We start from the raw sequence: 230,686 nt of genomic DNA on the forward strand, positions 1-230,686 counted from the left end.
AGGTCGACGCGTGGGGGATCGCGGTGATGCCGACGAGACCGGCCAGAAGTCCGTTCGCGACGTACAGCGTGTCGACTTTCCCGGTCTTGACCCACGCGACGAGTCCGGCCCCCATCGCCCCGCAGGCCATCGCGATCGTCGTGGTCATCGCGACGCGGCCGACGTAGGCGAAGTCGCCGAGCGCCAGCCCTTCGTCGGTGATCGAGACGACCTCCGCGGCAGTACCGACGTTGAAGCCGTACCAGCCGAACGCGAGGATGAGCGTCCCGAGCACGGCGAAGGTCAGCGAGTGACCGGGGATGACGTTCGCGGAGCCGTCCTCGTTGTAGCGCTCGAGGCGCGGTCCGAGCATCCAGGCGGCGGTGAGTCCGGCGATGCCGCCCATTCCGTGAACGATCATCCCGCCGGCGAAGTCGTCGAAGACCACGCCGTTGAACGAGAGCAGTCCGCCCGACCACGTGAGGCCGGTGACGACCGGGTATATAACCGCCGCCAGCAGGAAGGTGTACGCCACGTACGCGCGAAGCTTCGCGCGACCGGCGACCGCCCCCGAGACAATCGTGGCAGCCGTCATCGCGAAGACGGCGCTGAACAGCCAGCCGACCCAGTCGTTGACTTCGCCGACGTCGAACCCGGGAGCGAAGCCGCCTCCCGAGACGAGACTATCCACTCCGACGCCGATGAGGAAGAATACCGTCACGCCGACCGACCAGGTCAGCAGGTTCTTCGTCAACTGGTTCGCGACGTTCTTCGAACGCACCTGGCCCGCTTCGAGCATGGCGAAGCCGGCGTGCATGAAGAAGATCAGGAACGACACCAAAAGGACCCACACGAGGTTGATGCCCTCCGCGAGCACCTCCACGTCTGACTGGAGCAGCGTCGGTTCCATCAGGCGGCCACCTCCGTCGTGCTCGTTCTGCCACCGCTGCATTGTAGACGCTTGTCCACGTCTAGGCCAACCGACTTCATGATTTTCTTCTGAATCACGTTTGAAGCCGATGTACTTGGATTATATAATGGTTAGCGTTAACAATTGGTCGTAAATCATGGGGTAATAGGGACAACCGAACAAATCTAGAGGTAGTTTAATGTATATAAGGGTATCTGGTTGTACGGATTTTTCGACCTGTGGTTGTATATTCTTTCTTTGTAAACCCGAAACAACTCGAGGGAGACAGTGATTTCGTCCGTGTGGCCGTTATTGAGTGCTCGAGAACCGGACGGCGCTCACGCGCGGCATATATTGCCACTCGTGAGGATGGAAACGGAATCAGATGGACGTTCGTCCGAATGGGGACGGAAACGGTCGCGTTCGTCTCAGCAGCGGTGTCGAACCCGGCGATGCGGGTGTGTGGTTCGGACCGTTCGCCGGCGATGGCGCTTCTCGACGATGTGTCGCTCCGTCAGTTCGCGGCTGATTGGGCCTATCGGCGGCGATCGGCGGACAGTCGCCCTGCGACGTCCTCGGCGAAGTACGTCAGAATGAGATCAGCACCCGCTCGCTTGATCGAGAGGAGCGACTCGAGTGCGACCTCCTCGAGATCGAGCCAGCCCTTCTCGGCGGCCGCGTGAAGCATCGCGTACTCGCCGGAGACGTTGTAGGCGGCGACGGGATGGTCGAATTCCTGACGAACGGCGCTGACGATATCGAGGTACGGCAGCGCGGGTTTGACCATCAGGACGTCGGCACCCTGTTCGGCGTCGAGACGGACTTCCCGCAGGGCCTCCCGGGAGTTCGCGGGGTCCATCTGGTAGTGTCGTCGATTACCGAACGACGGCGCGCCGTCGGCGGCGTCACGGAAGGGGCCGTAGAACGCGCTCTCGTACTTGGCCGCGTAACTCATGATCGGGACGTGTTCGAATCCGTCGCGATCGAGCGCATCGCGGATGACGTCCACCATCCCATCTATCATGCCGCTCGGTGCGACCATGTCCGCACCAGCGCGGGCATGAGAGACGACGATCTTTTCGAGGGCCTCGAGCGTCGCGTCGTTGTCGACGGTGAGCGTCGGCTCGCAGACCGGGCCGTTCTCGACGACACCGCCCTCGCGCCGCAGTTCTTCCTCGAGTGGCCCGCAGTGACCATGGTCCGTGTACTCGCAGAGACAGACGTCGGTGATGACGTACGCATCGGTTTCGGCGGTAATCCGTCGGAGCGCGTCCTGAATGACGCCGTCCTCCGCCCAGGCGCGCCTGCCCTCGGGGTCTTTCGATTTCGGAATGCCGAAGAGCATGACCGCCTCGACGCCGGTCTCGAGGACTTCCTCGACGCGGTCGACCGCGTCACCGATCGGCACTCGCTCGTGGCCCGGCATCGACTCGATCGGGACACGTTCGTCGGTCGTCGCATCGACGAACACCGGTGCGATCAGGTCGGCGGGCTCGAGATTGGTCTCGCTGACCAGCCCGCGAACCCGATCCCGTCGGAGTCGCCGGGGTCGGTGTGTGAGATCCATACGCGGGTATTCGGCGGGAGCCGCAAAAGCGCCTCGCTCGCGAGTCCGTCGGTCAAGATCTCGCGTCTCGGAGCCACCGTTTGACGCTCGAGACTGTCGGCAACCGGTGCATTACGCGCGCCAACGTGAACATTCCGCTGGCGTACCACGACACCGGAAGCCTCGGCAGTGCGTCGAGCGGTCCGATCCGAGAGGTGGCGATCGTTCGAGACTCGAGGTAGCGCCGCACGCCCTCGGGACTGTGTCGGCGACCGAGTCCGGAGTCACCGAAGCCGCCCATCGGCGCGTCGACGGCCGCCCAGCCGGAGATGTACGCGTCGTTGACGCAGACGGTCCCGCAGTCGATCTCGCGAGCGACGACCGCTCCGCGCGTTCGGTCGCCGGTCCAGACGCTCGCGTTCAGGCCGTAGTCCGAGTCGTTCGCCCGTTCGATGGCCGTCGCGACGTCGGGAACGGATTCGACCGAGACGACCGGGCCGAACGTCTCCTCACAGGCGGCTGTCGCGTCCTCGTCGACGTCCGTCATGATCGTCGGCTCGTAGCAGAACGGCCCGACGTCCGGCCGGCGTCGCCCACCCGTGAGTACCGTTGCACCCCGATCGCGGGCGTCCTCGACGTGGGTCTCGACGCGCTCGAGTTGGTCGCCGTCGATCAGCGATCCGACGTCGTCCGCGAAGTCGAAGCCAGTCCCGAGCGTGAGCCGTCGCGTCGCCGTGACGAAGGCCTCGAGGAACTCGTCGTAGATCGCATCGGCGACGTAGAGTCGTTCGGCGGCGAGACACAGTTGGCCGGCGTTCGTGAAACAGGCCTGGACCGCGCCGCGGGCGGACGTCTCGACGTCGGCATCGTCGAGGACGAGTAGCGGGTTCTTGCCGCCCAGCTCGAGGGAGCACCCGATCAAATTTCGACCCGCACGTTCGGCGACGGCTCGTCCCGTCTCGGTACTCCCGGTAAACGAAACGTAGTCGACGCGATCGATCAGCGCCGGGCCGACCGTCGCGCCTCGTCCGGTGACGACCTCGAAGCAGCCGTCGGGCAGCCCGGCCCGCTCGAGCAGCTCCGCCAGCGCGAGTGCGGTGTAGGGCGTTTTCTCGTCCGGTTTGAGGACGACGGTGTTGCCGGCGACGAGCGCGGGCAAGACGTCGGTCAGCGACAGCGTGAGCGGATAGTTCCACGGCGAGATGGCGCCGACGACGCCGACCGGCTCGTAGGTCACGCGGGCCGTCGTCGCCGCCGGGAACACACCGCGCCGCCGGTCGTCACCGAGCGCGTCAGCGGCGTGATCGGCGTAGTACGAGCACGTAAAGGCGACGTCGAGGACCTCCTCGACAGCGTGGCGGCGAGACTTGCCCGTCTCGAGTTGGAGGCAGTCGAGCAGTTCCGCGCGGTGTTTCAAGACGAGGTCGCCGAAGCGATCGATCCGTTTGCTGCGCTCGTCAACCGAAGTTTCTGCCCACGACGACTGGGCGTTTCGGGCGCGCTCGACGGCCCGCTCGACGTCGGCCTCGGTGCAGTCGGGGATCGATCCAATCACAGCGTCCGTCGCCGGGGCTCGCACGTCGATCGTTTCGGCCCCGTCCGAATCGACACGATCCGACAGTTTCGAGAGCCACCAGTCGGAAATGCTCGTCTCGGCGAGATTGTTGGGCCGAGAATCGGTCTCGAGTGACATGACTATCCACTCTCTCTTCGCCCGCGCTCATACGCCTTTTCTTCGAAGGCGATCTAGTCGATTGGAGGTGTACACTCGCAGCGCGTCGTACGAACACATCGGTCGGTCACGACCGGCCGCCTCGTTCTCGCCACCATCGTCCGCGACCACTCTGCAATACCGTGGGCGCTCGAGAATGCTCACCCTGTTGTCACAGCCGGAGCACACGGTCGTGGACTTCGACCCGCCCCACGGTCGGTTTATCGGTACAGCCCGAGAAGTAGGTCAATGAACGCACAGTCTTGCCAAAGAGGTGCGGCACGGTGTACGGATTGCGGTAGCGCGTTCGCCATCTGGCTCACCGCCGACGAAATCCGACCGATCGGGTGCGCCGACGGCTGTCTCTGCGGGGGTCCTCGTTTCGAACGTTCGACTGACAGTCGTTTAACCGCGTGGCGGGAGAAGGCCGCAGATTTTCCCCCTTGCTGGTCGTGAACCGACTCGTGCCCGACCCCGAAGAAGCGGTCACGAGTCTCGAGGAACTGGGCCTAACGGAGTACGAGGCTCGCTGTTTCGTTGCGCTCACCCGCCTCTCGAAGGGGACCGCAAAGGAGGTGAGTCAGGTCGCGGACGTCCCTCGGTCGCGGGTGTACGACACCATCGAGCGGCTCGAGCGCACGGGGTTAGTCAGCGTTCAGCAGACTGACCCCCGTGAGTACAAGGGCGTCCCGGTCGAAACCGCGTGTCAACTGCTCCGCGAGGACTTCGACGCCCGCATCGACGCCGCGGAGAACGCCCTCAAGCAGCTCGAAAAGCCCGAATCGACGGAAGACGAAGGGGTTTGGGCGATCACGAAGCGAGAACACGTTACGGAACGCGTCGTCACCTTCCTCGAGGACGCAGCGGACACGGTTCAGTACCTGATCCCGGCGATCGAAACCGTCGACGACCGTATTCTCGAAGCGTTGGCGTCAGCCAGTGACCGAAGCGTCGACTTGTACCTCGAAGTTCCCACGGAGGCCAATCGCGAGGACTTCGCGGCAGCGGTTCCGGAAGCAACGATCGCAGTCGCACCGGATCTCGAGCGAACGAACGACGTTCGCGGCCAGTGGCCGGCGCAGTTGCTCATGGTCGATCGGCGAGCGATCATCGCGGCCGGAATCAGAGAGAGCGACCTTCCGGACGTCCACAACGAGGTGGCCGTCTGGTCCTACGGCCGCGATCACGGCTTTGCCGTCTGGATCCGCGAATTACTCGCCGATCGCATCGCCGACCGCGATGTACACCGCTGACCCGACCCGATTCGGCCGATTTCGGTGTTCTCCGACCCGGTATTTTACTGCCGAGTTCGTGCTCTCCGGCCTGGTGTTCTCGGGTCATAGGTGACATTCGACGTCGCTATTCGACGATGATCGTCCCGACCATGCCTGCCATTTCGTGGGGGAGACAGACGTACTCGTGTTCGCCGGCCGTCTCGAACGTGTGGACGTACGACTGGCCCGACTGAATCGCTCCCGTCCCGTTCTCCCAGCCTTCGCGAGCGGCCGACTCGAGCTTTGAAGAAGCCAGCCTCGAGCAGCGCAGGTTCGACACCGGTTCCGACCCCCTTCGCGTCGTCGTTTTCGATCGCCGTCGTGAGGGAACCCAGTCCGTCGTCTTCGAATTCGTGATACGCGTCTTCGCTCGCTTCCTCGAGGGCTTCGTGTGCGCGGGCACCCTCGAAGTGTGCGAACACGGTTACGGTTTCGACGATCCGTTTCGCTGCGTCCGGCTGACCGCGTTGGAAGAGCCACGCGGCGTCGTGAACCCGCGGTCGGTCCTCGAGTTGCGTGCTGGCGACCGTCGTTTCCTCGCCGGCCCGGTCTCTGTCGCTCGCTTGCAGTCCCGTCGACCGGAATTCACCGAGTGCCTCCTCGAACTCCGCGTAGCTCGGTTCGCTCGTCTCCTCGAGCATCTCGTGAGCATTATTCTCTCCCGATGCGCGCTCGAATCGACCGAAGATCCTCTGTGCGACTGCCGCCCCGGAGTCTTCGTGTCCCGCCCGACCGAGCGCGTAGGCGTCCCAGACTCGAGCACGGATCGCGTTCCACTCGGCGGCGACCGCGATCTCGGCCGGTGCCACCGTTTCGGTATCCGAGTCTGCCTGCTCTGCGTCGAACGGACTTGTGCAACCGGCGAGTCCGAGCGTGAGAATTGTTGCACCACTTCCTTTCAGCCATGCGCGTCGCGTTCTCTGCATCCCTGGCTTCAGGCTGGTCTAGAGATATACGACGCTACTAATTTTTCGATGGACCTAAAAAACGGCCGCTTTCGTCCTTTCTGAAAGTTCGCCGACCGATCCGAAGACGTACTTTTAAGTACACGTCCCTCCATCTGTCTGTTAGCAATGGCCATAGACCCACAGTTCCACGAGAACCGCGAACAGGTCGACGAACACGAGGGACACGTCGTGTGGGGCCCCGTCGACGAACCAGAAGAGCTCGGTATCCACGGCACGCACGTCGCGGTCGATTTCGACCTCTGCATCGCGGACGGCGCCTGTCTCGAGGACTGTCCAGTCGACGTCTTCGAGTGGGTCGAAACGCCGGGTCACCCCGAAAGCGAAGAGAAAGCGGATCCGGCGAGGGAAGCTCAGTGTATCGATTGTATGCTCTGCGTCGACGTTTGCCCAGTCGATGCCATCGACGTCGACGCTGGACGAACGGCGTAGAATTACTCGGCGCGGTCGACGTCGACTTTTTCCTTCAGGCTCTCGAGCCCGTCAGCTTCAGCGAGCTCCTGTAACCGCTCGCGGAAGTGTTCCTCGCAGAGGCCCACTTTGAGTCCGTCGGACTCTGCGGCGAAGGCGGCCTCGCGGTCACAGTAGTGACAGTTCATACTTGCCCATTGGAACCACGATGCATTGAACCCTCCGCTATCGGCGAAGGAGTGAGGATACTATCCAGTGACCGTGAATAGTTCTGAATCATGTCAAATACGTGGATTTCCTACACTCTGAGCGGCCAGACGAACAGTTCTCGGTTACGTCGGAAGATCGAGCCGCTCGTAGGCCTGACGCGAGAGTCCATCGACGCCGAGTCGCTCGTCGTGGGCGTCGCTTCCACCGGTCGTGAGCAGGTCGTTGCACTCGATCACCCGTTCGACGGGTTCGCAGTCGACATCCCGCCCGTACGGATACCGCAGTTCGACGGCGTCCAGGTCGGTCGCCAGTGCGAGTGCCCCTTCCGGATCGCGATACCGCAACGGGTGGGCGAGCGAAACGAGCCGAGACGACTCGGCCAGTGCCCCGCGTCCCCGGTCGAATGGCGGGACGTCTCGGGGAACGTAACACGGACAATCGGAGCCGATGAGGTAATCGAACGCATCCTGATAATCGTACTCGGCGTCGGGGTGGGCTTCGATCGCCCGTGCGATGTGCGGCCGTCCGAACCCGCCGCCAATCGTCACGCCGAGGTCGATACCGAGTCGCGACTCGACACAGTCGACGATCGCTCGCCCCCGCTCGATTCGGTTCGTCTGGATGTCCTCCAGTATGGCCTCGAGACCCGTGCTCGGCTCGAGCCCGTAGCCGAGCAGGTCGATTCGCTGGCCCCCGTCGGTCTCGACTCGAAGCTCGATCCCGTGGAGGAGGGTCACGCCGTCACACTCGACGACCGGTCCGTCGAACGGCTGTACCCGGTCGTGATCCGTGATCGCGACGACCTCGACGTCGCTGCGGCGAGCGGCCTCCGGGACCGCCTCGAGTTCGAGGCTCCCGTCCGAGCGGGTCGTGTGAACGTGTAAATCCGCGTATGGCATACAGTATGCGAACAGGGCTGCTCCTAAATGCGTTTCTCCGGCTCGCTCGCGGATTCCCGGTTCAGTCGTTCGATTTTCCGAGTCTCCCTAGGGCAATATTAGGTGTACTAGGTATGGGTTGCCACTAGGAAACATAGATGGACAATGTTTATAATTATCGTTCACGGTAGATAGGGTGTAATGTTGCTCAACGGCACCGGCGAGGTCATCGACGACCACGAGTACCCCGCGACAACCGAGGAACTGATCGACCACTACGGGGATCGAACCCTCGAACTCCCTAACGGATCAGAAACGGTCGGCGACGTACTCGCCCGCCTCGAGTCCGAAACCTTCGAAAATTCGGAAGACGCCCGCTTCGCAGTCTACTCCGCAGTGAGCGACAAAGCCGTCGGACGCGTCGGCTACAGCGACCGCGACCCAACACCGGTCGGTAGTCCGTACTCGCCCGACGCCCTCTCGTTCTAAAACCGTCCGTTTTGCGCTCACATCTCCGGTAGTAATTCCCGGACGTTCTCTGCTCGAGGCAGCAGGTGCGAACAGTTGCCGACACCTCGCTCGAACCACCGCCCTCGAGCGATCCGTGGCGGCTAGTTACTAGACACGAAACCAACTATTGTGGAAATACCGCGATGGAAAACTCTTGTTGTCCGTTGCGATCACCGCTCGAGCACTGCTAATGGTCTCCACTCGTGTGGTCGCGAAAGTCAGGTCTGGATATTATCCGATGCTGCCAACTTGTTTCCGAAACGAATCGAGACTATACGATAGATCCTGTGAAGACGTTTGAATGTCTCGTTGAGTAGGTTTCCCAAACTGGAATCTCGAGCGTGTACGACTTCCATGGATTCGTCGTGGATGACGTGAAATATCATATAACAGATAGCTTTATTTGTACGTTCATTGGATATTGCATGTATGGTCCAAAGAAACTGTGGTGGGTCCGAGGATCGGTCACTCATTTCGATGCCGAATCGACGCCAGATTCTGCAAGCTACTATGGGCGCCTGTGCTACCTCCGCAGTCGGTATCGGGAGCGTCAGTGCCGCAGTGGGAGACACTACTGGAGGTGACGAAAAGTGGCGAGTCGAGTTCGAGGACGAGTCTAACTTGCATCTCTCACCCGTGGTGAATGGCACCCTCTTCGTGAATAACGCTGATACTGTGTACGCGTTGGATGCTGCCACAGGTGACGAAGCGTGGCGGTTCGAGACTGGAGGCCTCAGACTTACTGATTTTCCGGTAGTAATAGATGGAATCGTCTACGTCCACACCCATGATTTCTCTGACTCCGAGTCGGATGATTACGTGTATGCACTTGATGCGGCCACGGGTGACGAAAAGTGGCGGTTCCAAGAGCCATCTCTTTCGCTTCACCTGCTCGTGGTCGCAGAGGGAACCGTCATCGTTCACGGCCGTTTTTGCATCTATGCGTTGGATGCGGTTACCGGCGAGCCATTGTGGCAGTTCAAAGTCGGCTACGGTGTTGAAGACGAAGCGGTAGTAGCAGACGGGACGCTCTACGTCGGGGATGAAGATGGTAACGTGTTCGCCGTCGACATGGAAACGGGTGAGGAAGAGTGGCGATACGATGTCGGGAATCGGTTGACGTCCCCACTGACGATAGGCGACGGGACGTTGTTCACCGGCTCTTTCGACAGTAGCTCTGATCGTTTGGGTGAAATCGAGTATTACGTGTCCACACTGGATTTGGAGACGGGTGACGAAGAGTGGTGCTTCACATTAGATACGGCGACGGGAGAAGACGCGTCGATTCTGGAAGATCCACGCATCGATTTAGTGACGGAGATTGACGGGACACTTTTCTTCGCGACTAGTGAATGCTATCCGGAGTATCCAGCTTGCGGTAGTCTGTATGCAGTGGATACAGTAACCGGTGCGGAGAAGTGGAAGTTCGAGGCGAACGGGTTGGTACACAGTCTCTTAATAGCCGATGGAACGCTCTTCCTTGGAACCGCCGATTTCGTATACGCAGTGGATGCAGCGACTGGTACAGAGAAGTGGAAGTTCAATGCTGACCATTTGTCGCATTCGATATCGATCGCGGATGGTACCCTCTTCTTCGCGCACAGGATCGACCTCGACTACGAAGACGACTATCGGTTGACGGCGCTAGATGCAGCGACCGGAAACAAACAGTGGCAGTTCGTCGCCGACGAATACTTCACCCAGCCGAGGATAGGAGACGGCACTGTCTTCGTTGCGAGCGACTTCATGACGGTCCACGCACTGGATGCTGGCATCCAGAACTCGAGTGGGGGGACTGGTACTGGCGGTGATTCGTCGGATAGCGGTTACGCGACAGATGGTACTGGATCGGATACCGACGACGACGGCTCGGGAGATGGTGGCGACGAATCCGAACCGGAAACCGGCGACGACGACACGAGAGATAGGGGTGGCAACGAATCGAACGAGCGTCCGTCAGACGCTGATACGAACGAATCCGATACCGACCCGGCCGATTCAGGCGACAACGAGTCCGACGATCGCTCGGTGGATGCCGCGGACCAGACACCCGGCATGGGAATTCCCGCGGCGGTAACGAGCCTCGGCGGCGTCGGCTATCTGCTGAAACGACGTTTCAAACGCCTGTGAACTACTCCGCCCTCCCGCGCTCGGGCCTCCCCGGCCCTCGCTTGTTGCGGACGGAGCGTCCTGTTTCTGTGTCGGAACGTGCAGGAACAGATCCCACAGCGTCCACAAGACGCGGAGCGTCTCGTGCGGCCCGGCAGAACGCTGTTGGCGTTCTGCGGACGGTTCCAGACTCCGCAGGCGACTTCCCGTTACAGGTGGTTCGGAGTGTCCCACTCCTACCGGTTGGACACTCGACCACAACCGACGATGCACGCTTATTGTCGCGTGTGAACCACGCCGGAAGCGTGGTGAGCATCTTACTTTCACCTTCGATCGAAGGGATAATAAGGGTGCCGATTCACACGAAACCAAGACGTGCGGGCGCTGTCTCCCCTCCCTGCTCGCGCCTTCGGCGCTCGCTGCGGATAGCGCGGGACCGTCGGTCCCGCTGACCATGCGAACGGCGTCGCCGTGAGCAGAAGGGGGCTTAGCGCCCTCAATTACAGCTAATCCGACGACGAAACAGTATAACCGCCGTTCGGCGTACTGATTTCGTGGATACCCCGCGGTGATTGCATTAACAGACGTGTTCCACGCACCGTTACGGGGCTGATCGGTGTGGGCCGTACCGATCGTCATCCGGCCGTTTCCGCTTCAGAACTCGTCGACGACTGGAATGCCGACCGTCTCGAAGTCGGTCATTGCGTCGAGTTTGTCGCTGACGTCCTCGAGGCCGATCGTCTCGGAGACGACTGCCGACGGTCGCAGTTTCCCGGTCGCGACCATCCGGAAGATCTCGTCGTAGCGGGTCACCGGCATGCCGAGCGAGCCGATAAATTCGATCTCTCCCATGACCATCGCGTCGGTCGGCAGATGTATCATCCCCTGTTCCTCCTGGGTCGTGAGCCCGACCTGGATGTGTTGGCCGCGCGTGTCGAGGCTCCCCACGGAGTTCTGGCTGGTCGTTTCGATCCCGAGGGCGTCCATCGCAATGGCCGCCCCGCCGTCGGTGATCCCCTTCACTTCGAGCGGGACGTCGTCCACGTCCTCGGCGTTGATCGTCTCGACGGCGCCGAGTTCGCGAGCCTTCTCGAGTTTTTCGTCCTTGAGGTCCACCGCGATGACATTACCGCCCAGTGCGTCGGCGATGTGGACCGCCGAGAGGCCGACGCCGCCGCAGCCGTGGATCGCCACCCAGTCGCCTGCGCCCACGTCGGCGCGGTGGGCCAGCGCGTGGAACGACGTCATGAAGCGGCAGCCGAGTCCGGCCATGTCGACCGACGAAACCCCGTCGGGGAGCTTCACGAGGTTGTGATCCGCAATCGGGACGTGAACCTGTTCTGCGAACGCGCCCTGGACCTCTTGGATGAACCCGAGCGGCATCACGTTCTCGCAGGTGTTAGAGTGGCCCCGCTGGCACTGTGGACACACTCCGTCGCCGAGGTTGAACGGGACCGCGACGTGGTCCCCCTCGTTGATCCCTTCGACTTCGTCGCCGACGGCGACGACCCGACCCGCGGGTTCGTGGCCGAGAATCTGTCCAGGCTGGGTCTCGATGCCGAGCCATTCCCAGTCGCCCTGCCAACCGTGCCAATCGCTCCGGCAGACGCCGCAGGCTTCCACCTCGACGACGGCGCCGGTCGGCGTCGGGTCGGGTGCGTCGACGTCTTTGATCGATAGCGGTGCTGCGTGTTCCTCGAGGACTGCTGCGCGCATGCGTGTGGGTCTCGTTCTCAACCCACAAATATTTGGGAGTCGTTTGCAGCGGTTGATAGATCAGACTCGCAGACCAGTGGCGGAGTATCGACCGTCGAACCGGTCGCCTTCAATCCAGAAACTCGACCGTGTCGCCGAACTCGAGGGGGACCGCGCCTTTCCGGTAGCCGTCGACGTGGCCGTTCGGTCGAGCGCGGTAGACGACGGCCGGGCGGTGGCGCACGTCGGGTTGCTCGCCACGAACGGCCGCCCAGGCGTCGTCGTGAAAGCTCGAGCAGTCGACGAACAGGATCGCGCCGCCGCCGTGTTCGGCCAGTTGGCCGTTCGTTTTCGTCTCGGCGGTGTCGCGGACGGCGGCCACGGGGCCGGAAGCCGCCCGTTTTTGCGGCGGTTGCGGGCGCGTGACTTCCACGAGGACGTTGGTGTCGTTGCTTTCGGCCCGGAAGTCGAGCGAGTGACCCGTCGTCACTTCGATCTCCGGCACCACGTCGTAGCCCGAATCGGTGAGGATCTTTGCGGCGATGAACTCCGCCATCGCGGCGCTCATCCGGACGTGATCGACGTGATCGCTCGTTCCGAGTTTGCCCGACATGACGTGGCGGTAGTCGTCCAAGACGCCGGTTCGCAGGAATTCGTCGAAGAACCGGGTCGTCTCGCGGGGGTCGGCGTCGGGAAAGCCGGCGGCGTGTTCGCGAAAGAACGTGCGCGTCGAATCGCGGCCGTCCTTGGACATGAACACCGGGAGGAAAAACCACGAGAGGTGGGGATACTCGGCGAGCCAGGGATCTTGCTCGTGTAGCGTCGCGGTCAGTTCTCGCTTGGCCCATCGCGAGACGCGGTAGGGAACCTCCCGCCAGCCGAACTTGTCGGTCTTCCACAGCGCGGAAGGGGTCTGCGTGTTGCCCATCCAGTAGGCTTCGTCGTCGGTGCGCGCGAAGAGAGCGACGTCACCGTTTTCCATCTCGAAGCGGTGTGATCGCCACCCACCGCCGATCTTGAACCACGGCGTGACGGTGCGAGCCCCGATGTTCGATTGGAGCGATCCAAGAATGTCGTGTTGCACTCGCCCGTCGCTCCACGACTGAGGCGAATATCGAAAGCGTAGCGGCCGTGCCACGTTTCGTAGTAGGAGATGGGGATGCATATACTGTTCGCTGCCAGCGGCGACTGGTTTCGTCAACTCGTCAGCCCCGTCGAAGCAACCGCTCTACTGACCGTGAGTCGGTTCACCGGGTCGTCGTGTATGATCGACCGTTACATTAATAATCGTCTCCCGCATACGTGTGTACACTTACCATGTCAATGGGTGCCTATGACGAAGACGAACACGAGCGACGCGAACAACAGGCCTCAACGGTTGACGCGGATTTCGACGACGAGCGGACGATCTACCATGGCCAGGTCGAGTACGACTCCGGCGAATCCGCCGAAGAGCTTCTCGACCAGTTCGAGCAGATAAAATCGGAGTAGCGACAATCGACCGGTTATTTCTTGTACTCAGTTCTTCGATACCGCGTTCCCACCCAGCCACGGTGTTCTATCGGGCCTCTCTATTCCCGTCCACCTCGGTGCCCGTCACTCGAGAGCGTCCCAGCCCGGCGTTTCGGGTGCACCGCGTTCGACCTCGACGGCGTCGGCGACGGCCGGCGATGGAAGGGCTCCGTCGGCCTCCCGGCAGCGCTCGTGCCAGTCGCGGATCACCGGGCCGACCCACGATTCGCTTTCCGCCGTCGGTTCGGCGTCTTCACCTTCGATCACTCGCGCTTTCGCCCACTCGTAGTGGTGATCGGAAATCGCGAGCGTGCCGGGACTCGAGGCGGCGGCGACCGCGATCAGTTCGGCGCGATCCCGCCGCGTCAGTTCGCCCGCCGCCGTCCGATCGACGATTCCCTCGAGATCAGCCGGCCGTGGATGGGAGAACAGCTTCGCACCGAGCGCCTGCGAGCCGAGCAGCAGTCCGTCCGTGTCGTCGTACTCGGTCTCGAGCAGTCGGTCACCGCCGACGGCTGCTTCGACACGTTCGCACTCGGTTTCCTGCTCGAGCGCGAGATTGTACGCGGGATACGAACCGCACTCGTCCGGAAAGAGATCGCTCTCGTGGATCCGACACTGGAGGGTCGTTGGATCGAGGAAGACACAACTCGGAAGCCACGTCGGCTCCTCACGTCCAAACGGGGCGACCGGCTTCGGCGGCTTGCGAAGGCCCACGAAGAACGCGGGCCGACCCGCGATGGCGGCGACGGTGTGGCCGTCAACGCCCACTCCCTCGCTCTCGTTGCGGGCCGCCCAGAATCGCGGGGTGAGCGCATCGGCCATCCCCGCCTCGAGGAACGCCCGCACCTCGTCGCGGGTCAGCGCGACGAAGTTCGGATCGTCGTCGAACGGTTCCCGTGACGAGGCGTCACCGGTCGCACTATCGATCGGATCGCGCTGTCGACGATGCCGGCGCCCGGAATCGCGGTCGCTGCTGCTCGCGTTATCGCCCCCGTTCTCGCCGTCTTTCGCCTCGGTCGATTCCGAGCCGTCCTCGAGCAGCGGACGCCAGTCCATGCAACAGCCGGCACAGCCCTCGCAGTTCACCTCCATACCGATCCGTACGATGCTATCGCGTATAACCGTATGCGGACACCGACCTCGAGCACCCGATGAACGAACACACGTCTCGAGCGCTGACTCCGCGGAGGAACGATTTTCACCGTTCGGACCCCATCCATACGCATGTCGAAGGCTTCCTGTGACGGCTGCGGTCGAACGGTAACGGTCTCGGGCGGGATCGCCAACCTCTGGTCGTTCGGGACGGACGCCGGCACCGTCGGGACCGCGATCTCCCTGGAACTCGAAGACGGGACGAAACATCTCCTGTGCTATCCCTGTCTCGAGGCGATACCCGACCACCCGACCGAAGCGGACGTCGAACGACTCGAGTGGAACGACGAGGAATCCTCGCGACTCGGCACTCGGTGAACCGGTCGGCGTACGGATCCGCCATCGTCGGATAGGTTGTCACATGGTTGACTGTTCGTTCAGAGCGCACATCGGCCTGGATCGACTGCTCGAAGAACTCCAACAAACGACCGAAGACTGATTCTGCCGGCCCACATCTCGGAACCGAGCAGGAGTGTTCGGGGGTATCTTCGCGGCTATCGAAGTTCGGACCGACCGCCGCGCCCATAGGTAGTTTCGACCATCTGACGGACACACCGTGGGAGCGTAAACACGGTCGCGATCCGTTGTCAGAATCACAGCACACCCGCAGCCGTGAGCGGAAGGGGTGGGATTCGAACGCCACGAGGCATAATGCCGCCGCGGAACCAGGTGGCACCGCGGTGCTCTTCCGCTGAGCGACCCTTCCGTACCTCGTGCCGAGGACAGATTTCGTATTTGTAATCGGTCGGCTACCCGATCGATGGGCTCTCTGTGGCTCCCGTAGGGAATCGATACCACGCAGGTAGACGTCGGTTTCGACATCGCTCGAGCGCGTCCACGATCGACGTTCACTTCGCCGGGTACGCCGTCGCATCACCTGGCGCGACAGTCCGCAGCATTTAGGACCTGGCCGCGTGGTGAATCGAACGGTGAACCCCGAGCGGATCTTCGAGGCGTTTCCCGCACCGAGTTATCGCGGGGCCCAGCAGCAGGCCCTCCGGGACATTCGCGGCGCGTTCGAGGCCGGCAACGACGTCGTACTCGTACGCGCCCCGACCGGGAGCGGTAAGTCGCTGCTCGCCCGCGCGGTGGCCGGGTGCGCCCGCCGTGCGGACGAGGGAGACCCCAGCGACGCGACGGGCGCGTACTACACGACGCCGCAGGTCTCCCAGCTCGACGACGTCGCGTCGGACGACCTGCTGGCCGATCTGAACGTCATCCGCGGCAAGTCGAACTACGCGTGCATCCTGCCCCACGAACGGAACACGCCGGTCAATCAGGCGCCTTGCGTTCGCGAGCGGGGGTACGATTGCTCCGTGAAACACCGGTGTCCGTACTTCTCAGACCGGGCGATCGCATCGAACCGGGAAATCGCGGCGATGACGCTCGCGTACTTCATGCAGACCGCCGGAAGCGACGTCTTCCGGACCCGCGACGTCGTCGTCGTCGACGAGGCCCATGGCCTCGCGGAGTGGGCGGAAATGTACGCGACCATTCAACTGGGGCCGCGAACCGTGCCGTTCTGGGACGAGTTGCGCGTTCCCGATGTCGACTCGATCGAGCGAGCCGTCCGGTACGCCGAGTCTCTCGCGGGAACCTGTACGCGCCGGAAGGACGAATTGCTCGCGCAGGACTCGCTCTCTCCGGGCGAGGTGCGTGAACGCGACTGCCTTCAGGAACTCATCGGCGAACTCGAGTGGTTTGTCTCCGACTTCCGCGATCCGGAGAGTCCGACGACGTGGCTGATCGACCAGGCCGACTGCCCCGCGAGCGCTCGAGGGACCGGCGATGGGGCTGACTCCCGTGCTAGCGGGCACGCGAACGACCCGCAGGGCGGTCCGCTGACGATCAAGCCGATGAACCCCGAGAAGTACCTGCAACACACCGTCTGGGACCGGGGCAACAAGTTCGCGCTGCTGTCGGCGACGATCCTCAACAAGGACGCATTCTGCCGGCAGGTCGGGCTCGATCCCGAGACCGTCGCGCTGATCGACGTTGAACACACGTTCCCCGTCGAGAACCGGCCGCTGTACGACGTCACACAGGGGAAGATGACCTTCGAGCGGCGGTCGGAAACGACGCCGAAGATCGCCCGAACGATCGTCCGACTCATGCAGCGCCATCCCGACGAGAAGGGGCTCATCCACGCCCACTCCTACGACATTCAGGAGCGCCTCGCGGACCTTCTGACCGACTTCGGCGTCGGCGACCGGATCCGGGTCCACGACCGCGACGGTCGCGACGCCGCCCTCGAGGAATGGTCGGCTGACGACGACCCGGACGTCTTCCTCTCGGTGAAGATGGAGGAGGCGCTCGACCTCAAGGACGACCTCTGTCGCTGGCAAGTAATCTGCAAGGCGCCCTTCCTCAACACCAGCGACTCACGAGTCGCCCACCGCCTCGAGGAGGGTCAGTGGGCGTGGTACTATCGCACGGCGCTTCGGACTGTCATCCAGGCCTGTGGTCGAGTGGTCCGCGCGCCCGACGACCACGGGGCGACGTACCTCGCCGACTCGAGCTTGCTCGATTGCTTCGAACGCGCCCGGACGGACATGCCGGACTGGTTCGAAGCGCAGGTCGACCGCATGGTGCAACCGGATCTCCCGGCGTTCGAGCCACGTGCAGCGCTCGGCGACTCAGCCTCGAATTCGAGCGCGGGAACGCCGACGGGAACTGGACCGAACGGGCGCTCGAGCGGGAGCGGATCCAGCGATCGCGGCGGGACGGACGACGGCCCATCGCGATCCCACCGGTCGCGGCGTTCGTCACGCTCGAGCCCGCTTGCGGACGTCTGGGACACAGACGGGTAGTCTCTCCGTCCGACCGGAGCCGCCCTCCTAGAGGAGAGCCGTCGCGCCCCAGGCGACCATCGAGGACACCATGAGGAAGGCGAAGAGGAGGGCGATGAGCTGGTTTCTGTTCATAGGAAATGCATTCGCTCCGCGAGTATCAATGTCACGACACCCCCGTCGACGTGGCGTCCCTGTCGATGGAGGAGTGGCCGGCTACTCGAAGCGCGCGTCGACGACGACGTGTTCGACCCCCGCGCTGTGACTCTTCACCCGCCGTTTCTCGAGGACCTCGAGTTCCCGCCCCGCATCCGTGCCGGCCGCTTCGAGGCGCTCGAGCGGCCGATCCCACAGAAGGGGTTCGGGGGTTGCTTCGTGATAGTGGACGATGCCACCGGGGACCAGCGCCTCGAGGGCAGCCGGGAGGAACTCGTGTGCCTCGTCGACTCGAGTCCCGTGGTCCATTTCGTCGGTGTCCGCGTCAGTCCCGCCAGAACTTCCGTAGTAACCCATGACGACGCGATCGGCCTCGAGTTCGCTCGCGAGAGCGCGGCAGTCGGTCATGTAGGCGTCGATCCGGTCGCCGACGTCGTTGAGCATCGCGTTCTCGAGTAGGGAGCGGAAGGCGGTCGGATTGATCTCGGTCGCGGTCACCCACGCGCCGGCTCTGGCCAGCGGCAGGGTGAAGTAGCCGATACCTGCGAACATGTCGAACACCCGTTCGTCAGCCACGGACTCGAGGTCGCCCATTCGAGCGCGTTCGGCCTGGTTTCCCGGTGAAAACATCACCGAGGCGGGATCGATCCCGTATCGCGTGCCGTGTTCCGTGTGGATCGTCTCCGTGTTTCGGTCGCCCGCGAGGTGTCGGGTGCGGGGTTCCCGGTAGGTTCCCGCTGGGCCGTCGTTCGCGATCCCCTCGTCGGCGAGGACGCTGTCGGCTTCCCCGTGTACCTCGAGCAACGCCTCGGCGAGTTCTGTCTCGTCCGGACAGCCCTCGGGAACCGTCACGACGATCACTGACCCGATCACCGCCCAGGAGCTGGGTGCGGACTCGAGGTCCTCGTCGCTCCAGCCTCGGTCGGCGAGCAACCCCTCGAGATCCGGACCTCTGGGCTCGGGTTCGAGTTGGCGGACGACCTCGAGGACGCGCGTCTGGGTCGGCGGCTCCAAGACGGGGAGGGCGATCCGCTCGGGCCCCTTCTTACTGGTCGAAGACCCGTTCGTATCATCCGAGGGCTCCGCGCTGCTTCGCCCTCGTGCCTCACGCACGCGCCTCGACTCGTCGTAGATACCTTCGGCGCGCAACGACTCGATCGCCGTCTCGGCGCGCGGTTTCTCGACGATCGCCGCGAGCGGCGCGTCGGTCCCGGCTCGTTCGAGGACGCGGTCCGCCGCGGGTTCGAGACCGCGACGCGTCGTGTCATCGAAGTCGCAATCCGCTCCATCCGTGGACCGGTTTTCGTCCTCAGTCATCGCTATCGTCGGGCAAAATGTGCACACCGGCGCGGCTCTTCAAGACTGGCACCGTTTCGGCGTCCGGGTCGAAGTACGCCGGCCGTGCGACGGTCTTCGCCTGGAACGTCTCGGGATCGAGTATCTGCACGGCGTTGTCGTCCTCGACGGTGACGACCGTCGTCTTGACGGCGTCCTCGAGCGAGCCGAGTCTGTGGGCGTCGGGCGAGTTGCCCTCTTCGTAGCTCGCCTCGTAGCGCTCGCCAGTCGTGGCGCGGACCCCCTTTAAGTTGCCGCGGGCGCTGCGGACGATGACCGGGCCGTCCTCGTCATCGACGAGATCGATAACCTCGCCGGGCGTGTACGGCGGCAGGCGGACCGCGAACGTGACGCGGTAGACCTCGTTCCCGTCTTCGTCTTCCGTGACGAGTGTTTCGGCGTCGGTGACAGTGCCGCCGAACTCCTCGATCATCTTGTTCGCGATCTTCTTGCCGATTTTGTTGGTCGAGACCTTGATGTTCAGCCCGTCGGAGGTCTCGTTCGTCTCGGTGACGAAGGCGTTCCGATCGCCCGTCGCCTCCATCTCGGCTACGATTCGGTTTGCGATTTCCTCGGCTCGTTCGGTTTCTTCGGTGGTCGGGGTGCGGTCTTCGGCGCGGATCTGGACGATGCTGGCGTAGTAGTCGCCGGCGATCCGACCGCAGCGGGTGCAGGTCTGACGGGAAATCTTGACCGGTACCGTCACCTGCTCGTCGACCGGCGTACCGCGGACCACGCCTGTGAAGTAACAGTGCATCCGAATCGTGTTCTGGTCGACCTGCTCGGGCTCGATCTGCCAGGCGACGTCGGAGACGTCGACGTGGACGCCGAGCGCCTCGCTGACCTCTTCGATGGCGATGTCGGTGTAATCTTCCGCGCCGACGTCGACCCACCGATTCCCTCGGTAGACCGCCCCGCACTGCGAACAGACGCGAACGTCGATCCGATCCGGCGCGTCCACGAAGTCGAAGTCATCGAAGTAACACGCATCGCAGAGTTCGACCTCGGCATCCGGCCGAAGCGGGTCGTTGGCGGCGCCGGTGTCACCCTCGGAGACGGCCCCGCCGGAACCACCGTTCGCGTCGCTCCTCGAGTGCTCGGGTACCGGATCCCCACACCGGGGACAGAACGCACGCGACTCACTCATTGACCCTTGTTTGGGTTTCAGGGAGTTAAGCCACCCGTTCTCTCGTCTCGACAGTAGGTGCCGAACCTCCAAACAGATGCGTCCAGTTCTCGACCGCAGGGTCAAGATTAACCAGTCAACTAGTGTTCACTCCTTGAGCAAACACATTCATCAGACAATCAATTGACCGCAGAAGGGAATGAATGTAGCCTTGCCAGTCGGCAGCAGCGTGCTGACCCGGGTCGGCCCGGGTCAGCCGCCGCACTCTCTGCTAACTGTCTGGAAGAGACAATACAAATAGCCGAAACAGGGCTGTCGAGACTGCCGGCCGGTCGGTCAATACTCGCTGCTCAACGAGAACCAGACACACCAGAATCCAAAGATTGTACAACGCCACAGCGAACAGAAACTCGAACAGTCGCACCGCGAACGTCGGCGACGACGTTCGCGGGAGAAACTCTCCGATCTTCCGATAGGACGTCTCTATCCCCCAGCGACGGCGGTACGCTTCCGCAAACGGTTCGGCGAACTCCACCGAGACGTCACAGTTCGTTACCAGACAGAACGAGTCGTCGTCCCGCGTTCGGTGCGGGACGACGACGAGTGTTACCGATATTCGTCCCGTCGGTGGTTGTTTCCGGACCATCTCGTAGTTGGTGACGAATGTCTCCTCGTCATGGGCGTCAAGCACGCGCTTGACGCCCGGTGTCTTCGGCGCGCGTACGACGAACCTGACGTCCAGATCAGCCAATGTTTGAACAAGTGAAACCCGGTAGAAACTCCTGTCGCAGTAGACGCGGTTGATCTGGACGAACTGGCGAGCGATCTCGATGAGTCGGCGGATGGACTCCCGCAGCGTGCGGGAGTCATCCGCCTCGATCGATTCCCACGCCAGTGTCAGCCGAACCGCTGGATCGACGACACAGAGCGTCACAAATGCGTAGGCAAGGTTCGTTCCACGGTCTGGATTGATCGCACAGACGTGCGGTGTCTCGGCCGAGCCGTAGTAGAGCCACTCGTGAATATCGAGCGCGACGTCGACAGGACGAGCGAACGCCCGCTGCTGGCGGGCGTGAGCGAACGTGGCTGCCCGGACGCCATCGAACTGGGCGCCGATGGCGTCCGGGCTTAGTCCACGAAGATGGTAGAGAAGCGATTTCGCGAGCGGACTCCGTTGCTGAAGGTCAATGTCTTCTCCTCGAGCGAGCTGCAGTTCTTTCGCGGTCGTATGGACAAACTCGCCGTCGAAGGCACTTCGAGCGAGGACTTTCTCAAAGTCCTCGCTCGAATACTGCCCGTTCGATTTCGTCGCAAAATCGAGCCGCGTGAACAACAGAGAGGTAGCTGCACGAGATAGGTGTTTTGCCTCGGTCGCATGGATCATACTGTTGATTCGTCACCGACGACGAAAACGACGACTTAGCTACTTCGGCACCTACTGTCGAGTCGCGGGAGTCACTCGAGGCGACTCCTGTAATTCCTCCGATTACGACATTCTGTATCTATCCGTGATAGTCACGTCGCTCTATACGAAACGAAGGGGTTGGTGGTACCGAACCTGTCAGACACACGTTAGACACTGGTGAAATTTTCCTGCGTCAGACGTGTCCATGTCCCGTGGTCTCCATGCGAAACGAAGGGGTTCGGGTGATCGAAGCGAAGCGAACATTCCCCGCCGTTACGGAGCATCAAAATATCAATTCTGTTTCACACGAGGCGAACAACGTCGTGTCGCTGCGATCCGTTTTTCGCTCGTCGTCGCGCCAGCCGCCGATTCGCTCGACGACGGTGGCAGTGACCACGCTGCACATTCCCGTTCGGCCTCGACGGACCCTTGTGAAATCACGGCGGTCCGTCCTCGAGTGACAGTTTCAGATCGGGTCACGGTCGCACTCGACCGAGAGCTCGTATTCGACCGAATGGAATGGAATCCTCGACAGTAGGAATCCAACCGAGGGCCATCTTCGTCCAGCAAGCCGAGTCACCTTCCCGAAAGCGGCCACTGAAACCGAGCTTTCGTCGGGTACGGTGTAGTCACTACGCGTCGGTCACGTCTTTTCGAGGCACCGCGGTGAATCCTCGGGCCGGAAAATAGCGAGACGTAAGTCGACACCCGGGTATGTATGTCACACCAACAGGGACCGGGTGAATCGACTGAAATTCTCCCTGTTAGACGGCGAGGTAGCATCGTCTCTTAGGTGCCATCGGAGCCTCCCCGCCACTTCGTCATTGGCGCTACTCGGTGATAAACTCCCGACAACCGGCAGGATGTTTCAAACGAGCGCCGGCGCGGTCCGACCGGTTCGAGGGCAGGGCCATCGGTCCGAACCGAATTGCGGAAAACGCCGGCCAGAGGGCATTGTCTCCCTGTATCCCTGTACGACCGACCGCAATTCTGGTGGGGTCGTGTTATCGCTACTCGATCTGCCCGGTAGACGGAGGGTGGGTCGCCGTCTTCGCGGAGGCAGTGCTTCTGCCGTCGGGAGCGTCCTCAGTCGTGGTTGTGCCAGGGTCGGCGGATGCGGTCAGTTACCTCCTTCATTTGAGAGAAGATTCAGAGCAAGATTGACATCACCGTGAGCCGACCGTGGTAACTATGCCCGATGAGACTAATCGGCAGTGGATCTTGTCCGAGAGACCGACGGGTGAGCCGTCAATGGAGCACTTCACGCTCCATGAGAACGCAATTCCCGAACCAGGGCCGAAAGAAGTCCTCGTTCGGACGCTGTACATGTCCGTCGACCCGTACATGCGCGGTCGGATGCGGGACGCGGCTTCCTACGCCGATCCCTGGGAAACCGGCGATCCGATGCGGGCTCGCGTCGTTGGCGAGGTCATCGAATCGAACTACGGCGGCTTGGAGCCAGGAAATCTCGTCACAGGGAACCTCTACTGGGCCGAGTACGCCACCAGCAACGGAGTTGATCTCGAACGTATCGACACCGGCGAGGCGCCGGCATCGACTGCGCTACACGTCCTTGGAATGCCCGGACTGACGGCCTATATCGGAACGGTCGAGGTCGGCCACGTGAAGCCGGGGGACACGGTGGTCGTCTCGGGAGCAGCGGGAGCTGTCGGCTCCGTTGCCGGCCAGATAGCCAGAATAGCCGGCTGTCGCGTCGTCGGTATCGTCGGCTCCGACGAGAAGGCCGCCTGGCTCACTGGGGAACTTGGGCTCGACGCGACGATCAACTACCAGTCAGCTGACAATCTCTCGGCGGCAGTCGCAGAGGCCTGTCCACGCGGCGTCGATCTCTACTTCGAGAACGTCGGCGGCGAAGTCAGCGACGCCGTGCTGGATCATCTCACCGACTACTCGCGAGTCGCCGTCTGCGGGAAGATTTCGCTCTATAATCTCGCGCCTGATGACGAGCGAATGACCGGCCCGCGTCGGCTCTACCAGCGCACACGGACCCGGGTTGAAGGATTCATCGTCAGCGACTACGACCACCTGGCTGAGAGCGCGACCAAACGGCTGGCTCGCTGGATTAGCGAGGACGATATCCGCTACCGAGAGACGATAACTGACGGTATCGAAGCCGCTCCCGAGGCATTTCTTGGCCTCTTCGAAGGTGAGAACATCGGCAAACAACTGGTCAAGGTCGACTAGTCTCCCCTCAACAGCGAGAGAGTTCTGCCGTGTCCAGCGTACTCAGAACGGGAACCGTTCTGATGGGCATCGCAACCCTTCGGTTTGCTCAACGAGCGTGAATCGCGCCAGCTGATACCGAACTTTGATGTATTCGCTACGACAGGTAGTCTGCATGGAATTTGTCACCACTGAAACGGTCCCTAATCGTGAGATCGACGACTCGCTCGGCATCGCTCGAGGAAACACGGTCAAGGCCCGAAATGTCGGCCGGGACATCACGCAGAGCATTCGAAACATCACCGGCGGAGAGTTGAAGGCCTACTCCGAACTATTGAGCGACGCTCGCGACGAGGCCTTAGAGCGGATGGCCGACGACGCGAGCTCGATGGGCGCGGACGCCGTCGTCAACGTTCGTCTCGAAAGCTCTGAAATCGCGAACGGCGGCTCAGAAGTCATCGCGTACGGCACCGCTGTGACGCTGAATTAACATCCTCCTCCGGCTTGAGTGATCACTGTAACACCTGAATATCCGGAAGGAAGGTCTCAATCCAGTCAACAGCAAAACTAAGTCGGTGACTCAACCGGAGAAACGCCTCAGTAAGGAACTGACGGAAGTGATCTTTGTCCTCGAAGATAGTCGGTGAAATCTCGCGTTTGACGTCTTTCCACAGCGGTTCGATCGCGTTCAATGTCGGTGAGGACGGCGGGAGGAAGACGAACTCGATGCCAAGTTCGTCGGCCAGTTGCTGGGTGAGACACGCATGATGAGACCCATAGTTGTCGGCCACGAGCAGAATCCGCCCAACCGGGTTCTGCTCGCGGATCTCTTCGAGCGCCTCGACGATCGCCTCCTTGACCAACCGCTCTTTGAACGTAATCACGCTCTGACCAGTTAGTGCGTAGAACCCGATCGACCGCCACGAAACCGTTACGAGCGGTTTCTCAATCGTCACAGTCCGGTCGAACGACCACATCCGCTGAGAGTTCTCGAACGGTTGGGGCCACGCCTCATCGAAAGAACCCGAACACGACAGGCTCGTCGTCCTTCTCTTCGTGGGCTTCCTCGCCGAGCGCCTCGATCAGGCGCTCGGCGAGAATCTCCTCAGCGTCGTCGGGACGGCGAGGGTCCTTGGACGTGGCTTGGCATAGTTCATTCCGGCTTCACGTAACTTTCGGCTGAGATGTGCCGAATGATACGTGACGCCGTAGCGATCCTTGATAAGCGTGTGAATCTGTGTAGGCGTCCACGGTTGGTCGCTTTCGAGGATTTCACAGAGTTCCTCGAACTGTTCGGACGAGAGCTTCGGCGGCCTGCCGCCACCGAAGCCCGGACGAAGCCCCTCGACACCACTATCATTCCATGCACACGCCCACCGATGCGTCGTGGATCGGGAGATTCCGACGCGGTTGCCCGCTTCTTCGCGCGTATCTCCCTGATAGAGGTTCTTCACGAAACACAACCGCCGGACGAGACGGGTCTCGTCCGCCTTCTGCGCCTTTTCGATTGCCTGATCCAGTTCCGCCTCCGCCAGATGTTTCACCAAACAGCCTCATGGGCTGCTCTTCATTACGGTCTATACTCTTCCGAACGGGTCAATCCTTTCGCAGACCACTCAAGGCGCAGGTATTCTCCTTGATTTCGTATAACTCCCTCGCGTCCACTACGGTTCGATAGACGTGCCACGAGTGACGTATACCCATGGTCGAACGAAGTGATCCGGCCAGAGCCGGCGTCAAAGCCGGTCGAGTCGTCGGGCTTCTGACGGCCGGTCTCGCGGTCGTGAGCCTGCTGCGGATTCAAGGCCCGTTCTACGCGGATACGACGGTGTTACTGGGAATGATCGGGATCGAGTCTGGCCGCTCGGTCCTGGCGATATTCTGGTGGAACGTCCTTGTCGCGGCGGTGGTCCGTTACACTATTGGGTACATCGTCGGCTCGCTCATCGGCGTCCTGTACGACTGGCTCGATCATCCCCCATCGTCGGTTCTGGTCGGAATCGTCCTCGTCGTCGTCGTCGGCGACGGGCTTCTCGAGGGCATCGACACGCGCAATGCCCTCGTCGGCGGTGCGTACGTCATCGCCTGGCTCTGTTACGTCCCGGTGTTTTACTGGATATACGATCCCGAGGCCGGCGATGATCGATCTGGCCCGCTGCGGCTCAGTTGATCGTCGAAGCCCTGTTCCAGGTTTCCGAATAGCCTGTTCCGGCCTGGAACGGTGCTGTTGTTCGTTGGGCCGATACGTATCTCCGCTGATCGTAGTCATCATCTACGACGGCTTCTGAGCAAGTGAGCGATGGCGGGTGGCGATTTTTCACGTATAAGTCAGTTACCGGCCGTGAAACGGTTGCTCGGTGCGGGGTAAAGCCAATCATATATTACCGTTCACGACACAGCGAACCGATGACCATGAATCGAAGTCTGCCCCGATCCGCGTTGAGGCCCCCGGGTAAGCGAACACCTCATCAGTAGATCCGAAGAAACGGTCGGTTCCCGTTTTTATCTACCACGTAGCCGTTCTGGCTTGCATTACGGTGTCGGTAGTCCGTGATGCCGTTCAGGACAATGTCACAACAAGTACAACCGCCCCAGACACAGGGCCGACAGACCGGGTATCAGGAACAGACTCAGCCAGGACAGGCAATGCAACAAACACAACCCGGCCAGTTCGCAGCCGGTGTATTGCAGTCAGAAGCCGGCCAGTTTATTGGCCAGCAGTACCAACAGTCCGTTCCCCAGGAGATTCAGCAGGCTGTGACGGACCTCAACCGGTTGGAGAACGTCTGTGAATGGTTGGCTACTCGGGCGACAGAGCGCGGTATGATACACCTCGCGGAACGAAGCACCGATATTGCCAACATCGCCCACCTCGAGAAGAAGCTCCTGCTTCGCCAGTCACCGTTCGCAGAGCCGATCAGAGGGGCAATCCAGCAAACCATTCAGGAACTCCAGCAGTACGCTGGCGAACCTGAGGTGCAGGAATCCCTGACGCACGCACAACGAGCCCTCGACACGATCAGCACTGCACTCGAGCGCATCCAGACAGCCGGGGGGCAGCAGGCCGGTCAACAGCCCATGCAGATGGGAACGCAACAGGCTCAGCAGCCATCCCAGCAGATGAGGGGTCAGCAGGGTCTTCGACAACCGGCCCAGCAGCCATCCCAGCAGATGGGAGGTCAGCGGGGTCTTCGACAACCGTCCCAGCAGATGGGGGGCCAACAGGTTCAACAGCCACGGCGGTAACAGTCGTTGCAAATACGACTTCTTTATCCAGTCTGCAGCGTGGTTTTCGTGCCGATTCCTCCGTCTCGACAGGGCACTTATTTCCTCGGAGCCCTACGTTTCAGGTATGAACTGGCAGGCGGACTGGGGACTGCGCGTTCGGATGTTCGTGACGATGTTCCTGCTGTTTGCACTGTACATCGTCTTCGCCGGAGTGCTCACTGCCTATCTCGACGCTGGGCTGGTCGTGGTCGCACTACTCTTCGGCGGATTCTCGCTGGTGCAGTACTACTTCAGCGACACGCTCACGCTGAAGAGCATGGGTGCGAAGACGGTCTCGGCCGACGAGTATCCGCAACTGCACGCCTCCATCGAACGGCTCTCACAGCAAGCCGACCTCCCGAAGCCGAAGGTGACGGTCGTCGACTCGAACGTGCCGAACGCCTTCGCGACTGGCCGAAATCAGGCCAATGCCGCCGTGTGCGTGACGACCGGGCTCATGCGGATGCTCGAGCGGGACGAACTCGACGGCGTCCTCGCACACGAACTCTCCCACGTAAAAAACCGCGATATGATGGTGATGACGATTGCTTCGTTCCTCTCGACGATCGCGTTCATGATCGTCCGCTGGGGCGCGTTCTTTGGCGGCGGACACGGCCGCGGCGGCCGGGAAGGTGGCGGTGGCGGTATCATCGTTGCGATCCTCGTCTCGCTGGTCGTCTGGATCATCAGCTATCTGCTCATCCGGGCGCTTTCGCGCTACCGCGAGTTCGCTGCCGACCGCGGCGCTGCTGCCATCACCGGCAATCCGTCGGCCCTCGCGTCGGCGTTGCTGAAGATTTCGGGCCAGATGGACAAGGTTCCGAAGGCGGATCTTCGCGAGGAAGCCGAGATGAACGCCTTCTTCATCATCCCGATCAAGTCCGGTATCGTCGGCCGGCTCTTCTCGACGCACCCCTCCACCGAGCGTCGCGTCGAACAGCTTCGCGAACTCGAGCGCGAAATGCAATCCTTCTAACCACGGGCCCCCTCACACGAACTATGGGACTGCTGGACGGGATCCGCGCGGTACTCGGGATGCGCGCCGAGACCGACGCCGGACGCGACGCCGACCCCGACGACCTCTTCGGGATGAGCACCGCCTACCTCACGATGGAGGCCGACCTCGGCTACGAATCGCTCGACATCGGCGCGCTCTGCTTTTCGGGTGTCGACTCGAGCGACTTCCGCGAGGCCGTCGACGAGGTCGAAGCCATCCTCGAGGCTGGTCAGGAGGAAACGGGAACCAACTTTTCGGTCACGGCCGACGATCACGGCTACCACTGGGTCGTCCTCGAGGACGACGATCCGGAGGATCTGATCACGAGCATACACTTCGCCGCAGACACATTCATCGAACAGGGGTATGGCTCGCGGCTGCTCGCGGCCGTTTTTGCCTACGGGGACCGCGATACGGCGACGCCGCGTCGAAGTGGCGGTGGGACCGCCGCCGCAGACCGAACCGCCTACTGGATCTACTCCTTCCGTCGCGGCTGCTTCTATCCGTTCGTTCCCCGATCCGGTCGGGAACGGGACTCGAGCGCGGAGTTCACGCTCGAGTCCGCGTTGGATGGCGAACTCGAGATTGAGCGAGAGAAAGAGTACTGGTATCCGCTCTGGCCCAGCGAACGCGGAACGCATCCCTGGGAGTGATTGATTCGACGACCGGTCTAGCGCGTCTCTGTTTCGATGATCGCGATCCGCGAACTCCCAAATTGTGTGGGGAACATCGATATCACAGGTCGGGACGTAGCCAATATACGCGGCAGGAAACCATAATCCCAGAGAAACCCCATCATCACAGCTGCGCCATACACCAGTTGCTCCCCTTTTCCTGCCGCTCTCCCATTCAATTACTTCAAGCGAGTAGCTCACAGACGTTCAGTCAGTCTTCCTGAGAGCGGAAGTCCGTCTGCGAATCGTACTAGCGGGCTCCCCGTTTCGCTCGTTGAGAGACGGGCTGCGCTCGATCACCGAGGCAGAAATCCCGCTCGAGGAATGGCGCGAAAAATTCTTGCTCGAGGGATGGTCGTTCTCAGGCCCGTGCGCCGGCCATCTTGCGGGCGGCCCGGCGGCCGTTTGCCCACGATCCGATCGCGCCACCGAGGGCACCCGGGATGGCGTAGAACGCGACCAGGAGCAACCCGCCGACGAGCACGCCGAACGTCGGGACGAGGCCCACGAAGAGAAGCGTGGTGAACGTCACGACTGCTAACGTGATGATGGATCCGAGGACGGTCGCGATCCCGCCGTGGACGGCGCCAGTGGACACCGTTCCACCGGCGATGTAGCCGGCCACGAGACCGCCGAGTACGCCGATCGTTGCCCACGACATCGCGAGGGACGCGGCGTTCGTTCCCGCAACCAGGAGCCCGCTGATGACGGCGAGGACGAGAGCCACGGCGAATCCGATTACGATTGCTGACCAGTTCAATTTCATGATCAGAGTATAATAGGCTCTCGACGGCAATAAACTCCTTCTCAGCGTTTTCTGAGAGTGCAATTAATCAGACAGGAAAACTGACCGAATGGGACGAGAGACGGGACGGGGCGCCGCACTCGAGACGTCGAACGCGAGACGCCGATCACAGTCGGTGACTGTCTCGATGAGGCGTCGTCTCGAGGTGGTCACAAGTGGACCGCGCGGCGTCGACCGGAACCCTACGCGAAAAAGTTGTTGAGTGCAATCGCCATGAAAACGAGGAGCACCAACTCGGTGACGATCCACGAGTTTGCGTCCATACAGTCACGGGCCTTCGGCAGGAAGCGTTCTGCTCGCTCTCCAAAGGCGATCAGTGTGAGCGATGGAAGGGACAGAACCAGAAGCGTCAGCAGAACGAACGGGACGGCGTCCGTCGGGGGGGAGTTCTGCGCCGCGAGATACGCGCCGACGGTGATCGACGTCAAAATATCGGTCGGGAAAAATCCCAACAGAAGGAACCCGAGTCTGAACGAGAACCATGGCGTCGCCGTTTTGAGTTTCTCCATCCACTGGGGCGGCCCCGACTTCGCTCTATTCCGGTACGTGTGTACCATCACGAGCAACAGTCCGGTGAGGACGATCGCGGTGCGCGTGGGGGTCGGAGCCCGCTGTTCGATCGGACCGGTGCCTAACAGATAGGTGACCCCGACGACGAGCGATATCGACACGGCCGCCCCCCCGACGAACGCGAGGGAGTTTCGCCGCCAGTTCTCGCTCGTCGCGAGGAAGATGGCGCTCAGAATCTGGGGGCCCCCGATCATCACGAATACGAGCGGCACGAGCTCGAGAAATCTCACTGTTCGGCCTCCGTCGGTCTGGCCTTTAACTGCGTTGTCGCGATGAACCTGACCGGCGGTGTTGGGTCCGGGGTGCGGAAACTGCAGGGTCCGGCGTAGAAGTTCCCATCTCTCGATTTCCCATCCCCTGTATACCTCGTGTCGGACGCCATACTGTGATTCAGGAGCGCTGTCGCTGTTCGTTTCTAGCCGACTGCGGCCCGTGTAAAGCTAGGCCGGGTAATACGCTCTTTCTTCCAGTTACGATACTGATGTGCCCCTTCGAGCGTGTGGCGCCCAATCGATCGCTCCAGTCCATCCTTCGGTCGTCGACTCGAGGGACGATCTCGCAGCCACCCATCGTTATGTCGGTTCGGTCGGTATCCACACGTCGTGACCGAGTGGAACCAGTCGCGGGGCGATCCGTACAACTCGGGGCAGCGTCGCGACCTCGAGGGGCCGTCCCGCGTCACCGAGTCCTGGAAGACGGATCTCGGTGGCGTACCGGGGTCACCGGTGCTCGTCCGAGGAACCGTCTACGTCGGGACGAACCGCGGTGACGGCTACGCACTCGAGGCCGAGACGGGGCAACGGCGGTGGACCGTCGAGACGACGGCGGCGACCGACGCGACGCCAGTCGTCACCCGCGATCGGCTGTTTCTGGGAACGAAAGACGGGACCGTCCACGCGCTCGATCCTGTCACTGGCGAGCAGGAGTGGCAGGCCGAACTCCCGAGCGATCTCGAGTCCGCCCTCGCGTTCTCCGACGGCCGATTGTACGCCGGCCACGCGGCCGGGCTGTCCGCGCTCGACGCCGAAACGGGGAGTCTCGTCTGGACCCACGAGACCGAGTCGCCCGTGGTCGGCTCTCCGGCGGTCGCCGACGGACGGGACGTCGATCGAAACCGGTCGCCTCGGACCAGTCTCTCGGACCCGATGGATGGGGACCTCCGTTCGGATTCGATGACCGCGAACCGCTTCGACGACGAATACCGAGGGGAATCGGCGGGACGATGGGTAGACGAACGGGTATTCGTGGGAACCGCGGGTGGGACGGTCGCCGCACTCGAGGCCGAATCGGGTGAGGACGTCTGGACCGCGCCGACTGCCGGGGCGGTCGCGGCCGGGCCAACAGTTGCGAACGACCGTCTCTACGTCTGTGACGACGCGGGGACGATGCTCTCGCTCGACGCTGTCACCGGTCGGACGTGGTTCACGTACGAGATCCAGGATGCGTTTACGACGTCCGCGACCGTCCTCGCGGCCGCCGAGACGACGTTCGTCGGGGCCGCAGACGGCTACCTCCACGTGACCGACACGACCGTCGGCCGGCGGAAACTGCGCGGCTGGCTGTTTTCGCGGAAGGGTGTCGAACTGGACGGCCCGATCCGCACCTGTCCCGTCGTCGTTGGCGACGTCCTCTGTCTCGGCGACTCGAGCGGCTCACTCTACGGGATTGGCGTCGACGACTGCGAGCCCCGCTGGCACGTCCGGGTCGACGACGCCATCGCGGGCACCCCGGCGGTCGCGCCCGGCCGTCTCGTCGTCGGAAGCGACGACGGACGTCTTCACTGTCTCGAGTGGGAGACCGACGACCGAGAGTTCTGATCGGTTCGGCTTCGCTTCTGATCGACATCGGCTTCGCTCGGCTTCGGTCGTTTCCACCGTCATCCGTCGGCCGTGCGCTCGCGTTCCCCCTTCTAAACCTGTGGTCGACTGCCTCCGTCCCCCCGATGCAGTCCTGCACTTTCACTTTCACCTCCCTGTTAACGAGGCTTTATGGGGGGCCCGGTACAACGGAGGAGTATGCCCGAAGCAGACCTCGAGACGCTCCCCGGCGTTGGACCGGCGACCGCAGACAAACTCCACGACGCAGGCTTCGACTCCTTTCAGAGTCTGGCGGTTGCGTCCCCCTCTGAACTGTCGAACACGGCCGACGTCGGCGATTCAACCGCGGCGGACATCGTCAACGCCGCTCGCGACGCCGCCGACGTCGGCGGCTTCGAAACCGGCTCGACGGTGCTCCAGCGACGAAACGAAATCGGCAAACTGAGCTGGCACATCGATGAGGTCGACGACTTGCTCGGCGGCGGGATCGAGACCCAGTCGATCACCGAGGTGTACGGCGAGTTCGGTGCCGGCAAGTCCCAGGTCACCCACCAGATGGTCGTCAACGTCCAGCTTCCCAGGGAGGTCGGCGGCCTCCACGGCAGCGCCATCTTCGTGGACAGCGAGGACACGTTCCGTCCCGAGCGGATCGACGACATGGTCCGTGGCCTGCCAGACGACGCGATCGACGCGACGCTTGACGACCGCGAGATCGAGGGTTCGGCCGACGACGAAGCGGCGGTCGACGAACTCGTCGACGATGTCCTGGAGAAGATCCACGTCGCGAAGGCGTTCAACTCGAACCACCAGATGCTGCTCGCAGAGAAGGCCAAGGAACTCGCGAGCGAATACGAGGACTCGGAGTTCCCCGTTCGGCTACTCTGTGTCGACTCGCTGACCGCGCACTTCCGCGCCGAGTACGTCGGCCGGGGTGAACTCGCGAACCGCCAGCAGAAACTCAACAAGCACTTGCACGACTTGGACAAGGTCGGCAACCTCTACAACACCGCCGTCGTCGTCACGAACCAGGTCGCCTCGAACCCCGACTCGTTCTTCGGTGACCCGACGCAACCGATTGGTGGCAACATCCTGGGTCACAAGTCCACCTTCCGTATCTACCTCCGCAAGTCCAAGGGCGACAAGCGAATCGTCCGGCTGGTCGACGCGCCGAACCTCGCCGACGGCGAGGCCGTCATGCGCGTTCAGAACGGCGGACTGAAGCCGGAGTAACGACGCGGCGTTCCCGTTGCGTTTCTCGTTCGACGTCGACTCCGTCACCTCGGCGACTTCTCTCCCCGACATGCTCCGACAGCGGAAGGCCGGTTGGTGCCGGTTCGGATTTCGCCAACCGACATCGACTGCACCTCTCCGTCGATCAGGATCGCCAGAGCTGCGGTGATTCACTCCCCACAAGAACGTGTCCTCCTCGAAGCGACCGTCGCGGCTGCCGAACCCGATCGGACGGACGTCGTGTTCGATGGTCGCGGAGTGTGCGGTGTCGGTTCCGCCGCCTCTCATCGACGCAGCCGGTTTGGCGCGTCGACGCTGCCGCTCCATATTGTAGGCAATCCTAAACGAGATGCGCTATACGCGCGATTCCCCCTCGAGGAGCGGTTCGAACTTCGACCTGCTCGAACCGACGCTTCCGAAGCTGACGCTGAACCGCAACCGAATCCTCGACGTCGGCTACGGCACCCTTCCCGAGCGACCCCGCGCAATCGAGTACGGCAGCGTCGCGAATCCGCTGTCCGAGGTCGAACCGGATCGGTGACCTGATCCCGGACGTTGCTCGAGTTCGTGGGTATTCGATCCGCGTGAGTTACGAACGTGGCTGTGTCGGAGATGAAGCGAGATGAAGGCTGCCCATCTCAAACTCGCGTCCGCTGTCTTGCTGGAGCACCGACGCGGGCTGCAGAGGTGTAGCACCTGTGACCGAACGGCCTTTTTGGTCCAGATTTTTGATTCGAGCGGTGCGCTCGCTTTCGAGCGCACTCGAGAAGAAAAAGGTGGGTGTTAGCTGTAATTGAGGGCGCTAAGCCCCCTTCTGCTCACGGCAACGCCGTTCGCATGGTCAGCGGGACCGACGGTCCCGCGCTATCCGCAGCGAGCGCCGAAGGCGCGAGCAGGGAGGGGATACAACGCCCGCACGTCTTGGTTTCGTGTGAATCGGCACCCTTACTACCACAGCGGTCGAACGAGGTAGTAAGATGATCACCACGCCTCCGGCGGTGTTCAAACGCGTCAACAAGCGTGCATCGTCGGTTGTGGCCGAGTGTCAATTCGGTAGGAGTGGGACACTCCGAACCACCTGTCAAGGGAAGCCGCCTGTGGAGTCTGGAACCACTGTGGGGACGTTCCCTGCACGTTCCGACACCGAAGCAGGAAGCCCTGTCCTTAACAAGCGAGGGCTGGGTAAGCCCGAGCGCGGTAGGGCAGGGTAGTTCACTCCTCTGTCGTCGTTTTCTCGACGTCCAGTTCGCCCTGGTAGATCTCTGCGCCGTCTTGGGCGACCTTCTCGGCGAGGACGGCACACTTGACCCGCATCGGTGAGATGTCAACCCCGAGCATGTCCGTTACGTCGTCGCGATCCATCTCGAGCAGTTCGTCGACGGTCTTGCCGATGAGTTCTCCCGAGAGCATGCTGGCGGAGGCCTGACTGATCGCACAGCCGTCGCCCTGGAAGGCGACCCGCTCGATCGTCTCCTCGTCCTCGTCGAGTTTGACGTCCATGCGGATCTCGTCGCCGCACATCGGGTTCTCGCCGACGTGAGTGAACGTAGGATCTTCGAGGTTCCCGTAGTTCCGGGGATTCTTGTAGTGGTCGAGAATCTGCTGTCGGTACATATCCGAGCCCAGTCCCATTGTTGAATGCGGATAGGCCAGTGAGTTGTAAAAGGGTTCCGGGGCCGAATCGACCGGTCTCGTCCGCGTTTCGTGGACTTCCGCGTCGGTCAGACGTCGCCCGTGACCTTGTCGTCGAACCGCTTGAGGAAGCTTCGAACGAACGCCGCGCGGTCGGTGGCGAGATCGCGACCGGCGTCGGTGTACATCCGCGCCGGCAGGTCGAGGATCTTCCTGTAAAAGTGGTCGTATTGTGTTGCTCCATCGCCTGTGTCGGCGTCGTGTTCGGCTGTCGCCCGGGCGGAGTCGTGGATCGGATTCCCGATCTCGGCGCCGTGGGCGAAAACCCGGGCGATGCCGACTGCACCGAGTGCGTCGAGGTTGTCCGCGTCGCAGACGAGTTTCGCCTCGAGCGTTTCCGGTTCGACAGCGTTCGAGTATCGATGCGCACGAACGCAGTGCTGGACGCGCTCGATCGTTTTCCGGTCACCGTCGAGGTCGCGCAGAATCCCCCCTGCCTCCCGAGCACCCCACGTCGCGTGATCGTCGATCTCGCCGCGGTCCTCGCGGGCCCGGCCGATATCGTGGAGGAGGACGGCGAGCAGAACGATGCGTTCGTCGACCGGTCGTGCGTGGCGATCTATGAGCGTCTCGGCCAGTGCCTCGACTCGCCGAACGTGGTGCCAGTCGTGGGCTGGTGGTGAAGCTTCGAAATAGGGGCGCGCGCGGTCGCGAACTGCCTCGAGCATCCCGCGTTACGTTTCGGCCACACGAAAATAAGTGCGCTGCCCTCGAGCGTTCGCCGGATGTGAACCGTGGTCACGTGAACTACTCCGCCCTACCGCGCTCGGGCCTCCCCGGCCCTCGCTTGGTGCGGACGGAGCGTCCTGTTTCTGTGTCGGAACGTGCAGGAACAGATCCCACAGCGTCCACAAGACGCGGAGCGTCTCGTGCGGCCCGGCAGAACGCTGTTGGCGTTCTGCGGACGGTTCCAGACTCCGCAGGCGACTTCCCTTCACGGGTGGTTCGGAGTGTCCCGCTCCTACCGGTTGGACACTCGACCACAACCGACGATGCACGCTTGTTGTCGCGTTTGAACACCGCCGGAAGCGTGGTGAGCATCTTATTACCACCTTCGATCGAAGGCGTAGTAAGGGTGCCGATTCACACGAAACCAAGACGTGCGGGCGCTGTCTCCCCTCCCTGCTTGCTTCGCTCGCTGCGGATAGCGCGGGACCGTCGGTCCCGCTGACCATGCGAACGGCGTTGCCGTGAGCAGAAGGGGGCTTAGCGCCCTCAATTACAGCTAACTCGAGCGCGTTCGCGTCCGCCGTGGTGACGGAAACCGGAATGCGCTGGCACCTTGCGGTCAGCGTTCGCTTACAGAGGTTCGAGGAGAAAGCCCACGACTGCAGTCGTGGGAGGATGTCAGGCGAACAACTGACGCGCCTGGCAAGACCTCCGTTCTCGCTGGCCGTCGTTCACTCACTACGTTCGTTCACGATGACGTCGTCGACATCTCCTCGCGGTCAGTGTTCGCTTACGCGAACAACTGACGCGCGTCGTCGATGGCCGCGACAAGCTTGTCGACCTCGTCTTTCGTGTTATAGACGTAGAACGAGGCTCGAGCCGAGGCCGCGACCCCCAGTTTGTCGTGCAGCGGTTGGGTACAGTGGTCGCCGGCGCGGATCGCGACCGCGTGGTCGTTCATGATCGAGGCCAGGTCGTGGGCGTGGACGCTCTCGAGATTGAAGCCGACCAGCCCGGCTCGATCCGGTCCGGGTTCGGGGCCGTAAATATCGACGTCCGGTTCGGCCGCGAGTTGCTCGTAGGCGTAGCGGGTGATCTCCTCTTCGTGGGCCTGAATCCGGTCCATACCGATCTCCTCGAGCCAGTCGATCGCGGCGACGAGGCCGACGGCTTCGGCGATCTGGGGCGTTCCGGGTTCGAACTTCCAGGGGAGGTCGTCCCAGGTGGAGTCCTCGAAGGTGACCTTGCGGATCATGCCGCCGCCGTAGAGATAGGGCTGCATGTCCTCGAGCAGCTCCGTCTTGCCGTAGAGTGCGCCGATGCCGGTTGGGCCGGCCATCTTGTGACCGGAGAAGGCGTAGAAGTCAGCGTCGATGGCCTCGACGTCGACGGGCCGGTTGGGAACGGCCTGTGCGCCGTCGATGAACGTCAGCGCGTCGTGGTTGTGGGCGATGTCGACGAGTTCGGAGACGGGGTTGACGGTACCGAGTGTGTTCGAGACGTGGACCGCAGAGACCATCGCGGTATCGTCGGTGATGACCTCGCGGGCGTGGTCCATGTCGAGGCGGCCGTCCTCCGTAATCCGAATGTACTCGACGTCGGCGCCGGTGCGCTTTCCGATCTGCTGCCAGGTGACCAGCGACGCGTGGTGTTCCATCTCTGTCAGCACGACATCGTCACCGGGGCCGAGTTCGTTCAGTCCCCAGGAGTAGGCGACCAGGTTCTCGGCCTCGGTCGTGTTCTTGGTGAAAACGACTTCCTCGCGGCCACCACCGGCACCGATGAACTCGGCGACGCGGTCGTGTGCTTCCTCGTAGGCGATGGACGCCTCCTGGCTCAGGTGATGAATCCCGCGGTGGACGTTCGCATTGAACTCGCGGTAGTAGTCGCTCATCGCGTCGACGACTGGATCTGGCGTCTGGGTCGTTGCCGCGTTGTCGAGGTAGACGACCTGCTGATCGTCGAACTCTCGCTTTAGGATCGGGAATTGATCCCGGATAGCCCCGACGTCGAGCGACTCGAGGTTCTGTTGACTCATTGGTGACTAGGACGGACCGCACACAAAACACTCCTTCGGTCCGGAATCGGTCGATCGGTACTCGATCGGGGCCATCCTGCGATACGAGCCGGATGCGGTCCGTGGAACTGAGTCGTGACCGTCGTCGGGAGCGGAACCATGATGCAGACGGCAGCAATAGAAGGGGGTGTGGAAGGGAGCGACGAAATGGGGGTGTGAAAGGTGGATGAGACGGCAGTGACACACTCGTGCCAGGGCGTCCTGCCGCAGTTTCATCTTTCAGTTCGACGGAGATACCTGTGTTCCCAAACACCTTTGGGATCGTCGGCGGACCGCGAATCGACTGCAGAACGTCGTCCTCGTTCCGTCGGTCCGAACGGGACCGAACTCCCGGTGGGGACTCGAGCACGTATGCGAGCCGATTCGGGTCGGAATGACGGAATTACCAGATACCGTGCCTACGAAGCAACCGTTCCCCCATCGCCGTGGTCCACTCGATCCGCGTGTCGAGCGAGGTGTTGTACCGCGTGACCTCCGTGAGATACCCCGGGCGCTCGAGATCGCCGGCGACTTTGTGGATCAGTTTCGGTTTGTCGCCGACGAGCGTATTTCCGACCGTGAACTGGTAGGCCGGTGGGTACGCGCCGTAGATGTACTCCTCGTTCATGAACTCCACAGTGTCGGCCGCGATTTGTCGTGAATCGCCGACTACCGACGGATAGATCGCTTGTCCGTATCCGTCCGGGCCCAGATCGGACCCCCAGATCCCCTTCGAGCTGTGGAAGTCGATGACGACGTTCGGATCGACTGACGTGATGAGGTTCCAGAGTTCCTTCGCGAGTGACGACGTCGGGGGCTGGCCGACCGGGAACTGCCGATTGAGGTTGCCCCGTGGACTGTTGTACGTCCGTTGCTCGACTGCGACGGCGTCCGCTTCCGGAAGAACGACGAGCGTTCCTCGCTCAAGTTCCTGCTCGCGAATCCGATAGGCCGCTTCGATTCCTGCCAGTTCGTTCCCGTCCATTCCACCGACGACCACGCCAGTCGGTCCCGGACGTGGCGCGTCGATGACGAAGACCTCGGTTTCGTACGCGGTATTCGGCTGCAACGTCAGTGTCTTCCGGTCGGACGTGTCTGAATCGGACGAGTCCCCGGTGGACGGCCCTCCAGCGGATCGGTCCCCGGTGGACGGATCCGGACAGAATTCGTGCTCGCTCGCGCTGACGCTTCCGACGCTCCCGACGATCGTGCTTACAATCGCCGCCGCTCCACCCGTGAGGATCGACCGACGAGACGATAGTGTATTTCGTTGTCTTCTCTCTGCGCTGTGTTCTCCGTTTGGGTCGTTCATACGCCGGATCAACCAACACTGAACCCCACGGAAAGTATTAGTACAATATCAATCGGTAGTTAGCACATATCGAACAGTAGTCAAAGACTGACAATCGTGGCGAACGTTCCCGGATCCCAAACGATCTGCCCCCTTCTCTCAAATTTCCGCCATTTCCGCGGTGGCAGCGTCGATACTCGAGTCGGACCGGGACGGTTCGAGCGACGCGAGATCGTCCACGGATTGCGTCTCACTCGCGGGCTGGGCCGTCGCGCTATTGCATCCACAGCATTTGCGCGTGCAGCGTTTTCCCCACCTCGAGGACGTTCGCCTCGTCGACGAACCCTTCCTCGATCGCGAGTTCGACGGCGCGGGTCCCGACGATGTTGGCCACGGCCGCCTGTGCGAGGCTCTCGACCACCGTACGTTCGTCGACCTCGTCGCCGCCATAGAATTCCTCGGTAACGGTTAGCGAGAGGTCGCCTTCCTCGAACGTCTCGCCGAGGACGTCCTCGTCGCAGACGGCGACCAGCAGTCCCTCCTGTGTCTGTCGTTCGTTGACGATCATTTACTCGAGTTCCCACTCGCGGTCGCGGTCCGCTGCATCGCTCGAATCGGTGCTCTCCAGACCGTCCAGTCCGCGGTCGCTCCGGCGCTCGGGCGCTGACTGTCGATCCGCGCCTCGAGCGCCGGTCCCGACGTCGGCGTCGGTTCCGCTGGCACCTGGGCCCTGACCGAACAGTTCCTCGCGGTCCTGCATCATCTGCTGTTCGGCCCGCTCGCGCATTTCGTTCGCCTCTTCTGCGATGTCCTCGGCCTGGTCGTACTCGCCCAGTTCCTCGAGGATTTCGGCCTTCTCTTCGAGGACTTTCGCGTTGCGCAGCCCGAGGCGAATCGCGTTATCGACGCAGTGGAGCGCGTCCTCGGCCAGCCCACGCTCGGAGAGGAAGAACGCACGATTGAACCACCCCTCGGCGAACCGCTCGTCGATCTCGACGGCACGTTCCGCGTGTTCGAGTGCCTGAGCGGTCTCGCCGAATTCCCAGAGCGCGTAGGCGAGGTTCGTCTCGGCGGTCGCGGCGTGTTCGCTCTCGTCGTCGATCCGCAGCGCTTCACGGTGGGCTCCGATTGCCTCGTCGTACTCCTCGAGCTCGGCGTGGGCGACGCCCTTGTTGACCCAGGCTTCCTGCTCGAGACGCTTGTCCTCGGCGAAGCGGGCGGTCCGCTCGAAGGCGTCGGTCGCCTGCTCGTAGCGGTTGATTTGCATGTAATTCAGCCCGACGTCGAGCAGCTCGGTCGCGTCGACGTCGTCCTGATCGATGTTGTGTGCATCGAGCGTGTCGGTGATGACACGGGAGTCGACGGGATCGACTTTCGAGGGATCGACGCCCAACTCCGGCGGGTCGAGATCGAACTCCTCGTACGGATCGCCGAACCCCTCTCCCTCGGAGAATCGGTGGTCGCGATCGTCGTCTCGGTCGGTCATTATCCAGAATTGGCGGCGACGACTGTTAAGGGCTGCGACCCGGGTATGGCGGGACGGAATTCGAGGACGGGCGGCGATTCCTTCGACCACAACCACCTCCCGAAATTAGAAGCGTATGGGTTCATCCGCTGGGACAAAAACACACACGAGGTCGAGAAGGGGCCTGCGTTCGAACACGTTCGACCACTCTTGGAGATGCTTGACAGCCAAGCGACTGAATTCACGTGTAAGTGGCCGTGAGTGAGAGGCGCAACCACTAAGACACTCGTTCTGGAAACGAGCAGTAGGGATGGGAACAGATGACGAGCGAGAAGTCATACACGGTAGCGGAATCGCTCAGCACGCGCTCAGCACACGCGTTATCCAAACCATTGCAGAACGCGAAGGCGTCGCTCCGACCGACCTTCCTCCCCTCTACGACGCCATCGACCCAGAGGCGCTCGACTCGATATTCACCGCTGGCCGGGGTCACCTCGTCTTCCCGTATTACGGGTACAGGATACTGGTGTCCGGCGACGGACGTCTCGACATCGACGACAGCGACGACGTGTGACCGAACGGATAGTAGCGTACCACGACCGCTGTGAAGTAGATGCGGTGTCCAACTTCGGTTACGGCACAAGAACCGATAGACGACAGACCACGCATTGATACGGACTACTGTACGTCATTACCGGTGCAACCGCGACCGTCTGCGGGTCCACCGGTACATCGTTACAGCAGACCGTATGAGGCTTAGCAGGCACCCGTAGCTTCAGAGAATGAGGCCAGTGCGATCGGTTTGATCAGTTCCGTGGACTACTCTGTCACCCGGCGTATTCCGATATTCAATACGTTTCGTCTTCACAGTAACCGGTAGTGTCTGTATCTTCGATGGCCTGAAACTCCGTTGAGCCACACTGGCACCCGTTTTTCGTCCCGATCGGTTGAATCGTCCCGTCAGGCCATTCCTTAGCCGCATAGGCAGATCCACATGCAAGACATTCGGCCATTGTCCGTTCGCTCTCCCCGTCGGGCATTTTTTCATATCCGAGTTAGTGGGGTAACAGTGTCAGCACTACTTCTGTTTATACAACATCTTTTTAAGTGAACTATCGATTCGAATCCTCTATTTCGGGGAGGGTACTCCCGAGGATGTTCTTCATTCCGCGGCGGAGTCGAGACGCGACGGCCTGCTGGGTGATCCCGAGTTCGTCGCCGAGTTCTTCCATCGTTATCTGGCGAGGGGACTCGAAATACCCACGATTGTACGCAAGTACCAGCGCATCTTGCTGGGAGTCGGTCAGCGCTGCTTCGGTCTCCGTCTCGATTGGGGTGATCGCGTGTAACTTCGTGATCGTGATCGGAATATCCGACTCCAGACAAGACCTCTGAAAGTGTGCAATATCGCTTCGATCATCTCCGCGGATTTCGAACGTCCATTGCTGGCTCGTGCCAACGGCTTCGAGGAGTGGAATTTCTGTCTCGGTGAGTACGCTGAGAATGCCGGCGTATTCTCGCGTCCACTCGACACGCAAGAGATATTCATCTTCAATGGAATCGATGAGACGTATCTTCTCCACTCCAGGGTGGTTGGTGAACGCCCCTTCAATATCATCGACGACGGTCCCTCGTACCCAGAAATAGGGTATGACGACGTTCTGTGCCGGGATAATCCGCTCCAGTGTTACCATTACGTTGGGCAACTGCGTGAACACAGTTCCCAAGGGAAATTCATCTGACGGGACGGTAAAGGTCGCCTCGGTAGCCATTATTCGAATAGTGGCGCTTTGCTCGTATATACCCCGCAGGGAAAATATGATTAAAAACAAATCGTCATCACGATTTCTATCCTGAAATAATTATAATAAAATAAAAGAATGTCGGTTTTATACATGAAATCGAGTAGTTCACTGGTCGCAAACTCGTAACAGGGTCTGACAGCCGTGTGTAGAAACAGCGAGTCTCGTCGTGGTTGGGCCTTGCGAGACTCGCAGTTCCCTGTTCGTAAACACACCCTAAATAGATTATGTGACTATCTGAGTGACAAGGGTCTCGGCACCTCTATTGTCTATGCATAGACATGCTAGAAGAACTATCAACGCGAATCTTTTTCCATTGCCTGCTTTTGATTGTTTGAATAGGTACGTGGTTGGGCCATGACACCTGACAAACCGACAACAGAAGCGATAGATCTGCTACAAGAACTCGGACTGCAAGAGTACGAAGCTCGCTGTTTCGTGGCACTAAATCAGTTACCCAGCGGGACGGCGAAAGAAATCCACGAGATTTCCAAGGTACCCCGGACGAGAGTGTACGATGCGGTGCAGGTGCTTGGGTCACATGGACTGGTCGAAGTCCAACACAGCAATCCCCAAGTCTACCGCGCTGTCGACATCACCGAGGCGACACAGACACTCCGCCAGAAGTACGCTGATCGGATCGACACCCTCGAGATGCACCTCGAAAACACCGGTGTCCAAGAGACCGACGAGGAAGTGCGTGTCCACGAAGTCTGGTCGCTGATGGGCCACGAGGCGATTGAAACACGAACACACCAACTGATCGATAGTGCGAACTTCGAGATTGTGTTCGTTGTCATCGACGAGGGCCTCCTGTCGGATGGGCTGTTCGAGGGTTTACAGATGGCCGCCGACCGTGATATCTCGATCATGGTGGGTGGGGTGACGGATGCGATCACAGCACGGCTTGGAATGGAACTTCCCACGGTCAACGTGTTTGAATCGAACCTCGACTGGCTCACTGGCGCGAGCGACGATGACATTGTGATCAGCCGTCTCCTGCTCGTCGACCGCGAGACGCTGCTGATCGGGTCGTGCTATCCGGACGCTGACGATGAGAAGGAACAAGAACAGGCCGTGTTCGCCACAGGTCTCGAAAACGGGATGGTCGTGCTGCTCCGGCGATTGATCACCATGGGTCTGGCCACCGAGGATGATCAGCAGGACTGACGCAGCAAGTGGGTGCTTGAGGCAATCTTTCGCTGATGTTCACAGGTAGTCCAGTATAACTACTGTATAGATGACTGATACGTATTTCACCGATATTGGATCATTCTGATCCGAACGAGTGCAGAGACAATCACCAGTTCGCTGTGGAAATATGCAGACCGAGCGAGACGTGAGGCGTTGTGAGGATCCGAGTTAACAGAAGCCATCTATGTCTGGAAGTGAAACGAGCCCTTGTATAATCTGGTTAATAAAATCAGTACACAATGGTTTAATCATGTACACAACGACCTCGACAGAGAAAACAGATGAATTGCTCCAGTTGTTGAGCCACTCCCACAGACGACAAGCTCTCCGATTTCTGCGTAAGAAGCCGAATCATACGGCAACTGTAGACGAGCTACTGGAGTCTACCTGTTCTTCGTCAGGAGGGTCGGTATCGGAGATGCATCACGTTCACATTCCGAAATTGGATGAGTCCGAATTAGTTAAATTGGACTCACAGGGAGAGATGATCCAATATTATCCTGACACGTTATGTGAAGAACTCCTACAGGTTCTGATCCGTCATGATCGACAGTCACCTAGAACATAGGTGTACCACTTGCGGTACCGAAATTCCCGCCACAAAATGGCATTCGTCTGTGGTCTAGCCGGTAATACCAAGTATACCACTTCTGGATGAAGACTGTCGGAGAGAATGGTACCAAAAAGCATCTATGCTCGCAACTGACTGTCAGGACTGAGTGACCATCCGAGTATTTAATATTCAGATTTCGTTTTCTCTATTAATTAGCTGAGGGCATAGTACATTCTCATGTTTCACTGACCGATGACTACAAACATACACTTACTGCACTGTATTATTTGTCTTTGTATCATCCGATCTGGATACTCTCCTTCTTTATCTTAACATTCCTTTTGTCAGTCACGCGGATAGTGTATCCTTCAAAAGTGAACGTAATGGAGACCGCTGAATTATGTCTCCGTGCATGTTTTATCAGTTGTTCCAGTGCATCTACCTCAATACTATTGTACAATGGATCAAGCGTAGTTTCGGCAACCCCATTCAACACAGCAATTCCTCTCAGTATCGCTTGAGTGGGGGATTCGTCGAGTTGTTGTTCTACCGTGATCGTCGAACCTCCATCAGTGCTTATCTCTTTGCAGTGGTGGTCTTGCTGCATCGTGTACGTTATACCTCCTTGGACATTTCACCTTTCATCCCAATCAGATGGGCTATGATCATCTGGGTGAATATATTATATACGGTTGAATGTGCTTCGTTGAAAAGCCTCTTAGAGTCTAATTCACTGGTTTAGTGAAGGCAAAGCCAAGGAGACGATTCTGCGATGGAAGTCCGTCTCCTCAACTTCGTGAGAGAGTGTAAGCAGCCAGAGCGCGTCATAGAAAGACTCGCAGGTAGTTTGTTTCGACTTCCTCTAATTGAATCAGCCGATACGTAGGTATGCGAATCTACCGCTGACACTTCTATCAGCTATCGGTGATGTTGGCAGAGCCATCCTGACTAGAAGACGCGAATGTCGCACAATACCAGGCTCGATTCACGAAGGCGGTGATCACTCAATACAGCGCAAGCAGGTAGTGAAGCAGTATGGCTATCTACGTATCAGTGAGCTACCGAACTAGATTCCAGTGAGTGATCACTGAAGAACGGAGCGTTCGTACTCTGCGATTTCGACCGATCCACAGGACAGACACTTCCAGTCAGTCGGTTCAAGCATCGTCCCGCAATCCCGGCACTCACGAACAACCTCATCGTCATTAACCAACCACCGCCGAACCGCGGTGGTATAGGACATACGCTCTCATCTCAGAAGGCTGCCGCAAAGACTGTTCTCCTTTCCCCTGCTTGGACTAGCTGAACTGCTATGCTCGTCCATTCGTCTCTAGCGGCCGTGTTGAATCGCCATACGGAATCGGAATTCACTGTTTCACGGCACGCTTGATGTTGTAGACGACACACATCAGGGCGATTTCGCGGAACTCACGGAACCAAGAACGCGCTCGCACGGCGAAGCCGAGCGAGCGCTTGACAGCCGAGTTCACGGTTTCCGTCATAGAGCGCTGATTGTAGCGTTGTTCGTCGATTCTGGCGTTGTGCGCGTGGTCGTACGGAGCGAAGATACGATGCTTGATCAGCGGTCTGATGCCGAGTTCACGGAGTGCTTCGCGGAGCGATTGCTTGTCGTAGCCCTTATCGGCGGCCAGAGACCGCAGATCGCCCGCGTTTCGGCGGGCGATCTGCTCGGCGAGGTCTGCGTCACTTCCTTCCCGGTTTGTCGAGCAGTGTACGTCGAGGACGGCTTGAGACTCCGTATCGACGAGTTTCGTCACTTTGAGCTTCTGGACGCGGTAGCTTATTCGCTGACAGTAATGACGGCTCGCGGCTGATCGCTCGTAGAATGTGGCGTCAATAGCGCCGTGTTTCGAGGGATCGTGCAGCTGCGCCGACTGGCGCAGCAGCACTCGACAGACGCTCATACTGATCCGGTCGAACGCTTTACACAACGTGGATGGACAGGGGAGATCGGCCGCACTGAGGCCGATCTCCCCGGTTATTTGTGGCATCTCCTTGAGCAGGTCAATCGTCATCCGGTAGGACGTATCGAGGTAAATCCGCAGACAGTGGAGTGAAACGAGGGCATAGTCGGCGAATCCGCCGCCACCTTCCGGGGCGGCGGATTCGTCTCCATCGCCAGTAACGTTTTGAGCAATCGGCACAACTTCCCCAATGAAGCGGGAGATTTGCGTCATGAACACTCGCAGCCTCCCGCTTCAACTCCTTTGATTTACTGACTTGTTCCGCCGCCGTCTAGTGATTCAACACAGCCTCTCTAGCACTCGGAGGGATATCCAGAACGCTGGAGAGCATCGCCGGGCGAGGACGGGCCCCGCCGGACGGTCAGTCGTTCCAGAACTCCTCGTGCTGGTGTTCGTTCAGGACGTAGGTCAACTGGTCGCTCAGGAAATTACCCGGAATGTCGAAGTAACACGGTCCCCGACCTCGAAGTAGCCAGTCCACGGGTACTCGTCGTCCTCCGTGAGCAACTCCTCGGGGAACGACAGTCTCCCCTCGTCAGAGACGGCGCTCGAGTCGATGCGGTTGAACTCGGCGTGTTCGTCGAGAGTCCGCTGCGACCGGGTCACGACGACCTGTTCGGCCGAAGGGTCGAACACCCAGTAGGCTTCGACCCCGAGGTGAGGACGTCCCACTCGGTGACCGCCGAAGGGAACGATAGGCGAGCGTCGTCGGGATCGATACGTGCCTGTCCGAGGTCCTGTGGTGGTGACTCCGGGTTACTCCTCGTCGATTGTGTTCGTTGGTTGCCGCGCCAAATGACCTCACGACGCGCCGGAGTTCTGCCGGTTAGTACGGCGTCGTGGGAATGGGGACGTACAGCGCCGTAAAGGTGGGCGTGAGCGCGTTCACTCGCACACTCGCCGCCGAGTAGATCGACGACGATGTCCGCGTAACCGCGGTCGAGCCAGGTTCGTCGCCAACTCTGCGCGGAAATTCTCGAGGTATTGTAACTCGATCTACCATCGGTGCTGAGCGATCGCAACTCCTCGGCAACTGATCTTCAGTCCTTGCTGAATTCGCGCGTTGTCTCTCGCACGCCCGTGCTATCAGATTCTGTATGGTAGCGGACCAAAACTATGAATCGCGCTGGTGAACTACTCCGCCCTACCGCGCTCGGGCCTCCCCGGCCCTCGCTTGGTGCGGACGGAGCGTCCTGTTTCTGTGTCGGAACGTGCAGGAACAGATCCCACAGCGTCCACAAGACGCGGAGCGTCTCGTGCGGCCCGGCAGAACGCTGTTGGCGTTCTGCGGACGGTTCCAGACTCCGCAGGCGACTTCCCTTGACAGGTGGTTCGGAGTGTCCCGCTCCTACCGGTTGGACACTCGACCACAACCGACGATGCACGCTTGTTGTCGCGTTTGAACACCGCCGGAAGCGTGGTGAGCATCTTATTACCACCTTCGATCGAAGGCGTAGTAAGGGTGCCGATTCACACGAAACCAAGACGTGCGGGCGCTGTCTCCCCTCCCTGCTTGCTTCGCTCGCTGCGGATAGTGCGGGACCGTCGGTCCCGCTGACCATGCGAACGGCGTCGCCGTGAGCAGAAGGGGGCTTAGCGCCCTCAATTACAGCTAATCGCTATCAGACTCGCTCGCCGAGGCGCCTGGTTGCTCCCCGCAATGACTGCGTCACTTCCGCCGGATGGGGCAGACCGAGCCGGTATCGGAATCGATCCTGGCGCTTGAACGGTTCGAACACAGCGGGTTCTTCGAGCCCCCAGATCTGCGCCTGTCGACCGCCCGTCCCCCGCCGATCGAGAATCGCGTTGGCAGCGCGGCGGCCGGCTTCGTTGGCCGACTCCATCGAGGCCAGATCGGCGTTCGTCCGCACGTAATCGCTCGCCAGTGTCAGATTGCCGACGGCGACGTCGGCCGGCGGCCGATTTCGCAGCGAACCGACGGTGTTGATCAGAAGTGGCGACTGGTTTTCGACGCCCACCTCGTCGAGGGCTTCTTCTTCCGCTGGTCGGGACCTCTCCAAGTTCACCCGACGGTGCTCCGCGCGGTCGCCGTCCGCCAGTGGCCTCTCCGACGAACCGCCGGGTTCTACGATCGCCGGGTCGAGGAACCAGTCGACCAACAGTTCGTCGCGTAATCGCTCGTCGGGCCCGTTTAAGTGCCGTTTCAGCTGTTCCCAGATCTCCGCGGCGACCTCGTCGCGCGTACACTCTCTCGCGGGCTTGTCGTACAGGACACCCGGGGTATCCCAGTCGGACGCGATCACCGAGAGCACCCCCTCGACGTCATCGGGGCTACGGCTTTCGATGTCGGTGCCGGTCCAGAACTGCCGCTGTGAGATCGATGTCAGCGCCCACGGAGCGTCGGCGTAGACCTGATGCCCGCGCGTCAACTCGACGTCCTCGGCGAGGTAGAACTGGATGCCGCTCATCCAGGCCGTCTCGAGCCGGCTGATCCGGTCGAGTTCAGGCACGGTACGGGCCAGCGCGGGCGGGATCACCTCGGGGGCAACCTCGACCGGCACGGCGAGGACGTACTCGTCGGCCGATATCGTCCGTTCGTTCGCGGCGACAGATCGGCCATCGGCCACCACGGCGCCGGTAACGCGTCGGCCGTTCGACTCGAGCCGCTGGACGGGGGTATTCGGGCGGAATTCGACCTCAAGTGTCTCGAGGTGGCGGAGCCAGGGATCGATCCAGGCCTCGCTCGTCGGCGCGTTCAGGACGCGTTCGGTCGGCCGCGTCGGATCGAGTTGGCCGAACAGTAGCTGCAGGTAGACGGTGCCGATCGTCCGAGCGCTTCCCACTTGCGGCCGCAACGCGACGAGCGACTGGACGGCGAACGCGAGCCGGTCGCGAAACTCCGGGGAGCGGTTTTCGGCGTCGATGAATTCCCACCAGGAAACGTCGTCGAGTTCCTCCTCGCGTCGAGCCTCGCAGGCGGTCAGCAGGTACAGCAGTCGCTCGAGCAGGAAGCGAACGTCCCGGGCAGGAAGTTCATCGGCGAACGCCGGCCGAAGCGACTCGAGCCAGCCGCGAACCGAGTCGGGGGTGCGCGTGTCGGCGATCCGCCCCGGTCCCGTCGTGCTCGCGATGAGCGTCGCCTCGGTTTCGACGAGGTTGTCCGCGACCGTCCCGTTCCCGTCGGGGATCCGCTCCATCGTGTCGACGACGTGGCGGTAAAACGCTGGGAAGAACCGAAAGCCGTGTTCACCGTGCAGCGCCGCCGGTTCGTCCGCGATCGGTATCGATCGAGCCTTTCCGCCGAAGCGGTCGTTCGCCTCGAAGATGGTCACGTCGAATCCGCGCTCGGCGAGCTCGTGGGCCGCGGTCAGGCCACCGATCCCGCCGCCGAGGACGGCAACGTCGGTCATTGCTGTTCGGTGCGTGCTCCATCCAGATAACGGCCGTCCCTAACGACGCGACGTCCCTGCCCGCGAACCGAACGCCGGTTACCGACGGAGCGGCCCGGTACGGACACGAGAAGCGGTGGCTGGGGACATCGTTTCGAAACGTGGGTGGGTGCGCCGACGCGCGTCGACAGCCGGCCGCGGCCGAAACGGATCTCCCGGGCGGAATCGGTCGTCACTCTCCGACGAACCCGTCGAGTTGTTCGAGGATGCCGTCCGTCGTCACGACGTCCCCGTACTTCGCGTCGATGTCGAAGAGGTTCGCTCGGTGCGGTCCCTCTGCCCTGTCGCCGACGGCATCGGCGGGCACAATCGTACGGTAGCCGTGCTGGAGGCTATCGACCGCCGTTGCGCGGACGCAGCCGCTTGTCGTCACGCCGGCGATGACGAGTGTATCGACGCGGTTCGTCGTCAGCTCTGATTGCAGGTCGGTGCCGAAGAAGGCGCTCGCGTACTTCTTGAGGATGACGCGCTCGTCCTCAATCGGTGCGATTCGGTCGTCCACCTCGACACGTTCGGTGCCGAGTCGCAACTCCTTGAGCGCGGGTACTTTTTCGACGAATCTCCCCGCGTCGCCGTACGATTCCTCGAATGCGACGGTCGTGAAATACCGTGGGAGATCGGATTTTCGAAACGCCTCGAGCAGGCGGTCAGTTTGCTCGAGGACGTCTCCGACGGCCGTCCCGAGGTTCGAGTCCGGGTCAGTGAACGCGTTGATGAGGTCGATGACGATCAGCGCCGGGCGGTCTCCCATGCCGACGGGTTCGCCGAACTGGAGTTCGGCGTAGCGGTCTTCAGTGGCGTCGATCCAGTCCATGAATTGGCTCTCGTTGTGCGATCTGGTCTGCGGCGTGCAGTACGGATCTGTATCAGCGGATTCGTGAGCGGTGTGTGGGTGGTGGATGGTCGGTGGTGCGCGAGTGTCCGATGGGCGGGTCAGTTGTGCCGGTCGTCGAACTCGTGGCGCTCCGCGGCGATCCGTTCGGCCAGATCCTCGTCGTTCAGTAGCGGTCCGTAGTCGAATTCCTCGAGGTCGTCGCGCCGCTCGCGGATCTCTGCGCGTCTGTCGTCGGTTGCGGCTCCGTCGACGGTTCCGTCGTCGCCGACTACCACGCCGTACTCCTCGCGGGCGGCCGCGGAGGAGACGAGCCCCCGCCGGACTTCCGTGGCGACCAGTTCGGGATCTCGCTCGAGCGGATCGCCCAGGCCGCCGCCGCCAGCGGTCCGGAAGACGAGTCTATCGCCGGCGGAGACGGGAACGTTCTCGACCTTCGAGGGGAGTTCCTCCTCGCTCCCGTCGGTTCTGACGAGCTTCTTCTCGCTGGTTCCGGCGTGTTTTCCGCCGTCGACTCCCCACGGGTAGGTGTGCGCGCGATCGTCCTGGAACGTGATCGCGCCGTCTTCCTCGAACGTGTAGACCTTCGTGATGCCGTGGCCGCCGCGGAACTTGCCAGCCCCGCCGGTGTCGGCGCGCGTACTGTACTCGTCGATGGTGAGTGGGTAGTAGGCCTCCTGATACTCCGCGGGGACGGTTCGGAACAGCGGCCACCAGGAGTGGCCGTCGAGTCCATCGCCACCGGGTCGGGCGGGGATGCCCCCGTAGAGGATCTCGAGCATCTGGAAGTCGTTGCCCTCGGAATCGGTGCCAGCGTACACGAGGTTCGGCGAGGTCCCGTAGCTCCCCGCGACCGAGAAGCCGTCGATGAGCTTCGAGAAAGTCGCCTGCAGGACGTCGAACTGGCGGGCCATCAGCGGCAGGCGGTTGCCCAGCGCGGCCGGGAACTCCGGCTGCACGACGCTCCCTTCGGGCAAGTTGACCTCGAAGAGGTCGTAGTACCCGTCGTTGAACGTCAGCAGCGGGTCGAAGGCCATGATGAGGAAGACCCCGGTGAACATCTTGAACATCTTCTCGTTGAGCAGGAAGTTCACCGTCCCGGGAACCTGCGCGTCGGTCCCCCCCCAGTCGAGGTGGACGGTATCCCCCTCGCGGTAGATCTCGAGGTGAAGCTTGATCGGGCCATTGCCCATGCCGTCGTCGTCGACGTGGTCCTCGAAGGTGTAGCGCTCGCCGTCGGGCACGAACTCGCGGATGAGATTAATCATTCCATCGCGGGTTCGATCGAGGATGGCATCGCAGCCTTCCAGGTAGGTCTCCCTGCCGAATCGGTCGCAAAGTTCCTGTACGCGCGATTCGGCGACGGCGGTGCCAGCCGCGAGCGCCTTGATATCTGCTTCCGCGTGCTCGGGGAGGCGTGTGTTGTGTGCGAACGTCTCGAGGAGTTCGCCGTCGAACTCGCCTTCCTTGTACAGTTTTACCGGGGGCAGACGCATTCCTTCCTCGAAGATGGTTGTGGCCTGGACTGGCATGCTGCCGGGCGTCTTCCCGCCCACGTCCATCAGATTTCCCCACTGGCTGCCGAAGCCGACGAGTTCGTCGTCGTCAAAGATTGGGCGTAGCAACAGCATGTCCGGCGTATGCGAGACCGCCCCTGCGCACATGTAGGGGTCGTTCGTGGCGACGACGTCGCCATCGTTTAGATCGTCCCAGCCGAACGGGGCGTTCTCGATGATTGTATCGATAGCGCTGCCGAACTGCCCCATGACCATCCGGCCCTGCGGGTCGGCGATCAGGGGGAACTGGTCGGACTGTTCCCGGATGACCGGGCTGATCGCCGTCGTCTCCACGACGCGGTCCATCTCGTGACGCGTGTTCGAGAGCGTGCTTTCGATGATGTCGAGGGTCGTCGCGTCGATGTCGTGGTCGCCCACGAAGTCGGGCGTGGCGTCTACTGCGTGCTGGCTCATTTGGAATCACTCCGGTTGATCTCGAGGTTCGCGTACCGATCGACCGTCGCCGCGTGGTCGGGTTGGACGACGACGGTCGAGTCGTCGTCGGTGACGATCGCCGGCCCGTCGATCACGTTTCCGGGTCGTAACCGCTCGCGGTCGTAGATCGCCGTCTCGCGGTAGTCGTCGTCGAAGAAGACGTCCTGCGTCCCGACGCGGGCCTCGCTCGCGTCCTCGTCACCGAGTTCGCTCTCTTCGAGCGTGACCCCCTGTAACGTTCCCTTGCCGATGACGCGGAGGTTCGCGATCTCGAGGGGTGCGGCGAGCGAGAAGCCGAAGCGCTGATCGTGGCGCGCTTCGAAGTCGCCTTTGATCTCCGCGATGCCGTCGTCGGTCCGGAGGTTCGTCACGTCGATCGGGATGGACATCTGGACGTCCTGGCGGTAGTACCGACAGTCAGCGTAGTACTCGAAGGCGTGATCCTCGTCGGCGACGCCTTCGGACGCGAGCCAGTCCGTCGCTTCGTCTTTCAGATCCTGATAGGAGTCGTACACTTCCTCGCCGTCGACGTCCAGGTCCGTCTTCAGGTAGGTTTCGGAGAACTCGTTCTGAACGTCGCTAGTCAGGAAGCCGAACGCGCTCATGACGCCCGGGCCCGGTGGGACGATCAGGGGGTAGGCGTCCATCACGTCGGCCAGCGCGTTGGCGTGCATCGGGCCGGCGCCACCGAAGGCGACGAGTCCGAAGTCGCGCGGATCGTAGCCGCGCTCGACGGAAACGACGCGGAGCGCACCGTACATGTTCTCGTTGACGATGTCGAGGATCGCCTGTGCGGCTTCCTCGACCGTACTGTCGCGTTCGTCGGCGATCGTTCGAACGGCGGTACGGGCCGCATCGCGGTCCACGTCCATCTTCCCGCCGAGCCTGACGTTCGACGGGATCCGTCCGAGGACGACGTTCGCGTCGGTTACGGTGGGTTCCTCGCCGCCTTGTCCGTAGCAGGCTGGCCCCGGATCTGCGCCGGCGCTCTCTGGCCCGACCTGGAGGGACCCGGAGAGCTGGACGCGGGCGATCGACCCTCCCCCCGCGCCGACCGTGTTGACGTCGACGGCTCGAGACTTGAACTCCCGATACCCGACTTTCGTCTGGCGGGTCGTTTCGGGGGTGCCGTCCTCGACCAGCGAGACGTCCGTCGACGTCCCGCCCATGTCCAGCGTGAGCACGTCCGGGATCCCTTTCTTTTCGGCGATGGTAGCGGCCCCGACGACACCCCCCGACGGCCCCGACAGGGCAAGTTCGACCGGTCGATGCTTCGCGGCCTCAGAGCTCATCAGTCCACCGTCGGATCGGACGACGTTCATCGTCGCCGTCGAGCCGGCGTCCTCGAGCGAGTCGTCGAGGTCGTCGAGGTAGTCGATGACCTGCGGTCGCGCGTAATCGTTGATGACCGTCGTCAGCGTTCGCTCGTACTCGCCGTATTCCGGGACGATCTCCGCGGAAATCGACACCGGAAGGTCGGGATATTCCTCCTGAATGACGTCACGAACCTGTCGCTCGTGCGTCGGGTTCAGATACGAGTTCAACAGGGCGACGGTCAGCGACTCGACCCCCGATTCAGCGAGTTCCCGAACCGCGTCTCGGACCTCCGCCTCGTCGATCGGCTCGTGTTCAGTCCCGTCGGGCGATGCGATCCGTCCGCCGACGCTTCGCGTGTCGACGAGGTCGGCCAGGGGCGCCGGCTTTTCCATGTCCATCCACCCGTAGAGCGGTCCCGGGGTCCATGCTCGTGCCAGGTGGAGGATGTCCTCGTGCCCGTCGCTCGTGAGGAGTCCGACTCGCGATCCGGTCTCCTCGAGCAGCATATTCGTGACGACGGTCGTGCCGTGAAACAACAAATTCAGGTCGCTAACGGTCGTGTCGGCTTTATTGACGGCCTCCCCGACCCCATCGATCACGCCCTCCGACGGGTTCGCCGGCGTGGATAGCACTTTGTCGATCGTGAGTTCGTGGGTGTCCTCGTCGAAGACGATGACGTCAGTGAACGTCCCACCCACGTCCACTCCTAAATTATGTGCCATACGTTATCAACGTCCACAACATGCATAGCTTCTCGAGTAAGCGTTCTCCCAACCAGTGAGGGTGGTTTATATACGGGCCGGCGACGGGTGCTGCAGCCAGCGTGAGCCCCCGATAGTGGCGACACGGTGAGGCCGTTCAGTTCGTCTCGAGTGGTGACATAGCGACTCGACTCGGATCGGTCTTCCTCGAACGCTCGGTGTCGACGGACGCCCGTGTATATAAACGGCCAACACTGGGTGGAAAAACTGTCTTTCGTCGTCGGAGTGTGGTACGGGAAAATGACGGCACGAGAACGAGCGGGTCCCCTCAACGGTCTCCGGGTTATCGACATGTCCGGGATGATAAGCGGGGCGTTCGCGACGACGATGATGGGCGACTTCGGCGCTGACGTCGTGATGATCGAACATCCGCGGACCGGCGATCCGATCCGGGAGTGGCCACAGAAGACCGAGGACGGGGAATCGTTGGCCTGGAAATCGCTCGGGCGAAACAAGCGGTGTATCACGCTCGATCTCGGCTCGGATCGCGGTCGAGAGATCGCCCTCGTCCTGATCGAAGACGCCGACGTCGTCTTCGAGAACTTCCGTCCCGGCACGATGGAGCGGTGGGGCCTCGGCCCTGACGACGTCCGCGCGGTCAACGAGAAAGCGATCATGGTTCGACTGTCTGGGTACGGCCAGACCGGGCCGAAATCACAGAAACCTGGATTTGGGACGGTGGCTGAGGGCATCTCCGGCTGGGCACACGCGAACGGCTTCCCCGACCGCGAGCCGCTGTTGCCCCCGATCAGTCTCGCGGATCTGACCGCGGCGCAGTTCGCGATGCAAGCCACCATGATGGCAATCTTCGAGCGCGACGTCGGCCGCGGCGGGAGTGGCGAGGGGCAGGTAATCGACGTGTCCCTCACCGAACCGCTCTGGCGGTTGTTCTTCGGCGAGGTCGAAGCCTACGACCGAATGGGCCACGTTCGCGAACGGACCGGCAACCGCCACCCGAACACTGCGCCGCGAAACATCTACGAGACCGCCGACGGATACATGACGATGTCCGCATCGAACCAGAAGATCTTCGAACGCGTCGCCGAGGCGATCAACAGACCCGACCTGGTCGACGATCCGCGGTTCGTGGACAACGAAACCCGCGTCGAGAACTGCGAGCCACTCGACGCGGAAATCGAGGCGTGGACGAAACAGCGTACCACTGCAGAGGCCATCGAGGCTCTCGAGGCCCACGACGCGATCGTCGGCCCCGTCTACGACATGGCGGACATCGTCGAGGACGAGCAGTTTCGGGCGCGGGATAGCATCGTCGAGGTCGAGGATCCAGACGTCGGGACGATCAAGACGTTCGCCCCGATTCCGAAGTTCTCGCGAACACCGGGGGAAGTGGAGTTCCTCGGCCCGCAACACGGCGAGCACAACGAGGAGGTCTACCAGGGCGAACTCGGGATGACGGCCGACGAGTACGCGGAACTGTCCGACGAGGGGATCATCTAGATGCGCCTGAACGACGTGACGCTCCGGGAGGGCGATCAGATGCCCGGTCGAGCGTACACCGCCGAGCAAAAGATCGAGTGCGTTCGCGCGCTTGACGACCTCGGCGTTCCGTTCGTCCAACCGGCGTTTCCGGCGACTGGGAAGAAGGATCGAACCGTCGTCGCGGAACTGAGCGGCACGACGGATGCCGAAATCGTTGCACTCGCGCGAGCGCTTGAGCGGGACATCGACGCGGCGGTCGATGCGGGCGCTGACGTCGTCGAGACGTTCGTCTCGGTCTCCGATCGCCATCTCGAGCACCTTCTCGAGACGTCCCGTGAGGAGATGCTGACGATGCTGACCGACGCGGTCGATTACATCGTCGATCGCGGCGTGACACCGCACGTCACGCTCGCGGACGCGTTCAGAACGGACCACGAGAAACTCGTCGAGGTCTTCGATGCGATCCCGAACGCGCCGTTCGTCACCCTCGCGGACTCCGTCGGCGCACGAACGCCCGTCACCGTCACGAGATCGCTCGATCGGCTCGCCGAGGACGTCGACTTCTCGCGCGTCGGCGTCCACTTCCACGACGACATGGGTTGTGGGACGGCGAACGCGCTGGCTGCGTACCACGCCGGCGTCGCGAAAGCCGACGTGAGCGTCGCATCGCTCGGCGAACGAGCCGGAAACAGCTCGCTCGAGGAAGTCGTCGTCGCCTGCGCCGTCGACCTCGGCGACGACCTCGGCATCCGAACGGACGAACTCGTTCCCGTCTGCCGATCCGTACTCGACACGCTCGGCGAGGAGTACGGCGACCGCAAGGCGGTCCTCGGCGCGGAGATATCCGAACACGAGTCGGGCATTCACACCGCGGCGATGCTCAGTGATCCCGCCACGCTCGAGCCGTTCGATCCCGCGGCCTTCGGCGGCGAGCGTCGACTCGTGTTCGGCGCGGCGACGGGGAACGACGGCGCGCGTAAACTCCTCGAACGCGCGGACGCGGCAGTCACCGACGAGACGCTTTCAGTGTTCAAATCGAGGTTGGCCGAACGCGGTCCGCTCGACCTGGACGAGGCGCTGACGCTCGCGAGAAACGAGTTCGGCGACTGATCGCCGATCGGGCCACTGGAGGCCTCCTATCAGTTCCCGATGAGTCCTCCGCCGGCCCGCCGTTACGCCCTCCATTGGTTGGGTATTTTTTGGAAAACGTTATTCTGTGTGGGTGAGTAGCACACGAACGACGGCTGGCCAGATGTTTCAAGCCGAAATTCACCTCCAGCAGGAGAAACCGTGCGTGCTCAACGACTTCGCGGACCACTTCGATACGTCGTTCGACATCGTCATCGAGGAACTCCACGATCATCTCGTTACCTTCACCATCCGGGTCGGAGACCCCCGAAGCGGGTACCTCGAGTTCTTCAGAGAGTCGGAACAGGTCGAGCACGTCGAGCGTCTCGACGAAGTCAGCTACCTCATTACGAAGACGTCGTGCGGAGCATACTCCGCCATCGACCGGAATCACGGCGTTCTCCGGCGGCAAAGCCGCGTCCTCGCTGATCGCCGCGTCTACACGGTCCTGTTCTTCCGTCGGGAGGACCTGCAGGCCATGATCGACGATTTCAATCGGATCGGAACTGTCACGCTCGGAAAGCTCACCGAGTTCGAGGAGTCGAAATCGATGCTCACGGACCGGCAACTCGAGGTCGTCACGTGTGCCCTCGAGGAGGGATACTTCGAGTGGCCGCGACGGATCAGCAGCGAAGAACTCGCCGACGAGTTAGACATCAGTCGGACGACGGCGCTCGAACACCTCCGCAAAGCGCAGTCGAAGCTGCTCACCAGCGCCATCGAGGAGAATAGCCACCTGACCTCGCCCGGCCGCACCGAACCGTAGGATCTGATGCGGCCGGCGGGTCACGCGTCGGCCGGAGCCACACGTTCAATACCCGCTCGCCCGAAGTCGAGCGTATGCGATTGTTCGTCAGCGTGGACCTTCCCGAGGACCTCGCGGGACCGGTCGCCGACGTACAGGACGAATTCGCCGACGCGAGTGGCCTGAACTTCACCGATCCGGAGCAGGCCCACATCACGATGAAATTCCTCGGCGACGTCGATTCGGACCGGCTCCCTGCCATAGAGCGGGAACTCGAGGCTGCGGTCGACGACGCCGATGTCGAGCCGTTTACCGCCCGCTACGGCGGATTGGGTGTGTTCCCGAGCCTCGAGTACATCAGCGTCGTCTGGCTGGGTGTCGAGGAGGGCGGCGACGAACTCACACGGCTCCACGAGGCCATCGAGGCCCGGACGACGGCGATGGGTTTCGACCCGGAGGGGCACGATTTCACGCCTCACGTGACGCTCGCACGGATGGATCACGCCGGCGGAAAACAACTCGTACAGGACGTCGTTCGAACTCGCGATCCGACGGTCGGCAAAACGACCGTCGAGCAGGTCCGGCTCACGGAAAGCACCCTGACGCCCGACGGATCAGTCTACTCGACGGTCGAGTCGTTCCCGCTCGAGTGACGTTCCTGCTCGAGAACGGGAGTGGACGCAACTCGAATCCGCGAGGATCGGCCCAGTAGTGGATTGCGACCGGCTGAGTGCTCGCCCCCATTCGATTTTCGAGGCGAGACTGTTCACTGCGCCGACCGATTACGACACCAGCCCGTATTGTAATCGGGACCTACGGCGCTGGGTATAATAGTGGCCACTACCGTAGCGAGTGCGAGACGATGCCCGACGACCGCCTCTCTATCAGCGCCGACAGTCGGTGGCGCGTAACCCGCCGGGAGGCCCTCGCTGCGGTCGGCGGGTCGGCCGTTTCGGTCTGGACCGGCAGTGACACGAGCAGTGGTACCGCCGTCGATACAGAGACGACCGCCGGTCACCGGGACGGGCTGGTTCGGATTCGCGTCTATCCCGATGCCGTCCCGTTCCGGGCGCGGTTGCGGTACGGGCTCGGGGACCTGCGCGGGAACTGGCCGACTCCGTTTCGAGACGCGCTCGCGGCTATCGAATCCGCATTCGAGCACGTCCTCGCCTACGCTCGCGAGCGCTCCCGACTCGAGGACCTGGTGGTTCGGGTCGACCGCGCCTCTCCGATTCGCGTTCCGCCCTCCACCACGTCGCTTTCGGCCGATGCGGTTCTTCCATCGCTCGAGGCGCTCCTCCGACGCTTTCGCGAACGGGTGCAGAGCCGAGGCGCGCTCACTGGACGGACCTGTCACGTGCTTCTGTGCTGGTCGCCGCTCAACTACCGCGTCGGGTACGGTGGGACGCTAGCACCGAATTCGGTTACCGGCATGGACGACGGTGGAGACGGCGATGCACTGACGGTCGCGAACGTCGGCGCGACCGAGGTCTGGGACTCGAGGCCGGTGACGCAGAATATCGCGATCCACGAGACGCTGCACACCTTTCTCTCGGACGACGTCGTTCGATCGATCGGCAACGCGTACTGCGACCACGAACTCGGGACGGCCGTCCGAACGGCCCAGAATACCCTGCGAATCTCACCGATGGCGACCGCCTACGCCGGTCCGAACCGGATCGGCGGCGGGACGCGATTTCACGGCACTGGCTGTTACGATCACGACCGCTTCGTTCGCCACGATGGACACGACGGAATCGAGAACTGGGTCTACACGACCGAACCCAGTGACGCTACCCAGGAGGGTGTGACCCGCTACCTCGAGCGTCGGTTCGAGCGCTGACGGTCTTCCGCGAGCCTCGGTTCTCGATCGATGGCTGTCCACGAACGGGTCTGAACGGTCCGGCATCCGGCCGGTTCGGGACTCTTACCGGTCTCTGCAAGATGGACAAGATTTTAAGCCAGCGTGGGCTACGTTCGGCCACTATGGGTAAGAAATCGAAGGGCAAGAAGAAGCGTCTTGCCAAACTCGAGAACCAGAACAGCCGCGTGCCGGCCTGGGTCATGATGAAGACTGACATGGACGTCCAGCGCAACCCGAAGCGACGCAACTGGCGGCGCAACGACACTGACGAATAATCATGAGTGCCAGTGATTTCGAGGAACGCGTCGTAACCGTTCCCCTGCGTGACGTCAAGAAAGGCGCGAACCACGAGGCCGCAGATTACGCGATGCGACTCGTCCGCGAACACCTCGCGAAACACTTCGCGGTCGACGAGGCGGCCATCCGACTGGATCCCTCGATCAACGAAACCGTCTGGTCCAACGGGCGCTCGAACCCGCCGCGGAAACTACGCGTCCGTGCGGCCCGCTTCGACGAGGAGGGTGAAGCCGTCGTCGAGGCCGAGGTCGCCGACTAAACTTGCAACGCCTCGCCTTCGCCGGATCGTCTTACGTCGGCGTCTTCGCCTGTGCGACGGATGCGTACGTACTCGTTCGCCCCGACGTCGCCGAGGATGTCGTCGCCGACCTCACCGACGAACTCGAGGTGCCCGCCATCCTGACGACCGTCGGCGGTTCCTCGACAGTCGGAGCCCTCTCGACGGGTAACGAGAACGGTCTGCTCGTCAGTTCGCGCGTCCTCGAGTACGAACGTGAGACGCTCGAGGCGGAGGTCGACGTCCCCGTCACCGAACTGCCGGGCACCATCAATGCCGCCGGTAACGTCGTACTCGCGAACGACTACGGCGCCTACGTCCACCCGGACCTGTCCCGCGATGCAATGCAGATCGTCGAGGACACGCTCGAGGTGCCCGTCGAACGGGGCGACCTCGCCGGCGTCAGGACCGTGGGAACGGCGGCGGTGGCGAACAACACGGGCGTTCTTTGCCATCCGAAGGCGACCGACGAGGAACTCGACGCCCTCGAAGCCGTTCTGGACGTCCGGGCGGACGTGGGCACGATCAACTACGGCGCGCCGCTGGTCGGGTCCGGACTCGTCGCGAACGAGGCGGGCTACGTCGTCGGCGAGGAGACGACCGGTCCCGAACTGGGGCGGATCGAGGATGCGCTCGGCTACTTAGACTGACCGTGTCACTCGGTTCTCGAGGCCTGTTTTCGCTCTCCGATCCGAGGCGATCGAACCGATCCGTCCTTGATACGGACTACTGTACGTCATTGCCGGTGCAACCGCGACCGTCCTGCGGTTGCACTGGTACATCGTTACAGCAGATCGTATGAGTCGATGGGCCACCGGACCCGACAGTGCGCCAGCTTCGATCGGCTCGGAATCGCCACCAGCGGTTCACTATCGTCGCTCGAACCGGTGGCGAACGACCTCGCTCTCGTCGTTCCACTCGAAGTTCTCGTGGGCCCGTTCGAGCAAGCGTTCGTAGGCCTCGAGGTCTCCCATTCCTTCGGCCCGGGCGTCTTCGTCGGTCAGATCGCCGAGCGTGCGCTCGCGGACGTCGGTTACCTCGAAGATCGTTCCGTCGATCGCGAACGTGTCTCCCTCCTCGGCGTACTGGTGGCCGCGGTGGATCTGCGAGATTTCACCCTCGAGCGCTTGCGTTCGCATTCGATCGCTTGGTAACAGGTCGCCGGGATCGAGTTCGGTCATGTCCGCCGGTTCGTCGCGGATCGGTAAAATCGTTCACCCTCCGTTCGTCGGGGGGCAGCCAAACGGGTGACGGCCGGGTTCTCTCGTTCGGCTGGCGGCGCCGACGCGTCAAACTGGAAGGGAAGATTCTTCCGACTGCCTGCCGGAGGGATAGGCATGAGTCAATTCACGGTCAGTGGTCGGTTCAAGAGTCGCGACGGCTACGCGCCGTTCGAGACGACCATCGACGCCGAAAACGAGAACGTCGCCCGCGAACACGCCTTTTCCCAACTGGGGGGGCGGCACGGGCTCAAGCGGACCGAAATCGAACTCGACGAGGTGTCCGAGCGATGAGTCAACAACAACTGCAGCAACTGTCCCAGGAGCTCCAGGAAATCGACGAACAGATCGAGGCCCTTCGAAGCAACGTCGAGGCTATTCAACAGGAGAAGACCGAAGCCGACGAAGCCATCGAGGCCCTCGACTCGCTCGAGACTGATTCGACCGTGCAGGTGCCGGTCGGTGGCGGCGCATACCTCCGGGCGACCATCGAGGACATCGACGAAGTGATCGTCGACCTCGGCGCTGATTACGCCGCAGAGTTCGAAGAGGACGACGCCGTCGACGTCCTCGAGAACAAAAAGGATCGGCTCGACGACCGTATCGACGACATCAACGAGGATATCGCAGAACTCGAGACCGAGAGCAGCGAACTCGAACAGCAGGCCCAGCAGATCCAACAGCAGGCGATGCAACAGCAGATGCAGCAGATGGGCCAGGGCCAGGGCCCCGACGAGTAACGCGTCGGTCCTCACTCGACTCCCATGTTCGATAATCTGAAGGAGAAATTTGGAAGCTTCCGTGAAGACGCCGAAGAAGCTGCCGAAGAGAAGGCCGAAGAACTCGACGAAGCGGAACTCGAGGACGTCGATTCCCCCGATTCCGCCTCGCCATCGACGGAGACGGAGACGGAGACGGAAGCCGCCGAAACTGCCCGCGATCTGGCGGAGGGCCGAACACCAGAGACTGTGACTGCGGCGACGGCTGACACCGAAGCCGAAGCCGACCTCGAGTCGGGCGCCGCTGCAGGCCAGGAACCGACGGCGAACGAACGGTCGGCCCCAGCCGAGACCAGTTTCGTCGAGGAATCCGACGAACCGGAGACAGAGTTGGACGAAACGGCCGCCGACGAGGACGAGACGGCCGACGATGACGAAGCCAAAACCGGAGACGAAAGCGATAATAACGGTTCTTCGACCGGGTTCGGTGCCAAAGCACGCTCTCTCGTGAAGGGGAAGTTCGTCATCGAGGAAGAGGACCTCGAGGGCCCGTTGCACGAACTCGAGCTGGCGTTGCTCTCGAGCGACGTCGAGATGGGTGTCGCCGAAGAGATTCTCGACAACATCCGCGGCGAGTTGATCGGCGAGACGCGGACCTTTACGACCTCGACGGGCGAAGTCGTCGAAGAGGCGCTACACGATGCGATCTACGACGTGATCAGTGTCGGCCAGTTCGACTTCGATGAGCGGATCGCGATCGAGGACAGACCCGTCACCATCATCTTCACCGGCGTCAACGGCGTCGGAAAGACTACGTCGATCGCCAAGATGAGCCGGTACTTCGAGGAGCGAGGATACTCGACCGTGATGGCAAACGGTGATACCTACCGCGCGGGAGCCAACGAGCAGATTCAGGAACACGCCAACGCCCTGGACACGAAGTGCATCAGTCACGAACAGGGCGGCGATCCCGCGGCGGTGCTGTACGACGCCGTCGAATACGCGGCGGCCAACGACGTCGACATCGTCCTCGGTGACACCGCAGGTCGACTCCACACCAACGAGGGATTGATGGACCAGCTCGAGAAGATCGATCGCGTCGTCGGTCCGGATATGACGCTGTTCGTCGACGAAGCGGTCGCCGGCCAGGACGCGGTCAATCGCGCGCGCGAATTCGACGAAGCCGCCGAAATCGACGGGGCGATCCTGACGAAAGCCGACGCCGATTCCAACGGCGGTGCCGCGATTTCGGTCGCCCACGTCACCGGGAAACCGATCCTGTTTCTTGGAGTCGGACAGGGCTACGACGACCTGGAGCGGTTCGACCCGGACGAAATGGTCGAGCGACTGCTCGCCGACGAGTAAGGCGGTCCCAGTCGATCAGCGCCCCTTCAGGTGTCTGCCATTTCGGAAGACACTTACTGTCCGTCTGAGACGTTCTTGTATGAACCGTCCTCGGTCTCGACGTGCCCTCCTCGCGTCGTTTGCGACGTCCATAGCGGCGGTGACGGGCGGCTTTCAGCGCGCCTCGTCCGACGGGAACGCGCTGCCGCTTAAGTCGGGTCTCGTCCCCGACGATAGCTATCAATGCGGCGAGGTCATGCGTCCTACCCCGGTCGTACCGCTTGCTACTGACGGGCTCGAGCTGAGACCGTATCCGGATCCGCCGTCGGACTTGCTCTCTGGTGAGGAAGGTGGTCGACCGCGTCGCTCGTCGGCGACGCTGCGACCTGGTCGACCGGGTCGCTCGTCGGCGACGCTCCGAGACGGTGCAGTTGCGTACGCCACGGAATTCGAACGCTCATATCGACAGAACGCGTTTCTCGCCAGGTACGGCTCAGTGACCCGGGTCTTCGAACTTCGCCGCAGCACCTGGCAAGCGTCCCGTATCGATTCGTCCACGGGCGAGAGCGCTGTCCTGGTGTCGATTATCTACAATCTGACGACGCGGACCAGACACTCGTCTCCGAACGACGAGTGGGGTACTCGCGTCACGTATTATTTCGACGATAGAATCGCCCTTCGAGCGCGGTACGACGGTATCGCCGATCAACCGACGTTCTCACCCGATCCGCGACAGGAGGGTGATCTCGTCGAGTGCTTCAACTAGCTGGTCGCTGATACGTCTGCGCCGGTCGGCGCAGTACGCGATCACGGGCTACCGGGGATGATTGCCGTTATCACCGACGCGACCAGGACGGTGATTTTCATCGGACGGCGTATTCCGATCTACTAACAGCGTTTTCGGTCGTCCCGATTGACGGCGACCGAATGCGAGGGGCAAAATTTACTGGTGAAAACGACCCACGACATGATTCGCCGAGTTGCTGGCCTGTATAGGGATGGGGGGGTATCATGCGATACCCAATGATCCACAAGAACTGTGATAGCGTCGGTTCTCTTGACTCCGATCGAGCTGCGAGGTGGTCCGTGTGAACACAGTCGAAGAACACAAACAGGAGAAACATCCCCTCGACGTCATCGACGACGTCTACGAATACGCCGAGGAGACCCTCTCGTTCGAGGAGATCGAGGATCGGGCCGGCGGTGGCGAGTGGGAGCGGCTCAAGTGGGCCGGCATGTACGCCCAGAAGCAGGAGGGCTACTTCATGATCCGCACGAAGGTACCGGGAGGGTATTTGACGCCGGAACAGGCCGAGGTGATCGGTGACGTCACCGACGACCTCGCCGTCGCCCCCGAGGAGTACGGCGGTGAAGAACAGAACGAACTGTGGGGTGACGCCTATCTCGACATCACGACCCGACAGGACATCCAGAAACACTGGATCCGAGTCGAGGATGTACCCGAGATGTGGGAGCGCTACGACGAGGTCGGCCTGACGACCGTCCAAGGCTGTGGCGATTCGGCCCGGAACGTGCTCGGCTGTCCCGCCGCCGGCCTCGACGACCACGAGTGTTTCAACGCACAGCCGGTCATCGAGGCAGTCTCGGACTTTTTCACCGAGAACCGCGAGTACGCCAACCTGCCGCGGAAGTTCAAGATGACGATCACTGGCTGCGCCCACGACTGTGCGCAGTCCCAGATCAACGATATCGGACTCGTCCCGGCGAAAAAGGAAATCGACGGGGCCTACTGCTACGGCTTTCACGCCCGCGTCGGCGGCGGCCTCTCCGACGGACCGCGCATGTGCTCGGAACTCGACGTGTTTGTCAAACCGGAAGACGCCGTCGAATTCTGCCGCGCCGTCGCCCAGACGTTCAAGGAACTCGGCGATCGAAATAACCGCGGCGTCTGCCGTATGCGCTATCTCGTCGAGCAGCTGGGCCCCGAGCAATTTGAGGAAGCGATTCGCGACCGCTGTACGATCGAACTGCCCGCCGCCGGTCGAAACCTGACCGTCGGCTACCAGGGCGATCACGTCGGCGTCCACGATCAGAAACAGAACGGACTGAAATACGTCGGTTTCAACGTCATCGCCGGTCGCATGGGCGGCGACGAGTTCGCAGCGGCTGCTCGCGCCGCTCGGATGTACGGCACGGAGGACGCCTCCGTTCGCCTGGCCACGGATCAGAACTTCCTCATCACCCACATCCCCGAGGAGAACGTCGACGACCTTCTCGCGGAACCATTCGCTCGGGAGTACAGCCCCGACCCGGGGCCGTTCTCTCGAGGTGCGGTCGGCTGTACAGGCAGCGAGTTCTGTAACTACGCGATCATCGAGACGAAAAAGCGCACAAAGCGCTGGGCCCGCGAGCTCGACGAACGCATCGACGTTCCCGACGACATCGAGGCCATCCGGATGCACATGTCTGGCTGCTCGGCGTCCTGCGCCCAACCCCAGATCGCCGACATCGGCTTCCGCGGCGAGACCGTCAAACTCGACGAAGATGGCGAGTCCGACATCGTCGAGGGGATGGACTTCGGTCTCGGCGGTTCGCTCGGTGCGGATAACGAATTCCTCGATTGGGTGGAGAACGCCGTGCCTGCGGAGTCCGTGATTCCGGCTTTAGAGCAACTGTTCGATGCCTACGCCGAGGACCGCAAGGACAGCGAGAAGTTCTACCACTGGTGCCGTCGCGTCGACAACGACCGGCTCCGGACGATCATGCAAGGGGCCGACGCGCCGGTCGCCCGAGGTGTTGCCCATGGGGACTGACGACGGCGACGAGCGCCGGGTCCCTCGCGTCCCCGCATCGGACGACGATGACGACGCCGTCATCGTTCCGGATACGGCCGGTGGTGCACCCCGTTCCCGGGAGAACACCGATCACGCTCGAGCGGGAGCTATCGCCACAGCCGGTGGCGCTGACGGTAACAGCTGCTCGCCCGATACCTGCACCTGCGGCGAGAAGACCGGTGCCGATGCCGAGCTTGAGACCCCGCCAGTTGCTACTGACGGTGCCGGCGTCGCCAACGTCGACGAGATGGGCGACCTCGGCGACCTCGAGTTTACGAAGCCTGCCGAAAACGTTAGTCAGGACGTCGACAATGGGTCGCCGGACACGCGCGTCGGAATTCCGGACGGTGTCGACCTCGACACCCCCGAGTACTCGATCCGGTCGCAAATGAACGACATCGAGACGCCCGACGAGAAGACCTGGTTCATGGAACTGGACGAGGCCGTCATCGACGCAGACCGCTGTATCCAGTGCGGGACGTGCGTCGCCGCCTGTCCCTCCGACTCGATCGGCGTCGGCGACGACGGACTGCCGAAACTGGTCAAGATGTGCACCGGCTGTTCGCTCTGCTGGGACTTCTGTCCCCGCGGCGGCCTCCGGTACGAGCGCCAGTGGAAAATCACCGGCGGCGAGGACAACGTCAAAGGCGCCGGCGATCCGATCACGGAGTTCTCCGCGAAGGTCGACGACGACTGGACCGACGGGGCACAAGATGGCGGCGTCGTCACTGGCATCCTCGCGACGCTGCTCGAGGAGGGCGAGATCGACGGTGCGCTCGTCGCTACCGAGAGCGATGAAGAGGCCTGGAAGGCCGAAAGCTACCTCGCGACGACGACCGAGGAACTCATCGAGAACGCCGGTACTGTCTACAACCAGACGCTCGCGCTCGGCAACCTCGATCTCGATCGGTGGGAGCACAAGCTCCCCGACAAAGACTGGGACGACATCAGCCTCGCGATCGTGGGCACCCCCTGCGAGATCGAGGGCATCCGCGCCCTCCAGGACTTCGAGTGGGACTACCAGGCCCAGAACGAGGGCATCCGTGCGGTCGACTACACGATCGCGCTGATGTGTACCAAGAACTTCAACTACTACAGCCTCATGGGCGAGCAACTCGAGGAAAAACGTGATGTCTCGCCCGACGAGATCGGCAAGATGGACGTCCTTCACGGCAAGATGATGGTCTACGGTCACGACGGCGAGATGATCATAGAGGAGGATATCGAAAACTTCCACGATGCCGCACTCAAGGGCTGTGACGAGTGTGCCGACTTCACCGGTTTCTGTTCGGACATCACCGTCGGCTCCGTCGGCTCGTCCGACGAGTACTCGAGCGTCATCATCCGCACCGAACGGGGGATGAACGCCTGGGAGCTGACCGAGCCCACACTCGACTACCACGACCTGGAAGATCGGAGTGCGGTCGGCAAACTCCAGGGCTGGGACAAGAAGAAGGCCTTCGAGAGCTTAGAGCGCCCGTTCGACCCGGACGCGCCCCGATTCATCGACTACACCGACCACGCGGAGAACTACGGCACGGCGCTAAATCCCCACGATCAGGGCCACTGACCTCGAGTCGGCCCCGACTCGAGGCCGATCTCTCGTCGAATCGAACCGTCGAAATCGCTTCGGCCTGGCGTTCAATACCGAGATCGGCGCACGGAGCGTCGATACGGACTCGTAGAGATGCGAGGAGAATACCCGCGCGTTTCGGCGCGGGATGAATCCGACAACTCGGACGGAATCCACACTTCGATGACCAGTCCGATATTTCTTTTCCACACATTGAAGTAGGAAGTAATTCTATGATGGCGCAGGAATCAGGCAGGGAATAGAGTGATTCCCGCCAGTCCGACGATGGCGGCCTGCCCGCCCCAGGCAATCAGACAATAATCGGAACCAGTTGATGACCGCCCACCCCTCACAGGGGTGATGCGGAGTCGACTGCTGGAAGCACCACGGAACGTAACTCCGAGTCTGTCGAAGCCCACTCGACCCTCGCCGGGCACAAACAACCACGAGGGTCGACCACGGTCGAGGATAGGAGTACCGGGGGCTTGGCACTCCCAGCAGTCCCACCCGCCACAGTCCGTGACTCCCGCACGGATTCGCACCGTGTCGGGGGTCGGTGGAACTGCACACCTGAAATCTCCACCGCTCAGGATTCCTCCGCGTTCACGCGGAGGAGGATGTCAAAGAGACGAATCCGGTCGATCGACCAGCGGCTCTGAATCCGCTCTGACCGAGTCGTAGACCCTGTTTGCCCACTCGTAGGCAATCGGTGCGTCCGTATCGACGAAGACCTGCATGAGTCCGGTCGTTTCATCGTACCCGCCCATCCCGACGCGCTCGTCGAAGATCGCGAGGCCGTACGGGAGCTCATCGCGCGTTCGGAGTGACAAATGCCCGCGGTCGATCGCCTCTCGGGCCCGCTCTGGGTACGTCTCGAGAAGTTTTTCGATGATTACGGGCAGATAGACGATCTCGGTATCGGTCTTCTCGAAGATCTGCTGGTGAAACTCCCCGAGAACGAGCGGCGCCATGTGCGTGGTATTGAACCCCCGCAGGGTCTCCGACTCGCCGAGCAAGGACATGAACCGCTCGATCGGTTGATATGGGTTGTCCGGTTCGGCGGGTGTGATCTTCGCATCCACGAACGGCTCGATGACGAATTCCTGGTGGTCCTCACAGATGACGTCCAGCAGTGGCGCCAGTCGGTGGACGGTGTGTACGTTCGCCTCGAACCGAAGCACCTCGTCCGCAACGGCTTCGCCCCGACCCGTCAGCTGAAATCGGCCTTCATCCTTCTCTACGAAACCCTGCTCGCCGAGCCACTGCGTGAAGCGGTGGCTCGTCGCACGCGAGACGTCCAGTTGCGCTTCGATCTCCCGGCGGTCGAGCGGTTCTGCGCGGAGGGCTTCCAGAACCGGTCCGTGTCGCACGATGTCACCGAGAAGATCCGTGTCGACACGGTCGCCCGTCGCGTCGAGTCGCCGTCCGAGATATTGGTGGTTCCGTGCGTTCTCCAGGATGGCTTCCAAGACGGGAGAACCGGGTGGTGGGCGTTCCTCGTCGGCCATGTGTTCGTCCTCTTTGAATCCCACAGCGAGTCACCGGTGTACGGAACGATGGCACGGATTGTAACTCTATCTCGTACGTGGCGTGAGAGACAGTTCACGACGTGAATCGTGCGTATTCGGACGAACTCCTCTCAGTGAGTGAGGCCAATAGGTCTGCAACCGATCGGACGTCCATGGGACAACTGACCCTCGGTGACGAACGGATCGACCAGTTTCGAAGTGACGTCAACGGAGACGTGATCCGGTCCGGTGACGGTGCCTACGACGACGCACGGGCGGTCTGGAACGGGATGATCGACAGATATCCGACGCTGATCGTCAGGTGTCGAGGCACGGCGGACGTTATTCGATCGGTCGACTTCGCCCGAGAAAACGGGCTTCGCGTAGCCATTCGGGGTGGCGGCCACAACGTCGCCGGCACGGCGGTTTGTGATGATGGGCTCGTCATCGATCTTTCAGAAATGACGGGCGTCCGGGTCAACCCCGACGAACGGAAGGCGTGGGTACAGGCCGGTGCGACGTGGGCCGACGTCGACCACGAGACCCAGGCATTCGGCCTGGCGACACCCGGCGGTGTCGTCTCGGACACGGGGGTCGCGGGGCTCACGCTCGGGGGCGGCATCGGTCACCTCCGGTGTAAGTACGGCCTGACCTGCGACAACCTCGCGTCCGTCGAACTCGTCACGGCAAACGGCGAGTTTCTAACCGCCAGCAGGGACGAACACTCGGAGCTCTTTTGGGCGCTTCGCGGTGGTGGCGGTAATTTCGGCGTCGTGACCGACTTCGAGTTCGATCTCCACCCCGTTGGGCCAGACGTTGCGACCTGTTTCGTCTTCTATCCGGGAGATCGGGCGGCTGACTGTCTGCAGGCGTATCGCGAGTACGTTTCAGCAGCGCCGGACGAGGTTAGCACGCTTACATCTCTCGGGACGATGCCCGACGAGAACCTCTTCTCAGAAGACGTCGTAGACGACCTCAAGATCGGGTTCTTGGGATGTTACTCGGGACCGGCTTCGGAAGGCGAAGGGGCGCTCGCACCCCTGCGAGAACTCGCCGAGCCGATTGCCGACGTCAGCGGGACGGTTCCGTACGCCGAGTTCCAGCGAACGCTCGACGAAGACTATCCCTCGGGGATGCGGTACTACTGGAAATCGCTGTACCTCGACGGCCTCTCTGAACCGGCCATCGACCGAATCAGGTATTGGGCTGACACCGCCCCGTCCCCGTTAGCGACCGTTGACATCTGGCAACTGGGGGGCGCAATCGCGGACGTCGGTGTCGACGAGAGTTCCTTCGCGGGCAGGCATGCGCCGTTCCTCCTCGGTGTCGAGGCGAACTGGCAAGACCCTGAGCGAGACGACGCCAACGTGGAGTGGGTCCGCGATTGCCTGGCCGACATGCGGCAGTTCTCCGACGGTTCAGTCTACCTGAATTTTCCGGGTTTTCTGGAGGACAACGATGAACTCGTTCAAACCACGTTCGGAGCGGCGTACGAACGGTTGGTCGCGGTGAAAGACAAGTACGATCCGGAGAACCGCTTCGACGTGAACCAGAATATCAAGCCCTCGACCTGAGAGCGGCCCGACGAGTTCGCTTTTTTACCGCCGTGGCAGAGACGCGGTGCGCGCTCACCGCCGGCCGAGAATGAAAAACCGCCGCTATGAGACAGTGCGCGTACTGCGGCGATCACGTCCATCGCGACGCGTCGTTTGCGTCGACACGTCTGGCGACGCTTCGTTCACTTCCCACTAGCTACTGGAAACGTATTCGAACGGCAGGCTCCGGTCGTTCGGTCGAAACGGACCCACAAACGTTACTAGTCCTCGGTGGACACCTCGGGGAGACTGAGATACAGCGAGAATTCGCAAGCTGTAGGTTACACGGAACGCATATACTTGGCCGAGTGACTCTCTGGCCTGTCAATCCGTGGTGGGTGGCGAATGCGTTCCCATAGTCACTCGGTACGTACCGTTCGTCCGGCCATCCGACCGGACGACCACGATGCCGACGCCAGTGCAACGGTACTCGGAATCAGTGCACCACCGGTCAGCGACGCTCACGCCGACGACGAGTGATGAAACGCCATCGTTTTCTGTCTCCTATCCGTTTCGGAGTCAGATCACCACGCCGGACTGCAAAATCGCGATCACGAGGGTGAGTGCCGGAATCGAGAGCACCGTGGTGAGGAACACGCAGGTCGAGACGTACTCCGAGACGAGGACCCCTCCCGATCGCGAGCCGTCGGCGAATTCGATGACGAGAATCAGCGGCGTCACTGCCGCCGGCATGGCGGTCTCGAGAACGAACACGCGAGCGACCGTCGGGTCCTGGAACCCGAGGACGAGCGCGATTCCAAGGCCGACGATGGGGGCGACGCCGAGTTTGAGGGCGGTGGCGGGCCACGCCCGTGAAACGGCGGCGGCGGTGTCCGAGCGCGCGAGCTGGATTCCGAGGATGAGCAGCATCAGCGGTATCGAGGCTTCACCGACCAACTGGAGCGTCTCCATGCTCGCGGTCTCGGCGGACGGAACCAGATTCAGAGACCGCGCGATCAGCGCGGCGGCGACGGCGTAGACGAGCGGGATATAGAACACCCGCCGAACGCCCTCGAGGCCAGCGGAACCGCTGCTCCGGGAGGCGACGTAGACGCCGACTGTGTACATCAACACAGATTGGACCGAAAGGAAGAGAACGGCCGTCTGGCGGCCGATTTCCCCGAATGCGAAATCGGAGACGGGAATGCCAAGATTCCCCGAGTTACAGAAGATCGCGACCAGTACGAGCCCGCTCAACGCCGGTTCCCGCTCGCCGACGATGCGTCCGGCGGTCTCGGCGATCGCCCACATCACGGCCGTGAACGCGGCGATTCCGACCGCGACCCGCAGGAGTGTCGTCGTCTCGAGTTCCGTGACGGCGAGACTGTGAAACACCAGCGCGGGTGCTAGCACGTAGACGACGGCCGTGTTCAGCGGCTCCGGATCGAGATCCTTGACGGTGGCGAGGACGTAGCCCACGCCCGCGATGGCGACGATCGGCCCGACCGCGGATGAGAAAATCCCGACCAGGTCCGCCATTGGTCAGTGGTTGCCCTCCGCTCGGGCCGGTCGGCCCGAGGCGCTCGTCTCTTGGCCACCGGTCGCTTCTCGCATTACGCGTCAGATACGTTCCGTGCACACTATGACTTACGATGCTGTCGTTCTGGTCCGACGTTCGCCGCGGGCAGGACGATGATCTCATTTTGGATCCGTTTCAGCGAATTTATCGTTCGAGAGCGAGGACCGCCAATATGGCATCCGACGTCCGTATTCGAGTCGCGACGCCGGCGGACGCGGCCGCCGTCCGTACCATTTACGCGCCCTTCTGCGAGTCGACGGCCGTCACCTTCGAGGAAACCCCGCCTTCCGAGATCGAACTGGCCGACCGGATCGAATCGACGCTCGGGCGGCATCCGTGGCTGGTCTGTGAGGACGACGGCGAGATACTCGGCTACGCGTACGCAGGGCCACTTCGCGAGCGCCGTGCCTACGACTGGATCGTCGAACTGTCGGTCTACGTGGCCGACGCGACGCGCCGGTCGGGCATCGGTCGGGCGCTGTACGAATCGCTGTTCGCCGTCCTCGAGCGACAGGGGATTCACGACGCCTACGCGGTGACGACGGTCCCCAATCCCGAAACGGAGCGCTTCCACGAGGCGCTGGGGTTCGACCGTCTGGTCGAGTTCCCAGCGATGGGCCACACGGATGGGGAGTGGTGGGACGTGGCCTGGTGGCGGCGACCGATCGCCGAGAAGCCCGAGACGCCGGAGCGGGTGCGCGCGCTTCCGGCCGTACGTGAGGACGACGATTGGGAATCGCTCGTGCGGTCAGGTGAGGCGTTCCTGCAGCTATCGTCGTAGCGGTCGGACGAACTACCGCAGTAGCGTCACGCTTCGAACGCGGCGCCGGGGCCAAAATTATCACGAACACTGGTTCCGCATCCGCATCGCCTGGCGGTTCGTTCGAGCGACCGAAGCCGCTTTGTGCGACTACCGACTGGTATTCCACATGAATCCCTCGAACTGGCGAACCTATCTCGTGACGCAGGCGTCACTTTCGGGCGACCGATCGACGCCGGAGATCGTCCGCGAGGCTATCGACGGTGGAGTCGACGCCGTCCAACTCCGCGAGAAGGACTCGAGTGCCCGATTGCGGTACGAACTCGGTCACGAACTGCGCGAATTGACGGCGGAGGCGGGCGTCGACCTGATCGTCAACGATCGGGTCGACATCGCGCGCGCGATCGACGCCGATGGCGTCCACGTCGGGCAGTCGGATCTGCCGATCTCGGCCGCCCGGGACCTGCTGGGCTCGGACGCGACCGTCGGCTGTTCGACGTCCACGGTCGCGGAGGCCCGTCAGGCGGAAGCCGAGGGGGCGGATTACCTCGGCGTCGGAGCCGTCTACGGAACGTCCTCGAAAGAGATCGTCGACGAGAGAGACGGAATCGGCCCGGAACGGATCGCCAAGATCGCCGACGCGGTCTCGATTCCGATCGTCGGTATCGGCGGCATCACGGCCGACAACGCCGGTCCTGTGGTGGCGGCGGGTGCGGCTGGCGTGGCGGTCATCAGCGAGATCACGGCGGCCGCGGATCCGCGAATCGCGACCGAAACGCTTGCGACCGCCGTCGAAACGCCGAAGGCCGTCGATACCGGAACTCCTTCAGAATGAGTGTGACTGACACCGCTGCAGGCGACCTCGCAGACTCGGTCCAGACGGTCCGAGAGCAAGAACCGCTCGTGCAGTCGCTGACCAATACGGTGACGATCAACGACGTCGCGAACGTGACGCTCCACTGGGGGGGGTTACCAGTGATGGCCGACTCGTTCGGTGACGCCGGAGAGATGGCGGATCTCGCACACGCGGTCCTGATCAACACAGGTCAGGTACCAGACGGTCGCGTCGAAGCGATGCACGAGGCTGGCCGGAAAGCCAACGAACGGAACATTCCTGTCGTCCTCGACCCCGTCGGCGTCGGATCGACGCCGTCCCGTCAGGCAGTGGCCGAGAGCCTCCTCTCCGACATCGACTTCACCGTCATCAACGGAAATTACGGTGAAATCAGTGCGCTCGCGGGCGTCGAGGCAGAAGTCAAAGGCGTCGAATCGGTCGGTGAGTACGAATCGATCGAGCGGACTGCTCGCTCTCTCGCCGAGTCGACGGATTCAATCGTCGTAGCCTCGGGCATCGACGACGTCGTTGCGGATTCCGACGGCGCCGTCCGGCTCTCCGCCGGCCACGAGATGCTGGGAGAAGTCGTCGGAACTGGCTGCATGCTCGGCGTTACCATCGCGACCTTCTGCGGTGCCATCGCGGACGCTTCGACGGCCGCCGTCCACGGCACGCTCGGGTTCGGCATCGCCGGCGAGCGTGCAGCCGACCTCGGGTATACGGGGCCGGGGAGCTACCGGATGAATTTCCGGGATGCCGTCTCCGGTATTACGGCCGACGTCGCAGCGGCCGTCGACCTCGAGCAACGCATCGAACAAGTGCGTTGAGTCCGAGTCGTACACCGTTTTCGTCCGAGCCGACACTGCTCGCCGTTCAGACGCCGTCCCTGCCAGTCCGACACGTAATGAAACTGTTTTATCGGTCCCGAACATATCGGAAACTATGGCCCGCGACGAACTCAAAAGCGCAGCCGAATCGATCGAACGAGCAGCGGACGAAGCGTCCGACGACGCGGCAACAGATCGTCTTCAGAATCAATCGGAACAGTTCGCGGCGTACGCGACGGCCGACCGTGGCCCCGACCACGGCCAGCTCGCGCGCCACGAACACATTTTGAACGAGGTCGCCGACGAGGAAGGCGGCGACGTCGCGTCGGGTCTCGAGGACGCGCTCGAGTCGATCAGTGCGTTTCGAGAGACCGTCGAGGGCGTCTAACGGCTAGACCGACGGCACACGGCGGTCGGAGCCGCCGAGTCGCGTTTTCGCCGGGGATCGTCGCCGCCCTAGTTCGGTCTCCGCCGACCGCCGTTCGAATCGGTACGTTCAGCAGACGGGTTTTGGGTTCGCACCCAGCCCCTCGAGCGTCTCGACGTACTCGTCGTACGCCGCCTGGATCGCGCCCGTCGCCGCCTGCTCGGCGCGCTCCCAGTCGTCGTCGCTCCGGCAGACCGTTTCGAGCAGGTCGGTCGCACGCTCGAGCTGGTCGTCCAGATCGTCACCGAACTCCCGAAACAGACTGGCGGTCTGGGGGTCGGCGTCGCCGACGAAGTAGCCGACGACCTGGTCTTTCGAGCGCTTGCTCGCGAGGATCCGGCCGACGAACCCGCCGACGCGTTCGACGGTGTCCTTCTGGTCGCGGAGATACTCGTGAAGAGTCGGAACGTCGGATGGGTCGTACTCGTCGTCACCGAGTTTGTCAGTGACGATTTCGTAGTGGGACTGCTCTTCGTCGGCGGTGGCTTCGAACGCAGCGCGCACCTCGTCTGCGGTCTCGTCGTCGGCCCACCCGGAGAACGTTTGCCAGGCGGCGTATTCAGCGTTGGCGGTCGCCTCGAGGACGGGTTCGGTGTCGATCTCGCCGCCGGTGTCGGCATACAGCGACTTCGACGACCCGAGTCGTGAGAGCGCGGTCTGGTTCTCTTCGCTGACTGTCTCGACGAACGTCTCCGGATCGGTCATGAGGTCCGCTTCGACCGGGCTCGAGTTATGTCTATCGTGATGTGACTCGGAGACGTTCTCGAGGGGGATCACCCGACTCGGCTGGGGATGGCGATAGGCAACAGTTACTGGCTGGCGACCGATTTCCAGTGGCGGCATAACAATTACAGTATCTAGACTGTCATCGAATGGAATGAAACGACGAGCGTACCTCGTGACGGCCGCCGCGGCGACGCTTGGCGGCTGTTCCGCCTTGACGAATTCCGAATCGACAGACGATGATGGTGACGACCCCTCTGGCTCATCGGAGGAGCCGGTCGACGAAGAGCCCGGCTCGTTCGACCGCTTCGACGACCTCTCGATGTGGACGGTGATGGAGGGAACGCTGGAACTCGACACCGAACGGGCGTACGTCGGTGACCAGTCTGGCCTCATGTCAGCCTCCCTGAGCGAACGACGAGCCATGATCAAGCGGCGATTCGACCAGCCGCGCGATCTCTCCAGTGAGTTCCCGGCGCTGGCGCTGGCGACCGATCAGGGCACCGACCCGTTCGTCCAGCTCACGGACACCGACGGGAACCGGCTAATCCTCCAGGCGAGAGTCGAGCCCGGCCTCCCGCTCGCCCACCACGACCTCGGCGTCGTCGGCACCGACGGAAAGCCGGACCTGAGCTCGGTCGTCCACGTCAAAATTTCGACGTGGGCGGGCGACAGCGAGGCGCGGGTCTGGTGTGACGACCTGTATTTCGTCTCCAGGCCGGACACCGGAAAAGTCCTCCTGCAGTTCGACGGCGGCACCGAAACCGCCTACACTCGCGCCCGTTCGACGCTGTCCGAGTACGGGTTCCCGGCGACCGCGTTCGTCCCGACCGACGAGGTCGGCGGTGCTGGCACCCTTCGCCAGGACCAACTCGAGACCCTCCAGAGCGAGGGCTGGACGATCGGGAGCCAGGGGAAAACCGGAAGCGATCTCACCGGACGGAGCGAGTCGGCCAAGCGAGACGAGATTCAGGGAGCCATCGACTGGCTCGAGCGTAACGGCTTCGAAGACGGTGCCAGTTACTTCGCGTATCCCCTCAACCGGTACGACGACGCGGTGATGAGTCTCGTCGACGAACACCACGACGTCGGTTTCATCGCGGGCCACGCCGGTCACGCCGACCTGTTGAACCCCGCGCTCGCGCCCCAAGCGGCCAGTCCGTCGCTCGACGAAGCCCGCAAACTGCTCGATCGGACGGCACGGTACCGGACGATCACCACGCTGAGTTACAGCGATCTCTCCGGTCGGACGCGGTTGGCGTTCCAAGAGACGATGTCGTATCTCAACGACCTCGAATCGGCCGGAGACATCGAGGTCGTCGGGCCCGACGATATCGCGTCGAACCACGTATACGAAGCGTAATATTTCGACGAGTAGTCCGGCTAGCGGCGGTGCTGACGTTCTATTGGAGTGTATCGAGAAATAGCTGCGTGATCGATCGTATCTTCCTGCCGAAACGACGCTTATTCGGCGCTGCCCTTCTCGATCGGTGCGTTGACCAGGTTGCCCCACTCCGTCCAGGACCCGTCGTAGTTGACGGCGTCGTCGTAACCGAGCAGTTCGTGCAGCGCGAACCAGGCGACAGAGGAGCGCTCCCCGATACGGCAGTAGGCGACGGTCGTCTCGTTACCGTCGATGCCCTCGTCGGCGTAGAGTTCCTCGAGTTCCTCGCGGCCCTTGAAGGTGCCGTCGTCGTTGGTCACGGCGGCCCACGAGATGTTTCTCGCGCCGGGGATGTGGCCGCCGCGCTGGGCGGTCTCCTGGAGCCCCGGCGGGGCGAGTACTTCGCCGGAGAACTCTTCGGGCGAGCGAACGTCGACGAGCGGAACGCCGCGCTCGATCGCGTTTTCGACGTCTTCACGGTAGGCGCGAATGCTCTCTCGCGGACCGGCTGCCTCGTACTCGGTTTCGGAGAAGTCGGGTTCCTCGTCGGTGGTCGGGTAGTCGTTCTGCAGCCAGTATTCGCGGCCGCCGTCGAGGAGGTAGACCTCGTCGTGGCCATAGTACTTGAACTGCCAGTAGGTGTAGGCGGCGAACCAGTTGGAGTTGTCCCCGTAGAGGACGACGGTGGAGTCCTCGCTGATACCGTGGCTGCCGAGCAGTTCTTCGAAATCGTCTTTCGAGAGGATGTCGCGGGTAACCTGGTCCTGGAGCTGGGTTTCCCAGTTGAACCCGATCGCGCCGGGTGCGTGCTCCTCCTCGTAGGCCTCCGTGTCGACGTCGACTTCGACGAGTCGCAGGTCTGAATCGTCGTTCTGGAAGTCCTCGAGCCGGTCCTCGACCCAATCGGCCGTGACGAGTACGTCTTTGGCGTAGTCGGTTGCCATGCACTTCCGTTCGATGGCGACACACAAAGGATCTGCCTAACCGGTCAATTCGGACACCTATCGACTCTGACGGACATATTTGCCGCCTCTTGTATCGTCAATCGGTATATCCGCCGGTACGGCACCTGAATTCGACAGTTTCGCTCCCTTTTTATAATATCTGTGATGATATTGGTCAGATTTTTCAACAGACACCAGCAAGAGTTGCCACTGTCCCGGTACTCGAAATTGGCGTCGAAACCGGTGCGTTCTCGAGTCTCCGTGAGTATGTACCGACTAATGGACGAATCCGTCGTCGTCTCCCCCGACTGGCTCGCATCGCGACTGGACGACCCCACCGTACGCATCGTCGACGTCAGGGACGCCTGGGAATACGACGGCATCGGGCATCTCCCCGGCGCGGTGAACATCCCGTTCGATCGATACCGCGACGAGAGCGACGTCGACCGCGGGACCTTGCCCGGTGCCGACGCCTTCGCGGACTTGCTCGGTAACGTCGGCATCGATCCCAACGATACGATCGTCGCCTACGACGACACTCATGGCGTCTTCGCCGCCCGTTTCGTGCTCACCGCCCTCGAGTACGGTCACGACGACGTCCGCCTCCTCGACGGTGATTACAGCGCCTGGAACCGCGAGTACGAAACGACGACCGACGCGTCCGCGACTGAACCGACGACCTACGAGCCCGATCCGCTGGCCCCCGACGAGACCCCGCTGGTCGGCTACGAGGCCGTCCAGGAAGCCCTCGAGCGAGACGCCGTGTTCGTCGACACGCGCGAGCGAGACGAGTTCGAGGAAGCCCACCTGCCGGGTGCCGTGCGGTTCGACTGGCGCGAGGTCGTCGACGAGGAGACGCGGCGACTGAAACCCGATGCGGAACTCGAGGCCCTGCTCGAAGACCACGGAATCACCCCGAACCGGGAGATCGTCCTCTACTGCAATACTGCGCGGCGGATCAGCCACACCTTCGTCGTCCTGACGGCACTCGACTACGAGACCGTCGCCTTCTACGAGGGTAGCCTCACGGAGTGGCTCGCCCACGATGGCGAGGTCGAGAGCGGACCCGAAGACGCGTAGCGGGCGAACACGTGCAATACACTCACAGACCGCCGACCCCGCAGACGTCCGCTGATCCTGCGAGCGCGGCCCCTTCTCCGGCCTCGAGCGACGAGATGATCGTGACGGTCTCGAGTGGAAACGAAGGGGTACGAACTATCATAACTCAGAATATTATTGAAAAATTATATGACTCGAGAGCTGTGAGCGGGCTCGTCGGCTGTCGACGATTGCTCTTCGCGACGGCCTGTGCCGGTAGACTGACGGGCTGTTCGTCGACTCCGTCCGAACTCTGGTCGAACGAGACGGCGGAGACGGAAATCCGTCCGTCTCGGTAGCGGTGACGAGAGCGTCGGCGGTGCTACAGGACGTTCGCCGCGGCGGTGGATGGCGGGTCGACGTCCCCCGCGATGTCACAGCGGAGGTCCAGCCAGGTGTGACCGTGGGACTCGACATCCGAGTTTGGAACAGGGGGGACCGGGACGTTCGCGGGCGTATTCGACGTTCCGGACGCGCCGCCGACGGTTTCCTCGGAGCGAGTCGACAGCAGACGTTCGCCGGGTACACGGAGCACGTGACCACCGACGACGACGCGGTACCGAGAGCCCGAACGGCCGTCTTTGACACCGGCTTCGAACGGTATCCGGTTCCGTTCACTGTCGTCGAATCGAATACGAGGTGCCGAAATTCGACCGAGAAGCGTACTCGGAACCCGACCACGGGGTCACGATTCGTCCGCCGTTGCGGCCGGAAGCGTAAACCGGAACGTCGCCCCCTCGTCGAGTTCGGAGTCGACCCAGATCTCGCCGCCGTGGCGCTCGACGATACGCCGACAGAGCGTGAGGCCGATTCCCGTCCCGGCGTGTTCCTCGCGAGTGTGAAGTCGTTCGAACACTTCGAAGACCCGTTCCTCGTCGTCGGGCGGAATTCCGATACCGTCGTCGCTGACCGAGATGAGCCAGTCGCTGCCTTCCCGTCGAGCCTCGACGCAGATCCGCGGCGGTTCGTCGCCGCTGTATTCGAGCGCGTTGGATAGCAGATTCTGGACCAACTGTCGCAACTGGTCGGCATCGCCCTCGACCCAGGGCAGCGACTCGCTCGACAGGGTCGCGTCAGTCTCCTCGAGTCTGAGTTCCAGGTCGTTTCGCACGTCTGCGAACACGGCGTTCAGATCGACCGGTTCGAGCGGATCGCCCCGCGTTTCGACTCGCGAGTACGCGAGGAGGCCGTCGATCATCGCTTGCATCCGGTCCGCGCCGTCGACGGCGAACTCGATGAACTCCCGACCGTCAGCGTCGAGTTCGTCCCCGTAGCGGTTCTCGAGGAGCGTGAGGTAACTCGAGACCATCCGCAGGGGTTCCTTGAGGTCGTGAGAGGCGGCGTTGGCGAACTGTTCTAACCGTTCGTTCGACGCTTCGAGTTTCCGTTCGGAGTGGTGGCGCTCGAGTTCGGAACTGACCCAGTTGCCGAGCAGTTCGACGAACGTGACCTCCCAGTCGGAGAATTCATCGACGTGGGCGTCCAGATCGTAGAAGCAGAACGTGCCGTAGACTTCGTCGTCGACCGAAATGGGCGTTCCGAGATAACAGGAGATGCCCCACTCCGCGTTTCCGGCGCGATCGGCTAATTCCGGCGCGTCCCTGTCGACGTCTTCTATGACCAGCGTCTGTTCGGTATCGACGGCGCGCTCACAGTTCGTCGCGGACAGCGGCGCGGTATCCCCCATTTCGAGGTCGGCGTCGGCCGGCGCGTCGACGGCCTCGAAAATGTACTCATCTGCGTCCTCGTGGATCCGGGACAGCGTCGCGTAGTCCGTGCCGATCGTTCGCCGGACGACTCCGAGCAGCGAGTCGATCTTTTCGTCGAACTGTCGGTCGGGGTCCGCGATCACCTCGTATGCATCCTGCAACGCACGTTCGCGGTCTCGGAGCCGTTCCGTCCGCCGAGCGCGCTCGGTGTCGATCCGTACGGTCACCGTCAGCCCCGTTTCGGAGGGATACGCACGCCCCACCAGGCGGGAATCGAGCGACTCGGCGACAGTCTCGAACCCGACGGGTTCCTGCGTCTCCATCGCCCGCTCGTATTCGGTCCGAACCGCCGATCCGATCACGTCGGGAGTCACCTCCCAGACGACCGTCCCGAGCACGTCAGCTTCGGATCGGTCGAGTAACTGTTCGGCCTGCTCGTTACAAAACGTGAACTGCCACTCCTCGTCGAGCGCGAAGACGGCGTCGGTGACCCGATCGTAAACTGCAGCCAGAGCGTCGCTGTCGTGCGGTCCTGACGGGTCAGTTCTCCCTGGCATGTGGTGATTTAATGTGATTGCGACGGATAAGCTACCCGTCGGCAACGTCCCGCCAGTCTGAGGCCGTCGAGTACGTCGCGTCGGAGCGTTCGTCGAACGCCAACGGGGACGCCGCCGCGACTGTTCGTATTGATCTTCGCGCTGTCGCATCCCGGGTGGATCTCGATCTCGAGGTCCGTCAGGAAGTGCGGCGGCCTGTCCGCCGAGGGTCGCGATACCGAGCGCCGTCGCAGCGAGTCCCGACCCCGCACGGAGAATGCGTCGCCGGCCGAGCGTGACGCGTCGCTGACCGCGTGGGGGTATCTGCCATCGATTCGACTCGTCTCGTGGAGGTTCTGCTTCGTGGGTCTATTCCAAACCACAAACTATCACTGACAGTGACATTTAATACGGCATACGCCTCGAAAAAGGGCATACCGGCCCCGCGTTCTCGAATTCAGAGCCAGTCGTCGCCCGGGTCGTCGTCGGTCGCTTCCCTGTACGATTCGACCGCCGCCGCAAGGTTCGCGAGCGCTTCCTCGGGCGTCTGCCCCTGGCTCGAGACGCCAGTCACCTCGTCGTCTGCGATGTGGAGCCCGTGATCGTTCTGGCGCATGACGACGTCTGCATCCTCGAGCGCGTCGTACTCCGAAGGATCGACGTCTGCGTCGGAGCTCATACGCGAGGATTGTCGGGGTCGAGTGAAATATCCACCGACGCCGCTCGAGTGACCGTCACCGTTCGAGGCCGCACGATCGGTGGTTTGCGGTATCGCCGCTGCCATCTGCCCAAAACTCATATATTTGAGAACACCACCATAACACCTCATATATCACTGGCCCGTGCGCACACGTCCCTACTGACTGAGTTCGATCCGGTGCTTGACCGGGAGAAAGTCGACGATATACGCAGGCGATGGCAGGAGACGACCAATACATTCGGTCGCGTCTACAGCACCGTCCTCGGGGTAACGGAGCCGACGACGTACACCGAAATCGCCCAGGTCGCCGATTGTTCGCCGAACGCGGCGAAAAAGCACCTCGATCGTTACACCGAGATGGGTTCGCCATCCGAACCCGCACAACGCTCGTCTCCATTTCCACCGGCCGCCGATTGGAGCCCGTATCACGGACCTCGAGTCGCCGTCGCTCCATCCACTGGACATCTGTTCGACAGTGCTCGCCGCCATCGACGAACGAGTCGAACGGACGTGGGACCAGGGCTCGGCGGGTCGGTGAACGCCATCGCCCGCGTCGACCTCGTGATGCTCGGGACGGCGGAGCGATCCGTCTCAAAACTGAACCGGCACTCGCGTGTCGGACGTAGAAAAAGCCTTTAACACCATCGCCCCGTAGACCGAGCAAATGGTACTCGACGATCTCGGGAGTTCTCTGCGGGGCACCCTGGACAAGCTTCGCGGGAAGTCGCGACTCAGCGAGGAAGACGTCGAGGAGATCGTCAAGGAAATCCAGCGGTCCTTGCTCTCCGCCGACGTCGACGTCTCGCTCGTGATGGAGCTCTCGGACAACATCAAAGAGCGCTCACTCGAGGAAGAACCTCCCGCCGGTACTCCGGCGCGGGACTTCGTCCTCCGCATCGTCTACGAGGAACTCGTCGATCTCATCGGCGAGTCGACCGACCTCCCGCTCGAGGAACAGACCATCCTGCTTGCGGGGCTACAGGGGTCGGGGAAGACGACCTCCGCCGCGAAAATGGCGTGGTGGTTCTCGACCAAGGGACTTCGGCCGGCGGTCATCCAGACCGATACCTTCCGGCCAGGCGCGTACGACCAGGCCGAGGAGATGGCCGAGCGCGCAGAGGTCGACTTCTACGGCGACCCGGACACCGACGACCCCGTCGAGATTGCGCGGAAGGGTCTCGAGGAGACCAGCGAAGCCGACGTCCACATCGTGGACACGGCCGGTCGCCACGCCCTCGAGGACGATCTGATCGACGAGATCGAACAGATCGAGGCCGTCGTCGAGCCCGATACGTCGCTGCTCGTCCTCGACGCCGCGATCGGGCAGGGCGCGAAAGAGCAGGCCCAGCAGTTCGACGAGTCCATCGGGATCGACGGCGTCGTCATCACGAAACTCGACGGGACGGCGAAAGGTGGCGGCGCATTGACCGCGGTCGATCAGACCGATTCGTCGATCGCGTTCCTCGGGACCGGCGAGGAGGTCCAGGACGTCGAGCGCTTCGAGCCCGACGGCTTCATCTCGCGGCTGCTCGGCATGGGTGACCTCGGCCAGCTCGCAGAACGCGTCGAACGTGCCATGCAGCAAACCGGGGAGGAAGAAGAGGAGTGGGACCCCGAGGACATGCTGCAGGGCCAGTTCACGCTGAACGACATGCAGAAACAGATGGAGGCGATGAACAACATGGGACCGCTCGATCAGGTGATGGACATGATCCCGGGCTTCGGCGGCGGGATCAAAGACCAGTTGCCGGACGACGCGATGGACGTCACCCAGGAGCGGATGCGCACCTTTAGCGTCATCATGGACTCGATGACCGATGCCGAGAAGGAGTATCCCAAAGCCATCGGTGCGAGCCAGATCGAGCGCATCGCCCGCGGTTCGGGCACCAGCGAGGAGCAGGTGCGCGAACTCCTCCAGCAGTACAAGATGATGGAGCGCACGATCAAACAGTTCCAGGGCATGGGCTCCGAACAGGAGATGCAGCGGATGATGAAGCAGATGCAACAGGGCGGCGGTGGTGGCGGTATGGGCGGTATGGGGCCGTTCGGGTAACGCTGCGGGAACGGTTTCACGCAGCGAGGGCCGGACTCGAGTGTCGATTCCGATGACAGTCAGCCTGCCACTACGTTACTGCACTACGAGTCGTATCCTCGAGTACGAATGAATCGTCGACAGTATCTCACTCGCACGTGCGTGAGCATCGGTCTTCTCGCTTCGGTTTCCGGCTGTTTCGGCGACCTTGGTGGATCATCTGACGCGGACGACGGCGCTGCCGACGTCGATAGTCGAGCCGGCGAACGTGCGATCGATCGCGCCGCCGGACCGCTCAACGAGACCGCACAATCGCTTTCCGAACTCGGGGATTTCGAGAATCCCGGGGACGTCGAATTCGACCCCCGGAGCCACGGACCAAGATTTCCGAGGCGCGAGATCACCTCGAGACCGGAAGGTCGTCGACGAGGACGACTGCACCCCCTTCGAGGACCGTGGTTTCGTCGCCGTTTACCACGGTCGTCTCGATGCGGTACTTCGCGCGGCCGAGGTCTTCGACGACGTCGCAGACCGCGGTGACTCGCTCGCCGATCGACAGCGGAGCGCGGAAGCTACTTTCCTGCGAAAGGTAGATGGTCAGCCCCGGGAGCCGAGCGAGCGCCGCGCTGATGAGCCCGTTCGCGAGGACGCCGTGGACGATCCGTTTGCCGAACCTGGTTTCGGCGGCGTAGTCCGCGTCGAGGTGGAGTCGGTTCGTGTCACCGGTGACCTCCGCAAACGTCTCGACGTCGTCCTCGGAAATCGACTTCGTGAACCGAGCACTGTCACCCACCGAGACGGTCGACTCGTCTTCGCCGCGGTACTCGAACTCCCAGTCGTCACGTTCGTACAGGGTGTCGGTCCTGACACGTCGCTGTGTCGGATTGGCTTCTAGCCGATCTATGCCGCGGGCCAGGTGCGGAACGTAGTAGGACAGCTCCGTCGTCGTCAGGATTCCCTCGAGCGCGCCGTGGTCGTCCTCGCCGACGACCGGCAGGTGTTCGATATCCGACGACTGCAGCTCCTCGACGGCGTCGACGATGGACGCGGCCGCTGTGACCGTCGTCAGGGGCTTCGACATGACTGCCGATAGCTCGAGGTGACCGAGATCCTCCCGTTCGCAGAGGTTCGTCGCGAAGTCTCCTTCGGTGACGATACCGACGGGTTCCTCGTTACTGACGACGAGCACCGAACTCACGTGCTCGTCGCGCATTCGCGTCGCCGCTTCAGTTGCGGTCGCATCAGGGGGTGCGGTGACGACGTCTTCGACCATAATCTCTGCGACGGGTATCGTGTCGTGCATTTGATAATCATACGTGGCCTGGCCCTATCAGTCGTGGGTGGATCGGCGCAATCAGTATTGGCCCCTCGAGGTCGTAGCTCGAGTCAAACCCGTTTCCAAGGGCAGGTTCAGCCGAACGTCCACCTCGACCTGTTGACGGCGGCTCGCGAGGCGACCGTCGCGGCTCTCTGATCTCGGAGCCACCGTCCGCGGACGAAGACCGAGACGTCCGACACGCAGACAGCAACGTGGACGGTCGTGAAGGACCTGAGGGTTACGGGTTCTGCGCGAGCGGATATCAGGAAGTCTGATTCGGTCAGTGGAACACGACACCTCGGCGATGACTCGAGGTTCACTTCGAGTCTCCCCGAACCGACCCTCGACACCTGAACCGACTCTCGACGATCGATTCATCCGTCGCCGACTGAAAACGGAACGCGAGTTGGACACGTAGCTGCGGCGCCGAACGAGTCCTGAACCGAATCAGGTGTCAACCGGCCGGCCGTCCTCGGTCGGTGGCGCGATGTGATCGACGTACTCCTCGAGGCTCGGTTCGTCAACGCGCACGCGGACGCTAATTTCGCCGAGTTCGTCCGGCTCACCGACCGAGAAATTAACCCGGTCCTCGAAGGCTGCCTGCTTCTTCAGCGCGAAGGTGAAGGTGTCTCCTTCCTGGTTCGAAAAAAACTCGCCGCGCGCAGTGTCGAGGATTTCTTGGCGGTGAAGCAACTCGGAAAAGTGATCCAGCGCGTGGGCTTCCCCTCTCACTTCGCCGAACGTCTCCTCGATGTCTGCGGTCGGAAAGATGTTCGCCACGGCGTCGACCACCCGACTCGTGACTTCGGTGTCGAAGACCGGTGCCGTAATCTCGACGTCGACGCGATAGATGTCGCTCATGGCTCTTGTTTTCGTTCAGTACGTTTCCCGTCGTCGATCCCTTCCCGAACGACCTCCCGGATCCGATCGTGGAACGCCTCCAGCGAGCCGGTATTCTCGACGACCACGTCGGCTCGCTCCATCGCGTCGTCCATTCCGAAGCCCCGCTCGCGTTCGTCGCGGGCGGCCACCCCTTCGCCGCCGTCTGCCTCGCCCGCGTCCCGGCCGCGCTCGTCGATCCGGTCGGCTCGTATCTCGTAGGGGGCTTCGATACTGACGAGCGTAAACGCGTCTCCGAATTCGGTCTCGAAGACGTCAACTTCGACGTCGGAGCGGATGCCGTCGACTAGCACCGCATCGTGGTTCTCGAGGCGGTCCTCGATCATCGGCAGCGACCGTTCGGCGATGGCCGTGGGACCGTTTTCCTCGCGTAACGCTCGCGCGACCGTGCCGTGATCCTTCGCGGGATCGAGCCCGCGGTCGGCCGTCTCCTGGCGGACGACGTCGCCCATCGTCACCACCGGGATTCCATCTTCGCGTGCGACGGTGGCGGCTTCACTCTTCCCGCTCCCGGGCAGTCCCACCGTTCCGATGACATGCATCGGGACCACATACCGGCGAGACGTGTATAAGCGCTGTGTTCCGTCCCTCAATCCGACGTCAGACCCTCGTGTTCGCGACTGTCCCGTGTCAATCCGCCCCTCTGTTTCCTCGTCGGTCGTCCCGACGCTGTTGTTCCACTGCAACTATTTTATGCCGAAATGAGCCACGTTTCATCTGCGACCGGGGTATGATTCGAGACGAAACCGCCTCGATCGACCGCGTTCGAGTCGCAACTGACATCCGTTCGACGCACTCGAGTCGCCATCGGTTATGAATTCGATATTGTGTTATTTTCCCGCAACAAATCGGCAATATCTGCGGTATCACATCGTTCAATCGTTCGAATTCGAGGCGATTAATTCAAACCCTACCTAATATCTGAAACGGAATCCCGTTGTTATATGGATGTCGGCCCCCGAAGCGGATGCCGCACTATGACAGAAAAGCGCATCAAACGGCGTCGATTTACCGCCGGTCTCGGCGTCGGACTGGTCGCAGCAGTCGCCGGTTGTATGGACAGTAGCAGCGACCCCAGCAACGAGTCGGACAACGAATCTAACGGTTCGAGCGATGGAGTAGACGATTCCGGCGACTCGGAGAACCTCGACTCCAACGAGAGCGCGACGAACGAGACCGACGTCGGACTCGGTAACGAATCCGGCAACGAGACTGGCGGAAACACGAGCAACGAATCCGACGGCGGACTATCCGAAAACGAGTCGGAAAACGAGTCCGACGACGATTCGGAAGTCAAGTTCTGACGCCGTTCACGCTACTGCGGGACGCTTTTTCTTTGCGGCGGCCTCGCCGGATAGGGCACCGTCTTGCCGTTGCACTCCGCATGCGTCGGTGTGATTACGGATAGCGGTCGACTGCGACCTGAAATCCCAATCGCTTATACCGTTCCGACGTGGACTCGGACTCGAGGGCACGTAGCTCAGTCCGGATAGAGCGTCGGACTTCTAATCCGACGGTCGTGGGTTCGAATCCCATCGTGCCCGCTCCACAACCGTCGGTTTAGGTGTTCTCTCTGGATGTGGGGAAGGAATAGAGGCGATCGCCCAGTACTGTTTATGCATGCGATCACCACCGTTGACCGCGAAGTGGATAACTTTCCTCCCCTCCATACGCCACCTCACTATTTTTCTACTGGTGTCGGTATTTTCTATCATGGCACCGTCTATCGCGGAGACGACCGACGATTACTATCACGTTCGGTTCAACGACCCCGACACGTTCGACGAGATTCGAACCCCTGACTGGGCGGAAAAGGCTGCATCTTCGGTCGTGGACAGTGCGGAGGTTCGCACCGGTCACGAGGAAGGCGGGGATGACTCCGACTGGGAGATTCAGAGTGTCCTCATTCCGACCGGCAAAGTCTCCGACGAAGATGACGCCATCGACCAGGCCAACCAGATCGTCGAGAAGATCGAGTCCTGATTGACTCGGGTCGATCGATCCGATTCCTCGAAGCTGTGAACAAATTTACGGCTCGCGGTTGAGGAGACGGAACAAGAGAAACGTGTAGAGGAGATCCATCAATACTACGACGAGCGTGTAACGCGGATAGAGCAACTCTACGGCGATGAACAGTCGTTACAGTATCCTGAATTCCCCGAGGATCGTATGTTTATGTGACTACTGCAGGAGTGGTCTACTGGGGAGAGGTCCGAGTCGAGTCGCGGTCTGGACAGACTATAGAAACGGCCGCTATGGGGATCGATATGATATGCCGTCTACTGACATGCGAGGGAACACAATGTGAGAGTAGTTCCATGCTCTTGCACCGTCTAAAATTATACTTTCAAGAGGCCCTATCTAGACGCTTATGACGGTCCCCGTGGGTACGCTAACAGAAGTGATGTCCATGACGAACTCTAGTGACGCTCCTCAACGGTACCTCAGTTGAAGGTCGAGCCGGACCCATTGACTATGGACCTGAAGATCACCTCCAAATCGAAATCAAAGAAGAAGACGAGATAGAATCGATTCGATACGAGATCAGTGACGTACGTCGACGGTGAATGGGAACGACCTCAGGTTCGAAGATGTATGCCCGAGGTGGAAGAAAATGAGTGGATATCCCTAGAGAAGGTTGGAGAGGCCAAGATCACAGAACAGGACTGAGGTGGTGACCATGCTCGATAGAATTGGGGAGTAGTTTTCGATGTTCACCGAACTTCTGTACCGGCGGACTGGATATCATTTTCTCGCCAAAGTGCGTTGGAGCAGACGAAAATAGGGTGTATAAGTGGAAACAGAGCGTGGTAGCGATGACTGAGGAGTCTGTGTATACCACAAAGCAGGACTAACTTACTTCGAGATGTCTTCTTCCCTAGCAACCGCCTCAGTGGCGACAAACCTGGCCAGCTTTTTCTTTGGATGGTTGCGAAGCAAGTGTTCCTCGAGTTGTTCGCCATCCTCGATCTCATCATGGCACACGGGACACTCGAACGCTGATTTCGTTGCCATACTGTGGTCAGAACCCATATCCTGAAAAGGGAATTGCTGGCAATTGCACGCTCGAACAATCCACCGTAGACATCGTCATTCATTCGCTGTAGTTATACACTTCGATAGAACGTACGATCGTGAACAGTGAACGATCGGTGAACGAAGTTATCCAGTCCACTCTCCGCCGATGTCGTCGATGACGTTTTCACGCCATTGCTCGAACCGCTCCCGACAAGTGGCGTTCTCTCCCTTTTCGATATGGTCAATGAATCCCGGACCACCGTCGGGGAGTCGTTGCCCACAGAACGGACAAAAGTCGGGGTTGTTCCACTCTGATGAGTTCGGAGCGGGATGATCGTGATCGCCCATATTGGATCTTCGATCTTACAGAACATTAGCTGTGCGGCGATGATTGGGCCTGGTAAACCTGTCTCAGGAACAGGAGAATCAGTATCGTCTCGAATCACGTACTCAGCCGGTCACTACACCCGGGTCTGATCGCCCAGTCTCACAGCCTGAGAACCCCATGCGAACCGGAGGGGGTGACCAGAATCAACGATCGTCGCGAGAGTTTTGCTGCTAGTCTCGCTGAACGTTTCGAGGTCGATGGCTATCTCACAGAGCGAGAGTTCCGAAGAAAGGAGCTACACCGTGAGTGTCCTGAGAGTGATCGTAGTGCTCTCTTCATACGGACTACTGTACGTCATTACCGGTGCAACCGCGACCGTCCTGCGGGTACACCGGTACATCGTTACAGCAGACCGTATCAGTCCGGTATTGAAGAAACGCAGCTTCGAGACTACCGGTGAGTGGTTCTTGGACGTGCATACCAGCTGAACTCAAGAACTACTTGCTCATTGATTAGATATCATCGTGCCGACGGAAATCATCGCTGGTGTACATTCAAAATCTGCGTAAAATCGACTTTAATAATACGGTGCTCTCCGTTGATCGTACTCGTACGACCGGTGGAGTCCTCCACGATGTCCGTGTATTCACGTTTCCAGATTCGATCCTGTTGGCTCGCCATTCTTGGACCGACCGTCGTCATCGTGTTCGCCGCCGCATTCGCGGCGTTCAACCTCACCGACTGGCCCTCGCCCGAGGCCCGACGAGTGGCGATGATCGATCCGCTGTTCTTCCAGCACACGGGCTGGTACATCGTCAACGGCGGTGTACCGTACGTCGATGTCTGGGACGTCAATCCGCCCGTTCCGTTCGGGATCACGGCCGTTCTCGCCCTCCTTTCCGGCAGGGATATGCACCTCCTGCACGTCCTCAGTGTAGCACTTACGGTGATCGTCGTCGCTGCGAGCATCTTACTCGTCGGATGGGTGGCGTACCTCGTGACAGGCGAGGATGCGGCGGCGGTCGCCGCCGGACTCACGATGCTCGTCGTTCCTGAACTTCTCGTCATCCCGCTGCTTGGCGTCCGAGCGCAGTTTTATGCGCTGTTTTTCGGCGTCTGCGCGCTTGCGTTGGCCCTTCGAGACCGGCCGTTTCTCGCCGGAGCCCTCGTGGCGTTGAGCGCCGGTTCCTGGCAGGCAGGGGCTGCGTTCGCGTTGCTGGTCGTCGGGATAGCGTACCAGCGAACCGGGAGGGGGGGTGCGATCTCGACGGTCACCGGTGGCGGCGTCGTCGCTGGAGGTATCATCCTCGTATTTGCGGTTTCAGACGCGCTCGTACCGATGGTCGTTGAGACGGTGCTTGCGCCGCTGGTTGCCGGATCGCCGCACTCCCTGACCGAGCACGCTTACTCAATACTGCTCACTTTCGGTTACGGATCGCTGCTCCTCCTGGTGACATTCTACGGCTGGGCACTCGCCGCGGCCCGCGACCTGCGGGAGCGATGGTGGATTCCGGCGGGCGGGCTGATACTCGGCTTTCAGGTGCTGTTCGTCGACCTAGACGGCTCGACGGACGTGTTCCTCTGGCTCGTCTTCGTCGCGCTCGGCGTGGCCCTCGCCGTCGAGCGCATGATCGCTGTTCGGGCAGCGATGTCGGATCGTCGGCGAACGGTCGTCGCCGTCGTCGCCGTCATCGGGTTGCTCGTTCTCTCCGGATTGGTCTGGAATGCCCTCGCGCCGCCCCCAGCACCGGTACTCCAGACGATGCAGGAGGACGCCAGGCCAGACGAAGAGCTGTCGATGTCGCGGGGGGACGCGGACGTCCCACCGATGGAGACCATCTACTGGGAACAGATGGAACCAAAGGCCTGCCACTATCGGTTGAGCCGGAACGAGGTACGGTGGATCGCGATTACCGACGGCCACTTAGGGAGACAAGAGTGTGGTTCATGGCCGGCGGCTCTATTAGATACGCAGAGAGCGACGGAATCTATTGTTTGATACGGTCTGCTGTACCGATGTACTGGTGCAACCGCAGAACGGTCGCGGTTGCACCGGCAATGACGTACAGTAGTCCGTATGACAGCCCGTTCGACGTTGTAGATTGTGGCAGTCAGCGTAATTTCCCGAAACTGTCGGTCCCATACTCGCGCTCGGACGGCGAGCCATCCGAGTGCTTGGTCACCGAGTTCACGGTCTCACAGATCAACCGCTGGTTGTAGAGTGGACCGCATCCTTGATTCGCGCGTTGTGCACAAAGTCATACATTCGTGGTCTCGTGTACGCCCCGTCTCCGGCGGAGCGAACACATCGAACTCGTCGAGAAACTCAACGGAGAGACGTTCAAACAATGCTAGCGTCTCCGTCTCCACGACAGTGTAGAACGTTTATATCGAAGCGTTCTTTGCAGGATCGCTGGGCTCATCCACCACAGCGTTCACCGTGCTCTTTGGTGTGCCAATCGTTCTATACCATCCTCGTTACTATCTACTATAATGAGATTACTGATCTTTGGTCAGCCTAAATACCTGCAGAACCTACGGCCACTCACAGGCATGAAGACGGAAACAGCGATTGGTATACGACTGAAGAAGCCAGCAACACAGTCACTTCGGTACGCGTTTGGCATCCTGTGGTTGACCGACCTTATCGCCACGCTTTTTCTGTTTCTCGTTCCATACGCCACTGAGCTTAATCCGCTTACCACGCACCTCTACAACGCTGTCGGACTGCCCGGAGTCATCCTTGCCGGGACCGCCTATGCTGGTCTCGTGGTTGTAGCTGGCCATCTCCTGTCAAAGCCGGTAGACAGCTTGTTCGTCCTCGGTGTAATATCGGTGTACGCCGTCTGCGCCACTAATAATGTGATCCTGCTCCTCTTCCGCAGACCACTTATCGAAAGTCTCATCCTCTAATATCCGTGCCGAACGCTACAGGGAGTAGTTAGCTGTAATTGAGGGCGCTAACCCCCCTTCTGCTCACGGCGACGCCGTTCGCATGGTCAGCGGGACCGACGGTCCCGCGCTATCCGCAGCGAGCGAAGCGAGCAGGGAAGGGATACAACGCCCGCACGTCTTGTTTTCGTGTGAATCGGCACCCTTATCGAAGGGGGGTAGTAAGATGCTCACCACGCTTCCGGCGGTGTTCAAACGCGACAACAAGCGTGCATCGTCGGTTGTGGCCGAGTGTCCAACCGGTAGGAGCGGGACACTCCGAACCGCCCGTAACGGGAAGCCGCCTGCGGAGTCTGGAACCGTCCGCAGAACGCCATAATGAGTGACGGAAGTTATGGGCATAGACTGAGACGGGCCAGTGATGGGAGGAGACCGGCGAGGCGATCTTGTTCGTCATCTAAGTGAGCAGGAGTTGGATCGTCTGCTTCGTCCAGCAGACGATCCAAAGATCATCAAGCGACTCACCTTTGTCAAACGTCTCTACAAGGGAGCAACGTACGAGGAAGCAGCCGACGACGTTGGCAAATCTGCGTCGACTGGAAGTCGCTGGGCGCGTCGATGGAACGATGGCGGACTTGGTCAGTTGACACCGAACTTCGGGGGCGGAAGGCCCCCGAAGCTCGGTGACGAGGAATAAAAGCGTCTTTTAGAACTTCTCCGGGAGGGGCAGCCCTGGAAAGCACAGGAAGTTCATCAGCTCTTGGACGAAGAGTTCGGTGTAGAGTACCATCCGGATTATCTCGGTCGATTCCTCCGGAATCTCGGACTGTCCTACGCTAAACCACGTCCAAAGCGCCCCTCTCGGCCAGAAAACGCAGATGAAATCCTCGAAGAACGCGTCGCAGACGCGTTCGACGAGGAGACAGAGACGGCACATAACAAGCGTCCTGATGATGAGGACGAAGGATGGGTCCTCGACGACGATATTTGCACGGATGGGGGAACTGTCGTCGGTTTTTGTGATGCTTCGCATCCACAACCATACGACAATTCGCATCGACTGTGGTACGTTGATGATCCGACACTGGAACGACCGCTGGTGAAGCTTGACGAACCAGCGGTCGGATGCTATACGCTCACCGGCGAAAGTGTCCTGACGTTCCCTGAAGATCAATCGAAAGAGAACATCTGTGCGCTACTAGAGCAAGTCCGCGAGCAGAATCCGGGAACACGGATTCTGCTCGTCTTGGATAACTTCTCGTCTCACATCTGTGAACACACGCGCAAGCGCGCACACCAACTCGGTATTGATCTCGTCTTTCTTCCGGTCGGCTCACCGCATCTCAACCCGATTGAACAGGTCTGGAAAGTACTCAAACGCACTGCCTCGCCAATCGTGGTGGCGAGCGAGAGCGCGTTCCGAACTCTCGCTCGCCGTCTCTTCGACACCCTTACCGATCGACTCGGATTTGCTAAGTCCTGGATCGATCAATTCCTCAGTCCATATTTGCAAAAGTTATCTTGATCATTACGGCGTTCTGCCGGGCCGCACGAGACGCGGAGCGTCTTGTGGACGCTGTGGGATCTGTTCCTGCACGTTCCGACACAGAAACAGGACGCTCCGTCCGCACCAAGCGAGGGCCGGGGAGGCCCGAGCGCGGTCGGGCGGAGTAGTTCACAACAGAAGAACATGACCACCACGGCTATAAAACGTTCACTCCATCACCTGCGTCGTAACGCCGAAACCGTGGGAGTCCCGTGACCGATACGCGCCCTGTCTCTTTCACGCGCCGAATCGCACACTGCGTGCAGACAGTGACGGATCCGCGACCGAACATCGTGTTCACGGAGCCACTCGTGGAAGGCGTTCTTCTCGTCCCCTTCGTCTGCAGCGAGACCGAGCAGGTCGCCCGGCAGAACACGGGCGACCTGGGGCCCGACTGCTGTATCGTGTCTCCAGTTCGCCGTCAGTTGCACCTCCAACGGTCTTGATGAACGAGCCCGTCAAGACCGTCGCTTTCATCATCTGTGTCAATCTGATCGTCACCGATAGTGATCGGACGGACTCGTCTGTTCGAAGTCCGTTGCATCGATCGATCCCTGCCCAGGGGGAAGCAATTGCTGCACGCTTCGGCGCAACAACTGTCGCCAGACCCACATCTTGACGCAGTCAAGCGCCTGGCAGAGCGTCGATGGCCTCGGAAGGCCGTTCGGACTGACCGCTAAGATGTCGCAAATCGCTTCCATCAAAGAATACGATCATACCCTCACGGTAGGTATGACGTTGTCGACCCGGTAACACGTACCAAGTGGTTGCCAGTCGAACTGACCGAAAAGAACAACGACCCTGCAGCGAACGGTACGATTTAATCGTTCGATCCCGGGCCACTGCGGCCCGTGATCGAATCGACGGCGTTGACGACGGCGTGACGGATCGATTGCAACTTTGTAACGACGCTCTCGTCAGCGAAGCCGACGACGCCGCCGAATCCGTCGCGGTCGTAGTGGCCACGGGCTGATCCGAGCCACTCGCCGAACCGCTTGAGACCGCCGGTGACCCCGTTGTCGAAGAACAGAACCACGATCAGCAGCAGGATGCCGAACGAGAGTTCCCAGTAGGCCTCCAGCAGCGGGAACTGCCGGATAAACCACCGGAGATACTCGAAGGTGATCGCACCGATGACCGGTCCCAGGAACGAGTAGGGGCCACCGATGACCGTCACAAGCACCGGTTCGGCCGACGCCGTCCAGTGGGTGGCACCGGGCTTGATGCCACCACTGTGGATGATCAACATCGCCCCGGCCAGGCCCGTGAAGGCACCCGAGATGATGAACGTCTTCCAACGGTGACGCTGGACGTTGACGCCGAGTGCCCGGGCCCGTTCGGGGTTCTCCCTGAGCGCCAGACAGACCGTCCCGAACGGCGACCGAACGATTCGCCACAGGGCGTACACCGCCACCGTCCCGATGAGGAGACTGATGTAGTAGTACGGTCGCGGGTAGAGGAAGTGCCGCAGGTAGAACTCGATACCGAGGATGTTGACCGTCCCAATCTGCGAGAGGAAGTCCAGGCCGTCGGAGCCGTTCGTGACGACGTCCAGGGGCATCACGGCAGCCAGGTGGTCGTACTGGACGATGACCCAGATGGCCATCGAGAACGACAGCGTGATCATCGCGAAGTAGATTTCCTCGAGCTGGACCGAGAAATAGCCGACGACCACCGCCAGGATGGCGGCGGCAATCACGCCCAGTAGCAGCGCGAACACGAAGTTTACGAGCACCGAGAGTCCACCGAAGGCCGTGCCGAGCCCGTAGGCCGGCACCACGCGCAGGAAGAACAGGGCGGCGGCGTAGCCGGCCGCACCGACGAACATCGCGTGACCGAATGACAGCAGCCCGGTATAGCCGTACAGGAGGTTAAACGCGACTGCCAGCACGCCGATAAGCAGCGCACGGGTCAGCAGGTCCACCTGCAGGGCCGGGAGCACCCACGGGACGACGACCAGCACCGCCATGGCCATGGCTATCCAGAGCCGCCCGCCTTCGAGCCGCAGTTGCTGGCGAAGGTTGGGAGACATTCAGCGCTAGAGCCCCGGCGGGAAGCCAGAGCCCTCGAGCAGGCTGGTGGACTCGTCCCGCGTCAGGGTCACTTGCTTGTTGTTCGAGAGGCCGAGACCGTCGTAGGGCACGTCGTCGTCCGAACTGGAGACGCCGAGCACGGACGGGGCGTTGGCCTGATGGCTCTCGGGATCCATCTTCCAGGTGCCTCGCGGGCCGGAGACCTCGATGCCCTCGAGTTCGCTGACCACGTCGCCGGTCTTGGTGCCGCCGGCGGCTTCCATGGCCTTCTTGTACATCCAGATGGCGCTGTAAGCGCTGCCACCCGTAAACGACGGGATAGCCGGCAGGTTCTCGACGTGGTCCTTGTACTTCTCGAGGAAATCCGTGTTGGTCTCGTTGTCGAACGCGGAGTGCCAGTACCAGCCGGCGATCTTGACGTCTTCCGGCATCTTCGAGCCGAGTGCCGAGAACACCGTGGGGTCCATCGCCAGGGTCATGTACACCTGGTCAACCTGGTCGAACAGGCCCTGCTCGGTGCCCTGCTTGAAGAACGTGACGGCGTCGCCCGCCCAGAAACCGGAGAAGACGACGTCCGGATCTGCGTCCATGATAGCGTTAATCTGGGGGGTCATGTCCGTCGCACCCAGGCTGGGGAACTCGCTGGCGACGTACTCGTGACCGGCACCCAGGCCGTCGGAATAGGCCTGGAAGTAGCTCCAGACCTGCTCACCGTAAGCGTAACCAGGGCCGATGTTGGCGACACGCGATCCGCTGTGATTCTCGTTGGCGTCTTCCGCGATACCGTAGACGTTCGTGGCCGTGTTGGCGTTCGTCCGGAAGATGTTCTCCTTAAACGAGGCCTTGTCCGAGTACGTGTCCGTGTCGTACTCGGTGATGTACGGCGTGCCGATGTCGGTCAGCGTCATCGGCACGCCGAGCTGGTTGATCGCCGTCGCGTTCTTCAGTGTGACGCCTGAGGACGTCAGGCCGACGAGGGCGTCGACCCTCTCTTCCTGGACGAGGCTCTTCAGCTGGGCCGCTGGGTCATCACCGTGACCGCGGATGACGATCTCGACGTCGTTGCCGTTGATACCGCCGTCCTCGTTGACCGCATCGACGCCGGTGCGGGCCGCTGCTTCGGAGGCTTTGCCAAGTGCGGAGGCGACACCCGTGATGAGGTACATACCGCCGATTTTGATCGTGCTGCCACCGCCGCTACCGCCCATGCACCCGGCGAGTCCAATTGCCGTCCCCGCTCCGACAGCAGCGAGATACCTTCTGCGTGAGACACTCGAAGTGTCCGACACGGTCTGCGCCGTATCCACCCTTCTATTTGACACTTTGTCGTTCATAGTTGTACATCAACTAACAGTGCAGGGCCTCCATTATAGATGAATGTTCACATGTGAACGTTCAACTGTACACGTACACTTATATACCGAAAGAAACCCACCTAATCGTATGGTATCGGTAGATTTCGTTATCACACAGCTCATCACCGGAATCAGCATCGGGAGCCAGTTATTCTTGGTGGCTGTCGGACTGAGCCTCATCTTCGGTGTGATGGACGTATTGAACTTCGCCCACGGCGTCCTCTACATGATTGGCGCATACGTGGTGGTCCTGTTCGCGACCGGCGGTGAACTGCTGGGATTCGCCTTCCCCGAACTGGGTTATTGGATGGGACTCGTACTCGCCATGCTCATTGTGGGGCTCGTCGGCGCCTTTATCGAGTGGGGGTTCATCCGCCGAGTGTACGACCGAGAACCGCTCGACCAGTTACTGTTGACCTTCGCGTTCGTCCTTATTTTCACCGACATCATCAGGGAACTGTTCGGGTCGGCCGCCAGCATCCAGCCGCCGGCCCTGCTTGCCGGCAATCTGATGCTCCCGGTCGGGTACACCATCTCCACCTACCGGGCGTTCGTCATCATGATGTCCGTCCTGACGATGGCCACCTTGCTGGCCACGCTTCGGTACACTAACGTCGGCCGAAAGGTCCGGGCGACGGCCAGCGACCGTGACATGTCACGGCTGCTCGGCGTCAACGTCCCGGTACTGTACACGGCCGTCTTTTTCGTCGGGGCTGCCCTCGCGGGCCTCGGCGGGGCACTCTCGGCACCCATCCTGAGCATCAAGCCGGCGCTTGGCGACCAGATCATCATCCAGGCGTTCATCGTCGTCGTGCTGGGCGGCCTCGGCTCGTTCGGCGGGGCTTTCATCGGCGCGTACGTCATCGGCATCATGTCGGCGATGGGGCCGGTCATCGGTGTGGCCGGTGCCGGTGAACTGATGCCGTTCCTGGCGATGATCCTCATCCTGCTGGTCAAGCCCGAGGGCCTGTTCGGGTCGGTGAAAGCATGAGTACGGTGCTGGAAACCGACGCACTCGAACGGCGGTTCGGCCGCCTCATCGCCGTCGACGACGTCACGGTCAGCATCGACGACGACGAGATCACCAGCATCATCGGGCCGAACGGGGCCGGTAAGACCACGTTCTACAACCTGCTGAGCGGGACACTTATGCCCACCTCCGGGACGGTGAAGCTCCGCCCCCGGGACAGCACCGAACTGGTCGACGTCACCGAGGACGAGCCCCACGAAATCGCCCGTCGGGGCCTCTCGCGAGCCTACCAGATCAACAACGTCTTCGAAGGGTTGTCGGTGCTGAACAACGTCCGAGTGGCGCGAATCAGCAACGACCGGCGGACGAGCGACCTGACCGCCATCACGAAAGACGACGATGAACTCACGGATGCCGCCCGGGAAATCCTCGAACTCACAAACCTCGAGGAGGTCGCCGACACCGAATGTGCGAACCTCTCACATGGCGACACGCGAAAAGTCGAGATCGCTCTTGCCCTCGGGACGGATCCGTCGATCATCCTGCTGGACGAGCCGACGGCTGGGATGAACAAGTCCGAGACCGACCGGATGGTCGACCTCATCCGCCGGCTTGACGAGGAGACCGACACGACGTTCGTCCTGACCGAACACGACATGGAGGTCGTACTGGGCATTTCTGACCGCATCCTCGTCCTGGAAAACGGGTCGCTGATCGCCGACGGCACGCCCGACGAGGTGATGGCCGACGAACGCGTTAAGGAGGCCTACCTGGGGGGTGAGGAAGCGTGAGCGTCCTCGAATGTGACGACGTCAACGCCTACTACGGTAACAGTCACGTCCTATTCGACCTGGCGATGAGCGTCGAGGAAAACGAGGTCGTCGGCCTGCTGGGCCGCAACGGCGCCGGCAAGACGACGACGCTCCGGACGATTACCGGTACAGTCCCCCGGCGCGAGGGCCACATCAGCTACCGAGGCCGGGACATCAGCCACGAGTCGGTCGACTCGATCAGCCGGTCGGGTATCAAGCTGGTGCCGGAAAAACGCCGGATCTTCCCCGACTTGACCGTCAACGAGAACATCCAGGTCGCCCGGGATACCTGCGCCGACCCTCGACCGATGGAGGAGATGTATGATGCCTTCCCAGTGTTGGCCGACCTCCGGGAGAGTCTGGGCCAGAACCTCTCTGGCGGCGAACAGCAGATGCTGTCGGTGGCTCGGGCGCTGGTCCAGGACCCGGACGTCCTCCTGCTCGACGAACCCACCGAGGGACTGGCGCCGGTCATCGTCGACGACCTGGCGGACGTCCTCGGTGACGTCGTCAAACGCGACGTGACGGTCGTCCTGACCGAACAGAACGTCGACTTCGCGCTGAGCCTTTCGGAACGGGCCTACATCATCGAGAAGGGCTCGAACGTCTGGGATGGTTCCGTCGACGACCTGCGGAACCGCGACGACCTGCTCGAACAGTACCTCTCGGTCGGCAGCGCCGAAGCGGACTGACTGAGCCGCTCGCCGATTGTTACCTACAAGTCAGGCATAAAGCCTCACCCTCACGGAGCGCCGGGCGCCCGATTCCATCGGACGCACAAACTCTCGGGGGCTCAGAGCGACCCGCCGACGGCGCAGCCGTCGCGGGTCGCGGTCGACGAGAAACAGATCGAGGTAGACGTCGAAAAGAAGTGGTTGTACGCCGCGATCGACACAGAATCAAAACTACTTTTCGAAATCGACGTGTTCAGCCGCCGCGGGACTGACCCCGCAGCGGCGTTCCTGCACCGACTCACCCCGAAACACGATATCGCCGAGACAGAGTTTCTCGTCGATGCTGGCGGCCATCTGACTGTCCTCGCTCGTCATGAATTGAGCGGTCAGCTCAACTACAGCGATCGAAACCACGTCGAAAAGTGGTTTCAGACTGTCTCAATGAGGATCGACCGCTTTCACTCGTTCTGGCGGGGCAGTTCAGCCAGCGCACGCCGCTGGCTGAAACGGTTCAGACACCACTATAACCACGATCGACCGAATCAAGCGCTCAATGGCCGAACGCCGGCTGAGGAGGTGCTGAACTAGACAGTGCCCAACAAAAGATACTCCCGAATCCTCTACAGGATAGGGATAACGGCTGGTTGGCACAGCCAGCGGTTCGCCTGTTCGACCGTAGCGAGGGCAGTTTCGCCCCGCGAGAACAGGTCACGAACCGCGAACCGTAACATCCCAACTGCGGTCGGGAATCCCCGTCCTCAGCAAGCGCCCGAATGGGCGCGAGCAGGGCGAGGAGGATGTCAAACGTGCTCTTTCCAGTCCGGAAGGTGGACTTCCCGGTCCCAGCCGTGGTCGTCGCGGTCCTGTTCCGCGTTGGCGAGTTCGACACGCTGGATGCGCTCGGAGGGCGTCCGCGGGAACTCGTCGACGAACTCGACGTAGCGGGGCACCTTGAACGGCGCGAGTTCCCGCCCAACGTGAGTGATGATGTCTTCCTCCAGAACCTCGTTGCTGCTTCGCTTGACCTGGACCTTCACGACTTCTCCGTACACGGTGTGGGGCGCGGGGAAGATCGCGCTGGCTTCGACGCCATCGAGTTCGTCGATGACGTTCTCAACCTCCCGCGCGGAGATGTTCTCGCCGGCGCGACGAACCATGAACTTCCTGCGGTCCACGTAGTAGCAGAACCCGTCCTCGTCCTCACGTGCTATGTCACCGGAGTGGAGCCAGCCGTCCTGAATCGTCTCCGCCGTCTGGTCGAGTAGTCCCACGTACTCGGCCATCGCACCGACGTCGGTCCGGAGGAGTTCGCCCGTCTCGCCGACCGGAACCTCCTGTCTGTCCTCCACGAATTTGACCTCGTGACCGAGGTCTGGAAACATCGGCTTGCCGATGGCACCGTGACGGCGCTCGTCGAGCGCCGGGTAGTTCATGAGCAGGACGGGATTTTCGGTCTGGGAGTAGATTTGGACGACATCGAGATCGAACAGCGCTTCCAGGGAGTCCCACTGCTCGTCCCCGATTGGACCGATTGCGAGGTCGAGGTCGTTGTCCGGGACGGAGTCCTCGTCGTACTTCGCCAGCAGCATCTGGACGACCCCACCGAGAATATTGACCGAAGTGACGTCGTGGGGGACCACGTGGTCAAAAAACGCCGATCCTGAGAAACTGTCGGCGAAGACCCAGCCACTCCCGTGGAGGGTCTTCGCCAGCATCCCATAACACTGGTTGTTGGCGTGAAAGAGCGGAAACGGATTGTAGTTGACGTCGTCCTCGCCGAGTGGTGCACCGAGGAAACTCTTCGCGGAGAGGAGATAGGATTCGTTAGTATGCAGTGCCGGTTTCGGCATGCCGGTGGTTCCAGACGTGTAAAGGATGCTTACCGGATCGTCGCGGTCTTGTTCGTGGTCGGGATTTCGAGTCGTCCCTGCCTCGGAGACGAGTGTCGAGAGCGTGACCGTCTCGGCACCGTCGACGTCGTACTCGCGGTCCTCGTCAGTCATTCCGTCGAGGACGACGACCGTCACGCAGTCCTCGAAGTCGGGGACGACCGCGTCGAGGATGCCGAGGTAGTCGTTGTCCGGCTGGACGAGGATGGTCGAGATATCCGCCGTATCGATCGCGTGACGAACTTCCCGCTCTCGGTACTGCCAGTTGATCGGGGTCTGAACGGCTCCAATCTTCGTACATCCGTAGATAGCAGTGACGTACTCGGGGCTGTTCACGAGGTGCAGCCCCACCCGGTCGCCCGCTGTAACCCCGGTGCTAGCCAGCGCGTGGGCCACCTCGTTGGCGCGCGCGTTGGTCTCGCCGAAGGTGAATGACGCCCCCGTCGTCGCGTCGGTCATGTACTGCCGGTCGGGCCACAACTGTGCCGCCGTTTCGATGACGCCCTTTACCGTCTCGACCTCTCGCATTGCCGGGGTCAACGATTTCTGGACGGCCTCGTACGTGAGTCCGTGCTCGTCCACGGTTTCGTGTTCGGTCATACTGATATCCTCGGTTTCTGGAAGACAATAGGTGTACGTTGCCATGGGAACGTCGGCGGTGACCGGTCTGGTCTCCCGGCCGAACGCCGGGGTTCCCCTCGCCGTTGGTGGATTCCGTGGCGGCGGGTCCCACAACGAGTCTGGGATACGGCGAGTGCCGGTCCCTTCCGAGACACCGACCGTTCCAGATTTGGGAACGCTGGTCCCGACGAACCGTTCCTCGGGCGATGGGGGGCTACCCGGTGTGGGTCACCCCGCCGTTGACGACGAGTGATTCCCCGTTGACGTAGGACGACTGGTCGCTCGCGAGAAAGAGCGCGGCGTCGGCGACTTCCTCGGGGGTTCCGAAGCGTTCCATCGGAATCGATTCCGTGGCGTACTGGTCGCCGTGGTCGGTGCCGACGATGGGAACGTCTTCCTCGGTCATCGCCGTCCCGATGATACCGGGCATGATGGCGTTGACACGGATGCCTGCATCGCCGAAGCGGTCCGCTAGCGAGTACGTCATCGACGCGACTGCGCCCTTCGTCAGGTCGTAGGCGGTGTACGCGCCGAGTGCGCGAATCGAACCGATCGAGGACATGTTGACGATGCTTCCGCCATCGGAATCGAGCATGCGTTCGGCGGCGACCTGTGACCCGAAGAACACGCCCTTCACGTTGACGTCGAGAAACTGCTGGAGTCCCTCCTCGCGAACCTCCAGGAACTCTTCGCCTCTGAATATTCCGGCGTTGTTGACCATCACGTTCACGCCACCGAACTCTTCTGCAGCCTCGACGGCGTCATCGAGGTCGGCGCGGTTCGTGACGTCACAGTTAACGAACGTACCGCGTCCGCCCTCCGTTTCGACGAGTTCGTGGGTGGGGGGTCCGCTCTGGCGAGGTTCTTCTCGCACGTCGGCCACGACCACGTCCGCACCTGCAGCCGCGAACGTTCGACAGATTTCCCGTCCGTTTCCGCTTGCACCGCCCGTAACGACGGCGACTGCGTCGCTAAGTTGTGTCACACCCGTTAAATGACATTCCGGCAACGAAGGCGGTAGGGTTTCCAGGGGAACCTCTGGCTGTCGGCTCTCTGTCCGTCAGGACTCCACGTCGTCCATCGCGCCCACGAGTGCAGTCAGTAGTTTCCGCTCGCCGCGGCGGACGTTTTTCGAGAGGGCGGTCGTCGAGACGTCGAATTCGGCTGCGAGGTCGGTAACGGTCGCATCACGCGGGGTTTCGTAGTGACCGGCTTCCATCGCACGCCGAATCGTCTTCGCTTCGGTATCGGTCAATCCCCGAACGGCGTCCAGGACGTCTTTCGCCGTGTTCACGTTATTGATGACATCAAAGTAGTCCGCGAAAGAGAGCGTATTCCGTGACTCGACGGAAAAGTCATTGTCTCGCGAGAGATCCGAGAGTGCGTCGTCGGCTATCCGTTCGCGGTCGAATCCCACGTGCCACTGTTCCGACCCGTTCTGAGCCTCGAAGGGTCCTGTCAGGTAGCCGTCGTAGTCGCGCAACGTCCGCATCGCGCTGGTCTCCTCGATTTTGTTCCGGATGAGCGCCTGGTCACCTCGACGCGCGAGCAGGCTGTACCGATCCATCGCGTCGTGGTCACTGAGCATCGTCAGCGTTCGGTCTAGCTCCTCGCGGTCCTCGGCCGACACCATTATTCGCGTCTCCAACTCCTTCGTCGTCCTGTCGAACTCCCAGTGTACCCCCTTCAGGCGGACGTCATATCTGTCGCTGGCCTCGATGTACGGACAGTCGTACTGGACCATATCTAACGAAATTGATATCATGATTTTCCCCCACGTTGCATGAGTAGAAATTCTTGGACCAGAATAAGGTTTTGCATTCTCGTGGGCAGTGGCCCGCGAACGTGGCGATCCTCGTCGAGATGGCAGGCGAACAGAGACACTTCTACTGGCTCGTGTTTCCCATCAGGCTCCTCTCGCTTTCTCTGTTCTTCAGAGTGAACTACAGTCGGGAGATACAGCAGGGCGGCACGAGAGAGACGAAACATCTTCAGTGTAGCGGCCTTCAACTCGTTCGTTCCAATCGAATCAGAGACAGTGTCTTTTAATCCGGCAGTATCTCGACGTGGGGGCTCAGAAACAGTATTATCAGTAAAAATACTGGTTCAAAACGTGTCAGCAGTGGCTCGAGGAGGAGAAACCTCGTATCGCACTCGCACATCTGTTCGACCTGTATGGACCACCGGCTATAAGAGCACCATATCACCGTACCGGTTCAATTACAATTTTGCAAATACACGGTAGCTGTAGTATTATATTTGGATCACAGTCAATAACAGAATACTCACTCCGCATCTGCTAAGTCACGTCATGGTAGAAGATCGCCAGAACCACGACGGACTGAAGCGGAGAGGCTACCTCAAAGGAATCGCGGCAACCGGACTTGGCGTCGGCATCGTTAGCATGTCGACTGCCAGTACGTACGCGAGCGATGACGAGAGTAAGGGTAGTACGCATAATGTCGACGGTGACAGCGTGTACCTGGTCTTCGGTGCCGATTCGTCCGAGGACGAACTCGACGCGTGGGTTTCCGAACACGAAGACGAGATCGCCACGGGATCGCAAGACTCCACCACACAAGTCATTCAATATCAGGACGTCTCCCAGCTCAACGTCAATCAGCAGGCCAACGCCGTCAGTATCGCTATCGATGGCGGAGAGGCGACGGCAATTCAGCAGGCCGACCAGAACAACCGCAACACCCAGCAGGGACGCGCTGAGTCGATAAACATCTCCGAAACGGAGAACAGTGAGACGTTCAACGGCGTCGGTAACGTGTACATCGTCTTCGCCGAAGAGACTGGATATCGGGAATTCAACGGCTGGGTCGTCGGTGACGAGATCTACCAGAGCGAGCAGTCCGCGCAGGCGTCGATCGAACAGTCTCAGGAGGTCAACCAGTTTAACTACAGCAGCCAGAGCACTGCTGTCGCCATCGCTGAAGACGGCAGCGACGCCGAGGCCTACCAGCAGAGCGCGCAGACCAACGAGAACTACCAGCACGCCGAGGCAGTCGCGGCGAACCTCGGCGGGGACGAGAAAGGGAAGAAGAAGAAGGGTAAGAAGAGGAAGAAGGGTAAGAAAGGTAAGAAGAAGACAGTTGACGGTCAGGAGGCAACCGCATCAATCGAACAGTGGCAAGAGGTATCTCAACTCAACGTCAGCGAGCAGGGTGTCGCTATCGCGATCGCCGTCGGTAGCGACAGCGTCGCGGAGGCGTACCAGGTGAGTTCACAGTTTAACCTCAACGAGCAGGTCGCCGATGCGACTGCGATCAACTTCGAGTGGACGTCCGCCGCCGAAGTCGTCGCCAACGCGGACATGGTCGGCGAATTCTCAGACGAGAAGATGGACCGCACCGATGACGGTTCGTCCCAATCGAATACCCAGGAGGCGTCCGCGGATATCACGCAGGTTCAGAGCGTTGGGCAAGAGAACATCAGCTTACAGAACGCCGCGGTCGCCGTCGGAACCGACGGTAGCACCGCGACAGCTCGACAGGAGAGCTACCAGGCGAACTTAAACGCACAGGTCGCTTCCGCGGAAGCGCTGAACCTCGACAGTTCTCACTGCAGCGCGACCGCAGTGGTGAGCGGAGAAGACTCGAACGGCGACGAATCGTGGGCGATCGCCTACGAAAACGGCGACAACGAGACCGCACAGCAGGTGGCTACCGCTGAAATCAACCAACTACAGTTCATCGAACAGCTGAACGTCAACGAACAGAACGGTGCAATCGCCTATGCCGCCGACAGCTGCGACGCGGTGGCCGAGCAGCTAAATTACCAGCTGAACCAGAACGTACAGGAGGCCGAAGCGAGCGCTGTCAATGAAGGTGAAGGAGATACGGACAAGAAGGAGAAGAAGAAGGAGGAGAAAGGCAAGAAGAAGGCCTGATAGACGTTCACTCGGCTATCACCTGTCGACCCGAAATCCTTTCCTAGGCTGTGTTGAATCACTAGACGGCGGCGGAACAAGTCAGTAAATCAAAGGAGTTGAAGCGGGAGGCTGCGAGTGTTCATGACGCAAATCTCCCGCTTCATTGGGGAAGTTGTGCCGATTGCTCAAAACGTTACTGGCGATGGAGACGAATCCGCCGCCCCGGAAGGTGGCGGCGGATTCGCCGACTATGCCCTCGTTTCACTCCACTGTCTGCGGATTTACCTCGATACGTCCTACCGGATGACGATTGACCTGCTCAAGGAGATGCCACAAATAACCGGAGAGATCGGCCTCAGCGCGGCCGATCTCCCCTGTCCATCCACGTTGTGTAAAGCGTTCGATCGGATCAGTATGAGCGTCTGTCGAGTGCTACTGCGCCAGTCGGCGCAGCTGCACGATCCCTCGAAACACGGCGCTATTGACGCCACATTCTACGAGCGATCAGCCGCGAGCCGTCATTACTGTCAGCGAATAAGCTACCGCGTCCAGAAGCTCAAAGTGACGAAACTCGTCGATACGGAGTCTCAAGCCGTCCTCGACGTACACTGCTCGACAAACCGGGAAGGAAGTGACGCAGACCTCGCCGAGCAGATCGCCCGCCGAAACGCGGGCGATCTGCGGTCTCTGGCCGCCGATAAGGGCTACGACAAGCAATCGCTCCGCGAAGCACTCCGTGAACTCGGCATCAGACCGCTGATCAAGCATCGTATCTTCGCTCCGTACGACCACGCGCACAACGCCAGAATCGACGAACAACGCTACAATCAGCCCTCTATGACGGAAACCGTGAACTCGGCTGTCAAGCGCTCGCTCGGCTTCGCCGTGCGAGCGCGTTCTTGGTTCCGTGAGTTCCGCGAAATCGCCCTGATGTGTGTCGTCTACAACATCAAGCGTGCCGTGAAACAGTGAATTCCGATTCCGTATGGCGATTCAACACGGCCCTTTCCTAACACGACGGTCTCCGCCGAGCGGACTGCGAACTCGTCTCCACTGCTCCACCGCTTTCTGAAACGCCGCGTCGAAGTGCGACCGGTTACCGTCCGTCGACCCCACTATTTGGCCTTGTTGACCCCTTCTCTCAGTGATGGGTTTCAGCGGTCGTGCTGAATTCATAGCGCGAATCGGTCACGAGTCGGTCGTCATCTAACGAAGGAACGGAGTGATAGACGCAGAAGAGACCTTAACAAATCGGTATGTCAGGCGGGGCATTTTATATCATCATTCGTTATATAGTAGAATATGGAGGGACAACCATCGATTCGTAGGGCAAAACTGGATGACGCAGAGAATGTTCAGACAGTTGCCCGTGCCAGTTGGCATACGGCGTATGACGAGATTCTTGGCGAAGAAACCGTAAATAGCGTTATTGACTCGTGGTACGAGATTGATGGTCTTCGTACTGCTATTAAAGAAACAATATTCTATGTTGCCGAACGTGACGGTGAACTCGTCGGGTTTGCGAACGCTGGGCAGAACCCTGAGTATGAGGACGACACGTTCGAACTATTCCGCATATACGTACTACCCGAATACTGGAACCGTGGAATCGGCGGTCAACTCCTTGAGCCTGTAGTTGGTGACGTGAAGAGTGAGGGCGGAAACCAACTTCGATTGTCCGTCCTTGCAGAAAACGAGGTAGGTATGGGATTTCACAAGTCACATGACTTCGAACGAGTAAAGGAAGAAGATATTGAGTTTAGTGGAGAGACATACGAGGAATATGAGTACGTGAAATCCCTTCGGTAGGTTCGCATTCTCTCTCTAACGTCTGGTTTAGCAGGAGGTGGGCGGAAATAAACAGACTCGCCATGCTGACTCGATGGAAATTCTGCTATCCCATAAGAGCGTGACACAAGTATGGGACGCAAGAGACCGAGCTGTATTCCGTGCCCGAGAGCACGTGCTGCTGACTGGTCCGAGTGCGTAGGAAGCCGAGTCATGGGCGCCACAGCCCGACTGCCGCTCCTGGCGGCAGTCGGGAAAGCCCGTATAGGTGAATCTCTGTTTCACGCACCGCCGTCCCGAGGTGAACCCAATGTTCATCGGAATCGACGTACACAAACGGTACTCACAAATCGCAGTATTGGACGAAAACGGTGAGATTGTCGAAGAGGTTCGCGTCGAAAACGCGAACCTCGACGACTTTGCCCAGCAGTACGCTGGGTCAAAAGCCGCGCTTGAAGCGACTAGCAATTACTACCACATCCATGATACTCTTTCAGAGTATCTGGATGTGATCGTTGCTAATCCAGGCGAACTAAAGTTAATCTCCGACTCGGACAAGAAAACTGATCGCGTCGACGCGAAACAACTCGCTCGGATGGTTCGGTTAGGCTCGATTCCTGAAAGCTATGTTCCTACCGACGAGGTTCGGCAAGCCCGCGCACTTGTGCGCGGGCGCCAGAAGCTTGTCGAGAACCGGACCGAGTACGCGAACAAGATCCATGGCTTGTTGAGTGACCACGGGATCGCTCAGGAGGTAAAACCGCTGAGTGTGGAGGGACGAGAGTTCCTCGCGGAACTCTCGCTCCCGGCACCATGGGATGCGTTGCTGGAATCGCATCTAGAGCTTATTCAGACACTCACTGAGCAGATTGAGTCGTTGGAAGCAGAGATCGAGGAGCGGGCTGGGTCTCTGAAGGAGACCCAGCTCCTGATGACGATTCCTGGTGTGAGTTACTTTACAGCGTTGACGATTTACGCGGAGTTGGGAGGGTCGCCCGGTTTGACCGGGCCAAGGAGGTCGTAAGTTACGTCGGGTTGAACCCGATAATCCGCGAGTCTGGCGACTCGCGGTTTGAGAAGCATCTCGAAGCGAGGATCAGGACGAGTCCGGTGGCTGCTCGTCCAAGCGTCGTACACGGCAGTTCATACATGCGAAGACGAGTACCTCGGCCGGTTTTTCAACCGGTTAGCTCGAAAGAAGAACTCGAAAACAGCGATTGTAGCAACCGCCCGGAAACTGCTGGTTTCAATGTATCATATGCTGGACCGTGAGGAGGTGTACGATCCACCAGGGGTGAGTGCCTGAGCGCCGCCGGGGCGGCGCTCATTGGCCGGTCGGTGGCATCGTGAGTGATAACTCTCGCAACCAAGAAGTCTCCCGCCTGATGGCTGTTACAGTAGCCATCGGTTCGCCGGTTGTCGATTCTATGCTCGAAGACTGCAGCAAGTCCTGATCGCCCGAAGAATTATCTTAGCAAACGTGGCTTGTTTAATCAGCAGAATTTCCATAGGTGAATACAGCCTCTATATCGGTCAAGTAGGGTTTGACAGCTACAGATCATTTTACTTAGCGAGTGCTGAATATACAGCGCAAGTCGGTCACGTCTAATTAACGAAGAGACTGACGGAGTTGCCAGCCGGAGATGAGGATCAGACCAACTCAGCACCGAGTAAATTCGAGGAATTCTTGCCGTGCGGAGTCTTCATCTAATACGAGTGAACAATTCATGCAGATACGACCCTTTACTGCTGGTGATGCTGATTCTGTCTCTGCGGTGCATCGACGTGCATTCGGCGGACGAACGGATGAGTCCCGCATTGTACAGCGACTACACGACGCTGACAAGGCTGTAGTCTCACTAGTGGCAGTTGAAAACGACCGAATTGTGGGACACGTCCTATTTTCTCCAACGTCCGTGGAAAATCGGGGAGAGAATCTAAAACTGGCTGGGTTAGCACCGGTCGGCGTACTACCGGAAAACCAAAACGAGGGAGTTGGTTCATTGCTGATTCAGTATGGGTTACCGGAGTGTCGTGACGCCGGTATTGACGCTGTGGTCGTTTTGGGTGACCCAGGGTACTATTCGCGTTTTGGCTTTGAACGGGCGAGCGAATATGGACTCGGTAATGAGTACGGTGCTGACGAAGGGTTCATGGTCAAACCGTTGACCGAAGGAGCGCTGGACGATGCGGACGGAATCGTCACGTATCAACCAGAATTCCAACAAGACGAGGAGTAGCTTACTTCAATAATTCTGTTTCTGTTTGCACGTAAACTGAGGTAGTAAATTTCTCCAATTTCCACCGAGATATCTCGGAGGAAAATCACTCGAGATGAACAACTATCGAGAAAAGTGGTGTAGAAACCACACGACGTCGATCGCCAATCACATTCGCGTGCGATAAGACTCCACTGAAATGGCTCGAAGCAGGTGATGAATACTCCCTCTGTATCGATAGGTCGCGCGACGGAGAGCGGTTGATACCTGAATCCGTCGATTCCTACTCGAACAGAGCACGGAAGCGGATTCTGACGTCTCGTTCCAACAGAGAACATGTCTGTGAGAGCTGGTTTCGATTGCCTGATCCGACGGTGATTGTCACCTCGGTGCCAGCGGAGCAGTGGCAGACTTGAGCCTGCGAAGGCGTTCGTCTCGAGAATCTGCGTTCCCGTCCCCGTCGCTGGGAAATCGCGTACCCGCACATGCCGCCTGCTCACACCAGTTTCGAGCGAGACACGTCGGTGACCGTGACATCCGCGGCTGGCCATCAGCCTGCCGGTGAGCGGTCGCGTCGAACTCCCGTCGCGCCCGTGTACTGTCGCGGAACGTGAACCGACGTGCGGGGCGTGAACCAACGTCTCGATGTCGAATCCGTCGGCTGAGGCGCTCGAGCGATCCGAGCGATTTGGCCCGACCCGCCTCTGTCTTCGAGTGACACTTATCACCTCGCTGCACTATCACGACGGTATGGAACGGCGACAACTCAAGACGGGGGTCGGGCTGGCGATGGTCGCACTGGGGCTCGTTCAGACGAGCTTGTATGTCGTTCGAAGCGAGTGGGTACCGATAGTTCTAGGTCTCCTCTATTCCGTCATCGGAATCGCATACCTCCGAGTCGAAGTGTCCGCCGTCGATCGGTGATCGCGATTGCACTTCTCGAGACCGGTGGCTCGAGGCGAATCCTCTCGGCGCGTTCGACGGACGTCCGACCCGAATATTGACGAGAATCCACCGGTATCGGTGTACCAAGTACCAAATGCAAGCATCACAACGCGCGCCGTCGACGGGCGGAGGGAACCGATGACTACCGAGGCAGTCCCGTCTCTGGTTGAACCGGAGTGGCTCGAGGCCAGGCTGGATGCGCCGGAGTTACGCATCGTCGACTGTACGGTTCACCTCAGCTTCGGTCCCGAAACGGGGGACAGACGAACCGAATCCGGCCGGTCAGACTGGGAGAGCGGTCACATTCCGGGGAGCGTGTTCGCGGATATCCCGACCGACCTCTCGGCGGCCGACCCGGCGTATCCGTACCAACGACCGTCGCCTGAGAAATTCGCCGACGCGATGGAGGACTTGGGGATCGGCGACGACTCGAGGGTCGTGCTCTACGATGCGGCCGGAAACGGGTGGGCCGCACGGGTCTGGTGGTTGCTGCGGGCGTTCGGCTTCGATCGCGCGGGCGTTCTAAACGGCGGCTGGGAGCGGTGGACTGCGGAGGATCGCCCCGTCTCCACCTCCCCGCCGGCAGATCGAGAGGCGACGTTCACGCCGGATCCGCGGCCGGATCGATTCGTCGAGAAGGAGACGGTCCTGGAGGCTATCGACGATGATGCGTGTTCGCTGGTCAACGCCCTTCGGCCTGAAGACCACGCTGGGACCGGCCTCGTAAAGTACGGCCGTCCGGGGCGCATCCCGGGGAGCGTCAACGTTCCGGCGGTCGGCGACGAAGCGATCGTCGATCCCGAAGACACAACGTACCGTCCACAGGCGGCGCTTCGCGATCGGTTCGCCGAGGCTGGCGTGACCGATAGCGAGCGCGTAATTACCTACTGCGGCGGTGGCATCGCCGCGAGCAACGCCGCGTTCGCGTTGCACCTTCTCGGCATGGACGCGGTGGCCGTTTACGACGGATCGCTGTCAGAGTGGGGGCGGACCGACCTTCCCATGGAAACGGACTGAACGGCCGGTCCACGTCACCCTGAGCCAGTGGAGTGGTGTCGATTTCAGCAGGTGACCGAGGATGGCGGCCTATATCACGGCACCTACACGTATCGGTGGCACGATTGGTTCCGTCACATTAATGTCGGCCACTCCCATCAAATAGGGTGTCGGCAGAGGCGGTCGATGGTGTACCAGGGGATAGGGGGGATACACTGGTCATCGGATTCACGCACGACGATCACCATCTCCGCTGCCGACGTATGTTTACCCTTTCGGAGACGAGGTTTGCCGTCCAGCGATTTCTCTCGCGGTCGGACGAGAGGACGAACGTCGGGCCGGACTGCGAAATTACGGGATCACGCACTCGAGTCGGTCCCGTTTCCGACTCCGACCACGGCGCCGCACGAGATTGGTGTCGGCCGATGCAATCGCGTCCCGCTGGATTGCCGGAACCACTGACATCGATGTTACGTGGTTGTCCCGGGGTTGCTACCGGATTGATAGCCTTGCAGTAACATAATACAACTACAGATGAGTGACGAGACGACTGCAGACGATGTATCGGTAATCGTTGTCGGCGGCGGCCCGGCTGGACTGAGCGCGGCGCTGTTTACCGCGAAGAACGGCCTCGAGACGACGGTGTTCGACACCGACGAGACGTGGATGCACAAGGCCCACCTGTTCAATTACCTCGGAATCGGCTCCGTCGGTGGCAGCGAGTTCATGGCGACGGCCCGCCAGCAGGTCGACGATTTCGGCGTCGATCGCCGGCAGGGGGAAGCCGTAACCGGTGTCAGCGAGACCGACGACGGATTCGCGGTCGAGACCGAGGACGGGAGCGAGGAGGCCGATTACGTCGTTCTCGCGACGGGAGCTAACCGCGACCTCGCCGAGGACCTCGGCTGTGACTCCTCGTCGGATGACACAGTCGACGTCGGCATCGACATGGAGACGAGTGTCGAGGGTGCGTACGCGACCGGCGCGATGGTCCGCACAGAGGAGTGGCAAGCCGCGATTTCGGTCGGCGACGGCGCTGCTGCGGCGCTGAACATTTTCTCGACCGTCCGAGGCGAACACTTCCACGACTTCGACGTGCCCAACGATGCGGCACGCGTTTTCGCGGGTCACGTCGCGGAGTAATCGCCACACTGAGAGCCACTCGCGGCGCGAGAAACCGGAGCGGCACCCGACCTCGACACACGATCAACGACCTACGACCCACGACCCATCCGATTCACCATGCCTACTAAACCCACCGACCCTGTCACGCCAGAACTGCCGGACAGTCCCGTCCATATGACGGGCACGGACCACATCACGATCTGGGGGAGCAACGAAGCGGACACGATCGAGTTCTACCGCGACCTCCTCGGGATGCCGCTGGTCCTCCGACAACCGAACCTAGACGACCCCTCGCAGACGCACTTGTTCTTCGACACCGGCGACGGGCGCATCCTGACGTTCTTCGTCAGCGATGATCGCCCATCGAACGAGCGCGGCCAGCGCAGCGATGTCGGCTCCGTCCATCACCTCTGTTTCAGCGTCGACCCGGAGGAGTACGAGGACACGATGGAGGCCCTGGAGGAAGCCGGCCACCGCTACAACGTCTTCGACCGCGGCATCTTCCACTCGATCTATACCCGCGACAACAACGGCCTCGTCATCGAACTCTCGACGGATAAGTACGAGTTCCCGGACGACCGCCGCGGCGAGGTGCTGGCGAAAGCGCAGGCACTCCGCGAGGAAGACGGCGCAGAGTACGCCAAGGACGAACACCTCCGCGGAGCGATCGAGGCACTCGGCCTCGAGGTCGTCGAACACGACCTGCCCGAGGCCAGCGCCGGTGTCGGTGGTGTCGAATGAACGCGGGCGACCGCGTGGACGGGCCACACCAGGGCCAGCCACTCGTGACGGACGGAACAGATCTCGCGGACGCCGAGGCAGCGCTGGTGCTCACACACGGCCGTGGGGCGACCGCTCGCGGGATGCTCCAGATGGCCGACGAGGGTCACCGCGATGGCGTCGCACTCCTCGCGCCGCAAGCGGCTCGTCAGACCTGGTATCCCAACTCGTTTCTCGCCCCTGTCGACCGCAACGAGCCCGGTCGTCAGTCCGGGTTATGGGCGATCGGCGACGCGATCGAACGGGCGAACGATGCCGGGATACCGACCGAACGGATCGTGCTGGTCGGCTTTTCGCAGGGCGGCTGTCTCGCCAGCGAATATCTCGCCCGGAATCCACGACGGTACGGCGGTCTCGCCGCCCTGAGCGGCGGGCTGATCGGTGAGGACGTAGACGACGAGTATCCCGGCGACCTCGAGGGAACGCCGGTCTTCCTCGGCTGTAGTGACGTCGACCCACACATCCCCGTGGAACGCGTCCACGAGACGGCTACGGTGTTCGAATCCATGGGCGCGGACGTAACGAAGCGACTGTACGAGGGGATGGGCCACGGCGTCAACGACGACGAACTCGAGTTCGTCTCGGGAATGGTCGCTGACCTCGTCGACTGATCGGGATCCGGCGTTCGATTGTCTTGCAACGACGGTTCGTCGTCGACACCCATCGGGAGCGTGCCATCTCGACCACCGATATCGGTCACCGGATAAAACGACACGATAGTCACATCCTGTACTATCATATACCTATAATTAGCTGCTCGCGTACGCATCATCGATGGCTGCGATCGGTTTCAATCACGTCACGGTGTACGGTGCGGACGTCGACGAACTCGTGGAGTTTTACACGCGCGTGTTCGATCTCGAGCAGGTACAGGCACCCAACCTCGGCGTCCCGGCCGCGTGGCTGCGGTGCGGAGACGGGCAGCTACATCTCGTCCACCGGGAGACGTCGGCCCCGCGGTACCACCACTTCGCGCTGACGGTCGACGACTTCGAGAAGGTGTACCACCTGGCTCGAGCGGAGGATCTGTTCGACGAACAGCTGGCCCCCGACGACCGCCTCCCGATGTTCGAGCTCCCCGACGGCAGTATCCAAATGTACGTTCGAGACCCGGCCGGTAACCTGATCGAGATCGATTGGCCGACCGCGTCAACGCTTTCCGACACCGTTCGGGAGCAGATCGTCGACCGGAGCGACGAACACCCGCAATCGAAGGCACAGGCGCGGGCAGAACTGTTTATGACATCGTAGCGGTTCGCCTCGGATACGACCGGTTCTGGAGGGTGCTCGAGTGCCCGCCCGGCTATTCGAGGCCGCTTCCCGGTGCTTGAGGCCCCGCCGAGTGGATCGAATTTGCGATGGTCCGCGCTCGAGCGTCGAGTCAGCGCATGACGGTAACCGGAACCGGGGACCGACGGACGACCTTTTCAGCGACGCTGCCGAGCAAAACGCGGGAGAGACCCGACCGACCGTGGCTCCCGACGACGATGTGATCGATGTCGTGGTCCGACGCGTACGAGACGATTTCGCGCGCGGGGTTTCCGGCGACGAGTTCGGTCCGAAACTCGAGGTCGGGATCGCGAACGATCTCCCAGGTCTCGTCTGGGAACTCCTCGGCGACCTCCTCCTCTCGCTCTCGAATCATGTCCTGTGCGAGCTTGACGCTGGCGCCTGGGGTTCCGTCTGCCGCTTCGATGACGCGCAGCAGCACGATCTCGTGGTCGGAATACGTGGTGAACGCGTGTTCGACTGCCTTCTGTGCGGGTTCCGACGCGTCGTAGGCGACGAGGACTGCCATACGTGTACTCGCGCGCTCGACGCTATTAATCCGGCTGATGGCGGCCGATCGGTGGCTCGGCGAATTCTCATCGAGTTGCCGCGGGGCAGAAGAGCCCGTCGGTCGTCGTATCTCGGCGTCTTCTCGAAATCCCGTTCAGTCTACCGTCACACGGCGGGATACGGCTCTCGAGGAGCGGTCAGCGGGCAGGGGCAAAACGAGTCGGCGGAACTCGTATCGGTCACCTTCTTCCGTTACTCGTCCAGCGTCTCCGGGTCGTCCGAACTCACCCGGCCGGAGCCACTCGAGCGCGAGTGATTTATCCGTCGGCCGCCTACGTTCACCCTCCACTCGAGCCCGGCGGATAGCCGATCTTTCGTCGCTCGGCGCTTCCACCGAAACCACCACGCCGGCGGCGAGAGACCGGCCCGATAACGGGACTCGAGCGCTCGTCACCCGAACCGGCTCGATGAACGACCTGTGACCTCGAGCGTGCCCTTCGTCCTCCGGTTGGAACGTGCTCTACTCGTCTCTCCTCGATTAAATCACCCCCGCCGACTCCTGTGTGGGACTATTCGTGCCCGAAAGGTGTGGTATTCGGCAGTCCCGTGACTGAACTGCAGACCCGAAACACCCACCGCTCGGGATTCCACGTCGGTCACGGCGTGGAGGGTGACAAACGTGTACTGAATTCGGCAAATATTAATATACAGAATTCGGTATCTGCAGTGAACTCCTTCGAGTACGCGATCAGTGGCACGAATCAGAAGGACATCTGTCTCGAAAACCAATGACCGACACACACATGGAGCCTGTTCAGGACGCACTCCTGCGATCGTACGACGATGACGATATCAGCGTCCCGCAGCGATCAGGACGGGACCACGACAACCCCAACGTCCGCGAGGAAATCGCCCTCCTCAGGAAACTTCTGTTCCCGCAGTGCTGGTGCGTGAAACCGTACGCCACCCGCTCGGCCGTACGCGAGAAGCTCGATCGGCTGGCGGATCTCTTCGTATCGGGTATCGAATTGTACTCGAGACCGAACGCTCGGGCTATCGTCGACGAGGTCCTGCAGGGACTTCACGACGTCCGCGCGCAACTCACAGACGACGTCGAGGCCGCGTACAAGGGTGATCCAGCTGCTAAGAGCAAACTCGAAATAATTCGGTGCTATCCGGGGTTTCACGCCATCACGGTTCAGCGGGTGGCGCATCTGCTGTATCAACACGGTGCCCCCGAGTACGCGCGGGAACTCACGGAGGCGGCGAAGACGACGACCGGAATCGATATTCACCCCGGTGCGGCAATCGGGAGCCACTTCTTCGTCGACCACGGGACGGGTGTCGTGATCGGCGAAACCGCGACGATCGGCGACTGGGTTCGCCTGTATCAGGACGTGACCCTGGGAACCCTCCATTTCAAAGACGGAGAAGAGAGCCCCCACATGCTCGAGAAAGGGTACGAGCGCCATCCCACCATTGGCGACCACGTCGTCATCGGCGCCGGGGCCAACATCATGGGTCCGATTTCGATCGGCGACCACGCGAAGATCGGGTCGAATTCGTGGGTCACCGACGACGTTCCCGAACGAACCACCGTCTACGTCTCGAATCAGAGCGAAATGAAACGGCGGGAGAAGTCGCCGGTTCGGAACGAGTGACGCGCTCCGAAGGGGTTCCGCTCGCTCACGTCGGTCGCTCGCGCAAAAATCTCCACCAAAAAGACGTCTCTTACTCCTCGAACCAGAACGTCCCGTCGCGCTGCACCACTTCCCCGTCCACTTCGATGAACGAGTCCTCGCTCATGTCTACGATCATATCCACGTGGACCGCGGAGTCGTTGGCTTCGTTGCCCTCGCCGACGGTAGCGTCGTAGGCCCGACCGACTGCCATGTGTACCGTATCGCCCATCTTCTCGTCGAACAGCATGTTGTAGGTAAACTGGTCGATGTCGCGGTTCATCCCGATGCCGAGTTCGCCCAGTCTGCGCGCGCCGTCGTCCGTGTTTAGTACCTCGGTCAGGACGTCCTCGTTTGTCGCGGCCGAGTGAGAGACGACGTCGCCGCCCTCGAACTCGAGGTACACGTCGGTGATCTCCCGGCCTTGGTGGTACAAGGGCATGTCGAACAGCACTTCGCCCTCGACGCTGTCGGGTTGGGGTGCGGTGAAGACCTCGCCACCGGGCAGGTTGTGCTCGCCGTAGTCGTTGGTCGTCGGGTTGCCCGCGATGGACATCGTCAGGTCGGTCGTGTCGCCGCTTTTGATCCGGATTTCCTCGGCGGGATCCATGATCTCGACCATGTTCTCCTGGTGTTCGCGCTGTGCGTCCCAGTCTTTGTTGACGGCGTCCCAGACGAAGTTCTCGTAGGCCTCGGTGCTCATCTCGGCCAGTTGCGCGTTCGCGGGTGCGGGGAACTGGGTGAGACACCATCGTTTCGAGAGCCGTTCCTCCAAGATCGGCCGGTGGGCCTGCTGGTGGGCCGCGCTGATTTCGGGATCGACGTCGCTGGTCTGAGTGACGTTGTCGCTGGCCCGGATGGCGATGTAGACGTCGGTGTTTTCGATGAGCGCGAGTTCGTGGTCCGGCGTCTCGAAGTCGCCGTCCGAAGATCGAAGGTACGCGCGCTGACTGCGCTTGCCGGTTCGCTGGCTCGTGGTCACGGGATTGGCTCCTCGGTCACCGATCACCTCGTGGAGTGCGACGACCAGGTCCTCGGCGACGGGGTGGGCGTCGACGACGACGTTATCCCCTTCCTCCATCTCGACCGAATGGGTCGCGATGATCTCGGCGTGTTCGCGGATTCGCGGGTCCATATCCCGGTATTGATCGGGGGAGGGAAAAACGATTCGTGATGCGGAATTTCGGGATGCATCGACTGGCCTGTGTCACGATCTCGGTCCGTGGCCCGTCCGTATTCGTCGGTAGCGTCCATTTCAGTATCGCGCCTCGAGGGCGAGAAGCGACCCGGTGGGTTCTGCCCCTCACTGCCGACCGTCTCCTGGAAGAACGAGACTGACGCTGCCGTCAGAACGAGTGCGAGCGGGGACGAGTCATACGTTACGCCATACATGACGTGCTGGTTACGCTTCGATCGGTGCGTGCGCCTTCGTCGCGGCTACTCTCGTTATCGACTGTCCACCGTCGTCCATTCTGCGAGCGCAACCGCGAGATCCCGCCCGAACCGTCGCGCAGTTGTCGGCGTCACGGGATCGATCTCTGTCCCGACGTACGGCACCTCGAGTGAGACGGCCGTCTCGGCTCCCAACTGCGAACAGTACCGCTCGAACGTATGAAGCAGTCCCGACTGGCCGTCGAAACTCGCCAACCCGGTACCCGGACTCGCATCGAAGGTGAGCGTCGGCCCGTCGGCACTCGAGCGAGACTGTGTCACGTCCTCGAGTCACGTCGCGAGCCCACGAAGGCCGGCGCTCGCGGCCGACGGTTCGGTTACGAAGAACGGTCGGTCGTTGATATCGCCGCCCCACTTGTACGGGCAGTGGAAATCCAGTGCGAACGCGATGGATCCGTGTGATCGCAGATACGTGGCGACCGCCGCGGTGGTCGGGTACAGTGGCGATAGATCAGTGATCGCGTTCTCGTTGACGTAGTCCCGATTGTGATCGTGGGGCGAACGGTGTTTTCCCTGGTCGCCACGTTCGACCCCATCGAGGTCTCCGAACGGGTAGACGTGGAACCGATGCGTCTCGAGCAGCGCACCCGCGTCCTCGCTCTCGAGGAGTTCCCGGAGGGCGCCCTCGAGAGCGTACGAGGCCGTCGATTCGCAGGCGTGATGGCGGGCTGCGAGTGCGACGTGGCGATCGGCGTCGGACGGGCCGAGCCGAACGACCGGCACCGTTCTCCCGCCTGCGGTCGTCGTCAGCGTCTCGACGGTCAGGCGCGGATCGGACTCGTATTCGAACGCGAACGCGTCGGAATCGGCGCGCTGATAGGGAAACGACAGGGCGAACTGCGCTCCCTCGCCGGCGTCGAACGCGTACCGGAATCCGGTCACATCGATGCGGCTGTCCGCCCCGAGCCATTGCCAGTCGTTCCAGGCGCCGTTCCCAATCGGTTCTCCACAGGGCATCGCCGTTCGCACTGCCGGTCCGCGCGGTCCGACCACCTCGTCGTTCGGGAACTCGAATCTGAGTGTCTGGTCGACCTGACTCTCGAGGTCGATGTTCCAGTAGAACCAGCGTTGGGACGAATCCCTCGTTTCGGGCTCGAATCGAATCGTGTCGCCGTCGGCCCCGACGACGCGGCCGTTACCGCCGGGATGGGTGGTCCGAAGCGTCGCCCGCCCGGCACTCGTCTCGAGTTCGTATACCACGCCGGCGTCAGTCATCGCCGCCACATCGCGGACTGCTCCCTCGACGTCCATACGTCTCAGTCGAAGGACATCCCTGTGAATTCGTGCGTTTCATCATTCCCATCGATTCGGTGCGGATCGACCGAACGTCGATTATTTGGCCCCCCTTCGTGTATCCCGACTCGTGATCGATTTCCGCTCAGATACCGTGACGACACCCGACGACGCCATGCGAGAGGCCGCCGCCACGGCCGACGTCGGTGACGACGTCTACGGCGAGGACCCGACGGTGAACGAACTCGAGGCTCGCGTCGCCTCCCGACTCGGAACGGAGTCGGCGCTGTACTTCCCGACGGGGACGATGGCGAACCAGGCCGCCGCTCGCGTCCACACCGAGCACGGACAGGAGGTACTCGCCGACCGACGGAGCCACGTCGTGACGTACGAACTCGGCGGACTGGCACAGCACTCGGGGCTCCAGGTACGGATGATCGACGCCGACCGCGGCGTTCCGTCGCCGGAACGAATCGCCGCGGCGTCGGTCGAGGAAGATCTGCACCGACCCGGGACCGGATTGCTCTGCCTCGAGAATACACACAACGCTCGCGGTGGGCTCGCGATCGAACCGGATCAGATCGCCGCGGCCGCGACAGCGGCCCGCGAACGCGGTGTCGCCGTGCATCTCGACGGGGCGCGATTGTTCAACGCAGCGACGGCGCTTTCCGTTCCGGTCACGGCATTTATCGACTCCGTCGACTCCGTCATGGTGTCGCTCTCGAAGGGACTGGGTGCGCCCGTCGGGTCGGTTCTCGCGGGCGACGAGAGGTTCATCGAGCGCGCCCGCCGCACGCGAAAGCTGTTCGGCGGCGGAATGCGGCAGGTTGGAATCGTCGCGGGGCCCGCGCTCGAAGCCCTCGAGAACGTCGACGACCTCGAGGCTGATCACGAGAACGCACGACTGTTGGCCGACGGTTTGGACGATGTCGGTGGATTCGATGTCCAGCGACCGGAGACGAACATCGTTCTCGCGAACGTTTCGGAAACGGGTCTCGAATCGACGGCCGTCGTCGACGCGTTACGCGACCGTGACGTGCTAGCGTCGCCGTTCGGACCGACGACGATCCGCTTCTGTACACACCGCGATATCACTCGCGATGACGTCGTTCGGACGCTCGAACGCCTCGAAGATGGAATCGTGTGAGGGTGAGTCTCGGGTTACCGGTCACCGCGCATCCCGTCGCGGAATTCGAGGACCGTCCGTCGTAAGAGGAGATAGGAAAAGAACACCAGCGAGAGCAGGATTAGGACGACCGCGACGATGACGGGATCGTCGGGGATGAGACCGATGATGAAATCCAGCATATGCGGCGCGTACACTGTCAGCGTGGTTAACCGTTTCGACCTCGATTTCACGGCCCTGTCACCGTAACGAACTAACTGCAATCGCCGTTTTAGCTTGCGCTGCTTATTACGTGTCGCCGGTCCAAGCAACGCATGCGCCTCGATCGTTGGCCCTCTACCACACCGCCGGTCTGTTCGAGGTTCGTCCTCGAGATCGAGGCCAGCCGCCCTTGCCTTGCAACCCGCGCCGGTTCGCCCGCCGCCCCCTCTGACTAACCGGTGTCCACGGGCGACCGGCTCCCCTCTGACATCGTTTCGCGTCAGGTCCCTGCTGACGTCGTTCCGCGGAACGTCTTCACTGGTCCTCACTGATACTGCGTCAGCAGTTGGCTCCCACCGACGCCATCTGTCGAGTCCGCCCGAGCGCCTCCCTCGATCGACGCCGTACTCGGTTTCCCGTTGCGCTCGTCCTGTTACGACACCGAAATTCCAACCGTCTCGATGATCGTCCCGTCCGGTTCCTGAATCGCACCCTCGAGTCGACGGTCGGTGGTCGTCTTACCTGTCTCTCGGTCTTCGCTGCGTGCCGACTCGAGGACCCCGAACCCCGGCCGATTTCCGCGCGGGTCGGCGTGGCTCCCCGGGTTCACGAGCGTGACGTCGCCGGCGTCGATGACTGCCGGTCGGTGGCTGTGGCCGAAGACGACGACGTCAGCCGCACGCGAACGGCCGAACATCGCGAGTCCCGTCTGGCCGCCGTCCCGTCGGTGCGTGAGCGCGAATCGAACGCCGTCCGCCTCGACGACGCGGGCCGGTGGCAACCGGTCGCAAACCGCCGGATCGTCGGCGTTTCCGTGGACCGCGTACAGCCGGTCGCATTCCCTCTGAAAGGCCTCGAGGGCCGCCTCGCTCGTGAAGTCGCCCGCGTGGAGAACGACGTCGGCGGTACGCGCGGCGGTCAGGGCCTCCCCCTCGAGTTCGTGACCGCTGGCACTGTGCGTATCCGAGAAGATGACGATCATGGTCGTCGTTCGGCCCCCCCGAAGGGATTCGTTTCGGATTCGGACGTCGGTTTCGCTCGGATCGCAGCTCAGACCGGATCGGCCCGCTCCCAGAGGGGTGACCGCCGGCTCTAGAATGGCTTATACTTTTGACGGGCCCGTTCGTAGTCGCCGCCGATGGCCAGTAGCACGTCTGTCGTCCTCGCCGCACTGTTCGCGAACGGCGCGATCGCGATTCTCAAATTCGGTGGCTTCCTGCTCACCGGCAGTCCCGCGATGCTGTCGGAAACGTACCACTCGGTTTCGGACACGGGCAATCAGGTCTTCCTGCTGATCGGTATCCGCTACGGCGCACAGGAAGCGACGCGGGAACATCCGTTCGGCCACGGCAAGGCGCAGTTCTTCTATAGCCTTCTCGTGAGCGTCATGCTCTTCGGCATCGCCGGCTGGGAGAGCGCGCGACACGGTTACAACGCGCTGACCCACGGCGGCGTCCACCGGGCCAGCGAGGACGTCACGCTCCTTCGATGGACGTTCGACCCGATATTCGTCAACTACGCCGTGCTGATCGGTGCTATCCTCTTCGAGTCCTACGCGCTCTGGAAAGCCTACCAGGGGATGAGACGTCAGATGGACGAATACGGCTGGTCGAGTTTCCGCGAGGCGTTCCAGAAAACGAGCGACGTGACGACGCTGACTGCGCTCACTGAGGACACCATCGCGCTCTCGGGTGCTGGGATCGCGCTCTTCGGAATCTACCTCACGAGAACAACCGGTAATCCGATGTACGATGCCAGTGCCGCACTCCTCATCGGTCTCATGCTCATGGGGTTCGCGGTCGCGCTCGCGTGGGAAAACAAGCGGCTCATCATCGGGGAGAGTCTGCCGCAAGGCGCGGAAGACGACCTTCGGCGGATCGTCGCCGATTGGGACGGCGTCACCGACCTCGTCGAACTCCGGACCGTCTTCTTCGGAGCGGGGAAACTGATCGTCACCGCCGACGTCGCGTTCGAGTCCGACCTGGACACCGAAACGATCGACCGCAACATCTCCCAGATCGAACGTGCCCTGATGGACCACGACGGTCGTGTACAGAAGGTCTACATCGAACCCGAAGTCTAACCGCCTCGGCCTCGCTATTCGTCAGACTCGTCGCGTTCGTCGCGTCCGCTGGTATCGCTTCCCCCATCGTAGGCCGCCACAACTGTCGATCCCGGCGGCCGGTCGTTCAGCACCGCCGTCACCGTCGTCTCCTCGAGATCGACCGTCGAGTGGACCTGATCCCAGCCGTCTCCGGTTTCGACGGCAATCGCAACGTCGGTCGGGCTCGCGCCCGGCGGCAGGTCCGACGGATCGTAGGCGAGCGCGATCTGGACCGCCTCGACCGCTTTCAGCTCCTCGCATGCGACGAGATCGACTGGTTCGGCGAGGCTATCCGCCGGCGGCTCGCTGACACTTCGCTCGAGACCGAACTCGTTAGGGACGACCCCGGCGACGAGGGCGACGTGAGCCCCCGCGCTCTCGAGGGCGTATTCGTCGACGGTGCTGGAGTCGTATCCGGGAATAGCCATACTGGGAGCAGGCACTCGATACTCATGTCGCTGTAGCGCGCGTTCGCCGGCCGGCGATCATCACTGCCGCCGGCCGACTCGCGAACCGGCGACGACTGATACGGTCTACTGTACCGATGTACCGGTGCAACCGCGACCGTCCTGCGGGTGCACCGGCAATGACTTACGGTAGACCGTATGAACCGAGACGAATCCTTTTATCGGAGCGCGAACCTATCACGTAGTGTGTCCGAGACTGCCGGGTACATGCGCTTTTTCCCGTACGACCAGCCGTACGAGAATCAGCGCGAAGCGATGGACCGCATCCACAATACCCTCTATCGGGGGCAAAACGTCCTCTTCGAGGGAGCCTGCGGGACCGGGAAAACCCTCTCGTCGCTCGTGCCCGCCCTCGAAATCGCCCGCGAACAGGACAAGACGGTCGTCATCACGACGAACGTCCACCAGCAGATGCGCCAGTTCGTCGCCGAAGCCCGCGCGATCACGCGCGAGGAGCAGATCCGCGCGGTCGTCTTCAAGGGAAAGGCGTCGATGTGTCATATCGACGTCGGCTACGAGGAGTGTCAGGCTCTCCGGGACAACACCCGGACCGTCGTCGACGCCGAGCGTGACCGCGAGCAACTCGAGCGTCGCCAGCGCGAACTCCTCGCCAAAAGTCAGGACGGGGACGGCACTGCGGCCGACGCCCGCTCGGCTGTGATGGACGAACTCGAGTCGATCGAAGACCGCCTCGAGGAGTTAGAAGACCAGAACGTCTGCGACTACTATCGGAACAATCTCACCCGTGATACGGACGACTTCTTCGCGTGGCTCTTCGACGACGTCCGTACGCCCGACGAGATCTACGAGTACGCCGAGCGGCAGGGATTCTGCGGCTACGAACTTCTCAAAGAGGGGATCGAGGGCGTCGACCTCGTCGTCTGTAACTATCACCATCTGCTCGATTCGACCATCCGCGAGCAGTTCTTCAGGTGGCTCGGACGCGATCCCGAGGACGTGATCGCCGTCTTCGACGAGGCCCACAACGTCGAGGACGCCGCCCGCGAGCACGCGACCAGGACCTGCTCTGAGCGGACCGTCGAGTCGGCGCTGGACGAACTCGCGGATACCGACGATCCGCGATCCGAAGACGCTACGAACGTTCTCTCGGCCTTTCACCGCGCGCTCGTCGAGACCTACGAGGACTCCTTCGGCTTCGGCGACCGCGAGCGGATCGGCGACGACTGGTCCGACGTTTCCATCGCCAACGAGGACCGCAGGGACGACCTCACTCTCGAGTTCCTGCAGCGCTACTCGGGGCGAGGAATCGAGGACGACCTCGAGGCCGCGATGACACTCGGCCAGGAACTGGACGAGCAGTACGAAGCGGCGTATCGAGAGGGCGAGACGGCCACGCGCACCGAGTGCCAGACCCTCCGGTCCGCGGCCTTCGTGAGCGCGTGGATAAACGAGGGATCGAAGGAGGGCCTCTACCCGGTCGTCGCCGTTACTCGGGATGCCGGAACCGACGAAATCTACGGCCGTGCGGAGCTGTACACGTGCCTGCCACGACAGGTGACCGGTCACCTGTTCGACGAAGTCTACGCGACCGTTCTGATGAGCGCGACGCTGCAGCCCTTCGACGTCACCGAGGACGTGCTGGGACTCGAGGACGCGGTCACCATGGCGTACGGGTTGCAGTTTCCCGCCGAAAACCGTCGGACGTACGCCGTCGAGACCCCGGCGCTTTTCGCCTCGGATCGCGAGGATCCGGCGGTTCAGGAGGCGGTGGGGGAAGCGATAGACGACGCCATCCGCATGACTCCCGGCAACACGCTCGCGTTCTTCCCCAACTACGGCGAGGCCGGACGATACGCCGACCGGCTCGAGGCCGGACGCGATCGGACCGTCTACCTGGACGAACCGGGCGAGTCGGTCGAGGATCTCCGTCAGAAATTCGTCGCGGCCGACGACGCAGTGCTGTGTACCTCGCTGTGGGGTACCCTCTCGGAGGGGGTGAGCTTCGACAGCGACGACGCCCACACCGTGTTGGTCGTCGGCGTGCCCTATCCGCATCTGGACGACCGGGCGAATGCGGTTCAGGACGCCTACGACGTGGCGTTCGACGGTACCGACACCGGCTGGCGGTACGCCGTCGAAATTCCGACGGTCCGAAAGACCAGGCAGGCGCTCGGGCGCGTCATTCGATCACCGAACGACGTCGGCGTCCGCGTGCTGCTCGATCGGCGTTACTCGAGGCGGGCCAAGTCCGACCTCGGGAAGTACAGTGTCAACGGCACGTTCCCGCACGAGGAACGCGAGGAACTACTCGATATCGATCCGAACAAGCTCAAATTCGCGATGCTGAATTTCTACGGCGATCACGACGCGTACGTCGGCGAACCGCCGGCGCCGTGACTGGTCGCCTCGCCGGCCCAGATATCTCACCGCATCGAATCAGGACGGCAGCGAAACTCGACTCACCGGCAACTCGTACGTCCCGTCCCAGAACTCGAGTTCGCTGACGGTCCACCGAACGGGCTCGATCTCGCGGGCGGCCAGTCGCTTTGCAGTCTCAACGTCGCCACCACGGGCCACGGTCACGTGGGGAACGTAGTCGGGTCCCTCGAGTCCCTCGACGGGTTCGAAGGTGTCGGTAAGGTCGACGTGGATCTGCTCGAGGCCGGGGCTCTCGACGGCCAGATAGACGACCGGCGCGGAACCGAGCGGCGGGTCCTCGAAGTAGTCGATACCCGTGATTTCGGCTTCGACGGCCGGGGCGCCTTCGAGCGCGCGGTGAGCGCGGTGCTGGAGCTGCGCGACGTGGTCGGCGTCGCCCAACCGCTTGAGCAGACACGAGTGGTCTTCGCGGACGGTCTCGAATCCGACGACCTCGGGATAGAGGTCGTCCGCGAGCCGGCGGACGCGACCGGGGACCGGAACGTTGACGCTATACACTTCGTCCCAGGTAGGGTCGGCTCGGCTATCAGTCTGGTGATTCCTCGAGTCCGATTCGCGGCGGCCGATCTGCGCCGGGCTGCGCGGTCTCGTTAGAGGCGATCGAGCAACCAGAGGACGATCAGGACGGCGATCGCGAGCTGGATGACGAGGACGAACGGGCCGAACAATTCCGCGATAGTGCCGATTACCGCCTCGAGAATCTCGAGAACGAGCAATACGGCGACCAGTCCGAGGACCAGTTTGAGCAGCGTTTCGACCTCGAGTTTGCCGCGCGAATCGTGCATACATTCACGTGCGGACGACTGTTTCATAAACGCAGTGCTACCGTAGTCGGAAAGACCTATTTAGACGGCCACAACATGTCCCCGTAATGGACGTGAGGGGGCTGCGGGCCCTGATTTGCGTGCTCGTGGTGGTTGCCTGTTCGGTCGCGTTCGTCCCGGGTTCGGCTGCCGTGACGGCGGATTCCGGGGCTCACAGAGCGGCGCTACAGGAGTCCGAAAACGAGAGCATCGGGCTTGAGGATGCGGATCGGATTTACGTCGACTTCTTCATCACCGAGAACGGCACGGCGCTGGTGACCGTCGACTATCGGTTCCATCTCGACGACGGAAACAGGACCGCGGAAGAGTGGGAGGGGTTGCGAAGCGACATCCAATCGAATCCGGAGAGGTACGTCTCCGGCGAGCGGTCGAAGTGGAACGAGACCCTCGTGAAGGGCGAAAACAGGACGGGGCGAGACATGAACCTCTCGAACGTCTCCATCACCACGGAGGAAAACTCCGCACCGCGGGCGATTGGCCACGCGAAAGTGACGTTCCGGTGGTCGTCGTTCGCGCTCGTCGAACTGAATCGGATCGAAGCCGGCGCTGCGCTCTCGGGATTTACGCTCGATGACGGGACGACCTTGCAGTTCCGCTGGCCCGAGGAGTACAGCGTCTACGAGAACGAGGGGGTACCCCAGATCGATCCGGCACCGACCGACCAACCGGACAGTTCGATCGCCTGGCAGGGATCAGAAACCACGTTCACCGACGACCAACCGCGGATCGTCCTGATCAAAAACGGCGACGAGGCCACGCAGTCCCCGTCCAACGAGGGACCGGCGATGCCCTGGGCGATCGTTCTGCTGTCTCTCGCCCTGCTCTCAGTCGTCGGTGCCGCCGGGTGGTTGGTCGGACGTAGGCGAAACGGGTCGGTGACGTCCGACGCCCAGCCCAGTGCGGTCCGACGGACCGACGGCTCGTCCGAGGCCGAGTCGCCCGCACCCGACGATCCGCCGCCGGAACTGCTGAGCAACGAGGAACGGGTCCTGCGTCTGCTCGAGAACCGCGGCGGCCGGATCAAACAACAGGAGGTCGTCTCCGAACTCGAGTGGACGGAGGCCAAGACGAGTCAGGTCGTCAGCGACTTGCGCGAGGACGACGAGATAGACGTCTTCCGGATCGGCCGGGAGAACGTCCTGGCGTTGCCGGAGGAGGGGTGATCCGAGGAGAAGCGACCTGACGGGACGTTCGAACCCACTAAGAAAGGCTTTAGTACCACGATATCGCATACTTCGAATAATGAGCCAGTCCGTCGGCACGTCGCTCGCCGATTTCGGTACCGACGGGACTGTCGCTCGGCGGCGACGGCGACGACGGGCCCTTTGAGCCCGTATTCTACTTCACCCTTCGACCCGGTCCGTTCCGACGACTCAAAAAATGCATTCTTCCGCATAGCAGGCGCTCTTTAGTTTATTTTCGAAACCGAAACCAACGAACTTAAGTCCGTCCTTGGATTTCACTCGAGTACGATATGACCCGCGTGGCACTTGCGTTCTCGGGCGGCCTGGACACGACTGTCTGTGTCCCGCTGCTCGAGGAGGAATACGGATACGACGACGTAATTGGCGTCACCGTCGACGTTGGCCAGCCGGCCGCAGAGTTCGACGAGGCCGAAGAGACCGCCGAGGCGCTCGGCCTCGATCACTACGTCGTCGACGCGCGAGCGGAATTCGCGCAACTCTGTCTCGAGAGCGTTCGCGCGAACGCGACCTACCAGGGCTACCCGCTGGGAACGGCGCTCGCCCGGCCGGTGATCGCCGAGGCGATCCTCGAGGTCGCGGAGGAACAGGACTGTACCGGCATCGCCCATGGCTGTACGGGCAAGGGCAACGACCAGCTTCGATTCGAGGCTGTCTGGCGCGACTCGGATCTGGAGGTCATCGCTCCCGTCCGCGAACTTGGTCTCACCCGCGAGTGGGAACAGGAGTACGCCGACGAGAAGGGCCTCCCTGTCGAGGGCGGCAGCGGCGGCGACTGGTCGATCGACACCAACATCTGGAGCCGCTCTGTCGAGGGCGACGACCTCGAGGATCCCAGCTACGTCCCGCCGCGGGACATCTACGAGTGGACCGACGAACCCACTGGGGAGACCGAAGAGATCGAGATCGAATTCGAGCAGGGGTATCCGGTCGCCGTCGACGGTGAGGCGTACGAGCCCGTCGACTTGATCCAGTACCTCAACGACCTCGCGGGCGGGTACGGCGTCGGTCGGACGGACACGATGGAAGACCGCATGCTCGGGCTGAAGGTCCGCGAGAACTACGAACACCCTGGCGCGACGACGCTGCTAAACGCCCACGAGGCCCTCGAGGGGCTCGTCCTCACGCAGGAGGAGCGTCAGTTCAAACAGCAGATCGATCAGCAGTGGGCCCAGAAGGGCTACGAGGGACTGATCGACGCGCCGCTCGTGAGCGCGCTCGAGGGCTTCATCGCCGAGACCCAGAAACGCGTCACCGGCACCGTCACGATCCGGTTCGAGGGCGGACAGGCCCGTCCGGTCGCTCGTGACAGCGACTTCGCTGCCTATTCCGCCGAACACGCCTCGTTCGACACCGAGACAGTCGGGAAGATAACCCAGGAGGACGCCACGGGCGTCGCGAAGTACCACGGCTTCCAGCGCCGCCTCGCGAACGAGGCGATCGCAGCGAACGCTACGGAAGACGAAATCGAACTCGCGACCGACGGAAGCGGCGGTGACGCGAGCAAAGCGAGCGGATCCTCGTCGGAGCTACGCTCCGACGTAGACGAGTAATCATGACAGAGGAGAGCGCTCACGGGGACGATTCCGGACGTCGTTCCGCCGGTGCCGACGGGGGCACCGACGACGAAGGCGTCGTGCGCCGGGGCCGCTTTAGCGGGGGCCCCGCCCGGAGCTTCCTCTCCTCGCTCGAGGTGGACGATCGTATTTTTGAGGCCGATCTCGAGGTCGATCGCGCACACACCGTCATGCTCGCCGAGCAAGGTATCATCGCCGACGACGTGGCGGGTCAGATACTGACCGCCCTCGATGCGATCGAGGTCGACGGTCACGGTTCGCTTCCCGACGGCGAGGACGTCCACGAGGCCATCGAGACGGCCGTCATCCAGCGCATCGGAGCGGACGGTGGAAAGATGCACACTGCGCGGTCGCGCAACGACGAGGTCGCGGCCTGCATCCGGTATCGCTTACGCGAAGACGTCCTCGCGGCAATCGAGCGGACGCTCGCGCTGCGCGAGTCATTGGTGGCTGTCGCCGAGGAACACACGGAGACGATCATGCCCGGCTACACCCACCTCCAGCCCGCCCAGCCGACGACGGTGGCTCACTGGGCGCTTGCCTACGAGGGGGCCGTTCGTCGCGACACCGATCGTCTACTCGCGGCCTACTCTCGGATCAATGAGTCACCGCTGGGCGGTGCGGCCTTCGCCGGGACGCCGTTCGATATCGACCGGGAACGCACCGCGGTACTGCTCGGGTTCGACGGCGGTCCCGCAAGCGGCGCGAGGGGGAGTTCGGCGGAGCAGCGCTCCGCAGTTGTCGTCGAAAACTCGATGGATGCCTCCTCGAGTCGGGACTTCATGCTCGAGGCGGTACAGGCGCTGTCGACCCACGCGACGACGCTGTCCGGGGTGGCCGAGGACGTGATCGTCTTCGCGAACCGTGGGTTCGTGGACCTCTCGGACGACTATTCCTCGACGTCGTCGATCATGCCCCAGAAGAAGAATCCGGACACGTTGGAGCTCGTCCGCGCGGTCGCGGGAGACGCGGCTGGCGGTGTCCAGGGGTTGACGACGACACTCACGGGGCTTCCGCGCGCGTACAATCGCGACCTCCAGCGGGCGACGACCCACGCCTGGGAGACGGTCGATGCAGTTACCGAGGCGAGCGAGGTCGCGGCCGGTGCAATCGCGACGGCCGACTGGAACGAGCAGGCGCTGGCGACGCAAGCGGGCGAGGGATTCTCGACGGCGACTGGCGTCGCGGATCTGCTCGCGGCGAACGGGCTCCCGTTTCGCACCGCACACGAACTCGTGGCGGTCGCTGCAGAAAACGGCGCAGACTACGATGCGCTCGAGTCCGCAGCACACGACGTGCTCGGCGAACCGCTCACGGCCCACGTCGATCCAACCGCCGTCGAGGACGCGCTCGATCCCGCAGCGAGCGTCGCAAGCCGTGACTCGCAGGGCGGGCCGGCCCCCGTCGCGGTCGAGGGTCAACTAGAGTCGGCTCGCGAGTCGCTCGCGATGGACGAAGACGAACGCGAGGACTTGATCGGGACGCTCGAGACGGCACGCGAGACGTTGCGCTCGGAGGTGAACGAGTATGTGTAATGCCGTCGACCGTCCACCGGTGGCGGAACTGCTGGCGCGCTATGGGGTCGTCGATCGGCCAGTTCGACGACGATCCCCGCGGGGGGATGAATAACCTAATTAATGATATGTCAAAATAAACCTGCGGTATGATAGCGTCTACGGACCGTTAGAGTGGAGTGCAGATAGTATAATTTTGCTGTTAAGTTCGAAGGCTTTAAGGGAGCCCGGCTCCCACGTGCGAACACAATGACCGAATGCGTCGAGTGTGGGGCCGAGGTATCCCTGCACGACGATCTGGAAGTCGGAGAGATCGTTGACTGTACGACCTGTGGCGCCGAACTGGAAGTCGTCGACACCGAGCCGCCAGTCCTCGAGCGAGCCCCCGAGCTCGAAGAGGACTGGGGTGAGTGACCTTGCAGACGGGCGCGACATCGGCCCGCGCTGCGTACGCGATTCCAGGGGGGGCTGACGGGTCTCTCACATCCACCCGGAGGTGGTTCGCGTGAACGTAGGCATACTCTATTCACGGATTCGCAAGGACGAGAAGCTCCTCTTGAACGAGCTTCGCGAGCGCGATCACGAGGTGACGAAGATCGACGTCCGCAAGCAGACGTTCGACATTTCGACGGCTCCCGACGGATTCGACGACCTCGATATCGTCGTCGATCGCTGTCTCGCCACGAGCAGGAGCCTGTACGCCACGCAGTTCCTCGAGGCGTACGGCGTCCCCGTGGTCAACAGCCACGAAACCGCCGAGATCTGTGCGGACAAGGTGAAAAACAGCCTCGCCCTCGAGGCCGCGGGAGTACCCACGCCCGCGACGAAGGTGGCATTCACCAAGGAGACCGCCATGGAGGCCATCGAGGACTTCGGCTACCCGTGCGTCCTCAAACCCGTCGTGGGTTCGTGGGGGCGCCTGATGGCCAAGATCGACTCTCGAGACGCCGCCGAGGCAATACTGGAACACAAGGCGACGCTCGGACACTACGAGCACAAGGTGTTCTACGTCCAGGAGTTCGTCGAGAAACCAGGTCGCGACGTGCGCGTCGTCGCGACCGACGGCGAACCCATCGCCGCGATGGTTCGTTCGTCGGACCACTGGATCACCAACGCTGCAAAGGGCGCGGAGACGACCGCGTTCGACGTCGACGACGAGGCGCGCGAACTCGTCCGGAAGGCAAGCGACGCCGTCGGCGGCGGACTTCTCGGTGTCGACCTGATGGAGACGGGCGATTCGTATACCGTCCACGAGGTCAACCACACCGTCGAATTCAAAGCCCTCGACGGGGCCGTCGAGAACGACGTCGCTGGCTCCGTCGTTGACTGGCTCGAGGCCAGAGCCCTGACAGCGGATCCGGAACTCGAGGTGACCGCCTGATGGCGGTCGACGCCGAAACGTGTACGGACAAAATCGCCGAGACGGTGACCGCGACCGTCATCGGCGGGAGCGGCTTCACGGGCGGCGAGTTGCTACGCCTGCTCGCCGGCCACCCGAACCTCGAGATCGCGGAGGTCACCAGTCGTTCGAAGGCCGGCAAGAGCGTCGGTTCCGTTCACCCGCCGCTGCGCGGGTCGGACCTTCGCTTCACCGAACCCGACGACCTCGAGTCAGTCGACGTTCTGTTCGCGGCGACGCCCCACGGCGTCTCCATGGGCCGGATCGACGACTTCTTCGAGATCGCAGACACCGTCGTCGATCTCTCGGCCGACTTCCGCCTCGAAAGCGAGGCCCAGTACGACGAGTGGTACGACGGCCACCATGCTCCCGAGTACTTGGAGCGTGCCGAATACGCGCTTCCGGAGATCAACCGCGAGAACCTCGAGGGCGCGGACCTCATCGCGGGTGGCGGCTGTAACGCCACCGCGACGATCCTCGGGCTCTACCCGCTTTTCGAACACGACATCGTAGACGGCGACGAGCAGATCGTCGTCGACGTGAAAGTCGGCTCCTCCGAAGGTGGCGCGGGCGGCGGCGAGGCCTCGAGCCATCCCGAACGCTCCGGCGTCGTGCGCCCGTACGCACCGACTGGACACCGTCACGAGGCAGAGATCGAGCAGTTCCTCGGCACGAGCGTCGCCTTCACGTGCCACGCCGTAGATATGGTCCGCGGCGCGAGCGCGACGAGCCACGTGTTCCCGAGTTCGCCGGTTTCGAAGGGCGATCTCTGGAAAGCGTACCGCGGCTGCTACGAGGACGAGCCATTCGTCCGCATGGCCGCAGGCGGCTCCGGCGTCTATCGCTATCCCGAACCCAAGGCGGTCGCCGGAACCAACCTCGCCGAAGTCGGTTTCGAACTCGACCCGTCGAACAAACGCGTCGTGGTCTTCTCTGCGATCGACAACATGATGAAGGGCTCGGCCGGGCAGGCAGTCCACGCCGCGAACGTCGCGCTCGGATTCGAGGAGACGGCCGGCCTCGAGTTTACGGGGCTGCACCCCGTGGGGGCACCCTGAGATGACGACTGTGGTCAAGATCGGCGGCGCTCGCGCCGTCGATCCCGAAGGCGCGCTCGCCGACGTTGCCAGCCTCGTCGAGGCTGATGAGGAGGTCGTCCTCACGCACGGCGGTTCGACCGCCGTCGACGAGACCCTCGCTGAACTCGGCAAGGAGCCGACCTACGTCGAGACGCCCAGCGGCGTCGTCGGCCGATTCACCGACGAGCGTACGATGGACGTCTTCAAGATGGTGATGCCCGGCAAGCTCAACACCGATCTGGTCGAGAGCCTGCAGAACGAGGGCGTCGACGCCGTCGGTCTCTCCGGCACGGACGGCAAGCTTCTGGAAGGAAAACGGAAGTCCGCCGTCCGCGTGAAAGAAAACGGCAAGAAGAAGATCAAGCGCGGCGACCACTCGGGGACGATCGAATCGGTCAACGATGACCTGCTCGAGACGCTGCTTTCGGGCGGCTACACGCCGGTCGTCTCCGTCCCGGTGCTCGGCCGCGAGAAGGGGGGTGGATACACCGCAGTCAACGCTGACGCCGACCGCGCCGCGGCCGCGATCGCCGGTGCGCTCGGTGCGAATCTGGTCGTCCTCACTGACGTATCTGGGATCTACGAGAACCCCGACGACGAATCGACCAGAATCGACTCGGCCGCCACGCCCGAGGAGTTCGACGCAGTCACAGACGCGGCGGAAGGGTTCATGACGAAGAAGGTCATGGCCGCGGAGGAGGCCCTCGAGGGCGGCGCCGCGTCGGTCACCGTCGCGACTGCTAACGCCGACGAACCGATCACGAGCGCGCTCGCGGGCGAGGGAACGACGATAGAGCCCGGCGTGCTCGCAGACGACGCTGACGCCGAACCGGAGGAGACAGTGCAATGAGCGACCTCGATTTCGTCTCCGGCAGCAAGCCGATCGGCATCGAGAGCGGCGAGGGGCCGTATCTCTACGGAACCGACGGGACGGAGTATCTAGACGCCGGGGCGAGCTATGCCTGTACGCCACTGGGCCACTGTCACCCCGTGGTCGTCGACGCAGTTCAGGAGCAGATCGGCGAGTTGACGTTCGTCGACTCCTCGTATCCCGTCCAGGCGCGCGAAGACGCCTATGCCGCGCTCGTCGCGGCCGTGCCCAGTAGACTCGAGGGGGCATGGTTCTGCAATTCGGGGACCGAGGCCAACGAGGCTGCGTTGAAGTTCGCCCGGTCGGCGACCGGCGACTCGAAAATCGTCGCCGCGACCCGCTCGTTCCACGGACGGACGATGGGATCGCTCGCGGCGACGTGGAAGGACAAGTACAAGAAACCGTACGAGCCCTTAGCCGGCGACGTGGAGTTCGTCCCCTACGGCGACGGCGAGGAACTCGCTGCGGCCGTAGACGACGAGACCGCTGCCGTAATTCTCGAGCCGATCCAGGGCGAAGGCGGGATCAACGTCCCGCCCGTAGGCTACCTCGAGACCGCCCGCGAATGCACCGACGAGGCCGGCGCAGCGCTCGTCTTCGACGAGGTCCAGACCGGGATGGGCCGCACCGGCAAGATGTGGGCCTGCCAGAACGCGGGCGTCACGCCCGACGTGCTGACGACGGCGAAAGGGCTGGGCAACGGCTTGCCCGTCGGCGCGGTCGCGGTGCGAGACTGGATCGCGGACGGCGCGGCCTCGCACAACGCCACGTTCAGTGGCGGCCCCGTCGTCGCCGCGGCGGTCCACGCGACTGTTTCGACGCTAGTCGAGGAGGAGTGGCCCGCTCACGCCGCCGACGTCGGCGATTACCTCGTCACCGAACTCGAGACGGCGCTTTCCGACACCGTCCGCGAGGTCCGCGGTGACGGGTTGCTCGTCGGCATCGAGCTAAAACGCGGTGCGAACCGCGTCGCCCGCAATCTAGCGCTCGAGCACCGGATCCTGGCGCTGCCCGCGGGCCGGACCGTGCTGCGCGTGTTGCCGCCGCTCGTGATCGGTGAGGCGGAGGCAGATCGGCTCGTGAACGCGCTGACCGAAATCCTCGCACCCGAAGCCACGTCCGAATCATGAGTGCATCGATGGAAGACACTGCGGACGTCTCGCTCGAGGTGGCCCGCGAACTGCTGATCGATCTCGTCTCGATGCCTTCGCCCTCCGGCGATGAAGACCAGGCCGCCGAGCGGCTCGTCGAGTTCTTCGACAGCTACGGCCGTGAGGCGCGAATCGACGAGGTCGGAAACGTGCGCGCACCCGCGGACGACGCCGTTCTCCTGACCTCGCACGTCGACACCGTTCCCGGCCAGATTCCCGTCGACGTCGACGTTGCGGACGCTGCGGACGAGGAGGCGGGGATCGCTGCGGAGGGCGACGAGATCCTCTGGGGCCGCGGCAGCGTCGACGCGACTGGCCCACTGGCCGCGATGGCCGTCGCGGCCATCCGGACCGGCGTCTCCTTCGTCGGCGTCGTCCAAGAAGAGACGAGTTCCGCGGGCGCGCGTCACCTGGTGGCCGACCGCGAAGTCGAACCCGCGGCCGTCGTCAATGGCGAACCCAGCGGTGCGACGGGTATCACGCTCGGGTATCGGGGCTTCCTCAACGGGACCTACGTCGCGACCAGCGAGTCCGGCCACACGTCCCGGCCCGAGCCGAATGCCATCCAGCACGCGACGAGCTGGTGGACGAGCGTCGAGGACGCGTTCGAACAGGACGAGTACACGCCCGTCTTCGAGCGCGTGACCGCCAAGCCCGTCGCCATCGACGGTGGGATCAGCGACGATGGACTCTCCGTCGAGGCGACGCTCGAGGCGCAGTTGCGAGTCCCGCCGTCGCTAGACGTCGAGACGGTTCGCGAGACGGCCGAAGCCGAGCTCGAGATCGGCACGGTCTCCTGGGACGAACCGATCCCGCCGGTCATGGAGAGCCCGCGGACGGAAGTCGCCCGGGCCTTTCGGGCGGCGATCCGTGCGGAGGGCTGCGACCCACGTCTCCTGCGTAAGACGGGGACCAGCGACATGAATCTCTACGCCGACGCCTGGGACTGTCCGATGGTCACCTACGGCCCCGGCCACTCGGCGCTCGACCACGCGCCCAACGAACGGCTCTCGCTGCCGGAGTTCGACCGGTCGGTCGCGGTCTTAGAGCGGGTCGCAACGACGCTTCGTGAGGCTGACGACTGATGGCTCACACAACGCGCCCGCCGACAGCAGTACGGAGGCAGACGAGCGGTGATATTCAATGACGACCGATTCCGATCCACGACACTTCCTCGATATCGACGACGTTTCGCGCGATGAACTGGCGACGATCCTCGAGCGGGCGAGCGAGTACAAACGCGCCCAGCGTGCGGACGAGGACCACGCCGTCCTGGAGGATCGAACGCTCGGGATGATCTTTCAGAAGCCGAGTACGCGGACTCGTGTGTCGTTCGAAACGGGGATGACCCAGCTAGGTGGACACGCCGTTTTCCTGGGTGAAGACGACATCCAGTTGGGACGTGGCGAGCCGCTAAAAGACACCTCACGAACGCTTTCGCGGTACGTCGACGCGGTGATGGCCCGCGTGTTCAAACACGAAAACATCGATGTACTCGCGGAGTACTCCACGGTCCCGGTCGTCAACGGCCTCACTGACGACGCCCACCCCTGCCAGACGCTCGCGGATCTGCTGACGATCCGGGAACACGAAGACGGGTTCGAGGACGTCTCGGCGGCCTGGATCGGCGACGGCAACAACGTCGCCCAGTCGTTCGCACTCGGCTGTGCGCTGACCGACATCGATCTGACGGTGGCGACTCCTGAGGGATACGAAATCGACGACGCGGTCATAGAGCGCGCTCGTATGCTCAGCGGCGAACCGACGGTCACGACCGATCCCATCGAGGCGGTCACCGACGCCGACATCATTTACACCGACGTCTGGATCAGTATGGGCCAGGAAGACGAACGCGACGTCCGCATGGCCAACTTCGAGGGATTCCAGGTCTGTTCGGAGCTGCTCGAACACGCCCCCGAGGCATCCGTTATGCATTGTCTTCCGGCCCACCGCGGCGAGGAGATCGCCGACGACGTCATCGAGGGCGAGCGCTCGATCGTATTCGATCAGGCGGAGAATCGACTGCACGCCCAGAAAGCGCTGTTGAGTTGGCTGCTCGAGTAACACTCGGAATCTGAGTGGAGCGAACGGGTCCCGCGGTCAACGCTGCTTGCTCGAACGAGAACCGAACCGTCGAGCAACCCCGATCCGCGCGCAGTAGACCGGTTTGTCGGCCACTCGAGTGGCGATTATCACTCAGTAAATTCTGCGTCGATCGAACACCGAAATCACGTTCGCTTTGAACTATCTGACGTCGCTATCGTATCGCCGACCGGCGTGTCGGTCGGCCCGCGTCGTTCAGACTGCTGCTCATGGTGCTGGGGCCGGTGGCCCTGGTTGTGGTGTACGTGTTGTGACGGAGGGTGTGCGGGGTACCGACGATTGACTAACGGGGAACGATCCGTTGCGGATTCGATTCAGGTGCGTTCGAGCACCGCGTACGTGACGCCGAGGACGAGTCCATAGGCCGCGTGACCGACGAGGCTTTCGACGGCGATGTTCGGTACGGCCGGTGCCATTTCGAACCCGACCGCGGAGAGCCAGATTGGCATGACGACGACGGCGAGGACCGCCCAGACGACGAGCCCATACGCGATCCCGAGGATTCCGCCGGTCGCGAGGCCGGGATCGGTCCGACCAGTCGCGACGAGTACCGCTGCGAAGATGACGCCGATTACCGCTCCGTGAGCCACGTGGACGACCATTCCCACGAGGCCGCCCTCGAGGCCATATAGCGCCGGAATCGCGGCCTCGAGTACCTCCGGCGTCTGTATCGCCATCATCGCGCCGAACACGATGGCACCGGCGATACCTCCGATGGTCCCCGCCTGCCACGGTTCGAGTGCAGTTTCTGTTCGTTCGGCCGTTCGAGTTGTGGTCTCTGATGCCATGGCCCACTGTTGCATCCGCACTCGTGTAGCGGTATCCCGGTCTGGTAGGGCTCGTTCACACCCGCTTACCGGCGGTCGGTTCGTCGGATTTCGGATGACCGCCGCAATTTATCTCCTCGGACGGTGGGTCGGACTGTGGACCGGTCTGTCCGACATCGAGGCCTGTTCGGCTTCCGTGGCGGATGGCGGTGACGAGGCGAGATGCCCGAGGCGAAGGTTCTTTGACGCCGCCTACGCAGTTGAACCCGATGTCGACGCCGCTCCATATCTCCGCGGGCGAACTCGAAACGGACGCGATCATGGCGGCCATTCAGGACGGACGACGGGTCGTGATTACGACGACCGCGATCCGGACGGAACACGAGGTGACCCTCCGATACGACGGGTCGATCTATTACTGCGATACACCGACGCGACTCCACCGCCACGAGACCGAACGGGAGATGCGGGCCTGTATCCGGAAGATGGGATACGGGGCGGACGTCGACGATGAGTGACCTCGTAGACGCGGCGACGGATAATCTCGGGGACGTCATCGACGGGAGAGTGACGGCACTGATTTGTCACTCTCGTGCATATCATCCAGTATGACCGGTTCCCCGCAGCACCGGCTCGGAGAACTGATGGAACAATCGAACCCGCCGTTCGAGGAGGTCATGAGCTGTGTGTTCGGCATCGAGAGCCACGAAACGCGGACGTATCTCGTGTTGCGCGACCAACCCGGGAGCACGATCGACGAACTGGCGGCGACGCTCGAGCGCGACCGAAGTACGGTCAATCGCTCGCTGTCGACGTTACACGATCGGGGGCTGGCTCGACGGGACCGACGACTGCTAGACGGTGGCGGCTACGTCTACCAGTACACCGCGATCGTGCTACCGGAGGCGAAAGCACTGCTACACGAGGCCCTGGATGCCTGGACAGCCACGGTGCACGACGTGATCGAGGAATTCGACGGCGGAACGGGGTGAGCAACACCACACTCGAATCCACTCACTTTTTCCCCCTCGCCACCTTCACGACCGACAATGAGTCTCAGCCTCTCCGCTACTCAGCCGGAAGTTCCCGCCGATGCAGACGAGGGCGTCTGGCTCGAATGCATCGAGTGTGGTGAGACGTTCGCACCCTTCGCGGACGTTCGGTACACCTGCGACGACTGCGACGGCCTTCTCGAGGTTCGATACGCCGACCTGCCAACGTTCGACGACTTCGAGGGTGAGGGCGTCTGGCGCTACGCGGACGCGCTTCCGTTCGACGAAGGCGTCTCGATTCAGGAGGGTGCCACGCCGCTGTACGAGGTGCCCCGTCTCGAGGACGACGTCAGCGTCGAGGCCCTGCGGATCAAACACGAGGGGATGAACCCGACCGGGTCGTTCAAGGACCGCGGAATGACCGTCGGCGTCAGGGTTGCAAGCGAACTCGGCGTCGGCCGGTTGGCCTGCGCGTCGACGGGCAACACCAGCGCCGCCCTGGCCGCGTACGGCTCTCGCGGCGGAATGGAGACCCTCGTCCTGCTTCCGGCAGGGAAAGTTGCAGCTGGCAAGATCGCACAGGCGAGCCTCCACGGGGCGCGCATTCTCGAGGTCGACGGTAACTTCGACGCCTGCCTCGACATCGTACAGGAACTCGCGGGGCAGGGAGAGGCCTATCTGCTAAATTCGCTCAACCCCTTCCGCCTCGAGGGACAGAAGACGATCGGCCTCGAAATCCTCGAGGGATTTCTCGCGGATTACGACACCGTCCCCGATCGGATCGTGCTCCCGGTCGGAAACGCGGGCAACACGTCGGCGTTGTACAAGGCGTTTCGCGAACTCGTCCAAGCGGGTGCACTCGACGAGAGCGACGTGCCGAAACTGACCGGCGTCCAGGCAGAGGGGGCCGCGCCGATGGTCGAGGCCATCGAGAACGGTGCCGACGAGGTCCGCCGCTGGGACGACGTCGAGACGCGCGCGACCGCGATTCGGATCGGCAACCCGGTCAATGCCCCGAAAGCCCTACCCGGCATCCGCGAGACCGACGGCACCGCGGTCTCGGTCTCCGACGAACGAATTACCGAAGCCCAGCGTGACCTCGCACGTGAAGGGATCGGTGTCGAGCCCGCTTCTGCCGCCTCAGTCGCCGGACTACGGAAACTTCGCGCCGAGGGTATCGTCACTCGCGACGAGCGCGTCGCCTGTCTCACCACCGGCCACTTGCTCAAAGACCCCGATGCCGCGGCGGCCGCCGGTCGCGATCCCGAACCCGTTCCAGCCGACACCGAGGGCGTCCTCGAGCACATCCGAGAGTGACGTCGTCGGACGCACGGTCGCCGTCGGATACGTCTGACGCTCGACTGACTGACCTTTTTCTGGAGTAACGTGGTAGCCGGTAACGAGCCATGTCCGCCGAGCAACAAGGTCCTGACTTCGACCCCCCCGCTGACGAACGGATTCGAACCAGTCATCCGGATCCGACGACCGACTCGCGATCACACGACGCCAGTCCGATGCACTGGTCTGCCGATGACTCGAATCCCTCCGAACCGCCGCTTTCGTCCCAGATCGAACGCACGCAACTCCGAGTTCGCATCGCCGTACTCGAGCACGCTCTCCGGAAGAGCGAAAACCGTCGGCAGGCCGTCATCGATCAATACGAACGCCTCCTGGCGGACCGCGACGATGCGGACGAACGGCAGTCGCTCTCCGAGCCACCGACGCCCCGCTCGCGCTCTTTCCTGACACGGCTCATCGATCGGATCCGCTCTCTCTGACCCGGCTGGCGTTCGCTCTCGAGTTCTTTCACATTTTCCAACACTTTAAATACCAGGACGAGGCAACCGATCATAAGGAGAAACAATAACTAATGGCAGAGACCGATTCGTCTGCGGTTTGCCCCGAATGCGATGGCAGATTACGGAGAAGGGGAACTGAAATCATCTGTGAGGAATGCGGACTCGTCGTCACCGAAGATGCGATCGACCGCGGACCCGAGTGGCGATCGTTCGACGACGATGAAACCGACCGACGTCGGACTGGGGCACCGCTGACCCGCTCGAGACACGACCGAGGGCTGTCGACGGAGATTGGATTCGGTTCCGGCTCCAGGTCGGGATATAGTTCTCGAGTTACCGGTCGAAAGCGACGTCAGATCGCCCGACTGCGCCGAGAACATACCCGCGCTCGGATCGCGTCCAAAGCCGATCGGAATCAAGTCTACGGATTCACGGAAATCAGGCGCGTAACTGCCTTGCTTTCCCTCCCCGACTCGACACGAGAGCAAGCCTGCGCTCTTTTCGAATCTGCTCAGACGGAAGGACTCTTTCACGGCCGTTCGCTCGAGGGCTTCGCTGCCGCCGCCGTCTACGCGACCTGCCGAACGCGCTCGATCCCCCGTACGACCGACGAAATTGCGGCCGTCTCACGCGCCGACCACGACGAACTCACCGTCGCGTACAACGCACTGAACCGAGAACTCGGCCTCCCGACGGGACCGATCGACCCCGCGCAGTACCTCCCGCGGTATGCCTCGAAACTCGACCTCGGGCCGCCGGTTGAACGCCGCGTACGCGAATATATCGACGCGCTGCTCGAGGCGGGGAAGATCGGCGGCCGTAATCCGAGTGGCGTTGCCGCAGCCTGCCTCTACAAAGCCGCCGGTGAATATGACGACTGGCCGTCGGTAACTCAGGCAGCGGCGGCCGACATCGCCGACGTTGCAGCAGTGACGATCCGATCCACAGTCACCGAAATCGACGCTCTCTGAGCGCTATGTCGTCCGAAGCGTGTCCGTACTTGGCTCGTAAACCTCGCCTTTTTGTTTGAGCTTGTCTATCTCGTGTTCGGCCTTAGAGTGGTCCATGCCGACTTCCTCCGCCCGCTCCAGGACGATGTCGACCGGCGCCCCATCGTCGTACTCCTCCTCGATATCCCCGATGAGCTGCTTTAAATTCTTGATCCGGTCGCGCTGGGACTTCGAAGTCCCGGCCTCGACGATGTCCGCGTCGAACTCGCCGGTCTCGGGGTCGACCCCGACGTCCTGGAGACACGAGCGAACGATTTCGATGACCCGCTCGGCGTCCGACTGCTCGACCGTATCCGACAGCCGGACGCGCGCGCTCGCCTCCGACAGGCGAACCAAGGCCTCGAGTTTTCGCGCCGTGACCGGTACCGCCGCATCGTCGTCGGTCCCCTTCGAGCGCAAATCGACGTAGAAATCGCGTATCGCCTCGCGGGCCTCCTCGGTCATTCGCGGGTGGCAATTCTGCTTGGAAAAGGCGATGTACTTGCGGAGGAGTTCGGCGTCGATCTCCGGGTCCACTTTCGCCGTCATCTCGTCGATCTCGTCGGTGCTCACCTCGAGCGAGGCCAGCTGCTCGCGCTGGGTCGTCAACTCGCCAGCGTAGTTCGTCGTGATGATGTGTTCGGCGAGGTTGCGATCTTTCTCCTCGTCCGGCGTGTCCGTGACGGTGAAGATCAGATCGAACCGCGAAATCAGCGCCGGCTCGAGGTCGATCTGCTCGCTAATGGGCTCGTACTGATCGAAGCGGCCGTACTTGGGGTTGGCCGCGCCCAGCAGCGAACACCGGGACTTGAGCGTAGCATTGATGCCGGCTTTGGAGACCGAGATCTTCTGTTGCTCTAAGGCCTCGTGCATGGCGCTCCTGTCTTCGGAGTTGTGGACAACCATACCGTTCGCGATAAAGTTGTGTGTGCCTTCGACGGTGAGGTCGTACACTCGCCTCTGAGTTCGCCGTTCGATCTCCTCGAGAAGTTCCGATACCCCCTGTCGTTTCTCCTCACATAACTCTTCGCAGGCGGATCGGACGGTCTCGAAGTTGTCGATGTCAACGGTTCCCGAGAACCACCGTGAGACAGTCGATCCAGCGACATCCATCTCCGCAGCAACTTGCTGGAACGAAATACCATGTGTCTCGAGGCAGTCGCGAAGTTCGTCCCACGTTTCGGCGGATTCGTCCGTCCCGAGCAGGGAACGCGCTTGCTCTCGGATCGAATCGATGGTCGATGACCCGATCTCGTCGGCGAGCCGCTGCTCGAGAATTTCCACTCTGGCATCGGAGTGTTCTCGAGCTTCCACGGAGTTCACGGCAGTCACGCGACGCCACTTCGTATCGCTCTCGATCAGCGTTCGAAGTGTATTGAGATTGACCGATGCGGGCGTTGCAAGTAGATCACGCAGCCGGTTTCGAACCCGCTTTCGAAGGACAGTATCGCTTCCCCACTGAGCGGATAACTGTTGCTGGGAGAGCGACATTTCTGTGGCCAGTTCCCGTTGTGAAACGTGATATCGCTCTCTGAGTTCCGCGAGCCGGTCCCAAGACGTCTCAGAAATGAGTTCCTTACGATGGTCTTTGGCCGCCGCTTTTCGGTTCTCAAACGTCTCGAGTATCGCCTTAGAGAGTCGAATCGATGCGTTCGCGTCTCCATTTTCGAAGTTATAATAGGTTGCATCGCTCTCGAGACCGCACTCGGATTGATGTAATCGAAGTGCACCTCTTGCCTGTTCGAATAACTCACCACACTCTGGCAATACGTCCAGGACCGTTCGGGTGCCATTCGTTCGCTCGCAGGCCCGTTCCAGAGCACGGTGTTTTCGGTCGAGGGTAAATCCGATGTGCCGCTCGAACGTTTCGAGTGATTGATTAGACGTGATCGCGAGCACGAATAAATCACGCTTGCCGTCTCGGTTTCGCGTCTGAATCTGGCTCGAAATACCGAATTCGAGTAGAAGCATTTTCGTCCCGAGGAGCAGCTCGTAGCTGGAGGCGTAGATCTTGACGGCCCGTTCATCGACTGTTGCCTCCGAATCTGCCAGGGCGCGAACGAACGCGGCTTTCGTCTTCCGGGATGCGCCAGACACCGTCTCGGGGAGTAGTTTCCCGTCATAGGTCTCGAGGTTCGCACCTAAATCGAGAAGCTCGTCCACGTATTTCTTTCCGTGGACGCGGAGCGTTTCGACACCGTCATCGCGCTTCTCACTCGGATGACGGACTGCTCGCGTGCCGAACGCCTCCATACATGCTTCCTCGAAGTTGCTCAGTAGTTCTTCCTCTTTGGTAGTAAAGCGGAACCCGTAGCTTCCGTCGTCCTGATTATAGTAGATGTTCCCATCACCAGCGATATACCCCAAAATCGAACCATGTGGAGCGCTTAACTGTGTAGGTTCGAAGTCAGTAGCCGATGGTGGCAAGACGCTGGTTCCCCCATCCGTTGCTTCCGTTGGAACCGTTCGGGGTACGTAGATCCAGTCCCTCACATCGAGCTGTTGTGCCTGCCGTTCTTCTCGTACACCATCTTCGAGAACGAAGAACGGATGGTCTGCCGTAGTCGTTAGCCGTTCTCCGCTTTCCAATTCGATTTCGTGGAGTTCATCCGGCGCATCGTACTCGTGGATCGCAAGAACGTCGCGTTTGACTATGTTCCCGTCTCCGGACATAGTCCAGACATCCGCGTTTACGTTTCGGATTGTCCGTCCGTTTTCTAGGCTTTCGATCGAACCGTCGGCTATCGCCTCGTGTGCAAGTTCACGAATCGGTTTGATTCCGTTTCCTGTATGAACGAGTGTGTCACCCGTGACGCACCGCATTTTATCGAGTTCGTCGACTGCCGCGATCCCTTGGTCGGCGAGGACGAGCGCACCGGCCTCGAGGCTCCACTGCTGGCCGTCGCCGAAGTCGTCGCGGACCGCAGCGGCAGTAAGTCCGGCCGAGGACGAGCCTTTCCCGGAGGTGTAGACGGAGCGGGGCGCGATGTTCTCGATGTAGCCGAGCATCTGGGAGTTATGTGAGATGACTCCGTTCGAGATGTAGTTGTGAGTCCCTTCGACCTCGAGGTCGTATACCCAATCATAGTCCGGCTCGAGCCATTCAGTCGAAGTGATTCGAGCGGTTTCGATATTCTGGAATTCGACCGTCGTCCCCCCATCCGTAACTGCGGGTTCCGCCCCGACAGTCGGCTCTCTAATCGGCTCTGATCCGCCGGCAGTCTCTGCTACGAGGTCTCCGACCGAGAGTTCCTCGGCACGAACCGGCTGGTACCGATCGAGAACGGGAACGAACAGCGGATGCGACGGCGTCACCTCGAGCTCCCGTCCACTCGAGGTTTTGATTCTGTACATTTCATCGGGTGCTTCCCGTTTCCAGACTTTCGTCGCACGCTGCGGTGCTATCGATCCGTCTGTCTGTAAGGAGGGAACGTTGAGATCAATCTCATCGTACCAGCCGTCGTCGATTGGTTTCGGATCCGTGAGATTTGACTCGACGAGTTCACGAATCTGGACGTCTCGTCCGTCTGCGAGTGTAACCTTCGTATCCCCACGGACACACTTCCCTGTCCCAGGATCACCGATCAGCAACATGTGCAGGTCCCCGCGGATCCTCGAGCCGTCGGGCAACTGCTTCGTAACGCCCGAGAACAGTTGCAGGATCATCGCGAGTTTCTCCTGGTCGTAGCCGTAGATGGAGGGCGCGATGGAGGCGATCATGTGCTCGTAGACGTCGTCCTGGTTCGAAATCTCGTAGATCGCTTTCTTGTCCTCCTCGGTGATGTCCATGTCCTCGAACTGCTCCTCGTCGACGTCGACGGACATTCCCTCCATGTAGAAGTCGAAGACGGGCGATTTCTCTTGCTGGTCGCCCTGTTGCTCGAGGCGGAGGACGCCGGTCGCGGAGACGTGGTCGCCGGGGGTCACCTCGCCGGTGATGTCGTCTTCGACGTGAACGTCGAGCGACTGCGGGGTTTCCCCGCCGCGGAGTCCTTCGGGGCTCTCCTGAATGCGGAGCTTCTGTGAGTCGACGAACTCCGACTGATCGAAATTGACGCGGAAGGGACCCTGTCGTTCACAGCCCTGGCATTCGTGGGGTTCCTGGAAGTCGCCGCTGGACTGGGGAACGCGGGTGAGGGTGCCACAGAGCTGGCACTCGAAGGCGGCTTCCTCGATTTTGGGGCGGACGTCCGTGGCCTTCCGGACGATTCCGTGAACCTGAACGAGGGAGTTCATGTCTCGGGCGCGGATCTCCCTGATTTCGGGTGACTCCGTCTCCGGAAGGTTTCGGATCCGGACGTGGGCCTGCCCGAGACTCACGTCGATCGGCAGGTCGTACAACCGGAGCGACTCTTCGGCGTAGCGCTGTAGCTGTTCCGGCTGTGCGATGAAGTCGTCCGCGAGGTCGGGATCGAACCGGTAGAGGTCCTGCCAGTCGACGTGCAACGAGCGCTGCTCGTTGGGGTATCGCTGCGCAAGCTGTTTGATCTCGTTATCGTAGTAGTTGCGGAAGAACTGCTCGAAGGAGTCGACGAGTTCTGAATTTCCCGCTTGCGCCATTGCACCGTTCTAAGGCCGGCATCCGGTATAAATGGTCGTATACCGCAGTGAAACTGATTAGCGGCGGTCGCTCTCGCTCGGGACCGTCGCTCGCCTGGATATCGGCCGACGTCCGTCGTCCGTACACTTCGTGATAACCGAACCGCTCGAGTACCGGTGTGACGGGGCGACAAATCTCTACGCCGTGTGCTGTATTCCTGTCGGCACGCGGCCGTGCCAGGTGTATACTTACTCTACGGTGATGATGTAATTACGGCCAATTTGTGTTGGGACGGAACGCTGGCGATCGGAGACCGTCCGAACGTGATCCCCGGCTCCCACCTCGACGGGGCAGAGTTCGTCCGCGGCGATGCCAAGTATGGCGACCGAAACGATTCTTCGACAGCGAGGTCTCCATCGTGAATCTCTTCGGTGGGTAATTGTACGACGTACCTGTCCGTCGCTGGATTTCGAGGAACAGGCGTCCGGGAGGGGTGACGACGAACTCTCGACGGTCGTGCCGGGTGAGACGATCGGCGATCACGGCGACCTCGTAGACGACGCGCTCAAGTCGACCGACTGCCGAGAGTGGCGTGGGCGACGAGCAGCAACCGGCAGCGACTGACGGACGACAACGACGTGTCTCCCCCGGACGTATCCAGAGCATCGGGACGGCCACGGCGTCCGAGAGACGTGCGAACATAGGCACGGCATCGTTCGGAACACCAGCGCCTCCCAGCTCCTGTCGATCCAGGCGGCGAACTACGACCCGCTCGAGGCGGACGAACCGGGACGAACGCTCGTCAAGGCGGACAAACTCGAAGAAACTCGCGCAATCATGTCGATAGGAGGGACCGAGACGACGAGTGCTCGAAGCGATCGATATGCCGACCGCGACTTCGAAGCACGTAACCGGAGATGAGCAGTAAGGGCGGCTAGCTCCGAACTGGAGGCGGTCCAGCAACGGAATGCGACCATCGAGGACCGGACTCCAGTGATCGTTATTTTCGGCGCCGCTCGAGTGAGTTACCACTGCGTCGGTGGCCCGGAAGTAGTGATCACCGCGGACCGAGCATGCAAAAATACCAATCGATACTATCCTCTGCGTCTGTGTTTCTCTCGCACCTTAATCTCATATTTCCCTTGATATCAGGGTATCTCATGAAAACTGTTCATACCTGGTCGTCTGACGCACGTCATTAGAGGAACGTCTGGTTTTATATGTTAGCTCCTGGCAACAGTGATTGTGCGAACCACCCAATCACTCAGTCTGAAGGTTGTAGAGAAAATCGCCAAACAGGAAGGCGTTCAGCCGGAAGAACTTCGTCCACCAATTCACTACGTTATTGACACGGACGCACTCGACTCACTCTATCAGTCGGGTGACGCTGAGAGGACTCCGTCCCAAGTCGAGTTCGAGTACAACGGCTACACGGTAACCGTCGATCGGACAGGCGAGGTGGCTGTCACCAAACGCGCCGCGGCCGTGGAACCTGACAAGACCGCAGCGTGATCCACTCTGCGTACCAGGATCTGATTTTAGCTGAAAGAGAGGGTGCTAAGCCCCCGTCCTCGAGGAGCGACCGACGGGAGCGAGGAGGGCGGGGTAGTTCACTTTCTTCCGACGTGGTGTCAACGACTGTCTCAGTGCCGACTTCGACCGGCACTGCTCACGTCGTGAGTATTAGCGATCACCCGACGCTGCTCGAGCCCGCGGACTCCCGTCAGATCGACGGCTGCTCCACTCGTCCGACGGACGAATGACTGCGGGTGTGCCTGCGGACGCCAGATCGTGTTGTTCAGAAAAATATAAATGACCGATTATACTCTCCTAAATTAGAGGCACAGGATGGCCGATACGAACGAAGTCGGCCGGGTGGTGGAGCACCCGACCTGCGTCCTCTGCCCAATAGAGGACGATGCATACTCACACACCACCTACGAAAGAATTCCGGAAGCACAGACCAATAAACCGTCTCGAGAGCGCCTGCTACGTAGTTTTGTCGAACTACTCGAGTCCGATGGAACGCTGTCTCTCGAGATACCCGACTCACTGACGGACGAAAAGATCCGTACTCCCTGCGACGGACACGAGGCGGGTGGTCGCACATGACCGACGGCCACCAGTTTACGCGCATTCGTCTCGAGGAGGTCTTAGGCGAGGTCAAGACACTCGATAAAGAGCTTCCCGAGCCGATCTCGATGCAGCCGTCGATCGAAAATATCGAGACCACGATCGAACTGTTCGAACGGGTCGATTCACCCAGCGCCTCCGTAACGGAGCCGACTCGCTGACGAACTCGATCACACCCGCAGCGACGGCCTCGGCGACCCGATGGCATCGGAGGCACCACGCCCGGATTCGAATACTCAGACACACGACCACCAAAATCGTGCTTTTCGCTCACTGAGCGGCCCACTTCGGCCTCACATGAACGGACCGTGTCGGTCAGTGATATAGGGATCAGCACTCTGGTTCATATCTTCACGGTGCGTAGAGACGGGTATGACCGGATGGGGAAAGAAGCTGGCTGATGTCGATGAGGAGCAGTTGCGCCAGCAACTGCGCACGGAAACTGATCCAAAGGCAGTCAAACGTCTGACCGTTGCACTGCTCTACGCCGATGGCTCTTCTCCATACGAGATCGAACGTCTCCTTGGGATCCCCGCACAGACCGTTTACGACTGGATCGACACTGTCGCCGAGCGCGAGGGCGTCGCGCTCGGCGACCTCCCTCGTGGCGGGAGCCGTCCTCGCCTTACCGACGACCAGTGGGACGAACTGACGGCGACGCTTCAGGCGCCGCCGTCAGAAGCTGGCATCGACGCACCAGCCTGGAGACCATCCCTCGTCCGTGAATACATCGCCGAGAACTTCGGCGTTAAGTATTCTCTCGCGCACATGTACCGCCTGATGAAAAAGGCCGGGCTGTCGGTCCAGACAGCCCGGCCGATTCACTACCAGGCTGACCCAGAAGAACAGCGACGCTGGCGTGCGGAGTTCAAAAAAAGTGGCCGACGCTGAAGGCTGAAGGGTATCGAATCGTCGCCATCGACCAACACACGCAGAAAGTCGCAACCGAGCAAAAACCCGATTGGTTCCCGGTGAATTCGCGCCCGAGACTGCCGGTCTCGGGCGCTCGTGAGAAGGTGAACATGCTCGGAGCAGTCACCGACGACCGTGAGCGCTTTGTTGCTCTGACGTCGAATCGGTTCAACGCTGAAATCGCAAAGCACTTTCTTCGGGCGATACAGCACGAGTTCGGCAAGAAGCTCGCCATTGTCTTGGACAATGCGAGCTACTTCATCGCGAAGACGCTGAAGAAGCAGGCCGCCGCAGACGGCCTGCTTCTGGAATTCTTGCCGGCGCATTCGCCGGAAATGAACCCGCTCGAAAACTGTTGGCGACAGTTCCGTGAGGGCCGAGCCAACCACCTCTTTCGAACACTCGATGACGTCAACGAATATCTCTCAATGGCTCTGCCAGCACTCAACTCACCGCAAATCTATGAGTATCTCTGCTAATCACTATAGATGAACGACTGTTCTGGCAATGGGCCGACTCGAGAGACGTGGTGAGCCGACTCGAGAGACACACGTTGAGTTGAGGCCCGTGTGGATCTCCGTGAACCGGATTCTGTCGGCGCGCAATCCGAGAGAACTGACTCGAAACGGTACTTCACCATCTTCTACTTTTCGGAGATTTGTTGAACGACGCGATAACTATATGTACGAACGGAGCACTGAAAGAGTATTCACTGGGCGATTCAAAAAGCCTATAGTCTAGTCTGGAGTTGCTCTAACGATGCGCCCCTGGGACCGCTTCGCCGCCGTCATTAGCGGGAGGCACGTGGTTATAGCTCTCGGTGGGCTGTACCTCATCCTCGCTACCGGCTGGATTATCATGCCGACTTCTCCAAACTTTACCCTCTCGAATACGCTCATCGTCACCAGCTTTATCGCTGGGTCTGGTTTCCTCCTCCTCGTGGGTGGATATCGATTGCCCCGCACCGACATCCACTCGAGATACTACTCTACTATTGCAGGCTGGTGCTTCGTCGGAATCGGGGCGATGCTGGCCATTCTCGCACTCTATAACTTCCAGCCAGGACCGGGTCTCTCTAACCCAATCCGGTCCGTGGCTATACTCACAGGGTTCAGTTCCGTCGCTGGATACGGTGTTGGGACGTACGCTGCGCAAGCGAAAACGAGCGCCTACCGACTCGAACGGCAAAATCAACTGCTGCAACGAACGCAAAGACAACTCGAAGAATCGAACGAACGTCTCGAACAGTTCGCATATGCCGCATCTCACGACCTGCAAGAGCCGCTCCGAATGGTATCGAGTTACCTGCAACTCATCGAGCGTCGATACGGTGACGAACTCGACGAAGACGGCGAAGAGTTCCTCGAGTACGCGGTCGACGGCTCGGAACGAATGCAAGAGATGATACAGGGGCTGCTCGAGTATTCACGCGTAGACACGCAGGGAAAATCGTTCGAACCCGTCGATCTCGACGAGGTGCTCGCTACCACGTGCAAGGATCTCGAACTACAAATCGACGAGACCGACGCTACGATCGAAGTCGACGAATTACCGCGTGTCGAAGGCGATGAGGGGCAATTATACCAGCTCTTTCAGAACCTCCTTTCGAATTCGATCGAGTACAGCGGCGACAGGTCGCCACGGATCGACGTTTCCGCTACACGTGATACTGGGGAATGGATCATCTCGGTTCGCGATAACGGCATCGGAATCGACCCTGAGAACCAGGACCGAGTCTTCGAGGTGTTCCAGCGACTCCACAGCCGCGAGGAGCACGAGGGGACAGGAATCGGACTCGCGCTCTGCAAACGGATTGTTGAACGACATGGCGGCGAGATTCAGATCAATTCCACCCCTGGAGAGGGGACGACATTCACGTTTTCGTTACCAGCTGTGGCACCGGAAACGGATATCCGTTCTCCGTATAACAACTCGGTATCTCCCTGAACAGGCTGCGTGAAGAGCCTCATAACCGATCGTATGCCTGTTTCGTAGCTTCGATTATACGAAATCAAGGAGAATACCTGCGTCTTTAGGCGCAGGATGAATCCGACACTATCCTATACTACCCACCGTTCGATGGCATGGCTGGATATTCCACGCCCTAATCTAAACATTTACAACACAACACTCCATAACCAGTTATGAAGGCGTTTCACGAATGCATATCCACCGCACTTACCGAGCGAAGATTCGTAACCACTCACAAGTGGAACGGATGTTCGACCTGCACGGATGGAGTGCATCGAAGCTGTGGAACGTTGCGAACTACCACTCTCGTCAAGTGTGGGATGATACGGGCGAGATTCCCGACGATTCGGACTTGAAAAGCGAGTTGAAAGGCCACACAACTTACAAAGGGCTTCATTCTCAGTCCAGTCAGCGCGTTCTGGAGGAACTCGCTGAAGCCTTCAATTCGTGGTACAGCAAACGCAAGAACGACTCTCGTGCGAATCCGCCCGGCTACCGCAAGAAAAACTACTACGACAACGACGGCAACCGTGTCCACGAAGAACACCCGCGCTCAACCGTAACGTGGAAGCAGAAGGGCATCCGTCACGACACCAAGCACAACCGAGTTCGACTCTCGAAAGGTGCGAATCACAAAGACCACCCGAGAGACTGGGACTACATCCTCGTTGAATACGAGACTCGTCCCGAAGTCACAGTTGAAAACCTGCAACAAGTCAGAGCCGTCTACAACAAGTCGAAGGAGCGATGGGAACTTCACCTCGTCTGCAAGCACGAAGTCGAAACACCCGCCGCTCCCGGTACCGAGACAGCAGGCGTCGATCTCGGCATCTGCAACTTTGCCGCCGTCGCGTACAGCACCGAGGATGCCGACTTGTACCCCGGTAATCGCCTCAAACAGGACGGCTACTACTTCCCGAAAGAAATCGCCACATGCGACGACTCGGGAGGTACTGAGGCCACACGATTCCACCACCAGTGGGCGGAACGCCGAACCCACTTCTTTCACAGTCTCGCGAAACACATCGTCGAACGGTGTGTCGAGAAAGAAGTCGGGCGTATCAACGTCGGGAAACTCACTGGTGTCCGAGAGGACGGGAACGGCGAGTCGAAGAACTGGGGCAAGCACGGGAACCTCGACCTGCACGGGTGGGCGTTCGACCGCTTCACCACCATCCTCACGTACAAGGCGAAATTCGAGGGGATCGAAGTCGGAGAAGTGTCTGAGCGCGACACGAGCAAGACGTGTTGCGTCTGCGGTAGAGAGGACGACGACCAGCGTGTTGAGCGTGGTCTCTATGTCTGCGAAGCGTGTGATGCGGCGTTCAACGCTGACGTGAATGGGGCGGAGAACATCCGTCTCGATCTGAATCAAAGTAACTCCGAGTCGTCGGCCAATTTGGACGAGGATAGGAGTACCGGCTGGTTGGCACAGCCCGGAGTCTACCTTCATGACTTGTCCCACGGATTCTCACCGAGGGAACAAGTGGTGGACTGCAAACCCTAATATCCCACCGCTCGGGATTCCTCCGGCTTAAGCCGGAGGAGGATGTCAATTTGGATGCCTATAGAATTGGGAATTAGGCTTATCCGCAGTCGATTACCAGACGCAGACACGGTGAATGCTTGCTGCCCAGAATGTGACAGTGGACTCGGGGAACTGATCGAGAAATATACTGTAGAAGGGGCTGCGAAAGCGGACTTCCAATGTAGACGTTGCGAACACGAATGGTCGATTTCGTTGTGATCGGTAGCCGGAATCCCCTTTTTTTGTTTTACTGTTTTGAGCGGCTCTATTGAATCCGCAGAGGGCGACGGGATTCATTGTTTGACGGCTTGTTCGACGTTATAGACTGCGGCTACGAGAGTGATTTCACGGAACTGGCGATACCATGCACGCGCTCGGACGGCGGAGCCGTACGAGCGCTTGATCACCGAGTTCACGGTTTCACAGATTGAGCGCTGGTTGTAGAGTTCATCCTCTATCCGCGCATTGTGCGCGTGATCGTAGGGTGCGGGTGCGAAGACGCGATGTTTGATCAGTGGTCTTACTTCTTCAGCACGAAGCTCTTCGCGGAAGCTCATGTCGTCGTAGCCTTTGTCAGCGGCGAGGCTGAGCAGGTCGCCGGCGTTGCGCCGGGCGACCTGCGGCCCGATGTTGGTTCCGTTAGGCCACTTCGTGCTGCAGTGAACGTCGATAACCGCGCCCTGCGCGGTATCGACGAGAAACGTCGCTTGTATCGTCCGTACGTCTCGGTCACACCGTGAGATAGTGGGTTGATGCCTGTCGACGGTCGAAGTACGTGGCATCAATGGCGGCGTGACCAGACTGCTTGAGCAGCTCCGACAAAAGTCGGAGCAGCTCTCGCCAAATCTGCATCGGCGCTCGGTCAAACGACTTGCAGAGCGCGGATGGGCCGGGGAACTCGCCGCGCTCGAGATTGAGCGCGGCTCGTACCCGCTCCATCTCTTCGGCCCAATCGAGGACTTCTTCAAGCGTTGCTTCCATGTGAAGCCGAAGAAAATGCAGGACAGCGTGCTTCCAGCCGGCAACTCCGTTGCCGGCAGGATGGCTGATCTGCATCAGCGCTGCATCAGTAAGTTTTCGTGCGATCGACACAGCCTGTTTAACGAAGCGGAAGAGAGTCTTTTGCACAAAGCTTCCTCTTCCGCTTCAATTCAATCATTCTGACGACTTACCCTGACGCCGTCAGTGGATTCAATAGAACCGTTTTGAGCAGTAAGTGGGCCTAGATCACCCCGGTTTCTCGGAGTACTCGGAGCACGTCTATCGGACGCCAACGTGTTCGCGGTTTTTTCGGATTGCCCGGGACTGAACTGATGCTGATTCAACTGTCCTGACTCAGTATCCCCCGACGCGCAGTTTTCCTGGCGACGGAAGCCCTGACGGTCAACGAGTACGACAGCACGGCCTGAGGAAAGAACGTGAGTAGGTCGACACTCTCAAACACGTAGTGTGCCAGGAGGACGTGCGCCGTAAACGTACCGCGCTCGAGGAGAGTACGAATAGAGGATCCCTGCTACGCGAGCCATCGGAGCGCTCGCTGTAGCTACTCGAGTAAATCGCCACGATCACGAACAACTACGTACAAAGACTGGGGTCGTTCGTGATTTACTCGGCAGAACCAGTGTGTTGTGCATGACACCAGGAAAATGAGCAGCCACCAACGATTTCGTGATGTCAAGTAGCGCTGTCCGTCTCTTCAGTCGCTGGTTCGTTCTCTTGGCGTTCCTGTTGTGGTTCGAGGGGGTGGCTATCGGTTCGGATTGGTTCACGAGCGTACTGTGACCTCCTTGTGGCGCTGTTTCGACATCTCCACAGACAATTTATTGCAGTTCCCCGAGTAAGTTCAGGCGGCGTTGCTTGTGTATTTCCACGTCCTTCGGTAGCTCATCCTCGATTTTGGTCCGAACTCGAGAGTCACCGCCTGCCGTTCGAGAGTATCGGCGCCGCAAGAGATATACGCGGCTTTGTCCTCCGCTACGGCATGAAGAAGAGCGACTCGGAGAACGACGAGTCTCCCTCCACGCTCATCGACGCGAAGATCGAGGAGCTGTCCGACTGGCGGGGTGAGACGCTTTCCCGGATGCGTGCCCTCATCAAGGAGGCCGACCCTGGTGTAGTCGAGGAGTGGAAGTGGAGTGGTCCGGCATGGTCCCACGACGGATTGATCTGCACCGGCGAGACCTACAAGAACAAGGTGAAACTAACCTTCGCCAAGGGCGCTTCTCTCGAGGACCCAGCGGGCCTCTTCAACGCCAGTCTCGACGGCAACACCAGGCGCGCCATTGACATCCACGAGGGAGACGAGATCGACGAGCAGGCCTTCAAGTCCCTCATCCGCGCCGCAGTGGCCCTGAACGAGTCTGAGATCCGCGACTGACGCACCCTACACATAGCGAAATCGGCCAAACCTACTGAGCGCCTGCCAAGACGACCTTGCTACATACTGGCGGTGGGTCTGTCAGTCTGTTCCACAGTGATCATGATGCATTCACGCCGGAGGTCCATCGTGAGCTACTGGAGTTTGCTACCCACCCACCGACGCGACCGCACACTAAACCGAAGAGTGGAGCGATACACAAAACCAGCCCCCAGCGAAGACAAAGAATACGACTCCGGGTAGCGGCAATGCCGCTGCCGTGCCACTAACTGTAGCGCTGACCACTGTCACGACAAACGTAAGCACCCCGTCGACACCACCAACGAGACTAGCAGGAAGTCCGGCAGCACTCGGGTCTGTCGAGCGGAGTGCGGCGATGCCTCCTGCGATGAACCCGCCGAAAATCATGATGCCGCCACCGATTGTCGCCTTGGAGTTCGGCAGTCAGTTTACAACAGCGGCGACGGGCAAGCGAGGCGAGCGTGCCGACGAGCGCGAATCGCCATGCTATCGGAAGGGTGTGAGCGCGCAGCGGTAATGCGACCATCCGTCTCATCGAGTTGATTGGCGGACAGTACGGAGTTTCTGGAAGGTCGAACGGTGACGATTCAACGGCCAATCAAAGTGTTATAGAGATGTGAGGAGAATACCCGCGCGTTTAGGCGCGGGATGAATCCGACAACTCTGACGGAATCCACATTTCGATGACCAGTCCGATATTTCTTTCCCATACATTGAAGTGGGAAGTAATCCTATGATGGCGCAGGAATCAGGCAGGGAATAGAGTGATTCCCGCCAGTCCGACGATGGCGGCCTGGCCGCCCCAAGCAATCAGACAATAATCGGAACCAGTCGATGACCGCCCACCCCTCACAGGGGTGACGCGGAGTCGACTGCTGGAAGCACCACGGAACGTAACTCCGAGTCTGTCGAAGCCCACTCGAGCCTCGCCGGGCACAAACAACCACGAGGGTCGAACGCGGTCGAGGATAGGAGTACCGGGGGCTTGGCACTCCCAGCAGTCCCACCCGCTACAGTTCGTGACCCCCGCACGGATCTGCACCGTGTTGAGGGTCGGTGGAACTGCACACCTGAAATCTCCAACGCTCAGGATTCCTCCGCGTGAACGCGGAGGAGGATGTCAAACGCGCTGTATTCACACGGCTTCTGAAACCTATCACCGATTGAGGGTTTCAACAGGGCCACTACGAACCACCATACTGCTAAGAGCCACGAACGCACTTCTCGAGTTCGAGCGACCGACTGAACAGTAAATCAACGATCGCATGGCCGACCTCACTACCGAGGGGATCCTATTCGAGACCACCTGACCAGGGACGACACTCAAAGACCGCGTGAACTCGAGTAGGTGTCGAAATATTGTTCAAGCATCTCGACATGGAGTTCGACGAATCGTAGGCTTACAGATTGGTGACCGTCGTCTCAATCTCGTAATCGGCAACTCGAGATGGATCGTTCCCCTGAAACGTTGCGTCGAACTCCCAAACCTGATCTGCTGCAAGATTATTTGTAAAATCGATACCTTCATCGAGCTGCGTTCCATCAGAATTAAGGAAGTAGACGGAAACAGTGACAGAACCTAATTCCTCCCCCGAAATATTTTTGAGTTTTCCACGCACTCCACCACTGTAATCCTCCTCATACCACTCGTGGTTCTGGAGTTCGACGAAATCACCGCCGTTCCCACCGCTACCATTTCCGTCTCCGCTGCTGTTGCTCGAGTTCGAGTCGTCCGTGTCGCCCGACTCCGGGTCAGACGTGTTCTCGTTCGAGTCGATCGTGACGCTCGATTCCTGGTCAGACGTGTTCGAGTCCGAGTCGTCCGTGTCGTCTGGCTCCTGGTCAGACGTCTCTGTTTCGGCGCATCCTGCGACCGACACCAACGCTGCTCCACTAATCAGTATCTTCCTTCGTTTCATATTAGGTTATTGCCAAAAGCAATCAAAAGAGTGTCGATTCCATTCATACAACTGGCAGTTCACTATTGTCGTATTCAGCCGTGGTTTCACAATCCGACCTAACGATCCGTATCTCGGCACACCTGCTGGTCGCCTCTGCTATGTGGGACTGGATCGAATAACCCTGTATTGCCAATACAAACCCTGTTCGAGCGGGCAAAATCGGGCTCCTCAAGAGCGAAAGCGACAGTAGATCTCGTTCGAAATGGCCTCGTGAACATCCTCAAGCTACGGTAGTTTCTCCGTCCGTGATGGCCGTAACTTAGTGATTCAATCGAAACGTCGGTATTCAGTTCCACGCCGACACGATTCCATATGTCGTCATTGAGCAACTTATTAATACCCGACGTTCCTCTGTCGGTGTGAATTTATGATACCGCTGCAATCATGGGCCTCTCTTGATCCACAACAGTACATTCCACCACTCGTCAGTGCAGTCACGACGGTCGTGTTGTTCGTCGTCGTATTCGCGGTTCTTTACCTGTTCGGGAAATACTTTGTGACCCGAGCAGTCGAACGCGCCCTTACGCACCGTAATTTCGACGAGACGCTCGTCGGTTTGGCAGTGAGCACGACGGGCGTTACCATCGTTGTCGTGGCGGTCGCGCTGGCCGCGACGGTCGCCGGCTTTGGCATCGTCCTCTCGGCGTTCGCGACCTTCGCCGGTGCGCTCGCGCTGGCCGTCGGCTTCGCCGCTCAGGACCTCATCGCCAACTTCGTCGCCGGCGTGTTCATCATTCAGGACGAACCGTTCACGGTTGGCGACTGGATCGAGTGGAACGGCAACGAAGGTGTGGTTCGCGAGATACAGCTTCGGGTAACGAAGTTGGACACGTTCGACAATGAGCAGATCACCGTCCCGAACAGCGACCTCGCCAACGCGGCAGTGATCAACAACGTGGCGAACGACACGCGTCGAGTGTCCGTCGGCTTCGGGATTGGCTACGAGGACGACATCGAACGGGCACGGGACGCCATCATCGATGAAGGATCGCGTATCGACGGGGTCCTCGGCGAACCCGCACCGACAGCTCCTGTTACATCGCTTGGTGACTCGGCGGTCGTCCTCGACGGTCGGCTCTGGATCGAGCCGAACGAGAGCAGCTACGGCGCGATCCGTGCCGAGTTCGTCGAGGCGGTCAAGGAACGCTTCGACGCCGAGGGAATCGACATGCCATATCCCAACACCGAACTGTCTGGCGGCGTCAAAGTCGCGAACATCGGAGGCGACGAAGGAGTCACGAAAATCGGAGGCAGCGAAGGAGCCACCGGCGACTGAACGCGAGTGTCTCGGTTGATGTCTGCCCGGATGACATCCCTCTCATCCGGCCCTTTCGAACAGGAAGTATGTTCAGTCCTGTGATACTGCTATATTGATATTCTGTCGTTCGATAGTGATAGAAAGGCCGTTGGTGAACGAATTCAGGTGAGTGATGAATTCAGTCATCCCGTTTGCCTTGACTGAGACATCATACTCTCTCTCTCTCATCTGCGAAGACACCTCGATAAGCCACGACCTCGTTTGATGGTATAGTGAGGACATCGTAGACGGCACCGCTATCTGAGTGATCGCTGACCGTCACTCGAACGTCGACATCCTCGTCACGTTGATTTGAGATGATGATATCGGCTGACGGTCTGTGACTCTTCTGGAAGAGAAACTTATCCGAATCAATTGTAAACACAAATTCGTCATTCGATGACCTGCTCGGACGTAGCGTTCGTTCTATCGACTTTTCATCAGCCGACACTGAGACAGTGTACGGTTCTAATTCACTTGTGTACGACCCACTTCTTGGAAACAGATCGCTAACCAGCATTTTGTCTCCCGGTTCCGCGATGACCTTCTCTTCAACTGTCGTCCTCTCAGCATCAGTAACTGACACCTCTATACCTACTGATTTGTTCAGTTCATTTTGAATCGAAACAACGTACAGGCTCTTTATTTCCTCGAACTGCGTACGGTCTGCCTCGCTTGGGGGGTTCTGACCTGATTGAATAGTCCCGAGACATCCGGCAGCTATACCAGTTACAACCAAGCTAGTACACGAGAGAAATTCACGTCGTCTCATACAGTGAGATAGCATCTGTTCACATTCACCTAATTCATACTAAAAATTTGAAATGTATATAATCATCTATATATGGACAGACAATCAGAATAATACTGGGCGGCGGTGCAGAATGGATCTTATCGGGTACTGTTGGGACCAGCGACATCGTTTCCTATCACTCTCTCGTGAAGACTTCTGCACTACTACCCTCCGAGAATGAAACACCCGCAGAACTCACGGACCGGGGCTCGAGTTCGACGGTACGGCTCACCGCGACCATCTCTCCTCAATGCGAGAGATGGCCGTCGCTGGTTTATATTCGACTTATTTTTGCCTTATAAGAGGATGGGATCGCCCGGATTTGAACCGGGGTCACGGGCACCCAAGGCCCGAAGTATACCAAGCTAACCCACGATCCCGTACACCCGCTTCTGCCCCGACGCCATAAAGCATTTCGTTATCCCTGCGATCCATCCCCCCCTCGCGAGTCGCAATTCTCGAGTGGGCGACATGAACCACTGGCCGACGGTCGGCGGGCCAGCAGAACGGTTTTGACCCATGCCGTGATAGCGCACGATATGACTGGTCTCGAGGTTCTGCTTCTGGTCCTCGTCCTCGTCGTCGTATTGGGCGCGGCACAGATCGTGCAGACGGTCAGGCCCTTCCTGATAAACGCGGTGGTGGGACTCGTGGTGTTGTACGTCGCACAGGTCGTCTTCGGCGTCGTGGTGGCGGTGTCCCCGATCGTGATCGCCATCGTCGCGATCGGCGGCATTCCGGGGTCACTGCTCGTCATTCTGCTGTCGCTGTTCGAAGTCGCGTTCGTCCTGTAACGCGGACGTTCGCGCGACGGACCCTGGAGCGACGTTACGTGCCGAGAATCTGGGCAACTTCTTCGTGGCACGTCGGAAGTGTGCGTACGCGTCGACGCTTGAGGGTTCTGGCCGCCGATACATCGATATAGCGCTTGTACTATCTCTATGATCGCTTAGCGGCAGTTACCATTGTAGGTTTTCTGAAGAATTACAACTCTTCGTCTCGGAGTTCGAGGTCTGCGACGAGCTCGTAGGGGTGGGCGTCCTTCCGGATGCCGTCGACGAGGGCGAACGCTTCGCCGGGTGCGAGGAAGTGTTCGGTGACGACCCGGCCGAGCGGCGTCGGTTCGAAGCCGTCGATGAAGTCGTACTGGAGTAGTTTTCCGATGGCGTGCTTGGTGGGGACGTCGCCGAGCATTCGATCGTTGAGCGCCTTTGCGGCTTTCCCACCGACCGTGATGTTCGCCAGCGTCTCCTCGACGGCCGCAGACTCGTCGTAGTGGGTCATCACCGACTCCATCTCACCTTTGAGCAACGTGAACGCGACTTCGTCCTCCGTCATATCCATCGAATTGTGATACGCACAGTCTGGTTCGACGAGAACGTATACCGTCCCATTGTCGTGGTAGTCCGGCCGACCCGCTCGGCCCAGCATCTGGTGGAATTCCTGGACCGAGAGCCACTCGATACCCATCGCCAGCGAGTCGAAGATGACCTGCGAGGCGGGAAAGTCGACACCTGCGGCCAGCGCAGCAGTCGTGACGACCGCCGATAGTTCCTGCTCGCCGAACTTGCGCTCGACTTCCTTCCGGCGCTTGTAGTCTAAGCCAGCGTGGTACGGCGCGGCGGAATAGTCGAGTTTCCGGCTGATCTCGTGGCACCGCCGCCGCGAGTTGGTAAAGATAATCGTCTGCCCGCGATACCCCTTCGAGGATTCGGTGTCGAACTCGCGTTTGACGAGTTTGTTCTCGACCCGGACTTTTTCCTGGCCGTCCGCGAAGGTGACGTGGCGTTCGATCGGAACCGGTCGTTCCTCAAACTCGATGAGTGTCGACTCGAGCGCCTCGGCGAGCTGTTCGGGGTTGCCGACGGTCGCCGAGAGGTAGACCCACTGGGCACCCTGATATTCGTCCTGTCGCGCCGCCCGCTGCTCGCACGTGTGCTTGAGCCGCGAAATGAGTCCGTCCAGCCGATGGCCGCGCTCGTCTTCTTTGAGCGTGTGAACCTCGTCGATGACGACGGTGCCGATATCGCCCATGTCCTTGCCCGTCCGTAGTGCGTGATCGATTCCCTCGTAGGTACCGACGATCACGTCGGCGTTCGGGTCGAACCGATTTCCATTGTCGGCGATGCGGCTCGCGCCGACGCGGATGGAGACGTCGACGAGGTGGCCGTATTCGTCCGTGAAATCTTCGTACTTCTGGTTCGCGAGCGCGACCAGTGGAACGAGAAAGAGCATCGTCCCTTTGCCGTTTAGTACTCGGTTGATGCCGGCCATCTCGCCGACCAGGGTCTTTCCGGTTGCCGTCGCCGAGACGACCAGCTGGTCCTCACCGTCGAACAACCCGTTTTCGACCGAGAGGCTCTGGACCGGGAGTAACGTATCGAACCGATCCTCGAGGAGATTCTGAAGTCCGGGATGGAGGGAAAGCGAATCGGTCCTGACGGGGTCGACCTCGTCGACGGTCGCCGAGATGGTATCGAACTTCGTCAGGTCGGGATCGAGGTGGCCTTTCAACAGGTTGACGATGCGCTCTAAGTCCTGTACTTTGAGCATGAGGTCCTCGAGACGGTCTTTCGCCGCGCCGGTCACCTCGCCGCCGCCGGTAAAGGAGAGCTGTCGTTCGAGTTCCTGTCGGGCACAGTCCCTGCAGATCCAGTCGGTGTCGTCTTTGACGGCCGTTTCGGTGGTTATCGGCGAGTAGCGACCCGCCGAGGCGCAGTATCGGCACGTCCGGACGGCTTTCGCCTTGTCCTCGAGCTGGTAGCCCGCGAGCATTTCCGTGAGTTCTCGTCGTGCGGCCGCCGAGGTTTGTTCGGAGATGCGGATCCGCTCGGCTCGGCGGGCGAGTTCGACGAACTCGTCGGGCTGGCGTGGCTCCTCGCTCGAGCCCTCTTTGATTCGGAACTTCGCGGGGCGGGGTCCGGCCGAGGTTTCCGATAGTCCGAGCTTGGCACGGAAGAGACGCTGTCCGTCGCGTTCGACGACGACGAGGTAGTCATCGCCAGTCTCGTGACAGAAGATCGTTTCGACCTGCGGGACCTGCTTCGACACGCGCAAGTGTATGAGGGGACGGTATTTCAGCGGTTCGGACTGGGTCGGCTGGCAGCCAAACACCCACACCGACCGCGGAGCGCGTTCCGGCCGAGGGACGGTCGTCCGTGAGCGCTCGCTACTACTGGTGCAGCGACTGGTTCGGAACGGGCAACTGAGAATTTCGACGGAATCGTCGACGCGATTCGCGGGACTATGGGTGACGTCCTCGAGGACATCACGTCACTTGACGGGACGTGTGCGCAGTGCTGACTCGTGCTCCCCGAGCGCGGCCCGCCGATGTGTCCGCAGTGCGGGGGCCGTACTGATCGCGCCATGGTTTTAGGCCACCCAAAAAATCGAAATGCCTATTACTATTTAGGCTAGCCTAAATTCTATGCAATTCGATCCTGTGAACGCCCAGAGGACCACGCGTCGGGCGTACGTGAAGTACGGCGGGGCAGCAGTAGTGGGCTCAGTACTCGCGGGCTGTACGGGTAACGGAAATTCTGAACGATCGCCGACCGACGGTGGGTCAGGAGGGGATTCTTCGTACACGGTGACGATGGAACCGGTCGGAACCGTGGAGCTCGACAGCGTCCCGGAGACGTGGTTTCCCTACACCGGTGACTACGCCGATATGGGCGTCGCACTCGGCAAGGCTGATGGGCTCTCGGCCATCGGCGTCCGCGCTCGCTTCGGCTCGCACCTCTACGAGGATCTCCCTGGCGTCTCCGTCGATACGAGCGAACTCACGGAACTCTGGCAGGACGGAACGGGCCAGGAGGTCTTCTACGAACTGGACGCTGACGTCCACATCATCGACCCGAACTTCATGGTAAACCGCCTCCAGTGGAGTCGGGACGAGGTCGACGACATTCGGGACCAGGTCGCGCCGTTCGTCGGAAACACGATCTTTTCGCGCGTCTACGACTGGCACGAGTACGCCGAGTACACGATGTACGACGCCTTCGAGAAGATCGCGCAGGTCTTCCAGGAGAAGGCTCGATACGAGGCGTTCAAACGGTATCACGACGAGGTGCTCGCGGACGTTCGTGATCGTCTCCCCGACGACCGGCCCGATATTGCGGTCCTGTATCCCGCGGGAGTGCCACCGGAATCGTTTTACCCATATCTCGTCGGAACCGGAACCCAGTCCAAGCATTGGAACGATCTGAACGTCGGGGACGCACTGGAACGGAACGGCGTCACAGACGCGCAAGCAGGTGGCGGGACCGTAGATTACGAAACGCTGCTCGAGATCGACCCCGACGCGATCGCCATCCGGTTGCAGGGCGAGATCACACAGGAGTACTTCCAGGACGAGATCGTTGCCCCCCTGGAGGATCACGACGCCGCGAGCGAGCTCACGGCCGTTCAAAACGGCCGCGTCATCTACGGCGGGTTGACTTACCAGGGACCGATTATCCATCTCTTTCAGCTCGAGCGGGCGGCCCAGGGGCTGTATCCGGACGAATTCGGAGGCGAACGGTTGTTCGACCGCCAGCGCGTCGGGGACATCGCCAACGGTGAGGTCTGAAAATGGGCGGTCCCGCCGCTCCGCGGGAGAACGCGGAGTTCGATCGCGACGTCGTCATCGTCGGCGGCGGTCCAACGGGAAGCACTGCGGGCGTTTTCACCGCCCGATACGGGCTGGACACGGTGATCTTCGACCGCGGACGCTCCTCGATCCAACGGTGTGCGTACCTTGAGAATTTTCCGGGCTTCCCCGCCGGAATCGACATCGAGACGCTGTACGAATTGCTCCACGACCACGCCGCGGAGGCGGGCTGTGCGGTCGTGTCCGATCTCGTCGAATCGGTTGAGCGCGAGGACGGCGGGTTCGCCGTCGAGACGCAGGACGGGCGCCGCGTCACCGCTCGACGGGTCGTCGCGGCTACCAGGTACGGCGGCGAGTACTTGCGCGGGTTCGGCGACGAGGCGATGTTCGAGACGTACGAGTACGACGGCGAGGAACGGCACCGCTTCGATCGCAGCTACCCCGAACACGACGGAACGACGCCGATCGAGGGGCTGTACGTCGCCTCTCCCTCCCGCGCGGCCGACCGCCAGGCGATCATCGCCGCCGGCCGTGGCGCGCGGGTCGCGATTACGCTCGTGGAGGAGGCTCGAGGGGATCGAGGCTACCCGGAACCGCTTACGGATCGCTACGACTGGGTCCGCCGGGAGTCGGCACTCGACGACGAGTGGAGCGACCGCGACCGCTGGCGGGAGCACTTTCGCGATCGGCTGCCCGACGGGCACGGCCGTTCGGAGGAGCGACTCGCCGAACTGTGCGAACACGAGATCGATCGCCGGCTCGCGACGTACATTCCCGCCGACGAGAGAGAGCGCAGGGCCGAACGCGGCCAGCGGCGGCTCGTAGCGCACATCGACGACGACATCGTTCTCGAGGCGGCGCAGGAACTCGAGGCCGATCGGCGGTCTTCCGGGGGTGACTGATCGGCTATGGCCGGAAACGCACGGACGAGCCTGGCGCCGGATACCCGTCGGAGGCGGTGGTTGGGCTGGTTCGATGGGGCGCTGCTGGCGCTCTGTGTCGGAAGCATCCTTGTCGTGATCGCCGGCGGGCTCGTTCAGGTGAGCTTCGGTTCGTACTCAATGACTCTCCTACAGGCGTGGCGAGCGGTGTTCGATCCCCAGGCGATTTTAAACGGTCGCGTGTACGCCCAGGGGGGCCGCTATCAGGGTCCAATCCTGAACCTCTTCCAGCTCGAGATGACGGCGAAACAGCTCTATCCCGAGCAATTCGGGGCGTGGCCGTCCTACGCCGACGGACCGTATCCCGAGATTCCAAAAGACGAACAGCTGTTCGATCGCGATCGCGTCACGAACGCCATCAACGGGGCCATCTGACGCTCCAGAAGCGATCCAATCACCATCAGACAGAGAATCATGATCGGGTCTACACTCGCCGACATCCGAGACCGTATCGAGGCGATCGCGAGCGAGGACGGCGACTATTACCTCGTTTGTGGTCGCCACGGGGACCGACCAGTGCCGGCCGCCTCCCTCCGTTTCGAGAGTCGTCTGCTCGCGCGGGCGGCCGCGAGAGCGACCGAACAGTACCGGACGGCGCTCCGCCGATACGACCCACAGCTCCCGTCCTACGACGTGATCGTGTGTCAGGTCCCACCCATCACCGAACCGACTGAACGGGACGACGGCCAGTCCGAGGAGCGTCGTGACGAACTGCACTCGACGGTCGACACGGGCGGGTCACCGGACGGGCGGCAGTCGCTCATCGAGTATTGTCACACCGTCGCAGGAGCGATTTTCGAGACGGTCGCGGAATCACCCCACGACGATGTGGAGGGCGCGATCATGGATACGTACCTCGACCGAGCCGAGACCATCGACTGCCCGGACGAACTCTGTCTCCGTCTCCTCGAGAGTATGGCGACGGAACTCGACCAGCGATTGTCTCCCGAGGAACAGGCTCGCGTTCTCGTCGCGGCGGCGTCCCGACTGTCGCCGCCACAGGCGGCCGAGAATCCGCTCGATGCGACGTTGGCGCACCTGTGTTCAGTCGCCATCACGAGTGACTACACGCTCGCTCCGCGTTCGACCGCCCTCGAGCCGGGCACGCGGTTGTGGGACCTGACCCTTTCGGGGTACGCCGTGACCCGGTCCGGCGACCGATTGGCGACGCTGCCACTCGTGCTCGAACTGCTGCGCCGGCACCCGGACCCCGCCCTGACGATTTCGCGGGCAACGCGACTCGACACGGGGGCCGCGACGTCGACGTGGCGGTTCAGGCTCACGACGGCCTCGGATTCCGCTCCGACGGGGCTTGTCAGCGTCCCGGAGGTGTCCACGTCGTGAGCGTTCGAACGCCGATCCACCACGCACGCGACCGCGTGAACGAAGAACGAAACCACGTGAGGGAGAAACGGACCTCGTTCGAGACGTTCGCGCGTCTGGTTCGACGGATCACCGCTCGCTCGGTCCGCCACCCACCGGACGCGCCCGCTGTGACGGACGAGGACACGTTCGCGGCGCCGACGATTTCGTGTGCGCCTCGAGTCGATTCGTCGGAGGACGGCTGCAAGCAGGTTCGAGAGGCGTTCGCCGAGACGGTTCGACCGCATAGCGTCCGGGATCTCGAGGAGCCCGAACCGCTCGCGGCGACGATCGAGGAGGAATTCGGTCCGGACTGCGCGCTCGCGCTCGCGTCGAAGACCCCAACCCGGTTCACTGCGAGCACGAAACGAGCGGTGCTCGCCGCCGTCGCGGAACGCACGACCGAACTGGCGGCGATGGGGAACGCGCTCGAGAGCGAGGCCGAATCACTCGACGTAGCGGCCGACGTCGTCGAGGACTGCACCTCGTGGCTCGTCGAGGCCAACGAGACGCCGCTTCCCGACCTGGGCTTCGACGAACTCCGAACGCGCCACGAAACTCTTTCGAGGTACCGAACTCGATGCGACGATCTCGCTCGAGACCGGCAGTCGTTCTTGTCCGGGACGACGAACCCCGGCCCCGGGGTCGGGATGACTCACCAGGAACTCGCCGCGTATCTGTACGCTGCCTTTCCCGTCGACTACCCCGTGTTGGCGACGTGTGTGCGGCTGGAACGCATCTGTCGGAACTGTCAGCGAGCGGTTCGCGACCACCTCGTGAGGCGCGCATGAAACACGACGGCCACCGAAGAAAGCGAGCGCGGCTGTGGGCGGCGCTCTACGTTCGCTTGTTCGGAGCAGGTGATTCCACCGACGCTGCGATGGACGAGGAGGAGCGAAACGACGCAGATACCGGACGCGGGGACGAGTGATACCGGCGGGGCGAACGGTCCCACCCGTCGCGAACTCGCGAGACGGTCGAATCGCGTCTCCCGTCGGGATTCGGTGTGTTTCTCAGGTCAGTCGGTTCCGTTGACGATGTTCGTGACGCGACCTCGAATTCGAACAGTCGTTGTCTGCCTCCGTCACTCCTGGAGGGTATCTCGAGGGCGGACGTTCGACCGCAGTTGGCGCGAGACGAACTCGTCGTCGAGCAGCGATTCCGGCCCCGTTAGATGAACGACCGGACAGTTCTCGATTCGAATCCATTCGTCGCTTCTGCCGCTCGCCACCGTCACGGTCTGGCGGGTTTGCGGAAGGCCGTTCGCCCGGCGTCGATCGGTCAGTTCGCGCAGGGTCGAACTCTCGAGCGAGTCCGTGAACCGCTCGGACGCGACGAGGTCGTATCGTGTGAGCGACCGGTCGAGTTCCCTGAGCGTCTCCCGGTATCGACGCGCGGCCTCGCACGCACGATCTGCTGCTTCGTACGATCCGAAGGTCGCGTCCGTGACCGGTTCCGGAACGACGCCGGTGTCCTTGCAGGCGACTTCGAAGTCGCCGTCCGGAACCGAGAGTTCCTCGATCACTCGGCGCGCCCGCCGAAGCGTCTCACTGACGCCGCTTTCGTCGCCGGCCTCCGTTTCGGTCTTCTCCATCGCTTAGAGGTTGCCATTGACGATGTCGCCGACCTGCTGTCGGTCGTAGAGATCCGTCTCGACGCCGTAGACCTGTTTGGCCGCCCGTTCGGTGACGACGAGGTTCGTGATCGGTCCCTGGTAGAGCGGACCGCCGCGGTAGACGTCGCCGTTCTCGACCGCGGTCAACTTGCTGGCGACGCTGTCGGATTCCATCTGCGAGACGATCGCGTCCTGGAACTCCGAAGCGGTCTTCGCTTCCTGCCCGCGGACCAGGATGATATCCGGGTCGATCTCGAGCAGCGTCTCGTAGCCGACCGAACCGCGGGTGCTATGAAAGTCGCGTACGGCCGTTTCGGCGAACGCGTCGACGACCTCGAGGTCGCGCCACTGTTTGAAACTCGTCCCGTCGCCGATCAGGTACGGGGAGAACGATCCCATGTCGTCCGCGGTCGCCCACATGATGGCGACGCTCGGGCGCTCTTCCTCCGGTGGCACGATTTCCTTGACGTTCGACTGGAAGTCCTCGTGGACCTTCTCGAAGGCCGCATACCGTTCCTCCTCTTTGAATACCTGCGACAGCTTCTCGAACGCCTCCAGCAACGTCAGATACTCGTAATCGTGCCAGTCGTAGCCGGTCGAAAAGATGCTGTTGCCGAAGAACGGCGTCCCCGTCGACTCGATTCGATCGACGTCTTCCCGTTTCCAGTCGTCGGTCCGTCCGATGATGAAGTTCGGGTCGTTGACGAACACGTCCACGTCCTCGCTCAGCGTCAGGAACTCCTCCGAGGTCAGTTCGTCTCCCCACAGCGACTTCATATCGGTCTTGTCGACGCTCACGTCCGGGATTTCGTCGTAGTACTGTGTGTGATAGCGGTCGGTGAGATAGACGGCCGCCGGCGGCTCCTGCCCCAGTGCGATCCCCATGTCAGCCCAGCTGCCGTTGTTGGCGGCCCACGTTTCCGGGACGTCGTCGAATTCGACCTCGCCGACCGGCGGCATCGATACCGTATACGGTCCGCTGCTCGAGGAGTCGTCGCCGTTTCCGCCGTTTCCGCTGTCTCCGTTGCCGGTGCAACCGGCCACGGCACTCATGCCGGCGATCGCTCCGCTCGTCCGAAGTACGGTTCGTCTCGTCCACGTACGTTCACTACTCATGTGTTTTAGGCTGACCTAAAAGTATTAAGGTCTTCCGAAACTGACCGAATTCTTCATCGATCCGGCAGCGCTCGCTTCGGAAGAACCTGCAGTTCCGGGTCATATTCGACCGCCGCCTCGACGCCGAAGACGTCGGCGAGCAGCTGTTCGGTCACGACCTCCTCAGGCGGCCCCCAATCGTACAGTTCGCCGTCGCACATCGCGACCAGGTAATCCGCGAAGCGGGCCGCCTGGGAAATATCGTGGAGGATGACCGCCACGGTAACGCCTTTCTGTACGTTGAGTTGACGGATCGTCTCGAGGACGCGGAACTGGTGATGGATGTCGAGAAACGTCGTCGGCTCGTCGAGCAGGAGGACGTCCGTATCCTGTGCGAGCACCATGGCGATCCAGGCCAGTTGTTTCTGCCCGCCGCTCAGCTGTCCGAGTTCGGCGGTCCGAAGGTGTTCGATTCCAGCCAGCTCGAGCGCTCGCTCGACCGCTTCGCGATCACCCTCGTCCACGCTGTCGAAGAACCCTCGGTGAGGGTACCGACCGTGGTAGACAAGGTCCTCGACGGTGATCGAACCGAGCGAGTCGTTCTCCTGGGAGAGGATTCCCAGTTTGCGCGCCAGTTCCTTTCGACTGAACGAGTCGAGGTCCTCGCCGTGGATGCGGACCGACCCGGCATCGGGCTCGAGGTGGTTCGACAGCGACTTCAGCAGCGTACTCTTGCCGCAGCCGTTCGGACCGACGAGGGCGGTCACCGCTGCCTCGGGAATATCGATGCGTGCGCACTCGACGATCGGTTCCTCGCTCGTCGGGTACTTCAACTCGAGGTCGTCGCCGACGAGCGCACTCTCGACTGCGACGCCGTCCTCGTCGGTTATGCGATCCGGTTCTCCGTTCGCGTCGTGCTGTGTGCGTGCCATTAGAGTTCACCCATCGTTTGCTGCCTGCGCATCAGGTAGAGAAAGTACGGGCCGCCGACCAGTCCGGTGACGACACCGACCGGCAACTGAATGCTGGGCAACGCGAGGCGCGCGCCGACGTCCGCCACGACCATCAACGCGGGACCCGCGAAGAGACAGCCGACCATCAGCCGTCGGTAGTCGCCGCCGACGGTGTTCCGGACGATATGCGGGACGACGAGGCCGAAGAAGCTGACGATGCCGGCGACGGCGATCGCGACGCTCGCCGCCAGGATAGCGACGACCGAGAGGAGAAAGCGGGTTCGCTCGACGCGCATTCCGAGCGATCGGGCGGTCTGCTCGCCGAGCATCAGGACGTTCAGCTGTCGTGCGCCGCCGATTGCGATCACGATCGAGAGCAGCGCTGGCAGAATCGCGATCCGAACCTGGTCCCAGCGGGTCCCCGTGAGCGATCCCGTAAGCCAGGCGATCGCAGTCTGGACGACGCCGATGTCGTCGGCGAAGAAGAACAGCCCCTGTTGCAGGGATTGAAAGACCATGTTGACGATGACGCCGGCGAGGACGAGGCGGACGGGGCTCGTCCCGCCCTTCCAGGCGATCGTGTAGACGATGAGAAATGCCGCCGCGCCACCCACTGTCGCTATCAGGGGCAGCAACTGTGAGAGGCCGCTGAAGACGATCAGCGTCGCCAGGACGGCGAATCCCGCGCCGGAGCTAACGCCCAGCACGAACGGACTCGCCAACTCGTTGCGCGTTACGGCCTGGAAGATCGCACCGGAGATCGAAAGCGTGGCGCCGGCGATGATTCCGACCAGCACCCGCGGCAGTCGGAGCTCCCAGACGACGATGCTCGCGACGCTCATCTCCGGCGTTTCCGTTCCCAACAGGAACGCTGACCACACGTCGAGGTTGAACACGACTGTGGGGTTGAAGACCGCGTGCCAGGTTTCGACGACCGTCATCGAGTACTCGCCGAAACTCATCTGTACGACTCCGGCGACGACGGTAACGATTGCACTCGCCAGGCAAAAGAGGACGAGGGTCCCCGTAACCCATCCATCCCGCTCTCGAGCGGCGGAGTGCCCCCCGACCGACTTCACGTCTTCCATCGGTTTTAGGAGGGCCTAAAAGACGTTTAGTAGTTGCGATTTAGGAAGCCCTAAAGGATACGTGAGAGTCCCCGGTCAGCGGTGCCGGCCTCGTCCGATCCCGATCGGACGGCCGCTCGCGGCGTTCACTCGAGCAACCGGATCTCGTCGTCGCCGTTCGGGACGGCACAGATGAACGCGCCCCGTTCGTCGCCTTCGTTACGGTACCAGTGGACCGTACCGGCCGGAATAAAAAGCGAGTCACCCGCCTCGACGTCGTGTTCCTCGTCACCGATTCCGACGGTGTACTCGCCCTCGAGGACGTACTGCTCGTGTTCGACGTCGTTGGTATGTCTCGGTACCTCACCGCCTGCTTCGAGGACGAACCGCCGAATCGCGAAATTCGGTGCACCGTGGTCGTCGGCGATCAGGACGCCTTTCTCGAGGCCATCGGCGGCCTCGACCGGGTCGTATTCTATCTCGTCGCCGTGTCGGACCAGTGGCTGTGTCATGGTCTCGAGTCGGTGGCGGATCCATAAAACGGTCCGGGTCGACGGCGTCACAGTTCTCGAGCGGCCAGGGCGAGGAACCCGACCCCGAAGCAGCCGGCCACGAGGGCAACGTACGAGAGGATTACGCGCGCGTCGCCCCCGCGCTCGAGTCCGAGGAACGCAGCGCCGACCGCCCCGACGAGCGCACCGACGCCGAAGACGACGAGGACGACGCGTTCGGTCCGGCTCTGTCGGGTCGTTCGCCCGGTCTCGCTCGCGGCGGCCTCGAGCAGCGGTCGGGCCTCCTCGTAGACGTCTCGGGGCATCGAGACGTACCCCGGGGCCGTCACCCCTCGCGTCTTGGTCGCGTACGACGGACGGAGAACGACGGTCCCCGTCCCGGGCACGCGGCGGACGCCCACGGCCGCGAGCTCCTCGAGATCGAACGACTGGCCGTTCACGCGAACCGTTCCCGCCTCGGGATCGATCTCGCCGCGAGAGTCCACCAGTTGCGTGCCGACCGACGTCCCGAACGAAACAAAGCAAGCAGGGCCAACGGGGACACCGCGACGGAGCCGACGATCGTAATCGCACCCGCAAGGACGCTCACCGCCGCGGGGAGCGGGCGGAGCCGATCGTACCTGGTGCGATCCGCCCAGGCCCGTATCGAGGACCGAGCCGTGTCGTCGTCGATTAGCGGGAGCACATAGAGTAGTGAAAATGGCCCGCCGATCAGCAAGAGCAAGACGAGCAGTGCGAGTTGTCCGTACGCACCGTCTACGGCGGAGAGAACGAGCGCCGCGACTCCGAGTACGATCACGAGTAGTATCATCCCGCCGAAAAAGCCGACCTGCAGGTACTGACAGAGGCGACCGAGTGACGATGCCGACGCGTGTCGTCTCCACGTGATCGCGTCGGATCGACCCGTCATTACATTCGCTACGTATCACTCAAATATAAATGTGTTCGGACGAGGAACGTCAACCCGCGACCGGTGGAGCCACCGCTCAGGGGTGGTAAAATACTGCAGTCAAGTGCCGATACCGTACCGAATTCGCCTTACAGGCGCTCGACGTTCGTCGCGCGCGGGCCCTTGGGGGCCTGCTCGATGTCGAACTCGAGTTCCTGTCCTTCTTCCAGGTCCGGGCCGCCGATGTCTTCCATGTGGAAGAACACGTCGTCGTCCGCGTCCTCAGTCTCGATGAATCCGTAGCCGCCAGTGTCGTTGAAGAAATCAACGGTTCCTTTCGCCATTGCTTCTAAAGAGAACGTCCCCTCACGCATAAACCCTCCGACTCGGTACATCCGCCGAATTGGGACGGATATGAGCCCCACGGTCCGATTTTCACGTTCTTGTCTAATACCTTAGGTACTATCGCCGTCCTCGAGGCGCTGGACGGAAATCGAGATAAAGTACACCAGCATGAACACCAGAAATCCACCCGAGAGACCGACGAGTTCTATCGTTCCAACGCCCTCGGGGTTGATCACGGCGATCGCCACCATGCCGAGGACGAAAACCGCGATCATGAACCCTCCGACTGCGTAGTAGAACCCGATATCGGACTCGAGGTACTCGCGCATCGCTGTCTGATGCCTTTCGATCCGAACTGCAAAACGCTATCGACACCGGTCGGTGTGGCGCTGGAGCGGGACTCATACTCCCCCGACGCGCCGTCTCACCTGTCGTTAACGATTGCGAATATCGTTTCCACAGGCCCTCTTTTCCCGCATTTCGAGAGGTTCCGCGAGCCCAACATTGATTTACGGATAGGAATATAGAAACGTATGGCAGAAACGAGGCAGTGGCAACTCGCTAGCCGTCCTGTCGGTGAACCGACCATGGAGAACTTCGAACTCGTCACCGTCGACCGGCCCGAACCCGGCCACGACGAGGTTCTCGTCAAAACACTGTATCAGTCGGTGGATCCCTACATGCGCGGACGAATGCGCGATGCCGAATCCTACGCCGAGCCGTGGGACGTCGGCGAACCGATGAAAGCTGGCGTCGTCGGCGAAGTCCTCGAGTCGAACGCCGACGAGTTCGAGGCGGGCGACGTCGTGACCGGCGACCTCTTCTGGGCGGAACACGCGGTCGCCGACGCGGACGAACTCCAGGAAGTGAATCCGGACCTCGGGCCGATTTCGACGGCCCTTGGCGTTCTCGGTATGCCCGGCGTGACCGCCTACTGGGGCCTGCTGGACGTCGGCGATCCCAACCCTGGCGACACCGTCGTCGTCTCGGCGGCCGCGGGCGCTGTCGGTTCCATCGTCGGCCAGCTCGCCCGAATCAACGGCACGCGCGTGGTCGGTACCGCCGGCAGCGAGGAGAAGGTCGACTGGCTCACCGACGAACTGGGTTTTGACGCGGCGATCAATTACAAGGAAACGGACGATCTCTCGACCGCGATGGCTGAGGCTTGCCCCGACGGCGTCGACGTCTACTTCGACAACGTCGGCGGTCCCATCACCGATGCCGTCTGGCCCCTGTTGAACGACTTCGCGCGGGTCGCAGTCTGTGGCCAGATCGCGCTGTACAACGCGACCGAGGTGCCGACCGGCCCCCGAAAGCTCACTCAGCTTATCCAGACGCGAGCGAAAGTCGAGGGACTGCTCGTGAGCGATTATCAGGACCGCTGGGGTGAGGCGCTCCAGCGACTCTCCCGGTTCGTTCGCGAAGACGAAATCCGCTATCGCGAGAACGTGGTCGACGGCTTCGAGAATGCACCGGATGCGTTCCTCGGTCTGTTCGACGGAGAGAATATCGGGAAGCAACTGGTCACGGTCTCCGAGCGAGAGGCGTAACCAGCACGACGCGTTCGACGTGTTGTCGGTCTCGAGACGAGCCGTCAGTCCGTCAGTCCGTACCCGGTTTTGAACAGGTAGACGTCGACCGCCAGAACGAGTGCACACCCCAGCGCGAGCACACCGAGCGAAACGACCGGTGCGAAACGAGTGTACGGGGCCGGCAAGATGCCGACCGCGATCAGATCGGAGTGGCCGAGCAGTCCGTACCGGACGCTGTCGACCATGTAGACCATCGGGTTCACCAGTGAGAGGCTCACCTGCCACGCCTGGTCGAAGGTCTCGAGTGAGTAGAAGACGGCGCCGAAAAACACCAGCGGCCGGAGGATGAACTGGTTCATTACCGTCAAGTCGTCGAAATCTCGAGCGACGAGGCCGCCGATGATGCCGAGACCGGCGAACAGGGCCGTGACGACGATCATCGTAGCGACGAGGTACAGCCCGTGTTCCATACTGATCGGAACGAACAGCCGCCCGATGACTGCGATGATGACGCCGACGACCAGTCCCCGCACTGCACTGGCACTGACGTACGCGACGACCATCTCGAGGTACGAGAGCGGTGAAGTGAGGGTCTCGTGGATGTACTCGTTCCATCTGCCATGGAAAATCGAGAACGAGGCGTTCTCGAAGGCGTTCGAAATCGCTCCCAGCACGATGAGCCCAGGCACGATAAAGAGGATATAGTCGTACCCCGCGATCTGATCGATCCGGTTGCCGAGGATGACCCCGAAGACGGCGAAATAGAGGACGTTCGTGATCGCCGGCGGCATAAACGTATTCTTGGGCCGGCGGACGAACCGCAATATCTCGCGTCGGAAGAGTGCGCGGAAGCCAACTGAGAGCATCAGGCTACCCCCTCCTGTTTTCGCTTTCGCTTCCGTTCACGGTCCGCTGGCGGTTCGTCGCCGTCGCTCCTGGTCTCCGCTTCGGATCGAGTGACGGTCCGATCGTCACGCTCGGTCAGGTCGACGAAGATTTCCTCGAGGGACGTCCGAGCGATCTCGAGGTCGACGATCTCGTAGCCCATCGCCTCGAGATCGTTGAGCAGTCGCGGTGCGGTCGAACCGCCGTCGTCGACGCGAACCTCGAGGCGGTCACCGGCGACCGTCGTTTCGTGGGCGTAGCCCCCGAGATCGGGTGCGTCGGCGGGAGCCGAATCGAGCGCGACGGCGATGGTGTCGGTACCGCGCCCTTTCAGTTCGTCCGGAGTCGCGACGGTCACCTTCCGGCCCTCGTTCATGATCGCCACTCGGTCGCAGAGGCGTTCGGCCTCCTCGATGTAGTGAGTCGTCAGCAGGATCGTCGTCCCCTCGTCGTTAAGTTCGGTGACGAGCTCCCAGAGGTCGTGTCGCAGTTGGACGTCGACGCCCGCCGTCGGCTCGTCGAGGATCAGCAGATCCGGGTCCGTTACCAGCGCTCGAGCGAGTAGTAGCCGCCGTTTCATGCCACCGGAGAGCCAGTCGAAGCGCTCGTCGCGCTTGTCGTAGATGCCGACGCGCTCGAGAGCCTCGTCGGCTCGCTCGGCGGCCTCGTCCTCGGGGACTCCGTGGTAGCCGGCTTTGTGCATCAGGACCTCCCGGATGGGGAAGAACCGGTCGACGTTGAATTCCTGCGGGGCGAGACCGATCGAATCGCGGGCCTGCTGGTAGTCGGTCTCCACGTCGTGGCCGAAGACTCGCGCCTCGCCGCCGGTTTTGCGGACCAGTCCGACCAGCGTGTTGATGAACGTCGTCTTGCCCGCCCCGTTGGGCCCGAGTAGGCCGAAAAATTCGCCCTGATCGACGGTCAACGACAGTCCCTGCAGAGCGCGCAGATCGCCGTACTCCTTTACGAGGTCGACGGTCTCGATGGCCGATTGCATCGGCCCAGCCTCGGCCCTGGTCGCGGTTAAGAATATTGGTATCGGAGGGCGAAACGCCTGTTTCGCTCTATGTCACGCCTTCTGTTGTGCAGTCTTCGGGCGGCTCGAGGGAGTCACCGAACCGCTTTGCTGCACGATGTCGAGGGCGGTCATGACGTCACTCCGTGAGATTAGTCCCACGAGATTACCGTCTTCTTCGCTCGCTGGGGTATCGGTCGATCCCTCGGCGAATCGGTCTCCGTGGTCGACGACGAGCAACCGGCCGATCCCGTGTTCTTGCATCCGTTCGATGGCGGTCATCGCGTCCGAATCGGACGTGATCGTCTGCAGATCAACCGTCATCACGTCGGCGACGGTGTAGGCGTCGCGTTCCACCGGCTGGACCTCGCGGGCGTCGGAGAGCGTCACGAGGCCGACGAGTCGTTCACCGTTGAACGAATCGCCGTCGACGACCGGATAGCCGGTGTGCCGTTCGCTGAACATCCGCCGTATTAGCTCCGCGACCGACGTCTCCGGTTCGACGGTGTGGAGTTCGTCCGCAGGAGTCATGATGTCGCCGACTGTGACGTCCTGAAAGGCGGCCTTCATCGTCACCTGTTGGGCCTCGCTCGAGGCGGCGATGAAGACGAAGAAGGCGACGCCGATGAGGATGATGTTCCCCGAAAAGAGGCCTATCAGGCCCATGAAGACGGCGAACAGCTTTCCGACGCTGGCGGCTTGCTGGGTCGCCTTCGCGTAGGGTTTGCTGCGAGCGAGTAGCGCTCGGAGTACCCGTCCCCCGTCCATCGGAAACGCTGGAAGCATGTTGAAGACGGCGAGTGCGATGTTCAGAATGGCGAGATAGCCGAGGACGAATCGCACGCCGTCGAGAGAGACGGGAGTGACGAAGAACAGTGCGTACGAGCCGATGCCGACCAGTACGCTGACGATCGGCCCTGCGACCGCAATATTGAGTTCCTGGCGCCAATCTTCGGGCATTTCTGTGAATGCGGCGATTCCACCGAACAGCCAGAGCGTGATCGAGTCGATCGGAAATCCGTATCGCCGGGCGGTCAGCGAGTGGCCGAGCTCGTGGAGGACGACGCCGACGAACAGGCCGATCGCCGCAGCCAGTCCCAGCATCCACGGGGTCGACCCACCGGTGATGGCGCCGGCCTCGATTCCCGCATCCAGCATCTCGTTCAGAATCTCCGAAACGGGTCCGATCCGCGTTCCGATGAGATACGCGAACAGCGGGAGGACGAGCAAGAACGTGAGATCGAGCTTAATCGGAATGCCGAACAGCGAGCCGATCCGGAAACTCCTCATACCAGCTAGTTTCGGCGGCGGAACCTTAAGTACGCCGCCGGTTTCAGATATTTTGCACCCCTCTACTGGTGGGCCCGCTTCGTGTGCTCCGTCGCGAGGCCTACTTTCGGTGTCTCTGTCGCGGTGTGGCTGCGCTCTCGGTCGCATTCATATCGATCGAACGCCCGATGCCGCCGTCTCGCCACCCCGTGACAAGACGCAGGATCCCATCCATTGATATAATCGCAACAATATCAGCTAGCTTCTATATACCTAATTCATCATAGAGCTGTACCCCGGTTCGTGGAAGCCGACTCCACGATGATGGAACGGACCCCAGTGATCGACCGAATTAGCCCACGTCCGTTCGATATCGGTTCCCCACAGGGTAAACTCGTTTGCCTCCCCCTCGACGTGACCGACGGGGCGACGGTGGCGGATTTGAACCGCCTGCTGAACATCGTAAATTCTCCATTCTGAACGTTCTCGCGTCGCTCTCGAGGCACGGGCTGATCGAACGAACCGACACCGAGTACGTCCTCGCGAACTGAGGTCGCCGGCGTAGTCGCATCGACCGAATCGATCACGTCGTCGCTCCGGTACGCAACCGGTCGCGTCGTCGTTTTTTCGATTTACCACATCGCCACTGCGACCAAACGCGATGGCGTCCAGTTGATCCGGCTGGAGGGCCAATTCGCTCGAGGAATGCGTTGCGTTCTCAAACCGGCGGACGCGGCGCTTCGAAGCCTTTATCCGCGCGGTGGGCCTGCGTCTTCGTAAGTAATCACAACCATGTCCGACAAACCCGCCTCCATGTATCGGGAAATCAGTAAGCCGGCCTATACTCGCCGCGAGTACATTACCGGCATCCCGGGATCGAAGATCGCACAGCACAAGATGGGCGACGTCAAGGCAGACCCCGACGACTACCCCGTCCAGATCAGCCTCATCACCGAAGAAGAAGTCCAGATCCGCCACGGCTCGCTCGAGGCGTCACGCCTGTCGGCGAACCGCCACATGCTGAAAAACGCAGGCGAGGGCAACTACAAGATGATCCTGCGAAAGTTCCCTCACCACGTTATCCGTGAGAACAAACAGGCGACGGGCGCAGGGGCGGACCGTGTGTCCGATGGGATGCGCCAGGCCTTCGGGAAGATCGTCGGTACGGCCGCCCGCATCGACGCGGGTGAACGGATCTTCACCATCTGGTGTGACATCGACGATGCCGACTTCGCCAAGGACGCGCTCCGGCGCGCGTACAACAAGATCTCGCCGCCGTGTCGCGTCGTCGTCGAGAAGGGCGAAGAAGAGCTCATCGCATAAAACGAATTTTTGTTCTGCGGGCGCGGCGAAGTCGCGTCTGCGGCAAACATTCGGTTAGATGTAACGGAAGACGTTCCTGCTCACTTTGTTCGCGGGCTGCGATTTCCAAGCCTTCGTTCGCTTGCGGCCGGTAACGGTTACTGTCCTTTCCTCCCCCGAATCGTTTGTCTCTCGCAGCTGCTCGAGACGCGCTCCCGGCCGACCGCGTCCGATTCTCGATTCGCCGTCTCGAGCACCTTTTTGCCCTTCTGTTCCCGACTACCGCATATGATCGATCTCGCGGTCGCGAACGATCAGGAGACGTTCGAGCGGATGCGAGAGCCACTGGCTGAACACGGAATACGGGTTCATCACGTGCCCGTGCGCGAGCGAACGATTGCACTTCGAGAGCCCCCATGGGACCCCGACGAGTACGACGTCGGTTTCGTGTACCCAGGCCGACTGATGGAGGGTGGGGTCGCCGACGCACTGCTCGAGGTATCGTGGCTCAACGACCACGAGGCAGTGCTGACCTCGCGGAACAAAGCCGAGGTGCTGGCACGACTCGATCGGGCCACGATTCCAGTTCCCGACTCCGTGTACGTCTCGAACGACGTGTCCGAAGCCGAACTGACGGCGGTTTTCGATCGGTTCGATCCCCCGGTCGTGGTCAAACCGAACTCGACGACGCGTGGCGTCGGCGTCGCGAAGGCACACGATCTGGACTCGTTTCTTGGGATCTGTGACTACCTCTCGCTGGTCCACGATTACCGGGCGACGGGCGACCAGTCGTTTCTGGTCCAGGAGTACCTCCCGAACGCGACCGACTACCGGGTGATGGTACTCGACGGAACGTACGTCGGGGCGGTCGAGCGTCGGCTCCCCGACGAAGCGGTCCGTGAAGGCCAGTGGAAACACAACGTCCACCGTGGTGCCGAGGCAACCGGGATCGAACTCCCCGATCCGTGGCGGAATCTCGCCGAGTCGGTGGCAGCCGAACTCGAGATTCCGTTCCTCGGCGTGGATCTACTCGCGACTGGCGACAAACTGGTGGTCAACGAGACCAATGCACGACCGACGATTGACGAAGAAACGAAGTACGAACCAGAATTCTACGACCGACTCGCGGCTGCGATACGGCGTGTTGCTGATCGACGGTGAAATCGAACGTATTCGACCACGACTGACCGATCACTCGAGACTGATGTCTGAGGACTGTTCGGCGAGGTCGAAGACGACCTCGAGGACGCCGTTGTTGTAGGTCGCGGCGGCAGTGTGTTCGTTGACGCGAGTCGGCAGCGAGACGCGTTCGTCGTACTGGCGGTGTTCGCTCTCCGCGGAGATGGTCAGTGTTTTACCGTCACATTCGAGTTCGATGTTATCCTTCTCGACGCCCGGGAGGTCGGCGATGACGCGGACCTCGTCGTTGGTTTCGTGGATGTCTACGTGGGTGTCCATCCCGAACCCGCTGTCGACGCCGCTCGAGGAGTCGAAATCGACGTTTGTGTCCGGTCCATTCATCATCTCGTTCATCATCCGCTCGATTTCGCGAAACAGGTCGTCGAAAGGTTCGTCGCGGTCGTCTCGTCGCATGAGGGTACGTAGGGTATCCGCTGGCAAAAACTTTCTGTCGTCGCTATAGGATCGACTGGTCGGTTTCGAGTCGGCCTGACGGATTGTCGCGATTCTAGAGGCCGATTCCGAGCGTCTCGTTAGTCGTCTCGATACTCTCTTCGGCGTCGGCGGCACCGGTCACCGCGCGGATCGCGTCGATGTTCTCCGGGACGACGTCCGACTCCTGGTGGATCCCCTGGAACAGGTAGAGGTCGGTGCCGACGGTGGAAACGGATTCCTCCCAGATGCAGTTCTCCCAGAGGTCGCCGCGCGGTCGGCCCACATCCAGCGCGTACTCTTTGAGCTTCCCGCTGCCGTCGATAGTCATCCGCTCGGGGATCAGGAAGAGGCGCGATTCCGCTGCAAACAGTTCGCGGACGTCCGCTGCGTCGACGTCATCCTCGAGTGTGACGTTCAGGCTGTGCATGTGCATCTTCGTCGCGGGCACCTTCATCCCGAGGGTGTCGATGTCGAGGTCGGGAAAGATTGTCTCGACGTCGGGACCGTGGTGAGACGGAACCGTCACCGGGTTCGGGAGGATGTCGTTGATCGGGCCGCGATCGGTCTGACCTGGGTCGCCGCCGCGACGAACGAGCGTCGCGCGGACCTTCTCGATACCGTAGGCTTCCTGTAGTGGTGCGATAACCCGCGAGAGGCCGGTCGTGTTACAGGAGACGACGCGGACGTGATCGGCGTCAACTGCATTTTCGTAGTTCGAGCGCGCGTTGAAACTCACGTCAGCGGTTTCGGCGTCCTCGCCGCCCTGGTAGAGCGCGGGCGTGTCGTACGCCTCGTAGAGATCCTTGTTTTGAGCGCCGATTCCCGACGGCGTCGCGTCGACGACGACGTCTGCGGCGTCTACGAGGTCTTCGACGGGGCCGGCTATCTCGAGGCCGGCCTCGCCGAACTGATCGGCGCGCTCTTCGACGGCCGCATAGAGCGGAAACTCCTTCTCGATCGCTGTTTCGGCCTCAAAGTTCGGCCGCGTTTTCGCGACGCCCAGCACTTCCATATCGGGTTGCCGTCGAACGGCGTCCGCGACGCGTTTACCGATCGTGCCGTAGCCGTTAATGGCGACCTGTTGCATGTACTCGCAGTGATCCACCGAGCGGGATAATCGTTTCGAGGTGTCTCAGCCGATTTTTACTCGTATCGGAGTTTTCGATCGCTCTCGAGGCCGATCTCGACATACGTTCACACTGTCTGTTCGATTCAGTTTGCTCTCAACAGTCGATTTGATCGCGGGCCGACGTCGAGGTCGAGAACAGGGCGCCGAGCCGACTCGAAGACAAGACATATCGGCTCGCTCCCCGCACGACCATGTATGTCAGGACTTCGAACTGCGGCGGAGACGGCCATTCATCAGTGTCTGGGCCTCGAGGCGGGGGAGTCGTGTGCGATCGTCACCGACGACGAGCGCGAACCGATCGGAACGGCGCTGTACGAGGTGGCGAGCGAGATAACCGACGATGCAGTTATCGTTCGGTATCCACCGGGTGAGACCCACGGTGGCGAACCGCCAGAACCCGTCGCGGCGGCGATGGCCGGTGCCGACGTGGTGCTCGCGCCGACGACGAAGAGCTTGAGTCATACTCGCGCTCGGACCGAGGCCAACGAGGCTGGGGCGCGAGTCGCGACGCTTCCCGGAATCACTGAGGACGTCTTCACGACTGGCCTCGACGCCGATTACGACTCGATTGCGGCGAACTGCGATGCGGTTCGCGAGCAGGTCGCCGAGGCCGATGACATCCGCGTCACGACCGATTCTGGAACGGACGTTACGTTCGGCGTCGGCGACCGGGAGTGGCTCTCGGATACCGGAATCGTTCGCGAACCGGGTGCGATGTCCAACTTGCCGGCTGGCGAGGTGTTTATCAGCCCGGAAACCGCTGACGGGACGTTCGTCGTCGACGGAACGATGATGCCCCACGGACTGCTCGAGGACAGCCAGACACTGTCTTTCGAGGTCGAAGACGGCTTCGTCACCGGAATCTCCGACGACGACATTCGCGAGGAAGTAGAGGACGCAGCCGAGGCGGTCGGCGATGCGGCGTACAACCTGGCCGAACTCGGTATCGGGACGAACGTCGCAGTGACCGATCTCGTTGGTTCGGTCCTACTGGACGAGAAAGCCGGTGGGACCGTCCACATCGCGATTGGCGACGACGCAGGAATCGGCGGTGAGACGGACGCGCCGATCCACCTCGACGGGATCATCCGTGAGCCGACGGTCTTCGCCGACGGCACCCCGATCGACCTTCCCGTGTCGGACGACTGAATCGACGTGTCCCTGATTCGGGTGCTGCCACAGAGACGCGAGTCGAATCCGTACCGCTGGAGCAGCTACGCTTCCGAACGCCACGAAGTGTCGGGGGTGCCGGACTCGCCGCCGACCGCGACACGGTCGAGCAGGGACTGGTTCGGCATACACCGGGGCGCCCGACGCTGACGGGAACGTGATTTTCAGGGGCAATAGTATACGTTCGAGACAAAAGAGGTGGTTCCGATCGTCGACGCGATTCGGGGGGGAACGAGGTCGGGTTCAATCTCCTTTTAGGTGCGTAGTGCGTATCGCGGCCTATGAGCGATACACCGGATCGGGTTCCAGCTCCCTGTCCCTCCTGCTCGCCGGACCTCGAGACGGTCCACGAGGTACTCACGGCAGGTGGCGGCAACTTGACCGTTCGATGCAGCGAGTGCGGTCACGTCCACAAGATTCAGCCCGACAGCGAACGTGAGGTGACCCTCGATGTCGTCGTCTCCCAGGGTGGCGAGTCGTTCACGGCCAACGTCACGACACCCGAGGACGAACCGATCGAGGTCGGTGACGAGTTTATCCTCGAAACCGAGGAGGTCCTCTCGACCGTTCGCGTCACGAGCGTCGAACTCGACGGCCAGCAGCGTGTCGAAACGGCTCCCGCAGACGAAATCGAGACCGTCTGGACCCGCGAGGTCGATAACGTAGCCGTCAACGTTACCGTCCATCCACAGGACGGCTCGCGAGACGACAGCCGGAGCGTCACCGTCCACGTTCCCGGCGACTACGAGTTCGCGGTCGGCGCGGTCGAATCGTTCGGTGACGAGGAGTTCGAAATCGACGCCTTCGTCGTCCGGGACGACGCCGCGGGCTACGAACGTGACCGCTTCGAACTCGAGGGCGATACTGCCTTCGCGAAGGACATAAAGCGGGTCTACGCCTACGACGAGCAGAGCACTGCTTGGTCCGCCTGGTGACAGGCCGCGCGTGAACGCCACCGAATCGCTGTGGTAGCCATACGTTCCATGTCTGTCACACCCCAGTGGCTATCACACCGCCAATGTCCCCAGTGGCTATCACACCGCCAGTGTCTGCCACAACTTCGATAGCCACCGCCGCTGGTCACCGCCTTTCGTTGCTCGCTCGAATGGGCCGAACGCGGCGGAGTCTTCCGAACCGACGGATCGCGGATTCGGTTGCCGGCCAATTCCGCAAGCGCGCCATTGATAACGGCCGGTGCGATAGCTGGCGTATGGACCCCGCGGTACTGCGAGAGGACATGGTCGACGGCCTCGAGGCCGCTCCCAAAAACGTCCTCGTCGACGAAAACGTGGCCGTCGCGATGCGGGACGTCCCTCGCCACGCGTTCGTCGATGACGAGCGGACAGCCTACGCGGACTGCGAACAGGAGGCACTCGGTACTCGCGTCCTCGCGCCACGGACGGTCGCTCGGTTGCTCCAGGCGCTTGCCCTCGACGACGACGAAACCGTCCTGATCGTCGGCGTCGGCGTCGGCTACACGGCCGCCGTCGCCGCCGAACTCGTCGGGGAGACTAACGTTCATGCCGTCGACATCTCGAGGCCGCTGGTCGTCGAAGCCCGAAGAAACCTCGCCGAGGCTGGGTACGACGGCGTTCTCGTCGACTGTCGCGACGGCGCGAACGGACTCCCCGAGTACGCGCCGTTCGACCGGATCCTCCTTGAGGCGGCAACCGTCGACCCGCCTCGTGCGCTGCTCGCGCAGCTGGCCGACGGTGGCCGATTAGTCTTCCCTCGCGGGACCCAGAACCAACGGCTCGAGGCCGTCTCGGCCGACGGTGAACGCGACCAGTTCGACGCCGTTTCGTTCGACCCGCTACTGGTCGACGGTGAGCAGTCGGGAGCCGTCGAACGAAACCGAATGGCGCGGGAGGACCGCGAACGAGCGCAGCGACGGGCGGAATCTCACCGCGGGTGGGAACAGCATTGGATCGAATGGGACGAGGCGAGGAACCAGCAGTCACAGCGAAGTCGCTCACGATAGCGGTCGTGTAGTCGTTTGGCTTCCCGACGGGAGAGCCGAGAGACGCCTCTTCCCGACGGGTACTCGTCCGCCGGTCGACCACGGCGAACGGTCGCCATCGTAATCGTCGTCGTTCTCGTCCGGTTGCATCGACCCGCTGACAGCAGTACCCGTCACTGGAAGACGTGGAGTACGGAAAGGGGGGATGGGGGATGGGGGTCGGGGGTGGCGACAGTCTGACTCAGATCGCCATCTACTGGTACAGGTCGCGGATACGTAACTATGGTTTACAATCATTTAGTGCTGTAGAGAAAATCACTCTATTTAATTAGTGATAGAGCTGAGATGTCGCTCCACAATCGCTGATCGCCACTGCCAACTGCCTCTTCGACGACGAATTCCGTCGCTGACCGGTACTGGGACCCGGAAACAGTCGTCTGGGATGGACGAACCGTTCGTCAAGGACGTTGCCTATTGCCGGCGTTGGGCGCGAGATCCTCTCGATAGATCGATCCTCGGGCGAACGGACGAGCTAGTCTCACCGTTGTTCGTGAGTTCCAGGAAAGGGGGGTGGGGGATTGGGGGTGGCGACAGACTATCTCAGATCGCCATCCATTCGTACGAACGGATGGTGATTAAGTATAGCTTCTAACTGTATGTATGTCTCCCAGATTGGACTCTAATTAATTAAATTCTCTGTCGAAGGCCAGTGTCACGAGTTTTCGCTCAGCCGCCCGAAGGTGGTATTGATACGTCGGCGACGACACGCCGAGCGCATCCGCGAGATCCTCACCTGTCGTCTCTCGAGGCCATTCGAAGAAGCCACTGTAGTGGGCCGCCTGCAGCGCTTCGAGCTGCTTGTCGGTGAGCTTCTCGGCGAGATAGGTATCGAGCTGGCGTGCCGACCGCGTGCGCGTCGTCTCTCGTTTGGCGACCAGTTCCGTTTCCGGATACTCTCCCCTGATCGCCTCGACCAACGATCGCGTTTCGACCTGCTGTGGGACTTCGAGAACGATCCTCGACGTACTACTCTCGGCTGTCGCCATCCGTACTTGGACATCGTACGTACGTAGAACGTCGAGGAACGAGGTCGATGCCACCGTCAACTCGAACAGCGTTTCTTCGTCTCCCTCAGAAACCACCGAGAGCGTCTCGATCGTCGCCCACGACGCCTCGAGTGACGTGAGGTCTGCCGTCGCCGGTGCGCTGACGAATAGCACGATCCCCTCCTCACCGCGATCTACGACGCCCTCGAGCGTTATCTGCTGGGTTCCGGTGAGCTCCTTCGAGAGTCGATTGAGCAGTAGCCGCGAGTCTCCAACGGCGAGTTCGAGTTCGAGCCGGCTGTCCGTGACCATCGCTCGCGTCCGCTCGACCGATCGGATCGCGTGGCCAATCGTCTCTCCGAGTTCCGCAAGCACCTCGCGCTCGCCCTCGCCCATCGAATCGGCCCCCGAGACGTGGACTACCAGCACGCCATACCGGCGCTCGTCGGCAATCAACGGTACACCGAGCACCGTCTGATAGCCGTAGGTCAATGCTTCTTTGCGCCGCGTTTGCCACCGCTCGTCCTCGAGAACGTCTCGAACCAACTCAACCGCTCCCGTGTCGAGGATATCGTCGACTAGCGAAACCTCCGGTGCACGGGATCCATCCCCGCAGATCCTGTCGATGTATGCTGCGTCGACCCCGGCCCACGCGGTCGGCGCCGGCGGATCGTCGTCGCTCGCGGCGATCCAGGCGAAGCGATAGCGGTCCGTCCCGGCCAGGCGTTCGCACACCGTCTTCTCGATCGCGTCGCGAGTCGACGCTTGCGCGACGCCGTGATTGATCTCTCGAACGATCTCGTTCGTGTGATTGAGGCGGGTCAACTCTTCGTTCTGCCGTGTGAGCGTCCGGTCGTGATCGCGAAGCAACTGCTCGCGTTCGGCCCGATCCAGCGCGGCTTCGGTATTGGCCGCCAGAATATACAATAATTCTGTCATCGTCTCGTCGAACCCGTCCACGTCTCCGGTTCCGGCGACCAGTACGCCGTGGGTCCCGAGCGGGACGATTAGTTCACTCCGACTCGCTGTCGTCGCCGCTTCGACGCTGTCGACGGCTTCACCATTCGCTCGAGGGGGGTCTCCCTCCTCGCTGTCCTCGCATGTTACGTCCTCGTAGTAGGCGCTTTCCCCTTCCGAGAAGACCTCCCAGACGAGTCCCTCACCTCGATGGAACGTCGTCTCCGGATCGACCCGATCCGGGGACTGACGCGTCGATGCGGCATGCTCGAGCACGCCATCCGTCGGTTCGAACGCGTATGCTGCTGCGACTGCGACGTCGATAATCTCACTCGCCGTTTCGACTGCCGACCGATAGATCTCGTCTTTGGTCTCCCCTCGCATCAGATCCCGCGTCGTCTCGTGTAACGTCGTCAGCGTCCGCTCGTAGCGCCGCTCGCTCTCTCGAAGCTCTGTCTCCGTCCGGTACTGGGTGACGGCGTTCGTGATCTGATTTGCCAGCAGCGCGTACTGTTCCTTCCCCGATCCCTTCTGAAGATACTGCGTTACGCCGGCCGCGATGGCCTCACTGGCGATCTCTTCCGAGCCTCGCCCCGTAAACAGGATAAACGGGAAATCAGGATCGTCCTCTCGAATCGTCTCGAGCAACTCCAGGCCCGACATCTCTGACATCTCGTAATCGCTGACGATACAATCGACCTCCCGACGCTCGAATTCCTCGAGCGCTTGCGCGCCGTCCGTCGCCGATACGGTGACGATCGATTCGCGCTCGCGCTCTACCATCTCTCCGGCGAGAGCGGCGAAATCGGGTTCGTTGTCGACGATGAGCACTGTTATCGGTTGTGACATGATCCACTGGACCGACGAGTGGCTGTTCTGGCGATATTCGCCTCCGTCATCGCCGGGTTGTATACCGAGGTAACGCCTTGATACTAATATATTAGGATTCAATATCTGCATTTACTAACTATTTATTCGAATGGGATCAATTCGACTGCATGCTCGAGGATCGGGCCACTTTCGTCGTCAGCTTCTCGCCGGTCGTGACCGAGACTCGGAAACGACACTCTCAGATACTGACACTCCCAGATACACTAGATCGATGCCGATCACGGTAGCCGAACCTCGAACCGATATGTGTCTGCTTGATTGACACTCGGATGATCGATTTCGGGCTCAGTCAATCGCAGATACGTGCTTTTCTTTCCGGCATCCTCGATCGGCACCCAGTACAGTTCGTCGGTTTCCTTACATCGAACGGCGAATGCGTCGATCGATCCGTCGTAGCTCTCCATCGTCGTATCACCATCGGCAGTCGTTTGGCTGGCTGTTTTGAATCGAACGACACCGCCTTCGATCCATCCCGTTTTGCACTGTGCACGAAGCAACTCCGATCCCATCTCTACTACGAGATCGTACTTATCGTTGTCACCGAACGGAACGGAAACTGAGTATCCGTCTGCAATAAGCGCCGCAAGAATACGCGCTTCAGTCTCGTCGCCGATCTGTTTAGTATTCATTCTACCGGTAGGAGAAATATACTGGTTTGAAACCTAATCACGTACGATATTCTCACGTCGTGGAACACGTACCCGAGGGGGATGTGGAACAGAATTCACAAATATCGAGTCTCCGTTCGTAGCGGGACTGCTGACGCTGCTATCGCAATCCTGAATGGATGCGAAGCTATCCTTCTTTGAGTAAGCGCTCGGGGCGAGATTCGAACCACCTGAATTCTGTTCGCCTCGTTCGCTCGTTCCGCATTCCAGTCCCTTCGTGAGGTGATTTTCCGCGCACAGGAGGGCGAGCGCCCCGGTGCGGCGCTCGTCGATGGTTGATCGCGGAAGAATACGCCCGAGGCGGGATTTGAACCCGCGTCACGACCGTGACAGGGTCGTATGATGGGCCACTACACCACCCGGGCTCGCAACTCCCCGTTTCCGGGTCGGAGTATTAAGGGTTTTGTTCCCTCCTCGTTTTGGTGGCCGCCAACAGACTCGTTACTTCGTCGTGCCCATTCGTCTCGATGGGTAACCGGCCACCATTTCGCTGACGCCGCGGTTCGATCATCGCTCACAAATAGGCATCAGCAGAAAGTACCCGAGGCGAGATTCGAACCACCTGAATTCTGTTCGTCTCGTTCGCTCGTTCCGCATTCCAGCATCCGTCTTTAGTTAGGCGCAAAACCGCACGATAGCGGCGGCTTATCGGGGATTCTTTTCGGAAGGAATGAGGAGGTGTTAGCTGTGCACACCAAAACCTCCTCACACGATGTTGAACGTCGTCTCACTAACTTCCTTCCATCTGATGCGCTCGAAGACCACGCCGATGCCGTCGGCGTGGTCGAGCGTGACCGGAAGCTGCAGATTCCACCGCTCGTCTGGTCGTTTGCGTTCGGCTTCGCCGGCGGCGCAAGCCGAACGCTCGCCAGCTTCAGGCGAAGCTACAACTCAACTGCAGACAAGACACTCTCTCCAGGAGGGTTCTTTCAGCGGTTGACGCCGACGCTCGCAGCATATCTGCGCGACCTCACACTGTTTCAGAGGAGTTCAACCGATTCAGAGACGTGATGATCGCAGATGGAACGGTTCTCCGGCTCCACGAGTTGCTTTCTGAGGAGTATGAGGCTCGCCATGAGGAGCAGGCTGGAGCACGGTTCCACCTGCTCCACAATGTCACGGATCAGACGATTGACCGATTCAGCGTCACAGACGAGAAAAGACACGACAGCACGCAGTTCGAGACAGGATCGTGGCTCGACGGCCGTCTAGCGATCCTCGATCTTGCCTATTTCAAGTATCGGCGGTTCGCGTTGATCGACGAGAACAACGGCTACTTCGTGAGCCGACTGAAACGCAGTTCTAACCCGGTTGTAACCGGCGAATTCAGGGAATGGCGCGGCCGCGCCATTCCCTTGGAAGGCAAGAAAATCTTCGACGTCGTGGACGATCTCTGTCGTAAGTACATTGATGTCGAAGTTGAGGTTGAATTTGACCGGAGAGAGTACGCGGGCACGCAGTCACGCGATAGGAAACGGTTCCGCGTCGTCGGCGTCCGCAACGAGGACGCCGACGACTATCACCTGTACATCACAAATCTCTCACGCGAAGAGTTCCTCCCGGAGGATCTAGCGACGATCTATCGGTGTCGGTGGGAGGTAGAACTGCTGTTCCGGGAACTGAAGACGCAGTACAGACTGGATGAGTTCAATACGACGAAGAAGCATATCGTAGAGATTTTGCTGTATGCGGCGCTGTTATCCTTGATCGTGAGTCGTGAGTTGCTCAGTCTGGTTATTGAGCACGCAGACGACGACCTCGTGTTTCCGCCGGAACGCTGGGCGGCGACCTTCCGGTCGCACGCCCAGCTCATTCTCCACCAGTTGAGTGGCTACCTCGGGTATTCTCCACCACCACTGCTCGAGCGCCTGATTGACGACGCTCAGAAGATCCACAGACAACGGCCGGTTCTCCAAGAACAACTCGCTACCGCCATCAAACCGACTGCTGAGGCCTAACTAAAGACCAATACGCATTCCAGTCCCTTCGTGAGGTGATTTTCCGCGCACAGGAGGGCGAGCGCCCCGATGCGGCGCTCGTCGATGGTTGATCGCGGAAGAATACGCCCGAGGCGGGATTTGAACCCGCGTCACGACCGTGACAGGGTCGTATGATGGGCCACTACACCACCCGGGCTTCCGATTCATCGTTGCTCGCTGGTGGTATTAAGGCTTTTCAATCGAATATCGTGTGGTACGGTCAATCGCGCCACGGCTCCGGCTCGAGCGCCACGTCCCGGCTCTATCGTGGTACCCTTTTGCACGACCCACAAGGAATATAACTGAGAACCGGATACTCATGTATGTGATCGTCCGCCCCGGTCAGGTCCGCCCCGGCCGGATAGCTTTGCTTGTGCGTCGACTTAGTAACCGTTAAATGCCTCCCGCCGCTACTTGCCTGTAGTATCTCGTGACAGCCGCTTCTCTCCCGATAGCCGACACGCACACCCACACCAATCCATGGTAGACGTAAGCCAACACGACCTGGTTCCCGAGCACACCGTTCTCGAGGAGGACGTTCTCGAGGACGTACTCGAGGAATACAATATCGACCGTACAGACTTACCAAAGATCAAACGAACCGACCCAGCCTTACCAGACGATGCCGAGATCGGCGACGTCATCAAAATCGTTCGGGACTCGCGCACGGCTGAACAGGCGATCGTGTACCGACTCGTGGTGGAATAAATGGCAATGGAACTAAACCGCGACGAACGGCGTGAGATTTCGCGCGAATACTTCTCGAAGGAACGGATCGCAGAGCACCACTACCGCTCGTTCAACGCGTTCCTCACGCGAGGGATGCAAGAGGTCGTCGACGAAAAGGCGACGATCGACACGGACATCGGCGACAAAGAAGGCGAAGAGCCCGTCCACGTCGAACTGGGTGACGTCCGCGTCGTCACCCCGCGAGTTCGAGAGGCCGACGGCTCGGAAGAACTGCTCTATCCGCAGGAGGCCCGCCTTCGAAACATCACCTACTCGGCGCCGGTGTTCATGGAGATGTCGATCGTCAAGGGCGAAGAGGGCGACCAGCGGATCGTCGACTCGACCGAGACGAAGATCGGTCGGATGCCGATCATGGTCGGCTCCGAGAAGTGTAACATCGCCGGCTTCTCCGACGAGGAATTGATCGAAATCGGCGAGGACCCTGCCGACCCCGGCGGCTATTTCATCGTCAACGGCTCCGAGCGGGTGTTGATGACCAGCGAGGACCTCGCGCCGAACAAGATCCTCGCGGAGTACGACACCAAATATGGCGACGAGATTCAGGTCGCAAAGACTTTCTCGCAACGACGGGGCTACCGCGCGCTAGTGCTGTGTGAGCGAACCCGAGATGGCCTGCTCGAGGTCTCGTTCCCCTCGGTATCGGGATCGATAAACTTCGTGACGCTGGTTCGAGCCCTCGGGCTCGAAAGCGACGAGGAAATCGTCCACAAGGTCTCGAACGACCCCGAAGTCGTCAAATACATGCTCGAGAACCTTGAGGAAGCGGAGGTTCAGACCGAAGAGCAAGCCATCGAGGCACTGGGCAAGCGCGTCGCCTCCGGCCAGGGGAAGAACTACCAGCTCAAGCGGGCCAACTACGTCATTGACCGGTACCTTCTCCCGCACCTCCACGAGGACGGCGTCGAGGAGGAGGACGTCCGGATCAACAAGGCCCACTACCTCTGTCGGATGGCAGAGGCCTGTTTCGAACTCGCGCTCGGTCGCCGCGAATCCGACGACAAGGACCACTACGCGAACAAGCGGCTGAAGGTCAGCGGCGACCTCATGAAAGACCTGTTCCGGACTGCGCTGAACAAGCTCGCCCGGGACGTCAAGTACCAGCTCGAGCGAGCGAACATGCGCAATCGACAGCTCTCGGTGAACACGGTTGTCCGCTCGGACGTCCTCACCGAACGGCTCGAACATCCGATTGCGACGGGGAACTGGGTCGGGGGTCGCTCCGGGGTCTCCCAGCTGGTGGATCGGACCGACTTCATGGGGGTGCTCAGCCACTTGCGCCGCCTTCGCAGTCCGCTCTCACGCTCGCAGCCGCACTTCGAAGCGCGGGACTTACACGCGACCCAGTGGGGACGTATCGGCCCCTCTGAAACGCCGGAGGGACCGAACTGTGGTCTGGTGAAGAACTTCGCGCAGTCGATGGAACTCTCCCAGAACGTCGAGGATGAACAGGAACTCAAACGCGAATTGGCATCGATGGGTGTCGAGGGGATTCCCGGCCTCGAAGGCATCGAACGGTCGACAGCAGCAGGGGACGACTAATCAATCATGAGCAGCCAAGAACGAGAGGCGAAAGTCTACGTCAACGGGTCGCTGGTGGGGACCCATCCCGATCCGCACGAACTTGCAGAACAGATCCGCGAAGCGCGACGCATCGGCGACGTCAGCGAGATGGTCAACGTTTCGGTGAAAGACCGCACCCGCGAAGTGATCGTCAACGCGGACGCGGGCCGGGCCCGGCGACCGTTGCTGGTCGTCGAAGACGGCGAACCCCGTATCTCCGATCAGGAGATCGATGCGCTTCACGACGGTGACCTTGAGTTCGAGGACCTCGTCGATCACGGCTATATCGAGTTCATCGACGCGGAAGAGGAAGAAGATATTCTGGTCGCCGTCGACGAAGACGATCTCACGGTGAAGCACACACACCTCGAGATCGATCCGTCGCTGATCTTCTCGATCGGTGCGGGGATGATTCCGTACCCCGAACACAACGCCTCGCCCCGCATTACGATGGGGGCGGGGATGATCAAGCAGTCGCTCGGACTGCCGAGCGCGAACTATCGGATTCGGCCAGACACGCGCCAGCACCTGCTGCACTATCCGCAGCTATCGATGGTGAAAACCCAGACGACCGAACAGATCGGCTACGACGAACGTCCCGCGGCACAGAACTTCGTCGTCGCCGTGATGAGCTACGAGGGGTTCAACATCGAGGACGCGCTGGTCATGAACAAAGCCAGCGTCGAGCGCGCGCTCGCGAGGTCGCACTTCTTCCGGACCTACGAGGGTGAAGAACGCCGGTATCCGGGCGGTCAGGAAGACCGATTCGAGATCCCGAGCCAGGACGTCCGCGGCGCCCGCGGGGAGGAAGCGTACAATCACCTCGACGAGGACGGCCTCGTCAATCCCGAGACGAACGTCGACGAGAATTCCGTCTTGCTCGGCAAGACGAGTCCGCCGCGATTCCTCGAGGAACCGGACGACATGGGCGGTCTCTCGCCCCAGAAGCGCCGCGAAACGTCGGTCACCATGCGCTCGGGTGAGTCCGGGATCGTCGACACCGTTACTCTCATGGAGGGTGAAGACGGTTCGAAGCTCTCGAAGGTCTCCGTGCGCGACGAGCGGATCCCCGAACTCGGGGACAAATTCGCCAGCCGCCACGGCCAGAAGGGTGTCGTCGGCCACCTCGCACCGCAGGAGGACATGCCCTTTACCGAGGAGGGTGTCGTTCCCGACCTCGTCGTGAACCCCCACGCGCTGCCGTCGCGGATGACTGTCGGACACATCCTCGAGATGATCGGCGGTAAACTCGGCGCGATGGAGGGACGACGCGTCGACGGGACGCCGTTCCTGGGCGAAGATAAGGACGAGCTCCGCGATGGACTCGAGGACGCCGGGTTCGATTCGGCGGGTAAGGAGACCATGTATTCCGGGGTCACCGGAGAGAAGATCGAGGCCGACATCTTCGTCGGCGTCATTTTCTATCAGAAGCTCTACCACATGGTTTCGAACAAACTGCACGCCCGCTCGCGCGGACCCGTGCAGGTACTCACCCGCCAACCAACGGAGGGGCGCGCCCGCGAGGGTGGCCTCCGTATCGGTGAGATGGAACGCGACGTGTTCATCGGCCACGGGGCGGCCATGACGCTAAAGGAACGGCTCTTGGACGAGTCCGACCGCGAGTTCATTCACGTCTGTGCGAACTGCGGAATGAGCGCGGTCGAAAACGTCGAACAACGGCGCGTCTACTGTCCGAACTGCGACGAGGAGACCGACATCCACGAGATCGAGATGAGCTACGCCTTCAAGCTCCTGTTGGACGAGATGAAGGCGCTGGGTATCGCGCCGCGACTCGAACTGGAAGACGCCGTCTAAATCATGCAAAACAGTACACCAAAAGACATCGGAGCGATCTCCTTCGGGCTCATGGAACCCGAGGAGTATCGGGAGATGAGTGCGACGAAGATCATCACCGCCGACACCTACGACGACGACGGCTTTCCCATCGACATGGGGCTCATGGATCCGCGGCTGGGCGTCATCGACCCCGGTCTCGAGTGCAAGACCTGCGGGAAACACTCGGGTTCGTGTAACGGTCACTTCGGCCACATCGAACTCGCCGCGCCGGTCATCCACGTCGGCTTTACGAAACTCATCCGGCGGCTCCTGCGGGGCACCTGTCGGGAGTGTTCGAGGCTCCTGCTGACGGAGGACGAACGAGACGAATTCCGCGGACAGCTCGAGGAATCCCGGAAACTGAGTCGAGACTTAAACGACGTGACCAAGGCCGCGATTCGACAGGCGCGCAAGAAGGATCGATGTCCGTTCTGCGGCGAAATTCAGTACGACATCGACCACGAGAAGCCGACTACCTACTACGAGGTCCAACAGGTCCTCACGAGCGAGTACTCCCAGCGCATCGCGGGGGCGATGCAGGGCGACGAGGAGGCGGGCATCGACCGCACGACGCCAGACGAACTCGCCGAGAAGACCGACATCGAACTGACCAGGATCAACGAAATCCTCTCCGGGTCGTTCCGTCCCCGGGAGAGTCAGCGCAAGGCCATCGAGAAGGCCCTGGACATCGATCTCACCGAGGAGGACACGAACAAACTGATGCCCTCGGACATCAGGGACTGGTTCGAGAACATCCCGGACAAGGACATCGAGGTGCTGGGGATCAACCCCGAACGCTCTCGCCCCGAGTGGATGATCCTTACCGTCCTGCCGGTACCGCCAGTCACTGCTCGACCGTCGATCACGCTGGACAACGGCCAGCGATCCGAGGACGACCTCACACACAAGCTGGTCGACATCATTCGAATCAACCAGCGGTTCATGGAGAACCGCGAGGCGGGTGCACCCCAGCTGATCATCGAGGACCTCTGGGAGTTGCTCCAGTACCACGTGACGACGTTCATGGATAACGAGATTTCGGGGACGCCGCCGGCGCGACACCGCTCCGGCCGCCCGCTCAAGACCCTCTCACAGCGGCTCAAAGGGAAGGAAGGTCGCTTCCGCGGTTCGCTGTCGGGCAAGCGCGTCAACTTCTCTGCTCGGACCGTCATCTCGCCGGACCCGACCCTTTCACTGAACGAAGTCGGCGTTCCGGACCGCGTCGCAAAGGAGATGACGCAGACGATGAACGTGACCGAACGAAACCTGGCGGATGCCCGCCGATTCGTCTCGAACGGCCCCGAGGGCCACCCCGGTGCGAACTACGTCCGTCGGCCCGACGGCAGACGGCTGAAGGTGACCGAGAAGAACTGCGAGCAACTCGCCGAAAAGGTCGAAGCCGGCTGGGAGGTCAACCGTCACCTCATCGACGGCGACATCGTCATCTTCAACCGCCAGCCGTCGCTCCACCGGATGTCGATCATGGCTCACGAGGTCGTGGTCATGCCGTACAAGACGTTCCGGCTGAACACTGTCGTCTGTCCGCCGTACAACGCCGACTTCGACGGCGACGAGATGAACATGCACGCGCTGCAAAACGAGGAGGCCCGCGCCGAAGCGCGCGTTCTCATGCGCGTTCAGGAGCAAATTTTGAGTCCGCGCTTCGGCGAGAACATCATCGGCGCAATTCAGGACCACATCTCCGGAATGTACCTGCTGACCGACGGCAACCCTCGGTTCAACGAAACCCAGGCGCTGGATTTGCTCCGTGCAACCCGAATCGACGAACTGCCCGAACCCAGCGGCATCGACGACGAGGGCGAGCCGTTCTGGACCGGGTACGACGTGTTCTCCGAACTCCTGCCCAACGACCTCAACCTCGAGTTCACCGGCACCGTCGGCGATCAGGTCGTGATCGAGGACGGGCAGTTGATCGAAGGAACCATCGCTGAGGACGAAGTCGGTGAGTTCGGCGGCGAAATCGTCGATACGATCACGAAGATCTACGGCAACACGCGCTCGCGGATCTTCATCAACGAGGTGTCGACGCTGGCGATGCGGGCGATCATGCACTTCGGGTTCTCGATCGGCATCGACGACGAGACGATCCCCGAGGAGGCACAGGCACGAATCGACGAGACGATCGACGACGCCAACGACCGGGTCGAGGAACTGATCGAGGCCTACGAACGCGGCGAACTCGAGAGTCTCCCAGGTCGAACGATCGACGAGACGCTCGAGATGAAGATCATGCAGACGCTCTCGCGTGCGCGCGACAATGCCGGGAACATCGCCGACGAACACTTCTCGGACGAGAATCCCGCCGTCGTCATGGCCAACTCGGGCGCCCGTGGATCGATGCTCAACCTGACTCAGATGGCCGGTGCCGTCGGCCAGCAGGCGGTTCGGGGCGAGCGAATCAATCGCGGATACGAAGATCGTACCCTCTCGCACTACGAGCCGAACGACCTTTCGGCCGAGGCACACGGGTTCGTCGAGAACTCCTACACGAGTGGCCTGACGCCGCGGGAATTCTTCTTCCACGCGATGGGCGGCCGCGAGGGGCTGGTCGACACTGCAGTTCGAACGTCGAAGTCCGGCTACCTGCAGCGCCGGCTGATCAACGCCCTCTCCGAACTCGAAACCCAGTACGACGGCACCGTCCGCGATACATCGGACACGATCGTCCAGTTCGAGTTCGGTGAGGACGGGACCTCGCCGGTCAAGGTCTCCTCCGGCGACGAGAACAACATCGACGTCGCACAGATCGCGGACCGGATTCTTGACACCGAGTTCGAGTCCGAGGCGGAAAAACAGGAGTTCCTCGGCTCGAGACCGCGGCCGACGAACCTCTCTGAACACGCCGACGATCGCCTCACCGAGGGAACGGAGGTGACCTCCGATGACTGAAGTCCACTACGACGTCGACGACGACACGATCGCGGTCGTCGAGGACACGGACCTCCCGCGACGACTCAAAAATGAGGTCTACGAGACGCTCGAAGCCCGTGACGGCGCAACGGTCGAGGACGCCGACGAACTCGCGAAGGCGGTCGAGACTCGCTACCTGGACACGCGGGTCGACCCGCTCGACCCCGTCGGGACGGTCTCAGCACAGTCTATCGGGGAACCCGGCACCCAGTTGACGATGAACACGTTCCACTACGCAGGGGTCGCCGAAATCGACGTGACCCAGGGACTACCGCGGCTGATCGAACTGGTCGACGCCCGGAAGACCCCCGATACGCCGATGATGACCGTATATCTCGAGGGCGAGTACGCCACCGAGCGCGAGCGGGCCCACGAAGTCGTCTGGAAAATTGAGGCAACCAAGATCCTCGCGTTGGGCGACGTCTCGACGAACGTCGCGGACATGCGCGTCCAGATATCGCTCAACCAGGACACCTTGGAAGAGCGGATGATAACGCCCGAAGAAGTCGCGGAAATCATCGAAGATTCGCTCGGCGTCAGTACGGTCCAGCAGGGCACTCAGATCGAGTTCGGTCCCGAGGAGCCATCCTATCGGGACCTCCTGCAACTCGTCGAGGAACTGCGCGACATTACGTTCAAAGGTATCGAAGACATCTCCAGGGTCGTTATCCGACGCGAGGAACTCGATGAGGGCGAGGAATTCGTCCTCTACACGGAGGGATCCGCATTCGGCGACATCCTCGAAATCGAAGGTGTCGATGCCTCGCGGACGACGTGCAACAACATTCACGAGATTCGACGGAACCTCGGCATCGAGGCGGCCCGCGAGGCGATCATCGAGGAAACGAACAATACGCTGGCCGAACAGGGGCTCGACGACGTGAACGTCCGTCACCTGATGCTCGTCGCGGACATCATGACGAACCGCGGTGAGATCGAATCGATCGGTCGCCACGGTATTTCGGGCTCGAAGGAGTCGGTCCTCGCTCGTGCAGCGTTCGAGGTGACGGTCAACCACCTGCTCAACGCAGCAATCCACGGCGAGATCGACGAACTCGACGGCGTCACGGAGAACGTTATCGTCGGCAAGCCGATCAAGCTCGGCACCGGCGACGTCGACCTCCGGATGGGATCGACCACGTCCGGCGGCAGTCAGGCCGACTGATCGATGGGGGTAATCCTCGACGATGCCGCACGGCGATTTCTCGCCGCATTCGAGGACATCACGGGTGTCGACGGTCGAGATTGCCTCGTCACCGAGGGCAGCGATCGATTGGTGATCGTCGTCGAAAGTGGTGGGATGAGTGACGCGATCGGCCCCGGTGGCCGGACGGTCCAGCGGTTCGAGGAACGTGTCGACGCGCAGGTCCGTCTCGTCGAAGACGCGGACGACCCCGAAGAATTCGTCGCGAATACGTTCGCGCCCGCGGCCGTGTACAACGTCACCATTAGCGAGAACACCGACGTCGTCGCCTACGTCGAGGTCGCCGAGGGTGACCGCGGCATCGCGATCGGAACGAACGGGCGGACGATCACCGCCGCACGACGGCTCGCTGCCCGTCACTTCGGGATCGACGACATCCAGCTTACCTGACCGACGTGATTACTCGTTCGTGGCTGTTTTTCGTGCTGTTGCTGTCTCTCGTTCATCGCTGATTCGTGCTCGGCGCCGTGTTTCGCCATCTGTGGCCGACGCTCGTTTGTCGAGGCTGCGATCATCGCCCGTCTTCGCTGACTCGCGTTCGGTTTCCTCCGTCGAGCACAGCGGTGCTCCTCGTTGCTCCGGCCGTAACTCGAGCCAGCGAAACGTCCTCAGATCCGGCGAGCGGGGTACGTCGAGCTATCTCGAGCCGTCGTACCGATTCGAAACGGGCTGCTTAAGTGCCTTCGTCGGATACCGACGGGTACTATGGCAAACGGCAAATACGCCGCGCGCAAGCTCAAGAAGGATCGCCAGAATCAGCGGTGGTCCGACTCGGACTACGCGCGTCGCGCCCGTGGACTTCGCGAGAAGTCCGACCCGCTCGAGGGCGCACCACAGGCCCGCGGAATCGTACTCGAAAAGGTCGGTATCGAGGCTAAACAGCCGAACTCGGCGATCCGAAAGTGTGTCCGGGTTCAGTTGATCAAGAACGGAAAGCAGGTCACCGCATTCTGCCCCGGCGACGGCGCGATCTCGTTCATCGACGAACACGACGAAGTCACCATCGCCGGGATCGGCGGGGCGAAGGGTCGTGCGATGGGCGACCTTTCCGGTGTCAACTACAAGGTAGACAAGGTAAACGGCGTCGCCATGAAGGAACTAGTCCGCGGGAACGCGGAGAAACCGGTGCGATAACCATGGCTGCAGAAGATCAACCGGACCCGGATGCGCCAGCAGGCGGTGCGGACGTGTCAGCGAAGCTCTTTGGCACGTGGGAAATCGACGAAATCGAGTATGCCGACCCATCGACGGAGCGCTACATTACGGTGACTCCCGTCGCGCACACTGCGGGTCGCCACGCAAGCAAGCAGTTTCAGAAGTCCCAGGTCTCGATCGTCGAGCGCTTCATCAACCGCTTGATGCAGACCGAAGAGAACACGGGCAAGAAACAGCAGTCGCTCAATTACGTCCGTGATGCGTTCGAGCTCATCCACGACCGCACCGAGGAAAACCCCATCCAGATCCTCGTCACGGCCGTCGAGAACGCGGCACCGCGGGAAGAGACTGTCCGCCTCAAGTACGGTGGCATCTCGGTTCCGAAGGCCGTCGACGTCGCCCCGCAGCGACGCGTCGATCAGGCGCTGAAGTTCCTCGCCGAAGGCGTTCACAACGACTCGTTCAAGACGGCAACGACCGTCGAGGAAGCTATCGCCAGCCAACTCGTCGGCGCGGCTAACTACGACGTCCAAACCTACGCCATCAGTCAGAAAGAAGAAAAAGAGCGCGTCGCGGCTGCCGCACGCTAACGCGATCGGTCTGTCTGTTTCGGTTTTCTGGCCCGTTTCACCGTCGTACGTGTACGCTTCGTCTGAATTGTTCGTCGAACCCCATATCGGATACGTAAACGACATATTCGGTCGAGAACGTCTGCGCTGTCCGTCACGCCACCGGACCCGAATCGATCGCGTTTCGATCACTAACGCCGAGAATAATAGTATGTATTCCTTGTATGTGCTGTTAAAATAAACTAATTATAATATAGTGATTGATATCGGATAAACTATGGTGGATTCCACTCAATACTTGAAACGCAATCCACGAATGGTTAGTGATTTATACGCCTGGGTGCGCCCAGCGCGGGCGGAACTCGGTATCGCAGCGAACGGCGGGCTGTTCACCGGTCCGTGACGTTACGACTCCGATGGCAGGATATCCCCACTCCACTGGAGTGACCCGTCGAGTAGAACGGGGAATTGACCCTGGGCGAAAAATTCCTCGAGTTGTGATGTAGACACTGAAAGCCGTTCCGTATCACGGGGCAGAACGTAGTACGAAGTGACCGGGTCGAGATATGGCGAAAAGATACAGCCTCGTTTGATTTCTGCTGACGTATACATGCGTATATCCGCAGCGATACTGTCCCCATTTCGGGTAACGATACACACGTTCGGGATTCCGGTTTCAGATTGCGCTATCGTCGTTCGCCCGTCACCGACCATCACGTACTGCTGGCCGACGACGCTGTCTTCACGAGCGATATCCAGTGCAGCGTAGAGCGGGAAGCCGAGATTGAGCAATCGAGCGATCGTACTGCCGATGCAAATTGCACTGCTGTTTGTGACGTTTCCGAGCGTCACGATTCCACCGATGCTTCCAGCAGCGACGAGAGCCAGCCCCTGATCGTGCGACTGACACGCGTTTAGCAAGAACGCCTTCGCACCGACGGTATCGACTGTTGTGGCGTCCAGTCTCCCGTTCGAACACTGGAACCCGGTTTCGTCGATGTGGCCGATATAGTGCAGAAAGTCGCTCTTGATCGCCAGCACGTCTGTGAGTTCGGCCCGCGTGAGGTCGTAGTGGGCCGTGATTTCGAAGGGCAACTCCTCGCGGGCTCCGTATGTCCCGTTGACGCTCTCGAGTTCCGTGCGCATATCCGGATCGTTACAGATACATTCGATTTCGATCGGACCGTCTTTCGGCGTCCGGCCAATGTTGTTTTCGTACGCTCCGAGGGGAGTAGTGCTGACGATCTCCGAGTCGTTGATGCCGGTCCAGACTTGCTGCAGGGTGGCTAGTTGGGGCGGACCCGTCGATGGGGTGTCGGCCGCAGTACCGCGACCAGTTCGTGTCCGAGCACGGGTGACCGGATCGCTCCGAGTGAACGCTTCGATCGTCTGTTCCACGCGTGATTCCTGCGACGACGGCGCTGTCTCGCTCGCTTCGGTACTGACGATTGCGAGGTCGTTAGCGATGAACGGGAGGAATCTGACGGTCTCGGCGGCCGATTCGAGTCTCGTCTCGAATCCCCAGTCTGGAAGATGTGGTTCCACGGTCGGGTACGGCGTCTCTAGATACGTTTCGATCCGTTCGGCGAGACATTGGTCGTACGCGGTTGCGATGTCGAACGGAAGGGCCGGTTCGATCACCTGCCGCTCGTACAACTCGAGCGGCGTCTTGCCCTCGGTCCGAACGACGCAATCGAGAAAGAACACCTGTTGTAGCGCGCGCGCCACCGACGATTCGAACCCGTCCGCGGTATCGAGCGCGTAGGTGTACCCCCGGTCGGTGACGATCTCGGGTTCCGAACCGGAACCAACGCTCGCACCGAGATAGTACGCGAGTGGTGCGACGACGAATACGTGGCGGAGTGTGTCCGGGACGTCTATCCGAACGCCGTGGTCGGTACGGTCGAACTCGTCGGAAACGTGCAATTCGCTTCCGAGTTCGAGGCGTGGCGGGTGGCCGCGAAGTGTCGAGTAGGATCGCTCGGGCGCTGTCGTTTGTAGTTCCTGTCCGAAGACGGACACCGCCGCCATCACATCGGTGGGGTCTGCTGTCGTCGTGATCGTCCCGGCCGGCCGCTCGTGGAACGATCGTGCCCCGAGAATCACGTCCGTCTTCCCGTCGAACGCGACGTACGTGTGATCGGTATCCGAAAAGATACGCACTGCGCTTTCGATGCGGACGTAGATCTTCAGTGGGCCTGACAGATCCAGCGTGTACTCGTCAGGCCGAAACGCTACTCGTTCGGTGGGAGGCACCTCGGCGACCATCATCCCGTTGGCGTTGCGGACGATAATACTCTCGGCCGCCGGTAACTCGATCGACCGTGCCGTAAACCGTACGACCGATCCGGTCGGGAAATCGATCTGATCGGTGGACGCCGGCTCGAGCGAGATCGACTCGTCGATCGTCAGCTGATATCGGTGGCGCTCGATCGGATCGATGATCTCGACTCCCGTTCGGCTCGGCTCAAATTTCGGCGTCATTGAAACTGACGATCGGGTCGTGAGGCGTTCGTCGGACCGTTTGTCGTGAGTCGCTGGATCTGAACGCGAGGGACGGAATGCGGGGCCGTTATTTCGTCGTTATCGAGAGCCACCCGGACGAGTGTGTACCATCGTCTATCATCCATCGTTCCTGGTGCTCGCCGTGCTGTTCTCGAAGTTCGACGACGACGTCGAACAGTGGCGAAAGAACCGGGACAATTTTGGCGGTGCGCTCCACTGGCAGGTGATAGTGTACCATCCCGCTGACGTCTCGTGTTCGTCCGTTGGTCAGGTGGAGAAACTTGAAGATCCGTTTTCTGCCGTACTCTTCGAGTAGCGGAAGGACCGAATCGACACCGACTCTGAGTTCCGCGGGCTCGAGCCCGTCTGCGTCGTGTTCGAAGGAATCGATCGCCCTGGAGATGGCCAGGCCGAGGTCCGCGAGCGCGTCGACTTCGGTCGGCGACGACGAGATGGACGAATCGCTCGTCGAACGACTCGCGGCGGTGGTGCGTGCCTGGGCGTCGTAGCTGATCATCGAGAGCGTCTCCGAGTCGGCATCATCGGCGAGTTTCGCGAGTTGGTTTGTCTCGCTGGTCGTCGAGATAAGAACGCGTCGTCGGGCCTTTTCTGCTCCTCGCCCCAGGAGTCGCCGGCACGTGTCTCGCCGATGATCGGGTCGGACGGAGCCGACGACGAGGATGCTCGCCCCGTGGCGTTTCAATCGCGATAGCTCGTTGGAGAAGCCGTCTTCGCTCGTCTTCGCACGGCCCGGTCCAGCGATCATTACTGGTATGTTACAGACAGTTATCACCTCAATCAATAAATGTTCGGGTCGAAGTATCGCGTTTTCCGTTCCGGTCGTCGGCGACGGCATCCCGGGATTTCGGACGGGTTCGTCCGGTGAATCGGAACGGTGATGCCGCCCGTCGCGGTCAATCAGCGGCCGGTCCGTCGCCGCTGACGTACGAACGAGTCGCGTCGACGAGCACCTGACGGTAGGTACTCGCATCCGGTTCGCGGGCGAGTTCACGGAACCGACGCTTGAACTCCCCGAACTCGATCTCCGGTGCGTCCATCGCGGCCGCGTGAGTGAGGTCGTAGAGCCGGTGGTCCTCGTCGACGAGATCGTGTCGTTCCGCGAGGGCGAGCGCGAACGCAGCGTTCACCGCCGTTATCTCGGGATCGGCGCTGGGGGAGAGGCGCTCGAGTCCCGGGCGAGGTGGCGTTTCGGGGCGGTCGGCGATGGCAATCGCGAGACTCGACTCGAGAAACGACAGGAGTTTCTCGCCGGGGCCGACCGAGAGGGTGATGTCGTCGGCGTAGATGTCTTTCATGTGGTTTGCGATCTGATAGCAGTGAGAGAGTTTGCGCCGCTCGACGCTGCGGCCGGCCAGCGCAAGATAGAGGACTTCTTCGGTCGACTGGGTGTGGGACGGGTGTTGTTGTTCGTGACGGGCCATGTGGGCGAACTCGTGGAGGGCGAGTTCGCGGGCCATAGCCGACGATGCGGCCTGTCTCGAGATATTGAGGACGTGATGGTCGTCGTAGTGGGCCGCCCAGGTTCGTTCGTCGGGGTCGTCCCGCAGGTGGACGTGAACCGGCAGGGAGAGATCGTGTTCGGTTTCGAAGAGGCCCCGGGCGCTGAGAAATGGTGTGGTTGGGCCCGGACCCTGGACGCGTATATCCATGCTTGTCCGTACCAAGGCTTCCAGCGGTATTACAGTGACGACTGCGGTAAGCGGTCACAGACTGGGGTCGCACTGTTCACTGCGGCGGCGCTGGTCGCTCGAGTCGGTCGGTTCCGGGTCTTCCCCTGGCAACGAGAGCGCGAGTTCCGAACAGTCGGCGATCGCGCCGATGATCGATGCTGTGCCGAGTGTTCGCAAGAGCGCTCGACGATTTGTAGGATCGTCCCGACGGGATGATACGACCACGGCATCGACGATTCGATCCCGGCGACCAACTGCGTGGCATTCACTCACGCAAACGTGACATTCCGGCGTTCGGACGGGGGTAGCCGACGAAATTCGGTGGCGACGAAACACTACCCTTTTGACCCCGCTGGCGGTAATGGGGTGTATATGGGCCGACGCAAGAAAATCGTCCAAGAGTGTGAACGGCTGATGGACGAACCGGAGAACATCCGGAACATCGCCATCGCCGCTCACGTCGACCACGGCAAAACGACACTTTCTGACAATCTCCTCGCCGGTGCGGGCATGATCTCGGACGAGACTGCCGGCGAACAGCTCGCGATGGACACCGAAGAAGATGAGCAGGAACGTGGGATCACCATCGACGCGGCGAACGTTTCGATGACCCACGAGTACGAGGGGACCAATCACCTCATCAACCTCATCGACACACCCGGTCACGTCGACTTCGGTGGCGACGTCACGCGAGCGATGCGAGCCGTCGACGGTGCGCTCGTGGTCGTCGACGCCGTCGAAGGGGCGATGCCCCAGACCGAAACGGTGCTGCGACAGGCGCTGCGCGAGGGCGTCAAGCCGACACTGTTCATCAACAAGGTCGACCGTCTCATCTCCGAACTCCAGGAAGGTCCCCAGGAGATGCAGGAGCGACTGCTTTCGGTCATCCGCGACGTCAACGAACTCATCCGCGGAATGACCGAAGATAGAGACGACGTCGACGACTGGACCGTCTCCGTCGAGGACGGCACCGTCGGCTTCGGGTCCGCACTCTACAAGTGGGGCGTCTCCATGCCGTCGATGCAGCGCACCGGGATGGACTTCGGCGACATCATGGAACTCGAGCGCAACGACCAGCGCCAGGAGCTCCACGAGCGGACGCCGCTGTCCGACGTCGTCCTCGACATGGTCTGCGAACACTTCCCGAACCCTGTCGACGCCCAGCCTCGTCGTATTCCACGCATCTGGCGCGGCGACGACGAGTCCGACCTCGCCGAGTCCATGCGTCTCGTCGACGAGGACGGCGAGGTGGTCTTCATGGTCACCGACATCGCCATGGACCCGCACGCCGGCGAAGTCGCCTCCGGCCGCGTCTTCTCGGGGACCCTCGAGAAGGGCCAGGAACTGTACGTTTCCGGAACCGCGGGCAAGAACCGCGTCCAGTCCGTCGGCATCTACATGGGCGGCGAGCGCGAGGAAGTCGATGAAGTGCCCGCCGGGAACATTGCGGCAGTCACTGGCCTCAGGGACGCCATCGCTGGCTCGACCGTCTCGAGCATCGAGATGACGCCGTTCGAGTCGATCGAACACATCTCGGAACCGGTCATCACCAAGAGCGTGGAGGCCCAGAGCATGGACGATCTGCCGAAGCTCATCGAGACCCTTCGACAGGTGTCCAAGGAGGACCCCACCATCCAGATCACGATCAACGAGGACACCGGCGAGCACCTGATCTCCGGGCAGGGCGAACTCCACCTCGAGGTCATCACCCAGCGGATCGAGAAGAACCAGGGCATTCCGGTCAACACCGGCGAACCGATCGTCGTCTTCCGTGAGGCGCCCCAGGAGCCCAGCGATCAGGTCGAAGGAATCTCGCCGAACCGCCACAACCGCTTCTACATCTCTATCGAACCGCTGTCGGACGAACTCGTTGACACGGTCAAGAAGGGCGAGGCGTCGATGGACATGCCCGAGCAGGAACGCCGAGAAGCCCTGCAGGACGCCGGCATGGACAAAGACGACTCCCAGAACGTCGAGCACATCCACGGCTCGAACATCCTGCTGGATCAGACGAAGGGTATCCAGCACTTGAACGAGACGATGGAGTTGTTCATCGAGGGACTCGAGGAGGCCATCGACAACGGCCCGCTGGCTAACGAGCCAGTGCAGGGGGCGCTCATCCGCCTGCACGACGCCAAGCTCCACGAGGACACCATCCACCGCGGTCCGGCACAGGTCATCCCGGCGACCCGCGAGGCTGTCCACAAGGCGCTGATCGACGCGAAGATCAAGATGCTCGAGCCGATGCAGGACGTCCGCATCGACGTGCCGAACGACCACATGGGCGCCGCCTCCGGCGAAATTCAGGGTCGACGCGGCCGCGTCGATGACATGTACCAGGAAGGAGACCTCATGGTCGTCGAGGGCATCGCGCCCGTCGGCGAGATGATCGGCTTCGCCTCGGACATCCGCTCTGCAACCGAGGGTCGCGCATCCTGGAACACCGAAAACGCCGGCTTCGAAGTCATGTCTGACTCGCTCCAGCGCGAGAAGATCATGGAGATCCGCGAGCGCAAGGGCATGAAACTCGAACTGCCGCCGAGCGTCGACTACATCTAAGTCTAAGCACCTTTTTCCTCCTCGGGTGCGCTCACTTCGTTCGCGCACCGCTCGGAGCAAAAATCTGCATCAAAAAGGCCGCTCGCGTCTACGACGCTCGCGGTACAATACCTGGACTGCCAGTCCAAACTATTGCTAGACGTTTGTGTTTGGACGTTCAAATCGCACGTGACCATGGCTCGATAGCCGGAACCGGAACGTCTCGTGGGAATATTTTCACCGGGCGAGGTTGAAGACGCACGAAACGAAGCCGAGCGATTCGGCGGCCGTGACCGAGCCGGATTACGGTAGGCGCGAAACGCCTTCGAAGAGTGAGCTACCGCTGTTCAGTTTCCGTTCGTCACTCCCGCTCGCCGGCACCCAATGCGCTCTCGCCGACCTTCTCGTGGCCCTCGATGACCTCCTTGTCGCCCATGTACGGCTGTAGCGCTTCGGGAATCGTCACCGTCCCGTCCTCGTTCTGGTAGTACTCGAGGATCGCGACCATAACCCGGGGAATCGCGAGCCCGGAGGCGTTCAGGGTGTGCAGGTACTCGGCCGATTCGTGGCGCTCGGGGCGGTAACGCAGGCCGGCCCGTCGAGCCTGGAAGTCCTCGAAGTTCGAGGCCGAGGAGACCTCGAGCCAGCGGCCGCCCTCCTCGGGACCGTCGTCCATGTCGTCACCGGGGGCCCAGACCTCGATGTCGTAGGTCTTCGCGCTGGCGAAGGTCAGGTCCCCGGTACAGAGCTCGAGGATGCGATAGGGGAGTCCGAGCTGTTTGAGGACCTCCTCGGCCTCCTCGAGGAGAGTCTCGAGCCGGTCGTAGCTCTCCTCAGGGGCGACGAAGTTGACGAGCTCGACCTTGTTGAACTGGTGAACGCGGACGATGCCGCGGGTTTCGGTGCCGTGTTCGCCGGCCTCGCGCCGGAAGTTCGGCGTGTACGCCTGGTGTTTGAGCGGGAGGTCGTCCGCCAGGAGGATCTCGTTCGCGTACATGTTGGTGACGGGAACCTCCGCCGTGGGGCAGAGCCAGAGGTCTTCGTCGTCGTATTCCTCCTCGTTGCTGCCGCCGAGTCGATACGCGTCGTCGGCGAACTTCGGCAGTTGGCCGGTGCCGCGCATGGACGCGCTTTTGACCGGAATCGGCGGGAACAGGTCCATGTACCCCTGCTCGCGGTGGATGTCCATCATGAACTGGATCAGGGCGTGCTCGAGGCGGGCGCCGTCGCCTTTTAGGAAGTAAAAGCCCGAACCGGTCGTCTTGGCCGCGCGCTCTTCGTCGATAACGTCCAGTTCCTCGCCGAGGTCGTAGTGGGGCGTCACCTCGTCGGGGAGGTCGCGCAGGTCGTCGAACCCCCAGCGCCGGGCTTCGACGTTGTGGCGTTCGTCGAGTCCCAGCGGGACGCTCTCGTGTGGAACCTGTGGAATCTCGAGCATCCGCTCTCGGAGTTCGTCCTGGAGGTCGGCGCCTTCCGATTCGACGTCCTCGATTTCGGATTTGAGTTCTCGCGAGCGCTCGAGGGCTTCCTCTCGCTCTTCGTCTTTCCCTTCAGCCACGAGCGTCCCGATCTTCTTGGTTATCTGGTTGCGTTCGTGGCGGAGGTCGTCACCTCGCGCTTTCAGTTCGCGCCATCGTTCGTCGAGTTCGAGTACCTCGTCTATGTCGACGTCGGCCCCGCGGTTCTCGAGGGCGTCGCGCACCTCGTCGGGATTCTCGCGCAGATACGTCCGATCGAGCATTGGTACTGCTCGTTCGTTCTCTGTGCCCGGGCAAAACCGTGTCGGAAGGTCGCGTCGCCCGTTCGATGGCCGACGTCGGCCGATGGCGGGAAACGCTTTTTTCGCGGGGCTTCGTCTCTGGGGGCATGGACCCGCTCGAGGGCGAGACGCCGTCGACCCCGATCGAGTACGAGCCAGTCAGCGTCAAGGACGTGCTCGTGGAGATGAAAGACACCGCGGAGCTGCTGATCGACCTCTCGTACTCGGCGGTCCTCCACCGTAGCGAGGAACTCGCGACGGAGGTGCTCAAGTTAGAAGAACGAATGGACGTCCTCGAACTCCGCGCGCGGATGAGCCTCCTGATGGCCGCTCGAAAGCCGGCGGACGCGGAACAGCTCGCGCCTGTGCTGGGTATCGTCGGCGCGGCGGACGGAATCAGCGACGCCGCCGGCGACATCGCGAAGATCGTCCTCGACGAGACGGGACTGCCCGACGCGATGCGAGCGGCGCTGCCCGAGGCGGCTGAGATGCTGGTTCGAGGCGTCGTCGCCTCGGACTCGCCCTATGCGGGTCGGACCCTAGGGGACATCGACCTCGAGTCCGAGACGGGCGTCCGCGCGATCGCGCTCCGGCGGGGGAGCGATTGGCTGCTCAACCCGGGACCGAACACGCGGATCGAGGCCGACGACGTGGCCTTGCTCCGCGGGCCCGACCCGTCGATCGGGGAGGTCTACGAACGACTGACCGGTGAGGGCTACGAACCACCGATCGTCGAGACGCCCGACATCGACGACCTCGAGCGGGCAGTGGATACCATCGTGCACATGAAAGACTTCTCCGAACTGGCGGTCGATCTGGCCTACAGCAGCGTGCTGTTCGACAGCGAGGAACTCGCGGAGGAAGTTCGCAACATCGAGGTCGAGGTCGACGCGATGCAGTCCCGGTTCGAGGCCTGGACGCTCCGGGCGGCCGCCGACGCGGCGGATCCGATCGTCCTGCGCGGATTGATCCAGCTCGGCAGCAGTACGGAGGTGATCAGCGACGCGGCGATCGAGATCAGCGAGGGCGTCCTTCGAGATATCGACGTCCATCCGGTCGTACAGCAAGCCGTCCAGGAGAGCGACGAGATCATCACCCGCGTCGCGGTCGAACCGGGAAGCGACCTCGACGGCACCGGGGTGACGGCGGGTGTCCCCGACGCCGACTCGACGATGTCGGTGATCGCCATCCGCCGGCCCGGTGACGGCTGGCTACTGGTCGCAGACGCCGACGCCGAGTTGCGCGGCGGCGACGTGCTCATCTCGAAGGGAACGCGGACGGCCGCGGCTGCGTTCCGCGAGCTAGCGTCGGCGACGTCGTGACTGTCCGTCGTTATGAGACGGTCAGGTAAACGGATTGCTCGGAGTGGCCAGTCGGACGAGTCCATCGATGGCATCGAAGTCGGTATCGAACGAGTACAGCGAGTCGATATCCGTTCGGTCCATATATGCCGCAATCGTTGCATCGACGAAGGAGAGTGACGGGTACCGACGGAACAGCGCCTATGCAGCGTTGAAGTCGACTCGAGGCGCGTGGATAATTTCGAAGTGTGTCCCGCGTCGACCGGCTCAAAGTCATCGAACACGCCTTCGCGCTGGTGTACGATCTCGACGGCCAACGTCTCTTCCTCGATGATGTTCCAGCGGGGCTTATCGCTGGCGCCGATACCAAGGTGGCGACGAATCTCCGCAGGGATCGTCCCCATCCCGCGGTCGCTCACCTTGGTCTCTTCGGGCGCGTCTTCGGCGGCCATATGTGTCGATACAGGCGTTGTCGCCGTACGTGTTTCTCTACAAGTGGCTATGAAATTCAGTTCAACACGACGAGCGCGACCCCCGAGAGGACGATCACCCCGAGAATATCACAGAGGTTCGTCACCACCGGGATCGTCGTGTCGTCCGGGTCGAGCCCCCAGGTATACGAAATGTAGGTCGCGACGAGGCTCAACATGATCGCGATCACGGCCAGCAGCATGCCGCTGACGATCGAGATGACGAGCAGATCGACGAGGGCCATCGGTTGGGCGATAATCCGGCCGACGAGCCAGGCCGCGACGCCGAGTACCGAAAAGACGGTCGCCGCCAGTCCCAGGATCGCCGTCACGTTCGTCCACAGCACCTCGTCCCGCGGATCGAACTCGAGCAGCCCCAGGTGGAGCCGTGTCGAGAGCCGCGAGGAGAGGATCGCACCGAGGTTGCCACCCATCCCGATCATCACGGGGACGAGGACCAGCAACGTCGGATTGCCGAGGTATGTCTGTTGGAGTTCCTCGAGGACGTACCCTGATCCCATCTCGAGCATCGAGAGGGCGATCAGGATCGGGAGCATCGTGCCCACGATGCTACGGATCGACCAGGCGTCGAGCGAGTCGTCCGAACCCGCGGCGCCGAGCGAGTCGTCCGAACCCGCGGCGTCGAGCGTCTCGAACGAGTCGCCGGCCTCGTGCGTTTCGACCGAACCGCCGCCCTCGAGCGAGTCGTCGGGGTCCGTGGCGGCCATCAGAACAGCACCCCGGCCACGGTGAGCGCGATGAAGAGGAAGAAGACGCCGAAGAAGTCGCCGAGCGTGGTGACGATCGGACCGATGAGGTTGTCGGGATCGAGGCCGTACTCGTAGCTCGCGAAGACGAGCGTCAGCATGCCGAAGATCAACGTCGTGGATGTCAGGACACCCGAGAGCAGCATGATCGAGACGAGTTCGACGAGCCTGGCGGATTCCCGTCCCAGCGCCTGTAGGATCCCCCACGAGAGCACGGCGATGAAAACCGATACGCTGATCCCGTTGATGTACGAGGCCGCGATCGCGTTGACCAGTCGCCGATCCCGTGAGAACGTGGGATCGATCATCCCCTGGTGGAGTCCGCTCGAGATGCGCGCCCCGAGCGCACCGTAGACGTTCCCGCGGGTCGCGAGAAACGCGGGCAGCAGCAATAGCATGCCAGGAAATCGCTCGAAGCCGCTCGTCATTCCTTCGGAACCGAGGACCGACCCTGCGAAGATCCCGCCGGCGAGGCTGACCACGAGGATCGGCAGCGACTCGCGGTAGATGCGCCACGCGGATTGGCGAGCCTCCATAGCGGCGTATTACGAAGTCCGAACATAAACCTACCGCGGGTCGAACGCGTTCCGATCGCTCGAGACCGCGGGGATCGGTACCGCTCCTGAACGAATGCGAACGTGTCTCGTCGTGTGAGGCGACGCGTCTCGAGCGAGCCCTAAAGAGGTACGGCGGCGACGAGGCCCCAGGCGAGACCGATGGCTACGAGCGAACACACGAGGTTGGCGGCGGCGTTGCCGACTGCGAGTGCTCGATCCCCGCGCTCGTAGAGGCGAACCGTTTCGACCGAAAAGGACGAGAAGGTCGTAAACGAGCCGCAAATCCCGGTTCCGACGAGTTGCAGCAGCGTCTCGTTCGCGCCCGCGAACACGACCAGCCCGAAGACGAAACTACCGACGACGTTGACCACGAACGTCGAAAGCGGAAACTGGGCGCTCGAAACCCGACTCGAGACGCGCCTGCCGACCCAGTGGCGAAAGACGGCACCGATCGCGCCGCCGGTCCCGACGATGTGGGCCGGTTCGGGATCGAGCGTGACGACACCGTCGGCGATCGGCCAGTGAAGGAGACCGCCGGTGACGATCGGTTCACTCGCGCTCACGCCGTCTCACCTCGAGTGGGACGGGGCTCTTCGACTCGGCGCGCGATCGTCCGCCCGACGAGGACACCCCCGATTCCGAGGCCGTAGTTCGCGGCGATGATTCCGGCGACCGCGAGTGGTCCCGTCGCGAACGCGGTTTGCAGCGCAAACGTACTGTAGGTCGTCAGCGAGGAGAGAAAACCGGTCGCGAAAACGGTCCGCGTCCGCCCCCCGATGTGGCCCGCGTACTCGGCCTCGTAGACCAGAAAGCCGAGAACGGCGCTCCCGAGGGCGTTGACGACGACGATCGAGGGAACCGCTGGGAGCGTTCCCATCGCGAACAACCGGAGGTTCGAGCCGGCGAAACCGCCGACTGCGACGAGTGTCAGCGTCTCGAGTCGAACGAGGGGATGATCGGCTGCCATAGATGGATGGTGACGAGGGGCCGTCAGTCGAGCGGTGTTCGGTTTGTTGGGGCATGGCGTATCGGACGTGCGCTGATGCCACCGCGCCTGCGGATCGCCCGCCGGTTGGATTGGGCGGACCCCATCGTCCGGATATCCCTCGACTCTCAACGGACCGGCATGAGCGTTGCGAAACCCAAATCTGCGTCTCCCGTCGCTCGTTTGGCAATTTCCGCCGTCGCTCGCGGGCGCGGGCTTCGCTCGCCTGCAGCCGACCGCGGAAGGAAAAGATCCAAGGTTAGACTGCCTCTAAACCGAGCATGGCTACGGACGGCGTTGGTATTACAGGTGGCCGGAGCGGGTTCGCGCGAGCGTCGTGGGCAAACGTTCTGGGTAACGTTGTCAAGATCGTCGTCGAGGGTGTCGCGGGGCTCGCCTTCGGCAGCGTCGCCTTGCTCGCGGACGCGGCCCACTCGCTCGCTGATCTCGTCGCCAGCGTCGTCGTCCTCGTCTGGGGCCAGAGCGCGTTCGACAGACCCGATGCCACCCATCCACACGGACACGACCGGATCGAACCGCTAACGGCGCTTTTCGTCGGTGCCGTTATCGCCCTGCTCGGACTCAACCTGCTCTACCGATCCGTCGAAGGGCTCGTCACCGGCACTGAGATCGAATTTAGCGTGCTCCTGCTTGCTGCACTCGGCTTCGCGATCGTCGACATGTACCTCGTCTACCGCTACACCATCGGCGTCAACGAACTCCTCCAGTCGCCCGCGCTCGCGGCGCTCGCGAGGGACTGCCTGAACGACATTTACACCTCGATCGCGGCGATCGCCGGTGTTCTTGGCGTTCTGGCAGGCTATCCGGTGCTCGATCCCGTCGCCGGCGGCCTCGTCAGTCTGCTAGTCGTTTATCAGGGCGTCGAGATCGGCAATGAGAACGTCGATTACTTGATCGGCGCCGCGCCCGACCCCGAGAAGAGCGGGGAGATAACGACCGTCCTCCGCCGGCACCCGACCGTCGAGGGGGTCCACGACCTGGCGGTGTTCTACGACGGGACCTCCCTCGAGGTCGAGGTCCACGTCGAAGTCGACGGCGACATGCCGTTCCGCGAGGCTCACGACATCGAATCGGAACTGGTCGATCGCCTGCGGGCGATAGAAGACGTCGGGGACGCACACGTCCACCTCGATCCCTCGGGCATCGGTGAGTGGAAAGAGTCGGCTGACGACCCCTGATCAGTCGCCGCTATCGGACGCGCCCTCGGCACCGTCTGGTGGACACGCGGTCGCGTCACGACGAAGGGACTGCCACCAGGCCCCGTCTCCGCGAGGTCCGCGAGACCGAGTGTCTCGCTCGATGACGAGACGCGAAGCGTCTCGAACCACGCGATCCCGAGTCGGTTCACCGTATTAAAGGGGGGAGGGTGTACCGTCTGTAACGGCCCACCACACTGCCACGTCGATTCGCCGCGACCGAGAGCTTTTATCCCGTCCCCGGACAGGGTACCGATATGGAAGTCGGAGACGTTCGCGAAGTCACGACCGGTACGTGTTCGGATCTCTACTACCTCGATACGGGAATGTACGAGACGAGTGAGTACGGTGCCGTCTACATCATCGACGACGACGACCGTCCCGCCGTCGTCGATACCGGTATCGGCACGAACTACGACCTGCTGGCGGACGCACTCGCCGACGTCGGCATCGAACGAGACGACCTTGCGGTAATCGCCGTCACCCACATTCACCTCGACCACGCCGGCGGTGCTGGCTTTCTCGCACGCGACTGTCCGAACGCGGACGTCTACGCCCCGGCAATCGGGGCCGACCACTTGATCGATCCATCGCAGCTGGTCGCGGGGACGAAACGCGCCGTCGGCGACCAGTGGGACTACTACGTGGAACCGGAGCCGGTCCCCGAGGATCGGATCGTCCCGATCGAGGACGGTGACGTCATCGACCTCGGTGCCCACGAACTGCGCGTCCACGCGACCCCCGGCCACGCGCCCCACCAGGTCGTCTTCGAAGACCCCGGGAACGATGCGGTCTTCGTCGCTGACGCCGCTGGTATCTGGGTTCCCGAAACGGAGGAGATCAGAGAGACGTCACCGCCGTCCCAGTTCGACCTCGAGCAGTGTCTCGAGGACGTCGAGACCCTCAAAGAACTCGATCCGGACGTCTTTCTCTATTCGCACTTCGGACCCCGTTCAGTCGGTGACGACGCAGGACCGGCGCTCGAGGAGTACGCGACCGTCCTGTCGAAGTGGGTCGCGGCGGTCGAGTCGAAACGCGACGAAGTCGCGGACGACGAGGCGGTGATCGAACACTTCGTCGACTCGGCGGCGATGGACGACGTCTGGGGTGAAGCGAAATCGAGTGCGGAGACCGAGAAGAACACTCGCGGCGTGCTGGGCTATCTCGAGCGTCGGGAGTGAGCAGCAGCTCGGGCGGTGGAGGAAGCGGACGGTCGACCTTCGACGCGATAGATCACTCCGTCCGATTCCGATAATCGTCCGTTTTCGGTCATTTCAGCCGTTTTTTAACGATAATATGGCCGACAATAAACTCGAGAACGGATGAATTCCGTTTCATCACATTTTATCGCATGGGAGATTCTCCCATACGTATATGGACTGGAGGGATGCCGAACGGGAGTACGAAGACGAAGTCACCGAGGAGACGACGCTCGCGCAGATGTACGAAGACTCGGCCGAGCGTCATTCGAATCGGCCGGCACAGAAGTACAAGGGAGGAATCTTCGATCGATCGCTGACCGACTCGGTCCTGACCGCTGCGGATCCTGGTGAGTACCGGACGATTTCGTACGCGGAGATGCGCGATATCGTCCGGAAACTGTCCACCGGGTTCGTGGACCTGGGAGTCGAGAGGGGAGACCGTATTGGACTCTTCGCGAACACGCGCATGGAGTGGGCACAGTGTGACTTCGCCTTGCTCGGGGCCGGCGCCGTCGTCACGACCGTCTACCAGAGCTCCTCACCCGATCAGGTTCGGTACCTGCTCGACGATCCGGGTGCCGACGGCGTCGTCGTCGAGAACGAAACGCTCCTCGAGCGGGTCCTCGACGTCGAGGACGGTCTCGACCTCGAGTTCATCGTCTCGATGGACGAACTCGAGGGCTACGACGACCGGGACGACATCTTCACCCTCGGGGAGGTACACGCCCGAGGCGAGGAGCGATTCGACCTCGATGCCTACGAGGACCGCATCGACGAGACGGAACTAGACGATCTGGCGAGCCTGATCTACACGAGCGGGACGACGGGCCAGCCGAAAGGCGTCCAGCTAACGCACGGCAACTTCCGATCGAACGTCAACGGCACCCGGAAGCGTTTCGGGCCGCGTCCCGACAAGGCCGAGGACATCCCGGCGATCGACGAGGAGGTGCTGGCGATGTCGTACCTGCCGCTGGCTCACGTCTTCGAGCGGACGGCCGGCCACTTCACCCTGTTCGCGAGCGGCGCCTGCGTCGCGTACGCGGAGAGTCCGGATACGCTGCAAGAGGACTTCAGCACGGTTCAGCCGACGGGGGCTACGAGCGTCCCCCGCGTCTACGAGAAGATTTACGACGCGATCCGTGAGGAGGCCAGCGGGTCGGCGGTGTCGAAACGGATCTTCGAGTGGGCGACGGACGTCGGTGTGGAGTACTACAAAGCCGACTCCCCCGGCTCGATTCTGAAGGCGAAGCAGGCGCTTGCGGACAAACTCGTCTTCTCGTCGGTCCGGGAGGCACTGGGTGGCGAAATCGAATTGCTCATCAGCGGCGGCGGGAGCCTCTCACCGGAACTGGCGCGATTATACCACGCGATGGGACTCCCGATCTACGAAGGGTACGGGCTGACCGAGACCGCACCCGTCGTCTCGACGAATCCGCCCGAGGCCGTGAAGATCGGAACGATCGGGCCGCCGCTGTTCAACGTCGACGTGAAAGTCGACGAGACCCTCGCCGACCAGGAGGCCTTCGTCGACGACGAAGGCGAGGTCGGCGAACTCCTCGTGAACGGTCCGAACGTCACGCAGGGCTACTGGAACAAACCCGGGGCGACCCAGAGTGCGTTTACTGAAGATGGCTGGTTCCGAACCGGCGATATCATCCACATTCGGCCCGACGGCTACCTCGAGTTCCGCGACCGCGTCAAACAGATCATCGTCCTCTCGACGGGGAAGAACGTCGCGCCGGGGCCGATCGAGGACGCCTTCGCCGCGAGCGAGGTCGTCGAGCAGGCGATGGTCGTCGGCGACGGCGAGAAGTTCATCGGTGCGTTGCTCGTCCCGAACACGGATCACATTCGCTCGTGGGCCGAGGAAGCCGATATCAACCTCCCCGACGATCCCCAGGGGATGTGCGACGACGACCGGGTTCGCGAACACGTCCAGCAGGAGGTCGACCGGGTCAACGAGGAATTCGAGAAACACGAAACGATCAAACGGTTCGAACTCGTTCCCCGGGAGTTCACCGAAGAAAACGACATGCTCACCCCGACGATGAAGAAGAAGCGACGTGTTATCATGGACCGATTCGAAGATCGCGTCGACCGAATGTACGGAGACGAGTGATCGAGAACGGATTTCGACAGACCCCGTCGATCGACCCCTCGCTTTTGACCGTTTTGTCAGTTGCTGCGCTTGCACTGTTCGGGTGGTAATCGTTCGCACCCGTTATGGCCCATTTTCCCTAGAATCATCGCACGAATCCCACAGTAGTTAACCGACTGGAGCGAGTACGACCGACACGAATGGACGTGCCAGCAGCGTCGCCGTGTCGATCGATTGCAGACCGAGAGTCGAACCTATGACGGGCGCAGAAGCGAGTGGAAATCTGCTCATACTGGTCGCCGCTATCGTCGGCCTCGGCGTCGTCTCACAGCTCCTTTCGGCACGGTTTCGTGTTCCAAGCGTTCTCTTTCTCATCGTTTCCGGGATCTTGATCGGCCCGGAAGGGTTGGGCGTGTTATCGGTCAGCTCGTTTGGCGAACAAAGCGGCCTTCCGACGATCGTCGGACTGAGCGTCGCGATCATCGTCTTCGAAGGCGCGTATCACCTCAAGATCGAAAAGCTACGAGAAGCGCCGAGGGCGGTGATCCGTCTGACGACCATCGGAGCGGCGATCGCGTTAGTGGGAACCGCCGTGACGGTCTGGTTCTTTCTCGGGGCCAGTTGGGAGATGGCGCTGATGATCGGCGCCCTCCTCGTTGCTACTGGACCAACGGTTGTCACGCCGATTCTGAAAGTCGTTCCCGTCCGCGATCGAGTCGCGGCGACACTCGAGACGGAAGGAATCATCAACGACGTGACGGCTGCGATCCTCGCGGTCGTCCTGTTCGAGGCGATGACCGAACAGGCGACTCCGAACGACTACTTGCAACTGTTTGCCGAACGGCTTGGGACGGGGTTGCTCGTCGGCGTCATCGTCGCCGTGATCGTCTGGGGGATACTTCAGTACGTCGATATCTCGCCCGACGATGCACCGCGAAACGCCCGGCTGCTTACGCTGGCTGGGGCGATCATCGCCTTCGGGACGGCCGATTACATCTTCCCCGAAGCGGGCGTCGCGGCCGCGGCGACGGCCGGGTTGATACTGGGCAACGCCGGTCTCCCCTACGAGAACGATATCGAGGCGTTCAAAGGCGACGTGACGCTGCTCGTCCTCTCGTTCGTCTTCATCACACTCGCCGCGTTGCTCGATTTCGACCGGCTGTTCGCACTCGGCCTCGGCGGCATAGCCGTGGTCGTGATCGTAATGCTGGTCCTGCGACCGCTGCTCGTCTTTCTGTCGACGTACGGTAGCCGGTTTACGGTCAGAGAGAAGCTGTTTATGAGCTTCGTCGGCCCGCGCGGGATTATTCCCGCGTCGGTCGCGACGCTATTTGCGATCCGGCTCCAGACGCCCGAACCGCCGACGAATCCGGCCGGAGCCGATCTCCTCGTGGGAACGGTCTTCCTCGTCATACTCGTGACCGTCGTCCTTGAGGGTGGGTTCGCCAGGCAGATCGCGGAAAAACTCGACGTCATACCTATGCGTGTACTCATCATCGGCGGCGGCCGCGTCGGCCGCTCGCTGTCAGAACGACTGGAAGCGCGCGGAGAAAACGTAGTCCTGATCGAGGAAGACCGTGCGGTCCTCGAGCAACTTCGTAACGACGGGTTCACCGCCCGCGAGGGCGACGGGACCGACGTGGAGGTGCTCCGCACGGCGGGTGCGGAGAACGCTCGGATCGTCGTCGCGGCGACCGGCGACGACGACGTGAACCTCCTCGTGGCGCAACTCGCACAATCGAACTTCGACGTGCAGACGGTGATCGCCCGGGCGAACAACCCCTCGAACGCCGCGGCGTTCGAGGACCTCGGCGTCGAGACTATTTCGGCGGCGGAGTCGACCGCGTGGGCGATCGATAACGTGATCGAACGGCCCGCGCTCTCGAACTGGATGTCCGAACTCGGCCGATCCGGCGACGTCCAGGAGATCGAAGTCACCGACGAGGACCTCGTGGGCAAGCAGATATCCGACATCGACGGGGAACTCCCGAACGGCGTTCTCATCGCGCTCGTGAGCCGGGACGGCATCAGCGAAGTTCCGTCTCCGGACGTCGAACTACAGCGAGGGGACCACATCACACTTATCGGTCGGACTGAGTCGGTCCGAGAGGCGATCCAACGCTGCGGAACGCCCGTCTAGTACTCACGTCGTCGTCGTCGTCTTCCGGGTCGACGTCGACGGACCTGTCCCTCGAGGCCCTCGATCGACGAATCGATCTTCGCCGTGGTCGGTTCCCGTTGCCGATGCCACGGTGATCGATGTCGTCGTCGGTCCATCGTCGACCGTTCGATACGGGCCCACCCGAGACTCGAAAAACCGATACCGTTTTGCGCGTGTGTCCTTCACTGTGGTACCATGAAACACGTACGTGGACCGCTGTGCTCGATCGACGTCGGCGACCGAACGGTCGAGACCGAAGCGATAGACGAAATCCTCGAGTCGTTCATCGGTGGGCGGGCGCTCGGGACGAAACTCGCCCACGATCGAATTCCGTTCGATGCGGACCCGCTGGGTTCGGAGAACCGGCTGTACTTCGCCACGGGCCCGATGCAACACTCGACCATGAGCTTTACGGGTCGGATGTCGGCGACCGGCGTCTCGCCGTTGACCGACGGGCTACTCTCGTCAAACGCGGGCGGGTTCCTCTCGCGGAACTTCACCGGCACGGGCTACAGTGCCGTCGAGATTACCGGCGCGAGCGACGAACTCGTCATCGTCCACGTCTCCGACGACGGTGTCGAATTCGAGCCCGTGCCCGACCTCGCCGAGGCGACCGTCTCGGAGACCTGTGAGTACATCGAGGACGAACATGGGTTCGGCTCGGAACACACCACAGTTATCGGCCCCGGCGGCGAGAACCAGGTTCGCTTCGCTTCGATCATGACCTCTCGAGAACGAGCCTTCGGCCGCGGCGGGCTCGGAGCGATCATGGGCTCGAAGAACGTCAAGGCGATCACCTTCGACGGCGACTCGACGCGTGACGTCGAGATTCCGCCGCTCCAGATGGAAATTCACGGCGAGGCAGCCAAAGCGGACCATCCGATGAAAGCCCAGGGGACCACCTCGGTCACGGAGTACGCGAACATGGTCGAAGCCCTGCCGACGCGGTACTTCACCGATACCTCCTTCGAGGGCGTCGAGGGAATCAGCGGCGACCGTGTCGAGGAAAAGAAGTACAAGAAAGGAACCTGTTCGGCGTGTGCGTTCGCCTGTAAACTCCCGACTCGAGACGAGGAGTCAGGCCTCGAGACCGAGGGCCCGGAGTACGAGACGGTCATGGCGTTCGGCTCGAACGCAGGTATCGACGACATCGTCGACGTGATGCAGTCGAACAAGCTCTGTGACGAGTACGGACTCGACACGATTTCGGCCGGCGACGTCGTCTCGGCGTACCTCAAAAGCGAAGACGAGTTCGGCAACGCCGATCTCATCCACGACCTCGTCGAGAAAATCGCGTATCGGGAGGGCGTCGGCGACACGCTCGCCGATGGAGTCGACCGCGTCCACGACGAACTCGGCGTCGAAAACTGGTCGGTCAAGGGCATGGAGTTTTCTGCTCACGACGGTCGTACCTTGAACGGGCAGGGGCTGGCCTTTGCCACCTCGAATCGCGGTGCGGACCACATGTACGCCGAGTTCTACCCCTACGAGTACCCGCTGGTCGACGCCGACGACGCGTTCGACAAGGGGGGTCTCGAGGACAAACCCCCGAAACTCGTCGAACTCGAGAACATCAATGCGATCAAGGACAGCGGCGTCATCTGTAAGTTCTCTCGGGACTTCGTGACGGAAGACCGCATCGCGACACTGCTCGACGCCGACTACGAGGAACTGCTCGAGGTCGGGGCCGAAGTCGTCTCGCTCGAGCGTCACTTCAACAACCAGCGCGGCTTCGACCGCGACGACGACCGACTCCCCTACGAGATTCCGGACTTCGAACGGGGACTGGAAGAGTACTACGACGAGCGCGGCTGGAACGACGACGGAACGGTCCCCGACGCAGCGTTCGAAGGCGGTCACGGCGCGCCGGCCGACGACTGAACGCGGTCGCCCTTCATTTTTGCCGCCCGCTACTGAATCGGAATCCGGGTCACCGACCGAGCGGGCGATCGAATCGGAACCGTCGTCGTCGGCGTTCCGTCTGCACCCGCTGCCTGGAGTTCCTCGAGCGTTCGCTCGATACCGTTGTGGTGGCCAGCGCCGATAACTGCGACGACGTCGTGTCCGTCGCGTCGGAGGACGTCGAGTCGCTCCGCCATGGCGCGGTCGCGCCGGTCGATCAGCACGGCTGTGACCTCGGGGAGCAGCCACCGCAGGTGGTCGATCGCCGGTTGCACGTCGTCGCCGCTTCGGATGTCTTTGAGCGGGAGCGAGAGCAATTCGGCCTGCGTCGCGTACTCCGCGGGCCCCATCGCCCCCATCCGGAACGCGACTTTCGGGAGCGTCTCCGGCCCGAGCCGACTCGAGAGTTCGCCGACGGTTTCAGCGATCGGATCGTCGATGAGCGCGACGTCGGTGTCCCGTTCAGCGGCGGTCTCGATGGCCGTTTCCATGTCGGTCTGTCCGGGGTCGAGCCCGTACAGCCGGACGACCGTCCGCTGGATCGCTTTCAGCGTGCTGTAGGCGACCGCGGTGACGGGTGGCAACTCCCGCGCCAGTTCAGCCGGCTCCGGGCGGTCGCGTCGCTCGAGGCGTTCGAAGCGCGATTCGTCGAGCTCGACGGCGACGAGGTCGGGGTCGGTCTCGCGGATGGTCGCACGGACGCGCCGGCGGTGCGTCTCGGAGAAGTGAACGCTGGGGACGAGGGTGATGGTGCCGTCGTTGGACATCTCGAATGCCGATTCGTCGGCGACACGCTTGAAACTATGATCGATCGTCGGCCGATCCGCAGCCGACCCGCTCTCTCGTTCGGATCGCCATCCCTACGAGCCGTCGTCGGCTCCGCCGTCGTCCCCGACGCCGTCGGTCGCCGGCGAGCGTCGATCGTCTCCGCGAGACGGCAGCGGACTGTCGTCGGCCCGCGAGGGGTGAATGTTGAAGTTGTTTCCCCGGTACGGATCGGTCTCGGGATCGTACGACAGCTCGCTGCGCTCGAACAGGTAGGTGAAAAAGCCGAGTATCGGGACGCAAAAGGTGATCGCCGCCCACTTCGCCGGCGGCTCGAGGCCAACCCGCCCGGCGTCGTAGTAGGCGATGGCGGTCAGGCCGAGGTGCCAGGCGAGTGGTATCCCAATGATCGCCGCCTGTAAGACCGTGCTCATACGCGACCAGACGGGCTCGATCCTTCTAAAGTAGTTGTCTCGTCATGACGTCTGCGTTCGTACGCTAACTCTCACGACGTCTGCCATCTCGGTCGGATCACGCGGGCGGTCGCGGTCGGCAGACGAGTTCGCCGCTGCAGTTCGGACAGACGGCGTCCAACTCGGCGGTGCAATCGGGACAGAACGTGCACTCGTACGCACAGATATAACTCTCATCGGATTTCTCGAGCGGGCGATGACACCGCTCACACTCGGATCTCATCTCGAGTGGCATGCGAGTACTGCGGCGTACGGCCGATGAATACGTGTACGTTACGGCTATTCGGTCGGAGACCGGACGAGTCGAATTCGTCTCGAACGTCCCCTCGGCGCGACCGCCGTCCGTCTCGGCCGTCGCTTTCGTTCACGGCTCGCGTTGCCCCCGTTTGCAATTTTGGTTCGCGTCGAATCGCACGTCTCGCTCACGGATTCATCGTTCGCTACGCAGTTCGAGGGAACCGAGAACTGCGATTCCCTCGCACAATCTGGACCACACGGTCCAGTGTAACGGGCTCAGTTGACGTCGAACTCGATCGCTGCACCCTGACCGAACCCGACACAGAGCGTCGCCAGGCCGAGGCCGCCGCCGCGTTTCTGGAGTTCGTGGATCAGCGTGACCGGCAGACGAGCACCCGACGCGCCGAGCGGGTGCCCGATGGCGATCGCACCGCCGTTGACGTTGAAAATCTCGGGATCGATGCCCAGTTCGTCGCGCGAGTACAGCGTCTGACTGGCGAACGCCTCGTTGAGTTCCACGAGGTCGTACTCGTCGATGTCGCGACCGGTGCGCTCGAGCAACCCGCGAGTCGACGGGACCGGGCCGATTCCCATGACGGTAGGGTCGACGCCGGCGACGTTGTTCTGACCGATCTCGGCCATGATCTCGAGGTCGTGTTCCTCGGCGAAGGCTTCGCTCGTCACGAGCAGCGCAGATGCGCCGTCGGAGATCTGCGAGGCGTTACCGGGTGTGACGGTGCCGTCTTCTTTGAAGACGGTCGGCAGGTCGGCGAGTTTCTCGGCTGTGGTGCCGGGACGGATCCCCTCGTCCTCCTCGACGGTTCCGTCGTCGGTCTCGATCGGGACGATCTCGTCGTCGAACCGTCCCTCCTCGGTGGCCTCGACCGCGTGCTGCTGACTCCGGGCGGCGTACTCGTCTTGCTCCTCGCGGCTGACGCCGTACTCCTCGGCTACTTTCTCGGCGGTCATCCCCATCTGGAGATCGCCGAGGTCGTACAGTTCGGCCAGTCGCGGGTGGATGTGCCCGATCCCTTCGCCCATCGGGACGCGAGTCATGCTCTCGACCCCGCCGGCGATGATCGCATCACGGTTGCCGGCCGCGATGGCGTCCGATGCGGAGATGACCGATTGCATCGAGGAGGCACACCAGCGGTTGATCGTCGTCGCCGGCACGCCCTCGCCGAGTTCCGAGAGGATGGCGATAACGCGCGCCAGGTTGTTGTCCTGCTCGCCGCGCTGCTGGGCACAACCCCACATCAGATCGTCGATCTCTTCGCCGGAGAGCCCGGTCTCGGCCAGGATCTCGTCGATTAGCGCCACCGAGAGGTCCTCGCTTCGGACGTCCGCGAACACGCCGTCTTCTTTCCCCTGTGGTGTCCTTACTGCCTTCACTACGACTGGTGTCTGTGACATGTACTACCGAATGTCCCTCACGAACTTAAGTCCGGTCGAACTCTCGAGGGCGGGCAAATCGTTTACTGGATTCCCGATGGAAATCACACTGGACGGGCCGGTGAGAACTGCGAGTGGGCGGCGAGGACCACTGATCACAACTCGTTCCCTCGACGACGCTGGCGCTGTTGATCGTTCGCGATCTGGGTGAAAGTGCTATTTTACCTAGCGGCGTTTCCTTAGTACAGCGTGTCGTTCACGAAAACATGACCGATCGAACCACGTTGATCGCGGTCGCTCTCACGGCGTTGCTCGTGGGGTCGATCGCGGGTGCCGGCTTCGCCGGACTGTTCGGCGACGACGGCACCGCTGAGGCCGACCTCGACCCGGAGAACACGCTTCTCACAGGCACGACCGATCCGGAACTGGCGACCTTCGCGTCCGACGACGCGTTCGTCGAGTACTTCCGCGACGCTTCGAGTGGCATCCGTTCGGGCGGTCCGACGGCGCTCCCCCCCACGGATGACGACGGCGTCGCGCTCGAGGGAGGCTCGAGCAGGGAACCGGATAGTACCACCGATACGGCTGACCCCGGAGGGAATGCGGCGTCAGAACGGGGTGACCGAACCGAACCGCGTCACTCCAGGACGAACGTCCAGGAGGCAGGTCTCGACGAACCGGACGTCCTGAAGACCGACGGCGAGTCGGCCTACTACGCCACCTATCGATACACGTCGCGATGGGCCGAGACGTCGATCGTCGACGTGAGCGATCCCGCTGCGCCCCGGACCGTGGGGTCGATTCCGCTCTCCGGCGATCTCCTCCTCGCGAACGACACCCTCGTCGTTCTCGGCAACCAGCAAGCGGCCGGCTACGACGTGAGCGATCCCGAGGACCCCGAGCGACTGTGGCGCAACGACCTCGAGGCGACCGTCGAGACCGCTCGCCTGTACGACGGCGACCTCTACCTGGTTCTGGTGGATCGACCCGGCAGCGACCCGTGTCCGATCGTTCCCTACGGCGACACGGCGATCGAGTGTACCGACGTGGTCCGTCCGGCCACGCAAGCCGACGCCGATGCCGTCTACACCGCCGCCCGCGTCGATCCCGAGACGGGGTCACTCGAGAGCGAAGAGAGCGTCGTCGGCTCCCGTTCGCTGTCCGCGACGTACGTGTCCGAGAACGGGATCTACCTCTCGTACACCCGTTCGACCGACAGGTACGAACTGCAGCGATCGTTCCTCGGCAGCGAGAACGGTTCCGATCTGTTCGATGCGACGGCTCGCAACCGCCTCGCCGCCCTCGAGACCATCGATATCTCCCAGCGCGCCAAAGCAGTCGAACTCCAGGAAATCCTCACCGACTGGTACGGCCGGATGGACGACGGTGAGCGCAAAGCGGCCCGTCAGGCCTTCCAGGACGGATTGCGTGACTACGTTGCGGCCCACCACCGCGATCTGAGCACGACCGGTATCGTCAGGATCGACATCGAGGGCGAACTGTCGGTCGAGGCCAGCGGCGAAGTCCCGGGAACGCCACTCAACCAGTTCTCCATGGACGAACACGACGACCATCTCCGTATCGCGACGACGATCCCGCGAACGCACGGCCTCGACTCCGAGAACGACGTCTACGTCCTCGATTCGGACCTCGAGACCGTCGGCTCGGTGACCGGGCTGGGCGTCGACGAGCGCATCTATTCCGTCCGTTTCGAGGGCGACGAGGGGTACGTCGTCACCTACCGGGAGATCGATCCGTTCTACACGCTCGATCTGTCCAACCCGACGAACCCGACCGTCGACGGGGAGCTCAAACTGCCGGGCTTCTCGACGTACCTGCACCCGCTTGAGGACGACCTCGTCCTCGGTATCGGACAGGAAGACCGCAGGCCCAAGGCGACCCTCTTCGACGTCAGCGATCCCGAGAACCCGATCGAACTCGACTCCGAGATCCTCACTGAGGAGTACTACAGCGCCGTGAGCCGAACGCACACGGCGTTCCTACAGGACGAGACTCACGGCGTGTTCTTCATGCCCGGCGGTGAACAAAGCTACGTGTTCGACTACACCGGCGGCGAACTCGAGGAGGTCGCTCGCGTCGACCTGGGCGGGGCCGGAGCGCGTGCGATGTACGTTGACGACTACCTCTACGTCTTCGGCGAGAATCAGGCGGTCGTCATAGACGAGACGAACTGGGAGGTCGTGAACCGACACGAGCTGTAGCGGACGCGTATCGGGCTGCAACGGACACGACTCCTCTCGTGGTATTCCCTCCGGACTGAGCTAGCAAGTCGATTCCGTTTCGCTTCCTGGCCATCCTTTCGGCCAGATCGTCACGGTCGACTGTAGGGAGGGGAACTCTTTTGCCCGCGGTTTGACAATGCCACCTCATGGACGGCAACGAGACTGTCGACCGTTCCGAATCGGACCGCCCGGATCGGACCGATCAGCCAACCGGAACGGACGATGGCCCGGCCGGTGACGAGGTGGAAGCCGCGACGAACGCAGGGACTCCGAATGGGGAGTTATCCGCCACGAACGCAGAGGCGCCCGCAGCAGATGGAGACGAGCCCGCGACGGAGACGCATAGCGCCGAGCAGCCGTCTTCGAGCGACGTCGACGCGTCGATGCCGGCCGTCCCGGATCCGGAGCCACAGGAATCCGACGTCCCCGAAGACGTACAAAAATACGCTCGTTTCAAGAAAATGGACGGCGCGCAGTACGAGCGAGTCAACGAGTTCCTGCGGGATCGGACCTACATTACCGCCCGAGAGTGGGCCATCGCGCGGCTCTGTTCCGACTTCCGAACGGAGACCGGCATCGAGATGACGAAAATCGGTGAGAACCTGCCTGAACTCATCCCCTTCATGACCGATACGTACACTCCCCAGGCCGTCAATCAGGCCCGCTCATCTTTCGAAGAGAAGGTCCGTACGGCAGGAGCGACCTTCCTCTACGGCGCGATGTGCGACTTCTTCACCGCGGAGGAACTCGACGACGTGATGTACGAGGCGACCGAGGTCGCGAAGTTCCTCCTCGAGGTCGAGGGCGTCGACCTCTCCGTCGAGGACGAACTCGAGGCCGAAGAGCGCATCTCGAGCGTGATGCGTGAGGTTCGCGAGGCCAGCGAGGACCTTCGCGCGGAGGACGTCGCCGAGAGCGAGGACTGACGCGAAAGCGAGCGTACCGTTCAGGTCGCGAGCGCGACCGAGAACTATGATATGGCTGTAGCGGATCGATCCGGATACGATGAACGACTCTCGCGACGTACGGTCGGACTCTCTCGACGAGGGTGGGCCGTCGCCACAACTGATCGCGCTCGGTGCCGGTATCGTCGACGTTCCGATATTCGCGTACGTCTCCCTCGAGCTGTTCGGCGATCCGACGTTCGGCGCGTTCGTCGGTCTATTGCTCGGTCTCGGAACCTACCTGTTTCTCCCCGCGATGATCGCCGACGAGGAGGACCGAGACGCAGACGACCTCGAGCCGACGGACGTCGGTACTCGCCTCCGCAGCTTCCACCGGACGGCCGCCGGACTCGCGCTCCCACCGGCGGCCGTCGTGCTGTTCGGGTGGCGGTTCGTCTCCGAGACTCTCTTCCTCGGCTTCCTCCTCGCCCTCGTCATCGCCGTCGTGATCTACCTGTCGCTCGCGGTGTTACTTCCGAGGCGCCTCGCCTGATACGGACTGCTGTCCGTCAGTTCCGGAGCAACCGCGACCGTCCTGTGGGTGCTCCTGTAAACCGTTACAGCTGACCGTACGAGGGCAACGACTCCGGTCACGGTTTCGTTCCTTGAGCGCCGTTCGCTCTGATTGCCCTGCGTTCGAGTCCTCACTTCTACCCCCGTTGCACTTGCGAGTCCGCTTCTTTTGCCCGCTCGAAGGATAGCCCCCACGTATGACCGACCTGCCTCTCGCACCGGAAGCCGGCTGGAATTCGCTGTACCTCGTCGGTGACTGGATCGATAGCGGTGACCGGGACAACATCTCCGTCGAGAACCCCTACACGCGCGAGGAGATCACGTCCGTCCCGGCGGGCACCGAAGACGACGTCGACCAAGCGTACGAGGCCGCCGCCGAGGCCCAGACCGGGTGGGCCGAACAGCCGCCGCAAGCGCGAGCCGGCGTGATCAACGCTGCCCTCGAGTTCGTCGACGACCACCGCGAGGAAATCGCCGAGTTGTTGACCCTCGAAGCCGGGAGCACGCGGGTCAAGTCCGAGGCCGAACTGGGACTGCCCGCGGAATGATGCAGCAGGCGGCCAGCTACCCGTCCTGAATGGACGGCCAGCACGCGGATTCGATCACGCCCGGCAAAGAGAATATCGCGGAGCGGGTCCCCGTTGGCGTCGTTGGCGTCATTTCGCCGTGGAACTTTCCGCTCCACCTCTCGATGCGGGCGGTCGCTCCGGCGATCGCGGCCGGTAACGGCGTTGTCCTCAAACCTGCCTCGAACACGCCGATCACGGGCGGCCTGCTGCTCGCGCGCATCTTCGAGGCGGCCGGCGCACCGGAGGGGATCATCAACGTCGTTCCGGGTCGCGGCTCCGATATCGGCGACGCGGTTGCGGGCCACGAACTCCCGAGCGTCATCGCCTTTACGGGTTCGACTGAGGTCGGCGAGCGCGTCGGGGAGCAGGCGGCCGGCAACGCCGCGTTGCCCGCCCTCGAACTCGGCGGGAACAACGTCCACGTCGTCACCGAGAACGCCGACCTCGAGCGGGCCGTCGACGGAGGCGTCTTCGGTTCGTTCCTGCACCAGGGCCAGATCTGTATCTCGACCAATCGCCACCTGGTCCACGAGTCGCTCTACGACGACTACGTCGACGCGCTTGCCGAACGGGCCGCCTCGCTGCCGACTGGTGATCCGACCGACGACGACACGATCGTCGGTCCCATCATCGACGAGAGCCAGCGCGACCAGATCCTCGAGTACGTCGAGGAGTCGGTCGACGAGAGAGCGACGGTCGAGACCGGCGGCGACCACGACGGTCTCGTCGTCGACCCGACGGTTCTCTCCGACGTTGACAACGACATGGCCGCAGCCTGCAACGAACACTTCGGCCCCATCGCGCCCGTAATCCCCTTCTCGAGCGACGAAGAGGCGATCGATCTCGCCAACGACACGATCCACGGTCTCTCGGGGTCGGTCCACAGCGAGGATATGGCGCAGGCTCGCCAGATCGCCGACGGAATCGAGACGGGGATGATCCACATCAACGATCAGCCGGTCAACGACGAACCCCACGTCCCGTTCGGCGGGATGAAAGAGTCCAGCATCGGCCGCTACAACGGCGAGCAGATCCTCG

The 230,686-nt window shown here is 61.5% G+C and carries 213 protein-coding genes, 5 tRNA genes and 13 pseudogenes (2 of these 231 running past the window's edge); 129 read left to right on the forward strand and 102 right to left on the reverse strand.

Translation table 11 applies throughout. From position 1 onward, the window contains the following. The 3 genes from NJU76_RS08060 to NJU76_RS08070 form a co-directional block, all read right to left on the reverse strand. Window positions 1-889: the 5' portion of an ammonium transporter gene (locus NJU76_RS08060; protein ID WP_254532438.1), read on the reverse strand. Its footprint begins 791 nt before the window's first position; the window shows 889 of its 1,680 coding nt (coding positions 1-889); it begins with the start codon at window positions 887-889; its stop codon lies beyond the left edge, outside the window. Window positions 890-1,424: 535 nt separating this feature from the next. After that, a complete protein-coding gene (hemB, locus tag NJU76_RS08065) occupies window positions 1,425-2,456 on the reverse strand; it encodes a porphobilinogen synthase (protein ID WP_254532247.1) in 1,032 nt (343 codons plus the stop codon). A gap of 52 nt (window positions 2,457-2,508) precedes the next feature. Beyond that, window positions 2,509-4,128 carry a succinic semialdehyde dehydrogenase gene (locus tag NJU76_RS08070; RefSeq protein WP_254532248.1) on the reverse strand — a complete coding sequence of 540 codons (1,620 nt, stop codon included), beginning with the start codon at window positions 4,126-4,128 and terminating at the stop codon, window positions 2,509-2,511. Between the two features lie 482 nt (window positions 4,129-4,610). Here NJU76_RS08070 and NJU76_RS08075 point away from each other — a divergent pair, with 482 nt between their 5' ends. Further along, window positions 4,611-5,399, forward strand: a complete 789-nt coding sequence (locus NJU76_RS08075; protein WP_254532249.1) for a TrmB family transcriptional regulator — start codon at window positions 4,611-4,613, stop codon at window positions 5,397-5,399. Window positions 5,400-5,505: 106 nt separating this feature from the next. On the opposite strand, the pseudogene NJU76_RS26865 reads toward NJU76_RS08075, so the two are convergent. Further along, a pseudogene (locus NJU76_RS26865) lies at window positions 5,506-5,658 on the reverse strand (plastocyanin/azurin family copper-binding protein); the annotation flags it as partial. A 70-nt stretch (window positions 5,659-5,728) separates the two neighbouring features. Beyond that, window positions 5,729-6,346: pseudogene (locus NJU76_RS08080) on the reverse strand (DUF5059 domain-containing protein); the annotation flags it as partial. A gap of 147 nt (window positions 6,347-6,493) precedes the next feature. Here NJU76_RS08080 and NJU76_RS08085 point away from each other — a divergent pair. Next, window positions 6,494-6,817 (forward strand): 4Fe-4S dicluster domain-containing protein, encoded by a 324-nt coding sequence (locus tag NJU76_RS08085; protein WP_254532251.1) that lies wholly within the window; start codon window positions 6,494-6,496, stop codon window positions 6,815-6,817. Between the two features lie 2 nt (window positions 6,818-6,819). On the opposite strand, the gene NJU76_RS08090 is transcribed toward NJU76_RS08085, so the two are convergent. Both NJU76_RS08090 and NJU76_RS08095 read right to left on the reverse strand, forming a co-directional pair. Continuing rightward, entirely contained in the window at window positions 6,820-6,984 is a 165-nt protein-coding gene (locus tag NJU76_RS08090; RefSeq protein ID WP_006183007.1) for a DUF6757 family protein, read from the reverse strand. A gap of 144 nt (window positions 6,985-7,128) precedes the next feature. Beyond that, on the reverse strand, window positions 7,129-7,905 hold the full coding sequence (locus tag NJU76_RS08095) for a PHP domain-containing protein (protein ID WP_254532252.1): 777 nt from the start codon (window positions 7,903-7,905) through the stop codon (window positions 7,129-7,131). Window positions 7,906-8,085: 180 nt separating this feature from the next. Here NJU76_RS08095 and NJU76_RS08100 point away from each other — a divergent pair, with 180 nt between their 5' ends. Next, the gene (locus NJU76_RS08100) at window positions 8,086-8,373 is read left to right on the forward strand and encodes a DUF5789 family protein (protein WP_254532253.1); all 288 of its coding nucleotides are present in this window, start codon (window positions 8,086-8,088) and stop codon (window positions 8,371-8,373) included. Window positions 8,374-8,823: 450 nt separating this feature from the next. After that, window positions 8,824-10,524: an outer membrane protein assembly factor BamB family protein gene (locus NJU76_RS08105; RefSeq protein ID WP_254532254.1), complete on the forward strand. Its 1,701-nt coding sequence runs from the start codon at window positions 8,824-8,826 to the stop codon at window positions 10,522-10,524. Window positions 10,525-11,157: 633 nt separating this feature from the next. Here the strand turns inward: NJU76_RS08105 and NJU76_RS08110 are convergent. Together NJU76_RS08110 and NJU76_RS08115 are read right to left on the reverse strand one after the other, a co-directional pair. Beyond that, window positions 11,158-12,219, reverse strand: a complete 1,062-nt coding sequence (locus NJU76_RS08110) for a zinc-dependent alcohol dehydrogenase family protein (RefSeq protein WP_254532255.1) — start codon at window positions 12,217-12,219, stop codon at window positions 11,158-11,160. Window positions 12,220-12,328: 109 nt separating this feature from the next. Beyond that, complete coding sequence (locus NJU76_RS08115) at window positions 12,329-13,336, reverse strand: DUF5784 family protein (RefSeq protein WP_254532256.1); 1,008 nt, start codon at window positions 13,334-13,336, stop codon at window positions 12,329-12,331. A gap of 179 nt (window positions 13,337-13,515) precedes the next feature. Here NJU76_RS08115 and NJU76_RS08120 point away from each other — a divergent pair, with 179 nt between their 5' ends. After that, window positions 13,516-13,689, forward strand: a complete 174-nt coding sequence (locus NJU76_RS08120) for a DUF5786 family protein (RefSeq protein WP_254521892.1) — start codon at window positions 13,516-13,518, stop codon at window positions 13,687-13,689. A 105-nt stretch (window positions 13,690-13,794) separates the two neighbouring features. On the opposite strand, the gene NJU76_RS08125 is transcribed toward NJU76_RS08120, so the two are convergent. Further along, window positions 13,795-14,805 carry a YkgJ family cysteine cluster protein gene (locus tag NJU76_RS08125; RefSeq protein ID WP_254532257.1) on the reverse strand — a complete coding sequence of 337 codons (1,011 nt, stop codon included), beginning with the start codon at window positions 14,803-14,805 and terminating at the stop codon, window positions 13,795-13,797. Window positions 14,806-14,937: 132 nt separating this feature from the next. On the opposite strand from NJU76_RS08125, the gene NJU76_RS08130 reads away from it, so the two are divergent. Further along, complete coding sequence (locus tag NJU76_RS08130; protein ID WP_254532258.1) at window positions 14,938-15,183, forward strand: DUF7561 family protein; 246 nt, start codon at window positions 14,938-14,940, stop codon at window positions 15,181-15,183. 299 nt (window positions 15,184-15,482) lie between these two features. On the opposite strand, the gene NJU76_RS08135 is transcribed toward NJU76_RS08130, so the two are convergent. Beyond that, window positions 15,483-15,571: transfer RNA gene (locus NJU76_RS08135), tRNA-Gly, on the reverse strand. A gap of 223 nt (window positions 15,572-15,794) precedes the next feature. Here NJU76_RS08135 and NJU76_RS08140 point away from each other — a divergent pair. Then, the gene (locus NJU76_RS08140) at window positions 15,795-17,675 is read left to right on the forward strand and encodes a helicase C-terminal domain-containing protein (protein WP_254532259.1); all 1,881 of its coding nucleotides are present in this window, start codon (window positions 15,795-15,797) and stop codon (window positions 17,673-17,675) included. 195 nt (window positions 17,676-17,870) lie between these two features. On the opposite strand, the gene NJU76_RS08145 is transcribed toward NJU76_RS08140, so the two are convergent. The 4 genes from NJU76_RS08145 to NJU76_RS26535 all read right to left on the reverse strand — a co-directional run bounded on the left by NJU76_RS08145 (window position 17,871) and on the right by NJU76_RS26535 (window position 22,082). Further along, a complete protein-coding gene (locus NJU76_RS08145) occupies window positions 17,871-19,127 on the reverse strand; it encodes a class I SAM-dependent methyltransferase (protein WP_254532260.1) in 1,257 nt (418 codons plus the stop codon). Continuing rightward, window positions 19,120-20,292, reverse strand: coding sequence for a 60S ribosomal export protein NMD3 (locus NJU76_RS08150; RefSeq protein WP_254532261.1), 1,173 nt, complete (start codon window positions 20,290-20,292; stop codon window positions 19,120-19,122). The genes NJU76_RS08145 and NJU76_RS08150 overlap by 8 nt, the downstream gene beginning before the upstream one ends. 250 nt (window positions 20,293-20,542) lie before the next feature. Next, window positions 20,543-21,655 (reverse strand): transposase, encoded by a 1,113-nt coding sequence (locus NJU76_RS08155; protein ID WP_254528107.1) that lies wholly within the window; start codon window positions 21,653-21,655, stop codon window positions 20,543-20,545. A gap of 304 nt (window positions 21,656-21,959) precedes the next feature. Beyond that, window positions 21,960-22,082, reverse strand: a complete 123-nt coding sequence (locus NJU76_RS26535) for a hypothetical protein (protein WP_256566606.1) — start codon at window positions 22,080-22,082, stop codon at window positions 21,960-21,962. A 785-nt stretch (window positions 22,083-22,867) separates the two neighbouring features. Between NJU76_RS26535 and NJU76_RS08160 the strand changes: the two genes are divergently transcribed. Together NJU76_RS08160 and NJU76_RS08165 are read left to right on the forward strand one after the other, a co-directional pair. After that, a complete protein-coding gene (locus NJU76_RS08160) occupies window positions 22,868-23,881 on the forward strand; it encodes an NADP-dependent oxidoreductase (RefSeq protein WP_256566608.1) in 1,014 nt (337 codons plus the stop codon). A 154-nt stretch (window positions 23,882-24,035) separates the two neighbouring features. Further along, the gene (locus tag NJU76_RS08165; protein WP_254532263.1) at window positions 24,036-24,350 is read left to right on the forward strand and encodes a YbjQ family protein; all 315 of its coding nucleotides are present in this window, start codon (window positions 24,036-24,038) and stop codon (window positions 24,348-24,350) included. A 22-nt stretch (window positions 24,351-24,372) separates the two neighbouring features. Here NJU76_RS08165 and NJU76_RS08170 read toward each other — a convergent pair whose 3' ends face one another. Together NJU76_RS08170 and NJU76_RS08175 are read right to left on the reverse strand one after the other, a co-directional pair. Continuing rightward, complete coding sequence (locus tag NJU76_RS08170) at window positions 24,373-24,897, reverse strand: IS630 family transposase (protein ID WP_256566656.1); 525 nt, start codon at window positions 24,895-24,897, stop codon at window positions 24,373-24,375. Window positions 24,898-24,942: 45 nt separating this feature from the next. After that, window positions 24,943-25,404: a helix-turn-helix domain-containing protein gene (locus NJU76_RS08175; RefSeq protein ID WP_254532265.1), complete on the reverse strand. Its 462-nt coding sequence runs from the start codon at window positions 25,402-25,404 to the stop codon at window positions 24,943-24,945. Between the two features lie 158 nt (window positions 25,405-25,562). On the opposite strand from NJU76_RS08175, the gene NJU76_RS08180 reads away from it, so the two are divergent. From NJU76_RS08180 to pspAB, 4 genes are all read left to right on the forward strand, one after another. Next, a complete protein-coding gene (locus NJU76_RS08180; RefSeq protein ID WP_254532266.1) occupies window positions 25,563-26,030 on the forward strand; it encodes a hypothetical protein in 468 nt (155 codons plus the stop codon). Between the two features lie 476 nt (window positions 26,031-26,506). Next, window positions 26,507-27,106 carry a hypothetical protein gene (locus NJU76_RS08185; protein WP_254532267.1) on the forward strand — a complete coding sequence of 200 codons (600 nt, stop codon included), beginning with the start codon at window positions 26,507-26,509 and terminating at the stop codon, window positions 27,104-27,106. Window positions 27,107-27,212: 106 nt separating this feature from the next. Next, the gene (gene htpX / locus NJU76_RS08190; RefSeq protein WP_254532268.1) at window positions 27,213-28,103 is read left to right on the forward strand and encodes a zinc metalloprotease HtpX; all 891 of its coding nucleotides are present in this window, start codon (window positions 27,213-27,215) and stop codon (window positions 28,101-28,103) included. Between the two features lie 23 nt (window positions 28,104-28,126). Further along, window positions 28,127-28,777, forward strand: a complete 651-nt coding sequence (gene pspAB, locus NJU76_RS08195) for a PspA-associated protein PspAB (protein WP_254532269.1) — start codon at window positions 28,127-28,129, stop codon at window positions 28,775-28,777. 382 nt (window positions 28,778-29,159) lie between these two features. Here the strand turns inward: pspAB and NJU76_RS08200 are convergent, their stop codons facing one another. Both NJU76_RS08200 and NJU76_RS08205 read right to left on the reverse strand, forming a co-directional pair. Next, the gene (locus tag NJU76_RS08200; protein ID WP_254532270.1) at window positions 29,160-29,564 is read right to left on the reverse strand and encodes a DUF5518 domain-containing protein; all 405 of its coding nucleotides are present in this window, start codon (window positions 29,562-29,564) and stop codon (window positions 29,160-29,162) included. 221 nt (window positions 29,565-29,785) lie between these two features. Next, complete coding sequence (locus NJU76_RS08205) at window positions 29,786-30,403, reverse strand: GAP family protein (RefSeq protein ID WP_254532271.1); 618 nt, start codon at window positions 30,401-30,403, stop codon at window positions 29,786-29,788. A gap of 372 nt (window positions 30,404-30,775) precedes the next feature. Between NJU76_RS08205 and NJU76_RS08210 the strand changes: the two genes are divergently transcribed. The 3 genes and pseudogenes from NJU76_RS08210 to NJU76_RS08220 form a co-directional block, all read left to right on the forward strand. Continuing rightward, the gene (locus NJU76_RS08210) at window positions 30,776-31,990 is read left to right on the forward strand and encodes an outer membrane protein assembly factor BamB family protein (RefSeq protein ID WP_254532272.1); all 1,215 of its coding nucleotides are present in this window, start codon (window positions 30,776-30,778) and stop codon (window positions 31,988-31,990) included. A gap of 198 nt (window positions 31,991-32,188) precedes the next feature. Then, complete coding sequence (gene radA / locus NJU76_RS08215) at window positions 32,189-33,220, forward strand: DNA repair and recombination protein RadA (RefSeq protein WP_254532273.1); 1,032 nt, start codon at window positions 32,189-32,191, stop codon at window positions 33,218-33,220. A 357-nt stretch (window positions 33,221-33,577) separates the two neighbouring features. Next, window positions 33,578-33,761, forward strand: a pseudogene (locus NJU76_RS08220) (hypothetical protein); the annotation flags it as partial. 671 nt (window positions 33,762-34,432) lie between these two features. On the opposite strand, the gene sufU reads toward NJU76_RS08220, so the two are convergent. The 6 genes from sufU to NJU76_RS08250 form a co-directional block, all read right to left on the reverse strand. Beyond that, on the reverse strand, window positions 34,433-34,852 hold the full coding sequence (gene sufU / locus NJU76_RS08225) for a Fe-S cluster assembly sulfur transfer protein SufU (protein ID WP_254532274.1): 420 nt from the start codon (window positions 34,850-34,852) through the stop codon (window positions 34,433-34,435). Window positions 34,853-34,941: 89 nt separating this feature from the next. Further along, a complete protein-coding gene (locus tag NJU76_RS08230) occupies window positions 34,942-35,580 on the reverse strand; it encodes an HD domain-containing protein (RefSeq protein WP_254532275.1) in 639 nt (212 codons plus the stop codon). 791 nt (window positions 35,581-36,371) lie between these two features. Beyond that, window positions 36,372-37,619: an aminotransferase class V-fold PLP-dependent enzyme gene (locus NJU76_RS08235; RefSeq protein ID WP_254532276.1), complete on the reverse strand. Its 1,248-nt coding sequence runs from the start codon at window positions 37,617-37,619 to the stop codon at window positions 36,372-36,374. Window positions 37,620-38,040: 421 nt separating this feature from the next. Beyond that, window positions 38,041-38,706, reverse strand: coding sequence for a succinylglutamate desuccinylase/aspartoacylase family protein (locus tag NJU76_RS08240; protein ID WP_254532277.1), 666 nt, complete (start codon window positions 38,704-38,706; stop codon window positions 38,041-38,043). Window positions 38,707-39,202: 496 nt separating this feature from the next. After that, window positions 39,203-39,496: a DUF424 domain-containing protein gene (locus NJU76_RS08245; RefSeq protein ID WP_254532278.1), complete on the reverse strand. Its 294-nt coding sequence runs from the start codon at window positions 39,494-39,496 to the stop codon at window positions 39,203-39,205. Further along, a complete protein-coding gene (locus tag NJU76_RS08250) occupies window positions 39,497-40,414 on the reverse strand; it encodes a tetratricopeptide repeat protein (RefSeq protein ID WP_254532279.1) in 918 nt (305 codons plus the stop codon). It abuts the gene before it with no gap. Window positions 40,415-40,459: 45 nt separating this feature from the next. Between NJU76_RS08250 and NJU76_RS08255 the strand changes: the two genes are divergently transcribed. Continuing rightward, entirely contained in the window at window positions 40,460-40,654 is a 195-nt protein-coding gene (locus tag NJU76_RS08255) for a hypothetical protein (RefSeq protein WP_254532280.1), read from the forward strand. 49 nt (window positions 40,655-40,703) lie between these two features. Then, window positions 40,704-40,967, forward strand: coding sequence for a HalOD1 output domain-containing protein (locus NJU76_RS08260; protein ID WP_254532281.1), 264 nt, complete (start codon window positions 40,704-40,706; stop codon window positions 40,965-40,967). A 538-nt stretch (window positions 40,968-41,505) separates the two neighbouring features. Here the strand turns inward: NJU76_RS08260 and NJU76_RS08265 are convergent. Continuing rightward, window positions 41,506-42,165: a helix-turn-helix domain-containing protein gene (locus NJU76_RS08265; protein ID WP_254532282.1), complete on the reverse strand. Its 660-nt coding sequence runs from the start codon at window positions 42,163-42,165 to the stop codon at window positions 41,506-41,508. A 387-nt stretch (window positions 42,166-42,552) separates the two neighbouring features. Here NJU76_RS08265 and NJU76_RS08270 point away from each other — a divergent pair, with 387 nt between their 5' ends. Further along, window positions 42,553-43,365, forward strand: a complete 813-nt coding sequence (locus NJU76_RS08270) for a TrmB family transcriptional regulator (protein WP_254532283.1) — start codon at window positions 42,553-42,555, stop codon at window positions 43,363-43,365. A gap of 875 nt (window positions 43,366-44,240) precedes the next feature. Here NJU76_RS08270 and NJU76_RS08275 read toward each other — a convergent pair. The 7 genes from NJU76_RS08275 to NJU76_RS08305 form a co-directional block, all read right to left on the reverse strand. Continuing rightward, complete coding sequence (locus tag NJU76_RS08275; protein WP_254532284.1) at window positions 44,241-44,549, reverse strand: HalOD1 output domain-containing protein; 309 nt, start codon at window positions 44,547-44,549, stop codon at window positions 44,241-44,243. A 760-nt stretch (window positions 44,550-45,309) separates the two neighbouring features. Beyond that, a complete protein-coding gene (locus NJU76_RS08280; protein ID WP_254532285.1) occupies window positions 45,310-46,140 on the reverse strand; it encodes an IS5 family transposase in 831 nt (276 codons plus the stop codon). Window positions 46,141-46,347: 207 nt separating this feature from the next. Next, on the reverse strand, window positions 46,348-46,599 hold the full coding sequence (locus NJU76_RS08285) for a hypothetical protein (protein WP_254532286.1): 252 nt from the start codon (window positions 46,597-46,599) through the stop codon (window positions 46,348-46,350). Window positions 46,600-47,549: 950 nt separating this feature from the next. After that, window positions 47,550-49,298: a hydroxysqualene dehydroxylase gene (locus NJU76_RS08290; RefSeq protein WP_254532287.1), complete on the reverse strand. Its 1,749-nt coding sequence runs from the start codon at window positions 49,296-49,298 to the stop codon at window positions 47,550-47,552. 211 nt (window positions 49,299-49,509) lie between these two features. Further along, window positions 49,510-50,151, reverse strand: coding sequence for an isochorismatase family protein (locus NJU76_RS08295; protein ID WP_254532288.1), 642 nt, complete (start codon window positions 50,149-50,151; stop codon window positions 49,510-49,512). A 119-nt stretch (window positions 50,152-50,270) separates the two neighbouring features. Continuing rightward, window positions 50,271-52,139: a hydantoinase B/oxoprolinase family protein gene (locus tag NJU76_RS08300; protein ID WP_254532289.1), complete on the reverse strand. Its 1,869-nt coding sequence runs from the start codon at window positions 52,137-52,139 to the stop codon at window positions 50,271-50,273. Further along, window positions 52,136-54,199 (reverse strand): hydantoinase/oxoprolinase family protein, encoded by a 2,064-nt coding sequence (locus tag NJU76_RS08305; protein ID WP_254532290.1) that lies wholly within the window; start codon window positions 54,197-54,199, stop codon window positions 52,136-52,138. Before NJU76_RS08305 ends, NJU76_RS08300 begins: the two co-directional genes overlap by 4 nt. A gap of 279 nt (window positions 54,200-54,478) precedes the next feature. On the opposite strand from NJU76_RS08305, the gene NJU76_RS08310 reads away from it, so the two are divergent. From NJU76_RS08310 to NJU76_RS08345, 8 genes are all read left to right on the forward strand, one after another. After that, window positions 54,479-55,696 carry a CaiB/BaiF CoA transferase family protein gene (locus NJU76_RS08310; protein WP_254532291.1) on the forward strand — a complete coding sequence of 406 codons (1,218 nt, stop codon included), beginning with the start codon at window positions 54,479-54,481 and terminating at the stop codon, window positions 55,694-55,696. Continuing rightward, the gene (locus NJU76_RS08315) at window positions 55,697-56,788 is read left to right on the forward strand and encodes a LeuA family protein (RefSeq protein ID WP_254532292.1); all 1,092 of its coding nucleotides are present in this window, start codon (window positions 55,697-55,699) and stop codon (window positions 56,786-56,788) included. It begins immediately after the preceding gene. Window positions 56,789-56,900: 112 nt separating this feature from the next. Continuing rightward, on the forward strand, window positions 56,901-57,572 hold the full coding sequence (locus NJU76_RS08320) for a helix-turn-helix domain-containing protein (protein WP_254532293.1): 672 nt from the start codon (window positions 56,901-56,903) through the stop codon (window positions 57,570-57,572). Window positions 57,573-57,646: 74 nt separating this feature from the next. Then, the gene (gene thpR / locus NJU76_RS08325; RefSeq protein ID WP_254532294.1) at window positions 57,647-58,204 is read left to right on the forward strand and encodes an RNA 2',3'-cyclic phosphodiesterase; all 558 of its coding nucleotides are present in this window, start codon (window positions 57,647-57,649) and stop codon (window positions 58,202-58,204) included. 209 nt (window positions 58,205-58,413) lie between these two features. Next, a complete protein-coding gene (locus tag NJU76_RS08330; protein WP_254532295.1) occupies window positions 58,414-59,394 on the forward strand; it encodes a hypothetical protein in 981 nt (326 codons plus the stop codon). Window positions 59,395-59,537: 143 nt separating this feature from the next. Beyond that, window positions 59,538-59,690, forward strand: coding sequence for a 50S ribosomal protein L39e (locus NJU76_RS08335; protein WP_006184874.1), 153 nt, complete (start codon window positions 59,538-59,540; stop codon window positions 59,688-59,690). Window positions 59,691-59,692: 2 nt separating this feature from the next. Beyond that, window positions 59,693-59,971 carry a 50S ribosomal protein L31e gene (locus NJU76_RS08340; protein WP_254521949.1) on the forward strand — a complete coding sequence of 93 codons (279 nt, stop codon included), beginning with the start codon at window positions 59,693-59,695 and terminating at the stop codon, window positions 59,969-59,971. A 2-nt stretch (window positions 59,972-59,973) separates the two neighbouring features. Then, on the forward strand, window positions 59,974-60,639 hold the full coding sequence (locus NJU76_RS08345; protein ID WP_254532296.1) for a translation initiation factor IF-6: 666 nt from the start codon (window positions 59,974-59,976) through the stop codon (window positions 60,637-60,639). A gap of 219 nt (window positions 60,640-60,858) precedes the next feature. On the opposite strand, the gene NJU76_RS08350 is transcribed toward NJU76_RS08345, so the two are convergent. After that, window positions 60,859-61,170: an ASCH domain-containing protein gene (locus NJU76_RS08350; protein WP_254532297.1), complete on the reverse strand. Its 312-nt coding sequence runs from the start codon at window positions 61,168-61,170 to the stop codon at window positions 60,859-60,861. A gap of 156 nt (window positions 61,171-61,326) precedes the next feature. On the opposite strand from NJU76_RS08350, the gene rpl18a reads away from it, so the two are divergent. The 6 genes from rpl18a (at window position 61,327) to NJU76_RS08380 (ending at window position 67,637) form a co-directional block, all read left to right on the forward strand. Next, complete coding sequence (gene rpl18a / locus NJU76_RS08355) at window positions 61,327-61,503, forward strand: 50S ribosomal protein L18Ae (protein WP_254532298.1); 177 nt, start codon at window positions 61,327-61,329, stop codon at window positions 61,501-61,503. Beyond that, entirely contained in the window at window positions 61,500-61,949 is a 450-nt protein-coding gene (gene pfdA, locus NJU76_RS08360) for a prefoldin subunit alpha (protein ID WP_254532299.1), read from the forward strand. The genes rpl18a and pfdA overlap by 4 nt, the downstream gene beginning before the upstream one ends. A 24-nt stretch (window positions 61,950-61,973) precedes the next feature. After that, entirely contained in the window at window positions 61,974-63,293 is a 1,320-nt protein-coding gene (ftsY, locus tag NJU76_RS08365; protein ID WP_254532300.1) for a signal recognition particle-docking protein FtsY, read from the forward strand. Window positions 63,294-63,372: 79 nt separating this feature from the next. Next, window positions 63,373-64,038 (forward strand): hypothetical protein, encoded by a 666-nt coding sequence (locus tag NJU76_RS08370; protein ID WP_254532301.1) that lies wholly within the window; start codon window positions 63,373-63,375, stop codon window positions 64,036-64,038. A 322-nt stretch (window positions 64,039-64,360) separates the two neighbouring features. Beyond that, complete coding sequence (locus NJU76_RS08375) at window positions 64,361-66,046, forward strand: nitrite/sulfite reductase (protein ID WP_254532302.1); 1,686 nt, start codon at window positions 64,361-64,363, stop codon at window positions 66,044-66,046. Beyond that, window positions 66,036-67,637 (forward strand): Coenzyme F420 hydrogenase/dehydrogenase, beta subunit C-terminal domain, encoded by a 1,602-nt coding sequence (locus NJU76_RS08380; RefSeq protein WP_254532303.1) that lies wholly within the window; start codon window positions 66,036-66,038, stop codon window positions 67,635-67,637. Before NJU76_RS08375 ends, NJU76_RS08380 begins: the two co-directional genes overlap by 11 nt. Window positions 67,638-68,260: 623 nt before the next feature. Here NJU76_RS08380 and NJU76_RS08385 read toward each other — a convergent pair. Then, window positions 68,261-69,148, reverse strand: coding sequence for a helix-turn-helix transcriptional regulator (locus tag NJU76_RS08385; protein WP_254532439.1), 888 nt, complete (start codon window positions 69,146-69,148; stop codon window positions 68,261-68,263). Between the two features lie 173 nt (window positions 69,149-69,321). Here NJU76_RS08385 and NJU76_RS08390 point away from each other — a divergent pair, with 173 nt between their 5' ends. Together NJU76_RS08390 and NJU76_RS26540 are read left to right on the forward strand one after the other, a co-directional pair. Then, a complete protein-coding gene (locus tag NJU76_RS08390) occupies window positions 69,322-70,722 on the forward strand; it encodes an FAD-binding oxidoreductase (protein WP_254532304.1) in 1,401 nt (466 codons plus the stop codon). A gap of 366 nt (window positions 70,723-71,088) precedes the next feature. After that, entirely contained in the window at window positions 71,089-71,223 is a 135-nt protein-coding gene (locus NJU76_RS26540; protein WP_256566647.1) for a hypothetical protein, read from the forward strand. A 39-nt stretch (window positions 71,224-71,262) separates the two neighbouring features. Here NJU76_RS26540 and NJU76_RS08395 read toward each other — a convergent pair whose 3' ends face one another. Beyond that, window positions 71,263-72,222 carry an AEC family transporter gene (locus NJU76_RS08395; RefSeq protein ID WP_254532305.1) on the reverse strand — a complete coding sequence of 320 codons (960 nt, stop codon included), beginning with the start codon at window positions 72,220-72,222 and terminating at the stop codon, window positions 71,263-71,265. 212 nt (window positions 72,223-72,434) lie between these two features. Here NJU76_RS08395 and NJU76_RS08400 point away from each other — a divergent pair, with 212 nt between their 5' ends. The 4 genes from NJU76_RS08400 (at window position 72,435) to NJU76_RS08415 (ending at window position 75,072) form a co-directional block, all read left to right on the forward strand. Continuing rightward, window positions 72,435-73,043, forward strand: coding sequence for a GNAT family N-acetyltransferase (locus tag NJU76_RS08400; protein ID WP_254532306.1), 609 nt, complete (start codon window positions 72,435-72,437; stop codon window positions 73,041-73,043). Window positions 73,044-73,191: 148 nt separating this feature from the next. Next, window positions 73,192-73,857: a thiamine phosphate synthase gene (gene thiE, locus NJU76_RS08405; RefSeq protein ID WP_254532307.1), complete on the forward strand. Its 666-nt coding sequence runs from the start codon at window positions 73,192-73,194 to the stop codon at window positions 73,855-73,857. After that, window positions 73,854-74,684 (forward strand): hydroxyethylthiazole kinase, encoded by an 831-nt coding sequence (thiM, locus tag NJU76_RS08410; protein WP_254532308.1) that lies wholly within the window; start codon window positions 73,854-73,856, stop codon window positions 74,682-74,684. Before thiE ends, thiM begins: the two co-directional genes overlap by 4 nt. 115 nt (window positions 74,685-74,799) lie before the next feature. Next, a complete protein-coding gene (locus tag NJU76_RS08415) occupies window positions 74,800-75,072 on the forward strand; it encodes a DUF7553 family protein (RefSeq protein WP_254532309.1) in 273 nt (90 codons plus the stop codon). Between the two features lie 108 nt (window positions 75,073-75,180). Here the strand turns inward: NJU76_RS08415 and NJU76_RS08420 are convergent, their stop codons facing one another. Next, window positions 75,181-75,816 (reverse strand): rubrerythrin family protein, encoded by a 636-nt coding sequence (locus NJU76_RS08420; RefSeq protein ID WP_254532441.1) that lies wholly within the window; start codon window positions 75,814-75,816, stop codon window positions 75,181-75,183. Window positions 75,817-75,988: 172 nt separating this feature from the next. Between NJU76_RS08420 and NJU76_RS08425 the strand changes: the two genes are divergently transcribed. Continuing rightward, entirely contained in the window at window positions 75,989-77,197 is a 1,209-nt protein-coding gene (locus tag NJU76_RS08425) for a polysaccharide deacetylase family protein (RefSeq protein WP_254532310.1), read from the forward strand. Window positions 77,198-77,298: 101 nt separating this feature from the next. Here NJU76_RS08425 and NJU76_RS08430 read toward each other — a convergent pair whose 3' ends face one another. After that, entirely contained in the window at window positions 77,299-78,162 is an 864-nt protein-coding gene (locus tag NJU76_RS08430; protein WP_254532311.1) for a sulfurtransferase, read from the reverse strand. Between the two features lie 279 nt (window positions 78,163-78,441). On the opposite strand from NJU76_RS08430, the gene NJU76_RS08435 reads away from it, so the two are divergent. Next, complete coding sequence (locus NJU76_RS08435; RefSeq protein ID WP_254532442.1) at window positions 78,442-79,242, forward strand: sulfurtransferase; 801 nt, start codon at window positions 78,442-78,444, stop codon at window positions 79,240-79,242. 340 nt (window positions 79,243-79,582) lie between these two features. Here NJU76_RS08435 and NJU76_RS08440 read toward each other — a convergent pair whose 3' ends face one another. The 3 genes from NJU76_RS08440 to NJU76_RS08450 all read right to left on the reverse strand — a co-directional run bounded on the left by NJU76_RS08440 (window position 79,583) and on the right by NJU76_RS08450 (window position 82,184). Further along, complete coding sequence (locus NJU76_RS08440; RefSeq protein ID WP_254532312.1) at window positions 79,583-79,795, reverse strand: hypothetical protein; 213 nt, start codon at window positions 79,793-79,795, stop codon at window positions 79,583-79,585. Window positions 79,796-79,945: 150 nt separating this feature from the next. Then, a complete protein-coding gene (locus tag NJU76_RS08445) occupies window positions 79,946-81,526 on the reverse strand; it encodes a sensor histidine kinase (RefSeq protein WP_254532313.1) in 1,581 nt (526 codons plus the stop codon). A 436-nt stretch (window positions 81,527-81,962) separates the two neighbouring features. Further along, complete coding sequence (locus NJU76_RS08450; protein ID WP_254532314.1) at window positions 81,963-82,184, reverse strand: type II toxin-antitoxin system HicB family antitoxin; 222 nt, start codon at window positions 82,182-82,184, stop codon at window positions 81,963-81,965. 180 nt (window positions 82,185-82,364) lie between these two features. Here NJU76_RS08450 and NJU76_RS26870 point away from each other — a divergent pair. After that, window positions 82,365-82,568, forward strand: a pseudogene (locus NJU76_RS26870) (sugar-specific transcriptional regulator TrmB); the annotation flags it as partial. Between the two features lie 301 nt (window positions 82,569-82,869). Next, on the forward strand, window positions 82,870-84,258 hold the full coding sequence (locus NJU76_RS08455) for a signal recognition particle protein Srp54 (RefSeq protein WP_254532315.1): 1,389 nt from the start codon (window positions 82,870-82,872) through the stop codon (window positions 84,256-84,258). Window positions 84,259-84,453: 195 nt separating this feature from the next. On the opposite strand, the gene NJU76_RS08460 is transcribed toward NJU76_RS08455, so the two are convergent. The 4 genes from NJU76_RS08460 to NJU76_RS08475 all read right to left on the reverse strand — a co-directional run bounded on the left by NJU76_RS08460 (window position 84,454) and on the right by NJU76_RS08475 (window position 86,997). Continuing rightward, window positions 84,454-84,612 carry a hypothetical protein gene (locus tag NJU76_RS08460; RefSeq protein ID WP_254532316.1) on the reverse strand — a complete coding sequence of 53 codons (159 nt, stop codon included), beginning with the start codon at window positions 84,610-84,612 and terminating at the stop codon, window positions 84,454-84,456. 25 nt (window positions 84,613-84,637) lie between these two features. Beyond that, the gene (locus NJU76_RS08465) at window positions 84,638-85,540 is read right to left on the reverse strand and encodes a CBS domain-containing protein (protein WP_254532317.1); all 903 of its coding nucleotides are present in this window, start codon (window positions 85,538-85,540) and stop codon (window positions 84,638-84,640) included. A gap of 462 nt (window positions 85,541-86,002) precedes the next feature. Further along, window positions 86,003-86,416: an RNA-binding domain-containing protein gene (locus tag NJU76_RS08470; RefSeq protein ID WP_254532318.1), complete on the reverse strand. Its 414-nt coding sequence runs from the start codon at window positions 86,414-86,416 to the stop codon at window positions 86,003-86,005. Beyond that, window positions 86,413-86,997, reverse strand: coding sequence for an AAA family ATPase (locus tag NJU76_RS08475; RefSeq protein ID WP_254532319.1), 585 nt, complete (start codon window positions 86,995-86,997; stop codon window positions 86,413-86,415). The genes NJU76_RS08470 and NJU76_RS08475 overlap by 4 nt, the downstream gene beginning before the upstream one ends. 435 nt (window positions 86,998-87,432) lie before the next feature. Between NJU76_RS08475 and NJU76_RS08480 the strand changes: the two genes are divergently transcribed. The 3 genes from NJU76_RS08480 to NJU76_RS08490 all read left to right on the forward strand — a co-directional run bounded on the left by NJU76_RS08480 (window position 87,433) and on the right by NJU76_RS08490 (window position 88,438). Then, window positions 87,433-87,759 (forward strand): hypothetical protein, encoded by a 327-nt coding sequence (locus NJU76_RS08480; RefSeq protein ID WP_254532320.1) that lies wholly within the window; start codon window positions 87,433-87,435, stop codon window positions 87,757-87,759. 165 nt (window positions 87,760-87,924) lie between these two features. Continuing rightward, window positions 87,925-87,999, forward strand: a tRNA-Arg gene (locus tag NJU76_RS08485). Window positions 88,000-88,168: 169 nt separating this feature from the next. Further along, window positions 88,169-88,438, forward strand: coding sequence for a hypothetical protein (locus NJU76_RS08490; RefSeq protein ID WP_254532321.1), 270 nt, complete (start codon window positions 88,169-88,171; stop codon window positions 88,436-88,438). 873 nt (window positions 88,439-89,311) lie between these two features. Here NJU76_RS08490 and NJU76_RS08495 read toward each other — a convergent pair. Further along, entirely contained in the window at window positions 89,312-89,470 is a 159-nt protein-coding gene (locus NJU76_RS08495; protein ID WP_254532322.1) for a hypothetical protein, read from the reverse strand. Window positions 89,471-89,617: 147 nt separating this feature from the next. Next, complete coding sequence (locus NJU76_RS08500) at window positions 89,618-89,821, reverse strand: DUF7501 family protein (protein WP_254532323.1); 204 nt, start codon at window positions 89,819-89,821, stop codon at window positions 89,618-89,620. 614 nt (window positions 89,822-90,435) lie between these two features. Between NJU76_RS08500 and NJU76_RS08505 the strand changes: the two genes are divergently transcribed. Further along, window positions 90,436-91,800, forward strand: coding sequence for a DolP-mannose mannosyltransferase (locus NJU76_RS08505; RefSeq protein WP_254532324.1), 1,365 nt, complete (start codon window positions 90,436-90,438; stop codon window positions 91,798-91,800). Window positions 91,801-91,880: 80 nt separating this feature from the next. Here NJU76_RS08505 and NJU76_RS08510 read toward each other — a convergent pair. After that, a pseudogene (locus NJU76_RS08510) lies at window positions 91,881-92,064 on the reverse strand (IS5/IS1182 family transposase); the annotation flags it as partial. Window positions 92,065-92,066: 2 nt separating this feature from the next. After that, window positions 92,067-92,224 (reverse strand): annotated as a pseudogene (locus tag NJU76_RS08515) (IS5/IS1182 family transposase); the annotation flags it as partial. A 70-nt stretch (window positions 92,225-92,294) separates the two neighbouring features. Between NJU76_RS08515 and NJU76_RS08520 the strand changes: the two are divergent. Together NJU76_RS08520 and NJU76_RS08525 are read left to right on the forward strand one after the other, a co-directional pair. Further along, window positions 92,295-92,714: a hypothetical protein gene (locus NJU76_RS08520; protein ID WP_254532325.1), complete on the forward strand. Its 420-nt coding sequence runs from the start codon at window positions 92,295-92,297 to the stop codon at window positions 92,712-92,714. Between the two features lie 400 nt (window positions 92,715-93,114). Then, window positions 93,115-94,218: pseudogene (locus NJU76_RS08525) on the forward strand (IS630 family transposase). 841 nt (window positions 94,219-95,059) lie between these two features. Here NJU76_RS08525 and NJU76_RS08530 read toward each other — a convergent pair. Together NJU76_RS08530 and NJU76_RS08535 are read right to left on the reverse strand one after the other, a co-directional pair. Continuing rightward, window positions 95,060-96,271: a branched-chain amino acid ABC transporter permease gene (locus NJU76_RS08530; protein ID WP_254532326.1), complete on the reverse strand. Its 1,212-nt coding sequence runs from the start codon at window positions 96,269-96,271 to the stop codon at window positions 95,060-95,062. A gap of 6 nt (window positions 96,272-96,277) precedes the next feature. Continuing rightward, window positions 96,278-97,480 carry an ABC transporter substrate-binding protein gene (locus NJU76_RS08535; protein ID WP_254532327.1) on the reverse strand — a complete coding sequence of 401 codons (1,203 nt, stop codon included), beginning with the start codon at window positions 97,478-97,480 and terminating at the stop codon, window positions 96,278-96,280. A 235-nt stretch (window positions 97,481-97,715) separates the two neighbouring features. Between NJU76_RS08535 and NJU76_RS08540 the strand changes: the two genes are divergently transcribed. From NJU76_RS08540 to NJU76_RS26875, 5 genes and pseudogenes are all read left to right on the forward strand, one after another. Next, on the forward strand, window positions 97,716-98,618 hold the full coding sequence (locus NJU76_RS08540; RefSeq protein WP_254532328.1) for a branched-chain amino acid ABC transporter permease: 903 nt from the start codon (window positions 97,716-97,718) through the stop codon (window positions 98,616-98,618). Continuing rightward, window positions 98,615-99,388, forward strand: a complete 774-nt coding sequence (locus NJU76_RS08545; RefSeq protein WP_254532329.1) for an ABC transporter ATP-binding protein — start codon at window positions 98,615-98,617, stop codon at window positions 99,386-99,388. The genes NJU76_RS08540 and NJU76_RS08545 overlap by 4 nt, the downstream gene beginning before the upstream one ends. Continuing rightward, window positions 99,385-100,101, forward strand: a complete 717-nt coding sequence (locus NJU76_RS08550; RefSeq protein WP_254532330.1) for an ABC transporter ATP-binding protein — start codon at window positions 99,385-99,387, stop codon at window positions 100,099-100,101. Before NJU76_RS08545 ends, NJU76_RS08550 begins: the two co-directional genes overlap by 4 nt. Before the next feature lie 63 nt (window positions 100,102-100,164). After that, window positions 100,165-100,671: pseudogene (locus NJU76_RS08555) on the forward strand (integrase core domain-containing protein); the annotation flags it as partial. A gap of 38 nt (window positions 100,672-100,709) precedes the next feature. Next, window positions 100,710-100,811: pseudogene (locus tag NJU76_RS26875) on the forward strand (transposase); the annotation flags it as partial. 72 nt (window positions 100,812-100,883) lie between these two features. Here the strand turns inward: NJU76_RS26875 and NJU76_RS08560 are convergent. The 3 genes from NJU76_RS08560 to NJU76_RS08570 form a co-directional block, all read right to left on the reverse strand. Continuing rightward, entirely contained in the window at window positions 100,884-102,572 is a 1,689-nt protein-coding gene (locus tag NJU76_RS08560; protein WP_254532331.1) for a class I adenylate-forming enzyme family protein, read from the reverse strand. Between the two features lie 235 nt (window positions 102,573-102,807). After that, window positions 102,808-103,578 (reverse strand): SDR family oxidoreductase, encoded by a 771-nt coding sequence (locus NJU76_RS08565; RefSeq protein WP_254532332.1) that lies wholly within the window; start codon window positions 103,576-103,578, stop codon window positions 102,808-102,810. A 75-nt stretch (window positions 103,579-103,653) separates the two neighbouring features. Next, a complete protein-coding gene (locus NJU76_RS08570; protein WP_254532333.1) occupies window positions 103,654-104,358 on the reverse strand; it encodes a helix-turn-helix domain-containing protein in 705 nt (234 codons plus the stop codon). Window positions 104,359-104,904: 546 nt separating this feature from the next. Between NJU76_RS08570 and NJU76_RS08575 the strand changes: the two genes are divergently transcribed. The 11 genes and pseudogenes from NJU76_RS08575 (at window position 104,905) to NJU76_RS08625 (ending at window position 115,577) form a co-directional block, all read left to right on the forward strand. Next, window positions 104,905-106,491 (forward strand): hypothetical protein, encoded by a 1,587-nt coding sequence (locus NJU76_RS08575; RefSeq protein WP_254532334.1) that lies wholly within the window; start codon window positions 104,905-104,907, stop codon window positions 106,489-106,491. Window positions 106,492-106,614: 123 nt separating this feature from the next. Beyond that, window positions 106,615-107,445 carry an IS5 family transposase gene (locus NJU76_RS08580; protein ID WP_254532335.1) on the forward strand — a complete coding sequence of 277 codons (831 nt, stop codon included), beginning with the start codon at window positions 106,615-106,617 and terminating at the stop codon, window positions 107,443-107,445. 330 nt (window positions 107,446-107,775) lie between these two features. After that, entirely contained in the window at window positions 107,776-108,282 is a 507-nt protein-coding gene (locus tag NJU76_RS08585; RefSeq protein WP_254532336.1) for a GNAT family N-acetyltransferase, read from the forward strand. 289 nt (window positions 108,283-108,571) lie between these two features. Beyond that, window positions 108,572-109,567: pseudogene (locus NJU76_RS08590) on the forward strand (IS110 family RNA-guided transposase). A 421-nt stretch (window positions 109,568-109,988) separates the two neighbouring features. Next, complete coding sequence (locus tag NJU76_RS08595) at window positions 109,989-110,501, forward strand: GNAT family N-acetyltransferase (RefSeq protein WP_254532337.1); 513 nt, start codon at window positions 109,989-109,991, stop codon at window positions 110,499-110,501. Window positions 110,502-111,230: 729 nt separating this feature from the next. After that, the gene (locus NJU76_RS08600; protein WP_254532338.1) at window positions 111,231-111,404 is read left to right on the forward strand and encodes a hypothetical protein; all 174 of its coding nucleotides are present in this window, start codon (window positions 111,231-111,233) and stop codon (window positions 111,402-111,404) included. 159 nt (window positions 111,405-111,563) lie between these two features. Beyond that, entirely contained in the window at window positions 111,564-112,442 is an 879-nt protein-coding gene (locus NJU76_RS08605) for a sulfurtransferase (RefSeq protein ID WP_254532339.1), read from the forward strand. 513 nt (window positions 112,443-112,955) lie between these two features. Next, window positions 112,956-113,564: an NAD(P)/FAD-dependent oxidoreductase gene (locus tag NJU76_RS08610; protein WP_254532340.1), complete on the forward strand. Its 609-nt coding sequence runs from the start codon at window positions 112,956-112,958 to the stop codon at window positions 113,562-113,564. 99 nt (window positions 113,565-113,663) lie between these two features. Continuing rightward, complete coding sequence (locus tag NJU76_RS08615; protein ID WP_254532341.1) at window positions 113,664-114,287, forward strand: VOC family protein; 624 nt, start codon at window positions 113,664-113,666, stop codon at window positions 114,285-114,287. Beyond that, complete coding sequence (locus NJU76_RS08620) at window positions 114,284-114,937, forward strand: alpha/beta hydrolase (protein WP_254532342.1); 654 nt, start codon at window positions 114,284-114,286, stop codon at window positions 114,935-114,937. The genes NJU76_RS08615 and NJU76_RS08620 overlap by 4 nt, the downstream gene beginning before the upstream one ends. Window positions 114,938-115,100: 163 nt before the next feature. Continuing rightward, entirely contained in the window at window positions 115,101-115,577 is a 477-nt protein-coding gene (locus NJU76_RS08625; RefSeq protein ID WP_254532343.1) for a VOC family protein, read from the forward strand. Window positions 115,578-115,707: 130 nt separating this feature from the next. Here NJU76_RS08625 and NJU76_RS08630 read toward each other — a convergent pair whose 3' ends face one another. Then, a complete protein-coding gene (locus tag NJU76_RS08630; RefSeq protein ID WP_254532344.1) occupies window positions 115,708-116,124 on the reverse strand; it encodes a universal stress protein in 417 nt (138 codons plus the stop codon). A gap of 51 nt (window positions 116,125-116,175) precedes the next feature. Here NJU76_RS08630 and NJU76_RS08635 point away from each other — a divergent pair, with 51 nt between their 5' ends. Together NJU76_RS08635 and epsC are read left to right on the forward strand one after the other, a co-directional pair. Further along, window positions 116,176-116,421, forward strand: a complete 246-nt coding sequence (locus NJU76_RS08635) for a hypothetical protein (protein ID WP_254532345.1) — start codon at window positions 116,176-116,178, stop codon at window positions 116,419-116,421. A gap of 472 nt (window positions 116,422-116,893) precedes the next feature. Then, window positions 116,894-117,766, forward strand: coding sequence for a serine O-acetyltransferase EpsC (epsC, locus tag NJU76_RS08640; protein ID WP_254532346.1), 873 nt, complete (start codon window positions 116,894-116,896; stop codon window positions 117,764-117,766). A 70-nt stretch (window positions 117,767-117,836) separates the two neighbouring features. Here the strand turns inward: epsC and NJU76_RS08645 are convergent, their stop codons facing one another. The 3 genes from NJU76_RS08645 to NJU76_RS08655 form a co-directional block, all read right to left on the reverse strand. Further along, window positions 117,837-118,919, reverse strand: a complete 1,083-nt coding sequence (locus NJU76_RS08645) for an aminopeptidase (RefSeq protein ID WP_254532347.1) — start codon at window positions 118,917-118,919, stop codon at window positions 117,837-117,839. 311 nt (window positions 118,920-119,230) lie between these two features. Next, on the reverse strand, window positions 119,231-119,497 hold the full coding sequence (locus NJU76_RS08650; RefSeq protein ID WP_254532348.1) for a hypothetical protein: 267 nt from the start codon (window positions 119,495-119,497) through the stop codon (window positions 119,231-119,233). Between the two features lie 9 nt (window positions 119,498-119,506). Further along, window positions 119,507-120,487: a M14 family zinc carboxypeptidase gene (locus tag NJU76_RS08655; RefSeq protein WP_254532349.1), complete on the reverse strand. Its 981-nt coding sequence runs from the start codon at window positions 120,485-120,487 to the stop codon at window positions 119,507-119,509. Window positions 120,488-120,599: 112 nt separating this feature from the next. On the opposite strand from NJU76_RS08655, the gene NJU76_RS08660 reads away from it, so the two are divergent. After that, window positions 120,600-121,616 carry a threonine aldolase family protein gene (locus tag NJU76_RS08660; protein ID WP_254532350.1) on the forward strand — a complete coding sequence of 339 codons (1,017 nt, stop codon included), beginning with the start codon at window positions 120,600-120,602 and terminating at the stop codon, window positions 121,614-121,616. A gap of 14 nt (window positions 121,617-121,630) precedes the next feature. Here NJU76_RS08660 and NJU76_RS08665 read toward each other — a convergent pair whose 3' ends face one another. Then, complete coding sequence (locus NJU76_RS08665) at window positions 121,631-121,777, reverse strand: DUF7859 family protein (RefSeq protein WP_254532351.1); 147 nt, start codon at window positions 121,775-121,777, stop codon at window positions 121,631-121,633. A gap of 452 nt (window positions 121,778-122,229) precedes the next feature. Continuing rightward, the gene (locus NJU76_RS08670) at window positions 122,230-122,778 is read right to left on the reverse strand and encodes a metallophosphoesterase (protein WP_254532352.1); all 549 of its coding nucleotides are present in this window, start codon (window positions 122,776-122,778) and stop codon (window positions 122,230-122,232) included. Window positions 122,779-122,934: 156 nt separating this feature from the next. On the opposite strand from NJU76_RS08670, the gene NJU76_RS08675 reads away from it, so the two are divergent. Then, window positions 122,935-123,879 carry a cation diffusion facilitator family transporter gene (locus NJU76_RS08675; protein ID WP_254532353.1) on the forward strand — a complete coding sequence of 315 codons (945 nt, stop codon included), beginning with the start codon at window positions 122,935-122,937 and terminating at the stop codon, window positions 123,877-123,879. 14 nt (window positions 123,880-123,893) lie between these two features. Here the strand turns inward: NJU76_RS08675 and NJU76_RS08680 are convergent, their stop codons facing one another. Further along, the gene (locus tag NJU76_RS08680) at window positions 123,894-124,328 is read right to left on the reverse strand and encodes a hypothetical protein (protein WP_254532354.1); all 435 of its coding nucleotides are present in this window, start codon (window positions 124,326-124,328) and stop codon (window positions 123,894-123,896) included. Between the two features lie 225 nt (window positions 124,329-124,553). Between NJU76_RS08680 and NJU76_RS08685 the strand changes: the two genes are divergently transcribed. After that, complete coding sequence (locus NJU76_RS08685; RefSeq protein WP_254532355.1) at window positions 124,554-126,725, forward strand: ATP-dependent DNA helicase; 2,172 nt, start codon at window positions 124,554-124,556, stop codon at window positions 126,723-126,725. Between the two features lie 39 nt (window positions 126,726-126,764). Here the strand turns inward: NJU76_RS08685 and NJU76_RS08690 are convergent, their stop codons facing one another. After that, a complete protein-coding gene (locus tag NJU76_RS08690; protein WP_254532356.1) occupies window positions 126,765-127,265 on the reverse strand; it encodes a 2'-5' RNA ligase family protein in 501 nt (166 codons plus the stop codon). A gap of 92 nt (window positions 127,266-127,357) precedes the next feature. Continuing rightward, a complete protein-coding gene (locus NJU76_RS08695) occupies window positions 127,358-127,552 on the reverse strand; it encodes a DUF7554 family protein (RefSeq protein ID WP_254532357.1) in 195 nt (64 codons plus the stop codon). Between the two features lie 86 nt (window positions 127,553-127,638). Between NJU76_RS08695 and NJU76_RS08700 the strand changes: the two genes are divergently transcribed. The 10 genes from NJU76_RS08700 to argF all read left to right on the forward strand — a co-directional run bounded on the left by NJU76_RS08700 (window position 127,639) and on the right by argF (window position 138,448). Next, window positions 127,639-128,754 carry a helix-turn-helix transcriptional regulator gene (locus NJU76_RS08700; protein ID WP_254532358.1) on the forward strand — a complete coding sequence of 372 codons (1,116 nt, stop codon included), beginning with the start codon at window positions 127,639-127,641 and terminating at the stop codon, window positions 128,752-128,754. Between the two features lie 311 nt (window positions 128,755-129,065). After that, the gene (locus NJU76_RS08705) at window positions 129,066-130,346 is read left to right on the forward strand and encodes an argininosuccinate synthase (RefSeq protein WP_254532359.1); all 1,281 of its coding nucleotides are present in this window, start codon (window positions 129,066-129,068) and stop codon (window positions 130,344-130,346) included. Between the two features lie 2 nt (window positions 130,347-130,348). Continuing rightward, complete coding sequence (gene argH / locus NJU76_RS08710; protein ID WP_254532360.1) at window positions 130,349-131,905, forward strand: argininosuccinate lyase; 1,557 nt, start codon at window positions 130,349-130,351, stop codon at window positions 131,903-131,905. A gap of 228 nt (window positions 131,906-132,133) precedes the next feature. Continuing rightward, window positions 132,134-132,298 carry a lysine biosynthesis protein LysW gene (gene lysW, locus NJU76_RS08715; RefSeq protein ID WP_005554620.1) on the forward strand — a complete coding sequence of 55 codons (165 nt, stop codon included), beginning with the start codon at window positions 132,134-132,136 and terminating at the stop codon, window positions 132,296-132,298. Between the two features lie 91 nt (window positions 132,299-132,389). After that, a complete protein-coding gene (lysX, locus tag NJU76_RS08720; protein WP_254532361.1) occupies window positions 132,390-133,265 on the forward strand; it encodes a lysine biosynthesis protein LysX in 876 nt (291 codons plus the stop codon). Beyond that, a complete protein-coding gene (argC, locus tag NJU76_RS08725; RefSeq protein WP_254532362.1) occupies window positions 133,265-134,341 on the forward strand; it encodes an N-acetyl-gamma-glutamyl-phosphate reductase in 1,077 nt (358 codons plus the stop codon). Before lysX ends, argC begins: the two co-directional genes overlap by 1 nt. Window position 134,342: 1 nt before the next feature. Further along, the gene (locus NJU76_RS08730; protein WP_254532363.1) at window positions 134,343-135,212 is read left to right on the forward strand and encodes an acetylglutamate/acetylaminoadipate kinase; all 870 of its coding nucleotides are present in this window, start codon (window positions 134,343-134,345) and stop codon (window positions 135,210-135,212) included. Next, entirely contained in the window at window positions 135,209-136,363 is a 1,155-nt protein-coding gene (locus NJU76_RS08735) for an aspartate aminotransferase family protein (RefSeq protein ID WP_254532364.1), read from the forward strand. Before NJU76_RS08730 ends, NJU76_RS08735 begins: the two co-directional genes overlap by 4 nt. Beyond that, a complete protein-coding gene (locus tag NJU76_RS08740; RefSeq protein WP_254532365.1) occupies window positions 136,360-137,469 on the forward strand; it encodes a [LysW]-lysine hydrolase in 1,110 nt (369 codons plus the stop codon). The genes NJU76_RS08735 and NJU76_RS08740 overlap by 4 nt, the downstream gene beginning before the upstream one ends. A gap of 58 nt (window positions 137,470-137,527) precedes the next feature. Further along, on the forward strand, window positions 137,528-138,448 hold the full coding sequence (gene argF, locus NJU76_RS08745; RefSeq protein ID WP_254532366.1) for an ornithine carbamoyltransferase: 921 nt from the start codon (window positions 137,528-137,530) through the stop codon (window positions 138,446-138,448). 353 nt (window positions 138,449-138,801) lie between these two features. Here argF and NJU76_RS08750 read toward each other — a convergent pair whose 3' ends face one another. After that, window positions 138,802-139,275, reverse strand: coding sequence for a histidine kinase (locus NJU76_RS08750; protein ID WP_254532367.1), 474 nt, complete (start codon window positions 139,273-139,275; stop codon window positions 138,802-138,804). 248 nt (window positions 139,276-139,523) lie between these two features. On the opposite strand from NJU76_RS08750, the gene NJU76_RS08755 reads away from it, so the two are divergent. From NJU76_RS08755 to NJU76_RS08775, 5 genes are all read left to right on the forward strand, one after another. Continuing rightward, window positions 139,524-139,772 (forward strand): DUF8001 family protein, encoded by a 249-nt coding sequence (locus tag NJU76_RS08755; protein WP_254532368.1) that lies wholly within the window; start codon window positions 139,524-139,526, stop codon window positions 139,770-139,772. Between the two features lie 90 nt (window positions 139,773-139,862). Next, window positions 139,863-140,246 carry a helix-turn-helix domain-containing protein gene (locus NJU76_RS08760; protein WP_254532369.1) on the forward strand — a complete coding sequence of 128 codons (384 nt, stop codon included), beginning with the start codon at window positions 139,863-139,865 and terminating at the stop codon, window positions 140,244-140,246. A gap of 57 nt (window positions 140,247-140,303) precedes the next feature. Further along, entirely contained in the window at window positions 140,304-141,563 is a 1,260-nt protein-coding gene (gene thrC, locus NJU76_RS08765; protein WP_254532370.1) for a threonine synthase, read from the forward strand. An 89-nt stretch (window positions 141,564-141,652) separates the two neighbouring features. After that, window positions 141,653-142,024 (forward strand): hypothetical protein, encoded by a 372-nt coding sequence (locus NJU76_RS08770; protein WP_254532371.1) that lies wholly within the window; start codon window positions 141,653-141,655, stop codon window positions 142,022-142,024. 92 nt (window positions 142,025-142,116) lie between these two features. Next, window positions 142,117-143,016: a transcription initiation factor IIB gene (locus tag NJU76_RS08775; RefSeq protein ID WP_254532372.1), complete on the forward strand. Its 900-nt coding sequence runs from the start codon at window positions 142,117-142,119 to the stop codon at window positions 143,014-143,016. Window positions 143,017-143,019: 3 nt separating this feature from the next. Here NJU76_RS08775 and NJU76_RS08780 read toward each other — a convergent pair whose 3' ends face one another. Further along, a complete protein-coding gene (locus NJU76_RS08780) occupies window positions 143,020-147,594 on the reverse strand; it encodes an LAGLIDADG family homing endonuclease (protein WP_254532373.1) in 4,575 nt (1,524 codons plus the stop codon). 358 nt (window positions 147,595-147,952) lie between these two features. Between NJU76_RS08780 and NJU76_RS08785 the strand changes: the two genes are divergently transcribed. From NJU76_RS08785 to NJU76_RS08820, 8 genes are all read left to right on the forward strand, one after another. Beyond that, window positions 147,953-148,198 (forward strand): hypothetical protein, encoded by a 246-nt coding sequence (locus NJU76_RS08785; RefSeq protein ID WP_254532375.1) that lies wholly within the window; start codon window positions 147,953-147,955, stop codon window positions 148,196-148,198. A 621-nt stretch (window positions 148,199-148,819) separates the two neighbouring features. Continuing rightward, window positions 148,820-149,086: a HalOD1 output domain-containing protein gene (locus tag NJU76_RS08790; RefSeq protein WP_254532376.1), complete on the forward strand. Its 267-nt coding sequence runs from the start codon at window positions 148,820-148,822 to the stop codon at window positions 149,084-149,086. 336 nt (window positions 149,087-149,422) lie between these two features. Continuing rightward, window positions 149,423-149,686, forward strand: a complete 264-nt coding sequence (locus NJU76_RS08795; protein ID WP_254532377.1) for a hypothetical protein — start codon at window positions 149,423-149,425, stop codon at window positions 149,684-149,686. Continuing rightward, window positions 149,683-149,868 carry a hypothetical protein gene (locus NJU76_RS08800; protein WP_254532379.1) on the forward strand — a complete coding sequence of 62 codons (186 nt, stop codon included), beginning with the start codon at window positions 149,683-149,685 and terminating at the stop codon, window positions 149,866-149,868. Before NJU76_RS08795 ends, NJU76_RS08800 begins: the two co-directional genes overlap by 4 nt. Before the next feature lie 211 nt (window positions 149,869-150,079). Next, a complete protein-coding gene (locus NJU76_RS08805; protein WP_254530415.1) occupies window positions 150,080-150,598 on the forward strand; it encodes an IS630 family transposase in 519 nt (172 codons plus the stop codon). Continuing rightward, window positions 150,595-151,098, forward strand: coding sequence for an IS630 family transposase (locus NJU76_RS08810; protein ID WP_256566657.1), 504 nt, complete (start codon window positions 150,595-150,597; stop codon window positions 151,096-151,098). Before NJU76_RS08805 ends, NJU76_RS08810 begins: the two co-directional genes overlap by 4 nt. A gap of 280 nt (window positions 151,099-151,378) precedes the next feature. Continuing rightward, entirely contained in the window at window positions 151,379-152,566 is a 1,188-nt protein-coding gene (locus NJU76_RS08815; protein ID WP_254532380.1) for an ATP-binding protein, read from the forward strand. A 214-nt stretch (window positions 152,567-152,780) separates the two neighbouring features. Then, on the forward strand, window positions 152,781-154,097 hold the full coding sequence (locus tag NJU76_RS08820) for an RNA-guided endonuclease InsQ/TnpB family protein (RefSeq protein WP_254532382.1): 1,317 nt from the start codon (window positions 152,781-152,783) through the stop codon (window positions 154,095-154,097). 314 nt (window positions 154,098-154,411) lie between these two features. On the opposite strand, the pseudogene NJU76_RS08825 reads toward NJU76_RS08820, so the two are convergent. Then, window positions 154,412-155,246, reverse strand: a pseudogene (locus tag NJU76_RS08825) (IS5 family transposase). A gap of 853 nt (window positions 155,247-156,099) precedes the next feature. Here NJU76_RS08825 and NJU76_RS08830 point away from each other — a divergent pair. Next, window positions 156,100-156,495: a DUF1801 domain-containing protein gene (locus NJU76_RS08830; RefSeq protein WP_254532384.1), complete on the forward strand. Its 396-nt coding sequence runs from the start codon at window positions 156,100-156,102 to the stop codon at window positions 156,493-156,495. A gap of 376 nt (window positions 156,496-156,871) precedes the next feature. After that, window positions 156,872-157,033, forward strand: coding sequence for a hypothetical protein (locus tag NJU76_RS08835; protein WP_254532385.1), 162 nt, complete (start codon window positions 156,872-156,874; stop codon window positions 157,031-157,033). A gap of 883 nt (window positions 157,034-157,916) precedes the next feature. Here NJU76_RS08835 and NJU76_RS08840 read toward each other — a convergent pair. Next, window positions 157,917-158,435, reverse strand: coding sequence for an FxLYD domain-containing protein (locus NJU76_RS08840; protein WP_254532386.1), 519 nt, complete (start codon window positions 158,433-158,435; stop codon window positions 157,917-157,919). 409 nt (window positions 158,436-158,844) lie between these two features. Here NJU76_RS08840 and NJU76_RS08845 point away from each other — a divergent pair, with 409 nt between their 5' ends. Next, entirely contained in the window at window positions 158,845-159,753 is a 909-nt protein-coding gene (locus NJU76_RS08845; protein ID WP_254532387.1) for a mechanosensitive ion channel family protein, read from the forward strand. 190 nt (window positions 159,754-159,943) lie between these two features. Here NJU76_RS08845 and NJU76_RS08850 read toward each other — a convergent pair whose 3' ends face one another. Beyond that, window positions 159,944-160,546 carry a hypothetical protein gene (locus NJU76_RS08850; RefSeq protein WP_254532388.1) on the reverse strand — a complete coding sequence of 201 codons (603 nt, stop codon included), beginning with the start codon at window positions 160,544-160,546 and terminating at the stop codon, window positions 159,944-159,946. Between the two features lie 328 nt (window positions 160,547-160,874). Further along, window positions 160,875-160,947 (reverse strand) — tRNA-Pro (locus NJU76_RS08855). A gap of 159 nt (window positions 160,948-161,106) precedes the next feature. Here NJU76_RS08855 and NJU76_RS08860 point away from each other — a divergent pair. After that, window positions 161,107-161,361 (forward strand): pro-sigmaK processing inhibitor BofA family protein, encoded by a 255-nt coding sequence (locus tag NJU76_RS08860; RefSeq protein WP_254532389.1) that lies wholly within the window; start codon window positions 161,107-161,109, stop codon window positions 161,359-161,361. Between the two features lie 190 nt (window positions 161,362-161,551). Here the strand turns inward: NJU76_RS08860 and NJU76_RS08865 are convergent, their stop codons facing one another. Then, the gene (locus tag NJU76_RS08865; RefSeq protein ID WP_254532390.1) at window positions 161,552-163,618 is read right to left on the reverse strand and encodes a DEAD/DEAH box helicase; all 2,067 of its coding nucleotides are present in this window, start codon (window positions 163,616-163,618) and stop codon (window positions 161,552-161,554) included. 376 nt (window positions 163,619-163,994) lie between these two features. Between NJU76_RS08865 and NJU76_RS08870 the strand changes: the two genes are divergently transcribed. The 6 genes and pseudogenes from NJU76_RS08870 (at window position 163,995) to NJU76_RS08895 (ending at window position 168,392) form a co-directional block, all read left to right on the forward strand. Beyond that, a complete protein-coding gene (locus NJU76_RS08870) occupies window positions 163,995-165,137 on the forward strand; it encodes an ABC transporter substrate-binding protein (RefSeq protein WP_254532391.1) in 1,143 nt (380 codons plus the stop codon). A 2-nt stretch (window positions 165,138-165,139) separates the two neighbouring features. Next, the gene (locus NJU76_RS08875) at window positions 165,140-166,060 is read left to right on the forward strand and encodes an NAD(P)/FAD-dependent oxidoreductase (RefSeq protein WP_254532392.1); all 921 of its coding nucleotides are present in this window, start codon (window positions 165,140-165,142) and stop codon (window positions 166,058-166,060) included. A gap of 201 nt (window positions 166,061-166,261) precedes the next feature. After that, window positions 166,262-166,474 (forward strand): annotated as a pseudogene (locus NJU76_RS08880) (ABC transporter substrate-binding protein); the annotation flags it as partial. 39 nt (window positions 166,475-166,513) lie between these two features. Beyond that, window positions 166,514-167,443: a DUF7551 domain-containing protein gene (locus tag NJU76_RS08885; protein WP_254532394.1), complete on the forward strand. Its 930-nt coding sequence runs from the start codon at window positions 166,514-166,516 to the stop codon at window positions 167,441-167,443. Further along, window positions 167,440-168,252: a DUF7260 family protein gene (locus tag NJU76_RS08890; protein ID WP_254532395.1), complete on the forward strand. Its 813-nt coding sequence runs from the start codon at window positions 167,440-167,442 to the stop codon at window positions 168,250-168,252. Before NJU76_RS08885 ends, NJU76_RS08890 begins: the two co-directional genes overlap by 4 nt. Then, entirely contained in the window at window positions 168,249-168,392 is a 144-nt protein-coding gene (locus NJU76_RS08895) for a hypothetical protein (protein WP_254532396.1), read from the forward strand. Before NJU76_RS08890 ends, NJU76_RS08895 begins: the two co-directional genes overlap by 4 nt. 153 nt (window positions 168,393-168,545) lie before the next feature. Here the strand turns inward: NJU76_RS08895 and NJU76_RS08900 are convergent, their stop codons facing one another. The 9 genes from NJU76_RS08900 to NJU76_RS08940 form a co-directional block, all read right to left on the reverse strand. Next, window positions 168,546-169,055, reverse strand: coding sequence for a DUF7552 domain-containing protein (locus tag NJU76_RS08900; RefSeq protein ID WP_254532397.1), 510 nt, complete (start codon window positions 169,053-169,055; stop codon window positions 168,546-168,548). Between the two features lie 3 nt (window positions 169,056-169,058). Beyond that, window positions 169,059-170,192 carry an ABC transporter substrate-binding protein gene (locus NJU76_RS08905; RefSeq protein WP_254532398.1) on the reverse strand — a complete coding sequence of 378 codons (1,134 nt, stop codon included), beginning with the start codon at window positions 170,190-170,192 and terminating at the stop codon, window positions 169,059-169,061. A gap of 53 nt (window positions 170,193-170,245) precedes the next feature. Then, on the reverse strand, window positions 170,246-171,103 hold the full coding sequence (locus NJU76_RS08910; protein ID WP_254532399.1) for an ABC transporter ATP-binding protein: 858 nt from the start codon (window positions 171,101-171,103) through the stop codon (window positions 170,246-170,248). After that, a complete protein-coding gene (locus NJU76_RS08915) occupies window positions 171,103-172,212 on the reverse strand; it encodes a FecCD family ABC transporter permease (RefSeq protein ID WP_254532400.1) in 1,110 nt (369 codons plus the stop codon). The genes NJU76_RS08910 and NJU76_RS08915 overlap by 1 nt, the downstream gene beginning before the upstream one ends. 125 nt (window positions 172,213-172,337) lie before the next feature. Further along, a complete protein-coding gene (locus NJU76_RS08920; RefSeq protein ID WP_254532401.1) occupies window positions 172,338-172,703 on the reverse strand; it encodes a cupin domain-containing protein in 366 nt (121 codons plus the stop codon). A gap of 47 nt (window positions 172,704-172,750) precedes the next feature. After that, window positions 172,751-173,188: a hypothetical protein gene (locus NJU76_RS08925; RefSeq protein WP_254532402.1), complete on the reverse strand. Its 438-nt coding sequence runs from the start codon at window positions 173,186-173,188 to the stop codon at window positions 172,751-172,753. After that, the gene (locus NJU76_RS08930; RefSeq protein ID WP_254532403.1) at window positions 173,140-173,613 is read right to left on the reverse strand and encodes a hypothetical protein; all 474 of its coding nucleotides are present in this window, start codon (window positions 173,611-173,613) and stop codon (window positions 173,140-173,142) included. Before NJU76_RS08930 ends, NJU76_RS08925 begins: the two co-directional genes overlap by 49 nt. 128 nt (window positions 173,614-173,741) lie before the next feature. Beyond that, a complete protein-coding gene (locus tag NJU76_RS08935; protein WP_005554588.1) occupies window positions 173,742-173,936 on the reverse strand; it encodes a cold-shock protein in 195 nt (64 codons plus the stop codon). Window positions 173,937-174,047: 111 nt separating this feature from the next. Next, complete coding sequence (locus NJU76_RS08940; RefSeq protein ID WP_254532404.1) at window positions 174,048-174,266, reverse strand: hypothetical protein; 219 nt, start codon at window positions 174,264-174,266, stop codon at window positions 174,048-174,050. A 204-nt stretch (window positions 174,267-174,470) separates the two neighbouring features. Here NJU76_RS08940 and NJU76_RS08945 point away from each other — a divergent pair, with 204 nt between their 5' ends. Then, entirely contained in the window at window positions 174,471-175,487 is a 1,017-nt protein-coding gene (locus NJU76_RS08945; protein WP_254532405.1) for an NADP-dependent oxidoreductase, read from the forward strand. 44 nt (window positions 175,488-175,531) lie between these two features. Here NJU76_RS08945 and NJU76_RS08950 read toward each other — a convergent pair whose 3' ends face one another. The 3 genes from NJU76_RS08950 to NJU76_RS08960 all read right to left on the reverse strand — a co-directional run bounded on the left by NJU76_RS08950 (window position 175,532) and on the right by NJU76_RS08960 (window position 178,659). Continuing rightward, window positions 175,532-176,335, reverse strand: coding sequence for an ABC transporter permease (locus NJU76_RS08950; RefSeq protein ID WP_254532407.1), 804 nt, complete (start codon window positions 176,333-176,335; stop codon window positions 175,532-175,534). Beyond that, entirely contained in the window at window positions 176,335-177,351 is a 1,017-nt protein-coding gene (locus NJU76_RS08955; RefSeq protein WP_254532408.1) for an ABC transporter ATP-binding protein, read from the reverse strand. Before NJU76_RS08955 ends, NJU76_RS08950 begins: the two co-directional genes overlap by 1 nt. Window positions 177,352-177,423: 72 nt before the next feature. Beyond that, window positions 177,424-178,659: a CBS domain-containing protein gene (locus tag NJU76_RS08960; protein ID WP_254532409.1), complete on the reverse strand. Its 1,236-nt coding sequence runs from the start codon at window positions 178,657-178,659 to the stop codon at window positions 177,424-177,426. A 771-nt stretch (window positions 178,660-179,430) separates the two neighbouring features. Here NJU76_RS08960 and NJU76_RS08965 point away from each other — a divergent pair. Both NJU76_RS08965 and NJU76_RS08970 read left to right on the forward strand, forming a co-directional pair. Further along, window positions 179,431-179,961 carry a 50S ribosomal protein L16 gene (locus NJU76_RS08965; protein ID WP_254532410.1) on the forward strand — a complete coding sequence of 177 codons (531 nt, stop codon included), beginning with the start codon at window positions 179,431-179,433 and terminating at the stop codon, window positions 179,959-179,961. Window positions 179,962-180,228: 267 nt separating this feature from the next. After that, on the forward strand, window positions 180,229-181,101 hold the full coding sequence (locus NJU76_RS08970; protein ID WP_254532411.1) for an ATP-grasp domain-containing protein: 873 nt from the start codon (window positions 180,229-180,231) through the stop codon (window positions 181,099-181,101). Between the two features lie 30 nt (window positions 181,102-181,131). Here NJU76_RS08970 and NJU76_RS08975 read toward each other — a convergent pair whose 3' ends face one another. Further along, complete coding sequence (locus NJU76_RS08975; RefSeq protein WP_254532412.1) at window positions 181,132-181,533, reverse strand: Hsp20/alpha crystallin family protein; 402 nt, start codon at window positions 181,531-181,533, stop codon at window positions 181,132-181,134. Between the two features lie 94 nt (window positions 181,534-181,627). Then, entirely contained in the window at window positions 181,628-182,641 is a 1,014-nt protein-coding gene (locus NJU76_RS08980; protein WP_254532414.1) for a type II glyceraldehyde-3-phosphate dehydrogenase, read from the reverse strand. A 237-nt stretch (window positions 182,642-182,878) separates the two neighbouring features. Between NJU76_RS08980 and NJU76_RS08985 the strand changes: the two genes are divergently transcribed. The 3 genes from NJU76_RS08985 to NJU76_RS08995 all read left to right on the forward strand — a co-directional run bounded on the left by NJU76_RS08985 (window position 182,879) and on the right by NJU76_RS08995 (window position 185,834). Continuing rightward, window positions 182,879-183,832, forward strand: coding sequence for an aminopeptidase (locus NJU76_RS08985; RefSeq protein ID WP_254532415.1), 954 nt, complete (start codon window positions 182,879-182,881; stop codon window positions 183,830-183,832). 302 nt (window positions 183,833-184,134) lie between these two features. Beyond that, window positions 184,135-184,788 carry an HVO_0476 family zinc finger protein gene (locus tag NJU76_RS08990; protein ID WP_254527698.1) on the forward strand — a complete coding sequence of 218 codons (654 nt, stop codon included), beginning with the start codon at window positions 184,135-184,137 and terminating at the stop codon, window positions 184,786-184,788. A gap of 275 nt (window positions 184,789-185,063) precedes the next feature. Beyond that, window positions 185,064-185,834 carry a protein-L-isoaspartate O-methyltransferase family protein gene (locus NJU76_RS08995; protein WP_254527700.1) on the forward strand — a complete coding sequence of 257 codons (771 nt, stop codon included), beginning with the start codon at window positions 185,064-185,066 and terminating at the stop codon, window positions 185,832-185,834. A gap of 662 nt (window positions 185,835-186,496) precedes the next feature. On the opposite strand, the gene NJU76_RS09000 is transcribed toward NJU76_RS08995, so the two are convergent. The 3 genes from NJU76_RS09000 to NJU76_RS09010 all read right to left on the reverse strand — a co-directional run bounded on the left by NJU76_RS09000 (window position 186,497) and on the right by NJU76_RS09010 (window position 189,740). Then, window positions 186,497-188,665: a bacterio-opsin activator domain-containing protein gene (locus tag NJU76_RS09000; protein WP_254527702.1), complete on the reverse strand. Its 2,169-nt coding sequence runs from the start codon at window positions 188,663-188,665 to the stop codon at window positions 186,497-186,499. Window positions 188,666-188,925: 260 nt separating this feature from the next. Then, on the reverse strand, window positions 188,926-189,336 hold the full coding sequence (locus NJU76_RS09005; protein ID WP_254527704.1) for a group I intron-associated PD-(D/E)XK endonuclease: 411 nt from the start codon (window positions 189,334-189,336) through the stop codon (window positions 188,926-188,928). A 331-nt stretch (window positions 189,337-189,667) separates the two neighbouring features. Continuing rightward, window positions 189,668-189,740, reverse strand: a tRNA-Asp gene (locus NJU76_RS09010). Between the two features lie 456 nt (window positions 189,741-190,196). Here NJU76_RS09010 and NJU76_RS09015 point away from each other — a divergent pair. Then, window positions 190,197-191,333: an IS4 family transposase gene (locus NJU76_RS09015; protein WP_254532445.1), complete on the forward strand. Its 1,137-nt coding sequence runs from the start codon at window positions 190,197-190,199 to the stop codon at window positions 191,331-191,333. A gap of 105 nt (window positions 191,334-191,438) precedes the next feature. Here the strand turns inward: NJU76_RS09015 and NJU76_RS09020 are convergent. Then, window positions 191,439-191,511 (reverse strand) — tRNA-Asp (locus NJU76_RS09020). Window positions 191,512-191,834: 323 nt separating this feature from the next. Between NJU76_RS09020 and NJU76_RS09025 the strand changes: the two genes are divergently transcribed. From NJU76_RS09025 to NJU76_RS09060, 8 genes are all read left to right on the forward strand, one after another. After that, window positions 191,835-192,062 carry a DNA-directed RNA polymerase subunit H gene (locus NJU76_RS09025; protein WP_254527706.1) on the forward strand — a complete coding sequence of 76 codons (228 nt, stop codon included), beginning with the start codon at window positions 191,835-191,837 and terminating at the stop codon, window positions 192,060-192,062. Then, entirely contained in the window at window positions 192,063-193,643 is a 1,581-nt protein-coding gene (locus NJU76_RS09030; RefSeq protein WP_254527708.1) for a DNA-directed RNA polymerase subunit B'', read from the forward strand. It begins immediately after the preceding gene. Between the two features lie 6 nt (window positions 193,644-193,649). After that, complete coding sequence (rpoB, locus tag NJU76_RS09035; RefSeq protein ID WP_254527710.1) at window positions 193,650-195,479, forward strand: DNA-directed RNA polymerase subunit B; 1,830 nt, start codon at window positions 193,650-193,652, stop codon at window positions 195,477-195,479. A 3-nt stretch (window positions 195,480-195,482) separates the two neighbouring features. After that, on the forward strand, window positions 195,483-198,410 hold the full coding sequence (locus NJU76_RS09040; RefSeq protein WP_254527712.1) for a DNA-directed RNA polymerase subunit A': 2,928 nt from the start codon (window positions 195,483-195,485) through the stop codon (window positions 198,408-198,410). Next, the gene (gene rpoA2, locus NJU76_RS09045) at window positions 198,403-199,596 is read left to right on the forward strand and encodes a DNA-directed RNA polymerase subunit A'' (RefSeq protein WP_254527714.1); all 1,194 of its coding nucleotides are present in this window, start codon (window positions 198,403-198,405) and stop codon (window positions 199,594-199,596) included. Before NJU76_RS09040 ends, rpoA2 begins: the two co-directional genes overlap by 8 nt. A gap of 3 nt (window positions 199,597-199,599) precedes the next feature. After that, on the forward strand, window positions 199,600-200,025 hold the full coding sequence (locus NJU76_RS09050; protein ID WP_254527715.1) for a NusA-like transcription termination signal-binding factor: 426 nt from the start codon (window positions 199,600-199,602) through the stop codon (window positions 200,023-200,025). A 315-nt stretch (window positions 200,026-200,340) separates the two neighbouring features. Further along, window positions 200,341-200,769, forward strand: a complete 429-nt coding sequence (locus NJU76_RS09055) for a 30S ribosomal protein S12 (RefSeq protein ID WP_049951550.1) — start codon at window positions 200,341-200,343, stop codon at window positions 200,767-200,769. A 2-nt stretch (window positions 200,770-200,771) separates the two neighbouring features. After that, window positions 200,772-201,380, forward strand: coding sequence for a 30S ribosomal protein S7 (locus NJU76_RS09060; protein WP_254527717.1), 609 nt, complete (start codon window positions 200,772-200,774; stop codon window positions 201,378-201,380). Between the two features lie 384 nt (window positions 201,381-201,764). Here NJU76_RS09060 and NJU76_RS09065 read toward each other — a convergent pair whose 3' ends face one another. The 4 genes from NJU76_RS09065 to NJU76_RS09080 all read right to left on the reverse strand — a co-directional run bounded on the left by NJU76_RS09065 (window position 201,765) and on the right by NJU76_RS09080 (window position 205,732). Continuing rightward, window positions 201,765-203,843: a hypothetical protein gene (locus NJU76_RS09065; protein WP_254527719.1), complete on the reverse strand. Its 2,079-nt coding sequence runs from the start codon at window positions 203,841-203,843 to the stop codon at window positions 201,765-201,767. A gap of 88 nt (window positions 203,844-203,931) precedes the next feature. Then, window positions 203,932-204,630 carry a DUF7504 family protein gene (locus NJU76_RS09070; RefSeq protein WP_254527721.1) on the reverse strand — a complete coding sequence of 233 codons (699 nt, stop codon included), beginning with the start codon at window positions 204,628-204,630 and terminating at the stop codon, window positions 203,932-203,934. A gap of 148 nt (window positions 204,631-204,778) precedes the next feature. After that, the gene (locus NJU76_RS09075) at window positions 204,779-205,534 is read right to left on the reverse strand and encodes a DUF5781 family protein (protein WP_254527722.1); all 756 of its coding nucleotides are present in this window, start codon (window positions 205,532-205,534) and stop codon (window positions 204,779-204,781) included. Window positions 205,535-205,588: 54 nt separating this feature from the next. Then, window positions 205,589-205,732 (reverse strand): hypothetical protein, encoded by a 144-nt coding sequence (locus tag NJU76_RS09080; RefSeq protein ID WP_254527724.1) that lies wholly within the window; start codon window positions 205,730-205,732, stop codon window positions 205,589-205,591. Window positions 205,733-205,927: 195 nt separating this feature from the next. Here NJU76_RS09080 and NJU76_RS09085 point away from each other — a divergent pair, with 195 nt between their 5' ends. Continuing rightward, window positions 205,928-208,114 (forward strand): elongation factor EF-2, encoded by a 2,187-nt coding sequence (locus NJU76_RS09085; protein WP_254527731.1) that lies wholly within the window; start codon window positions 205,928-205,930, stop codon window positions 208,112-208,114. 340 nt (window positions 208,115-208,454) lie between these two features. Here the strand turns inward: NJU76_RS09085 and serS are convergent, their stop codons facing one another. Beyond that, window positions 208,455-209,834 carry a serine--tRNA ligase gene (serS, locus tag NJU76_RS09090; RefSeq protein ID WP_254527735.1) on the reverse strand — a complete coding sequence of 460 codons (1,380 nt, stop codon included), beginning with the start codon at window positions 209,832-209,834 and terminating at the stop codon, window positions 208,455-208,457. Window positions 209,835-209,959: 125 nt separating this feature from the next. Here serS and NJU76_RS09095 point away from each other — a divergent pair, with 125 nt between their 5' ends. Next, the gene (locus NJU76_RS09095; protein WP_254527737.1) at window positions 209,960-211,174 is read left to right on the forward strand and encodes a potassium channel family protein; all 1,215 of its coding nucleotides are present in this window, start codon (window positions 209,960-209,962) and stop codon (window positions 211,172-211,174) included. Between the two features lie 21 nt (window positions 211,175-211,195). Here NJU76_RS09095 and NJU76_RS26880 read toward each other — a convergent pair whose 3' ends face one another. The 5 genes from NJU76_RS26880 to NJU76_RS09120 all read right to left on the reverse strand — a co-directional run bounded on the left by NJU76_RS26880 (window position 211,196) and on the right by NJU76_RS09120 (window position 213,914). Beyond that, complete coding sequence (locus tag NJU76_RS26880; protein ID WP_256566658.1) at window positions 211,196-211,351, reverse strand: PIN domain-containing protein; 156 nt, start codon at window positions 211,349-211,351, stop codon at window positions 211,196-211,198. Between the two features lie 310 nt (window positions 211,352-211,661). Further along, window positions 211,662-212,180: a magnesium transporter gene (locus NJU76_RS09105; protein WP_345781948.1), complete on the reverse strand. Its 519-nt coding sequence runs from the start codon at window positions 212,178-212,180 to the stop codon at window positions 211,662-211,664. 170 nt (window positions 212,181-212,350) lie between these two features. Continuing rightward, a complete protein-coding gene (locus NJU76_RS09110; RefSeq protein WP_254527748.1) occupies window positions 212,351-212,926 on the reverse strand; it encodes a magnesium transporter in 576 nt (191 codons plus the stop codon). A 140-nt stretch (window positions 212,927-213,066) separates the two neighbouring features. Continuing rightward, the gene (gene crcB / locus NJU76_RS09115) at window positions 213,067-213,492 is read right to left on the reverse strand and encodes a fluoride efflux transporter CrcB (protein ID WP_254532446.1); all 426 of its coding nucleotides are present in this window, start codon (window positions 213,490-213,492) and stop codon (window positions 213,067-213,069) included. Window positions 213,493-213,506: 14 nt separating this feature from the next. Beyond that, window positions 213,507-213,914: a CrcB family protein gene (locus tag NJU76_RS09120; protein ID WP_254527750.1), complete on the reverse strand. Its 408-nt coding sequence runs from the start codon at window positions 213,912-213,914 to the stop codon at window positions 213,507-213,509. Between the two features lie 299 nt (window positions 213,915-214,213). On the opposite strand from NJU76_RS09120, the gene NJU76_RS09125 reads away from it, so the two are divergent. The 5 genes from NJU76_RS09125 (at window position 214,214) to NJU76_RS09145 (ending at window position 222,491) form a co-directional block, all read left to right on the forward strand. Further along, a complete protein-coding gene (locus NJU76_RS09125; RefSeq protein ID WP_254527751.1) occupies window positions 214,214-215,131 on the forward strand; it encodes a cation diffusion facilitator family transporter in 918 nt (305 codons plus the stop codon). A gap of 275 nt (window positions 215,132-215,406) precedes the next feature. Further along, complete coding sequence (locus NJU76_RS09130; RefSeq protein WP_254527752.1) at window positions 215,407-216,330, forward strand: MBL fold metallo-hydrolase; 924 nt, start codon at window positions 215,407-215,409, stop codon at window positions 216,328-216,330. Window positions 216,331-216,523: 193 nt separating this feature from the next. Further along, window positions 216,524-218,470 carry an AMP-dependent synthetase/ligase gene (locus NJU76_RS09135; protein WP_254527753.1) on the forward strand — a complete coding sequence of 649 codons (1,947 nt, stop codon included), beginning with the start codon at window positions 216,524-216,526 and terminating at the stop codon, window positions 218,468-218,470. 235 nt (window positions 218,471-218,705) lie between these two features. Further along, the gene (locus NJU76_RS09140) at window positions 218,706-220,589 is read left to right on the forward strand and encodes a cation:proton antiporter domain-containing protein (RefSeq protein WP_254527758.1); all 1,884 of its coding nucleotides are present in this window, start codon (window positions 218,706-218,708) and stop codon (window positions 220,587-220,589) included. A 216-nt stretch (window positions 220,590-220,805) separates the two neighbouring features. After that, a complete protein-coding gene (locus NJU76_RS09145; protein WP_254527760.1) occupies window positions 220,806-222,491 on the forward strand; it encodes an aldehyde ferredoxin oxidoreductase family protein in 1,686 nt (561 codons plus the stop codon). Window positions 222,492-222,520: 29 nt separating this feature from the next. Here the strand turns inward: NJU76_RS09145 and NJU76_RS09150 are convergent, their stop codons facing one another. The 4 genes from NJU76_RS09150 to NJU76_RS09160 all read right to left on the reverse strand — a co-directional run bounded on the left by NJU76_RS09150 (window position 222,521) and on the right by NJU76_RS09160 (window position 225,400). Next, a complete protein-coding gene (locus tag NJU76_RS09150; RefSeq protein ID WP_254527762.1) occupies window positions 222,521-223,279 on the reverse strand; it encodes a TraB domain-containing protein in 759 nt (252 codons plus the stop codon). A 93-nt stretch (window positions 223,280-223,372) separates the two neighbouring features. Continuing rightward, window positions 223,373-223,711 carry a hypothetical protein gene (locus tag NJU76_RS09155; protein ID WP_254527764.1) on the reverse strand — a complete coding sequence of 113 codons (339 nt, stop codon included), beginning with the start codon at window positions 223,709-223,711 and terminating at the stop codon, window positions 223,373-223,375. 97 nt (window positions 223,712-223,808) lie between these two features. Beyond that, window positions 223,809-223,985: a DUF1272 domain-containing protein gene (locus NJU76_RS27015; RefSeq protein WP_425604263.1), complete on the reverse strand. Its 177-nt coding sequence runs from the start codon at window positions 223,983-223,985 to the stop codon at window positions 223,809-223,811. Between the two features lie 278 nt (window positions 223,986-224,263). Continuing rightward, on the reverse strand, window positions 224,264-225,400 hold the full coding sequence (locus tag NJU76_RS09160; protein ID WP_254527766.1) for a thiolase family protein: 1,137 nt from the start codon (window positions 225,398-225,400) through the stop codon (window positions 224,264-224,266). Window positions 225,401-225,645: 245 nt separating this feature from the next. Here NJU76_RS09160 and NJU76_RS09165 point away from each other — a divergent pair, with 245 nt between their 5' ends. The 4 genes and pseudogenes from NJU76_RS09165 to NJU76_RS09180 form a co-directional block, all read left to right on the forward strand. Beyond that, window positions 225,646-227,601 (forward strand): beta-propeller domain-containing protein, encoded by a 1,956-nt coding sequence (locus NJU76_RS09165; protein WP_254527768.1) that lies wholly within the window; start codon window positions 225,646-225,648, stop codon window positions 227,599-227,601. 167 nt (window positions 227,602-227,768) lie between these two features. Next, window positions 227,769-228,548 (forward strand): DUF5806 family protein, encoded by a 780-nt coding sequence (locus tag NJU76_RS09170; protein ID WP_254527770.1) that lies wholly within the window; start codon window positions 227,769-227,771, stop codon window positions 228,546-228,548. Window positions 228,549-228,627: 79 nt separating this feature from the next. Then, entirely contained in the window at window positions 228,628-229,059 is a 432-nt protein-coding gene (locus NJU76_RS09175) for a hypothetical protein (RefSeq protein ID WP_254527772.1), read from the forward strand. A 217-nt stretch (window positions 229,060-229,276) separates the two neighbouring features. After that, window positions 229,277-230,686, forward strand: a pseudogene (locus tag NJU76_RS09180) (aldehyde dehydrogenase family protein); it runs 62 nt beyond the window's last position.

The organism is Natrinema gelatinilyticum, from assembly GCF_024266705.1.
In the GTDB taxonomy this organism is placed as follows: domain Archaea; phylum Halobacteriota; class Halobacteria; order Halobacteriales; family Natrialbaceae; genus Natrinema; species Natrinema gelatinilyticum.

Coding starts and splice junctions, on each gene's coding strand:
- hemB (WP_254532247.1), bottom strand. CDS start 2,456: ATGGATCTCACACACCGACCCCGGCGACTCCGACGGGATCGGGTTCGC.
- NJU76_RS08070 (WP_254532248.1), bottom strand. CDS start 4,128: ATGTCACTCGAGACCGATTCTCGGCCCAACAATCTCGCCGAGACGAGC.
- NJU76_RS08085 (WP_254532251.1), top strand. CDS start 6,494: ATGGCCATAGACCCACAGTTCCACGAGAACCGCGAACAGGTCGACGAA.
- NJU76_RS08090 (WP_006183007.1), bottom strand. CDS start 6,984: ATGAACTGTCACTACTGTGACCGCGAGGCCGCCTTCGCCGCAGAGTCC.
- NJU76_RS08095 (WP_254532252.1), bottom strand. CDS start 7,905: ATGCCATACGCGGATTTACACGTTCACACGACCCGCTCGGACGGGAGC.
- NJU76_RS08100 (WP_254532253.1), top strand. CDS start 8,086: ATGTTGCTCAACGGCACCGGCGAGGTCATCGACGACCACGAGTACCCC.
- NJU76_RS08105 (WP_254532254.1), top strand. CDS start 8,824: ATGGTCCAAAGAAACTGTGGTGGGTCCGAGGATCGGTCACTCATTTCG.
- NJU76_RS08110 (WP_254532255.1), bottom strand. CDS start 12,219: ATGCGCGCAGCAGTCCTCGAGGAACACGCAGCACCGCTATCGATCAAA.
- NJU76_RS08120 (WP_254521892.1), top strand. CDS start 13,516: ATGTCAATGGGTGCCTATGACGAAGACGAACACGAGCGACGCGAACAA.
- NJU76_RS08125 (WP_254532257.1), bottom strand. CDS start 14,805: ATGGAGGTGAACTGCGAGGGCTGTGCCGGCTGTTGCATGGACTGGCGT.
- NJU76_RS08130 (WP_254532258.1), top strand. CDS start 14,938: ATGTCGAAGGCTTCCTGTGACGGCTGCGGTCGAACGGTAACGGTCTCG.
- NJU76_RS08145 (WP_254532260.1), bottom strand. CDS start 19,127: ATGACTGAGGACGAAAACCGGTCCACGGATGGAGCGGATTGCGACTTC.
- NJU76_RS08150 (WP_254532261.1), bottom strand. CDS start 20,292: ATGAGTGAGTCGCGTGCGTTCTGTCCCCGGTGTGGGGATCCGGTACCC.
- NJU76_RS08155 (WP_254528107.1), bottom strand. CDS start 21,655: ATGATCCATGCGACCGAGGCAAAACACCTATCTCGTGCAGCTACCTCT.
- NJU76_RS26535 (WP_256566606.1), bottom strand. CDS start 22,082: ATGTGCAGCGTGGTCACTGCCACCGTCGTCGAGCGAATCGGCGGCTGG.
- NJU76_RS08160 (WP_256566608.1), top strand. CDS start 22,868: ATGCCCGATGAGACTAATCGGCAGTGGATCTTGTCCGAGAGACCGACG.
- NJU76_RS08165 (WP_254532263.1), top strand. CDS start 24,036: ATGGAATTTGTCACCACTGAAACGGTCCCTAATCGTGAGATCGACGAC.
- NJU76_RS08180 (WP_254532266.1), top strand. CDS start 25,563: ATGGTCGAACGAAGTGATCCGGCCAGAGCCGGCGTCAAAGCCGGTCGA.
- NJU76_RS08185 (WP_254532267.1), top strand. CDS start 26,507: ATGCAACAAACACAACCCGGCCAGTTCGCAGCCGGTGTATTGCAGTCA.
- htpX (WP_254532268.1), top strand. CDS start 27,213: ATGAACTGGCAGGCGGACTGGGGACTGCGCGTTCGGATGTTCGTGACG.
- pspAB (WP_254532269.1), top strand. CDS start 28,127: ATGGGACTGCTGGACGGGATCCGCGCGGTACTCGGGATGCGCGCCGAG.
- NJU76_RS08200 (WP_254532270.1), bottom strand. CDS start 29,564: ATGAAATTGAACTGGTCAGCAATCGTAATCGGATTCGCCGTGGCTCTC.
- radA (WP_254532273.1), top strand. CDS start 32,189: ATGCCCGAAGCAGACCTCGAGACGCTCCCCGGCGTTGGACCGGCGACC.
- sufU (WP_254532274.1), bottom strand. CDS start 34,852: ATGGGACTGGGCTCGGATATGTACCGACAGCAGATTCTCGACCACTAC.
- NJU76_RS08230 (WP_254532275.1), bottom strand. CDS start 35,580: ATGCTCGAGGCAGTTCGCGACCGCGCGCGCCCCTATTTCGAAGCTTCA.
- NJU76_RS08235 (WP_254532276.1), bottom strand. CDS start 37,619: ATGAGTCAACAGAACCTCGAGTCGCTCGACGTCGGGGCTATCCGGGAT.
- NJU76_RS08245 (WP_254532278.1), bottom strand. CDS start 39,496: ATGATCGTCAACGAACGACAGACACAGGAGGGACTGCTGGTCGCCGTC.
- NJU76_RS08250 (WP_254532279.1), bottom strand. CDS start 40,414: ATGACCGACCGAGACGACGATCGCGACCACCGATTCTCCGAGGGAGAG.
- NJU76_RS08255 (WP_254532280.1), top strand. CDS start 40,460: ATGGCGGGACGGAATTCGAGGACGGGCGGCGATTCCTTCGACCACAAC.
- NJU76_RS08260 (WP_254532281.1), top strand. CDS start 40,704: ATGGGAACAGATGACGAGCGAGAAGTCATACACGGTAGCGGAATCGCT.
- NJU76_RS08265 (WP_254532282.1), bottom strand. CDS start 42,165: ATGGCTACCGAGGCGACCTTTACCGTCCCGTCAGATGAATTTCCCTTG.
- NJU76_RS08270 (WP_254532283.1), top strand. CDS start 42,553: ATGACACCTGACAAACCGACAACAGAAGCGATAGATCTGCTACAAGAA.
- NJU76_RS08275 (WP_254532284.1), bottom strand. CDS start 44,549: ATGCAGCAAGACCACCACTGCAAAGAGATAAGCACTGATGGAGGTTCG.
- NJU76_RS08280 (WP_254532285.1), bottom strand. CDS start 46,140: ATGACGCAAATCTCCCGCTTCATTGGGGAAGTTGTGCCGATTGCTCAA.
- NJU76_RS08290 (WP_254532287.1), bottom strand. CDS start 49,298: ATGACCGACGTTGCCGTCCTCGGCGGCGGGATCGGTGGCCTGACCGCG.
- NJU76_RS08295 (WP_254532288.1), bottom strand. CDS start 50,151: ATGGACTGGATCGACGCCACTGAAGACCGCTACGCCGAACTCCAGTTC.
- NJU76_RS08300 (WP_254532289.1), bottom strand. CDS start 52,139: ATGAGCCAGCACGCAGTAGACGCCACGCCCGACTTCGTGGGCGACCAC.
- NJU76_RS08305 (WP_254532290.1), bottom strand. CDS start 54,199: ATGGCACATAATTTAGGAGTGGACGTGGGTGGGACGTTCACTGACGTC.
- NJU76_RS08310 (WP_254532291.1), top strand. CDS start 54,479: ATGACGGCACGAGAACGAGCGGGTCCCCTCAACGGTCTCCGGGTTATC.
- NJU76_RS08315 (WP_254532292.1), top strand. CDS start 55,697: ATGCGCCTGAACGACGTGACGCTCCGGGAGGGCGATCAGATGCCCGGT.
- thpR (WP_254532294.1), top strand. CDS start 57,647: ATGCGATTGTTCGTCAGCGTGGACCTTCCCGAGGACCTCGCGGGACCG.
- NJU76_RS08330 (WP_254532295.1), top strand. CDS start 58,414: ATGCCCGACGACCGCCTCTCTATCAGCGCCGACAGTCGGTGGCGCGTA.
- NJU76_RS08335 (WP_006184874.1), top strand. CDS start 59,538: ATGGGTAAGAAATCGAAGGGCAAGAAGAAGCGTCTTGCCAAACTCGAG.
- NJU76_RS08340 (WP_254521949.1), top strand. CDS start 59,693: ATGAGTGCCAGTGATTTCGAGGAACGCGTCGTAACCGTTCCCCTGCGT.
- NJU76_RS08350 (WP_254532297.1), bottom strand. CDS start 61,170: ATGACCGAACTCGATCCCGGCGACCTGTTACCAAGCGATCGAATGCGA.
- rpl18a (WP_254532298.1), top strand. CDS start 61,327: ATGAGTCAATTCACGGTCAGTGGTCGGTTCAAGAGTCGCGACGGCTAC.
- pfdA (WP_254532299.1), top strand. CDS start 61,500: ATGAGTCAACAACAACTGCAGCAACTGTCCCAGGAGCTCCAGGAAATC.
- ftsY (WP_254532300.1), top strand. CDS start 61,974: ATGTTCGATAATCTGAAGGAGAAATTTGGAAGCTTCCGTGAAGACGCC.
- NJU76_RS08370 (WP_254532301.1), top strand. CDS start 63,373: ATGAACCGTCCTCGGTCTCGACGTGCCCTCCTCGCGTCGTTTGCGACG.
- NJU76_RS08380 (WP_254532303.1), top strand. CDS start 66,036: ATGGGGACTGACGACGGCGACGAGCGCCGGGTCCCTCGCGTCCCCGCA.
- NJU76_RS08385 (WP_254532439.1), bottom strand. CDS start 69,148: ATGGCCGACGAGGAACGCCCACCACCCGGTTCTCCCGTCTTGGAAGCC.
- NJU76_RS08390 (WP_254532304.1), top strand. CDS start 69,322: ATGGGACAACTGACCCTCGGTGACGAACGGATCGACCAGTTTCGAAGT.
- NJU76_RS26540 (WP_256566647.1), top strand. CDS start 71,089: ATGCGTTCCCATAGTCACTCGGTACGTACCGTTCGTCCGGCCATCCGA.
- NJU76_RS08395 (WP_254532305.1), bottom strand. CDS start 72,222: ATGGCGGACCTGGTCGGGATTTTCTCATCCGCGGTCGGGCCGATCGTC.
- NJU76_RS08400 (WP_254532306.1), top strand. CDS start 72,435: ATGGCATCCGACGTCCGTATTCGAGTCGCGACGCCGGCGGACGCGGCC.
- thiE (WP_254532307.1), top strand. CDS start 73,192: ATGAATCCCTCGAACTGGCGAACCTATCTCGTGACGCAGGCGTCACTT.
- thiM (WP_254532308.1), top strand. CDS start 73,854: ATGAGTGTGACTGACACCGCTGCAGGCGACCTCGCAGACTCGGTCCAG.
- NJU76_RS08415 (WP_254532309.1), top strand. CDS start 74,800: ATGGCCCGCGACGAACTCAAAAGCGCAGCCGAATCGATCGAACGAGCA.
- NJU76_RS08420 (WP_254532441.1), bottom strand. CDS start 75,816: ATGACCGATCCGGAGACGTTCGTCGAGACAGTCAGCGAAGAGAACCAG.
- NJU76_RS08425 (WP_254532310.1), top strand. CDS start 75,989: ATGAAACGACGAGCGTACCTCGTGACGGCCGCCGCGGCGACGCTTGGC.
- NJU76_RS08430 (WP_254532311.1), bottom strand. CDS start 78,162: ATGGCAACCGACTACGCCAAAGACGTACTCGTCACGGCCGATTGGGTC.
- NJU76_RS08435 (WP_254532442.1), top strand. CDS start 78,442: ATGGACGAATCCGTCGTCGTCTCCCCCGACTGGCTCGCATCGCGACTG.
- NJU76_RS08445 (WP_254532313.1), bottom strand. CDS start 81,526: ATGCCAGGGAGAACTGACCCGTCAGGACCGCACGACAGCGACGCTCTG.
- NJU76_RS08450 (WP_254532314.1), bottom strand. CDS start 82,184: ATGAGCTCCGACGCAGACGTCGATCCTTCGGAGTACGACGCGCTCGAG.
- NJU76_RS08455 (WP_254532315.1), top strand. CDS start 82,870: ATGGTACTCGACGATCTCGGGAGTTCTCTGCGGGGCACCCTGGACAAG.
- NJU76_RS08465 (WP_254532317.1), bottom strand. CDS start 85,540: ATGCACGACACGATACCCGTCGCAGAGATTATGGTCGAAGACGTCGTC.
- NJU76_RS08470 (WP_254532318.1), bottom strand. CDS start 86,416: ATGAGCGACATCTATCGCGTCGACGTCGAGATTACGGCACCGGTCTTC.
- NJU76_RS08475 (WP_254532319.1), bottom strand. CDS start 86,997: ATGCATGTCATCGGAACGGTGGGACTGCCCGGGAGCGGGAAGAGTGAA.
- NJU76_RS08480 (WP_254532320.1), top strand. CDS start 87,433: ATGACAGAAAAGCGCATCAAACGGCGTCGATTTACCGCCGGTCTCGGC.
- NJU76_RS08490 (WP_254532321.1), top strand. CDS start 88,169: ATGGCACCGTCTATCGCGGAGACGACCGACGATTACTATCACGTTCGG.
- NJU76_RS08495 (WP_254532322.1), bottom strand. CDS start 89,470: ATGGCAACGAAATCAGCGTTCGAGTGTCCCGTGTGCCATGATGAGATC.
- NJU76_RS08500 (WP_254532323.1), bottom strand. CDS start 89,821: ATGGGCGATCACGATCATCCCGCTCCGAACTCATCAGAGTGGAACAAC.
- NJU76_RS08505 (WP_254532324.1), top strand. CDS start 90,436: ATGTCCGTGTATTCACGTTTCCAGATTCGATCCTGTTGGCTCGCCATT.
- NJU76_RS08520 (WP_254532325.1), top strand. CDS start 92,295: ATGAGATTACTGATCTTTGGTCAGCCTAAATACCTGCAGAACCTACGG.
- NJU76_RS08530 (WP_254532326.1), bottom strand. CDS start 96,271: ATGTCTCCCAACCTTCGCCAGCAACTGCGGCTCGAAGGCGGGCGGCTC.
- NJU76_RS08535 (WP_254532327.1), bottom strand. CDS start 97,480: ATGGGCGGTAGCGGCGGTGGCAGCACGATCAAAATCGGCGGTATGTAC.
- NJU76_RS08540 (WP_254532328.1), top strand. CDS start 97,716: ATGGTATCGGTAGATTTCGTTATCACACAGCTCATCACCGGAATCAGC.
- NJU76_RS08545 (WP_254532329.1), top strand. CDS start 98,615: ATGAGTACGGTGCTGGAAACCGACGCACTCGAACGGCGGTTCGGCCGC.
- NJU76_RS08560 (WP_254532331.1), bottom strand. CDS start 102,572: ATGACCGAACACGAAACCGTGGACGAGCACGGACTCACGTACGAGGCC.
- NJU76_RS08570 (WP_254532333.1), bottom strand. CDS start 104,358: ATGATATCAATTTCGTTAGATATGGTCCAGTACGACTGTCCGTACATC.
- NJU76_RS08575 (WP_254532334.1), top strand. CDS start 104,905: ATGGTAGAAGATCGCCAGAACCACGACGGACTGAAGCGGAGAGGCTAC.
- NJU76_RS08580 (WP_254532335.1), top strand. CDS start 106,615: ATGACGCAAATCTCCCGCTTCATTGGGGAAGTTGTGCCGATTGCTCAA.
- NJU76_RS08585 (WP_254532336.1), top strand. CDS start 107,776: ATGGAGGGACAACCATCGATTCGTAGGGCAAAACTGGATGACGCAGAG.
- NJU76_RS08595 (WP_254532337.1), top strand. CDS start 109,989: ATGCAGATACGACCCTTTACTGCTGGTGATGCTGATTCTGTCTCTGCG.
- NJU76_RS08600 (WP_254532338.1), top strand. CDS start 111,231: ATGGAACGGCGACAACTCAAGACGGGGGTCGGGCTGGCGATGGTCGCA.
- NJU76_RS08605 (WP_254532339.1), top strand. CDS start 111,564: ATGACTACCGAGGCAGTCCCGTCTCTGGTTGAACCGGAGTGGCTCGAG.
- NJU76_RS08610 (WP_254532340.1), top strand. CDS start 112,956: ATGAGTGACGAGACGACTGCAGACGATGTATCGGTAATCGTTGTCGGC.
- NJU76_RS08615 (WP_254532341.1), top strand. CDS start 113,664: ATGCCTACTAAACCCACCGACCCTGTCACGCCAGAACTGCCGGACAGT.
- NJU76_RS08620 (WP_254532342.1), top strand. CDS start 114,284: ATGAACGCGGGCGACCGCGTGGACGGGCCACACCAGGGCCAGCCACTC.
- NJU76_RS08625 (WP_254532343.1), top strand. CDS start 115,101: ATGGCTGCGATCGGTTTCAATCACGTCACGGTGTACGGTGCGGACGTC.
- NJU76_RS08630 (WP_254532344.1), bottom strand. CDS start 116,124: ATGGCAGTCCTCGTCGCCTACGACGCGTCGGAACCCGCACAGAAGGCA.
- epsC (WP_254532346.1), top strand. CDS start 116,894: ATGACCGACACACACATGGAGCCTGTTCAGGACGCACTCCTGCGATCG.
- NJU76_RS08645 (WP_254532347.1), bottom strand. CDS start 118,919: ATGGACCCGCGAATCCGCGAACACGCCGAGATCATCGCGACCCATTCG.
- NJU76_RS08655 (WP_254532349.1), bottom strand. CDS start 120,487: ATGGACGTCGAGGGAGCAGTCCGCGATGTGGCGGCGATGACTGACGCC.
- NJU76_RS08665 (WP_254532351.1), bottom strand. CDS start 121,777: ATGCTGGATTTCATCATCGGTCTCATCCCCGACGATCCCGTCATCGTC.
- NJU76_RS08670 (WP_254532352.1), bottom strand. CDS start 122,778: ATGATCGTCATCTTCTCGGATACGCACAGTGCCAGCGGTCACGAACTC.
- NJU76_RS08675 (WP_254532353.1), top strand. CDS start 122,935: ATGGCCAGTAGCACGTCTGTCGTCCTCGCCGCACTGTTCGCGAACGGC.
- NJU76_RS08680 (WP_254532354.1), bottom strand. CDS start 124,328: ATGGCTATTCCCGGATACGACTCCAGCACCGTCGACGAATACGCCCTC.
- NJU76_RS08695 (WP_254532357.1), bottom strand. CDS start 127,552: ATGCACGATTCGCGCGGCAAACTCGAGGTCGAAACGCTGCTCAAACTG.
- NJU76_RS08700 (WP_254532358.1), top strand. CDS start 127,639: ATGGACGTGAGGGGGCTGCGGGCCCTGATTTGCGTGCTCGTGGTGGTT.
- NJU76_RS08705 (WP_254532359.1), top strand. CDS start 129,066: ATGACCCGCGTGGCACTTGCGTTCTCGGGCGGCCTGGACACGACTGTC.
- argH (WP_254532360.1), top strand. CDS start 130,349: ATGACAGAGGAGAGCGCTCACGGGGACGATTCCGGACGTCGTTCCGCC.
- lysW (WP_005554620.1), top strand. CDS start 132,134: ATGACCGAATGCGTCGAGTGTGGGGCCGAGGTATCCCTGCACGACGAT.
- argC (WP_254532362.1), top strand. CDS start 133,265: ATGGCGGTCGACGCCGAAACGTGTACGGACAAAATCGCCGAGACGGTG.
- NJU76_RS08730 (WP_254532363.1), top strand. CDS start 134,343: ATGACGACTGTGGTCAAGATCGGCGGCGCTCGCGCCGTCGATCCCGAA.
- NJU76_RS08735 (WP_254532364.1), top strand. CDS start 135,209: ATGAGCGACCTCGATTTCGTCTCCGGCAGCAAGCCGATCGGCATCGAG.
- NJU76_RS08740 (WP_254532365.1), top strand. CDS start 136,360: ATGAGTGCATCGATGGAAGACACTGCGGACGTCTCGCTCGAGGTGGCC.
- argF (WP_254532366.1), top strand. CDS start 137,528: ATGACGACCGATTCCGATCCACGACACTTCCTCGATATCGACGACGTT.
- NJU76_RS08750 (WP_254532367.1), bottom strand. CDS start 139,275: ATGGCATCAGAGACCACAACTCGAACGGCCGAACGAACAGAAACTGCA.
- NJU76_RS08755 (WP_254532368.1), top strand. CDS start 139,524: ATGTCGACGCCGCTCCATATCTCCGCGGGCGAACTCGAAACGGACGCG.
- NJU76_RS08760 (WP_254532369.1), top strand. CDS start 139,863: ATGACCGGTTCCCCGCAGCACCGGCTCGGAGAACTGATGGAACAATCG.
- thrC (WP_254532370.1), top strand. CDS start 140,304: ATGAGTCTCAGCCTCTCCGCTACTCAGCCGGAAGTTCCCGCCGATGCA.
- NJU76_RS08770 (WP_254532371.1), top strand. CDS start 141,653: ATGTCCGCCGAGCAACAAGGTCCTGACTTCGACCCCCCCGCTGACGAA.
- NJU76_RS08775 (WP_254532372.1), top strand. CDS start 142,117: ATGGCAGAGACCGATTCGTCTGCGGTTTGCCCCGAATGCGATGGCAGA.
- NJU76_RS08780 (WP_254532373.1), bottom strand. CDS start 147,594: ATGGCGCAAGCGGGAAATTCAGAACTCGTCGACTCCTTCGAGCAGTTC.
- NJU76_RS08785 (WP_254532375.1), top strand. CDS start 147,953: ATGGCGACCGAAACGATTCTTCGACAGCGAGGTCTCCATCGTGAATCT.
- NJU76_RS08795 (WP_254532377.1), top strand. CDS start 149,423: ATGGCCGATACGAACGAAGTCGGCCGGGTGGTGGAGCACCCGACCTGC.
- NJU76_RS08800 (WP_254532379.1), top strand. CDS start 149,683: ATGACCGACGGCCACCAGTTTACGCGCATTCGTCTCGAGGAGGTCTTA.
- NJU76_RS08805 (WP_254530415.1), top strand. CDS start 150,080: ATGACCGGATGGGGAAAGAAGCTGGCTGATGTCGATGAGGAGCAGTTG.
- NJU76_RS08815 (WP_254532380.1), top strand. CDS start 151,379: ATGCGCCCCTGGGACCGCTTCGCCGCCGTCATTAGCGGGAGGCACGTG.
- NJU76_RS08820 (WP_254532382.1), top strand. CDS start 152,781: ATGCATATCCACCGCACTTACCGAGCGAAGATTCGTAACCACTCACAA.
- NJU76_RS08830 (WP_254532384.1), top strand. CDS start 156,100: ATGAAGAAGAGCGACTCGGAGAACGACGAGTCTCCCTCCACGCTCATC.
- NJU76_RS08835 (WP_254532385.1), top strand. CDS start 156,872: ATGCCTCCTGCGATGAACCCGCCGAAAATCATGATGCCGCCACCGATT.
- NJU76_RS08840 (WP_254532386.1), bottom strand. CDS start 158,435: ATGAAACGAAGGAAGATACTGATTAGTGGAGCAGCGTTGGTGTCGGTC.
- NJU76_RS08845 (WP_254532387.1), top strand. CDS start 158,845: ATGATACCGCTGCAATCATGGGCCTCTCTTGATCCACAACAGTACATT.
- NJU76_RS08850 (WP_254532388.1), bottom strand. CDS start 160,546: ATGAGACGACGTGAATTTCTCTCGTGTACTAGCTTGGTTGTAACTGGT.
- NJU76_RS08860 (WP_254532389.1), top strand. CDS start 161,107: ATGACTGGTCTCGAGGTTCTGCTTCTGGTCCTCGTCCTCGTCGTCGTA.
- NJU76_RS08870 (WP_254532391.1), top strand. CDS start 163,995: ATGCAATTCGATCCTGTGAACGCCCAGAGGACCACGCGTCGGGCGTAC.
- NJU76_RS08875 (WP_254532392.1), top strand. CDS start 165,140: ATGGGCGGTCCCGCCGCTCCGCGGGAGAACGCGGAGTTCGATCGCGAC.
- NJU76_RS08885 (WP_254532394.1), top strand. CDS start 166,514: ATGATCGGGTCTACACTCGCCGACATCCGAGACCGTATCGAGGCGATC.
- NJU76_RS08895 (WP_254532396.1), top strand. CDS start 168,249: ATGAAACACGACGGCCACCGAAGAAAGCGAGCGCGGCTGTGGGCGGCG.
- NJU76_RS08900 (WP_254532397.1), bottom strand. CDS start 169,055: ATGGAGAAGACCGAAACGGAGGCCGGCGACGAAAGCGGCGTCAGTGAG.
- NJU76_RS08905 (WP_254532398.1), bottom strand. CDS start 170,192: ATGAGTAGTGAACGTACGTGGACGAGACGAACCGTACTTCGGACGAGC.
- NJU76_RS08910 (WP_254532399.1), bottom strand. CDS start 171,103: ATGGCACGCACACAGCACGACGCGAACGGAGAACCGGATCGCATAACC.
- NJU76_RS08915 (WP_254532400.1), bottom strand. CDS start 172,212: ATGGAAGACGTGAAGTCGGTCGGGGGGCACTCCGCCGCTCGAGAGCGG.
- NJU76_RS08920 (WP_254532401.1), bottom strand. CDS start 172,703: ATGACACAGCCACTGGTCCGACACGGCGACGAGATAGAATACGACCCG.
- NJU76_RS08930 (WP_254532403.1), bottom strand. CDS start 173,613: ATGACGGGTCGATCCGACGCGATCACGTGGAGACGACACGCGTCGGCA.
- NJU76_RS08935 (WP_005554588.1), bottom strand. CDS start 173,936: ATGGCGAAAGGAACCGTTGATTTCTTCAACGACACTGGCGGCTACGGA.
- NJU76_RS08940 (WP_254532404.1), bottom strand. CDS start 174,266: ATGCGCGAGTACCTCGAGTCCGATATCGGGTTCTACTACGCAGTCGGA.
- NJU76_RS08945 (WP_254532405.1), top strand. CDS start 174,471: ATGGCAGAAACGAGGCAGTGGCAACTCGCTAGCCGTCCTGTCGGTGAA.
- NJU76_RS08950 (WP_254532407.1), bottom strand. CDS start 176,335: ATGCTCTCAGTTGGCTTCCGCGCACTCTTCCGACGCGAGATATTGCGG.
- NJU76_RS08955 (WP_254532408.1), bottom strand. CDS start 177,351: ATGCAATCGGCCATCGAGACCGTCGACCTCGTAAAGGAGTACGGCGAT.
- NJU76_RS08960 (WP_254532409.1), bottom strand. CDS start 178,659: ATGAGGAGTTTCCGGATCGGCTCGCTGTTCGGCATTCCGATTAAGCTC.
- NJU76_RS08965 (WP_254532410.1), top strand. CDS start 179,431: ATGTCCGACAAACCCGCCTCCATGTATCGGGAAATCAGTAAGCCGGCC.
- NJU76_RS08970 (WP_254532411.1), top strand. CDS start 180,229: ATGATCGATCTCGCGGTCGCGAACGATCAGGAGACGTTCGAGCGGATG.
- NJU76_RS08975 (WP_254532412.1), bottom strand. CDS start 181,533: ATGCGACGAGACGACCGCGACGAACCTTTCGACGACCTGTTTCGCGAA.
- NJU76_RS08980 (WP_254532414.1), bottom strand. CDS start 182,641: ATGCAACAGGTCGCCATTAACGGCTACGGCACGATCGGTAAACGCGTC.
- NJU76_RS08985 (WP_254532415.1), top strand. CDS start 182,879: ATGTCAGGACTTCGAACTGCGGCGGAGACGGCCATTCATCAGTGTCTG.
- NJU76_RS08990 (WP_254527698.1), top strand. CDS start 184,135: ATGAGCGATACACCGGATCGGGTTCCAGCTCCCTGTCCCTCCTGCTCG.
- NJU76_RS08995 (WP_254527700.1), top strand. CDS start 185,064: ATGGACCCCGCGGTACTGCGAGAGGACATGGTCGACGGCCTCGAGGCC.
- NJU76_RS09000 (WP_254527702.1), bottom strand. CDS start 188,665: ATGTCACAACCGATAACAGTGCTCATCGTCGACAACGAACCCGATTTC.
- NJU76_RS09005 (WP_254527704.1), bottom strand. CDS start 189,336: ATGAATACTAAACAGATCGGCGACGAGACTGAAGCGCGTATTCTTGCG.
- NJU76_RS09025 (WP_254527706.1), top strand. CDS start 191,835: ATGGTAGACGTAAGCCAACACGACCTGGTTCCCGAGCACACCGTTCTC.
- NJU76_RS09030 (WP_254527708.1), top strand. CDS start 192,063: ATGGCAATGGAACTAAACCGCGACGAACGGCGTGAGATTTCGCGCGAA.
- rpoB (WP_254527710.1), top strand. CDS start 193,650: ATGAGCAGCCAAGAACGAGAGGCGAAAGTCTACGTCAACGGGTCGCTG.
- NJU76_RS09040 (WP_254527712.1), top strand. CDS start 195,483: ATGCAAAACAGTACACCAAAAGACATCGGAGCGATCTCCTTCGGGCTC.
- rpoA2 (WP_254527714.1), top strand. CDS start 198,403: ATGACTGAAGTCCACTACGACGTCGACGACGACACGATCGCGGTCGTC.
- NJU76_RS09050 (WP_254527715.1), top strand. CDS start 199,600: ATGGGGGTAATCCTCGACGATGCCGCACGGCGATTTCTCGCCGCATTC.
- NJU76_RS09055 (WP_049951550.1), top strand. CDS start 200,341: ATGGCAAACGGCAAATACGCCGCGCGCAAGCTCAAGAAGGATCGCCAG.
- NJU76_RS09060 (WP_254527717.1), top strand. CDS start 200,772: ATGGCTGCAGAAGATCAACCGGACCCGGATGCGCCAGCAGGCGGTGCG.
- NJU76_RS09065 (WP_254527719.1), bottom strand. CDS start 203,843: ATGACGCCGAAATTTGAGCCGAGCCGAACGGGAGTCGAGATCATCGAT.
- NJU76_RS09070 (WP_254527721.1), bottom strand. CDS start 204,630: ATGATCGCTGGACCGGGCCGTGCGAAGACGAGCGAAGACGGCTTCTCC.
- NJU76_RS09075 (WP_254527722.1), bottom strand. CDS start 205,534: ATGGATATACGCGTCCAGGGTCCGGGCCCAACCACACCATTTCTCAGC.
- NJU76_RS09085 (WP_254527731.1), top strand. CDS start 205,928: ATGGGCCGACGCAAGAAAATCGTCCAAGAGTGTGAACGGCTGATGGAC.
- serS (WP_254527735.1), bottom strand. CDS start 209,834: ATGCTCGATCGGACGTATCTGCGCGAGAATCCCGACGAGGTGCGCGAC.
- NJU76_RS09095 (WP_254527737.1), top strand. CDS start 209,960: ATGGACCCGCTCGAGGGCGAGACGCCGTCGACCCCGATCGAGTACGAG.
- NJU76_RS09105 (WP_345781948.1), bottom strand. CDS start 212,180: ATGCTCCCGATCCTGATCGCCCTCTCGATGCTCGAGATGGGATCAGGG.
- NJU76_RS09110 (WP_254527748.1), bottom strand. CDS start 212,926: ATGGAGGCTCGCCAATCCGCGTGGCGCATCTACCGCGAGTCGCTGCCG.
- NJU76_RS09120 (WP_254527750.1), bottom strand. CDS start 213,914: ATGGCAGCCGATCATCCCCTCGTTCGACTCGAGACGCTGACACTCGTC.
- NJU76_RS09125 (WP_254527751.1), top strand. CDS start 214,214: ATGGCTACGGACGGCGTTGGTATTACAGGTGGCCGGAGCGGGTTCGCG.
- NJU76_RS09130 (WP_254527752.1), top strand. CDS start 215,407: ATGGAAGTCGGAGACGTTCGCGAAGTCACGACCGGTACGTGTTCGGAT.
- NJU76_RS09135 (WP_254527753.1), top strand. CDS start 216,524: ATGGACTGGAGGGATGCCGAACGGGAGTACGAAGACGAAGTCACCGAG.
- NJU76_RS09140 (WP_254527758.1), top strand. CDS start 218,706: ATGACGGGCGCAGAAGCGAGTGGAAATCTGCTCATACTGGTCGCCGCT.
- NJU76_RS09145 (WP_254527760.1), top strand. CDS start 220,806: ATGAAACACGTACGTGGACCGCTGTGCTCGATCGACGTCGGCGACCGA.
- NJU76_RS09150 (WP_254527762.1), bottom strand. CDS start 223,279: ATGTCCAACGACGGCACCATCACCCTCGTCCCCAGCGTTCACTTCTCC.
- NJU76_RS09155 (WP_254527764.1), bottom strand. CDS start 223,711: ATGAGCACGGTCTTACAGGCGGCGATCATTGGGATACCACTCGCCTGG.
- NJU76_RS27015 (WP_425604263.1), bottom strand. CDS start 223,985: ATGCCACTCGAGATGAGATCCGAGTGTGAGCGGTGTCATCGCCCGCTC.
- NJU76_RS09160 (WP_254527766.1), bottom strand. CDS start 225,400: ATGTCACAGACACCAGTCGTAGTGAAGGCAGTAAGGACACCACAGGGG.
- NJU76_RS09165 (WP_254527768.1), top strand. CDS start 225,646: ATGACCGATCGAACCACGTTGATCGCGGTCGCTCTCACGGCGTTGCTC.
- NJU76_RS09170 (WP_254527770.1), top strand. CDS start 227,769: ATGGACGGCAACGAGACTGTCGACCGTTCCGAATCGGACCGCCCGGAT.
- NJU76_RS09175 (WP_254527772.1), top strand. CDS start 228,628: ATGAACGACTCTCGCGACGTACGGTCGGACTCTCTCGACGAGGGTGGG.